This window comes from Paenibacillus sp. FSL H7-0942, assembly GCF_045040715.1.
Classification (GTDB): Bacteria; Bacillota; Bacilli; order Paenibacillales; family Paenibacillaceae; genus Paenibacillus; species Paenibacillus amylolyticus.
This window is the reverse complement of the sequence record NZ_CP150279.1, coordinates 2,652,883-2,883,568: the sequence shown is the minus strand read 5'-3', so window position 1 is coordinate 2,883,568 and position 230,686 is coordinate 2,652,883. Positions and strand designations below refer to the sequence as shown.

Annotated in this window: 219 protein-coding genes and 1 pseudogene (2 of these 220 running past the window's edge); 39 read left to right on the top strand and 181 right to left on the bottom strand. The window is 45.0% G+C overall.

Annotation, left to right across the window (positions count from 1 at the left end; translation table 11 throughout):
• From MHI48_RS13115 to MHI48_RS13105, 3 genes are all read right to left on the bottom strand, one after another.
• Positions 1–1,037, bottom strand: the 5' portion of a protein-coding gene (locus MHI48_RS13115; protein ID WP_340020162.1) for an ROK family protein. The gene continues 16 nt to the left of window position 1, outside the view; the window shows 1,037 of its 1,053 coding nt (coding positions 1–1,037); its start codon is at positions 1,035–1,037; its stop codon lies off the left edge, out of view.
• A 36-nt stretch (positions 1,038–1,073) separates the two neighbouring features.
• On the bottom strand, positions 1,074–2,276 hold the full coding sequence (locus MHI48_RS13110) for an ROK family transcriptional regulator (protein ID WP_405144220.1): 1,203 nt from the start codon (positions 2,274–2,276) through the stop codon (positions 1,074–1,076).
• Between the two features lie 676 nt (positions 2,277–2,952).
• Positions 2,953–3,792 carry a YitT family protein gene (locus tag MHI48_RS13105; RefSeq protein WP_017688839.1) on the bottom strand — a complete coding sequence of 280 codons (840 nt, stop codon included), beginning with the start codon at positions 3,790–3,792 and terminating at the stop codon, positions 2,953–2,955.
• Between the two features lie 374 nt (positions 3,793–4,166).
• Here MHI48_RS13105 and MHI48_RS13100 point away from each other — a divergent pair, with 374 nt between their 5' ends.
• The 3 genes from MHI48_RS13100 (at position 4,167) to MHI48_RS13090 (ending at position 7,057) form a co-directional block, all read left to right on the top strand.
• Positions 4,167–5,225: a fatty acid desaturase gene (locus MHI48_RS13100; RefSeq protein WP_076249560.1), complete on the top strand. Its 1,059-nt coding sequence runs from the start codon at positions 4,167–4,169 to the stop codon at positions 5,223–5,225.
• Positions 5,226–5,324: 99 nt separating this feature from the next.
• Positions 5,325–6,461: a sensor histidine kinase gene (locus MHI48_RS13095; RefSeq protein WP_179088624.1), complete on the top strand. Its 1,137-nt coding sequence runs from the start codon at positions 5,325–5,327 to the stop codon at positions 6,459–6,461.
• The gene (locus MHI48_RS13090; protein ID WP_036608692.1) at positions 6,458–7,057 is read left to right on the top strand and encodes a response regulator transcription factor; all 600 of its coding nucleotides are present in this window, start codon (positions 6,458–6,460) and stop codon (positions 7,055–7,057) included. Before MHI48_RS13095 ends, MHI48_RS13090 begins: the two co-directional genes overlap by 4 nt.
• A gap of 182 nt (positions 7,058–7,239) precedes the next feature.
• Here MHI48_RS13090 and MHI48_RS13085 read toward each other — a convergent pair whose 3' ends face one another.
• The 7 genes from MHI48_RS13085 to MHI48_RS13055 all read right to left on the bottom strand — a co-directional run bounded on the left by MHI48_RS13085 (position 7,240) and on the right by MHI48_RS13055 (position 19,094).
• Positions 7,240–8,148, bottom strand: coding sequence for a hypothetical protein (locus MHI48_RS13085; protein ID WP_051449717.1), 909 nt, complete (start codon positions 8,146–8,148; stop codon positions 7,240–7,242).
• A gap of 44 nt (positions 8,149–8,192) precedes the next feature.
• Entirely contained in the window at positions 8,193–8,933 is a 741-nt protein-coding gene (locus MHI48_RS13080) for a polysaccharide deacetylase family protein (protein ID WP_036608702.1), read from the bottom strand.
• 471 nt (positions 8,934–9,404) lie between these two features.
• A complete protein-coding gene (locus MHI48_RS13075) occupies positions 9,405–9,908 on the bottom strand; it encodes a ferritin (protein WP_036608705.1) in 504 nt (167 codons plus the stop codon).
• Positions 9,909–10,064: 156 nt separating this feature from the next.
• Positions 10,065–10,184, bottom strand: coding sequence for a hypothetical protein (locus MHI48_RS13070; protein ID WP_017688846.1), 120 nt, complete (start codon positions 10,182–10,184; stop codon positions 10,065–10,067).
• Positions 10,185–10,284: 100 nt separating this feature from the next.
• Complete coding sequence (locus MHI48_RS13065) at positions 10,285–10,542, bottom strand: YolD-like family protein (protein WP_036608707.1); 258 nt, start codon at positions 10,540–10,542, stop codon at positions 10,285–10,287.
• A gap of 153 nt (positions 10,543–10,695) precedes the next feature.
• Entirely contained in the window at positions 10,696–12,387 is a 1,692-nt protein-coding gene (locus MHI48_RS13060) for a DUF11 domain-containing protein (protein WP_051449716.1), read from the bottom strand.
• Positions 12,384–19,094 (bottom strand): DUF11 domain-containing protein, encoded by a 6,711-nt coding sequence (locus MHI48_RS13055; protein WP_051449715.1) that lies wholly within the window; start codon positions 19,092–19,094, stop codon positions 12,384–12,386. The genes MHI48_RS13060 and MHI48_RS13055 overlap by 4 nt, the downstream gene beginning before the upstream one ends.
• Before the next feature lie 232 nt (positions 19,095–19,326).
• On the opposite strand from MHI48_RS13055, the gene MHI48_RS13050 reads away from it, so the two are divergent.
• Positions 19,327–20,466, top strand: a complete 1,140-nt coding sequence (locus MHI48_RS13050; RefSeq protein ID WP_047842681.1) for a GGDEF domain-containing protein — start codon at positions 19,327–19,329, stop codon at positions 20,464–20,466.
• A 103-nt stretch (positions 20,467–20,569) separates the two neighbouring features.
• On the opposite strand, the gene MHI48_RS13045 is transcribed toward MHI48_RS13050, so the two are convergent.
• A complete protein-coding gene (locus MHI48_RS13045; RefSeq protein WP_036608711.1) occupies positions 20,570–21,091 on the bottom strand; it encodes a hypothetical protein in 522 nt (173 codons plus the stop codon).
• A gap of 71 nt (positions 21,092–21,162) precedes the next feature.
• Positions 21,163–22,803, bottom strand: coding sequence for a diguanylate cyclase domain-containing protein (locus tag MHI48_RS13040; protein WP_036608713.1), 1,641 nt, complete (start codon positions 22,801–22,803; stop codon positions 21,163–21,165).
• Positions 22,804–23,264: 461 nt separating this feature from the next.
• Between MHI48_RS13040 and MHI48_RS13035 the strand changes: the two genes are divergently transcribed.
• The 6 genes from MHI48_RS13035 to mnhG are packed head-to-tail and all read left to right on the top strand — an operon-like array spanning position 23,265 to position 29,173.
• The gene (locus MHI48_RS13035; RefSeq protein ID WP_405144642.1) at positions 23,265–26,219 is read left to right on the top strand and encodes a Na+/H+ antiporter subunit A; all 2,955 of its coding nucleotides are present in this window, start codon (positions 23,265–23,267) and stop codon (positions 26,217–26,219) included.
• A gap of 1 nt (position 26,220) precedes the next feature.
• Positions 26,221–26,559 (top strand): Na(+)/H(+) antiporter subunit C, encoded by a 339-nt coding sequence (locus tag MHI48_RS13030; protein ID WP_036608715.1) that lies wholly within the window; start codon positions 26,221–26,223, stop codon positions 26,557–26,559.
• Complete coding sequence (locus MHI48_RS13025; protein WP_047842678.1) at positions 26,552–28,030, top strand: Na+/H+ antiporter subunit D; 1,479 nt, start codon at positions 26,552–26,554, stop codon at positions 28,028–28,030. Before MHI48_RS13030 ends, MHI48_RS13025 begins: the two co-directional genes overlap by 8 nt.
• Positions 28,031–28,036: 6 nt before the next feature.
• The gene (locus tag MHI48_RS13020) at positions 28,037–28,513 is read left to right on the top strand and encodes a Na+/H+ antiporter subunit E (protein ID WP_036608718.1); all 477 of its coding nucleotides are present in this window, start codon (positions 28,037–28,039) and stop codon (positions 28,511–28,513) included.
• A complete protein-coding gene (locus MHI48_RS13015) occupies positions 28,513–28,797 on the top strand; it encodes a Na(+)/H(+) antiporter subunit F1 (RefSeq protein ID WP_017688855.1) in 285 nt (94 codons plus the stop codon). The genes MHI48_RS13020 and MHI48_RS13015 overlap by 1 nt, the downstream gene beginning before the upstream one ends.
• The gene (gene mnhG, locus MHI48_RS13010; RefSeq protein WP_405144214.1) at positions 28,781–29,173 is read left to right on the top strand and encodes a monovalent cation/H(+) antiporter subunit G; all 393 of its coding nucleotides are present in this window, start codon (positions 28,781–28,783) and stop codon (positions 29,171–29,173) included. The genes MHI48_RS13015 and mnhG overlap by 17 nt, the downstream gene beginning before the upstream one ends.
• Positions 29,174–29,307: 134 nt before the next feature.
• On the opposite strand, the gene MHI48_RS13005 is transcribed toward mnhG, so the two are convergent.
• The 6 genes from MHI48_RS13005 to MHI48_RS12980 all read right to left on the bottom strand — a co-directional run bounded on the left by MHI48_RS13005 (position 29,308) and on the right by MHI48_RS12980 (position 37,273).
• The gene (locus MHI48_RS13005; protein ID WP_405144640.1) at positions 29,308–30,423 is read right to left on the bottom strand and encodes a rhamnogalacturonan acetylesterase; all 1,116 of its coding nucleotides are present in this window, start codon (positions 30,421–30,423) and stop codon (positions 29,308–29,310) included.
• A gap of 108 nt (positions 30,424–30,531) precedes the next feature.
• Positions 30,532–31,551 (bottom strand): dienelactone hydrolase family protein, encoded by a 1,020-nt coding sequence (locus tag MHI48_RS13000; RefSeq protein WP_405144212.1) that lies wholly within the window; start codon positions 31,549–31,551, stop codon positions 30,532–30,534.
• Between the two features lie 191 nt (positions 31,552–31,742).
• The gene (locus MHI48_RS12995; RefSeq protein ID WP_405144210.1) at positions 31,743–33,989 is read right to left on the bottom strand and encodes an MMPL family transporter; all 2,247 of its coding nucleotides are present in this window, start codon (positions 33,987–33,989) and stop codon (positions 31,743–31,745) included.
• Between the two features lie 108 nt (positions 33,990–34,097).
• On the bottom strand, positions 34,098–35,252 hold the full coding sequence (locus MHI48_RS12990) for a type III polyketide synthase (RefSeq protein ID WP_340020153.1): 1,155 nt from the start codon (positions 35,250–35,252) through the stop codon (positions 34,098–34,100).
• A gap of 233 nt (positions 35,253–35,485) precedes the next feature.
• Positions 35,486–36,106, bottom strand: coding sequence for a flavin reductase family protein (locus MHI48_RS12985; RefSeq protein WP_036670635.1), 621 nt, complete (start codon positions 36,104–36,106; stop codon positions 35,486–35,488).
• A 168-nt stretch (positions 36,107–36,274) separates the two neighbouring features.
• Positions 36,275–37,273, bottom strand: coding sequence for an ABC transporter substrate-binding protein (locus MHI48_RS12980; RefSeq protein WP_084650154.1), 999 nt, complete (start codon positions 37,271–37,273; stop codon positions 36,275–36,277).
• A gap of 233 nt (positions 37,274–37,506) precedes the next feature.
• Between MHI48_RS12980 and MHI48_RS12975 the strand changes: the two genes are divergently transcribed.
• Positions 37,507–38,157 (top strand): hypothetical protein, encoded by a 651-nt coding sequence (locus MHI48_RS12975; protein ID WP_036670632.1) that lies wholly within the window; start codon positions 37,507–37,509, stop codon positions 38,155–38,157.
• 137 nt (positions 38,158–38,294) lie between these two features.
• Here the strand turns inward: MHI48_RS12975 and MHI48_RS12970 are convergent, their stop codons facing one another.
• Both MHI48_RS12970 and MHI48_RS12965 read right to left on the bottom strand, forming a co-directional pair.
• Positions 38,295–39,530 (bottom strand): multidrug effflux MFS transporter, encoded by a 1,236-nt coding sequence (locus MHI48_RS12970; RefSeq protein WP_036670630.1) that lies wholly within the window; start codon positions 39,528–39,530, stop codon positions 38,295–38,297.
• 6 nt (positions 39,531–39,536) lie between these two features.
• Entirely contained in the window at positions 39,537–40,280 is a 744-nt protein-coding gene (locus tag MHI48_RS12965; RefSeq protein ID WP_036608962.1) for a GTP pyrophosphokinase family protein, read from the bottom strand.
• Between the two features lie 245 nt (positions 40,281–40,525).
• Here MHI48_RS12965 and MHI48_RS12960 point away from each other — a divergent pair, with 245 nt between their 5' ends.
• Together MHI48_RS12960 and MHI48_RS12955 are read left to right on the top strand one after the other, a co-directional pair.
• A complete protein-coding gene (locus MHI48_RS12960; protein WP_051449714.1) occupies positions 40,526–41,404 on the top strand; it encodes a S9 family peptidase in 879 nt (292 codons plus the stop codon).
• A gap of 86 nt (positions 41,405–41,490) precedes the next feature.
• Positions 41,491–42,207, top strand: coding sequence for a YoaK family protein (locus MHI48_RS12955; protein ID WP_339784197.1), 717 nt, complete (start codon positions 41,491–41,493; stop codon positions 42,205–42,207).
• A 117-nt stretch (positions 42,208–42,324) separates the two neighbouring features.
• On the opposite strand, the gene MHI48_RS12950 is transcribed toward MHI48_RS12955, so the two are convergent.
• The gene (locus tag MHI48_RS12950) at positions 42,325–43,221 is read right to left on the bottom strand and encodes a LysR family transcriptional regulator (protein WP_315939655.1); all 897 of its coding nucleotides are present in this window, start codon (positions 43,219–43,221) and stop codon (positions 42,325–42,327) included.
• Between the two features lie 139 nt (positions 43,222–43,360).
• On the opposite strand from MHI48_RS12950, the gene MHI48_RS12945 reads away from it, so the two are divergent.
• The 3 genes from MHI48_RS12945 (at position 43,361) to MHI48_RS12935 (ending at position 46,717) form a co-directional block, all read left to right on the top strand.
• On the top strand, positions 43,361–44,065 hold the full coding sequence (locus tag MHI48_RS12945) for an O-methyltransferase (RefSeq protein WP_091034944.1): 705 nt from the start codon (positions 43,361–43,363) through the stop codon (positions 44,063–44,065).
• Between the two features lie 77 nt (positions 44,066–44,142).
• A complete protein-coding gene (locus MHI48_RS12940; protein WP_340020149.1) occupies positions 44,143–45,453 on the top strand; it encodes an MFS transporter in 1,311 nt (436 codons plus the stop codon).
• Between the two features lie 148 nt (positions 45,454–45,601).
• Positions 45,602–46,717, top strand: a complete 1,116-nt coding sequence (locus MHI48_RS12935; RefSeq protein WP_405144204.1) for an AbrB family transcriptional regulator — start codon at positions 45,602–45,604, stop codon at positions 46,715–46,717.
• Between the two features lie 86 nt (positions 46,718–46,803).
• On the opposite strand, the gene MHI48_RS12930 is transcribed toward MHI48_RS12935, so the two are convergent.
• The 15 genes from MHI48_RS12930 to MHI48_RS12860 form a co-directional block, all read right to left on the bottom strand.
• The gene (locus tag MHI48_RS12930) at positions 46,804–47,007 is read right to left on the bottom strand and encodes a hypothetical protein (protein ID WP_017688872.1); all 204 of its coding nucleotides are present in this window, start codon (positions 47,005–47,007) and stop codon (positions 46,804–46,806) included.
• A gap of 77 nt (positions 47,008–47,084) precedes the next feature.
• Complete coding sequence (locus MHI48_RS12925; protein ID WP_017688873.1) at positions 47,085–47,348, bottom strand: YkgJ family cysteine cluster protein; 264 nt, start codon at positions 47,346–47,348, stop codon at positions 47,085–47,087.
• Positions 47,349–47,509: 161 nt separating this feature from the next.
• Positions 47,510–48,358: a chemotaxis protein gene (locus MHI48_RS12920; RefSeq protein ID WP_221824917.1), complete on the bottom strand. Its 849-nt coding sequence runs from the start codon at positions 48,356–48,358 to the stop codon at positions 47,510–47,512.
• Between the two features lie 225 nt (positions 48,359–48,583).
• Entirely contained in the window at positions 48,584–50,602 is a 2,019-nt protein-coding gene (gene treP, locus MHI48_RS12915; protein WP_405144202.1) for a PTS system trehalose-specific EIIBC component, read from the bottom strand.
• A 28-nt stretch (positions 50,603–50,630) separates the two neighbouring features.
• Positions 50,631–52,352 (bottom strand): alpha,alpha-phosphotrehalase, encoded by a 1,722-nt coding sequence (treC, locus tag MHI48_RS12910; RefSeq protein ID WP_339187946.1) that lies wholly within the window; start codon positions 52,350–52,352, stop codon positions 50,631–50,633.
• A 296-nt stretch (positions 52,353–52,648) separates the two neighbouring features.
• Positions 52,649–54,004, bottom strand: a complete 1,356-nt coding sequence (dctA, locus tag MHI48_RS12905; RefSeq protein WP_405144199.1) for a C4-dicarboxylate transporter DctA — start codon at positions 54,002–54,004, stop codon at positions 52,649–52,651.
• Between the two features lie 238 nt (positions 54,005–54,242).
• Entirely contained in the window at positions 54,243–54,935 is a 693-nt protein-coding gene (locus MHI48_RS12900; protein WP_017688878.1) for a metal-dependent hydrolase, read from the bottom strand.
• Positions 54,936–55,033: 98 nt separating this feature from the next.
• Positions 55,034–56,746, bottom strand: a complete 1,713-nt coding sequence (locus MHI48_RS12895) for an alpha-glucosidase (RefSeq protein WP_405144197.1) — start codon at positions 56,744–56,746, stop codon at positions 55,034–55,036.
• A 345-nt stretch (positions 56,747–57,091) separates the two neighbouring features.
• Positions 57,092–57,550: a VanZ family protein gene (locus MHI48_RS12890; protein ID WP_405144195.1), complete on the bottom strand. Its 459-nt coding sequence runs from the start codon at positions 57,548–57,550 to the stop codon at positions 57,092–57,094.
• Between the two features lie 41 nt (positions 57,551–57,591).
• Positions 57,592–58,461: an effector binding domain-containing protein gene (locus MHI48_RS12885; RefSeq protein ID WP_405144193.1), complete on the bottom strand. Its 870-nt coding sequence runs from the start codon at positions 58,459–58,461 to the stop codon at positions 57,592–57,594.
• 264 nt (positions 58,462–58,725) lie between these two features.
• Complete coding sequence (locus MHI48_RS12880; RefSeq protein WP_405144191.1) at positions 58,726–61,158, bottom strand: glycogen/starch/alpha-glucan phosphorylase; 2,433 nt, start codon at positions 61,156–61,158, stop codon at positions 58,726–58,728.
• Between the two features lie 336 nt (positions 61,159–61,494).
• The gene (glgD, locus tag MHI48_RS12875; protein ID WP_036608765.1) at positions 61,495–62,598 is read right to left on the bottom strand and encodes a glucose-1-phosphate adenylyltransferase subunit GlgD; all 1,104 of its coding nucleotides are present in this window, start codon (positions 62,596–62,598) and stop codon (positions 61,495–61,497) included.
• 26 nt (positions 62,599–62,624) lie between these two features.
• The gene (locus tag MHI48_RS12870; RefSeq protein ID WP_036608767.1) at positions 62,625–63,794 is read right to left on the bottom strand and encodes a glucose-1-phosphate adenylyltransferase; all 1,170 of its coding nucleotides are present in this window, start codon (positions 63,792–63,794) and stop codon (positions 62,625–62,627) included.
• Between the two features lie 520 nt (positions 63,795–64,314).
• Entirely contained in the window at positions 64,315–65,466 is a 1,152-nt protein-coding gene (locus tag MHI48_RS12865; protein WP_036608771.1) for an iron-containing alcohol dehydrogenase, read from the bottom strand.
• Positions 65,467–65,711: 245 nt separating this feature from the next.
• Positions 65,712–67,406, bottom strand: a complete 1,695-nt coding sequence (locus tag MHI48_RS12860) for a M3 family oligoendopeptidase (protein WP_340029736.1) — start codon at positions 67,404–67,406, stop codon at positions 65,712–65,714.
• Positions 67,407–68,066: 660 nt separating this feature from the next.
• Here MHI48_RS12860 and MHI48_RS12855 point away from each other — a divergent pair.
• Both MHI48_RS12855 and MHI48_RS12850 read left to right on the top strand, forming a co-directional pair.
• The gene (locus tag MHI48_RS12855) at positions 68,067–68,768 is read left to right on the top strand and encodes a hypothetical protein (protein WP_405144187.1); all 702 of its coding nucleotides are present in this window, start codon (positions 68,067–68,069) and stop codon (positions 68,766–68,768) included.
• A 117-nt stretch (positions 68,769–68,885) separates the two neighbouring features.
• Positions 68,886–69,098 carry a hypothetical protein gene (locus MHI48_RS12850; RefSeq protein WP_017688899.1) on the top strand — a complete coding sequence of 71 codons (213 nt, stop codon included), beginning with the start codon at positions 68,886–68,888 and terminating at the stop codon, positions 69,096–69,098.
• Between the two features lie 50 nt (positions 69,099–69,148).
• Here MHI48_RS12850 and MHI48_RS12845 read toward each other — a convergent pair whose 3' ends face one another.
• The gene (locus MHI48_RS12845; protein ID WP_340032775.1) at positions 69,149–71,896 is read right to left on the bottom strand and encodes a PAS domain S-box protein; all 2,748 of its coding nucleotides are present in this window, start codon (positions 71,894–71,896) and stop codon (positions 69,149–69,151) included.
• 210 nt (positions 71,897–72,106) lie between these two features.
• On the opposite strand from MHI48_RS12845, the gene MHI48_RS12840 reads away from it, so the two are divergent.
• The gene (locus MHI48_RS12840; protein ID WP_076327827.1) at positions 72,107–72,931 is read left to right on the top strand and encodes a protein-glutamine gamma-glutamyltransferase; all 825 of its coding nucleotides are present in this window, start codon (positions 72,107–72,109) and stop codon (positions 72,929–72,931) included.
• Between the two features lie 189 nt (positions 72,932–73,120).
• Here MHI48_RS12840 and infC read toward each other — a convergent pair whose 3' ends face one another.
• From infC to MHI48_RS12750, 18 genes are all read right to left on the bottom strand, one after another.
• Entirely contained in the window at positions 73,121–73,612 is a 492-nt protein-coding gene (gene infC, locus MHI48_RS12835) for a translation initiation factor IF-3 (RefSeq protein WP_047842654.1), read from the bottom strand.
• A 120-nt stretch (positions 73,613–73,732) separates the two neighbouring features.
• A complete protein-coding gene (locus MHI48_RS12830; protein WP_017688903.1) occupies positions 73,733–74,665 on the bottom strand; it encodes a manganese-dependent inorganic pyrophosphatase in 933 nt (310 codons plus the stop codon).
• A 444-nt stretch (positions 74,666–75,109) separates the two neighbouring features.
• Complete coding sequence (locus MHI48_RS12825) at positions 75,110–75,862, bottom strand: metallophosphoesterase family protein (RefSeq protein ID WP_405144184.1); 753 nt, start codon at positions 75,860–75,862, stop codon at positions 75,110–75,112.
• Between the two features lie 99 nt (positions 75,863–75,961).
• Positions 75,962–76,969 (bottom strand): LLM class flavin-dependent oxidoreductase, encoded by a 1,008-nt coding sequence (locus MHI48_RS12820; protein ID WP_405144182.1) that lies wholly within the window; start codon positions 76,967–76,969, stop codon positions 75,962–75,964.
• A gap of 233 nt (positions 76,970–77,202) precedes the next feature.
• Entirely contained in the window at positions 77,203–79,140 is a 1,938-nt protein-coding gene (locus MHI48_RS12815) for an LTA synthase family protein (RefSeq protein ID WP_338708612.1), read from the bottom strand.
• A gap of 115 nt (positions 79,141–79,255) precedes the next feature.
• Positions 79,256–81,628 (bottom strand): putative PEP-binding protein, encoded by a 2,373-nt coding sequence (locus tag MHI48_RS12810; protein ID WP_405144179.1) that lies wholly within the window; start codon positions 81,626–81,628, stop codon positions 79,256–79,258.
• 251 nt (positions 81,629–81,879) lie between these two features.
• Positions 81,880–82,956, bottom strand: coding sequence for a fibronectin type III domain-containing protein (locus MHI48_RS12805; RefSeq protein WP_245838098.1), 1,077 nt, complete (start codon positions 82,954–82,956; stop codon positions 81,880–81,882).
• A gap of 188 nt (positions 82,957–83,144) precedes the next feature.
• Positions 83,145–83,462, bottom strand: coding sequence for a hypothetical protein (locus MHI48_RS12800; RefSeq protein ID WP_036608789.1), 318 nt, complete (start codon positions 83,460–83,462; stop codon positions 83,145–83,147).
• Between the two features lie 640 nt (positions 83,463–84,102).
• Positions 84,103–85,656: a helix-turn-helix domain-containing protein gene (locus tag MHI48_RS12795; protein ID WP_076327930.1), complete on the bottom strand. Its 1,554-nt coding sequence runs from the start codon at positions 85,654–85,656 to the stop codon at positions 84,103–84,105.
• A 216-nt stretch (positions 85,657–85,872) separates the two neighbouring features.
• Complete coding sequence (locus tag MHI48_RS12790; protein ID WP_036608793.1) at positions 85,873–86,877, bottom strand: ABC transporter substrate-binding protein; 1,005 nt, start codon at positions 86,875–86,877, stop codon at positions 85,873–85,875.
• A gap of 178 nt (positions 86,878–87,055) precedes the next feature.
• A complete protein-coding gene (locus MHI48_RS12785) occupies positions 87,056–87,430 on the bottom strand; it encodes a hypothetical protein (protein ID WP_051449706.1) in 375 nt (124 codons plus the stop codon).
• A 207-nt stretch (positions 87,431–87,637) separates the two neighbouring features.
• A complete protein-coding gene (locus MHI48_RS12780) occupies positions 87,638–87,766 on the bottom strand; it encodes a hypothetical protein (RefSeq protein ID WP_282615749.1) in 129 nt (42 codons plus the stop codon).
• Between the two features lie 60 nt (positions 87,767–87,826).
• The gene (locus MHI48_RS12775) at positions 87,827–88,405 is read right to left on the bottom strand and encodes a histidine phosphatase family protein (RefSeq protein ID WP_245838095.1); all 579 of its coding nucleotides are present in this window, start codon (positions 88,403–88,405) and stop codon (positions 87,827–87,829) included.
• Positions 88,402–90,624: a class I SAM-dependent methyltransferase gene (locus MHI48_RS12770; protein ID WP_076327823.1), complete on the bottom strand. Its 2,223-nt coding sequence runs from the start codon at positions 90,622–90,624 to the stop codon at positions 88,402–88,404. The genes MHI48_RS12775 and MHI48_RS12770 overlap by 4 nt, the downstream gene beginning before the upstream one ends.
• A gap of 280 nt (positions 90,625–90,904) precedes the next feature.
• On the bottom strand, positions 90,905–91,717 hold the full coding sequence (locus MHI48_RS12765; RefSeq protein ID WP_076327822.1) for an aminoglycoside phosphotransferase family protein: 813 nt from the start codon (positions 91,715–91,717) through the stop codon (positions 90,905–90,907).
• A 13-nt stretch (positions 91,718–91,730) separates the two neighbouring features.
• Positions 91,731–92,321: a GNAT family N-acetyltransferase gene (locus MHI48_RS12760; RefSeq protein WP_076327821.1), complete on the bottom strand. Its 591-nt coding sequence runs from the start codon at positions 92,319–92,321 to the stop codon at positions 91,731–91,733.
• An 8-nt stretch (positions 92,322–92,329) separates the two neighbouring features.
• Positions 92,330–92,776: a RidA family protein gene (locus MHI48_RS12755; protein WP_047842646.1), complete on the bottom strand. Its 447-nt coding sequence runs from the start codon at positions 92,774–92,776 to the stop codon at positions 92,330–92,332.
• Positions 92,773–93,675 (bottom strand): helix-turn-helix domain-containing protein, encoded by a 903-nt coding sequence (locus MHI48_RS12750; protein WP_405144173.1) that lies wholly within the window; start codon positions 93,673–93,675, stop codon positions 92,773–92,775. The genes MHI48_RS12755 and MHI48_RS12750 overlap by 4 nt, the downstream gene beginning before the upstream one ends.
• Before the next feature lie 127 nt (positions 93,676–93,802).
• On the opposite strand from MHI48_RS12750, the gene MHI48_RS12745 reads away from it, so the two are divergent.
• The 7 genes from MHI48_RS12745 (at position 93,803) to MHI48_RS12715 (ending at position 103,483) form a co-directional block, all read left to right on the top strand.
• Complete coding sequence (locus tag MHI48_RS12745; protein ID WP_076327819.1) at positions 93,803–95,092, top strand: Gfo/Idh/MocA family oxidoreductase; 1,290 nt, start codon at positions 93,803–93,805, stop codon at positions 95,090–95,092.
• 119 nt (positions 95,093–95,211) lie between these two features.
• Positions 95,212–97,029, top strand: a complete 1,818-nt coding sequence (locus tag MHI48_RS12740) for a sensor histidine kinase (protein ID WP_076327818.1) — start codon at positions 95,212–95,214, stop codon at positions 97,027–97,029.
• On the top strand, positions 97,004–98,560 hold the full coding sequence (locus tag MHI48_RS12735) for a response regulator (protein WP_076327817.1): 1,557 nt from the start codon (positions 97,004–97,006) through the stop codon (positions 98,558–98,560). The genes MHI48_RS12740 and MHI48_RS12735 overlap by 26 nt, the downstream gene beginning before the upstream one ends.
• Before the next feature lie 116 nt (positions 98,561–98,676).
• The gene (locus MHI48_RS12730) at positions 98,677–99,591 is read left to right on the top strand and encodes a carbohydrate ABC transporter permease (protein ID WP_047842642.1); all 915 of its coding nucleotides are present in this window, start codon (positions 98,677–98,679) and stop codon (positions 99,589–99,591) included.
• A gap of 5 nt (positions 99,592–99,596) precedes the next feature.
• Positions 99,597–100,436: a carbohydrate ABC transporter permease gene (locus MHI48_RS12725; protein ID WP_076327929.1), complete on the top strand. Its 840-nt coding sequence runs from the start codon at positions 99,597–99,599 to the stop codon at positions 100,434–100,436.
• 39 nt (positions 100,437–100,475) lie between these two features.
• Positions 100,476–101,804, top strand: coding sequence for an ABC transporter substrate-binding protein (locus tag MHI48_RS12720; protein WP_076327816.1), 1,329 nt, complete (start codon positions 100,476–100,478; stop codon positions 101,802–101,804).
• A gap of 23 nt (positions 101,805–101,827) precedes the next feature.
• Complete coding sequence (locus MHI48_RS12715) at positions 101,828–103,483, top strand: MGH1-like glycoside hydrolase domain-containing protein (RefSeq protein WP_076327815.1); 1,656 nt, start codon at positions 101,828–101,830, stop codon at positions 103,481–103,483.
• 172 nt (positions 103,484–103,655) lie between these two features.
• Here MHI48_RS12715 and MHI48_RS12710 read toward each other — a convergent pair whose 3' ends face one another.
• The gene (locus MHI48_RS12710; RefSeq protein ID WP_062833999.1) at positions 103,656–104,000 is read right to left on the bottom strand and encodes a hypothetical protein; all 345 of its coding nucleotides are present in this window, start codon (positions 103,998–104,000) and stop codon (positions 103,656–103,658) included.
• 123 nt (positions 104,001–104,123) lie between these two features.
• On the opposite strand from MHI48_RS12710, the gene MHI48_RS12705 reads away from it, so the two are divergent.
• Entirely contained in the window at positions 104,124–104,546 is a 423-nt protein-coding gene (locus MHI48_RS12705) for a hypothetical protein (protein ID WP_076327814.1), read from the top strand.
• Positions 104,547–104,735: 189 nt separating this feature from the next.
• Here the strand turns inward: MHI48_RS12705 and MHI48_RS12700 are convergent, their stop codons facing one another.
• The 13 genes from MHI48_RS12700 to MHI48_RS12640 form a co-directional block, all read right to left on the bottom strand.
• Positions 104,736–107,909, bottom strand: a complete 3,174-nt coding sequence (locus tag MHI48_RS12700; RefSeq protein WP_076327813.1) for a bifunctional cytochrome P450/NADPH--P450 reductase — start codon at positions 107,907–107,909, stop codon at positions 104,736–104,738.
• Between the two features lie 299 nt (positions 107,910–108,208).
• Positions 108,209–108,763 (bottom strand): glutathione peroxidase, encoded by a 555-nt coding sequence (locus MHI48_RS12695; protein WP_076327812.1) that lies wholly within the window; start codon positions 108,761–108,763, stop codon positions 108,209–108,211.
• 215 nt (positions 108,764–108,978) lie between these two features.
• Positions 108,979–109,704 (bottom strand): LUD domain-containing protein, encoded by a 726-nt coding sequence (locus MHI48_RS12690; protein WP_076327811.1) that lies wholly within the window; start codon positions 109,702–109,704, stop codon positions 108,979–108,981.
• A complete protein-coding gene (locus tag MHI48_RS12685; RefSeq protein WP_076327810.1) occupies positions 109,694–111,214 on the bottom strand; it encodes a LutB/LldF family L-lactate oxidation iron-sulfur protein in 1,521 nt (506 codons plus the stop codon). The genes MHI48_RS12690 and MHI48_RS12685 overlap by 11 nt, the downstream gene beginning before the upstream one ends.
• Entirely contained in the window at positions 111,211–111,939 is a 729-nt protein-coding gene (locus MHI48_RS12680) for a (Fe-S)-binding protein (protein WP_017688927.1), read from the bottom strand. The genes MHI48_RS12685 and MHI48_RS12680 overlap by 4 nt, the downstream gene beginning before the upstream one ends.
• A 113-nt stretch (positions 111,940–112,052) precedes the next feature.
• Positions 112,053–112,814 (bottom strand): DeoR/GlpR family DNA-binding transcription regulator, encoded by a 762-nt coding sequence (locus MHI48_RS12675; RefSeq protein ID WP_076327809.1) that lies wholly within the window; start codon positions 112,812–112,814, stop codon positions 112,053–112,055.
• Between the two features lies 1 nt (position 112,815).
• Positions 112,816–114,309 (bottom strand): rhamnulokinase family protein, encoded by a 1,494-nt coding sequence (locus MHI48_RS12670; protein ID WP_405144167.1) that lies wholly within the window; start codon positions 114,307–114,309, stop codon positions 112,816–112,818.
• A 235-nt stretch (positions 114,310–114,544) separates the two neighbouring features.
• Entirely contained in the window at positions 114,545–115,060 is a 516-nt protein-coding gene (locus MHI48_RS12665) for a DUF2500 domain-containing protein (RefSeq protein WP_245838093.1), read from the bottom strand.
• A gap of 110 nt (positions 115,061–115,170) precedes the next feature.
• Positions 115,171–116,973 carry an oligoendopeptidase F gene (pepF, locus tag MHI48_RS12660; protein WP_076327807.1) on the bottom strand — a complete coding sequence of 601 codons (1,803 nt, stop codon included), beginning with the start codon at positions 116,971–116,973 and terminating at the stop codon, positions 115,171–115,173.
• 321 nt (positions 116,974–117,294) lie between these two features.
• On the bottom strand, positions 117,295–117,654 hold the full coding sequence (locus tag MHI48_RS12655) for a helix-turn-helix domain-containing protein (RefSeq protein ID WP_036608849.1): 360 nt from the start codon (positions 117,652–117,654) through the stop codon (positions 117,295–117,297).
• A 267-nt stretch (positions 117,655–117,921) separates the two neighbouring features.
• A complete protein-coding gene (hxlB, locus tag MHI48_RS12650; protein ID WP_076327806.1) occupies positions 117,922–118,485 on the bottom strand; it encodes a 6-phospho-3-hexuloisomerase in 564 nt (187 codons plus the stop codon).
• A 4-nt stretch (positions 118,486–118,489) separates the two neighbouring features.
• Positions 118,490–119,122: a 3-hexulose-6-phosphate synthase gene (hxlA, locus tag MHI48_RS12645; RefSeq protein ID WP_036670570.1), complete on the bottom strand. Its 633-nt coding sequence runs from the start codon at positions 119,120–119,122 to the stop codon at positions 118,490–118,492.
• 381 nt (positions 119,123–119,503) lie between these two features.
• On the bottom strand, positions 119,504–120,586 hold the full coding sequence (locus MHI48_RS12640) for a lactonase family protein (protein ID WP_076327805.1): 1,083 nt from the start codon (positions 120,584–120,586) through the stop codon (positions 119,504–119,506).
• A gap of 214 nt (positions 120,587–120,800) precedes the next feature.
• Here MHI48_RS12640 and MHI48_RS12635 point away from each other — a divergent pair, with 214 nt between their 5' ends.
• Positions 120,801–121,730, top strand: a complete 930-nt coding sequence (locus tag MHI48_RS12635) for an AEC family transporter (protein WP_076327804.1) — start codon at positions 120,801–120,803, stop codon at positions 121,728–121,730.
• Here the strand turns inward: MHI48_RS12635 and MHI48_RS12630 are convergent.
• The 5 genes from MHI48_RS12630 to MHI48_RS12610 all read right to left on the bottom strand — a co-directional run bounded on the left by MHI48_RS12630 (position 121,708) and on the right by MHI48_RS12610 (position 125,736).
• A complete protein-coding gene (locus MHI48_RS12630) occupies positions 121,708–122,298 on the bottom strand; it encodes a DUF2062 domain-containing protein (RefSeq protein ID WP_076327803.1) in 591 nt (196 codons plus the stop codon). The genes MHI48_RS12635 and MHI48_RS12630 overlap by 23 nt on opposite strands.
• Positions 122,299–122,356: 58 nt before the next feature.
• A complete protein-coding gene (locus tag MHI48_RS12625) occupies positions 122,357–122,815 on the bottom strand; it encodes an OsmC family protein (RefSeq protein ID WP_076327802.1) in 459 nt (152 codons plus the stop codon).
• 20 nt (positions 122,816–122,835) lie between these two features.
• Entirely contained in the window at positions 122,836–123,603 is a 768-nt protein-coding gene (locus MHI48_RS12620; protein ID WP_076327801.1) for a DeoR/GlpR family DNA-binding transcription regulator, read from the bottom strand.
• Positions 123,604–123,740: 137 nt separating this feature from the next.
• Positions 123,741–124,871, bottom strand: a complete 1,131-nt coding sequence (locus tag MHI48_RS12615) for an NADH-dependent flavin oxidoreductase (protein ID WP_076327800.1) — start codon at positions 124,869–124,871, stop codon at positions 123,741–123,743.
• Positions 124,872–125,058: 187 nt separating this feature from the next.
• Positions 125,059–125,736, bottom strand: coding sequence for an SOS response-associated peptidase (locus tag MHI48_RS12610; protein ID WP_036608866.1), 678 nt, complete (start codon positions 125,734–125,736; stop codon positions 125,059–125,061).
• A gap of 228 nt (positions 125,737–125,964) precedes the next feature.
• On the opposite strand from MHI48_RS12610, the gene MHI48_RS12605 reads away from it, so the two are divergent.
• Together MHI48_RS12605 and MHI48_RS12600 are read left to right on the top strand one after the other, a co-directional pair.
• Positions 125,965–126,486, top strand: a complete 522-nt coding sequence (locus tag MHI48_RS12605; RefSeq protein ID WP_076318667.1) for a hypothetical protein — start codon at positions 125,965–125,967, stop codon at positions 126,484–126,486.
• Positions 126,487–126,530: 44 nt separating this feature from the next.
• On the top strand, positions 126,531–127,202 hold the full coding sequence (locus MHI48_RS12600) for a hypothetical protein (protein WP_076327799.1): 672 nt from the start codon (positions 126,531–126,533) through the stop codon (positions 127,200–127,202).
• Positions 127,203–127,339: 137 nt separating this feature from the next.
• On the opposite strand, the gene MHI48_RS12595 is transcribed toward MHI48_RS12600, so the two are convergent.
• The 10 genes from MHI48_RS12595 to MHI48_RS12550 form a co-directional block, all read right to left on the bottom strand.
• Positions 127,340–129,250: an AraC family transcriptional regulator gene (locus tag MHI48_RS12595; protein ID WP_076327798.1), complete on the bottom strand. Its 1,911-nt coding sequence runs from the start codon at positions 129,248–129,250 to the stop codon at positions 127,340–127,342.
• A 236-nt stretch (positions 129,251–129,486) separates the two neighbouring features.
• The gene (msrB, locus tag MHI48_RS12590) at positions 129,487–130,575 is read right to left on the bottom strand and encodes a peptide-methionine (R)-S-oxide reductase MsrB (RefSeq protein ID WP_076327797.1); all 1,089 of its coding nucleotides are present in this window, start codon (positions 130,573–130,575) and stop codon (positions 129,487–129,489) included.
• Positions 130,576–130,591: 16 nt separating this feature from the next.
• A complete protein-coding gene (locus tag MHI48_RS12585) occupies positions 130,592–131,173 on the bottom strand; it encodes a redoxin family protein (RefSeq protein WP_083677371.1) in 582 nt (193 codons plus the stop codon).
• Between the two features lie 18 nt (positions 131,174–131,191).
• On the bottom strand, positions 131,192–131,917 hold the full coding sequence (locus MHI48_RS12580) for a cytochrome c biogenesis CcdA family protein (protein WP_245838091.1): 726 nt from the start codon (positions 131,915–131,917) through the stop codon (positions 131,192–131,194).
• 34 nt (positions 131,918–131,951) lie between these two features.
• Positions 131,952–132,992, bottom strand: a complete 1,041-nt coding sequence (locus MHI48_RS12575; protein WP_074094716.1) for a cell wall metabolism sensor histidine kinase WalK — start codon at positions 132,990–132,992, stop codon at positions 131,952–131,954.
• Positions 132,989–133,693 carry a response regulator transcription factor gene (locus MHI48_RS12570; protein WP_083677370.1) on the bottom strand — a complete coding sequence of 235 codons (705 nt, stop codon included), beginning with the start codon at positions 133,691–133,693 and terminating at the stop codon, positions 132,989–132,991. The genes MHI48_RS12575 and MHI48_RS12570 overlap by 4 nt, the downstream gene beginning before the upstream one ends.
• A gap of 77 nt (positions 133,694–133,770) precedes the next feature.
• Positions 133,771–134,250 carry a hypothetical protein gene (locus MHI48_RS12565; RefSeq protein ID WP_405144158.1) on the bottom strand — a complete coding sequence of 160 codons (480 nt, stop codon included), beginning with the start codon at positions 134,248–134,250 and terminating at the stop codon, positions 133,771–133,773.
• 166 nt (positions 134,251–134,416) lie between these two features.
• Positions 134,417–136,966: a glycosyl hydrolase 2 galactose-binding domain-containing protein gene (locus tag MHI48_RS12560; RefSeq protein WP_405144156.1), complete on the bottom strand. Its 2,550-nt coding sequence runs from the start codon at positions 136,964–136,966 to the stop codon at positions 134,417–134,419.
• Between the two features lie 247 nt (positions 136,967–137,213).
• Positions 137,214–138,245: a LacI family DNA-binding transcriptional regulator gene (locus tag MHI48_RS12555; protein WP_100528793.1), complete on the bottom strand. Its 1,032-nt coding sequence runs from the start codon at positions 138,243–138,245 to the stop codon at positions 137,214–137,216.
• A gap of 189 nt (positions 138,246–138,434) precedes the next feature.
• Positions 138,435–139,382, bottom strand: a complete 948-nt coding sequence (locus MHI48_RS12550; RefSeq protein ID WP_405144154.1) for a DMT family transporter — start codon at positions 139,380–139,382, stop codon at positions 138,435–138,437.
• 132 nt (positions 139,383–139,514) lie between these two features.
• On the opposite strand from MHI48_RS12550, the gene MHI48_RS12545 reads away from it, so the two are divergent.
• Complete coding sequence (locus MHI48_RS12545) at positions 139,515–140,423, top strand: LysR family transcriptional regulator (RefSeq protein WP_405144152.1); 909 nt, start codon at positions 139,515–139,517, stop codon at positions 140,421–140,423.
• Positions 140,424–140,465: 42 nt separating this feature from the next.
• Here the strand turns inward: MHI48_RS12545 and MHI48_RS12540 are convergent, their stop codons facing one another.
• The 5 genes from MHI48_RS12540 to MHI48_RS12520 form a co-directional block, all read right to left on the bottom strand.
• Entirely contained in the window at positions 140,466–140,663 is a 198-nt protein-coding gene (locus tag MHI48_RS12540) for a hypothetical protein (RefSeq protein WP_405144150.1), read from the bottom strand.
• A 32-nt stretch (positions 140,664–140,695) separates the two neighbouring features.
• The gene (locus tag MHI48_RS12535) at positions 140,696–141,178 is read right to left on the bottom strand and encodes a tetratricopeptide repeat protein (RefSeq protein ID WP_405144148.1); all 483 of its coding nucleotides are present in this window, start codon (positions 141,176–141,178) and stop codon (positions 140,696–140,698) included.
• Between the two features lie 197 nt (positions 141,179–141,375).
• On the bottom strand, positions 141,376–142,233 hold the full coding sequence (gene cyoE, locus MHI48_RS12530; protein WP_405144146.1) for a heme o synthase: 858 nt from the start codon (positions 142,231–142,233) through the stop codon (positions 141,376–141,378).
• A 156-nt stretch (positions 142,234–142,389) separates the two neighbouring features.
• Entirely contained in the window at positions 142,390–142,956 is a 567-nt protein-coding gene (locus MHI48_RS12525) for a hypothetical protein (protein WP_036609022.1), read from the bottom strand.
• Positions 142,957–143,201: 245 nt separating this feature from the next.
• On the bottom strand, positions 143,202–143,555 hold the full coding sequence (locus MHI48_RS12520; protein ID WP_036609024.1) for a DUF3243 domain-containing protein: 354 nt from the start codon (positions 143,553–143,555) through the stop codon (positions 143,202–143,204).
• Between the two features lie 244 nt (positions 143,556–143,799).
• Between MHI48_RS12520 and MHI48_RS12515 the strand changes: the two genes are divergently transcribed.
• Positions 143,800–144,009, top strand: a complete 210-nt coding sequence (locus tag MHI48_RS12515) for a hypothetical protein (RefSeq protein WP_076249699.1) — start codon at positions 143,800–143,802, stop codon at positions 144,007–144,009.
• 119 nt (positions 144,010–144,128) lie between these two features.
• Here the strand turns inward: MHI48_RS12515 and MHI48_RS12510 are convergent, their stop codons facing one another.
• From MHI48_RS12510 to MHI48_RS12450, 13 genes are all read right to left on the bottom strand, one after another.
• Entirely contained in the window at positions 144,129–145,046 is a 918-nt protein-coding gene (locus MHI48_RS12510) for an NAD(P)/FAD-dependent oxidoreductase (protein WP_405144144.1), read from the bottom strand.
• Between the two features lie 181 nt (positions 145,047–145,227).
• Positions 145,228–146,859 (bottom strand): S-layer homology domain-containing protein, encoded by a 1,632-nt coding sequence (locus tag MHI48_RS12505; RefSeq protein WP_405144142.1) that lies wholly within the window; start codon positions 146,857–146,859, stop codon positions 145,228–145,230.
• 94 nt (positions 146,860–146,953) lie between these two features.
• On the bottom strand, positions 146,954–147,553 hold the full coding sequence (locus MHI48_RS12500; protein ID WP_074094703.1) for a nitroreductase family protein: 600 nt from the start codon (positions 147,551–147,553) through the stop codon (positions 146,954–146,956).
• A 148-nt stretch (positions 147,554–147,701) separates the two neighbouring features.
• The gene (locus MHI48_RS12495) at positions 147,702–147,956 is read right to left on the bottom strand and encodes a hypothetical protein (protein WP_036609033.1); all 255 of its coding nucleotides are present in this window, start codon (positions 147,954–147,956) and stop codon (positions 147,702–147,704) included.
• Positions 147,957–148,092: 136 nt separating this feature from the next.
• Complete coding sequence (locus MHI48_RS12490; protein WP_047842609.1) at positions 148,093–148,956, bottom strand: AraC family transcriptional regulator; 864 nt, start codon at positions 148,954–148,956, stop codon at positions 148,093–148,095.
• A gap of 65 nt (positions 148,957–149,021) precedes the next feature.
• The gene (locus MHI48_RS12485; RefSeq protein WP_405144139.1) at positions 149,022–149,570 is read right to left on the bottom strand and encodes a glutathione peroxidase; all 549 of its coding nucleotides are present in this window, start codon (positions 149,568–149,570) and stop codon (positions 149,022–149,024) included.
• 189 nt (positions 149,571–149,759) lie between these two features.
• Complete coding sequence (locus tag MHI48_RS12480; RefSeq protein WP_405144137.1) at positions 149,760–150,656, bottom strand: carbohydrate ABC transporter permease; 897 nt, start codon at positions 150,654–150,656, stop codon at positions 149,760–149,762.
• Between the two features lie 18 nt (positions 150,657–150,674).
• Positions 150,675–151,556, bottom strand: coding sequence for a carbohydrate ABC transporter permease (locus MHI48_RS12475; RefSeq protein WP_405144135.1), 882 nt, complete (start codon positions 151,554–151,556; stop codon positions 150,675–150,677).
• 209 nt (positions 151,557–151,765) lie between these two features.
• Positions 151,766–153,082, bottom strand: a complete 1,317-nt coding sequence (locus MHI48_RS12470; RefSeq protein ID WP_405144133.1) for an ABC transporter substrate-binding protein — start codon at positions 153,080–153,082, stop codon at positions 151,766–151,768.
• 168 nt (positions 153,083–153,250) lie between these two features.
• Positions 153,251–154,102, bottom strand: a complete 852-nt coding sequence (locus tag MHI48_RS12465; protein ID WP_405144131.1) for a helix-turn-helix domain-containing protein — start codon at positions 154,100–154,102, stop codon at positions 153,251–153,253.
• A gap of 182 nt (positions 154,103–154,284) precedes the next feature.
• A complete protein-coding gene (locus tag MHI48_RS12460; protein WP_405144129.1) occupies positions 154,285–156,105 on the bottom strand; it encodes a sensor histidine kinase in 1,821 nt (606 codons plus the stop codon).
• A gap of 198 nt (positions 156,106–156,303) precedes the next feature.
• Positions 156,304–158,637: an endo-1,4-beta-xylanase gene (locus MHI48_RS12455; protein ID WP_405144127.1), complete on the bottom strand. Its 2,334-nt coding sequence runs from the start codon at positions 158,635–158,637 to the stop codon at positions 156,304–156,306.
• Between the two features lie 364 nt (positions 158,638–159,001).
• On the bottom strand, positions 159,002–159,766 hold the full coding sequence (locus tag MHI48_RS12450) for a helix-turn-helix domain-containing protein (protein WP_405144125.1): 765 nt from the start codon (positions 159,764–159,766) through the stop codon (positions 159,002–159,004).
• Between the two features lie 146 nt (positions 159,767–159,912).
• On the opposite strand from MHI48_RS12450, the gene MHI48_RS12445 reads away from it, so the two are divergent.
• Positions 159,913–162,162: an FAD-dependent oxidoreductase gene (locus MHI48_RS12445; RefSeq protein WP_076327784.1), complete on the top strand. Its 2,250-nt coding sequence runs from the start codon at positions 159,913–159,915 to the stop codon at positions 162,160–162,162.
• Positions 162,163–162,222: 60 nt separating this feature from the next.
• On the opposite strand, the gene MHI48_RS12440 is transcribed toward MHI48_RS12445, so the two are convergent.
• From MHI48_RS12440 to MHI48_RS12305, 28 genes are all read right to left on the bottom strand, one after another.
• Positions 162,223–163,293: a glycoside hydrolase family 105 protein gene (locus MHI48_RS12440; RefSeq protein WP_076327783.1), complete on the bottom strand. Its 1,071-nt coding sequence runs from the start codon at positions 163,291–163,293 to the stop codon at positions 162,223–162,225.
• 35 nt (positions 163,294–163,328) lie between these two features.
• Positions 163,329–165,884, bottom strand: coding sequence for a hypothetical protein (locus MHI48_RS12435; protein WP_076327782.1), 2,556 nt, complete (start codon positions 165,882–165,884; stop codon positions 163,329–163,331).
• A gap of 5 nt (positions 165,885–165,889) precedes the next feature.
• Entirely contained in the window at positions 165,890–166,714 is an 825-nt protein-coding gene (locus MHI48_RS12430; RefSeq protein ID WP_076327781.1) for a carbohydrate ABC transporter permease, read from the bottom strand.
• Positions 166,714–167,619 (bottom strand): carbohydrate ABC transporter permease, encoded by a 906-nt coding sequence (locus MHI48_RS12425; protein WP_076327780.1) that lies wholly within the window; start codon positions 167,617–167,619, stop codon positions 166,714–166,716. Before MHI48_RS12425 ends, MHI48_RS12430 begins: the two co-directional genes overlap by 1 nt.
• A gap of 91 nt (positions 167,620–167,710) precedes the next feature.
• Entirely contained in the window at positions 167,711–168,982 is a 1,272-nt protein-coding gene (locus MHI48_RS12420; protein WP_076327779.1) for a sugar ABC transporter substrate-binding protein, read from the bottom strand.
• A gap of 22 nt (positions 168,983–169,004) precedes the next feature.
• Positions 169,005–169,886: an AraC family transcriptional regulator gene (locus MHI48_RS12415; protein WP_036609061.1), complete on the bottom strand. Its 882-nt coding sequence runs from the start codon at positions 169,884–169,886 to the stop codon at positions 169,005–169,007.
• Positions 169,887–170,122: 236 nt separating this feature from the next.
• Positions 170,123–170,923 (bottom strand): phosphotransferase, encoded by an 801-nt coding sequence (locus tag MHI48_RS12410; RefSeq protein ID WP_076327778.1) that lies wholly within the window; start codon positions 170,921–170,923, stop codon positions 170,123–170,125.
• An 11-nt stretch (positions 170,924–170,934) separates the two neighbouring features.
• Complete coding sequence (locus MHI48_RS12405) at positions 170,935–171,210, bottom strand: hypothetical protein (protein ID WP_076327777.1); 276 nt, start codon at positions 171,208–171,210, stop codon at positions 170,935–170,937.
• A 165-nt stretch (positions 171,211–171,375) separates the two neighbouring features.
• A complete protein-coding gene (locus MHI48_RS12400) occupies positions 171,376–171,915 on the bottom strand; it encodes a GNAT family N-acetyltransferase (RefSeq protein ID WP_076327776.1) in 540 nt (179 codons plus the stop codon).
• A 204-nt stretch (positions 171,916–172,119) separates the two neighbouring features.
• Positions 172,120–173,307 carry a glycoside hydrolase family 5 protein gene (locus MHI48_RS12395; protein WP_405144119.1) on the bottom strand — a complete coding sequence of 396 codons (1,188 nt, stop codon included), beginning with the start codon at positions 173,305–173,307 and terminating at the stop codon, positions 172,120–172,122.
• Between the two features lie 207 nt (positions 173,308–173,514).
• Positions 173,515–173,931, bottom strand: a complete 417-nt coding sequence (locus MHI48_RS12390) for a hypothetical protein (protein WP_083677368.1) — start codon at positions 173,929–173,931, stop codon at positions 173,515–173,517.
• A 26-nt stretch (positions 173,932–173,957) separates the two neighbouring features.
• Complete coding sequence (locus MHI48_RS12385) at positions 173,958–174,986, bottom strand: alpha/beta fold hydrolase (RefSeq protein WP_036609073.1); 1,029 nt, start codon at positions 174,984–174,986, stop codon at positions 173,958–173,960.
• Between the two features lie 165 nt (positions 174,987–175,151).
• Positions 175,152–175,709: a GNAT family N-acetyltransferase gene (locus MHI48_RS12380; RefSeq protein ID WP_076327773.1), complete on the bottom strand. Its 558-nt coding sequence runs from the start codon at positions 175,707–175,709 to the stop codon at positions 175,152–175,154.
• A 147-nt stretch (positions 175,710–175,856) separates the two neighbouring features.
• Positions 175,857–176,324: an NUDIX domain-containing protein gene (locus MHI48_RS12375; RefSeq protein WP_076327772.1), complete on the bottom strand. Its 468-nt coding sequence runs from the start codon at positions 176,322–176,324 to the stop codon at positions 175,857–175,859.
• A gap of 155 nt (positions 176,325–176,479) precedes the next feature.
• Complete coding sequence (locus MHI48_RS12370; RefSeq protein ID WP_076327771.1) at positions 176,480–176,938, bottom strand: GNAT family N-acetyltransferase; 459 nt, start codon at positions 176,936–176,938, stop codon at positions 176,480–176,482.
• Positions 176,939–177,500: 562 nt separating this feature from the next.
• Positions 177,501–178,043 carry a GNAT family N-acetyltransferase gene (locus MHI48_RS12365; protein ID WP_076327768.1) on the bottom strand — a complete coding sequence of 181 codons (543 nt, stop codon included), beginning with the start codon at positions 178,041–178,043 and terminating at the stop codon, positions 177,501–177,503.
• Positions 178,044–178,045: 2 nt separating this feature from the next.
• Positions 178,046–178,570, bottom strand: coding sequence for a GNAT family N-acetyltransferase (locus MHI48_RS12360; RefSeq protein WP_245838082.1), 525 nt, complete (start codon positions 178,568–178,570; stop codon positions 178,046–178,048).
• A 448-nt stretch (positions 178,571–179,018) separates the two neighbouring features.
• Positions 179,019–179,486, bottom strand: a complete 468-nt coding sequence (locus tag MHI48_RS12355; RefSeq protein ID WP_076326765.1) for a DUF2691 family protein — start codon at positions 179,484–179,486, stop codon at positions 179,019–179,021.
• A gap of 48 nt (positions 179,487–179,534) precedes the next feature.
• Entirely contained in the window at positions 179,535–180,065 is a 531-nt protein-coding gene (locus tag MHI48_RS12350; RefSeq protein WP_076326766.1) for an AAA family ATPase, read from the bottom strand.
• A 12-nt stretch (positions 180,066–180,077) separates the two neighbouring features.
• Positions 180,078–180,563 carry a GNAT family N-acetyltransferase gene (locus tag MHI48_RS12345; protein ID WP_245837937.1) on the bottom strand — a complete coding sequence of 162 codons (486 nt, stop codon included), beginning with the start codon at positions 180,561–180,563 and terminating at the stop codon, positions 180,078–180,080.
• Between the two features lie 25 nt (positions 180,564–180,588).
• Positions 180,589–180,738 carry a DUF952 domain-containing protein gene (locus MHI48_RS12340; protein WP_143781349.1) on the bottom strand — a complete coding sequence of 50 codons (150 nt, stop codon included), beginning with the start codon at positions 180,736–180,738 and terminating at the stop codon, positions 180,589–180,591.
• Positions 180,739–180,800: 62 nt separating this feature from the next.
• Positions 180,801–181,331 carry an AAA family ATPase gene (locus MHI48_RS12335; protein WP_076326767.1) on the bottom strand — a complete coding sequence of 177 codons (531 nt, stop codon included), beginning with the start codon at positions 181,329–181,331 and terminating at the stop codon, positions 180,801–180,803.
• Positions 181,332–181,522: 191 nt separating this feature from the next.
• On the bottom strand, positions 181,523–182,587 hold the full coding sequence (locus MHI48_RS12330) for a polysaccharide deacetylase family protein (RefSeq protein WP_076326768.1): 1,065 nt from the start codon (positions 182,585–182,587) through the stop codon (positions 181,523–181,525).
• Between the two features lie 220 nt (positions 182,588–182,807).
• Positions 182,808–183,860 carry an ABC transporter substrate-binding protein gene (locus tag MHI48_RS12325; RefSeq protein WP_076326769.1) on the bottom strand — a complete coding sequence of 351 codons (1,053 nt, stop codon included), beginning with the start codon at positions 183,858–183,860 and terminating at the stop codon, positions 182,808–182,810.
• Positions 183,861–183,968: 108 nt separating this feature from the next.
• Positions 183,969–184,943 (bottom strand): galactofuranose ABC transporter, permease protein YjfF, encoded by a 975-nt coding sequence (yjfF, locus tag MHI48_RS12320; RefSeq protein WP_017689006.1) that lies wholly within the window; start codon positions 184,941–184,943, stop codon positions 183,969–183,971.
• Positions 184,933–185,976 (bottom strand): ABC transporter permease, encoded by a 1,044-nt coding sequence (locus MHI48_RS12315; RefSeq protein ID WP_083677275.1) that lies wholly within the window; start codon positions 185,974–185,976, stop codon positions 184,933–184,935. Before MHI48_RS12315 ends, yjfF begins: the two co-directional genes overlap by 11 nt.
• 4 nt (positions 185,977–185,980) lie before the next feature.
• The gene (locus tag MHI48_RS12310) at positions 185,981–187,492 is read right to left on the bottom strand and encodes a sugar ABC transporter ATP-binding protein (protein ID WP_076326770.1); all 1,512 of its coding nucleotides are present in this window, start codon (positions 187,490–187,492) and stop codon (positions 185,981–185,983) included.
• Positions 187,493–187,577: 85 nt separating this feature from the next.
• The gene (locus MHI48_RS12305; RefSeq protein ID WP_017689009.1) at positions 187,578–188,600 is read right to left on the bottom strand and encodes an ABC transporter substrate-binding protein; all 1,023 of its coding nucleotides are present in this window, start codon (positions 188,598–188,600) and stop codon (positions 187,578–187,580) included.
• 243 nt (positions 188,601–188,843) lie between these two features.
• On the opposite strand from MHI48_RS12305, the gene MHI48_RS12300 reads away from it, so the two are divergent.
• Genes MHI48_RS12300 through MHI48_RS12290 form a run of 3 tightly spaced genes read left to right on the top strand, consistent with a single transcriptional unit; the run spans position 188,844 to position 193,208 of the window.
• A complete protein-coding gene (locus tag MHI48_RS12300) occupies positions 188,844–190,655 on the top strand; it encodes a sensor histidine kinase (RefSeq protein WP_076326771.1) in 1,812 nt (603 codons plus the stop codon).
• Between the two features lie 5 nt (positions 190,656–190,660).
• Positions 190,661–192,250: a response regulator gene (locus MHI48_RS12295; protein ID WP_245838001.1), complete on the top strand. Its 1,590-nt coding sequence runs from the start codon at positions 190,661–190,663 to the stop codon at positions 192,248–192,250.
• Positions 192,243–193,208 (top strand): substrate-binding domain-containing protein, encoded by a 966-nt coding sequence (locus MHI48_RS12290; RefSeq protein ID WP_076326773.1) that lies wholly within the window; start codon positions 192,243–192,245, stop codon positions 193,206–193,208. The genes MHI48_RS12295 and MHI48_RS12290 overlap by 8 nt, the downstream gene beginning before the upstream one ends.
• A 393-nt stretch (positions 193,209–193,601) precedes the next feature.
• On the opposite strand, the gene MHI48_RS12285 is transcribed toward MHI48_RS12290, so the two are convergent.
• The 9 genes from MHI48_RS12285 to MHI48_RS12245 all read right to left on the bottom strand — a co-directional run bounded on the left by MHI48_RS12285 (position 193,602) and on the right by MHI48_RS12245 (position 198,460).
• Complete coding sequence (locus MHI48_RS12285; protein WP_076326775.1) at positions 193,602–194,126, bottom strand: GNAT family N-acetyltransferase; 525 nt, start codon at positions 194,124–194,126, stop codon at positions 193,602–193,604.
• Positions 194,127–194,163: 37 nt separating this feature from the next.
• The gene (locus MHI48_RS12280; protein WP_100528755.1) at positions 194,164–194,487 is read right to left on the bottom strand and encodes a hypothetical protein; all 324 of its coding nucleotides are present in this window, start codon (positions 194,485–194,487) and stop codon (positions 194,164–194,166) included.
• A gap of 45 nt (positions 194,488–194,532) precedes the next feature.
• Positions 194,533–194,979: a GNAT family N-acetyltransferase gene (locus MHI48_RS12275; RefSeq protein WP_405144110.1), complete on the bottom strand. Its 447-nt coding sequence runs from the start codon at positions 194,977–194,979 to the stop codon at positions 194,533–194,535.
• 444 nt (positions 194,980–195,423) lie between these two features.
• Positions 195,424–195,987, bottom strand: coding sequence for a phosphotransferase family protein (locus MHI48_RS12270; RefSeq protein ID WP_405144108.1), 564 nt, complete (start codon positions 195,985–195,987; stop codon positions 195,424–195,426).
• Positions 195,988–196,062: 75 nt separating this feature from the next.
• Positions 196,063–196,344 (bottom strand): hypothetical protein, encoded by a 282-nt coding sequence (locus MHI48_RS12265; protein WP_405144106.1) that lies wholly within the window; start codon positions 196,342–196,344, stop codon positions 196,063–196,065.
• Between the two features lie 24 nt (positions 196,345–196,368).
• Positions 196,369–196,995 carry a hypothetical protein gene (locus MHI48_RS12260; protein ID WP_076326781.1) on the bottom strand — a complete coding sequence of 209 codons (627 nt, stop codon included), beginning with the start codon at positions 196,993–196,995 and terminating at the stop codon, positions 196,369–196,371.
• Between the two features lie 34 nt (positions 196,996–197,029).
• Positions 197,030–197,857, bottom strand: a complete 828-nt coding sequence (locus MHI48_RS12255; RefSeq protein ID WP_076326782.1) for a methyltransferase domain-containing protein — start codon at positions 197,855–197,857, stop codon at positions 197,030–197,032.
• A gap of 44 nt (positions 197,858–197,901) precedes the next feature.
• A complete protein-coding gene (locus MHI48_RS12250) occupies positions 197,902–198,231 on the bottom strand; it encodes a hypothetical protein (protein WP_179086409.1) in 330 nt (109 codons plus the stop codon).
• 55 nt (positions 198,232–198,286) lie between these two features.
• Positions 198,287–198,460 (bottom strand): hypothetical protein, encoded by a 174-nt coding sequence (locus tag MHI48_RS12245; protein ID WP_179086410.1) that lies wholly within the window; start codon positions 198,458–198,460, stop codon positions 198,287–198,289.
• A 157-nt stretch (positions 198,461–198,617) separates the two neighbouring features.
• On the opposite strand from MHI48_RS12245, the gene MHI48_RS12240 reads away from it, so the two are divergent.
• The gene (locus MHI48_RS12240) at positions 198,618–199,067 is read left to right on the top strand and encodes a DUF1569 domain-containing protein (protein WP_076326785.1); all 450 of its coding nucleotides are present in this window, start codon (positions 198,618–198,620) and stop codon (positions 199,065–199,067) included.
• A 59-nt stretch (positions 199,068–199,126) separates the two neighbouring features.
• Here MHI48_RS12240 and MHI48_RS12235 read toward each other — a convergent pair whose 3' ends face one another.
• The 16 genes from MHI48_RS12235 to MHI48_RS12160 form a co-directional block, all read right to left on the bottom strand.
• Positions 199,127–199,708, bottom strand: a complete 582-nt coding sequence (locus MHI48_RS12235) for an HAD-IA family hydrolase (protein ID WP_076326786.1) — start codon at positions 199,706–199,708, stop codon at positions 199,127–199,129.
• 48 nt (positions 199,709–199,756) lie between these two features.
• A complete protein-coding gene (locus tag MHI48_RS12230) occupies positions 199,757–200,692 on the bottom strand; it encodes an acetamidase/formamidase family protein (protein WP_076326787.1) in 936 nt (311 codons plus the stop codon).
• 87 nt (positions 200,693–200,779) lie between these two features.
• Complete coding sequence (locus MHI48_RS12225; RefSeq protein ID WP_405144102.1) at positions 200,780–201,259, bottom strand: DinB family protein; 480 nt, start codon at positions 201,257–201,259, stop codon at positions 200,780–200,782.
• Positions 201,260–201,294: 35 nt separating this feature from the next.
• Positions 201,295–202,089, bottom strand: a complete 795-nt coding sequence (locus MHI48_RS12220) for an aminoglycoside N(3)-acetyltransferase (protein ID WP_405144100.1) — start codon at positions 202,087–202,089, stop codon at positions 201,295–201,297.
• 134 nt (positions 202,090–202,223) lie between these two features.
• Positions 202,224–202,682: a DUF5662 family protein gene (locus MHI48_RS12215; protein ID WP_340936238.1), complete on the bottom strand. Its 459-nt coding sequence runs from the start codon at positions 202,680–202,682 to the stop codon at positions 202,224–202,226.
• Positions 202,683–202,732: 50 nt separating this feature from the next.
• Entirely contained in the window at positions 202,733–203,251 is a 519-nt protein-coding gene (locus MHI48_RS12210) for an AAA family ATPase (RefSeq protein WP_405144098.1), read from the bottom strand.
• A gap of 54 nt (positions 203,252–203,305) precedes the next feature.
• Entirely contained in the window at positions 203,306–203,788 is a 483-nt protein-coding gene (locus MHI48_RS12205; protein WP_405144096.1) for a DinB family protein, read from the bottom strand.
• A 31-nt stretch (positions 203,789–203,819) separates the two neighbouring features.
• Positions 203,820–204,476, bottom strand: a complete 657-nt coding sequence (locus tag MHI48_RS12200; protein WP_405144094.1) for a DUF4367 domain-containing protein — start codon at positions 204,474–204,476, stop codon at positions 203,820–203,822.
• Positions 204,477–204,517: 41 nt separating this feature from the next.
• A complete protein-coding gene (locus tag MHI48_RS12195; protein ID WP_405144092.1) occupies positions 204,518–205,072 on the bottom strand; it encodes a helicase in 555 nt (184 codons plus the stop codon).
• A gap of 185 nt (positions 205,073–205,257) precedes the next feature.
• Positions 205,258–205,785 carry a YfiT family bacillithiol transferase gene (locus MHI48_RS12190; RefSeq protein ID WP_405144090.1) on the bottom strand — a complete coding sequence of 176 codons (528 nt, stop codon included), beginning with the start codon at positions 205,783–205,785 and terminating at the stop codon, positions 205,258–205,260.
• 181 nt (positions 205,786–205,966) lie between these two features.
• Positions 205,967–206,368 carry an NUDIX hydrolase gene (locus tag MHI48_RS12185; protein ID WP_036609128.1) on the bottom strand — a complete coding sequence of 134 codons (402 nt, stop codon included), beginning with the start codon at positions 206,366–206,368 and terminating at the stop codon, positions 205,967–205,969.
• A 52-nt stretch (positions 206,369–206,420) separates the two neighbouring features.
• A complete protein-coding gene (locus MHI48_RS12180; protein WP_405144088.1) occupies positions 206,421–206,849 on the bottom strand; it encodes a hypothetical protein in 429 nt (142 codons plus the stop codon).
• An 86-nt stretch (positions 206,850–206,935) separates the two neighbouring features.
• Positions 206,936–207,460, bottom strand: coding sequence for a hypothetical protein (locus MHI48_RS12175; RefSeq protein ID WP_036670474.1), 525 nt, complete (start codon positions 207,458–207,460; stop codon positions 206,936–206,938).
• Positions 207,461–207,660: 200 nt separating this feature from the next.
• Complete coding sequence (locus MHI48_RS12170; protein ID WP_036670472.1) at positions 207,661–207,864, bottom strand: helix-turn-helix transcriptional regulator; 204 nt, start codon at positions 207,862–207,864, stop codon at positions 207,661–207,663.
• Positions 207,865–207,967: 103 nt separating this feature from the next.
• On the bottom strand, positions 207,968–208,369 hold the full coding sequence (locus MHI48_RS12165; RefSeq protein ID WP_036670471.1) for a GNAT family N-acetyltransferase: 402 nt from the start codon (positions 208,367–208,369) through the stop codon (positions 207,968–207,970).
• Positions 208,370–208,502: 133 nt separating this feature from the next.
• Positions 208,503–208,724 carry a helix-turn-helix transcriptional regulator gene (locus MHI48_RS12160; protein WP_179086413.1) on the bottom strand — a complete coding sequence of 74 codons (222 nt, stop codon included), beginning with the start codon at positions 208,722–208,724 and terminating at the stop codon, positions 208,503–208,505.
• 67 nt (positions 208,725–208,791) lie between these two features.
• On the opposite strand from MHI48_RS12160, the pseudogene MHI48_RS12155 reads away from it, so the two are divergent.
• Positions 208,792–209,039: pseudogene (locus MHI48_RS12155) on the top strand (DUF6809 family protein).
• 22 nt (positions 209,040–209,061) lie between these two features.
• Here MHI48_RS12155 and MHI48_RS12150 read toward each other — a convergent pair.
• From MHI48_RS12150 to MHI48_RS12035, 24 genes are all read right to left on the bottom strand, one after another.
• Complete coding sequence (locus tag MHI48_RS12150; RefSeq protein ID WP_405144085.1) at positions 209,062–209,553, bottom strand: GNAT family N-acetyltransferase; 492 nt, start codon at positions 209,551–209,553, stop codon at positions 209,062–209,064.
• 241 nt (positions 209,554–209,794) lie between these two features.
• Positions 209,795–210,448 (bottom strand): lysozyme inhibitor LprI family protein, encoded by a 654-nt coding sequence (locus tag MHI48_RS12145; protein ID WP_036670467.1) that lies wholly within the window; start codon positions 210,446–210,448, stop codon positions 209,795–209,797.
• A 208-nt stretch (positions 210,449–210,656) separates the two neighbouring features.
• The gene (locus MHI48_RS12140) at positions 210,657–211,454 is read right to left on the bottom strand and encodes an inositol monophosphatase family protein (protein ID WP_405144082.1); all 798 of its coding nucleotides are present in this window, start codon (positions 211,452–211,454) and stop codon (positions 210,657–210,659) included.
• Between the two features lie 127 nt (positions 211,455–211,581).
• Positions 211,582–212,214, bottom strand: a complete 633-nt coding sequence (locus MHI48_RS12135; protein ID WP_017689038.1) for a hypothetical protein — start codon at positions 212,212–212,214, stop codon at positions 211,582–211,584.
• A gap of 185 nt (positions 212,215–212,399) precedes the next feature.
• Positions 212,400–212,858: a VOC family protein gene (locus tag MHI48_RS12130; protein WP_127545963.1), complete on the bottom strand. Its 459-nt coding sequence runs from the start codon at positions 212,856–212,858 to the stop codon at positions 212,400–212,402.
• A gap of 109 nt (positions 212,859–212,967) precedes the next feature.
• Positions 212,968–213,738, bottom strand: coding sequence for a nucleotidyltransferase domain-containing protein (locus MHI48_RS12125; RefSeq protein ID WP_405144080.1), 771 nt, complete (start codon positions 213,736–213,738; stop codon positions 212,968–212,970).
• Positions 213,739–213,795: 57 nt separating this feature from the next.
• A complete protein-coding gene (locus MHI48_RS12120; RefSeq protein ID WP_405144078.1) occupies positions 213,796–214,422 on the bottom strand; it encodes a Type 1 glutamine amidotransferase-like domain-containing protein in 627 nt (208 codons plus the stop codon).
• A 272-nt stretch (positions 214,423–214,694) separates the two neighbouring features.
• On the bottom strand, positions 214,695–215,171 hold the full coding sequence (locus tag MHI48_RS12115) for a GNAT family N-acetyltransferase (protein ID WP_405144076.1): 477 nt from the start codon (positions 215,169–215,171) through the stop codon (positions 214,695–214,697).
• A 380-nt stretch (positions 215,172–215,551) separates the two neighbouring features.
• Positions 215,552–215,791, bottom strand: a complete 240-nt coding sequence (locus MHI48_RS12110) for a hypothetical protein (RefSeq protein ID WP_405144074.1) — start codon at positions 215,789–215,791, stop codon at positions 215,552–215,554.
• Positions 215,788–215,976, bottom strand: coding sequence for a hypothetical protein (locus MHI48_RS12105; RefSeq protein WP_405144072.1), 189 nt, complete (start codon positions 215,974–215,976; stop codon positions 215,788–215,790). The genes MHI48_RS12110 and MHI48_RS12105 overlap by 4 nt, the downstream gene beginning before the upstream one ends.
• An 8-nt stretch (positions 215,977–215,984) precedes the next feature.
• A complete protein-coding gene (locus MHI48_RS12100) occupies positions 215,985–216,362 on the bottom strand; it encodes a hypothetical protein (RefSeq protein ID WP_405144070.1) in 378 nt (125 codons plus the stop codon).
• A gap of 632 nt (positions 216,363–216,994) precedes the next feature.
• Positions 216,995–217,435 carry a hypothetical protein gene (locus MHI48_RS12095; RefSeq protein ID WP_405144068.1) on the bottom strand — a complete coding sequence of 147 codons (441 nt, stop codon included), beginning with the start codon at positions 217,433–217,435 and terminating at the stop codon, positions 216,995–216,997.
• A gap of 399 nt (positions 217,436–217,834) precedes the next feature.
• Positions 217,835–218,494, bottom strand: coding sequence for an HAD hydrolase-like protein (locus MHI48_RS12090; protein WP_405144066.1), 660 nt, complete (start codon positions 218,492–218,494; stop codon positions 217,835–217,837).
• A gap of 239 nt (positions 218,495–218,733) precedes the next feature.
• Positions 218,734–219,453, bottom strand: coding sequence for a ferritin-like domain-containing protein (locus tag MHI48_RS12085; RefSeq protein WP_405144064.1), 720 nt, complete (start codon positions 219,451–219,453; stop codon positions 218,734–218,736).
• A 175-nt stretch (positions 219,454–219,628) separates the two neighbouring features.
• A complete protein-coding gene (locus MHI48_RS12080; protein WP_051449698.1) occupies positions 219,629–220,420 on the bottom strand; it encodes a GCN5 family acetyltransferase in 792 nt (263 codons plus the stop codon).
• Positions 220,421–220,638: 218 nt separating this feature from the next.
• Positions 220,639–221,151, bottom strand: a complete 513-nt coding sequence (locus tag MHI48_RS12075) for a hypothetical protein (protein ID WP_405144062.1) — start codon at positions 221,149–221,151, stop codon at positions 220,639–220,641.
• A gap of 250 nt (positions 221,152–221,401) precedes the next feature.
• Positions 221,402–221,959 (bottom strand): hypothetical protein, encoded by a 558-nt coding sequence (locus tag MHI48_RS12070; RefSeq protein WP_405144060.1) that lies wholly within the window; start codon positions 221,957–221,959, stop codon positions 221,402–221,404.
• A 156-nt stretch (positions 221,960–222,115) separates the two neighbouring features.
• The gene (locus MHI48_RS12065) at positions 222,116–222,604 is read right to left on the bottom strand and encodes a hypothetical protein (RefSeq protein ID WP_405144058.1); all 489 of its coding nucleotides are present in this window, start codon (positions 222,602–222,604) and stop codon (positions 222,116–222,118) included.
• A 299-nt stretch (positions 222,605–222,903) separates the two neighbouring features.
• Entirely contained in the window at positions 222,904–224,001 is a 1,098-nt protein-coding gene (locus tag MHI48_RS12060; RefSeq protein WP_405144056.1) for a Gfo/Idh/MocA family protein, read from the bottom strand.
• Between the two features lie 235 nt (positions 224,002–224,236).
• Complete coding sequence (locus tag MHI48_RS12055; RefSeq protein WP_405144054.1) at positions 224,237–225,409, bottom strand: Gfo/Idh/MocA family protein; 1,173 nt, start codon at positions 225,407–225,409, stop codon at positions 224,237–224,239.
• Positions 225,406–226,320: a sugar phosphate isomerase/epimerase family protein gene (locus MHI48_RS12050; RefSeq protein ID WP_405144635.1), complete on the bottom strand. Its 915-nt coding sequence runs from the start codon at positions 226,318–226,320 to the stop codon at positions 225,406–225,408. The genes MHI48_RS12055 and MHI48_RS12050 overlap by 4 nt, the downstream gene beginning before the upstream one ends.
• A gap of 341 nt (positions 226,321–226,661) precedes the next feature.
• Entirely contained in the window at positions 226,662–227,159 is a 498-nt protein-coding gene (locus MHI48_RS12045) for a metallophosphoesterase (RefSeq protein WP_047842548.1), read from the bottom strand.
• A 34-nt stretch (positions 227,160–227,193) separates the two neighbouring features.
• On the bottom strand, positions 227,194–227,628 hold the full coding sequence (locus tag MHI48_RS12040; protein WP_405144052.1) for an Rrf2 family transcriptional regulator: 435 nt from the start codon (positions 227,626–227,628) through the stop codon (positions 227,194–227,196).
• 42 nt (positions 227,629–227,670) lie between these two features.
• Complete coding sequence (locus MHI48_RS12035) at positions 227,671–228,048, bottom strand: DivIVA domain-containing protein (protein WP_017689054.1); 378 nt, start codon at positions 228,046–228,048, stop codon at positions 227,671–227,673.
• 199 nt (positions 228,049–228,247) lie between these two features.
• Between MHI48_RS12035 and MHI48_RS12030 the strand changes: the two genes are divergently transcribed.
• Positions 228,248–228,814, top strand: coding sequence for a TraR/DksA C4-type zinc finger protein (locus tag MHI48_RS12030; protein ID WP_036609176.1), 567 nt, complete (start codon positions 228,248–228,250; stop codon positions 228,812–228,814).
• A 189-nt stretch (positions 228,815–229,003) separates the two neighbouring features.
• Here the strand turns inward: MHI48_RS12030 and MHI48_RS12025 are convergent, their stop codons facing one another.
• Together MHI48_RS12025 and MHI48_RS12020 are read right to left on the bottom strand one after the other, a co-directional pair.
• On the bottom strand, positions 229,004–229,696 hold the full coding sequence (locus tag MHI48_RS12025) for an ArsR/SmtB family transcription factor (RefSeq protein ID WP_405144050.1): 693 nt from the start codon (positions 229,694–229,696) through the stop codon (positions 229,004–229,006).
• 133 nt (positions 229,697–229,829) lie between these two features.
• On the bottom strand, positions 229,830–230,686 hold the 3' portion of the coding sequence (locus tag MHI48_RS12020) for an MFS transporter (RefSeq protein WP_405144048.1). It continues 433 nt past the right edge of the window; the window shows 857 of its 1,290 coding nt (coding positions 434–1,290); the start codon falls outside the window, past its right edge — the gene reads right to left on this strand; its stop codon occupies positions 229,830–229,832.

The window sequence follows — 230,686 nt, the reverse complement described above, 5'->3', positions numbered from 1 at the left end:
CTCGACTTGATTGCAGCCAATGCCCCGATTGCTCCTGCTTTGTTCCCCAGTTCAGCTACAGCTAAAAGTGTAGGCAGAACAGTGTAACGTTGGAGGCGTGTGCGCACTTCATTTAGATAATAGGATGGGTTGGATGCAGCCACGCCACCACCGATCACTATAATGGAAGGATTGAGTAAAGCCGTAATATTCGCCAGACCTCTCGCCATATAACGCATGGGTAGTTCCAGAATCTCCAGGGCAGCAAGATCTCCCGACTCCGCTGCTTTGAATACATGCCTGGCTTCAATCTGTTCCGCTTCCCCTCCTGCCAGACTCATGATCAGGGATAAGGAACTTCCCTTTCCAGTAGCAAAATAACGCCTCGCCTGTTCGGTAATTCCCGTACCTGAAGTCACTTGCTCAAATACGCCAAAGGAATCCGCATCCGCAACGTAACCGGTATAAAGCCCTTCGTCTCCTGCAATGAAATGCCCAATCTCACCTGCTGCTCCATTCTGGCCGCTATAGAGCTGTCCATTCAGGATAAGAGCAGATCCAATGCCTGTTCCAACCGTGACCATTACACAGTGTTGATGTCCCTGTGCTGCCCCTTGATCATATTCTCCCATTGCCGCCATATTCACATCATTATCCAACATGATATTCCCGCTGTAATACTTCGCAATAACAGGGCGAATATCTAGCTCAGGCCACTGAAAAGCCGGAGCATTTCGCAGTATTCCCTCCTCCTGTAGAACCACACCAGGGAATCCCATGCCTACACCGTTAAGTTGATCCAGACTGCATCCAACTTCGCGGCAGAATGTTTCCAATTCAACGAATAACCATCGGAAGAACTCATCCGGCTGATCACTGGCAAGCGTAGGCAAGATACGTTCATGAACTTCATTTCCAGCCTGTTGTGATGACAAGAGCATTAATGTTTTGGTGCCTCCAATGTCAATACCTGCAATCCAGCCGGATGGATCACCTCCAACCGTACCATTCTGATTGGTCTGATAATTAATGCTTACGTTTTTCACGGATTCTGTCATCCCTTTTCCCTCCTCACATGTTGTATATCCAATCTCTTATTCCATTGCCTGCTGAAGGTTCAGCATCGTTTGTTGTACGGCTACCTGCACTGCACCAGTGACAACAGCTTGCTCACCAAGCTTGGAACAGATTAACTGTGGTTGCACCGGGAATTGCTCAGAGATGATCTGCCTCAGTAAAGGCAATAACACATCACCGTTCCCTCCTACACCTCCGCCAAGCACAATGAGATCCGGAGCAAGCACAACGCTAATCTGACGCAGAGCTGAAGCAATCTTCTGGCTGTATTGTTGTAGAATGTCTAACGCCTCTACTTCTCCACTGCGCGCAGCTTCAAATAACTTCTCGGGAGTCAGGTGTCTGTGAAGAGCATCTGTACCCGAATCAGCAGCCTCCAATAATAGTTCATCATGCTGATCTAGATAATCTTTCGCCAGTTGCATCAGACCATCAGCGGACAGCACTTCCTCCAGACGTCGGCCATCGTCCACCAGCATCTCCGCGATCTCTCCAGTTAAGCCACCTAAACCTCGAAGCAGTTGGCCATGTACCATGATGCCAGCGCCTGTCCCTGTACCGATGGAGAAAAAAACAAACAAGGGATATCCTGCTGCTGCACCACTCCGATACTCCCCAAGGGCTGCAAGATTCACATCATTTTCCAGAATTACTTCACAGGGAAAAGCTCCTGACAACGACTCTAAAGAGAAAGCTTCTTCCAGACCCGCTAAAGGGTCCACAATACGATTGATACGCCCTGATTCAGGCAGCACTACGCCTGGTATACCGAACCCGATGCACTGAATCTGATCCCAGTTCAGATGATTCTCTTCAAGCAGTTCGTTCATATGGCTTCGAAGAAGTTCCAACATCGTCGCTTCCGCTCGCTCATAAGCTCCTTGAACAACCATGGGATATGTTCTATAGGCAATGATCTCTCCATTCAGATCGGATAATGCAACCCGAATACGTGTTGCCCCGATATCTATACCACAGACATAATAAGCCGTTTCGTTGAAACGAATGAGGGTTGCTTTTCGACCCTGAGCGTTGTCAGCTGGCCCCATTTCCCTCACCAGATTACGGTCAATCAGATGTTCGACTGCCAAAGATACTGTTGGTTTACTAAGTCCGGTCTGACGGCTGATTTCCGCTCTCGACATGGTTCCCTGAATTATGAGGGCATCCATAATGAGATTTTCATTCAGATTGCGGATATACTGCGGTGTGCCAGCCATGTTATCGCCTCCTCTTATAGTTAGTTAGCATTTTTCATAATTCGATTAAAGTCGCTCTCGGGTACAAAATATAGACGAATATCACCGTTTCGATCTATATCTTGCTGATTGTAAAACGCTCTTGGAAATTATGCTAAATGCTTAGTTAGTTAGGTTTATTAACAAATTGATTAAATTCAATATATCATCGTGTTTGGTAGGTGTACAGCTTTTTGTCATTGCACTCTTTTAGTAGAAAGTTTTACTAGAAAGAACCAACCTCCACCTGTAACACAGAAGCCCAATAAAGGAATTATTATACAATAATAGACGTTTATACATTTCCGAAACAGTGACACGCTCATAGAATACCTTATCACGATCAGGGAGGTTTTAATATGTATAGAAAACATCATAAATGTCATCATCCAAGACCAAAGTGTTTTTACAAAAAAATTACGAAAACTTGTGTTACCAAAGTTAAATATGTCCCTACAAAGTGTAAAAAACACTGTCATGTCACTGTTGAATATTGTGGAGTCAAAAAAAGAAGACATTACTAATACTCTTTTGCCCTTCTCTTCGGAGAAGGGTTCTTTCTTAATTGAACTAGATTAATATCGGATACCATTAACCTATCAAAAAAGTTGCGGTGATATTCACCGCAACTTTTTTCTTCCTTATATACATATATTCATCAAGTTTTAGAGAGTTCAATAAATCCTTCACCGAAAACATCACGCACGTCATGAATGGTGATAAAAGCAATCTCATCTTCTGCTCGGACAATCTTCTTCAGCATTGAAACTTCCTGTTTGCTAATCACAATGTATAGAATTTCTTTCTTATTTTTTGTGTAATAGCCATGACCGGACAGGACGGTTACTCCGCGATCCATCTTCTCAATGACTTGCTTCGCGATTTCATCCTGTTTGGAAGAGATAATCATGACTGCTTTTTTCGGATTGAGCCCTTCAATAATGAACTCCATTGTTTTGGTTCCAACAAACAGCAAGACAATTGTACACATTAATCCTTGCGGTCCAATGATGAAGTATGAGGAGAAAGCCACAATCAGATCGAAGAACAGAAGTCCGTAACTGATATTCCAATCCAGATATTTGTTGGCAAGTCGGGCCAAGATCACTGTTCCCGCCGTTGTGCCTCCTACTCTAACAATCAAGCCAATACCAAGACCGGCAAATAATCCAGCAAAAATGGTATTGATCCAGAGTTCATCCGATGCAATCGTCCAACTCTCCGTCAGATGCAGGAACAACGAATTGAATACCACTGCAATAATCGTATATACCGTAGTCGTTTTATCAAGAAACCGATATCCCACAATTAACAAAATACCGTTCAGGATCAAGTTCATCAGTCCAGGGGACCATTCAAACAGGTAATACAAAATAATCGTGATACCCGTGACGCCGCCTTCAGCCAAATCGTTCGGGATGACAAACAGGTTCACCGCCAGTGCAAACAGAAATGCACCTGCCATAATAAATAGGATATCCGTAATTCGTTTCTTCATTATGCATTCCATCCAATCCATCAGAAATCAACCTAATCGACCCGTCTCATAAGTTGTCATAATCACTCAAGGATAGATTTTACCATGCTCACAACAAAATTTGTATACATAATACAAATTGTTGCGTAATTTGTGCAAAGGAATTAGTAAAACCTGCTCTTCTGTCTTCTGCAGAGCTATTGAGCATCATACACCCATGACAAATGTCATGGTCCGTCATTGATATTCATCATTACAGAAGGCTGACGTTTATGACTTACTGTCATGTTCGGATTGTTTTACAATGATAAAAACGCTTCCTACAGGAAAGTCTAGCGGGAAACGCCAAGTTGTAGCTGATTACAGTTATAACGATTGAAGGAGGACACAATTTTATGAACAGATCAAAAGAAATGGCCTTAAAAAAAGAAGTTACCCCTTACGAAAAAAATGATCTCAGACTAAGTATCCGCCAGTTAATCAATACATTGCTCCCGCTCTTCTTGTTATGGGCTGCAGCTTACTTTAGCTTATCGGTTTCCTACTGGCTGACCTTCCCGATTGCCTTGGTGGCATCCGGATTTGTACTGCGGACCTTTATTATTTTCCATGACTGCTGCCATGGTTCATTCTTCAAGAGCAAACGCGCCAACGATATTCTCGGTACCATTACTGGTGTATTAACAGTGACACCCTATCAGCAGTGGAAAAACGAGCATTCTATCCATCACGCAACAAGCAGTAATCTTGACAAACGTGGTGTAGGTGATATCTGGGTTATGACGGTTGACGAATATAAAGCAGCTTCTCCTTGGGGTCGTCTCTTCTATCGGATTTATCGTAACCCGTTTGTATTGTTTTGTATCGGACCCATTTACGTGTTTCTGTTGGCTTACCGTTTTAACCGCAAAGGTGCTAGACGTAAAGAACGTATCAATACACACCTGACTACCGTATTGATCGTAGTGCTCTATGCATTCATGTCCTGGTTAGTCGGATGGCAGGCTTTTGTAATGGTGCAGGCACCTATCTTCTTCTTCTCCGGTTTCTTTGGTATCTGGCTGTTCTACGTTCAACATCAGTTCGAAGAGACGTATTTTGAACATGAAGATGAGTGGAGTTATGTAAAAGCAGCTGTTGAAGGCAGTTCTTATTACAAATTGCCAAAATTATTGCAATGGATCAGTGGTAATATCGGGTTTCACCATGTGCATCACTTGAGCCCACGTGTACCTAACTATTTCTTGGAAGAAGCACATAACGCAACACCACCTTTGCAAAAAGCAACGACTATTACACTACGTTCCAGTCTGGTTGCCCTGCGCTTCCGTCTGTGGGATGAAGATTCTAAACAGTTTATTAGCTTCAGACAGCTCAAAAAGCTATCCCGCAAGCCGTATGTTCAACCGCCTATCCGAGTAACCAATCCAGCGGGTCTGACAGAGAAGCCTTAACTCTGTCGGATTCGTTTTCTTGTGTTCAAGCCATAGTCATGCTACAGTCATGCTAAAGTTGAGTACAAGTTTGAGGAGGAGAATTCCATTCAAAAGTGGATGCAAAATTTTTATAAAAAAACAGGGTTGAACCTTTATGTATGGCTCGCCTTTTTCATCCTACCATTCTATTTTATATCGCAATATTCTAAATTATGGACGATGGTAACCGGCATCATCATTATCCTCGTTTTCTTCGTCTGTTACCTGCTCGCCTTCATCACCAAGGGCTGGCAGGTGTACATGTGGATTGGAATGCTTATTGCCATATCCATTACGATGACGATCGCCTATGATTATGCGTATTTCTCATTGTTTCTTGCTTTCTTTATTGGGAATATTAAAAATAAAGCCGGTTTCTTCACCCTCTACTCGGTGAACCTGGGAGCCAGTTTCGTAACCATTAATTACGGTTTCATTAATCAGAGTTCTCTGTTGGTGAGCCAACTCCCGTTTGTATTCATCAGCTTAATGGCCTCCATCCTGCTCCCAATCAGTACGTATAACAAAAACAAAACTGAACATTTGGAAGGCCAATTGGAGAATGCGAACAAGCGACTTGATGATCTCGTAAAAATGGAAGAACGCCAGCGTATCGCTCGTGACCTGCACGATACACTTGGACAGAAGCTCTCTTTGATCGGTCTGAAAACCGATCTGGCGAGACGGCTGCTCCGCAATAATCCCGATCAGGCCGAGATTGAATTGAACGACCTCAGACAAACGGCAAGTACAGCTCTGAAGGAAGTCCGGGAAATGGTCACCACTATGCGTGGTACACAATTGGTCGATGAACTGTTCCGGGCGGAGCAGATTCTGAAGGCCGCTTCGATTGAATTTGTGCTGGAAGGTAATCCGAAGTTACAGGATACGTCACAATTGAATGAAAATGTGCTCGGTATGTGCTTGAAAGAAGCTGTCACGAATGTCGTCAAACACAGTCAGGCAACAACCTGTACTATCATCATTAAGGAAACACTAGCGGATAATGTAGTAACCGTTCAAGATAACGGTGTTGGAATAGAACGAACTCGCAAACAGGATCGGCGCGGAACAGGAATTTTGGGCATGAAGGAACGACTTGAATTTGTGAACGGATGTCTGGATATTCCCTCTGCGACAGACATCCCGGGTACAGCGATCATTATTCATGTTCCGAAACTCGTTCGCAAACCGATAAAGGAGGCAGAATCATGATTAGAATTGTAATCGCGGAAGATCAGCGCATGATGCTCGGCGCCTTGTCCTCCCTCCTCAATCTGGAGGAAGATATGGAAGTCGTCGGACGTGCCAGCAACGGCCAGGAAGCCCTTGCCCTTGTCCAAGAGCTCGCACCAGACATCTGTCTGATGGATATAGAAATGCCTGTAAAAAGCGGCCTTGAAGCCGCAGAAGAACTCAAAGGAATGAGCTGTAAGGTCATTATCCTGACCACTTTTGCCCGGACCGGATATTTCGAACGTGCCCTAAAGGGCGGTGTCCGTGGTTACCTGCTCAAAGACAGTCCAATTGAAGAACTTGCCGAGTCGATCCGCCAAGTTATGAATGGCAGACGTATCTTCGCTCCCGACTTGGTAGATGAAGCTTATGTAGAAGAAAACCCACTGACAGAACGGGAGAACGCTGTACTAGGCCTCATGGCAGATGGGAAAAACACCAAGGAAATCGCCGGGCATCTGTTCATTACAACGGGAACGGTGCGTAACTACATCTCCATTATTCTCAACAAGTTAAATGCCAGTAACCGCATTGAGGCCATCACTCGCTCCAAGGAAAAAGGGTGGTTCAAATGAAAGTACCGCTTTAACCCATTGAAACAAAAATAAGCATGTACCCCGGCTGCATAAGCTGCGATAACATGCTCAAAATAAAAAGCTTGGCCCAGCACTTCCTGGGCCAAGCTTTTTTAGGTGTATCGTAACAATCCCACACTCATCTCTTCTACATAGCAGAATATCCGTAAAACACTCAAGATTTATTTCACAGATACAACCATGCCAAGAGCTTCTAATGGCACTTGATCGGTCTTAAACTGATGAATTTGGTTACCGTCCTGCCATGAGATCGTTACAAGAACAGACTGTCCACCACTTGGATATTCAACCTTGATATACCCTTTATCTTTAGGTACAGGCAAGGTATGTAACTCCAGGTACTCCACCATTTTTTTCGCTATGCCCGGATTATTCATTTCATCTTCGGATACCGAACGAATTTCCAGCGTCCATCTACCTTCTTGCCAAGTCAGATATTGACTGCCTGCGGCACCTTCACTCATGCCTTTGATGCCATGTCCCAGATCCACAGCCATATCTGCTGGAATATCTTTCAGGTCCGTCTCAGGGAATATTTCTGGCTGATCCGGGTCCTTATAGGTCTTCACTTCATAGGAAGCCAGTACAGGTATCTTACTGTCGGATGCAGTTAAAGATTGATCATTAATGGCAACAGACTGAGTGGTAGCGTAGAAGTTTACCTTAAATGCATCCGCAGTATTGGACAGTATTGCCGCCCCCAAAGATGTACCCTTGTCCAATGTGAATGAAGTGGGTAACGCTGCATCCTTCATCTTCAACTGGTTGCGAACTTGCTTGATCACATCATTCACACCTGAATGACCAGTGGCAACTTGGTTGTCATTTGCCTTCGATCCTGATGTGTCTACATTATCTGTTGTGCCCGTATTCTCTTTGGTTCCTGTTTCATTTTCATTAGAGAAATCAGCACCACCGCTGCCGGTCTCGGTCTGCTCCCCCACTGTTGTTGTTGGTGAAGAGCTATTCTCTGATGATGCTGCATTTGAATCCGGTCCGCCACATCCTGCCAGAGCAAGTAAAACGGCTGTCGTTACTGGAATCATGATCCATAATGGCTGTTTCTTCATGATGTGTACCTCCTTCGTTGTAGCCAATCTAAAAATTCAAAAGATTAACGCTTGTCGTTCCAGAAGTTAACCGGCTGTACTTTTTTGCTTAATACTTCAAAACGATACCCTTCTGCCTTCAATGTTTTCAATACTTGCGGTAATACTTTCAGCGTTGCTTCCTGGTCGTGCATAAGCACAACAGGTGTTGTTCCGCTCTTTTGCACATTGTGGATCTGCTTCATTACACTGTTATAGACTTTCTGGTGATCCTTCTTGTATTTCCAATCTTCCGAGTCGACATTCCAATCCCATAGATGGAATCCACCCTGGCCCAGAAGTACACTACGGAACGCAGGCTTGAGGTATGGTTTACTACCGTATGGCGTCCGCACGAGACTTGTTTTAACTCCGGCAACCTTGTTCAGACTTGCATTGGCCTGTTGCATTTCTTTCAATCCGCTATATGCAGATTTATAGAATTTGCCTGGAACGTGAGTCACACCATGCAGACCCAATCCATGCCCGTCAGCTACGATACGTTTGGTAGCCTTCTGAAATTGCTCCATTTGAGGTCCCAGCATGAAAAACGTTGCCTTCGCATGATATTGATCCAGAATATCCAGTAACTGACCCGTATGAGCAGTTGGCCCATCATCAAACGTCAGGTATATGATTTTGGAATTTGCTTTGCTTGCACCATCCTTGGATGCAGCTGATTTGGCAGATACCGACTGCGGCAATAATAGTGGAATGATTAATAAAATAGCAAGTGTGACCATGATAGATTTACGAATATGTAGCATAATTAAAAGTCTCCCTTGTGTGTTAAATTTCCCCGGGTGTCCATGTTTTTCTACCTTCATCCCTTGGCGATTAATCCTAATACTATCAAAGATAGTGGCTCCTGTTCTCGCTCCAAAGGCTACGGTAGAGTTACACTTTTGTCAGATAAACCTAAAATTTAATACGAATTTGATAGATTTGCGCAAAATAAGATCCCGTCAGGATAGATCAATTGTGACATATCCTCTATTACCCACATTCAGAATTTTGATAGACCTTTCCTCCAATTCAAGTAAATCTATACAATCATTAAATATCGTTGCATGCAAAAAAACCTGCACAAGTGCAGGCTTCTTTGTCTTCAATCAGCATATGGCATCAAACCATCATCCCTTGCAAGGGGATTGCCCCCATTGCTTTCAGGATCATTACCTCATGCTGTATGTAAATGGTGTTTTGACGCTGGAATCTTCTCGACTCCCAACATGCATTTATTCAGCAGGAGCAGTGAACGAACGTTTGCCAAACTCGGCATCCAGCATGTAGAAGGCATTGCTGTCTTTTTCAATGCGGCGCAGCTTCTGAATAATATTGTCAAACAAAGCTTCCTCTTCAACCTGCTCATCAATGAACCATTTCAGGAAATACATCGTTGCATGTTCACGTTCATTCAGAGCGATGTCAGCCAGATTGTAGAATTTTTTCGTGTTTTGCTGTTCATGAGCATAACCATGCTCAAACACATCCAGCATCGAAGCATATTCATTCTTCGGTTCTGGCAAAGCCTCAAGTGTGGCACGTTGCCCACGATCATTCAGGAATTTGTATATTTTCATGCCATGGAATCGCTCTTCTTCCGCTTGCACGATGAAGAAGTTCGCAAATCCATCCAGACTTTTGCTGGAACAATAGGCTGCCATAGCCAGATATACATGAGCGGAATAAAACTCAAAGTTCATCTGTTCATTTAAAGATTCTGTTAACGTTTGGCTCATAATCAAAACACCTCTTTCTTTCTCTAGGGATGGTTATATTCTAACATAACGTAAGCAGGACTTACACCGATTTTCTACAAAATTCGCCAAGGACTGAACGAACAAAAAAGCTCTGCCGCGATGGCAGAGCTTCTTTCATTCTTTAGAGATATGCAATTATACCAAGAACGCTTTGGAGATGATAACCAACAGGATGAACAGAACCAGAATGGCACCTACAGAAGTGAAACCTCCGTATCCGTAGCCTCTTGTTTCTCCACCTAATACTTCGCTCATTGACCGTACCTCCTCTGCAACAGGTATGGGTTATCTTATGCAGGAAGAACGACTTTGACAGGGCGGATGCCCTAATTATTCAGATTGCTGTTTTTTTCGTTCAGTACCGGGGAGATTGCACACGCATGATATCCAGAAAAGGTACCTTCGCTGTGAACTCTTCTTCGGTATACTCTACATGCACAAGTCGTGTACGGGAGTCCATTTTGACGATGACTCCTTGCACCTGATCTTCTTTGCCCCATACCGTCAACAGTACTTCCGAACGTTCCCGAAAAGCTTCAACCAGCTGGTTTCCCAACTCTTCGAGTTCAAACTCATCCCGTGTAGGTCTTTTTGCTACTTTTGCTTTTGCCAATGTGGCTGCCTCCTCTACTCCGACGTCCCGATTCCACGGGTTGATTGCCGAGTTCATATTCAATTAGTATACCATTCATTTACGTTCGTGTAATCTCATGGCAACCAGAATGAGCAAATTCCTCAGGCAAGTTACCGTTAACCGTGATACCTCCTATTCTTCTCTATACTCCACAATGATGCTGTACTCATTCGATCGGGTTTCGCCAGCCCGTTTTTGTCCATTCCATTCATACGTGTACCTGGCAATCAAGTCTCCTTGCAGCGTCCCCACCTTCTCAGAAGCTAACTTCGCTACATACGAGATGTTTTTTTCCGTTCCAGGCTCAATCACGCCCACATGCAGAACCCGTGGTGTGGAATACTCTGATATGCTCAATTGGAGCTCACCCGTAGCTTGACCAAGCCATCTGGCACCCTCAGGTAAAATGCTCCCAAGTTGTACACGTGCCGGCAAATTACCCGTATTCCCCACACGTACCTGAAAAGTGACGGTACCTCCCTGCTCGACCAATGTGGGTGTCACTTGAACATAAGCCTGAATTATCGGCGCTTTCAATTCGACCACAGCTTCATTGGATGTAATCATCCGCTGCACTGACCGTGAATCTGGCAATCGAAATGTATACATCAGGCTAGCATGATTCACATACCTGTAGTCATCAGGCATCGATTCATCTCGATCTGGAAGTTTCGCTTCGAACTGAATATTCAGAACCGACCGGGCTGTCAACGTCCCCAGATTAAGCCCTTTAGCCAGATTGGTTCCGGGACGTTTAACCCCATTCCAGCGCAGGCTGCCTTCGACAAATGTCACACCTGTGGGCAGTCCATCCAGGAGAGTTCCATCGACCGCATAACTGCTTGCATTGGAGACGGTAATATTATATTGGACGACATCGCCTAATGTGGCCGTTACCGGGAGCACACTTTTCACCACAGAGACCTGGGGCTGTATCACTTCCAGGGTAACCTGATTGGAGTAGACCGTCTCCTGCTGTCCTGCCGAGATATACGCCAGTACAGCTACACTTGATATTCCGTTTGCATCGCTTCCCCCAATAACCTGAACCCGATATTGTATTCTAATTGAGCTTCCGGGTAAAATCTCTCCAAGTTGTATGCCCGTATCAGGCGTTACTTGTGGCGCAAACATTTCATCTACGATGACACTCGCAGGTATAAAAACAATACCTTGTGGCAAAGAAATCGTTACTTGGGCATTCGTGGCTGCAATAAAACCCGGATTGCTAACGATGACGGTGTACATGACAATATCCCCTGAGAAGGTATAGATGTGATCCGCCTGAAAGGAGATCTCCAGCCGGGATGAGACCAGATTGACCTCCACGATATTGGATTGTTCCATACCTGTAACCGTTCTGCCTTCCGGTGTCAAAAACTCATAGTTAACCTGTGCCTGATTCAGCAGCTTCAGTGTCTCAGGTAAACGCAAGATTACAACTTGGAAGTGGTATCGCAACGTGGCTCCGGGCGCGATTTCAGCTGGAGGCAATCCTCTCTCCGGTGATGCTCCCGGTAACGGAATACCATCACGCAGTACACTGTTGGGAAGCAGTGCCGTCTCTGCAGATAGCTGATCCAATAGGTACACTAGGGCCGTAAGATTTCCGGTGTTAACAATTTCAACACGGTAGATAAGAGACTGCCCTAAGGCAGCCTCCGTGACATTGCAGACTTTTCTGACTTCAAGCCTGGGGCCGATCCACGGTGTTACAACCGTATTCGAATAGGATACCTGTTCCAGTTCAGTCGCACCAGAGCTGAATCGAACCAGGGACTGATTCTTTAGCCAGTGGGACAACGGACCGGAAGATTGGCTCATATCACCACAACCTCTACTCTGAATGTAACCGTAACGGAAGCACCCGCAGCAATCGAACCAAGCGTGATGCCTGTATTCGGATTCCCTGTTGGTCTTGGCACACCATCCACCGTAACACTTCCTGGCACAAATACTGTACCGACAGGTACCGGGTCAACCATGACCACATTATTCACCACTTCAATGCCGCTATTGGTTACTACAACCGTATAGGTGATTACATCACCGACAACAGCATCAATGGCACTTGTACTTTTGGCAACAACAACATTTGGTGCAGATACCGGGATAACCAGAACATTCGAAGATACGGTCCCCGTCAACAGACGGCCATCGGGTGGACTAAATGTATAGTTGGCCACCGCCTGGTTAACCAGTTGCTGATCCTGCGGCAACGTATCTACAGTCACCTCGAGGGTAACCGTTACAATAACCGTACCTCCGGACGGTATGGTACCCACAACGATACCCGTCTCTGGATTGGCACCTGGCTGTGGAACACCATCAATCAGAACACTGTTGGGAAGCAGTACGGCTCCATTCGGTATATTGTCCGTTAATGTCAAACTTGCATCCAGATTCCCGCTATTGTTAATGGCAAAAGAATAGGTGATGGTGTCACCAATGGTTGCATTGGAGGTGCTCCCTGTTTTGGTTACGGCAATAATCGGCTGATAGATTGGTGTTACAACCGTATTGGAATACGCTGCTCCCGAGAAAACACCCGATGTGAAACTTACGGAAGACTGACTGCTCACTTGTGGTGGTGTTGGAAGCGTATTGACCCGTACTGCATACGATACCGCTATCGATGCTCCAGGCGCTAAACTACCAAGGGCTATGCCCAGCGCCGGGTTTGCCAAGGCCCGTGGGACGCCGTCCACCAGAACACTGCCTGTAACAAATGTGGTGGCTGGGTTAATCGGATCGGTGATCACAATGTTGTTTACCGGGTCAATTCCTTCATTGGTCACAACCATTTCATACACAATCGTGTCGCCTACCACGGCATCAACTACCGAAGCCGTCTTAACTACACTCACGTTCGGAGCAGATACTTGAATGTTGAGTGCGTTGGACGTAATCGTGCCTCCAAGTGTTCTACCATCAGGTAATGTATACGAAAATGTCGCAGAAGCCTGATTGGTAATGGACTGGCTCAAAGGTAACGTCACAATCACAACGGAGAAGGTAACCAGAGTTGTTGTGGAAACGACACCAAGCGGAATACCCGAAGCTGGATCTGCACCTGGTGCAGAAGCCCCGTTAATAATAACGCTATTTGGAACAAACTCTGTTCCTGCCGGAATGGTATCCGTTAACGTGACAGATGCCCCATAGTTCCCGGCATTGGAGATGGCGATGCTGTACACAACGGTATCCCCTACCGTTGCTATCGTCTGATCTCCCGTTTTGACTGCCGACAGAATAGGTTGATAGACCGGAGTTGTAACTGTATTGGAGAATGTGGTCGCTGAGAAAACACCTGATGTAAAGCTGACAGTAGACTGATTGTTTAACACTGCACTTGCCGGGAGCGCCGTAACCTGCACACTAAATACAACGGTTACCGTAACACCAGGTGCGATGGAACCAAGTGTTATTCCCGTAGAAGGATTGGCACCAGGGCGCAGAACACCATCGACAAACACGCCGGTTGGCGCAAGAACGGTACTTGTCGGCACTGCATCCGTGAAAACCACATTGTTGACCGTTGCAATTCCGTTATTGGTTACAGCGATGCTATACGTTACGATATCACCAACTGATACCGCCGTTGAAGTTGTGGATTTGACGACATCAACATCCGGTGCCGATACGGTAATGGTCAACACATTGGATAGAACAGACTCCGTGATGTTTCGCCCATCCGGCAATGTATATGATAGAGCCACCGAAGCCTGATTCACCAGTTGTTGCGGACTTGGCAGCGTATCAACAACTACTGAAAAGGTAATGGTGGTCGTAGCTCCGGGAGCCACATTACCTGCGGGGATGCCCGTTGCTGGATTTCCTGCTGGCAGCGGTTGACCGTTCACAATAACGCTATTTGGCACAAGGATGGTTCCGGCTGGAAGGTTATCTGTCAGGTTAATCTGGGCTCCATAGTTTCCCTGATTGCTCACGGTTATCGTGTAGCTGACTGTATCCCCAACGGTAGCATTTTGTGTACTGGCTGTTTTTTGTGCTGAAAGAATAGGCTGGTACACCGGAGTGACCACGGTATTTGAAAAGGTTGTGCTTGAGAATGTACCTGAGGTAAAACTGACCGTAGAGCGATTGCTCAACTGATCACTTGGCGGGATCGCGTCGATACGGATACTGAATGTGACCGTCGCGGACGTTCCGGGCCCCAATGTACCAAGGGGTACCCCACCTGCCGGATTGGCTCCGGGTTGCGCAACCCCATTCACTGTGACACTCCCTGTAACAAAAGAGGCTCCAGCTGGAATCGGGTCTGAAAACTGAATATTGTTCACCGGTGCAATTCCGCTGTTGGTCACCAGAATGGAATAGGTCACTGTATCTCCTACCGTAGCCGCAGTGGAAGCTGTGCTTTTGACAACAGCGACGTTTGGTGACGAGACCGGGAACGTGAGTGTATTCGAAGTGGCTGAGCCAGTCAACGTCCGCCCATCTGGAGGTGTAAATGTAAAGGATGATGTAGCAAAATTGCTAAGCTGCTGTGGGGATGGAAGTGAATCCACAACAACGGCAAACGTGACAACAGCCGTCGCCCCCGCTGCTACAATGCCTACCGGAATACCTGTTCCTGGTGTTACTCCCGGCTCTGGCACACCGGATACAACCACACTGTTGGGTACAAAAGTAGTCGCAGAAGGAATGTTGTCTGTGAGAGTAACATTTGCTTCCAGATTGCCAGCATTGCTGACCGTTACCGTGTATACAACCGTATCACCTACAGTTGCATTTACGGTATTTGCTGTTTTGACAAGTGAAATCTGCGGTTGTATGACCGGAGTCTGAGTGGTATTGGACGATGATGACCCTGAAAATGAACCGGATGTGAAGCTGACCGTCGACTGATTGTTAATCTGCGAAGGAATCGGCATGGTAATCGTCACCTCAAAAGTTACGGTAACCTCGGCTCCTGGAGCCAACGTACCGATTGGAATGCCGGCGGTCGGATTGGAGAGCGGGAACGAAGTCCCGTTCACAATGACACTTCCGGGTACAAATGGGGTATTCGAAGGAAGAGGATTGACATATACCACATTATTAACGGCTACTGTGCCGTTATTACGAATAACAGATGTGTATCGAATGACATCTCCGACTACGCCGTACTCTACATTGTCACTGTTGACAATCGTAACATTGGGCAGAGACACTGGAATAGTGATGGTGTTTGATGACGAGAGACCGGCAATCGTTCTCCCACTTGGGAGTGTGTAGGCAAATGAAGCAACCGCCTGATTAATTAACTGCCTTGCATCTGGCAAACTGGTAACCGTTGCAACAAAGGTGACCGTTGCACCTGAGCCCGCAGCAATCTCTCCTAGACTGATACCCGACTCCGGGCTGACTCCAGGTGTAGGTACGCCATTAATAATGACACTATTTGTGCTGAATACTGCTCCTGCTGGAATGGGATCTGTCAAGGTAACCGTTGCAGCTATGTTACCTGTATTGTTAATTTGGATGGTGTAATTAAACGTATCGCCTACAGTCAAACTTGTTGTACTTGCTGACTTCACCACTTGGATCACTGGCAGAAATATGGGGGTATTTACTGATATAGAAGAAGAAACACCGTTAAAACTGCCTGATGTAAATGCTGCATTGGCCTGGTTACTAACCAAACCCGTAGATGGAACGGAATTCACTCGGGTCTGATAGGTCACAGTTACACTGCTTGAGCTATTCAATGAACCCACTGCGATTCCCGCAACGGGGCTTGCGCTGGGAACAGCAGATCCATTAATCGTGACACTACCCGGGACAAATTCAGAGCCGGATGGTGCATCCGAAATCACCAGATTTTGTACTGTACTAATTCCTGCGTTTGTTGCAACAACGGTATACGTAAGCACATCTCCAACTGTCGCATCTGGTGTGTTTACTGTTTTACTAAGAGAAATATTGGGAGCCGATGCAGATATACGAACGATATTGGATAAGCTACTGCCTGAGAGATTCCTTCCACTTGGAAGCTGGTACGTATAACTTGCTGTCCCTTGATTCTCCAGTGTCGGGGGATTCGGGAGTGTGGTGAGTGTAGCGCGAAACACCACCGTAGCCGCAACTCCCGGCAGGAGGCTGCCCAGTGTTATTCCGGTTAATGGGCTTGTTCCAGGACGTGCAGTACCATTCACAGTTACCGAATTCGGGACAAACGTCAGCCCCGCTGGAATCGTATCCGTCACATTCACTTGAGTCGCTATATTCCCACTGTTCGTGACCACAAGTGTGTATGCAATCTGATCCCCCAGTGTCGCATTGGTTTGGCTTGCCGACTTGTTGATACCAACAACAGCTTGGTATACAGGGGTTGTAATGGAATTGGAGTTGGAAATGCCCGTGAACGAACCAGAGCTATAGGACACTACCGCTCGATTGACTAACGAACCTGAAGCAGGCAAAGACTGCACATTCACCTGAAACGTCACCGTCGCAGAACTTCCGGCCGCCAATGTCCCAATGGAGATACCACTGCTCGGATTCGCAGACGGTACAACAGTTCCCCTTACGGTTGCACTGCCGGGAACAAAAGTTATTCCAGCAGGGAGCGCATCTGTAAGTACCACATTGTTAATCACCTGAATACCGCTGTTGGTAGTAACTACGGTGTACGTGAAGGTCTCCCCGACAGCAACATCGGTGACTGATGCTGATTTTACCGTGGTCACATTGGGCAATGTTACCGGAATCGTTAAGGTATTCGAGGCGATGTTTCCCGTGATCGTCCGACCATCAGGTGAATTGAAGGAATAAGAAGCTGTCGCCTGATCCACAAGAGTCGGCGGTGTTGGCAAGCTTGTTACAAGTACCTGAAAAGTCACGGTATTGGCACTTCCTGCCGCGAGGCTCCCCAGATTAACGCCAGTAACCGGATTGGCGCCAGCAATCACATTTCCATTCAGACGAAAGCTGCCTGCTACATATGAGCTACCACTTGGAATGTTATCCCTCAATGTAACGTTGGCAGCAACATTCCCTCCGTTGTTCACTTGCAGTGTATAGGTTACCAGGTCACCCACCGTGGCATTGGTGGTACTCGCCGATTTCACAATGGACAGGTTTGGCGAATAAACCGTAAGGGTGGAGTTGTTGGACGGAATAACTCCGGTAATGACCGGCCCCCCTGCTACACTTTGAAATGTAAAGGCTGCATTGGCCGAATTCACCAGTTGCAGGATGCTTGCATCCTGACCGATGAGTGCTCGATAGGTTACAACAACACTGCTGGATAAAGTTAACGAACCCAGCGGGATGCCTGCCGTCACATCAAGTGTTGGACGGGATACACCTGCAACCGTGACACTACCTGGAATAAAGGTAAGACCTGCAGGAAGTGAATCGGATAAAACAACACTGGCCGCACTCGCAGTGCCTGCATTGGTAACGGTAACCGAATATAGAATACTATCCCCGGCAACTGCACCGGCGGCGACCGTTGCCTTAGCCAATGTGATCTTGGGTGCATTAATATCAACTTGAATTGCATTGGCGTTGACAATGTAGGCATCCCCCGAGGTCGTTAATGTCAACACCGCAGATGACTGGTTATTAATCAGTCTTGCTGAAACATCCACATTGGTAATATCCCAGCCTTGACGTCCACCGATAATATTCGTACCTGGAGCTCCGTTGATCTGATTTCGTGTTCCAAACGTTCCTGTTGTATTAAGCGCTCCGGTATCTCCGTTAATCTGAGAGGCAAAAAAGTTCGCAGCTAGATTATTGGGCCCAGACAAAGCAACCGATGTAGCTGAGGTCGGCCCGAATAATGCCTGGTCACCGGTCCGGTTCGCGTCGCCCTCCTGTGCACTGAACAGTATTCTTCCTCCCAATACACCGGAAAGGGGCGTTGCAAATCCAGTCAGTGTGGTAACAACAGGTGGTGAAGTGGATTGAACGAGTACGCCCCCTGCACGCAAAGACATGTTGCGAAAAGGCAGATTGGGATTCTGATAAATGACTCCAAGTGTCCACCCCGCATGATTGGCCGTGGAATCATTTGTAATAACAATAGTCCCTACCACTGCTCCGGTGATATATGTACCTGCTCCCCCATTTTGTACAAGTGTGGTCACATTAGCGGAACGTACATAGCCAGCAGCACCGCCCCCCAGATCGAATTGATTGTAGGTAAGTGGATCAGGGGTAACACTGGAAGTCCCTGCGGGTGTAATAAACGTAACCGGATTGTTGATGGCAGCACTCAGGTTGACTGTACCATTAATGTAACTTCCGCCCCAGATCAATTCTGCATACAGAACGGTACTTCCAGCAGGTAGTGTAAGAATGGCTGCTGAACTGTTGCTCTGATACAGGCTTGTCGTTCCCAGTGGATAGGTGCCGTATTGGAGGCTGGTGTTGGTTGTGATAAAACCTCCAATACTATCCTGTGTTCCGGGTACTCCCGCTGTTTCCGAACGACTCAGTCCAAGCGTATTTCCTGTAAATGTAATTGCTCCCGTAGCATTAACGGTTGAACGAACGACAAGAGGAATGAAGATCACCTCCCCTTCATCAATGATTTCCTACATATGGAACGGAGCCATGTATATAGTCTATGAGTGTATTGTTGAGTTTTGTTTGTCCTCCATAAAAAGTTTGTGACAACTCGAAACTTCTGTGAGTCTTGTTCTCTCATAACAGTTAAATACATTTGCGTTTTGTTCATTGTGATTTATAATTATCATATACGAGAGTAATTCTGTCGTACCATTATGATGCAGTCAGCGGTGATATATGAAAGGTTTCCATACGCACAATAGTCACATTCCAACAGAGTACGAGTTCAAACATTCCAAATGGATTCAAAAAATGCTTCATGCCTACTGGGTTGTTACGATTGCACATTTCGCCATTCAGATTGGCTGTTTCCTGTTTCTGGAGTACGATCGCACACCTACAGATTTCTTGATGAATGTCCTCTTCTGGCCTACGGCCGTCAGTAGTTCATGCATTTTGTTCGCAAGCTGGGTTGATCGGCGCTTCAGTTCATATTCCTTTTACACCATGTCTATAGCCAGCACGGTTATCGCGTGGACGATTATTCATGTCAATTATGACATTCGGATTATATTAGCAATCTGTCTGTTGCCCATCTTTGCTTCGGTGCTGTTCTTCAGTAAAAAAAGAGTCTGGATTGTCTTTCTGATGCAGATGACTGGTTACTTTCTGGTTTTGTTCGATCCGGCCTACCGGTTGTACCTGTCTTCATTTGACATGGTATCCATTCCTGCTTTTCTAATCCTAGGTACATATGTAGCACAGGTTATCGTAACCAGCGGCGTTGAGGTGCTCGATGATCTTCAGGCCAGCATGCTTGCCAAGCAGGACCTTATTGTGCGAAATGCCATTATGACCAAACAGTCCAAAACAGACGGTTTAACCAACCTTTATAATCAAAGTTCATTCAAGGATTATTATGAAAAAGCATTTGAGTATGCCAACAGTGGCATGAGTCTGCATCTGGCCCTGATCGATATTGATGACTTCAAATCCATTAATGATACGTATGGTCATCGGGTTGGAGACATTATTCTGGAGAAAGTGTCCCTGATCATTCAGGAAACCATTACCTCAAGTGATATTGCAGCACGGTACGGGGGCGAAGAGTTCGCCTTATTGATGTTTGAGCAATCTTTCAAGCAGGCTTATGCCTTGGTGGAACAGATTCGTCAGAAGATTGCCCTGATGGGCCATCTGGAACTTGAAGGAGCTTCCATCACGGTGAGTATCGGTCTCAAAAGCTACAGCCCTAATCTAACCAAAGACAAATTGTTCGAGGAAGTGGATGCCTGTCTGTATGCCGCCAAACGAACAGGTAAAAATAAAACCGTAACATCACTTGATCTGACTTCATCCTTGGCAGAGAAAATATAAATAAAAAAGTTGTGCTGTACACCGGAATTCCGGTTTGTACAACACAACTTTTTTTGGGTCTGAATATGATCAGCAGGCCGATCTTTTTCATACATCTATGTTCTCATTCCGCCCATTCCCAGCGATGACGATTTTGCTCCAGCATCGGATGCAGGTATTCGGACGATCCATCAATGATGAGACGCAGCTCTTTGATCCAATCCTTGAAGGAATCAAATGAAGCAAACATATTCGCCATCTCTATCGTCAAATACAGAAAGTGAGGGGCTGGATATTCCGCAGTGATATGGCGCAGCGCGCTATCCACAGGTGTATATTTCTTTCTCTTGCCCTCAAGCCCCTCCACACGTATACGCGAAGTTGGATGTTCCCGCCGCCAATCATGCAGGCGGTCTTCTCTTTTGTAATATGCCTGTATCGAATCCTTGCTCATTCGTTTAAACGTGCTCTCGTGTAAAGGATACAACACAAGCTGTATGAATGAACGGGTATCTACCGTTGCAGCGGCGCGCTCGAGTTGCTCATCCGTCACATGTTCAAACGAGTCATAAAAAGTCAGTGTGCCTTTGCGGCTGGCCGCCGGTGGCTCATAACCATAAGGTACAGATGTATATTTTCCAGACATTTCACCCCTCCTTGTTTATACGCACATTCGCACAAAGGTGATTGGGATAACCCAGCTCATGTTATTATACGCTAACGATCTTGCTTCAACTCGGAATAAAATGTCATTCTGTTCTTGCCTGCACGTTTGGACTCATACAAAGCTTCGTCCGCCATCCGAATAATCTCACTTGGGTTGTCGCTGTTGGTTGGATATTCGGCACCTCCGATGCTACATCCAATTCGAATTCGCTCGTATTCGATAATAAACGGCTTGTTCAAGCTTTGAATGATGGCTTCTGCATAAGCCATGGCTTCTTCCCTCGGATGACTTCCAACAGACTGAAGTACAATCAGGAATTCATCTCCGCCCAATCGGACTGTTATCCCCTTCACCTGACCAAGAGCAGACAGTCGCTGGGCCACTTTCTGTAACAGTACATCTCCAGTCTGATGTCCAAGTGTATCGTTGACCCGTTTGAATCCATCGAGATCCAGATAGAGAAAAGTCAGCGTGTGATTTTCACTTTCGGTCTCCAGAGACTCCTCCAGATACACTTCTAGGGCAGTGCGATTTGGCAGTCTAGTCAACTGATCAAAATGCGCCAGATTCTGCATCACGACCAGCTCTGAGTTTTTATTCATAAGAGAGGTCAGCATATCCCGAAGTGAACGGGACAACACTTCAATCTCCTTAATCCCCTTAATCGCAGGAATCTCAAGCTCTTCCCCTGCACGCAGTCGATTGGCTACTCTGGTAAGACGCACAAGCGGGGCAGAGATCAGACGTGAGACAACCCAGCCAATCAGTGCAAACAGCACGGTAACGGCGAGTCCAGACCACACATTAAACCACATTAGGTCAAACACAGACGCAAAAGCAGATGACTTGACTTGACGAATGACTACGGTCCAGCCTAATCCGGGAAAATCCAGATGACCCTGGCTGTAGGCAAACCCTGTCACATATTCATTACCGTCAGGCCACTTTTCAATGGACCAACTGCTCTTGTTGAGCTGGGCCTCTTCAATGCCAGGCAATACTAACGGTTTACCGATCCATTCCTTCGGCCCGAGCAGCACTGTATGTTCCTTTTTGCTAACGATAAAAAATTCAATGTCCTTTTCTTCCCTTTTTAATGGGGCAAGTACGGATTCCTCAACTTCCTTCGCCCATTCCCAGCTTAAATGTGCAGCGAGCACACCTTGAATCATTCCTTTGCTATCCTTCAGCGGAAAACTGATATCGACAAATTGCAACGGCTCTCCCGTTGGATTCGGAAGCAGCTTGGCAAGAAGTACTGCATTATGCACATCTCCAATGAATTTACCCTTGATTCCCTCCTGATACACAGGTCGCTCTGATAAATTTTCCCCAAGCAAGATACCATCCGTAGCAGCTAACACTTTTCCCTTCGGGTCCATGAATCCAACCCATGAGAATGAGGGAAAGCTATCTTGTAACTGATCCAGCAGCATCTGAATCTCATCAGGTTGGAATTCATCTTCCAACGAAGCCATTCGGCCCAGCAGGTCCAGTTCACCCGCGCGAGCCGACATGAATCGATCCAGCTTGTCCGAAGCCTGTGAGGCCGTGCCGGTAAGCGAGTGACCAATCTCAGTCTCTACAGCAACAAATGACTTTTGGCTAAAAATAGACCCAATCGTCAGGGTAACCAGCAAGGATAACACAGCAAAGATGACTGTAAGCACAGTTCTAATTTTGAATGACATTACTTCCTCCATTACACGGTGAAACCATCTTGCTTCTCAACATAACTATGCTGTAAAGAGTACACGGAATGTCACCTCGGACGTGTCTCAAAACTCGCTGAAGTGCATCTTTTACCGCCTTTTCGCCCCCTGCTGCGTCACTTTCCCTTGACGTGCCCCGGCACGCCTGCGGAAAACTTCCTGGCTTGGAACGAAAATTCGGCAAAATCTGCTTCTTCGGAGTTTCAGACACGCCCTAATCGTTTTCATATTTATCGGAACTTGTGTGTTTTTTTATTATACATGCCCATACAATATTATACTGAAATCTTCACCGTGTTTCTTCCATTCAAAGAATAGACACGATTCTGTATATACATACTTGGGTTATGAATATAGAGAGCAAGCATATCCTTCAAAGGATCATGCGCCTGTATGTCACAGAGAGAGTAATCGAAATACTAAACATTGGGGGTGTAATGTTGAGCCTGCTTCATGTTGCTGTTATTCTGCCTTTTGCCGCTGGCATTCTTCTTGCCATGCTGCATCGTTTCTTCCGTAAATTACATTTGGGATGGCCGGTTCTCCTTGTCCCGGCACTATTATTTGTATACTTTGCGAGTCTCATACCCGCTGTGTCACAGCGCAATACCGTATCCGGAAATATCCCGTGGATCCCTTCACTGGACATTGGATTCAATCTGTATCTGGACGGTCTGAGCCTCATGTTGACACTGCTAATCACCGGAATCGGTGTCCTCGTTGTTCTCTACTCCATCTTCTACATGGATATGAAAGAAGCGCTGAACCGTTTCTACCTGTATCTGTTGATGTTCATGGGAGCCATGTTGGGCGTGGTACTGTCTGATAATATGATCGTGCTCTACGGATTCTGGGAATTGACCAGTATTACGTCATTCCTGTTGATTGCATTCCATTACAAACGTAAAGCCTCGACTTCAGGAGCACAAAAATCATTCCTGATTACGGTATTTGGCGGTTTCGCCATGCTTACCGGATTCATGATGATGTATCTCATTACAGGAACATTCAGTATTCGTGCAACCATTACAGGATTGGGTCAGTTTCAGGAAAGCGCACTATTTCTACCCGCACTTATCTTGATCCTGATTGGAGCTTTCACCAAGTCAGCTCAGTTCCCGTTCCATATCTGGTTGCCGGATGCCATGGAAGCTCCGACACCTGTTAGTGCCTATCTTCACTCAGCCACCATGGTCAAGGCCGGACTGTACGTTGTCGCACGGTTTACACCAATCTTCGGTGGACAGGGACTCTGGTTCTGGCTCGTTACTGGCGTTGGTCTTCTGACTTTGTGTTATGGATCATTCCTGGCGGTGAAAAAAAACGATCTCAAAGCGATTCTTGCCTATTCGACCATCTCTCAACTTGGTCTGATCATGTCCCTCTTAGGGGTTGGATCTGCTGCTCTCTACTTCGGATATGGCGAATCCTCTGCGATGTACACTGTGGCAATAACCGCTGCGCTACTTCACCTGTTTAATCATGCAACCTTCAAGGCCGCTCTGTTCATGGTCGTAGGGATTGTTGATCATGAAACGGGTACACGTGACATACGGAAGCTCGGTGGACTTGCTTCATTCATGCCAATCACATTCACCGTAGCATTGATCGGCTCACTTGCCATGGCGGGTATTCCGCCCTTCAACGGATTCCTGAGCAAGGAGTTATTCTTCCAGGCGATGGTGGAAGTCACGCATCTACGAATCTTTGGACTTGGCTCCTGGAGTGTTCTATTGCCGGTATTCGCTTGGCTTGCAAGTGTGTTTACCCTGATCTATGCGCTTATTATCGTGTTCAAAACATTCCTCGGTCGTAGCCAAAGCGAGATCCCTGCCGAGAAGCTGCACGAAGCGCCCGCTGGCATGCTTATTCCGCCTGTTGTTCTAGGTGTTCTTGTCGTTGTATTCGGACTCTTCCCGAATCTGCTGGCCGGATCACTGATTGAACCGGCAATGGCCGCTGTGCTTCCATCCCTCTTGAATGGGAATGAGCGCTTCGATGTACATTTCTCCCTGTGGCATGGATGGACTCCGGAACTGATTATGACAATCGGAGTTGTGATTCTCGGAATCACTCTCTACAAGCTGTTGCCACGATGGAGGAATATTTATGAGCATTATCCACAAGGATTAACAATTAACAATATGTACCATGTCGTGCTTGATAATCTTCAGCATTATGCACGCAAATGGACGGAAGCCTATATGAATGGCTCGGTTCGTAATTATCTCGTTTACATTTTCTCATTCACGGTCGCGTTGCTGGTCTATGCCTTCTTCCGTTCAGGAGAAAATATTAGCTGGAATCTGCAGGGCAATGCACCTTTCTCATTTTATGAGGTGGTACTGCTAGTCACGCTCATCGGTGCTGCAGTTTCGATTCCTTTTGCCAAGAACAGACTGTCAGCAGTCATTATGACCGGAGCGGTTGGTTATCTCGTAACCCTACTGTTTGTACTCTTCCGGGCGCCAGATCTGGCGTTGACACAGATGATTGTTGAGACGGTATCTGTTGCACTGTTCCTGCTCTGCTTCTACCATCTGCCTGAGCTTCAACGTGGCAAATCAAGCCGCAGTTATCTCACGGTAAATATGATCGTAGCGATTGCAGTCGGGATCGTGATGACTTTTGTTGCATTGGCCGCAAGCGGAACAGCCTCACTGGACAGCATTTCTACTTTCTTCCTTCAGGAAGCCTATGACTCAGCTGGTGGTAAAAATGTCGTGAACGTGTTGCTGGTAGATTTCCGTGGCTTCGATACATTATTGGAGATTATGGTGCTTGGCGTTGCTTCGTTATCTATCTACTCCATGATTAATCTGAACCTCGAAGCAAAAGATCTTGGAGCCCGCTTGAAGTTCCGTAAGAAGAACGAGAGTCAGGATTCCGAACCTGCTCTGGATGATGAAGCGGACAATACGAAAAAGTATGGTAACCGGGAACGCAGCTCATCCTCGTGGGATACTGTCCCCTTGCAGAGTAATGATGTATTGCTACAAACGACCACCAAGGTTGTTGTGTTCATCATACTGACGTTTGCCATGCACCTCTTCTTTGCAGGTCACCACAATCCGGGCGGAGGTTTCATCGGCGGCTTGGTCACAGCGGCAGCGCTCGTATTGATTGCCCTGGCATTCAGTACAGATACGATACGCAAAGCGTTACCGGTTGACTTCCGTATTCTAACAGGAATCGGATTGGGTATAGCCTTACTGACGGGTGCGGGTTCATTTATATTTGGAGTTCCGTTCCTAAGTCAAACCTTCGGCTATTTCGAACTTCCTTTGCTGGGAGAGACAGAACTCGCCACGGCCATGCTGTTTGATCTTGGCGTGTATCTCGCTGTCCTGGGTGTCACCATGACCATCATTCTACAGATCGGGGAGGATCGCTGATATGGAAATATTGATGTGTGTAGCCGTTGGCATTCTGTTTGCGGTTGCCGTCTTTTTAATCTTGTCGCGGAGCCTGCTCCGTATCGTACTTGGCATGTCCATACTAACCCATGGCGTGCATCTGCTCTTGATCACCATGTCACGTCTCAAAACTGGGGCACCACCGCTGCTTGGGGAGATGGCTGAACGTTATGTCGATCCTCTTCCTCAGGCTTTGATACTAACTTCGATTGTTATCAATTTTGGACTCACTGCGTTCTTCTTTGTTCTCTCCTATCGTTCTTATCTGAAGCTGAGAACAGACGATATGGAAGAAGTAAGGGGGCGCCCATATGAATAATCTCGTCGTTCTGCCCATTCTGTTGCCTTTGATTACAGGTGTTCTGGCTCTGCTATTTTTCCGAAAAATAAATATCCAGCGGATCATTAGTGTCATTGGACTTTTGTTTACAGCAGCGGTCTCAACAATACTCATTACGCGGGTAGCTCAGACTGGAGTTCTAACGCTTAATATGGGTGGATGGGCACCTCCCTATGGTATTGTGCTTGTTGCGGACATGGTATCGGCGCTACTTGTCGTCGCCGCTTCCATCATTGCACTGGCGTGTCTGTTGTATGCGTTCCGCAGTGTGAACAAGGAGCGGGAAGAGCACCACTTCTATCCGTTCTTTCATTTTCTGATCGCGGGCGTTAACGGTTCATTCCTAACCGGAGATTTGTTCAATTTGTTTGTCAGCTTTGAACTGATGCTCATCTCTTCCTATGCACTAATCGTATTGGGAGGTACGGAAAGACAGCTTCGGGAAACGATCAAATATGTCTTGATTAACATCGTTTCTTCAGCTCTTTTTGTCGCTTCCATCGGCTTCCTCTACTCCATAACTGGTACACTGAACATGGCAGATTTGTCCGTCAAAATTGCTGAAGTGGGACAGAGCGGAGTCATTACCTTAATTGCTGTTCTCTTTCTGATCGTATTTAGCATCAAGGCCGGACTGTTCCTGTTCTTCTGGCTGTCGGGCTCTTATGCGGCACCACCTGCTGTTGTCACTGCATTGTTCGCAGGATTGCTTACCAAGGTTGGCTTGTACGCGATTGTGCGAACATTCACACTGATCTTCTATCATGATCCTGATTTCTTCCATGCACTAATCGGATGGATGGCTGGAGCAACGATGGTCCTGGGTGTCATCGGTGCGATCTCATACCGCGATGTAAACAAGATTCTCATCTACAACGTGGTCGCAGGTGTAGGGTTTGTCGCTTTTGGTATGGCCGCGGCCAGTCGCCCTGCACTGGAAGGTCTGCTCTTCTATATGCTGCATGATATGTTGATCAAAACATTGCTCTTCCTGCTCGGCGGTGCCTTGATCGCTGTTGCCGGAACATCCAAACTTGATAACATGGGCGGGTTAATCCATCGCTATCCGCTGCTCGGCTGGATGTTCTTCATTAGTGCACTTGCCTTGGCAGGCTTGCCGCCATTTAGTGGATTTCCGGGGAAGTTGCTTCTCTTTGAAGGAGGCTTGCAGGCAGGCTTGTATGGTCTTACCGGCATTGCGGTGCTTTCGAGCTTGTTGATGTTATATTCGGTACTTCGTATCTTCATACAAGCGTTCTGGGGCGAACCGCCTGCCGGGGTTACAAGACGCCCTTACGCGGTGAACGGCCTTCTGATTCCTGCCGGAATTCTGTTTGTATTCATCATCGTAATGGGTGTGGGGGCTGAAGGCATGTTCCAATTGACCTCCCGCGCAGGCGATATTCTACTGCATCCCAATATTTATATTGATGCCGTATTGAAGGAGTAGATGTCTATGGCCTTTCAGATTGTACTGAATCTTATCATTGCTTTTGTATGGATGTTTCTGAACAACGCCTGGAATGGTGTTGGTTTTCTCATAGGTTACCTGCTCGGACTGCTTCTCATCGGGGGGATGCGCAGATTCTTCCCCCAGCGCTTCTATATTGTGCGAGTCTGGGCCATTTTCAAACTAATTACACTGCTGTTCAAGGAACTGGTGCGAGCCAGCATTGAGGTTATACGCCAGATTATCAAGCCTAAGCTCGATATAAGGCCCGGTATTTTTACGTATAAAACTCAATTGTCCTCGGATTGGGAAGTTACTCTGCTCTGCTTACTCATCTCATTGACACCAGGTTCTCTGCCGCTTGAGATCTCGGGTAATCAACGTAAACTGTTTATTCACGCACTGGATATCAAGGATGAACAGAAAATGAGAGATGATATCCAAAATACATTCGAAAAAGCAATTATGGAGGTGACGCGTTAATGTTATCCTCACTGTTGTTCATCTCATTGCTCATTCTCTCCTTAGCCATTCTGGGTTGCTTGTACAGGGTGCTTCGGGGACCATCCATGGCTGATCGGATCACGGCACTGGATACCATCGGTATCAATGTGATTGCCATCGTTGCTGTTCTTTCGATGATGCTACAAACTCAGGCCTATCTGGATATTATCTTGCTGATTGGCATTTTGGCTTTTCTAAGTACAGTGGCATTTGCACGTTATATTGAACGGGGGGCGGTATTCAAAAATGATGGAGATCGTTAAAGTAGCCGCTGAAACCGCTATAGGTCTACTCGTACTGCTCGGTGCACTACTCAGTGCACTCAGTGCATTCGGACTTATTCGTCTGCCTGATGTATATCTACGTGCCCATGCCGCAACCAAAAGTATGACACTTGGAGTGTTCTGTGTATTAAGCGCTACATTTTTCCATTTCTGGTATTTCGATAACTATATCAGTGCCCGCTTGTTGTTAGGTATCCTGTTTGTATTCATCACGGCTCCGGTCGCCGGACATCTGAATGGTCGGGCCGCCTATCGCACAGATGTACCACTGTGGGAGCAGAGCGTGCAAGATGAACTGGAACCCTTGTTAAAAGGAAAAAAAGTGAACCATGAAGCCAAGGATATGATGGAGTAATCCCCAGCCTAAGCATAACAAATACCCCCGAGGATCAGCCGCCCTTTTCGCGGCATGTTCCCGGGAGTATTTGTTTATTTTGCATACACGGATCATATCAAGCACTGATTATGCAGACTGATTAAGTAGTAAAGTCAGAATCCATTCAGTCCCTGTCTTCTCAGATCCGCAGCCACAATACGCGCAAGCTCCTTAGCCCCTTGACGATTCGGATGCAGACTATCCCCTGTCATATACAGAGCAAGTGTTGCGGCAGGACCAATAGACGTGAAATAGGCAGAACTCAGCTTGTTCAGTTCAACAAGGGTAACCCCCTCTTCCTGAGCGAGTGCACGTGTGGATTGATTGTACCAGCGGTTCTCCGCTTGATGCACATTGGCTGTATTAAAATCTGTTGCCCGGCCCTGAGGCGTGGAGAGGATCACTGTTGCTCCTTTGTTCTTCGCCTTACGTACCATATCCCGCATAATCTCCTTGAACTGCGCCTCCGTTGTATTGTTCTTGGCATTGGTATCGTTAATTCCGAATTGCAAAATAAAATAATCTCCCGGCTTGATATACTTGAGAATCGCTTCCATCTGACCATCATCGCGGAAACCTCTCGCAAATTGACCACTTGACGCCATATTTCGAACCTGGAAGGTGGAATTGTTCACATAGGACGGAAACAACTGTCCCCAACCTCCTTGTACACTGCTACCTAGCGGATAGTAATTGCAAACTGTTGAGTCACCACCAATGTAGATCGTGCGGTTGGTAACGGTTTGATTGGATAACTTCCGGATTTCAAGTGCACTAAGTGTGAAGGCGGTGCCTGTCTTTCCTTCTGTAACCAGCAGGTTTAATTGCCCGTCAGTCACCGGAATTTGAAACTGGTCCGTTGCCCCGTTGCCCGTCATATTAATGATCTGGTAGATACCTTCTGCAGCCACACTCGCTCTGGCAGTATTGCCCAGGACCACTTTAACTTCATATAGGCCATTGGACAGATTCACATTGAAAGTATTGGTGCTCTTGGTGCCGTAAGTCAGAAACTGCACAGCGTCACTCTTAACCCCGCTTCCTGAGGCAGACACATTCCTCATCTGTGCAGGTGTGTTGAAGCCATAACCTTTCGTAGGCGTATAAGCATCTCCTGCGGACACGCCTGTGTAACCGCTCTCAACACCACCCGAACCAAAGTCAAATCTGTAATTGTCCGTTGCCGCTTCGGCGACTTGCCCTCCACTGCTTCCCAAACCGATGCCCATTGTACTTGCAAACAGAATAAAACAGAGCAGAAGCTTTACCGATATTGACCATTTCATCACTAATTTCTCCTCTCGAATCAGAATTATATTAGTGCATGATGCACAACTTCACAGAACTTGATCAAGCCAGTCATAAGCCTTCGCTCCGCTAATCTCATGTCCACCGGTAAAGAAATCCGCATCCAGTGATTCTGATGCTCCCGCCTGCTCATATATGTGTGTCAAACGGACATACGCCTCTCTCGCTGCATGGATGGGGAACACCTGATCATCACTTCCGGCTTCAATAAAAAGTCGCCTAGGCACAATCAGGCCGATGAGATCCGGCAACTCCGCTTCACGCAGGATACCTGGCACATAGTTGTCGAGACAATGGTTCCGATCCAGTATGCTGCCCTGGAATGTATTTGCATAACCGCTTACCACAGTTGCCCTGAACCGTTCATCCAACGCGGCTGTAAATGCGGTCACCAGCCCACCACCCGAGATACCCATGCTTCCAATTCGCTCCGAATCCACTTCTGGCCGGGTCGATACATAATCCAATACACGTGTTGTTTCATACACCCTATGACCGGCGAGGGTCTTCCCCACCATGAGCAGATGCGCAGCAATCTTCGTACAGGAGCTTACCCCTGGTGGCGCATCGCGGTCCTCTTCCAATCTTCGATCACCAAATCCGAGCAACTCTGGAGCCGCAACCACATAACCACGCTTCACAAGAGCTACTGCAAAGTCCTTGTGTAATCCGGGCTCGCTTGTCCGTAGTGACCCATCCGGTTCCATACCCGATATCTCTCGGCTACCGTAGCCATGCCCATGACAAGCAACGATAGCAGGTCTCTTGTTTTCGGTAATGCTTCCATCACCCGGAATTAATAAATACACTGGCATGCGAAGTCCTGCATAGGTCGTGATTTCAATCCGCTCCCGAATATATCCGTCACATGTAATGCGCTCCAGTAAGACAGGATTCAGTGCGGCCGCCATCGTGGGAAAACCTCCCAGCCGTTCTTTCACACGTGTACGTAACTGACTGCGCCATAACTCCAGGGGTTGATCTGGATGATACGCGGAACGACCACGAAGATTCGTTTGTTGTTGTAGATAGGCTTCAATATCAGACATGGGCCTGTGTCCCTCCTGTTTTTCGTAGGATAACGTAGATAAAAGACTGTCATATGGAATTAATCCCATCCATTATAGAACATCTAGATCTCCCATGAATTGAACATGTTTGCCTGTTTTGAATGGAATCACATGATTTCTAGCCAAAAAAAGGATATCTCCAACCTGAAGACAGGTTACGGAAATACCCTTCATTTCATCTGACCTGGCAGCCACCAGTTCCACCTGCCCATTAATTTCATCAATGCAGGTACCAGTATTAGACGGATTAATGTAACGTCAATCAACACCGCTGCCGTGATTCCGATCCCTAACTGCCTCACACCTGCGACTTCAGCAAAAGCAAACGGCACGGTCACCGCAAGCAGAATTGCCGCTGCGGAGGTAACCAGACGGCCTGTAGAAGCCAATCCCTGTTGGACAGCCACATCACTGTCTCCGGTTCGTCTATACACTTCCTGGATACGGGTCAGCATAAACACACCATAATCCATGGATATGCCAAACACCAATCCTGCAATGAATACAGGAATCATAATGGCAATGGCTGACGGCTCCATACCTAGATGTCCTTCATTGAACACCCACACCAATATGCCAAATGAAGCGGCTAAGCTGAGCAGATTCATCAGAATTGCCTTGATTGGAATGAGCATCGATCGGAATGCCGCCAGTAACACAAGATAATTGGTGACCACTACAAATACCAGCACTTTGGGCAGTTGACTTGTGACTTCCTGCATTATTTCATACTGCTTGGCAGCTTCCCCACCATAACGTAGTTTTACGTTGTTGGAACCTGGTGCATGATCGCTATTCCTCATTCGTTCCAGCCAGTCTGCAACCTGTTCCGAACCAGGCTCCCCGTGCACGGTGGCTATCAATCGTATGGAATGGTCAGAGACCGTTGAACGCAGCCATGTCGTCCTGGTTGACTCCTTGCCTTCTATGGAAGGAGTTAGCGCCGACGGTGGAATTTGAAAAAGGCTCTGCGAGTCCGTTTGATTCGGCTGTAATAGGCCCCATGGTGAAACAATGCTCAATACGTCTGAGTCCTGCAGTAGTTGACGGGCTTTGTTGTGGGCCATCTGCCAGTGAGAGGAAGTCAACAGTTCCTGCTGTCCGCCAATCACAATCTCGATGGCGGAGGTATTCTTTTGCCCCAAATCATGTTGCAACTGCTCTGCTGCTTGGCGGGACTCCATTCTCTCTGGCAGTGAAGAGGCATCCGGGACGGACAATTCCAACCGGGTCACTGGATAAACACACAGGAGCAGCACAACCGTACCTCCAATGGTCATACTAACTGGTCGTTTCATGACCATCGATGACCATCGATGCCAGACTGAACCTCTAGGTAACGAATGAACTGACTTTCGCCTGAAGACCCGATCCGCAGACAGTGATAGCAGAGCTGGCAGCAGCGTAACATTTAACAGTAGCGATAGGAGCAGAACAATAATAGCCCCCAAGGAGACACTCAGAAACATCGGCAGTCTGATCCAGAGCAGACCCAGCAACCCAAGGAGCACGCAGGCTGCCGAGAATAACACCGCTCTGCCTGCTGTACGCAATGTTCGCTGAAGAATCTCGCTCCGCAAAACCTCGCTCTGCATATCCAGGCTACTGCCCGTAACATTAGCTTTGCCTTCATCTTCATAGGCCCGCTGGACTTCTTCCCTGTACCTGCTCAGGATGATCAGGGCAAAGTCTATACTCAGTGCCATACCCACCATGGGAATCACATTAATGATAAAGTTGGACAATTCCAGATGATAACCAAGGAGTGTCGTGACTCCCATAGCGGTAATCACAGCACTGATCCCCATCATGACAGCAATCAACGCGGCATATAGCCCCCTGAATGCAAAACACAAAACGATCAGGGCAATCGGCAGGCCCACCATCTCTGCCCGTTCCAGATCACGAAAGCTCAGATGATTGACATCCTGCTGCACGACTGCCTTTCCCGTCAATTGCACCGTACCTGGACCGTCTGTTGCCAGCACGGCGCGCAACTGCTCCAGTGGGGGACCCATCTGATGCGCGGGCACATCCATTTTCACAAGGGCATATGCCCTTTGGCCTTGCAGCGTCACTCTTTCGCTAGCATCCAGAGGGGACGTGATAGAGGTTACCGCAGACAACACTTGAACCTGTGTCAAACGATCCTTGATCCACTGCCGGAACTGTAACGGCGAGGTATTTTCCTTTTTCTCAAAAACCAGAATAATCGGATCAGCAGGAGATCCGAATTCGTCCTCCAGAACAAGTTCAACCGCTTGCGCATCCCCGTGAACCCGTTTTAATCCGTGATCCTGAACAATGTCAGGTAACTTCCACGCCCAGACCGCTGACATCCCGATGATAAATACCCAGCAGAGAATAATGAACCGAGGATATCGGCTGATGAAGGCAGCAAGTCTGCGATAACCCATACCTTAGCTCCTCTGCGATCAGATTAGTCATTCGATTATGTTCATCGGTAAGATCATAAGCACATTCATACACTTACGGTGTATATCTCCTTCACTCGGGTTCGCGAACTATTGAATGCCATGATTCACAGGTGTTCTGTTCGCAATGGGGGCAGGGATGTATGTAAAAGGAAGTAACTCTGCCGTCAGTCCCGGGCCAAAGGCCAGCGCTATCCCACTGGAATGCTCTTCCTTCTGTCTGTAATCCTCACGGATGGCTTGAAGAACAAAAAGAATCGTCACGGACGACAGGTTGCCATAATCCCGCAGGATGTTTCGGCTGTAGGAGACCTGCTCATCTGTCAACTGATACAGCTTCTGAACGGCATCCACGATGCCTCTGCCTCCCGGATGGATCGCCCATATTTCCGGTAAACCGCTCCCCTCCAGCAACCGTTCTACCTCTGGACCGAGATGCAAACCAAGCAGCTTCGGAATCTGTGGTGACAGGTAGAGATCAAAGCCTGTATTGCCCACTTCCCAGATCATTTCTTCTGCACAATCCGGGAGCAGCGTTGAGTGCCCTCGGCCTAGTCGAAAACATTCATTGCGGTCTGTTCCAGACGCACCAATAACACAGGCAGAGGCGCCGTCTCCGAAGAATGATGCTGCATACAGGTCGTCCCGTTTGGCAGATGGCTGAAAGTGAAGTGTACATAGTTCCACACACACGATGAGAACCGTAGCCTTCTGATCTGTAGTTACAATGGAATTCGCCAGTTGGATCGCCTTCAGACCGGCTGCACATCCTTGAAACACCAGTGGAATCCGGTTGATCTGCGGTGACAGTTCAAGCTGTTGGATCAGCCGAACATCAAGTCCGGGCAGGAATTGCCCCGTGCAACTCACCGTAATGAGATGTGTAAGTTCCGAGGAGGATATGTCTGCATCCTGAAGGGCCTGTTCGGCCGCTTCCAGACCAAGTGGAACAGCAGCAGCTTTGTATTTTGCCATACGCTCGGCTGTAGTCGGGACTTCCTCCACAGAAGTAAAGGGTAAATATCGGCAAGCCTCCACAGGCTCAAGCAGATTCGGTTCACATGTATAACGAGTCTCCACACCGCACTGATTAAAGATTCGCTTCGCCCATCTTCTCGCATCCGGCTCATGTTCCAGCGCCTGTGCGAGACGGGCAGACACATCCTTTTGCTCAATACGGTGGGCAGGCCACGCCGTTCCTATTCCCATAATACTTGCCCCAGTTGTTGCCTCAAGCTGGTTCATCGGCTTAACCTCCTATATCGTACGTGTTCAAAATTAGGCTTTTTAAACAACCTATATATAAAATAGGTTCATATGACATATGTGCAGGATATAGTACAAGTCTATTCACTACCTGTCCTGTTTATGTTCATATTAACAAGCAAAGGCGGACAACATATGCGAGTTTCGCACGTGCTGTCCGCCTTTGCTACCGGATTAAACCCATTCCTTATTACATGTTCGATCTGTCAAAACTATTCAGGTCGAATTATAGTAAATCTCTCCCCAAGTTTGGCATAATCATTACCCGCCAGTCGGCTGACTGGTTTCAAATGATCCATCAGGATATAGCCCTTGTCCGGATTGTAGACTTGTTCGCTGAAATGATACTGTACAATGCGTACCAGCAGCAGGTCACTCACCGGTTTGCCCTCATCATTCGTGATCGGAATGTGCTGATACAGCTCACACTCCATCCGGATGAGTGCTTCCTGAATTCCTGGCACAGCAACCTTGGTACTTGGCACTGTAGTCAGTTTTGTCCGCTCAAGCTCACTTTCGTGGGGTTCCAGTATGGCTGCTGTCTCATTCACTTCTGTTATGATTGCTTCATCACAGATATGCACGACCAGTTCTTGATGAGCAATCACATTACGTGCAGTATCTTTCATGATACCGTCTTTACGTGCAATAGATATGGATAACAGCGGTGGGTCCGAACTAACCACATTAAAGAAACTAAAAGGCGCTGCATTAATTACACCATTCTTATCTGAAAGTGTCGTCACAAAAGCAATTGGGCGTGGTACCACCGAACCACTCATCAGTTTATAGTTGTCTCTTCCCGTTATTTCACGTGGATCCAATGTATACATATGTAAATATCCCCTTCCATGCTCGTGTAACAAGTGTCAATTTCACTTCAGGACACGATAACACACTCATATTTATTATATATCGTAAAATGCTAAATTAACAAAAAAAACTCCCTGGTGCCCACTGCACCAAGGAGTTTGAACATGCCATTTCGTATTGGCTATTTCTTATTTAACGATGCTGTTCTGAATGTCTTCCATAATTTGAAGGTTCGCTTGAACTCCGCTGTACAACCAGCTACTGGACCGGGTGAATTCAAAGACATTACCTGTCTTTACAGCAGGAATGCTCTGCCATACGGCATCTTTCAGCGCTTCTGAGCCTGCTCCCTTGTCACTGTTCACCAGGAATAGATAGTCTGTGTCCATTTCCGCGATCTTCTCCAATGAAATCTCAGACCAGTTACCCGTTGCCTTCGCAGATGCTTCCTTCACAACATTAGGCTCTGCAAGTCCAAGTTCGTTGTACATCACTTCACCACTGGAAACATTGTTGCTTACAACATAAAACTTGTTATTGAACAACCACAACGCTGCGGCCGACTTTGTTCCTCCAGTAACAGCAGTTACTTTTTCTTTGATTTCCTTTGCCTTGGCATCATAATCGTCAAGCGCCTTCTGCGCTACATCCGATTTGTTCAGAAGCTCGCCGATCTTGAGCAGAGCCTGACGCGAGTCCTTGTTGACCTCATCTCCGAGTACATAAGTAGGGGCAATTTTGTTGTACTGTTCGTATTTCTCCCCTTCAACTGTACTTTCAGAACCCATAATAATCAGGTCTGGTGAGAAACTGGCCATGGCTTCAAAAGGTAGATCACTTGCAATACCAGGTATACCATTCAGATCGGTTTGCAGATAATCCTGCAAACCACTGCCGTTGTTGATGGCCCATTGTGCTGCTGGCTTAACACCGAGTGTAACAAGATGGTCTTCCAGATAAGACGCGATGATGCGCTCCGGATTTGCGGGAATTGTTACTTCGTGTCCCATTGCATCTGTTAATGTGCGCTCTGTAGCGGCTTCTGTTTGTGTCTCTGTCTCCGTTGTTGTCTCGCTCTCTCCTGCTGCTCCATTCTCTGCCGTTTTTGTTCCACACGCGACCAACCAGATGGACATAACCATCACCGTCATTAGAAGCATGATCATCTTTTTATTTCTCTTAAACACTTGATATATCCCCTTTCAATTCATTATAAAAACCTTATTCGGCGTTATTGTGACAGATTTCAATGTTCAAAAATATTGAAACTATTATTGATACATATAATATCCGTATGTACATTTGTCCGATTCCATTGACAATGATAATTGTTATCAGTTCAGTTGTCAATTCGATTATGTGGCGAGGCGATCATATAAAATCTTCTTGACGGCATTCACATATAGGCGGATGCCGCCATATGCTGAATGCAGAATACGACGACAGGAAGGATGTTCTGTACATGTATTACGAATATAACCCTTATCTAAGTTATGGAGAAGACCGTTCCTTTCAATTGCCTCCCCTGTTCCCAGGAGGTGGCGGTGGCGGCACACCGGGTGGTCCGACGTTTCCTGGTATCCCTGGCGGTCAAGGCGCCTATCCTCCATACATTCCAGGCGGAGGACCCGGTCCATATATCCCTGGAGGCATTCCAGGTACAATTCCGGGTACAGCACCGGGCGTACCTGCGCAACTGACTCAAGGCAACCTGCCCACCCTACTTAGTGCCTATCCTCGTCCGGTAGGTCAGCCTCCGGCAGAAATGCTTTTTTTGTATAACCTGATCAAAAGCAGCCCGGGTCTGCTTCCGCTCTTCCTCCAGCAACAGCCGCAAAGCCTCACTCAAGCGGTTCAATTTGCACAGACTGGTGCAGCGGCACCTCGAGAGAACGAAGAACGTGCGCTGCCCAACTTTTGCTATAACCGGTGGTCCCTTGTCTTCACATACAATGATGTCTACCTGATGTGGCCTGCAATTAATCTGTTTGGTTTTGTGGTGGGGTACTTCTATCCATTCCTCACGCCAGGTATACTGTCCAATACACAGATTTTGTTTGCGCTCTGCTAAACCTGTCCTTACCTACAGCAAGAGCCCCACTTGGAAGCATAATTCCTTCCAAGTGAGGCTCTTTTTCGTCCTTTTATCCAGATGTACCTTTACATTACTAAGACTCCATAAACGCAAGGTGTACAGAATCAGTACATTTAACTCAACACTTGATCGTTCTGGCGCTTCCCGCCTCTACTGACCATTAGGAAGTAAATCACCAAGGCACCGAGATCAGCACACGCGATAACGATTCCCATTGGCACAGCTGTTCCTTCTCCTCCGAGACCTACGAGGGGAGCGACAATACCACCGAACAGGAACGTCATCACACCAATAAGCGCAGACGCACTGCCAGCCGATTTCTCCTGATTGGCCATCGCCAAAGCGAAGGACGCGGTATTGACCAACCCAACACTGGATACCACCAAAAATAGCGGAATCAGTACAGAGATTAGATTACCTCCAGCCAGAATGGCGATGAGCAATGAAGTTCCTCCGAGCGCCGCGGTTAGCAGCCCCGCGATTAACAGGCGAGTCTCTGATACCTTTCCTGCAAGTCTGCCGGCAATCTGACTGGCCAGAATAATGCCTAACCCGTTAATGGCGAAGCATACACTGAACATTTGCGGGGATACCCCGTATATTTTCTGAAGCACAAACGGTGAACCTGATATGTACGCAAACATGCCAGCAGCTACAAATCCTTGGGTTAACGCATAACCCATAAACTGACGATCCCCCGCGATTTGGCGAAACGTAAGTAATGTCTGCTTCAATCCTCCGCTTGATCTGCGATTGGAAGGCAATGTCTCTCCAAGACCGAAAATGACAGCCAACAGCGTCAGTATACCGATAAGGCTGAGCAAAATAAATACGCCGCGCCACGATGTATATGTCAACAATTGTCCACCAATGATTGGTGCAGCAATCGGGGCTACGCCGTTTATCAGCATTAACAGAGAGAAGAACCGTGTCAGTTCCGGGCCCGAATATACGTCTCTGACGATTGCGCGCGAGATGACAATCCCTGCCGCTCCAGCTACACCTTGAATGAACCGCAGCACAACAAAAGAGCCCATCGTCGGGCTAACCAGGCAAAGTATGGAGGCGATCGTATAGAGCACAAGCCCTGCAATGAGCGGTGTTCGCCGACCACGTACATCACTTAGAGGTCCGGCAAGCAACTGTCCAACCGCAAGTCCAATCATACACGCCGTCAGACTGAGTTGAGCATACGATGTAGATGAACCAAACTCATCAGCCAGCGTGGGCAATGCGGGTAAATACATATCCAGGGACAACGGCCCGAAGGCCGACAATGTCCCCAGAATTAAAGCCATCCGTACACGAGATGTGGAGTTTGTGTTCAATGAGGCTGGTGTACTTTTCATCAAATACTACTCCCCGCTACCCAACAGCTTGAGCAGGTTGGACGGCAGTGTGAACTGTTGATTGTTAATAATAATACGGCGCAGTTCTTCTTCATCCCGCTCGTTATCGGCGTCCTTAATCTCCTGAATTTCCCGGTGAAGTCGCTCCATCTGTTGATCCAGCGCATTTGCCGAATCTGCCGCACTCTTTAACTCTCTCGTCAAATGCTCGGGAACATCCTTATTGTATTTATAAAAAATCTTATGCTCCAGACTCGCCCAGAAATCCATCGCGATTGTACGGATCTGGATCTCCACACATGCTCGTTCCTCACCATTGGACATGTACACAGGCACTTCCACCAGAAGGTGAAGGCTTTGGTAGCCGTTTGGCTTTGGATTCTCGATGTAGTCTTTGACCTCCAGTACACGCAGATCACTCTGGTTGCACAGCATATCCTTAATGCGATAGATATCCGAGATAAAGGAACATGTAATCCGTACCCCGGCGATATCCTTGATATTTTGCTTAATGCTCTCAAACGTTAACTCATGATTTTTGCGGAACATCTTGTTCATAATGCTCTCAGGAGATTTCAGTCTGGACTTTGTATGTTCAATTGGACTGTAATCATGCAAAGACTGGAATTCTTCCTTCAGGACTTCAATCTTGGTCTCCATTTGATCCAGAGCAAATTTATAGATCATCATAAATCTGGTAATTTCATATTTGAATTTCTTGAATTGATCGATTGGATGTGGAGCGTTCATCATGGCTTTCTCCCTTTCTTTCTGCACACTAAAATTAGTTTTATGAATATGAGGACAAGCGGTCAATCCACATGTCTCCTGAACCATTATAAATCATATGGAGCCAATAAACGAATTTCTCACATTTGGGCTGGTGATTCAGCCTGGAAGGTATGGGAACTTATTTTACGCGCATCCTATAGAAGCATCCCTGTCATTTGGCCTGTTATTATTAATAAAAGAGGTGGATTTTCCTGCTCTATCAAGTGACATATTCATCCGATACACTTCGGGTTAAAGCTTATTTATACCTGCCACAAGGTTGCTCATTACCTGATATCACGACATATGAAACTTCTCATCCCGGCTCTGTCTCCTCTGCCTATCCGGAACTCGCTTCCATACATAAGTCTCTACATTTGCAACCGCTCGCCAGCCATTATCCTGCTGCAACAATGCATGATACGGATAACATACCGGAACAGTGGCCAGTTCTGCTCTATTGTCGCGGCGGACTTGGCAGCTATGGCGGGGTAAATACCGTTTGGCTTGAGCAATTTGTACATAAAGGTTATATCGTGTTCGCCCCATCCTATCGTGGCAACGAAGGCGGTGAAGGTCGTGACGAGTATGGCGGAAAAGATGCCGAAGATGTGCATGCCGCTTACCGGTTGATACAGCGTTTACCCTTTGTTGACCCAACTCGCATATCGTTAATGGGGTTCTCCCGTGGAGCCATTAATGCTGTACATACCGCAACTGCCTATAATGAGGGACCGGACAAAGTACATAAGTTAGTTCTTTGGAGCGGTGTCTCCGATGTGGAACGCACTTACCATGAGCGAACCGACCTGAGGCGTACATTGAAACGGGTGCTAGGTGGTTCCCCACGCACGGTTCCAGAAGCTTATCTCGCCCGTTCTCCCTTGTCGAAAGCGAACAAACTATCTTGTCCCGTGCTAATCATGCATGGTACATCAGATACACAAGTGAATTATAGTCACGGAACCCGAATGTATCACTGGCTTAAGCGCCAAGGTGCGGATGTCACATTTCATGCTTATGGCGGGCAGGATCATCATTTTCACGAGAAAATACATCAGTCAGCGGTGAACAATATGTTTGATTGGCTCGCTGCACCTTAAGTCTTTCACTATGAATTTCATTTTGAAGAATCATGCGTTATGGCTGTATACTGGAGGGGCTACGTTTTTCTGAAAGGACGGATAGAATGAATCAAAGCACCCTCCAAAAATACGCTATGCTGCTTCTCTGCATGACTGCCGGAATGGTGGATCTGATCGGATATCTGGGACTCGGGCATGTGCTTACAGCCAATATGACGGGAAATATTGTTTTATTGGGTATTGCCATTGCCCGTGCTCAGGAATTTGTTGTGCTGCGGTCATTGCTTGCTCTCATCGGTTTTATTGCCGGCAATGCCATTGCAGCACATATGGTTGGACCTGTGCAGACCAAAAATGGCTGGTCTTCCAGGGTCACAGCAGTGTTCACTGTTGAAAGCATATTGCTTCTGCTGTTCGCAATCACCATGATTAGTCCATTTTCAGAACAACTGTCCTATCTGTTAATTGTCATCCTTGCCGTTGCAATGGGGATGCAAACAACTGCGGCACGCCGCATTGGCATTGCTGGCATCTCAACAACCGTGCTCACCAATAATTTGGCCGCTGTGGTTGAGGATACCGTAAGCATTCTCAAAAAGCTGCGACATGCCAATATCCGATCGTTAACCAAAGCCTTGTCCACAGATTCCTACCTTCGTGCAGCTGCTGTTGTCATCTATTTGATCGGCGTCATTGCAGCAGCATTGTTATTCCACCGTTTGCCCATGATTGCAGTCTGGATTCCTGTCCTGATCATTGGCGGCATAACCCTATACGCCCGATTACATGCATGGGGAACTTCACAACAAAGCGAAAGTTAATTGCCGAAGAAGCAACCTATTCATTTTTAAGAGGCTGTTCAAAAATCCGCTATAGGATACTGAAAACTGGTCTTTTTGAACACGTATTTTAAGTTATTTTAAGTACATTCACGCTATTTATTTCATCAAAGCAGCTTCTTGGCGGATAAGCTTGACCAGATGCTGTGCAGCAGGTGATAATACCTCCCCGGCTCGTGTACATACGGCAACCGTATTTCTCAGCTGCACACCTCGAACGAACACACGCGCGAGCCTGCCTTGCTGCACATCCTCCTTCACAACCAAAGAAGATATAAAGTTGGCCCCATAACCTGCCTTCACCGCACTAATCGTTTCGTTCAGCCCGTTGAACTGAAGCGCAATGCGGGGAGCGGCCAGGTTATTTGTTGTGCATAGGGAAACGAGTCGCTCACGCGTGGCGCTGCCTTCTTCACGCATGATGAACGGTTCTGCCATCATCTCATGCAGCTCGATTTCTTTGCCCGCATACGGATGGTCAGGGTGCACAACAAACCACATCTCATCGTCAAACAATTCATCCCATTGGACACCTGCATGTGTAATGCCACTTCCACCATACACTGCAATCTCTGCCTCATAACGAAGTAATTGGTCAAAAGCCATCCGGGTGTTGGTTGTGCTCACAACAATCTCCACATCCTCGTGCATTTGCTTAAACCGCGCAATCCAGCCCGGCAACAGAAAATTTGAAGGCAAGTAGGTTGCCGTAAGACGGATCAGTCCTTTCTTGCCCTCCCGAAAATCCTGCACAAAATTCTCGACATCCTGCTCCAGCATGAACAGACGTTCCGCATAACCTGTTAACTGTATCCCCGCATCCGTAAGCACCAGTCTTCTTCCCTCCGAAACAAAAAGCTGGATTCCCAATTCACGTTCAAACTTCTTCACCTGAGAAGATACCGCAGGTTGACTAATATTTAGTTCCTCTGCGGCACGAGTGACCCCGCCATATCTCACGATGGCATGAAATAATCGTAATCCATGCAGATTCATGTGTTACACCTCTTCCACGTCAAATACATAATCTAAATATATATTAACATACATAATATATATTTTATTTATGTATCAAATCCATTTATAGTTGAAATATGAAATCCAATACAAGGAACAAGGGAAGGAACATGTGAACATGAAAAATATAAATACGACCAACCTACAGCATACCTGGACTCAAGTCGACGACTACATGAACGATCTGCTGATTCCATCAGATTCCCTGCTGGAACATACACTGCAAAGCAATGCCGAAGCTGGACTCCCTGCTCATGACGTAACACCGAATCAAGGAAAGTTACTTCAGCTCCTGCTGCAAATCCAAGGTGCATCCCGTGTACTTGAAATCGGCACATTGGGTGGATACAGTACCATCTGGATGGCAAGAGCGCTGCCTGAACACGGACGCATCGTCTCACTGGAATCGGAATCACACCATGCAGACTTGGCCCGAGCCAATCTCACACGAGCAGGACTGATGCACAAGGTTGACCTGAGAGTTGGTCCTGCCCTTACCACCCTTCCCGATGTTCAGGAAGAATACAGGGAACCGTTTGATATGATCTTCATCGATGCTGACAAACCGAGTAATCCCGATTATCTGAGATGGGCCCTGCGACTGACTCGGCCGGGGAGTCTTATTATTGGTGATAATATCGTCAGAGACGGTGAAGTGATCCGCACAGACAGCACAGACCCTAGAGTTCAAGGCGTTCGATCATTCCTGCAGTTGATCGCGGATCACCCTCGACTTGAAGCTACAGCACTGCAAACGGTCGGTAGCAAAGGTTACGATGGATTCGTCATTGCTCGTGTGATTGATGCCCCTGAACCAAAATAAACAGTGGTCAATTCTTCCGCAAATTCCCCTTTCCTGTTAAACTGGAATCACTGCACAGGCAGACTGGGGGGAACCACTTGAGAGTTTTACAACATATAAATGATGAAATTCGCGGCTGGTCCCGCAATATTCAACTGTTTTTCCTGGCTAGCATTCTGTATCAGATCGGAAATGGCATGTTCTCTGTCTTGTACAATCTGTACATTCAGGGTCTGGGCTATAATGATACAATGAACGGCCAGATTGTAAGTATTCAATCACTCGCAACAGCCATTATGTTTGTTCCTATCGGTCTATGCGGTGATCTGTTCAGCCGCAAGCGATTACTCATTACCGGGGCGTTATTCAGCGGAATCTTTCTGATTGGACGCTCCTTCGATTATTCGGCTACAGGACTGATCTGGTTCGCGGTATTCTCTGGCCTTTTCGCTGGGGTGTTCCAAGTACTGGCCATTCCTTATCTGGCGGAAAACGTCAAGAAAAGCCAGCGGCTGAAGATGTTCAGTTATTATTCATCCCTTGTGCTCGCTTCCCAGGTGCTTGGTAGCCTGGGCGGCGGTGTATTCGCAGATTTGTTACATACGGCTGGACTCGCCAAAGTGACCGGATTGCAGACGGTTTTATTTGTCGGGGGTGCAGCAACACTGGCTGCATTTATTCCACTGTTATTTGTAACCGAAGGCAAGGCTGCTCCGCAGACAACCATTCCGGCGCAACCCGTTCTTCAACCCAATGCGGAGCTAAAAGAAAGTTCAACGAATACCCCAAGCACGGTGGATTCGATCACGAAGAAAAAAGATTCCCGACTGATTGGTCAGTTTATAGTGACTCAGTTGTTAATTGGATTAGGTTCTGGACTGGTTGTACCGTATCTGAATCTGTATTTCACCAATCGGTTCTCGGTTTCTCTGAGCGGCATGAGCTTACTGATTGCACTTGGTCAGATTATGACTATTGTATCCATGCTGATTGGTCCTACCTTGGCGGCAAAGGTCGGAAGCGTAAGAGCTGTTGTCATTTTCCAGGTCATGTCGCTGCCCTTCCTTCTATTAACAGGCTTCACCAATCTGTTGTTCATCGCTTCGCTCAGTTTCTTATTCAGACAAGCATTGATGAACGCAGCCAATCCCATTCATTCAGCCATACTGGTGGATCGGATCTCTGACAAACGCCGCGGCATTGCCAATTCACTAATGCAGACCTCGTTCATGATTGGTTGGGCGACCATGGGACCCGTTCAATCCTATCTGGTCACCACGTACGGAACGTATTGGGGTTATGCGATCACTTTCAGCATCACAGGCTGTCTATACGTTATTTCATCACTGATGTACTTTGTAATGTTCAGAGAACCCAAACCTTCCGCTACGGCTCTTGCAGGATCTTAATGAGTTGAACAGTAGCAGTCTGGTTGTTCCGCAGATAACGCAACGTATCTCATCATCAGGAGTGATCACACATGAACATGAATCCTTCATTAAACCTGAATGCATACCTGAATCTCATACCACCTCATTCAACCGGTAGGCTAAACGGATGGAACTGATGCGCAAGCTTGGTTCCCACGTTGTCTTTCGGTTTTTTCTTAGTCTGGGTGTCTCTGTTCTTGGCGGATTGCTGTTCACAATCATTCATACACCGATCCCGTGGTTGCTCGGGCCAATGGTATTTATGCTGCTTGGCTCCCAAGTCGCCAAATGGCCGCTCATGTGGCCTGCCTCCATTCGGGACTATGGCATTCTGATTGTTGGTTATTCGATTGGACTCACCTTAACTAAAGAGGCACTGCACGGCATTTTGCAACAACTTCCCATGATGCTTCTGATGACGTTGCTGTTAATCGGATTGTGTGTAATTACGGCCTACATCGCTTCAAAGGTAACCGACTTTGATTTCCCCTCCCTACTGGTGGGCAGCATTCCAGGAGGACTATCCCAGATGGTGTCCCTTGCAGAAGAGATGAAATCCATCAACTTGACGCTAGTTACCTTTTTGCAGGTGACCCGGCTGATCATGATTGTCTTCTGTGTTCCGTTCCTGCTGTTCAGTCCGTGGATTGGAGGTACCGCAGGTGGAGGTTTGGATCATCCGTTCATTGACGTAGGGACGTGGGGTTCCCTTTTCCCGGAGATTCTTGTCTATGCTCCGCTCTGTGTAGCGGGTGCATGGGTTGCACGCAAACTCCAATTTCCGACGGCCTTTATGCTGGGTCCCATGATTGTCATGTGTGTCGTTCAATTAAGTACATCGATGCACACACCCAGTCTGCCAACCTCCCTCTTAAACGTATCGCAATTGATGATTGGCAGTCACGTTGGATTGATGCTCAAGCCGGAACAGTTGCAACGCAAGACACAGACAGTCACTCTAGCGGTGACTAGTAGTGTACTGCTCATTGTTGGTGCGCTTGGATTGAGTTATCTATTAATGAATGTGTTCTCCCTCTCCGCGGCAACCTCACTACTCAGTATGGCCCCTGGCGGCATGGATCAGATGAGTATCATGGCACATGAAGTGAATGCCGATCTTTCGGTTGTATCCGGGTATCAATTGTTCCGCATCCTGTTTATCTTTTTCATCGTCTCTTCCGTACTGAAGATGATTCTTGTACATATGTTAAAAGAAAAAAAAGCAGAGCCCTCACTTCAATGATCATATTTCGCCCCGATTCCATGACAAAGAGAGTATCCATTTGATGTCACATCCTGCGGATACTCTCTTTTATTTGTACAGACTACTTATGAATAAATTCGGTTGTACATCCAGCCTACAATGCCCACCGTAACCACTGTTGCCCCAATAATAAATGCATAATAGCCAATCTTACTTTTGGACTCCGAAGTCTGATGGTCATAATAATCCGAGTTACGTCGGTAAAACCCCATCCATAACTCTCCGATCATATTCACAACAACCAATACAAAACGTTTAACAAGCCCCATTGTATTCGCATCTCCTCTCTCTGATCAACCTTCTTCCCTATTAAGTATAATTATCCCAATTCATTAAAACAACCTACTCATATTACCTTTGGTGCAGTTTCTTGCTCCAACCAGGTTAGAATATCAAATGCTTCCTGATCGGTGCTACCACACATCTCTTCCTCAGCTTGCAATCCACTGCATACCGCAGGACGATCTTTTTGGCCAAAAATTCCGCAGCGATTATCATCGGTAAGCTGCACACAACGTACACCTGCCGGCTTGCCATGAGCCATGCCCGGTATCGGTGATGATATGGAAATCGCGATACAACATGCGGCACAGCCTGTCCTGCATTCCATACATATTCCCTCCTAATTTTAATACTTATATTACTTACAATACGTGTTCAAAAAGATCGGTTTTCAGTACCAAGAAGATGGGATGAATTCCATCTTCGATACTGATGATGCCATAAGGCATCCTTCGTAATCAAAAGCGGACGTTTTGAACTACCTCTTAATTATGAGCGATTTATCCAGGTCCAGGTTCGAGCCAGCCCCTGAGCAATTCTCCGATTCATGCTTCGATTGGAAAAATACCCCCCATGACTTAGCGGATTCCAACTCATAGCCACGCCGCCAGAGTTCACTTCAATATCTTCTTTGACCGCTTTCTCATAAGCAGGATCAATGGGACGTAACGGATAACCCAGAATATCATCCCGATCGTAGAAGTTCACCCACTCCCCTTCCAGCCCGGCATAATACTGATTCACATGGGAAGAGGGCACCTGAATTGGGCAACTAAAGTCATGGTAACGCAAACTCCATAAGGGCAGGGTTGTACCAAACGAGTAAAAATGGGTCAGCGTGTCGCCCCGCTCCAGAGCCGAGTTCACATCCACAACCTCAGGAACACGACTGGACGGATATTGCAGATCGTAGAAGAAGTTACTGGCGATTACGGCACCCAAACTATGGGCAACCACACAGAGTGGAGCTTCCGGTCCATTACGCTGTGCAAGAGTATGCATAGCCTGATTCAACGTTCGATGTACGGCATCATAGTTATGGCCTTGATTTTCCACCGGTTGATAAGCAACCGCATCAGCCAGGTAATGGATGACAAATCGGCGCAACGCCTGAAAGTTCAATCCCGGAGAGCTGACGAGCTGTTGAAAGAGCGCCTCTTCCCGCTCCTCAAATACATCCGCCCAATATACAGGTTCGATATCCAGCATCTGTTTAGAGGCTCCAGGCAAGACCATCACCTTGTCCAATTCCTTATGCAAACAAGCAATCAGCTTGTCCGCGTACCCATCCTTCCGCATACCCAGCCCATGAATGACCATCACCGCAATACGTGTCATGGCTCTCCTCCTCATCGATCTAGGAACTCTTTCTCCACCATATGAACGCCACGACTCGAACATGCCTGAAGCTTGCTTTGTCAGAAGAACCTTTCCAACCACCATTATTTTAAAAATGTGATTCTTCCATTTTATATACAGTTTACCATGATCGTCATGAAAATAACGACCATACAGCAAAAAGGAGCTGCGCATCACGCAGCCCCTTCTTGTTGTTGTATTCAATTAACCTTTCAGATGAACCTTCAACACACCATTTTGATTAGATGTAACATCACCTGTCGTGACTTCCACCCGTTCAACCATATCCTGACCATCTGGAATGATAATCGGTGTAATCAGCGGGTATCCCGCATCTTCAATTACCTTACGATCAAACTCCAACAGCTTTTGTCCAGCTTTTACATGCTCGCCAGCTTCCACATGCATGTTGAAGCCTTCACCTTTGAGGGATACTGTATTAATCCCGACATGAATCAGAACTTGTAATCCACTCGCGTGTTCAAGAATCACCGCATGTTTACTTTTGATCACATGAGCTACCTGAGCATCAAACGGGGCAACAACAACGTTGCTGGAAGGTTCGATTGCTACACCCTCACCCATCTGTTTCTCGGCAAAAGCCGGATCAGGTACTTGCTCCAGTGACACGGCCTGGCCTGTTAAAGGCGCCATGATTTCCAGTGTATTCACGGCTTCGTCTCCTACTTGAGCTGCACTACGTGTGCGCAGGTTTGGATCTGTTTTTGCAGTTGAAGAGGTAACACCCGAAGCAGACTGCGATGTAGCCGCTTTAGGCTCAGCAACGGTTTCATTGCTTGCACTACGATCTTCTTTTCTCAGTTTGGCTCTGCCAAAAAGGACGGTCAGTACAAACGGTACAACCAAGACAATCGCCATGCCGATGAAGAAAACGCCCCATTTGTCAGGGAAAATCGACAGGAATCCAGGTACACCACCTACACCGATGGAGGTTGCCTGAACATTATTCATCGTCAGCAGCACACCACCAATCGCGGAACCGATCATACCAAAGATAAACGGATAACGGTAACGGATATTCACTCCGAAGATCGCCGGCTCAGTTACCCCGAGGAAGGCCGATACCGAGGACGTTGCCGCAAGTCCTCTCATTTTCTTCTCACGCAGGACAAGCATCATCGCAAGTGCCGCCGAACCCTGTGCGATATTGGACAATGCCAGCATCGGCCACAGGAACGTACCGCCCTGACTACCAATGAGCTGAACATCCACCGCGAGGAACGTGTGATGCATACCGGTGATAACGAGCAAAGCGTACAGACCACCGTAGATCAGACCACCCAGCGCCGCGTATGAATCGTATACATAGATCAAGCCGGATGTAATTGCATTTGCAATGGCAAATGTAACCGGTCCAATAATCGTAAATGCCAGGAATCCGGTAATCAGCAACGTAACTGGTGCAACGACCAGCAGTTTAATTGAATCATGTACCCTTTTGTTCAGGAAAATCTCCATCTTCGCAAGCAGATACGCCGATACCAGTACCGGCAGAACCTGCCCTTGATAACCGATCTTCTCAATCTCCCAACCGAACAGATTCCATGTTGGCACCGTGCCATTATTCACGGCATCAGCGTAACCATATGCACTCAGCAGATCGGGATGTACCAGAATGAGACCCAGCACGATCCCGAGCAGCGGACTGCCGCCGAACCTTTTTACAGCTGCCCAACCAATTAGCGCCGGCAGGAACGTGAAGGCTGTACTTGCGATCGTATTAATAATGGACGCAAGATCCTTCCAGGCTGGATAAACATCCACTAGTGATTTTCCATCAAAGAAAATGCCTGGACCTGTCAGAATATTGTTAATCCCGAGCAAAAGACCTGCCGTAATGATTGCAGGCAAGATCGGAATGAAAATATCCGAGAGTGTTTTGATCGCTCGCTGGATTGGATTTTGCTTTTTACCAGCAACCGCCTTCACATCATCCTTGGAAGAACGATCTCCCCCGGTAATCTGAATCATCTCATCATAGACTTTATCCACCAGACCAGGCCCAATAACGACCTGGAATTGTCCTTGGGAAGAGAACTGTCCTTTAACCAGATCATTCTGATCCAGACTTTCAGTATCCACTTTACTCTCATCATACAAGGCAAACCGGAGTCGTGTAACACAGTGTGTAGCAGCTTCAATATTCTCTTTGCCACCGACTGCCCGGACGATCTCCTCAACCTGTTTTTTATCGATTGCCATAGTGTCACTTCCTATTTATAAAATGTGATTAGTCCTGTTGTGGCACAAGCCACATATAGGATGCATACGGACTGAGAGAGATTTCCTGCGTCAGCGCAGGGGCTGCCTCCGTATTTCCTATGAGTAACTCTGCTGATTTGCCTGCAATGTGATCATTCCAGACCGCTTCCGGAAGCGAGAACGTGACGTCTCGTTTACTGAAGTTGGATACAACAATCAGAGTTTCACTTCCATTGGTCCGTGCGTACGCGAATACATTCGGGTGTGCATCGTCCAATCGTTCATACAGACCGTCAATCAGCACGTTAACCTGTTTACGCAGGGCAATCAATTTGCGGTAGTGATAGTAGATCGAATCTGGATCAGCCAGCTGCTGTTCCACGTGAATGGAAGGATACCGCTCATCCACCTTAAGCCAAGGTGTTCCGCTAGTAAATCCGGCGTTCTTACTTCCATTCCATTGCATCGGTGTCCGAGAGTTGTCCCGGGAACGCTCTTTTACAATGTTGAATGCTTCTTCAGCGGATTTGCCTCGTTCTTCCTGAAGCAAACGGTACATATTCGTTGATTCGATATCGCGGAACTCGCTAACGTCATTCCAGACCGGATTCGGCATGCCGATCTCTTCTCCCTGGTAGACATAAGGCGTACCTTGCATGCCGTGTATCGTTGTTGCAAGCATCTTCGCACTCTCGGCACGATAATCACCATCATCGGCGAATCTGGACAGTGCCCGAGGCTGATCATGGTTATTAAGGAACAGCGCGTTCCAACCTCCACCGGCCTGCATGCCAGTTTGCCACTCACTGAAGAGCTGCTTCATCGCTTCGAAATCATACGGCATCAGTTCCCACTTCTGACCATTCGGATAATCCACTTTCAGGTGATGGAAGTTAAACGTCATCGAAAACTCCCGGGAAGCCGGGTTCGAATATTGGATACAATGTTCCAGTGTTGTGGAGGACATCTCCCCTACAGTCACCATGTTGTGAGGCCCGAATACTTCATCATACATCTCGGTGATGTACTCATGCACACGTGGTCCATCCGTGTAATATTTGCGTCCATCACCCGGTGACACGCTGCCATCATCATCAGGGAACCGCTGGTCTTTGGAGATCAGGTTGATCACGTCCATACGGAAACCATCCACACCTTTTTCGGCCCAGAACTTGATCATATCCCGTACAGCTTTGCGTACTTCTTCATTCTCCCAATTGAGATCTGCCTGCGTTTTATCAAATAAAGTCAGGAAATATTGTCCCGTCTGTTCATCGAACTGCCAAGCAGGCCCACCGAACTTGGATTGCCAGTTGTTTGGCACACCGCCATCCGGAGCAGGATCTTTCCAAATATAATAATCCCGATACGGATTATCCTTGGAAGAACGGGATTGCTGGAACCACTCATGATCGGTCGAGGAGTGATTCACCACGATATCAATCATCAGTTTCATATCACGAGCCTTCAGACCTTCCAGCAGTTCGTCAAAATCCTCCATCGTCCCATAATCCGGATTAATCCGGTAATAGTCCGCTACGTCATATCCATTATCATGCTGCGGAGATACATATACCGGCTGCAACCACACAATATCGATACCCAGATGCTGCAAATAATCAAGCTTCTCGGTTAATCCACGAATATCTCCAGTACCCGATCCGGTTGTATCATTAAAACTCTTCGGATATACCTGATACACCGTTGATGTCTTCCACCAAGATGACGGAGTTGTGTTATTAGAACTCATGTTAACGCCTCCAATAAATTGTAATGCTCTTATGTGATGTTCTCGGCTAACTTCATATCTATATTACATAAGTAAACATGTATATACAAGTTGAAACTATAATATGTATATTCTCCGCCTCTTCTACACATTCCCCATAAATCTTTCCTCTGTAACATTTATTTTGGAACCTGCGTTCGTGAACCCAATGATATCTGTATTGAGACAACAAGAAACCGTCTGTTCTTCCCACCATTGGTGCGGGCAACAGACGGTCTAATTGGGTTGAACTTGGTTGAATTTTTCAAAAACGCTTCTTACGACATCTCCGGTGAAACAACGGCTTTCCCTTGTTTTTCCTGCATATTCAACTTCAATAGAGATAGTGCAGCTTGCTCTTCCCTTTCCAGTTCAGCGGCACTGATCTCACCAGAGAGTACGGCACGCATTCGCTTTTGATCCAGCAGACCTTCCCATTTTGCCACCACAAATGCTGCAACACAGTTGCCCATCAGGTTGGTGAATACACGCATTGTATCCATGAATCGATCTGCACCAAGCAGCAGAGCAACCGCTGCTACCGGAAAAGCATTGACAGCCACTGCCGTTGCGGACAGGGCCAAGAATGCGGAGCCAGGTACTCCTGCCATGCCTTTGGAACTTAACATCAACACCAGTAAAATCGTAATTTGCTGCATCAATGTCAGTTCAATCCCTACGGCCTGAGCAACAAAAACCGTGGCCAAGGATAAATAGATCGAAGCGCCATCCAGATTAAACGAGTACCCTGTCGGCACTACAAGACCCACAACCGCACGATCACAACCCGCCTTGGTTAGTTTGTCCATCATGCGTGGCATCACCACTTCTGATGATCCGGTTCCAATCGCCAGCATCACTTCAGAACGGGTATATTTCACAAATTGCAGGAAATTTACCCCGGTAATCCACCAGGCAGCCAATGCCAACATGACCAAAAACAGCAGTGCTGCGCCGTAACAGGCCAGAATCAGCAGACCAAAGGACGACAATGTGGATGCCCCATAGGCACCTACCGTGTAGGCCATGGCTCCAAATGCACCAATTGGCGCGAGTTTCATGATATAACCGATGATACGGAACACAATGCCGAGCAAGTTCTCAATCAGCGTCAGTACATTCTCTTTTGCCTTACTCTCTGTTGCTGCCAGGGCAACCCCGAACAGACATGCCACGAGCAGTACTTGCAGAAGTGCATTTTGTGCAAAGGCATCTACAACACTTGTCGGAATAATATTCATGATAAAGTCTACCGTATGCGGTAACTCGGAACCATTAGTTTTTGCTTCAATACCGCTTGTATCTATGGTTGAAGGGTCCACGTTCATTCCGGCACCGGGGCGAAGCAGATTGGCTGTTCCCAATCCAAGTACCAGCGCCACTGTAGTTGCAATTTCGAACCACACGATGGCTTTCAGTCCGATGCGACCTACTGACTTCAGATCACCGATCTTGGCAATACCTGTCACAATCACCATGAAAATCAGTGGTGCGATGATCATCTTGATCAATTTGATGAAACCTGTTCCGAGCGGTTGCAGCAGGCTACCCAGATCCGGCCACAGAATGCCTACGCCAATCCCGATGATTACCGCTACAATAATTTGAAAAAATAATGATTTCATAAATGACATGAACGCTCCCCCTGTTTGCGGTCAATTCGGATTTCCGTTTGGTTTCCGTGTAACTTTTTATATCATTCTAAAAGGGAATTCAACAATGGAATTTCAATGTTTTTGTCATTTGTACCAACTCTATTGGTGAAAATTGAACCTGAAACCGAAAAAAGACGAATATCACGTCAGTTATCTTGACGTGATATTCGTCTTTATCCATAAATCCACTTATTATTGAACAGGGGTTAAATGTGCATCACAGGGTAATCGATTCTCCCGGGGCTAGCACACGTCCTTCCAACCCTTTTGCAGCCAGTTGTTGCACGAAGTGTTCTGCATCCTGACGAATTACCGGAAACGTATCATAATGAACCGGAATCGTCAGTTTGGCATTAAACCATTCGGCCGCTTGCAGCGCATCCTCAGGTCCCATGGTGAAATGTCCACCAATCGGCAAGAAAGCTACATCAATATCATGACGATCACCGATCATTTTCATATCCCCGAAGAGACTTGTGTCTCCGGCATGCAAAATCGTTTTACCACCAATATTAATGATATATCCAGCAGGCAAACCTGCATACATGATCCGTTGTTCTTCTTCGAGCACAATCCCGGAAGTATGGAACGCCTGAATCATTTTGGCTTGAGCAAAATCAAGATCTACCGTTCCGCCCATGTTCATGCCGAGTGTATCCAGGCCCTTCCAAGACATATATGTAGCCAATTCCACAATAGCCACAACTTTGGCGTTATTTGCTTTGGCAATAGGTTCAGCATCGAGGATGTGATCCATATGTGCATGTGTCAGCAACACAACATCTGTCTTAATATCTTCAGGCTTCGTGACGGCAAGCTCGTTGCCACGCAGGAAGGGATCAATGATCAGAGACTTTTCTTCTGTGCCCAGCTGTACACTGGAGTGACCGTGGAACGTAATATTCAACAACTTGGATTCCTCCCGACATATGTTTTGATTATTTTGAAAACCACTATTTATTATAAATCATAGCTCTTCACCAACGCAAAATTACGCTAGCCTCCGTGTCAACGTTGCTTACGATACACCCTTGCTTCATACGGCTGAAGCTGAATGGCACCTTCATCGGTAGAATAACGTCTGCTCACATTGCTGATGATCAGCTTGGCATGCTCGGAAGTCCAACCTTCCGGCCAGTGCATCTCAGGCTCATGCCCACGGAAATTCAGAATGACCAACATCTGCTCATCATCCAGCGTTCGTGTATAGGCATAGATATCCGGATCATCCGGTAGCAGCAGTTCATACGCGCCATAGATAAGCACTTTATGTTGTTTGCGAAGGGCAATTAACTTACGGTAATAATGCAAAATGGATTGCGGATCACTTTCGGCATCAGCCACATTAATCTCAGGATAATTATCATTCACCTGAATCCACGGCTGACCCTGGGTAAAACCTGCATGTTCCGTCTCATCCCATTGCATCGGCGTGCGGGCATTATCGCGACTCTTCAGCCAAATCGCCTGCATAACTTCATGCTTTGATTTACCTTGACCAATGTAATGATTGAAATAATTTTTGGTCTCGATGTCCCGGTATTGTTCGATATTCGGGAAAGCGACATTGGTCATGCCGATCTCTTCTCCTTGAAAGATGTAGGGGGTCCCTTCGAGTGTGAGCATCCATGTCGCCAGCATCTGAGCAGAACGCACCCGATATTTACCATCATCACCAAAACGGGAAACCGGACGTGGCTGATCATGGTTCCCCATATAATTGGCGTTCCAGCCTCTACCATGCAAAACCGTTTGCCACCGGCTCATGATTTCTTTGAGATCTGTCAATTTCCATTCCTTATAGTTCCATTTACCAATTCCGGAGGATTTAGCATCAATGAACATATGCTCAAACTGGAATACCATATTAAGCTCGTCACGATCCGTCCCGACATAAGCCAAGGCCTGCTCAGGTCCAAGTCCCGAAGTCTCACCAACTGTCATGGGTCCGTAGGGTTTCAGGATCATGTTATTCAGTTTCTTCAGGATGGAGTGTACCTGTTCCAGGTTGGAAAAGAGCTGATACGCTGGAACCACCGGCAGATTATCCGGATTGTGTGCACTTGGCAGACCCTCTGCCTTGGCGATATGCGCTACTGCATCGAAACGGAATCCGTCGACCCCTTTTTCCAGCCACCAATGCACCATCTCATACATCTCTTCTGCCATCTGTGCATTGTTCCAGTTGAGATCCGGTTGCTGTTCGGAATACAGATGCAGATAATATTCATTTGTCTCGGGATCATGCTTCCACACCGAACCTCCAAAATAGGACTCCCAATTATTCGGCACCTGCCCATTTTTGCCTGAACGCCAAATATAATAATCCCGCTTCGGATTCATCTTTGATGAACGCGATTCAGCAAACCACGCATGTTCATCTGACGTATGATTCAGCACCAGGTCCATCATGATCTTGAGACCACGCTTGTGTGCCTCTGCCAATAATCGATCAAAATCCTCCATCGTGCCATACTTGCGTAAAATGCCGTAATAATCCCGGATATCATATCCGTTATCATGTCCTGGTGAATCGTAAATGGGACAGAGCCAGATCACATCTACGCCCAAATTCTCCAAATAATCGAGCTTCTCATAGATCCCCTGCAAGTCGCCATATCCATCTCCGTCCGAATCCTTAAAGCTGCTCGGGTAAATCTGGTATACCACACTCTCTTTCCACCAAACGATATCGCCCACCTCGCTCTCATCATTGTTCAATATATAAATTGAACGAAAGAATATTTACACTGGACACTCCGATGACAGAACAGCCTTCCGATCGCTGTTATCCCCAGATTTTATGAATTCCCCTTATAAGGGGAAAATCCGGTGATAGCTTATGCTTCCGATGCAGCTTTCTTTCAGAAAGCTTTTAGGCGAACGCTTTCGCTTCTTCAGGTTATTTCTGTCCTCTCCGTTTCGTGTAAATGTTTAGTTAAATTTATATATAATCTCTGCTCACTGTATTAAGCCGTTAATATGTTTTATCCGAAATGATTCCCTTGTAAACATTTGAAAGGTATCTTATGCAAAAAGACCCGGTCATGGACCGCGATCTGCGGTTCAATTCCGAGTCCTTCTTCGTGAACATAAGATTAACTTATATCCGACGTAACCTATCCAGGCACCGATCGTGTTCAGAATGATGTCATCCACATCAAACGAACCTACACGTGTAATCAATTGTGTGACCTCAACACCCAGTAGAAGTAAAACAACTGTAGATGTAAAGGTCAGAAATGTGCGGCACCTCCGAAACAACCATGGAATCCAGATGCCCAGCGGAATGAACAATACGATATTGCCAAACAGGTTTTTGACCCAGGTATCTGTATTGTACCTCTCCCTCTCCATAAGAAGTGGACGAATCGTCTCGAAGGGTACGAGATTATATTGATAATACATGCTAGGTGTTCGGCCACTGATGAACAGTAAATTGCCCATAATCAGTATGTAGAGCGCTGCCATGCAAGCAACAATTAATAACATCCACTTGGAGTGAAGCCATGACTTTTCGCTCATTCATCCGTCCTCCGACCTTGAATTCCGCGAAGCGGTAAGGTCTATTTTAACGGGATATATATCTTCATGTCCAGTTGTTCAGGGGTCGATTTCCAGACATCAATCACTTCAAAGTCTGGTCCTTCCCTCCGTTCATAGTTCGACTGCGGCAACCAGCTGCCATAGATCATTTTCCGAATATCCTGCCCGGAGCCTTCCACGGTGAACTCTGCATACAAGCCGCCGGGAATTTCAATCGAGGTAAAACCGGGTTCAAGTACCTGCGATGCTCCACTGCTTTCTTCACCCACAATAAAAGAAAATGCTCCATCCTCTTCAAAATGACAGGCCACACCGTAAGCCATATCAGGGCGTGTCCTCTCCGGGATCGCCATGAATTTCTGTTCCATGCCAAAATCGTGATAAAATCCGGGTATTTCAGCATAATGCTGATTGTCATTCAGGTTGGTCTTATATTTATAGCCGACAATCCAGTTCGGTTCCCGTGTGACCAGACGGGGTGTGTTCATGTGGAAAGTTCCACCAAGCCGAGTTCGATAATCGTTAAAATCAATGCTCTGTTGCATCTTCAGAAGAGACAACTGATCCACTTCCAGCTTACGCAGCTTCGCCGGTGTCATTCCAAAGTAGGCTGAAAATGCACGGGTAAATGCCTCTTGAGATTGGTAGCCAAAGCTCATCGCAATGTCCAATATGCCTTCCGATGTGCCCCGCAGCATCCCTACAGCTTCCGTTAATCTGCGTCTGCGCACGTACTCCAGTACCGTGAATCCCGTGATCGCCTGGAATAAACGCTGAAAATGAAACGCCGAAAAGCTCGCAGCAGCGGACGTCTCTCTGATATTAAAATCATCTTGCAAATGTTGCTCCAAATACTCAATAGCAAGCTGAATTCGTGTGTAATGATCCATAGTGATGGCTCCCCTATCTACTTCAAAATATCAAACGATTTCTTATGTAGTATGACTGAGATCCAGATCTTTTTTTTGATTTTGTGTGCGAACTTGTATGACGAAAGATACGCGAGTTCCGATTCTCTTCAAGTTGAATGACACTATGATACACTGTATGCCAAAACCCCCTTGTTCTACAAGGAGATGCTCTCTACGCTGGTTGATTTACCAACAGAGATAGCTCTTGTGAACAAGGGGACTTGTTTGTTTAACAATCTATGCTTAACCTTTCCAGTTCCCGGACACGGGATGAATACCCCAGATATCTGTCGCATACTCACTAATGGTACGATCACTGGAGAATATGCCGGAATGTGCCGTGTTTAATATCGCTTTCCGAGTCCAGCCCGGAATATCCCGATACGCCTGGTCAATCGCATCATGCGCGTCGGCATAAGCAGCAAAATCACGCAATACAAAGTATTCGTCACCATGGGCCAGCAAGGAGTCATAAATATCCCAGAACTCCCCGTCACGATAACAGAATGCACCTGGATGCACCAGTTGCTCCACGACCTCGCGAATGCGTTCATCGTGCTGCACAATCTCATTCGGACGATAGCTGCCGGAACGATAATACTCAAGTACTTCGTCTGCACGCAGACCATAGATGAACATATTTTCTTCCCCAACCTGCTCCGCCATCTCCACGTTGGCTCCATCCATCGTGCCAATCGTTAAAGCACCGTTCATCATAAATTTCATGTTGCCCGTACCGGAAGCTTCCTTACCTGCGGTTGAGATCTGTTCACTAACATCCGCAGCGGGAATGATCTTCTCTGCAAGAGAGACGGAATAATTTTCGAGGAAAAATACCTTCAAGCGGTCATTCACGGCCGCATCCCGATTCACCGTGTCAGCCACGTTGTTGATCAGCTTGATAATTTTCTTGGCAAAATAATAACTCGGCGCTGCCTTGGCACCAAAGATGAACGTACGTGGTACCATATCAAACGAAGCATCATTCTTAAGCCGGTTATACAGATGCATAACATGCAGAATGTTCAACAGTTGACGTTTGTACCCGTGTAGTCTCTTCACCTGTACATCAAAGATGGAATCCGGATTCACTGCTGTCCCGGTATGATCCAGAATATACGCAGCAAGCCGCTCTTTGTTATCCCGCTTAATTGAACGGAACTGCTCCTGGAATGATGTATTATCCGCAAAACCAGCCAACTGGTCCAGCTTGCCCGGCTCTGTTATCCATTCGTTACCGATTGTATCCGTGATGAGATCCGACAGTTTCGGATTGGCATGCATCAACCAGCGGCGATGGGTGATACCATTGGTTTTGTTATTGAAACGCTCTGGATACAGTTCATAGAACGGAGCCATCTCGCGCTCTTTCAAAATCTCGGTGTGCAGAGCAGCAACACCATTCACGCTATGACTGCCTACAATCGCCAGATGTGCCATCCGTACCTGATCGTTTGCAACAATCGCCAAATGCCCTATGCGATCCTGATCTCCCGGATACCGGTCCAGCAGCATGCCACAGAAGCGTTTGTTGATCTCTTCAATTATCATGTAGATTCGTGGCAGCAGCCTGCTGATCATGGATACAGGCCACTTCTCAAGAGCCTCACTAAGCGTTGTATGATTGGTATACGATACAGTACGGGTTGTGATATCCCATGCTTCATCCCAGCCGTAACCCTTCACATCAATCAGGATGCGCATCAGTTCTGGAATAACCAAGGTTGGATGCGTGTCATTAATGTGGAAGGCCACTTTATCAGGCAAACGATCATACGGTAACTCCAGCTTGTTGAACGTACGCAAGGCGCTCTGTACACCTGCTGAGCACATGAAGTATTGCTGCTTCAATCGCAGCAACTTTCCTTCATACTGAGAGTCATCCGGATACAGGAATTCCGAAATTGATTCAACCGATCGGCTATAATCCAGATAACCGTAGTAGTTCGAAGGGGTGTCGAGTGAAGTTTCGCGCTTTGGCTCGGCACTCCATAGACGCAATGTATTCACATGGGTTTGACCATAACCGATGACAGGCACGTCATACGGTATGGCGACAACCGATTCGGCATCTTTTGTAACAAACTGATATTCTCCATCCTGCTCATGAGCTTCTACTCGGCCCCAGAACTGTACTTCCACCTTTTTGTCTGGACGGCGGACTTCCCATTCATTGCCCTTATCCAGCCAATTGTCGGGTAACTCTACCTGATTACCATTGATGATTTTTTGCTCAAACAACCCGTATTTATATCGAATCCCGCAACCATGTCCTGCATATCGTAGTGATGCGAGTGAATCCAGGAAACAAGCAGCGAGTCGTCCCAGACCTCCATTACCGAGTCCTGCATCCGCCTCCTGTTCTTCTATCTCCTCCAAGGAGAAGCCCAGCTCAGCTAAACTGTCACGCACCAATTCCAATTCATTCACATTCAACAGATTGTTGCCGAGCAGACGTCCAATCAGGAATTCCAGCGAGAAGTAATAGACCTGTTTATCCTGGCGCTGCTTGAACCCCTGATTCGACGCTGCCCAATCCTGGCCTGCATATTCACGAATCATGCTTCCCAGTACATGGTACACGTCTTCCTGTGTTGCTTCTTCAATCGGTTTGCCCAATTTGCTGACCAGATTCCGTGTAAATATACTCTTGAACGTTTCCTTGTTGTCAAACAAAAGTAGGTTCCTCCCGGGGAAATCCTGCAGGATGGTGGCGGTTCATACACTCTGTTGCTCAACATTGTGCAAAGTGGCCGTTCCGGTGACGAATCGTTCTTATGATCGCTGTTACCCCTGTATTTTCTTGAATTTATTAATTAGATGTTAAAATACAGTGATAAAGGCGAGCGCTTCGCTTCTTCAGAATCGATTTCGTCCCCTCCACTACGTTTGCATGCTGGTGAGAACTTTCGAAGATGCAATTCATGCGTCGAAAGTGTATGAACCTTAAATCCATCCTACAGGATTTTTATTTTATATATATTTATAGAAGATATCGGTTACGTGTGGGCATTAGATAATAGTACTTTTCGCTAAAATGTATGGATTCGACGGGTCGCCGATCAGCGTCTGTCCTCCGGTCAGCTTCACGTCTTTATCGAGAATGACATTCTCAAGTACCGTCCCCTCACCAATGTAACATTTCTGCATGATGATGGAACCTTTTATTTTGGCACCCTTGGCCACCTGTACACCACGGAACAGAATGCTGTCCTCCACCTCTCCACCTACGATGCAGCCATTCGCGAGAAGTGAATGTTTAACATCGGCGGTATCCAGATATTTGGCAGGCGCTTCGTATTTAATTTTGGTCTGGATCGGATCTTCCTTGAACAGTTGTTCATATTGCCCTGTGTTCAGCAGATCCATACTGTTGCGATAATAACTGTCAATGGAATTGATGACTGCGTGATAGCCATCATATGCATACGCAGCGATATTCAATCCATCCGGATTTTTTTGAATCACATCCCGGAAGAAATGGCTCTCGCCATGATCAATGCAACGTTGCACCTGGCGCAAGAACAATTCTTTTTCCATGATGAAAATTTCTGTATATATATTCGGGTGATTAGCGCTTTGGTGAATGTCCACCACGTTACCATCCCCGTCATGTTCAACTTTGACACAGGCGTCATGTTCAGGCAGCAGCTGATCTACTTTTTTGCAGACCAGTGTAACGTCCGCTCCTTTACTGATGTGATACCTGTAGACATCCTGGAGGTCTGCTTTGGTCACATGGCGACTGCCCGCATGCACAACATATTGTCCTGCCCCTCTGTGGAAAAAGTCCAAATTGTTATGGAAATGTTGCAAATCCCCTTGTGATGTATCTGTTGGATCGTTCCAGTCTGGTGGCAAAATAAACATACCCCCATGCTTGCGATCCAAATCCCAAGGTTTACCGTCACCAAGATGGTCCATCAACGAGCGATATTTTCGCCGTACAAATACACCAATACTCTCAATGCCTGCATTCATCATATTGGATAGAACAAAATCGATCAGACGGTAACGCCCGGCATAAGGCACCGCGGCTCCGCAGCGAAAATACGTCAATTCCTTCAATTCTTCAAGTTCATGGTCAAGGTTAATAACTCCGATCAATTGTTTCATCGCATGCACCGTCCTTTTGACTTCAATTAGGCCTTGCTAGTTATTCCTTGGCGAAGCTGACGTTCCAGTTCTTCCTGATCCACGAGCAATATATCACTCTCATCTTCCGGTGCAGGCGAAATCTGTGTTCCATCCGGAATAACCAATCCTTCTGCGATAATAGCTCGGTAAATGCGCACATTTTGCCCGATTTTCACTCTTGGCATGATCACCGAATCGATGACCGCACTGTTCTCACCAACTTCAATTCCATAGAACAGAACAGAATGATTGACCTCACCATGCACTACAGTACCTTCACTAATAATACAATTCCGCACCTTGCCCGAAGGTGAGATGTATTGTGCAGGTTGGTTCGGATTACGTGTGAAAATACGCCAGTCCGGATCATTCAGATTAAACGGTGTGTCTTCGTCCAACAGGTCCATATTGGATTCCCAAAGACTGCGAATGGTACCAACGTCTTTCCAATAACCTTCAAATGGATACGCATATAAGGATTTTTCATTTTCAAGCAATAAAGGAATAATATCTTTACCAAAATCATAGGAGGTGGATGCCTGTTGTTCATCCTGGATCAGGAAACGTTTCAGTACATCCCACTTGAAGAGATAGATACCCATGGAAGCCAGTGTGCTCTTGGGCTCAGGAGGTTTTTCTTCAAATTCATAGATGCTATAGTCATCGTTGGTGTTCAGCACTCCGAACCGGCTGGCTTCTTCCAATGAGACATCAATGACCGATATGGTGCAATCCGCATCTTTTTCTTTGTGATACTGGAGCATTTTTTCATAGTCCATCTTATAGATATGATCCCCTGACAGAATGAGCACATGCTCAGGATCGAATTGTTCAATAAAGTTCAGGTTCCGGAAGATCGCATCCGCTGTACCCCGGTACCAGTTGCTACCGTCTTCACGTTCATGTGGAGGAAGTACATATACCCCGCCGTTTTTCCGATCCAGATCCCAGTCACTGCCAATGCCAATATAGGAATGTAAGACAAGTGGTTCATATTGGGTCAATACACCCACTGTATCAATACCAGAATTAGAGCAGTTACTCAGCGGGAAATCAATGATTCGGTACGTGCCCCCAAAATATACAGCTGGCTTAGCCAGTGATTTGGTCAATCCTTTTAACCTCTTACCTTGCCCTCCGGCAAGTAGCATCGCTACAACTTCTTTTTTCGCCATCATTACAGCCTCCTCCACGTGCATTCGTTCTGATTCATTTCAGAGCCCATAATCGATATTCTGTTGTGTGGACACTGTTGTCTTGATTAGGAGCTTGCTGTACAGATGTGTAACCGGTGAATCTTTGTTGCAGTTGAACTTCTTGGATTGTAAAGCATGAAATAGAGATGATGCTGGTGTAGAATTGCTTGACTGTTTTACAGAGGTGAATGTTTAGATGCAGAACTTAAGGTGTAGCTCGTGAACAATGAAATAGTCTACTCCTATTTAACATTAAACACGAAACGGACTGGGGAATCTTACTGGAAAACATCGACATCAAGTTGCGGGTAAGATTACCCTTTCTCTTGCCGCTGTTATTCATATTGTATTCGATAATAGAGAAGCAAAATCCTTTAGTTTTTGTGCAAACATTAAGTGGAAAAATAAGTAAAAAGAATGAGTTCACATGACAAAAAAGCCGACTTTCGATCCCGGCTCATTTTGTCTGTTATTTTGGTGTATCCGTTTCTGAAACTGTCTATATAATTTTGCGAAACAGCTCCATCACCTCATCCTTGGACGGTTGATAGGGATTGCCTGGTGCACAGGCATCTTTCATCGCGTTATCGGCAAGCAGTTCCACATCGGGATCTTTTACACCCAGTTCAGACAGTTTCTCAGGAATGCCGACTTCCTTCGATAGCTGACGTATAGCCTCAATGACGTAATCGGAACACTCCTCATCACTTCTACCCTTCACATCCATACCAATTGCCTTAGCAATATGACGGAATTTGCCGGGTACATGCTTGGCGTTCAACTCTTCCACATAAGGGAGTAACATTGCGTTACAGACACCATGCGGCAGATCATATACGCCACCCAGTTGATGCGCCATCGCATGGACATAACCCAAGCCCGCATTATTAAAAGCAATCCCGCCAAGGAAACACGCATACGTCATATGTTCCCGCGCTTCCAGATCACTGCCGTCTCTCACGGCTCTAGGCAAATATTCAAAGATCAGTTCAACAGCTGCTGCAGCTGTCGCACTTGTCACTGTAAATCCACCCGGTGTAACCATGGCTTCTACGGCATGTGTCAACGCATCCATTCCTGTGGCCGCTGTGAGACTTGCAGGTTTGCTGAGCATCAGCTCCGGATCATTAACCGACAGGGAGACCAGACTGTTGCGGTCCACCATCACCATCTTTACTTTACGTTCCTCATCTGTAATCACGTAGTTAATTGTCACCTCGCTCGATGTGCCAGCCGTTGTGTTAACAGCCACAAGTGGCACGGACTTATGTTTCGATTGATGAAATCCTTCATATTCACGGATATGCCCACCGTTCGTAGCTACAATGCCAATGCCTTTGGCAGCATCCTGCGGTGAACCTCCGCCTATCGATATAATGGCGTCACAGCCATGATCCTGGAATACTTGTAGTCCATCATGTACATTCTGACATGTTGGATTAGGCTGAACCTCATCATATACGACATAGTCTAACCCTGATTTTCTTAATATAGACAGTACCTGTTCAGCAACACCTGAAGTAATCAATTGACGATCACTTACAACCAGCGCTTTGCGGATACCCATCTGTTCTATCATCTGGCCTGCTTCTTGTAAACATCCTCTACCCATCAAGTTCACGGGCGGAACATAATATGCATGTGTTGCCATTTGAACCAGCCTCCTGTAACCCCTGATTTACTATCTACATTGTAACTGAATCCGTTTTCAGATATAGTGAAATAAATCACAATTAGTCCGATAAATGTTACACTGAGGTTGATTTTTACCTGCAATGAAAAAGACGACTCAGACACCCGCAGGTCTCCAAGCCGTCTTACTTATCTATCTTAAAGCTTTATCCACTACTTATACCTTACCGAAGGTACTTACACTAAAAGCATCCTTACGAAGGCTTACAGCGCCTTATCGTTCACACCGTCAAGCCATGCCTCAATCTCACCAATTACGGAGGATATACAGCCATCCTCGAATGGAGAGTTCAATCCAGCCAGTTCAACCAATCCAGTGAAGGACAGGCTTCCTCCCGCTTTACACAATGTCAGATAGTCGGCCCATGCGGACTTCATGTCCTCATTGCTGCGTTTCCAGAACTGGAATGCACAGATTTGTGCTAACGTGTAGTCAATGTAATAGAATGGCGATGAGAAAATGTGACCTTGCTTATGCCAGAAACCACCCTGCTCCAGATACGCATTATCTTTGTAATTGATGTGTGGCAGATAGGTCTTCTCAATGTTGCGCCAAGCCTGCTTGCGCTCCGTTGGAGTTGCATCCGGGTTCGCATACACAAAATGCTGGAATTCATCCACAGCTACACCATACGGAATGAACAACAGACCGGAAGACAGGTGATCAAACTTGTACTTGTCCGTATCTTCCTTGAAGAACAACTGCATCCACGGCCATGTGAAGAACTCCATACTCATGGAATGGATCTCAGCCGATTCATATGTCGGCCAGTTGTATTCAGGCACTGCAAAATCACGGCTCTCATACACCTGGAAAGCATGACCTGCTTCATGTGTCAATACATCAATATCACCGGAGGTACCGTTGAAGTTGGAGAAGATAAACGGCACTTTGTAATCGTTCAGGAACGTACAATATCCGCCGCCCTGTTTACCTTTTTTGCTTACCAGATCCATAAGCTCGTTTTCGGTCATCATCTGGAAAAATGCATCCGTCTCTGGTGATAATTCAGCGTACATTTTTTTACCATTATCGATAATCCAGTCCGCGTCACCCTTAGGTGTCGGGTTACCCGTCTTGAAGCTGAAGCCCTGATCGTAATAATATAGCGTCTCCACATCAATCCGATTACGCTGACGCTCTCTGAGCTTGGTCGCCACAGGCACGATATAATCACGGACTTGTGCACGGAAGTTGGCAACCATCTCGGCGTTGTAATCCGTACGGTTCATACGATCATAGCCAAGTTCCACATAGCTTGGATATCCCAGTTTCTTCGCGATCTGTGTACGTACTTTAACCAGTTCGTCGTAAATGCGATCAAATTCAGCTTCATGTTCAGCCATGAAAGTGTATCTGGCTTCCGAAGCACGCTCCCGCATGGAGCGATCCGTGGACAGTTCAAATGGATGAAGCTGTGGCAACGTGCGCTCTTCACCTTCGAACGGAATTTTGGCCGATGCGATCAACTGATTGTATTCTGTGGAAAGTTTGTTCTCCTTCTGGAGCTCTTCAATAATTTCCGGGCTGAATGTTTTCAGTGAAAGATCCGCCAGTTGGAACAGCTGTGAACCCCATTTTTGTTCCAACTCGTTGCGGAATTTGGAGTTAACCAATGCACGGTAAAAATCCGTGATATATTCCTGCACAATTGGTGCATTCTCATCCAGAAATTCGTTCTCCGCCTTGTAAAACTCATCATTGGTATCAATGGAATGACGAATGTAGACCAATTGGGCTTGTGTCTCAAAATCACTGCGCAGCGCGTTAATCTGATCCATGAACCCACTCTGTTCTTCAACCGTTGCCGCAGCTTCAAAACCGCTCAACAGCTCACGGAAAGATGTCTTGATGTGTTCCAGATTCGGACGTGTATACGTATACTCACTAAATTTCATTTATGTACACCCTTTCCTGTTTGGCAGAATTTCGGGAGTATCCCGAGTTAAACTACCCCCTATTATACAAAAGAGCAGCTAAAAAATCCCATAATTACGAAAAATATTTGTCCATCGGTCAAATTGTGCAACATGAATGGTTACAAATACTACTTACTTATGTAAGGTCAGTGCCTCAAAATTTTTCCCCACACAAATAAGCCCGCCTCGCGTTAGCGAAGCCAGCTTATAGGTTGTCTCTCTTCTTTTCACATTTAAACAATACTAGCTTTGGTCTTTATCCATAATCTGATAGAACCAGCCCATTCCGACCATGCCCACGACCATAATAACGGCCATAATAATGATATATGTCATGAATGTAACCTCCCTGCTTCCGTATATTCATCACACTACTACTAGTGTACACGGTGAATCGCCGTTTGAATTGACCGAACATTGACAAAAATACGAAATCTTTAATTTTAATAAATGGATTATTTCCCCGATCACACTAAATCATACGTACCTCGCTGCACGGTGCAAAGTTTCATCCGCCATGCTTACGGTGTATACTATACTTCTATGAAATGGAATTTGGATTTTTACGCAGAAAGGTTGAAAGACATGTCAACTCGCATTCCCTTACGTCAGCTATTTCTTACTGTTTTATTAGCCCTTATGTTATCTGTTTTGACCGCCTGTGCTGATGGAGAAGCCCATCTAACGGTAAATATGGATGGATCAACGGATCTGGATCTCAATCTCAACGTAAAGAACTCCGCTCTTGGAAAAATTGGACAAGACAATCTCATGCCTCTGATCGCAGATGCATTGAATCGAAATAACTTCCAGGCAGAGGTTTCGGAACAGGGAGATCAGAAGCAGCTCACAGCGACCACCCATTATGAAAAAAGCAATAAAACCAGCTTTGATACGTCCAAGTTACCACAAGGGATCAAAGTTGAACAAACAACTTCCCCCGGCTTCTTCACTTCCAAGATGCACATTACAGCAGAAGCCGATCTCATGGAGTCCATGCCCGATGGTGAGATCAAAAATCAAATTAACAAGGTGCCTAGCTTTCTTAAAAACCTCTTGTTAAAAGATGTTAACTTTGACTTCAAGTTGTCTTTGCCCATCAAGGCAGCCGATTCGAATGCGGATCAAGTGGAGGATGGCGGAAAAACGCTCATTTGGCACGTTTCACCCCTCCAGATGAATAAACTGGATCTGACTGTACAGGTTCCCAATATCCGGAATATCATCATAATTGCAGTCATAGGCCTATTATGTATCGCTGCTCTGCTCATTTGGTTTTTTGTTCGTCGCAGGCGGGCCAGACAGCGCCACAGTGCAAGATCACATCGTGGAAAAAATTAATTCTTCACACCAATTTTATTTGTGACTTGCCAAACGGTGTTATGGATAGTAGAATACATCCGTACTGTGTGAACGGTTAATTTTTTATTAAGCAAAGCTAAAGAGGTGACAGGTTTCATGAATATCCGCGAATGCCCACTACCTGGTATCGGAGTTAAGTACCAGTTTGATACAAAGGGCGGCCATCAGTTAGTCATTATTGTGCATGAGGACGGACGCCGTGAATTATTCTCCGTTGATCCACAAGACAACGAAGAACTCACTCTGATTGCAGATTTGGAAGATGACGAATGCGTGACTCTCTCCGGTTTAATCGGAGGCTGGTCGTAAATGACAGAATAACCTGTGCCTTGAATTTCAAGGCACAGGTTATTTTTCTGTTACGTTACCCTTTGAGAGCGAATATATGGAACCCATGTATTCAATACGCGGCTAATCTCCGTGGAATGAAACGGTTTGCTGATAAAGTCCTGCATCCCGCATTTCAGACACTCCTCACGGTCACCGGCGCCTGCAAAAGCTGTAATCGCTGCAATAACCGGTATGTCTGGGTGGCTCTGTCTGATGTGGCAGGTCGCTTCAATCCCATCCATAACGGGCATTTGAATATCCATAAACACCAGGTCATATTGAACCTTGTTCAATGAATCGACGGCCTGTGCACCATTCTCAACGATATCACAGACTCCGCCAAACTTGCGCAACATCTCCTCCAACAGATGACTGTTGACCGCTTGATCCTCAGCAATCAAAATTTTGATGTCATGGGCAAGACTCGCTCGATCCAATTGCAGTTCATCATTCGTGGTGATTTCAATCGGGTCATTACTTTCCTCTAACCACCGCTCCACTACGAGGGTGAACTGGAATTCTGCCCCCTCACCGATCTCACTCTGTACACCAATCGCTCCGCCCATTAATTCTACCAGTTTTTTGCTGATCGCAAGGCCTAGACCTGTCCCGCCAAACTTACGATTAATGGCCGGATCAAGCTGTGAGAAGGATTGGAACAACTGATGCTGCTTTTCTATTGGAATGCCAATCCCCGTATCTCTCACCTTAAAGGTCAACATCAGGTTATCCTGACCATGCTCATCTGAGAAATCAGCACCTACGCTCACCATAATACGGCCCTGCTCTGTGAATTTAACGGCATTACCCACCAGATTAATCAAAATCTGCCGGATTCGTGTCTCATCCCCTCGAATGCGTTCAGGAATATGGTCCGACACTTCACAATAGAGTTCAATATTTTTCTCTGATGCCTTCAGTGCAAACAGCTCGATCACCCCACCCAGCATCGCCTTAATATCTACAGGTGCGCGCTCAAGATCCATTTTGCCTGCTTCGATTTTGCTGAAATCCAAAATTTCGTTCAAAATGTACAAAAGGGATTCGCCGCTATCAATCATGATTTCCGCAAAACCTTTCTGTTCATCATCCAGCTCGGTTTCCATTAACAGATGGGCCATGCCCATGATGCCGTTTAATGGCGTACGAAGCTCATGACTCATGATGGCGAGAAACTCGGACTTGGCCCGGTCTGCATGCTCTGCTGCTTCCTTGGCACGTATGATGTCCTTAACAGATGTCATATCACGGAAAACCAACACTGCTCCGCGGGTTCTACCCTGATCCATAATCGGCTTCAATTGGAACTCCGCCAGGAAACTGGACCCATCCTGTCTCCAGAATACGGATTCGGTACGTGGCAGACCTCGTCCCTCACGAACAGCCTGTAGAATTGGTGTATCCTTGGATGGGTAGGGGATGCCTTCGCTCTGCATTTGGATCATCATCTGCTCTAATGGTCTGCCATTCAATTCACTTGGACAGAAGTTCATGATCTCCGCAGCGGCCGGATTGGCAAAGTTCAGATTCCCTTCCAGGTCCAGTCCAATAACACCTTCAGACATGCCATTCAAAATCAATGCCCGTTCATAACTAAGATTCTCGATTTCCTCGACGTAACGTTTGGACTCTGTGATGTCACTTGTAATCCCGTAGACCCCAACAACTTTGTCCTCAAGTATAATAGGAACATTAATCACATTTGTTTCAATCCGCTGCCCATTTTTGTGAATTAAACCTATCTCGTAGCTCTGTGCATTGCCCTTCACCGTTTCCTCAAAATGATATCGAGTCTTCTCCAGATCCACAGGATCAATGAGGTGATCAAAAGGCCGACTCAGCAGCTCCTCCTTGGTGTGTCCTGTCAACTGTTCCTGACCCATATTGGCTTTCAGCAGATTGCCTTCCAGATCAAGAGAAGCCACACCTAGGGGATTACAGTCAAATAACGATCTGTACTCCTGCATGCTTAACTGTTGTTGCTGGCTGGCTGTGATATCCCGGGTTACGGCGACCATCTCCATTAATTCACCTGAATCGTCATATACATAGTGCGTAATCGTATCTGCCCATACCGTAGATCCATCCTTATGTAACAGGCGATAATTGAGCCGTTTGGGAGCCAGACCCTTTCTCTGCTCTTCTACGTACGCTTCAACCAAAGGCACATCCTCCGGATAGATAACAAATGTTCCCGGCTTACCTATAACTTCTTCCAACTCATAGCCCAACATGCTTTTACATGCATTTGATACATATTTAAATGTACGACTTGAATCGGCATCATGTATTGCAATCAGGTCTAGTGAAGACTCCGCCAGCAGGCGAGAGATGCGACTGCTCTCTTCCAATTGCTTACGTTGCACAATGAGGATTTCCTCTGCATCTTTTTGTTTCGTAATGTCAGCAGCCTGTACCAACAGATACAATGGCTCACCATTCGTTTCATCCCTAACAATGCAAGCTCTAATGGTTGCCCACAATAACGAACCGTCCTTTCGTTTCAGACGAACCTCCGTCTCGTACATCGGACTTGTTTCATGAGTCATTTCCCAGAACTTGCTGCGGAATTCCTCCATATGCAGATCTTCTTCGTAGATCATATGTATGACCGAAGTATCGATCAGTTCATCTTCACTGTATGCAAGCATCTCGCAAAATGCAGGATTAAGCTGCAACCACCGTCCATTTACATGCGATGCGACAGCAATGCCGATTGGTGCGTGCGTATACAATTGTTCGAACAGAGATCGGCTCTCTGTAATGGATTTCGACATTACATGTCCTCCTTTATGAGAATCTGAATGTATTCCGTATGAATAGATCGACCTGAACATAACTTCATCTATAGAGTACTACCCCAAATGCCATGATTTATAAACGAGGTCAGACAAAATCCCTGCATGAATCGACATATACTACACAATACCCGTGCTCTCCCGATTATACAATGTTGAATATTCGAATAGGAACGGAGGTTATGGATCATGATCATTGTTGCTAATCAACCCGTCCAGCTGAACCGCTCGGAATGGTCTGATTTTGAATGGTATTGGTTACAGCAACTCCAGAATCGTCCAACGAGGTATGTGTACCAATCCATGGATCATCTTCGATTTGAATGGGACTTGAGGGGCTCTCTCGTGGAAGCCGCGGAAGGGCTGGATCGAAGCGGTGTGAGTTTTGCATCCTTTGAAAAATCCAGATGTAATCCTGCCTACTGGAATCGTAATGCGGAAGGTGGGTTTGAGCTAAGATCAAACGTGACCCCTGCCGACGGCATCCGGGATATCTGGAGGAATGGACACTTATATGCTTTTGAATGTGCAACAGCTACCGTTATTGTGCTGTATGGTGGCGTGCTGGGAAGCATTCGCGAAGACGCCTTTAATTCCCTGTTTCGCAATCTGTTACTCTTTGACTGGCATTATGACAGTGACCTGCGATTAACCGAAAAAAACGGTAGCGAAACCGCCCTGCCAGGAGATGTGCTGTATTTCAAAAATCCGGATGTTTCTCCGGAAACCCCCGAGTGGCAGGGAGAGAATACGTTCATGCTGCGCGAGAACTTGTATTATGGTCATGGCATTGGTATTGCAAGTGGCGAAGAGATTATACGCACCCTGAATCAGTTCCGCGTTCCAGGTAGCCGAGTCTCCGCCTACTTAATGGATATGGTGATCTATCCGGACTTCTTTTATTTATCCCGATTCGCCAAAAACAGCCAGAATAATATTGCCGCTGGTTCTACGCCCGTATTACCCGGACAGTTATATGTACGACTTGGTGGCAGCCGTTATTTACGCAGCTGAACTACTGAAACGGAAACGGATTTTGCATTAAATTGCGAACAATACCTCAATCCAAGTGATGACAAACAAGCCCAATACAGTAGCAGTTAACCTGCCACCTCATTGGGCTTTTTTACATCCAAAAAAAAATCATTACTATATCGACATTCGCTTTACCTTTGTGCTACATCGAGGATCGCTTCTGGCAGTTTACGCATTCGGGTCCAGTTGCACAACAACCTGTTTACCACTTACCTGAACACCTGTCGTTTTGCTACCGAATTCAGCCAGCGATTTGCTCAGTTGCTCAGCCCACTCCTTGCCTGCAACTCCTTCTTTGGCTCCATGCACCTGGATGACGAGTTTTACCGAATCACCCTTCTTCAGAATGCGCTCCGCCTGAGACTGCTTCGTCTCCCGGTCATGATCTTCCATCGCAAGGTTCAAGCGAATTTCCTTGACTTTACGTTTATCGGGAGATTTACTGGCTTTTTTCTTCGCCTGCTGCGCTTCTGCTTTGGCCGCTCCAGCTCCAATCAGCTTGCATGGCGGTGGACTTGTCATCAAGGACAAGCACACCAGATCCACTTTATGCTGCTTTGCAAGTAGAAGTGCTTCCTGCGTGGACATCACACCCAGATCTTCACCATTCAGGCCGGTCAGCTGCACTTCGGCTGCTTTGATCTTTTCATTTTTGATCATGATTCTTCCTCCTCTACATCAAAAGCCTGTCCTGACCATTTACGGATCAGAGCAGGCTAGGATGGTGTTGCTACTTATTTGTAATACTTATCAGCGTACAAATACGCCAATCGGTTTGATTTACAGCGTGTTGAATGCTTCCGTCAGAACCGGTACAATTTGTGATTTGCGTGATACTACGCCTTTCAAGATAGCTCTGCTATCAGACAGCGTCACATTGTAGGCTTTCTCCACTGCTTTAGTGGATGTACCATATGCCAAAGCTACGGAATCGTTGTTCAGAATGTCTGTTACGACAAATACAAACAGGTCGAGACCTTTGCTGGAAATGATCGCATCAATAGCTGCTTCAAGCTCAGGTTGCTTCACGAGAACATCATTCACGTCAACAGCATTAACCTGTGCAATTTCCACTTTGGATTGACCCATTACGAATTCTTTGGCATCCAGGGAAATTAGTTCAGCAATTGTTTTTTGGCTCAGATCCGCGCCAGCTTTCAGCATGTCCAGACCATAGCTGTCTGCATCTACACCAGCAATGGCAGCCAGTTCACGCGCAGCGGCTACGTCCTGCTCTGTGCAAGTCGGGGATTTGAACAACAGGGAATCGGAGATAATCGCAGACAGCATCAGGCCAGCAATCGGTGCACTCACTTCGATGCCATTTTCTTTGTACATTTTATTCAAAATGGTTGCTGTACAACCTACAGGCTCTGCACGGAAATACAGAGGTCCGCTTGTCTCAAAGTTAGCGATACGATGATGGTCGATAACTTCAACAACAGTCACTTCCTCAATATCGCTTACACTTTGCTGACGCTCGTTGTGGTCAACCAGAATAACTTTGTTTACTTCATTTGCAGCGGTTTTAATCAGACGTGGTGCTGCAATTTTGAATTGATCCAGTGCAAACTGGGTTTCACCATTGACTTCGCCGAGACGAACTGCTTCAACGTCCTGACCCAATTTTGTTTTGAGATCCGCATAGGCGATTGCCGAACAGATCGTATCCGTGTCGGGATTTTTGTGACCGAAGATTAACGCTTTTTCCATATTCATAGCCCTCCGTCAATTCTGATTTATATAAGTTCAACCAAAGAATGTTTACACTTGCCACTCCGATGACAGAATAACCTTCCGATCGCTGTTATCCCCAGATTTTTTGATTCCCTTTTAAAGGGAAAATCCGGTGATAAAGGCGAACGCTCCGCTTCTCCAGCTTTTTTCTGTCCTCTCCGTTCTCGTGTAAAAAGTTTAGTTGAACTTATATAGAAAATATATGTCATATTTCAATCATACCCTACTGATTATAGCGCTAATAAGGCTTAATTCCAATCCCTTTACAGCGAATTAATTGCAAATCATTCTCAGGCAAGTCATTTTGGAAAATAGCCAAGCTTGGTTCATTACCCTCAAGTCGATATGGTATGTATCCTATTTATTCCATCGTACAACCTTATAAATTAGCATACGAAACTCTGATACGCAACGAAAACATTAAATCTCAGGCTCTTCCACGCTCTGCCCTTGCCGTACAAAAAAGGTCTGTAGACTGCCGTCTTCGCTAATCTCCAGCAGGTTCAATTGTGCTCCATAGGCACATCCACCATCAATGCCAATTTTGTCTCCGCTCGGGTCAAACCATATGCCTGTCTCATCATGCAAATGCTTCACGGGGGTGTGTCCAAATACGACCGTCTCTCTAATCGTCGTTGGTCTGGAATAGAATGATTCACGAATCCAGATGAAGTCCCGCTCGGTCTGGCTTCTCCAATCCTCGATATCCGGGTTGATCCCGGCATGCACAAAAATATAACCCGGAATCTCGTACACCAGCGGAAGCTGTTCCAGAAAACGAAGATGGTGTTCATAGTGTGTACGTATCCACTTTTTGGCTTCAGCATAAGCTTCCCAATCTATCTGTTGCTCATCATAAGTAAGCTCCAGATCCAGATAACTTGCCATCGTCTGTAATCCACCATTACGGATCCAGTGTTGATCATATTGCTCAACATCCTGGGTTAACGCTTTGACCATCATGGCATCGTGGTTGCCTTTGATCACCATAATATCGTGCTGTTGCTGAAGCCGCATAATCTGTTCGATGACCTGTTTGCTGCTTGGACCGCGATCCACATAATCACCGAGTAAAATTAATTCATCCTGCTGTGGATTATAATCTGCAAGCTTAAGCAGTGCATTAAATTCATCGTAACAGCCATGAATATCACTAATGACACATCTGCGCATGTGAATTTCTCCTCTCCCTGATCACGCAAGAGTATAACCGGAACCTTGCATGAGCAAGATTCCAGTCTGTTTAGAGTAGTTATTCCCGCTTGCTTACCATTAGTCCTGCTTGAGTCCAAAGGCTTCTGCAATCAAACCGAATGAGCGCAGACGTGCTTCAAACGAATGGACCGCTGATGCAATAATGACTTCGTCTGCTTCATGGCGTTCAGCCATTGCTGTAATTTTATCTTTCACCTGATCCGGTGTTCCCACGATGGAAAAAGAACGACGTTGACGAATCTGTTCCATCTCCATCGCTGTGTATGGATAGTTCTTCACCGTCTCCAGAGATGGGAATGAACTTTGTTCAAGACCTCGTCCAAGACGTAAGAAGAAAAGCTCATTGCTGCGTGCAAGTTCAGCAGCTTCTTCCTCTGTCTCCGCGCAGAATGCCGAGACAGCAATCATTGAATGTGGTTTGTCATTCAGGATGGACGGCTTGAAATGTCTGCGGTAATGTTTCATCGCTTCTTCGCCGCCTGGTGTTCCGAAGAATTGGGCAAATGCATACGATGTCCCTTGTGCCGCAGCAATTCTTGCACCTTCGGAGCTGGAACCCAGCAACCACACTTCTGGTACCGTGGGAACCGATGGTCCGGCTACCAGAGAAGCAAACCGATGATCCTCGGGCAATTGCTCGTGGAAGTATCCGCCCAGATCCGCGATCTGTTGTGGAAAGAATTGTACATTCGATGATTTCCCCTCATTCAGAGCTCTGCTGGCAATTGGCATGCCACCTGGTGCTCTGCCAATCCCCAGGTCAATCCGCCCCGGATACAAAGCTTCCAGCAGGCGGAAATTCTCTGCAACCTTATAGGCACTATAATGAGGAAGCATAACGCCACCGGAACCTACGCGAATTCGATCCGTATGTGCAGCCACATGTGCAATCATAACTTCAGGACTGGAGAATGACAGCGCACCACTACCGTGATGCTCCGACATCCAGAACCGGGAGTACCCCAATTGATCTGCATGTTGTGCGAGTTTCACCGTTTCCTGCAACGTATCCTGTACACTTCGTCCTTCATTGATATGTCCATGTTCGAGTACACTCAGTTTCATATATATTCAATCCTCTCGTCTGTTAGGTTCATAAGTACTGTGAATATGAGATCTGCGAATATTACGCGCTTTTGCTCACTTCATTCTTGCTCATTCCATTGTAACATTAATTATTACAGTTTCAAACTTTAGTTATTCTCTTTATTACCACACTTGTGCAAGAAACATGCAAAAAAACGCCACCAGCTTTTGAACTGGTGACGTTTTTGACTGACCTATTGCAGAAAATTGATTTATGGTGCACGTTTTGGTAACAACTTCACATACTCGTCAGACAGTTTCATCAGGCTGAGCACATGTTCATAATCGGCACGATACGGTTCCAAATCCGTTACCGTCTCGTATGTCTTCAGCGAATAGGCTGTTCCATCGTCAAAGCCCGCACCCGGGATAAACATAATGTCATCGTTGACAAATGAACCCGTCGGCAAGTAATACCGGATACCAAAGGCATTGTGGTCCATGTTGAGCAGATCATGTCCGAAGGCAGTGAATTTCTCATCCTGGAGCGAAACTCCCATCAGATTCATGATCGTTGGCAGCATATCCAGCTGACCGCCAGGCTGCTCGATCAATTGTCCTTTGGTCTGTTTCGGCGTGTGGATCATGAACGGGATGTTGAATCGACTTACTTTACCGTCATAAGGGACGCCCAGATTGGCCTGAATCTGCTGTGTAATCTCTTCGTCAGCAGGCAGACCAAAGTGGTCTCCGTAGAGCACTAACGTTGTGTTATCCCATAATCCGTTCGCCTTCAACTCATTAATGAGTTGACCGATGGCATAGTCCGTATAATTGATCGCTTGCAGATAATCGTGAAGCAGTTTGTTCGTAATAGTCGCAGGAATCGTGATGCGTGCACGATCAGCGGGAACCGTAAACGGCGAGTGGCTCGATGCCGTAATGAACTGAGCATAGAACGGCTGAGTCGCAGCCTGATGCGCAGTCATTTTTTCCACACCTACACGGTACAACTCTTCATCCGATGGTCCAAAGTCATTGAATCTGTCATTCTCGAAGCTGGGCTTGTCGAAGTAACGAGTGAATCCGAGTGCCGGATACATCTTGTTCCGGTTCCAGAAGGTGACGTCATTGACGTGGTACGTCTCGGACTCATATCCCTCTTTTCCTAATAACTTAGGAAGACTTGGAAGTTCGCGGTCACTATACCCTGCTGACATGGGCACAACTCCGGTTGGATAGATAGACGTGTTCGACATGAACTCCGCATCTGATGTGTTTCCCTGTCCGATCTGTTGGAAAAAATGAGAGAAATAATAGCTTTCTTTGGCCAGATCATTCAGTACCGGTGTTAACTCCTGACCGTCTAATGAAGCATTAATCGGAAAATTCTGAAAGGACTCCAGTTGCAGTACGATCAGATTGCTGCCTTTGGCCTGACCAAAATATTTGGCTTTCACGGCTGTACCGTCACTTGGTTTATCCTGATACGGATACTGGCTAACCAGCTCATTGATCTTGGCAATCGTTTCGTTAATGTTGCCATTCGCAATGGCCTCATTTTCTTTGCTCGTCAGAATGGCAGACGATACCTGGTAGTTCAGGAAACCGAGATTCTCGGCTCGCACCAACTCGTTATCAATCGTTTCACCTTTGACAATAAAACTGCCAGACAGCACGATGCAGAATGCAGCCGTAAGCGCAACGCCGAGCTTGCCCCAGTAACGTCTACGAATTCTGCCAAAAGTCAAACCGCTATCGCGGTAACTGCTGCGGTTACGCCCGCCAGCACGTTTGCGCATAATCAACCATATTGGCAATGCCAGTACGATGTCTGCAAAAAACAGAAAGTGCTCCGGTCGTACCAGTGGTCCGATACTTCCCCGTACTTGGGCAACTTGCCCCAACTCACTTAGCGCGGTATATGTGGGTACCGAACTGAAATGAACGTTATACAGCGTAGCCGCGAACAACACCAGAGAAAACAGAATATTGAATCCTCCGTATACTGCTCGCTTCCAGCCTTTGGGCACGATCAGATCCAGCAGGCATACCACGGTTAGTGCGCCTAATGCGTCAGTTAACAGACCGATGCCGGACAGACCCTGGAAAAAGAAATACCGTAGCAGTGACAGCTTCAGCAGCATAAGAATGAATAACACGGCGAATAAGGTCCGTGATGAAGTTCGTTCATTTTTGGAATTATACATGGTCGCTTTCAACCCTTACCCTGAAATTTTACGTTCATTTTACAAAACGCATATTTCAGTATAACAGTTTTCTGGTTGCTATTCCATGGAAGTTCCGTGTAGGACAGGGTGAGCGTTACGCAATTGTAGAAATATCCGTGTTCTGCGTGTCTGCTCCCTCTCTCTGTGCCTTAATGGCTGCTTGTGCAGCAGCAATTCGTGCATAAGGGATCTGTTCAGGCAAACAGCTTACGTAATCCAGTCCAATGCGGTGGCAGAACGTAATCGACTCCAGGTCCACAACATTTTCCCCACAGATCCCTGTCTTCAGATGAGGTTTTCGAATTCGACCTTGGACTACCGCCATCTCAATCAGTTGTCCGACTCCCTCAATGTCCAACACATGAAATGGATTATTCGTTACCGTACGAGAGTCCGTATCACGTTGAAGGAGAAGGAGCCGCTTCTCAGCTTCATGGCGACTATATCCAAATGTCATCTCTGTCAGCTCATCCGTGCCAAACGAGAAAAAGTCAGCCTGGCGAGCAATGTGAGTCGCCGTCAGCGCCGTTCTCGGAGCTTCGATCATCGCCCCCACTCTATAGAGACAATGCCGCTTCTCCTCACCAAGCACTTGGTCCGCCACATGATCCACCAGATCTCTCATCACCTGAAGTTCATGCACATGACCGATCTGCGGGATCATAATCTCGGGACGTACCCACCAGCCTTGCCGGATGCCTTTCACCGCTGCGCGGAATATCGCTTCCAGCTGCATATCAACGATCTCCGGGAACACCGTACTCAGCCGACAAGCCTGTTGCCCCAATGTCGGATTATGTTCATGCAATTCACAGACTCTGCGAATGACACGCTCCAGTTCCTCCAGTTCATTCTGATGGTCTTTTTGCTCCTGCCACTCCTCTGCTTGTAACCACTCACGTCGTTTCTCCAACACTCCCAGATCCGGTAACAGTTCATGCAACGGCGAATCGAGCAAACGTATCGTTACCGGGTATCCATCCATCGCTTCGAATATTTGTTCAAAATCAGACTGCTGCATTGGCAACAGACGCTCCAACCCACGCCTGCGTTCGGACTCACTGTCTGCCAGGATCATTTTTTGTACAAATGGTAACCGCGCAGGTGATAACAGCATGTTCTCCGTCCGGCATAGACCTATTCCCTCGGCCCCTTGTAGCCGTGCTGTCATGGCATCCTGTGGATGATCTACATTGGCCAGTACCTTCAACTCTTTCACTTCATCAGCCCAATTGAGCAGTAGTTGCAGATCTGCTGATAAAAGTGAATCTGAGTTGTTATAAGCTGGACATTCATCATTAGTTACTGGCTGGATCTGTACGGGCAGATGTCCATTGCTCGCTTCGCTGTTAGAATCTGTGTAGTGTTGCTTCAACACTTCCGTGATATGCGCAGGTTCGATGCGAAGAAGTGCATCCTCCTTGGTGAGGAGTCCTTCATGGACAAAATCCACAGTACTCCTCAGTGTGGCTGTTGAGGATAATCGTGCGGGCTGGGTCTGCACAACATACAACGCGCCGGATTCAATCACAAAGGTGATTTCCTGCACTTCTCCCTTATGCGTCTCCAGCTGGCTACCTATCTCCAGCAAACTTGTGTACAGCTCAGGTTCGTCATTCCGTAAACGCTCCAGGCTGTGATCTGTTTGGCTCGCGTTCCCGGTTGGGACATATTGTCCTGTAATTCCCTTTTCTCCTGTAAGTGGGTTACACGTATATATTGTTCCTGTCCCGCTTGATTCTCCACATTTTCCATGCATCATCGTCTGTATAAGAACAGGAGCGCTTTGCTCCGAAGAGATGTAATATGATTTACGCATGATCTCGTCCTGAGATCTGGATGCTTTAATACGCTGTGAATGATATACCGCACGTACTGCTTCTTTGAATTGAAGTTGAACATCTTGAGGAAAAGGGTTACGCCCCTCCCCTTCAATTAAATATTTAAATTCGGTAATGGTTAATTCAAGTTCCGTTTCATCCCGACCCTTGACGTGACTCGATATTTCTGTGAAAAATTCAGACGGAATTGCATATACCAGCTGTCCATATTCCTTTAAGTAATCTAGATAACATTGGAGTGCATACAACCGATCACCGGTTTGACGTGCGAGTCCTTCCACAGTAATATCATTCAGACCAACATTGAGCAGTGATCGTGTCGCAGTTGCTGAGGCTCGATCCTGGTCCGTACGTACCGCGAGTAGTAGCGGATTCTCCGAATGTCCGAAGAACTTCCCGGTTTGCTGTTCCAGATGCCGGATAGCGTTAATAATCTCTTCCTCTCCTTCACCGGAAAGATGTCCAAGACGGGTACAGAACTCGCGACAGCATTCCGTTGTGACTACAAATCCGGCCGGGACAGACCACCCTGCATGGATTAGCTCTGCAAGATCAGCCCCTTTACTGCCCATTAGCCCTTTCATCTCTGCCGTACCTTCTTCCAACAGAATTACCCGTTTTGTCATTACAGCTCTCCCATCCGCCATTCATGGCTATGCTTGAAGACTTCAATCCCTGCGTTACAGATCAGCCTTCACTCTAATGGTATGTCACAATCGTTCAGTCAAGGACATCCGCTTTTGCATTTTGTGCTCGTTATCCTTTTTTTTTGTAAACGTTACACTAAAATAAGATGAAACAAGCCTTTCGAGCAGTTGCATTTCACTGGGAAGCAAAAAGAAGCCCCTTCAGCTAAGCTGGAGGAACTTCACATTTTTTAGTATTCACTTACCTCAAACGTCAACACCCGATCAAACAGGATATAATCCTTCCGACTCTTAAATGGCCCTTTGTTGTTGTCGTGTTTATTGATCGCATACGATGCTTTTCCGCTTCCAGCTTGCTTCGCTTCATACCAGTCGATGAAATCATTTACTTCTTTCATACTTAGGTCGAATTCTTTCTCCAAACCCGTTGTCATGGTGACGACAAAGATGGCACGGTTAGTGGAAGGTTCCTCTGGTTGTTCCGGAGTTGTAGGTTCTTCTGGTTCTGGGTTAGGGAGCTCTTCTCCATACGGAGTAGCAAATGCTTCGTTGGAGTATTCAGTTTCAACACCATTAATCGTAGTCGTTACAACAAAATAATACGTAGTTCCGTTTGTAAGAGCAGGAATGACAAAGTTCCCATTTTCATCTTTTGTAGCAACAACAGTTTCAGTATATTTTCCTGATTCCGTCCCATACCTCACAATATAATTTTCTGCACCATCTATGGCTCCCCAATTTAGTCCGACCTGAGTATTTCCAGGAGTTGCTTTCAGATCAATTATATTTGGATTCATCATCTCTACTACACCTATCGTAAGTTCATTAATATGAGCCCATGACGCCGCTCCATCTACTTCTACCTTGATGCCTTCGTAGACCCCTGGAGTAATTGCTACTGGTTCGGTTATGGTAACAGTTGCATTTACATACCTTCCCACTTTAGGGCTCACCAAAATCCATTTACCATCTTTCAAACCGTACACTGTGTAATAGTTATTGGATTTAGGATTAGAATACGCAGCAACTTGAATAAAGTTAAGACTTAATTCCTCTGGAAAAACATATTGAATTGTTCCTTTTGTTGCACCCGAATTCCAAAGAGTACCCAACTTACCGTCAATAGAATTTTTACCATAATTCGCACTATATGTACCATTTACTGTTACAACTGTTTCCTTTGGAGGTGAAATTCCTTGCATCCCTTCTACTGTAGCTACTTCTTCATTTGCTGCCATAGCTACGTTCATGCTCATTAAACATAATAACACTACCGCAAATACTGTTTTCTTAAACTTAGCAATCACTCTATTATCCCCCTATTAATATAATAAGTGACTAATGTAATATGTACTTGAAAATATGTCTAAACATAAACTTGCTAATCTATAAAATTCAGCTAAATTCTGGATTTTTATTTTTTATTGGATATAAAAAAAGCCCAAGAAGAATAAATCTCTCCTTGCGCTTCCAGATTGTATATCCAATGAATTAGCTATTCCCATTCACCTGTTTTGATATAAGTTGCATCATATGCAACAATTACATTCGTTTTATCTGTTACCTTTTGTACATCATCGAAAACAAATTCTTCTTCGCCGTAATCTACTAAACTCGAATCCACTTTCTCGTAGGCCCCACAATCCTTCACATAAATTATATCTGGATGGTTAGAATCATATCGTAAGCTTTCAGGAAGATCTTCACCCGAAATTTCATGCGATTCGGCAACCATAGTCGTCGATATTGCTGTAACAGGAATCATCCCAATAACAGCTACTACTAAAAGTACGGCCAAGATTTTTTTCCGCATAGGAAGTTCCTTTCTCCAATTCTATTTTTCCTATATTATACATTAAAATGGAATGTTATAATATTTTCTCTGATGTTGAATCCAGCGTGTTTGTTATTTTGTAGTTTGTCGCTCATTGTAATTCCTCCAATGTTTTAATTTTTAAAAACGAAAAAGACCGCCAGATATATGATGGTCAGGCTTCTGATTATTGAAATAGATATTTGAAAAATAAAACTGCACAAAGAACACCTATTATCAAAAATATAATTGCTGAGTTCCGATATTTCTTCCACATCCGAATGGCATTAGCAATATTTAGTATGCCTAGTGCAAGCATGTTAATACGAGAATCTACTTGAAACAAGTTATATACTAGCATAATGACAACTACTACCGAGGTACACCAGAACCAAATTGGAATTTTATCCTTGATCATTAATCTGCTCCTTTAGGTTATATCCCATCTGTTACAAGATATTCCTCAATCTAATTGAAATTCCTTTGTTTAGTCTATTAAACAAACAGATTATTGATTAAAAAAGGATAATCCCAGTAGATTAATAGAGTGCCTGTAAATTACATCACAAAATTTTGATAGCTTTGAAAGTTATATGGTTTTCTTAATTTTTTCGAAAAACATCTCACAGACCATTCATTATCAAGCCATAAACCGCAATACATCCTCAATCTTCTTCCCATGAGAGATCACACCGTAGTTCATCCAAGACATAAAATCCACTTCATACACATTACCGCTCTTCACCGCAGGCAGACGTTTCCATTCATCCCTATCGAGCAGTTCGCGCTCCTCTCCAGGTTTAGCAGAATTTCCAGTGTCAAATGTAATCAACAAGTGATCCGCATGAAGCTGACTTAACTGGTCCAATCCAATGAAAATCCTCCGCTCGTGTCTTGTCCATTGCTGCACACGGGAGTGGGGAGTCAGTCCAAGATCCTGATAAATTACAGGTCCGACATAGCCCTGCTGAACCCCATAGAGAGTAATATCCGAAGCAGATATACGCAAAAAAGCTACTGTTTGACCACGCATATAACGTGCTAACCGACTCTTAGCTTCCATTGCCTTGTCCTCATACGCACCAATTACATCTTGAACCCGATTCACCTTCCCTAACACATCGGCTGTCGATCTTAAAATGGAGCGCCAGTCCTCTCCCAAATGATCTACGTAAAATGTAGGTGCTACCTGCTTGAAGCGGTCCAGATTCCATCGATCATATCCCTTATCCAGCATGATAAAGTCCGGTACATTACCCAGATTAAACTGCGCATCCATCTGGCTCACATCAAATTCAGGTACGTCATCCAACCCCAAATATTGCTGCCTGCCCCAAGAATGATGCGAACATTGCAGTACAGGTTTTACGCCAAGAGCCAACACAAAGTCCTCCAGATAAGGAGCAAAGACACGAACCTCTTGACGGTGATGACGGCGGTATAACCCAGGTGAAATACCAGCGTATTGCTTAAATCGGCGGCCAAAATAATACTCGCTGCTAAATCCCACATTCTGTGCAATTTCATGGATGCGATCATCCGTAAGCTGCAATAGTTGCTTCGAGCGCTCCAGCCGAACCGCATTTACATATTCAAGCGGGAGCTTGCCCGTAATTTTTTTGAATTGCCGAGTGTAGCTGGCTCTTGTTAGACCAATATCTGCTGCGAGCTCATCCACGGTTATGGTCTGATCATAGTGGTCGCCAATATAACGAATTGAACTTTGAAGACGGGCACGGTCATCGGGTACTTCTGTTTCGAGGGCACTATGGCGAAGCAAGGCACGAAACCACTCCTGGAAACGAAGCTGTACCTCCCATTGCTCCAGCCAATCGCCAGTGACCTGTTGACGCAGTATTTGTTCCAAGGCTTCCAGACAGGAACTCCACGGACTGTAACTGAGTTGCATAAGCGGTAATAATGTCGGAGAATCTGGACTTTGGGAAAGTTCCTGCTGCTTCTCCGTGTTTCTTCTAGACAAAGCGTTCGAAGTCTCTTCTTTCAACTCAGCCACCATAAGATCAAGCTTATAATACTGCAATTCACTTTCTGTCCAAGGCGAACCTTCTATTTTAACGGATGTTCCAGCCGGAACAAACATAATCATTCCTTTTTCCAGATGAGATTCCCGATCTGAGCAAACTATTGAACCTTTCCCAGACGTTACAACAAATATGGAGTGTGAAGTCGACATTCTGTATAACAAACGTTTATTGATATGAGATTGATGGTGATCTACGTATTCCATATGCTGAAGTGAGCATAGCCAGGGCTTGGGGATCAGTTGTATTATCGTGGGGCACATGTTCATCGTCCTTAACTGAGAATTATTATCATTTAAAATAGTGTATACGAAAAAAGAAAGCTCTTCAACCCTGGCTGAAGAACTTTCTTTAAGTAATCGATTCAATTATGGAGTCAATTTTTCCAAGAGATCATCAATTTTCATGGAATTTGCTGTAATCGCACCTGATTGCCAATGTGATCTTTCCATAATATATACCTGATTGTTCTTAACGGCCGGAAGAGATTTCCACAATTTGCTGTCAAGTACCTTCAAGGCTTCCTTGTTCTCAGGAGAAGACCATTCACCATTGGAAGGGAACACAATAAGATGATCTGCATCAAGTTGCGGCACGGCCTCTTCAGACAGAATTTCCTGGTATTCTTCCATCTTGTTAACCAGAGGATGAGGTGTTAGGCCAAGCTCCGAATAAATAAATCCGGTGAACCGATTTTTCACACCGAACAGTGCCAGTGTATCATCGTTAACATTCAGTCGGACAACTGCGACAGTCTCGTCTCCAACCGCTTCCTGCAACTTCGCCTTAGCATCTGCAATCTTGGCCTTAAATGCCGCAGCAACTTCTTCACCCTTGTCCGGTTTCCCTACAACATCGGCAATGGTTTTCAAAATTTGATTCGAATCCTGCAGTACGCTCTCAGGCAGACGATATGTCGGTGCCACCTTGGAGTACATCTCATATTTCTCCATATCTACCCCACCATCTACAATGATGAGATCCGGATCATATTCCAACAAAGCTTCAATACTCCCCGTAGTATCAAATTGAGGAACATCCAGTCCTAAATAATCCTGTACACCCCACATCGGGTTATACCACTGCACTACAGGTGTAATATCAAGCGCCTTCAAATAATCTTCCACATATATTCCAGCAATCCGCTGTGGTTGAACCGGAATCGTCACATCTCCAAATTCATCCTGTACAACTCGTGTCGCAGGCTCTGTCTCGGTTCCAGAAGTATTTTCTCCAGAAGCCGCACTTTCAGTTGCAGTTGCAGGAGTCTGTTCCGCATTCGTAGCGGTATTTGTACTACATCCTGAAATAACCAGACCCATGAGCAGTAATGTAATCGTCCACCCTTTGAAACCTTTAACTAAACCTACCATGTTACCCTTCACCCCTATGTGATCTGTTGATGTAACCGTGAGAATATCTCACATATAATGATTATCATTCTCATCGATTGCTTAGGTGAATTGTACCTTATGCCTCAGCCGACCCACAATGTACATTTGATGTTGTTTTTTTATACAAACGAAAACAACCCTGTTGGTCCTCCCCCGCTTATCGCAGGGGCAACCTGCCTTGACGATAACTTTCCAACAACTGATCCACAAAGAAATCGTTCGCCGTACCCTGTAACAATGCAGCACCAATTAAACCCATATCATCACTCACATACCCCGCTAACTCAGGTTCGCCGGTGAGAGCCAAGGTCTGTTTGAACGCCTGTTCCCTACATGCGCGCAGCACCTCTTCTTCAGCCACCACTTTATCTTGAGCCCATCGTACAAAAGCTTGCATCCACTCGTCAGCAAATGCAGAAGCATCCCTTTCATCCAAGTAAATTTCCACATCCAATCCTTCGAATGTCTGCTGGGTCAGAATCCGTCCCTCGTTAAGATCCAACAGTAGCTTCTCCACATCCGTTTTGCTCATTGATCTCTCCTCCAGTTCCTCGTCAAGTCAGATACATCTCTGGTATAACAAAACGTTTCATCATCTGCTTTGGATCGGCTGTAAAATGATCCAATTGAAGTTCCTCATATTCGCTAAGGATACTTTCAAAGATACCAGCGATCACACCACAATCTGCCAAAGCATTGTGCCTGTGAATTCCATCTGTATTCAGATCGTAATACCGAATCAGAAAATCCGTAGAGACGGATTAATGCCTGTACCTTCGAGATCAAATATGCAGTACATTCTATCCTGTAATGGAGATACGCTTAGATTTTCAATAAAGTATGTATCAGGCAAAAGCGTAATTTTCATCCGCCAACTCACTCCTCCCCACTATCATTCTGGCAAATGCATTTCTCATATATAACTCTGTCACTCCCACAATCGGGTGACCTGGACCAACTTGCGCGTTCCATCAAACTGCAATTTAAAAATATCCGGCATCGTAGTACTCTCCCAAAAGTCATACCCGTAGGAAGAATCATAGTGTTGTAAAATAAGTGTCATTACATCTCCATGGGTTCCGATGACTACCTTGTGACCCATATGTTTATCCAAAATTTTCTCGATTACCGCTACTGCCCTTGAGCGAGCCTGTGCACCAGACTCCCCACCTGAATACGCATACGTAGGATCACGGTACAACTGCTGCTTGGCTTCACGAAAATTAGCATGCTTCACATCTGAACTCGACAACTGGCGTTCACGCAAATCTTCCTCTGTCACCACAATTCCATCTGACCAATCTGCCAGAATCTGAATCGTATCTACCGCTCGCCTGTAGGGGCTAGAATAAAACAGTTGAATCTGCTCCCCATGGAGCAGACTGGCAACCGTTCCCGCATCTTGATGACCTTGCTCTGTCAGTCCACGCTCGCGTTCCTGTCCTTCAACATATCGAGACTCCGCATGTCTGACAAAATACAAAAACGTACTGGCCTCACTCATCATTCATCCGCCAACCCTTTTTTCTTCTCAATGACAATCAGGCAGGTACTGTCTGGCAAAGGCGCAGGCTCACCATTTTCCTTCATGAAGATCACTCGTTCTCCAAGTGCTTCCGTGTACCCCTCCTGGAGAAAATGTCGGAACGTAATCATCGCGGCTTGTTCACCCAGCGCTTCTCGAATACAGTTCTCATAGGCTGTCGGCGTGAATATACCGAACTGTTCCTGAATTTCATGCACGTATGCCTCTTCGCCCCACGTATAGGTGTAGAGAAACTCCATTGCATCGTTGATCGGCAATACGACCTCATTGTCTGAGACCCGCTCATATTGAATTGCACGTCCCTGAAAATCCTCTGCATACCGCTCCAGCCAGCGCATCCCATCCGGTTCCTGGAAACGAATCCGGCGCTTCTGCGCCTCCGGCTCACTCATGATCCCATCCCGAATCAGGATTCTTCCTCCAGGTGACAGCACACGGAATGAACTTCTCAGCGCTGCTACAACCGTATCGGAATTAAATCTTCGACCGTCCAGTTCAATATATGAATATAATTCATGCAGAATGGATGAAAAAATAACCGTATCCACTGTGCCCGGCTGCACATATTGCTCCAGTTGCAGGGCATCGCCCTTCATCACTTGCCAGCGATGTCCCTCACGTTGTTTTTTGCGTTCCAGCGCTTCAATGACATTGGCTGAGATATCGATACCAATCGGCTCCACTTCCGGTTTTTCCTGCTCAATCAGATCCAGCAGAATTCCTCCACCTGGACCAATATCCAGTACTCGTTTACCAACGATATAGTCGAGCAGTACTTTTTTGTAATCACCGGAGCTGTTCATATCGGACAAATACGTCTCTTCGTTGTGGAAACGATCATACGCATCCCGGCGTAATCCGAACAGGTCAAATAACAGCAGTACAGCCTTCTCGTATAACGGCGACTTTTCCGCTTCAATACAGAATGCAATCAGCTTCTCCGCCGCTGGAGAAAATTCAAAGGTCACAAACAGTGTATCCGGCAGATCCGCATGACGTTCAATGCGATGGGTTAGATGGGGATAGACGATCTGCTCTCCAGCCGTAATCTGTTCCCATGCATACTGTTCCAAATATTTTTCAATCATTCGTTTCTTGTAAATATTGAGCTTCTTCACACCCTTGTAGTCGTAATACATCGTATTCATCAATGGTTCGAAGCTGATATGACGAACGATTTCAGATCGACTCTCCATGGATGTTGGATTCATACTTTCGCTGCGAAGCGTCAACAGGAACACTTTTACCATCTCCTGCAACGAAAAATCCTGCATGGCCGACTCCACATACCATAATGTGCGATGAGCCAGCGGAGCCAGCGCCTGTTCTACATCCAGTTCCGTTTGTAGCTTGGCGTAAGCCGTATCCATAGCTTCTCCCTGCCGAATGGATGAACTTCTTAAGCGGGATAACCGTTCCTTCACGCTCCAGTCCTCATGATCCGGTCCAACGATAATCCAGCCTACAATGCGCTGCACCTCAGCCTGAACCTGATTCCATAACGCTGGATCAACACCTGCAATAATGCATTCATTTAATGCCATCAGTATAGTGTGCAATTCATCTGTAGTAAGCCATCCTTTGACGATCAAGGCGTGGAGCGAAGCATTCTCGGCAAATGGAATCTCGCCCCGTATGTATTGACCAATAAGTCCATGCGTAGCAATCAGAGTACGAATAATCTCATGCCTTGGTGTGTGTGAAGTCAGTGCAGCATGCTCGCTTATATCCGCATTCTTACTCAGAGCACCACTCGGAGAACCAAGTTGATATATACTCGTCTCCTTGGTCTTATCGATGTCATTATCCAGGTGCTCCGCCACTGCGTATAAGTCATATAACTGAGCGGACCCCACATTGTGTACAAACAAGTTAACGCCCTGCTTTTGCCATACCCGCCGTTGCTCCCGTGATCCGGCCTTCGCCGTCTCTGACCAGATTAATACGTCTTCCAGAATTTCTCGCACCCAAAAAGAAACCTGAAGCTCCTCCAGTACGTGAAGTGTACGCTCGGTATAGTCCAGTACCGGATTAGTTCCCTCAAGTTCGGCAATGGAATGAATGCGTTCGAGGTTAATATGGGGTTTCTCCGCTGCTGCCAGCAGTTGCAGCCATAGCTGCTGGGCTTCCGGCGTATTACCTGACTTGTATGATTGTATGGCCTTTAATGAATGCAGCATAAATATGTCCCCTCTTTCTCTACCCTTATATAAAAAAATCATTAGATTCGTCTATAGAAGTTGAACTAATTATTAACATTATAACGAAGAGGACAGAAAAAACCTGAAAAAGCGAAGCTAAAAGCTTTCTGCAAGAAAGCTGCTTCGGAAGCATATGCTTCGCCTTTATCCCCGGATTTTCCCCTTCGGAAAAGGGAATCAAAAAAAATCTGGGGATAACAGCGATTGAAAGGTTATTCTGTCATCGTAGTGTCAGTGTAAATAATATGTAATTCAACTTTTATAACAGACGAATTCGTTCCTGAACAAACTTGAGCAGCTGTTCCACCTCTTGAGCGGGCAAATCCTCGTCAAGACGCGCGGCAGCAACTGGCAGCATCCAGGACTCTATTGCTACACGTGTAATCCCGGAAAGTTGCATATAATGATGGATGTAAAATTCGACCAGCGATTCACGAGCCTTTTCAAAAACCATTCGTATAACTGGCTCTGTATCTTCCGGCAATGTGGCACTCATTAATATTACCCAGCTTCGAGCCACATCACCCGCAGGATCACCGGACATACCAGTCATCCAATCAATGACCCAGTATTGATCGCCAGCCTCACTGAGCATAACATTATCAGGGTGAAAATCGCCATGACAGATCTGTTGTTGATCAGGCAATGTTGTTAAGTAAGAAAGGACTCGCGCTTGATCGTCCTCCGACAATAATCGAACATTGCGAATCGCTCCCGATAAAATCTGCTTCTGTAAGGGGAGTGTTCCTTCATCATCTCGCTCGCAATGAAGTCTGTAATGGCAGTCAGCCATTTTAAACGCCAGCTGCTCTAGTAACTCCGGTTGCTGAATGATAAGTGATAACAGGGTAATCCCCTGGATTCGCTCAAAAACGATGCCTGCTCGCGATGTAGTATGTTCTATTAAGGATACTGCCTGTGGGACGGGGAGTCCTTTTTTGAATGCCAACTCACTTATTCTAAATTCATTCTGGACGGCTTCGTGAGGAAAATCCATTCGATATAACTTCATAATGTGCTCGTTCGAATACGCATAGATTTCCGCAGTTCTTCCTTGACCGATTCGCTCCATATCTACCCTCCCTTTACTCGAACTCACTGCCTCTGATTTTGGAGAAAACCATACAATCGACCAGCGTACCTGTGCTGTCACGTCTCATCTTGCGCAGTACACCTTCCAGCGTATAACCCGCTCGTTCGGCTACTTTGGCACTTCGCACATTGCGGGCGTCACAGCGGATCTCCAGCCGGTTCGCCTCCAGATGAGTAATGGCAAATTGCTCAATGCCTCTCACCGCTTCTGTCATCAAACCCTCACCAGCTCGCGATGTTCGAATCCAGTAACCGATCTCAAAACAGCGTGCATTCCAGTCAATACGATGTAACCCGCTGCTGCCTACGAATTCATCCGTATGTCTATCACGCAAATGTAACATCATGTCGGTACGTTCCAGATATTTCAGCCTTGCTTTGCGAACAGTCACTTCAGACTCTTCCAATGAAGGGATTTTCTCGGCAAAAGGTAACCACAACCGCAGCTGCTCCGCACTCTCACGGACCGCTTCATTAACGGCTGCGCCATCCCCCCACTGCGGTGCTCGAATCGTGAGGCGTTCCGTATGGAAGCTCTCTGGAATCGTTAGCATGATCGGATTAGATGAAGACGATTCTGTCATCGTTATACCTACTCCTCTACCTGAAATATGGAATCAATGATCAGCGGCAAATTATCCCTCACAGATACGGCACCGAATACCGAACGGGCGTGTACCCCCTGATCCCCAAATACCTCCATCATCAGATCCGAGAAACCATTTAGCACTTTATGATGCTCCTGATACGAAGCGGACGCATTAATGAATCCCTGCACTTTAACCACTCTCTTCACCCGATCCAGTGAACCCAACACATCTCGAACGACAGCAAGCACCTCCAGTCCAGCATTCCGGGCAAAATCATACCCCTGCTCTGTTGTGAAGTCTGATCCCAGTTTGCCGCGTTCGGAGGTATCCGGTCCTTTCCCGGATACATACATAATTCCATTCACAATAACGGCATTGGCGTATTTCGCTGCGGGGGCACTGGCCTGTGGCAAAATGATCCCCAGTTCATTTAATCTCGCTTCAATCATCGTATATTCTCTCCCTCTATTATGGTCCTCACGGAACCCGATTCCTTGTATTCCTGTCTATAAACTCTTGGTGATACCTGAACGGTACGTTTGAACATCTTGCCAAAATGAGAGAAGTTACTGAACCCCGCAAGCCAGGCGATGTCCGTAATGGATTCTTCACTTTCTCGCAGTAAACGCTGCGCTTCCTTCACCCGTAACAGATTCAGATAATCACTGAAGGTAAAGCCCGTCGTTTGTTTGAACAATCGACTCAGATAATGCGGACTAATGCGAAACATGCCCGCCACCTCCGGTAATGTCAGTGGTTTCTGATAGTTCTCATTCAGGTAACGTACAACTGCCTGTGTCTTGGGATGAAGAATCGGCTCACGATCATCGGAGCTTAACCTGCCCAAGTGTTGATTACGATAGGCATGGAGCAACAATTCAACAGCCCGGTGACGGAGCAACAGGTTGCTTCCAGGTTGAGGACGAAGCATTTCATCCACCATTTCGCTAACCATCCGTTCTAGAACCTCAGTGACTTGAGATGGAAACCTTACAATAGGAATCTCCCAACAGAAGGGTTCCTTCAAGCCTTCAACTAACTCCGCGGAAATAGCTATGGTTGCAAAAAGCTCAGGCTTCAAATACAGCACCATCCGTTCATGGTCAGGCATGCCACTCTCCAATGTTTTATGAACCGTATTGCGGTCAACAAACACCAGATCACCAGCCTTTACCCGGTAGGTCCGGTCCTTAATGAAATAAATACGCTCGCCAGACAACAGATAATACAACTCATAATGATCATGCAGATGGTCATCCGTCATCGAGAAATATCCAATGCGACGATCATATTCGATGTGCAACAAATCCGTCGGATCATGAAAATCTGCACGAAAAGGTTCTGTCATGTCGCCCTCTCTCCTTTCCATAAATTATAGCAAAATATGCGGCATTTGAAAGCGGTTACGCATAAAATGCGGCGAAAGAAGTACTCCCTTGTTATAGTCTAGAGCTATATTCAAGGAGGCGATAGACATGAGTAACAAGAAACGTTATGTATTAGTCGGAACTGGCGGCCGCGCCGAATTTTTTTATGGTGCTTTGACCCGGGATTATAGGGATACATCCGAGCTTGTCGGCTTTTGTGATATAAATCAAGTCCGTATGAACTACGCGAATCAACTATTGAAGGAAAAGTACGAGTATCCTGAGGTACCCACTTATCCTGCAGATCAGTTTGATCAGATGATTGAGAACGAGAAACCTGACTATGTCATCGTAACGAGTGTTGACCGCACCCATCACAAGTACATCATTCGTGCGATGGAACTGGGTTGTGACGTTGTCACCGAAAAACCGATGACCATCGATGAGGAGAAATGTCAGGAGATTCTGGATGCTGTCAAGCGGACTGGTCAGAACGTAAGAGTCACCTTTAATTACCGTTATGCACCGCACCATACTAAGATTCGAGAACTTATTCTGAATGATACCATCGGGAAAGTCACTTCCGTTCACTTTGAATGGCTGCTGAATACCCGCCACGGGGCAGATTATTTCCGCCGTTGGCATCGGGACAAGCGTAATAGCGGCGGATTACTCGTGCACAAATCCACCCATCACTTCGATTTGGTGAATTTCTGGATTGGCTCGCAACCGGATACCGTGTTTGCATTTGGTGATCTGATGTATTACGGCAGAGAAAACGCAGAAGAACGCGGTGTAACGCAATTCTACAACCGGGCAACCGGCAACCCGATCGCAAAGGATGACCCTTTTGCACTGCATTTGGATTCAGACGCACATATGAAGTACATGTATCTGGATGCCGAATCGGAAGATGGTTACCAGCGCGATCAGAGTGTATTTGGGGATGGCATCAACATTGAGGATACAATGGGTGTTCTTGTGAAGTATCGGAACAAAGCCATTCTGACCTACTCCCTCGTTGCCTACCAGCCATGGGAGGGTTATCGCATTGCCATTAATGGCACCAAAGGCCGGATTGAAATGAACATTGTGGAGCAATCTTATGTCAATTCATTGGGTGACAAAAGTAAAGAAGGTGCTTTAATCGGTAAAACGTTGCGGGTTCTCCCGATGTTCGATGCGCCATATGAGGTTGAAGTGGAAGAGAAAGCAGGTGGACATGGCGGAGGTGACCCGGTTCTGCTGAATGATCTGTTTGGAGAGCCTGTAGAAGATCCGTTCCATCGTGCTGCTAACCATGTGGACGGTGCCAGATCCATTCTGACGGGTATTGCTGCCAATCGCGCCATCGCGACGGGTTTGCCTGTCAACGTCAATAATCTGGTTCGTTTCTAAGTCCCCCAGGTCTGCACTACATTATTAATTTCATTTAAAGGCTGCGCATATCACGCAGTCTTTTTTATATTTTTATAATTAATCTGCACGCAAGTTGACTCGGTAGAAGGAGGAAATCTATGTTCTTCTCTTTAAAAAACCGTCTGATTGCCTTTATCGTTGTCCTGTTTGTCCTCGCTTTTGGCACACTCTCCTACCTGCTCTTCAAGGAATCACGCACGGTCATTCGCTCTTACATCGAATCCTCTGCTCTTGAGAAAATGGAGGAATACGGTTCATACGTAGACATGGTGCAGATGCAGATCTACGATGTCGCCTCTCTTGTTTTCAATAGTGATATGGGCAAAAACTGGGATAACGCGATCGGTGATCCGAACCTGCCCGAAGGAGAAAAGATGCTGGCCAATCTTGCGATGAGCCGTTTTCTCACTCAGGCAACCAACAGTTACACCAGTATCTCGGATGTATCCATCTATCGTCGGAATGGACTGCGAATTGGCAGCGAGAATCAGGTAACATATGACCCTGCATTTGTAAAAGAATCCTGGTATACGAATTTCTACACGTTGGGAGAACGCTGGTTACCTGCACACACCGACCAACATGAACGTGTCAGAGATCATGGTAATCCGGTGGTCAGTCTGCTGATGCCCATCGGCACCTTTCATCATGCTACAGCGCAGAATGTCATGAAGGTGAATGTCAGTGAATCTTATTTTCTGGAGCCGCTCCGGCGCATACATCTTGCGGAGAATAGCACTATTTTTCTGCTGGGCGAGCAAGGAAATCCTATTCTGTCACAGCAGGTAGAAACGTTGGGTGCTGTAGCTACCGCAGAGATCGATCGTTTTCGAAACAGCCCGCTCAAATCCGGTGTGGCATACCTCAAAAACCAGGAAGGACAGCGAGACATTCTTGTATTCAAGAAACTGGGACGTACCGGCTGGATGTTGGCGGGTATCGCACCTGAAAAGGAAATGTACCTCTCTCTCCATAAGCTCCAAAGCACAATTGTGGTGGTGACGATTGCCCTGATTCTGGTCTCCCTCTTGGCTGCTGCATGGTTATCCCACGGCGTAACCAAACCTTTGACCAGACTGGTGCTGGCGATGAGACAGGTTCAACGAGGTGCTTTTGACCAAGCGGATTCACTTCTGCCTCCGGATAAAAATGTAAAGAGCGAGATCAGTTATGTGATCTTCACCTTCCGTTATATGATCAGTCAGCTGCGGCAGCATATCCAGAATGAATTTGAACTGAAACTACTTCGCCAGCAAGCAGAGTACAAGGCACTTCTCATACAGATTAATCCACATTTTATGTTTAATACTCTGGAGCTGGTTAGCAGCCTTGCCATTCAGCGCCGAACGGATGATACGGTTCAGGTCATTGAGGATCTGGGTAAAATGATGCGCTTTTCTATCAATACCAATGACGACCGTGTTCCGCTAACCGAAGAGCTGGATTATGTGCAGCGTTATATCTCCATTTTGCAGACTCGTTTCGGTCATAAACTCGACATTTCAGTAACGTTGGAAGGTACACTGAACTACGTGGTCATCATCAAGTTTATTCTTCAACCACTTATTGAAAATGCAGTGAAATACAGCTTCCAACATCAGACGACAGCTCAGGTACAGATACGGATCAACCGGATGTATGATCGTCTGCACATCAGCGTTTTAGACAATGGACCGGGTATCCCAGCAGAAATAATCAATAAGTTGCAACATCCGGTTGCTCCCTCCTCATTGGAATCCATATTGCATAATGAAGGCTGGCATATTGGACTGAGCAATGTCATTGCTCGTTGTCGTCTGCATTATGGTGGCTTGTTCACGGTCCATGTGGAGAACGATGAGCGCGGAGGAGCTTACATTGAACTGACTCTACCCGTACAGGAGGAATATGATGTACAACGTATTAATCGCAGATGACGAGATCGAAGTTCGCGAAGGATTAAAATTGAAAGTCGATTGGCATGGCATGGGTTTTGTCATAACAGGAGAAGCCTCTAATGGGATCGAAGCGGATGAACTTTTGAAATCTGAACATTTTGACTTGCTGATTACCGATATGAATATGCCTGTCATGGATGGCATCAGACTATTGGATGTCTGCCGCAGTTATAACCCTTCCATTCAGATTATCATTATCACGGGTTATGAGGATTTTCAATATGCCAGAGCGGGGGTCCGCAGCCAGGTCATGGATTATTTACTGAAACCTGTAACCCGGGATGAATTGAAAGCCACATTAGGCAAAATCAAAGCGGATCTGGATGACAAACGTAAAATACGAGGCGATTCCGAATTGATGCAATGGCGACTCTCTCAGTATTACTGGGAAATGAAGGAACGTTTCCTTTTTGATCTCGTCAAAGGCAATCGCCTACCGCCTTCCTCCATGCCAGAACGGCTCAGATTGTTCCATCTCGAATCATGGCAGGATCAGAAGGTCTGTTTCATCACCGCGAGTATAAGTCAATCGGACAAGCCGGATATTCGAAAAGATCGATTACACGAGCAGATGCATCTTCCTTTCGAAATGGTATGTTATGAAATCGCCCAGTCTGATTCAGACAATGTCCAGGTTTTTCATGATTCGGCACACGCAGGGATCATGCATTTCATAGTGCAAGATGGTATGCAGCATGAATTCATCCAACAACTTACGGAACATACGGCATCCGTTTTTTCCATGGAACTCAAGATTGGGGTGGGGCTTTCTGGTTCCGGACTTGAGCACTGGAAAGAAGGTTATATCCATTCCCTTCTGGCATGGAATTCAGCTGAACGGGCTGTCAGCGAGCCTAACACTCAGCCAGGAACGGACTATAGTCCATTACTACCTGAAGAAACAACACGCAAGCTGCATCATTGCCTCATTCGAGGGGAACTGGACTCCTTCCGCAGCATCATCCGCAAGGAACTTCACGAGGCACTCCAGCTTTCTCCCTCCCGAATGACACGAAGCATTTTTCAAATTTCATTGTTGATGGATTTTCCTATAGCCCCGGAATGGATACTGTGGCTTAAGACGCCAGATCAAGCAGAACGCTTATTAATGCAATGGGCTCAAGACTTCCTGAGTCGACAACTTCCTTCAGAAGATGGGGATGAGACGGTTATAGACTTAGCCAAGCGATATATCGAGGAGAACTACATGCAGGAGCTAACCTTGACGTTACTCGCTGAACGGTTTAACTATTATCCTACCTATTTCTCCGAATTGTTTAAGGAAGGTGCAGGTACCTCTTTTATTCAGTATGTGACGGGTGTTCGGATGAAACACGCCTTGCAACTGCTGAAGGAAACCCAATTAACCGTGTGGGATATTACGGAACTGACCGGTTTCAGTTCGCCAAGTTATTTCAGTTCGAAATTCAAAAGAATGTTCAACATGAGTCCGTCAGACTATCGCTTGCTGCATTCCGAAAAAATCGATAGCCATGATCCGAAGAAATGAGATTCAAGCTTCTCCCCTTCCCCGGTATGATGTGGTTACCAAGAGAACGCCGTATGTTGTAAGCGAATTCATAATTGGTGACTATTATTCTTACCCATTCAGAAGGGAGGCACATGATGAAAAAACAGACCAAGCCCTTATACGGTCAGCACAATACCACAGCCTACTTGTTTCTTCTGCCCTGGCTGATCGGACTCTTCTGTCTGACACTGGGACCAATGGTTGCGTCCCTATACTTATCCATGACCAAATTCAATCTACTGTCATCACCGACTTGGACTGGACTTAGCAACTATGTTCACATCTTTACCGAGGACGATACCTTTCGCAGGTCCCTTGGGCTGACGTTTTATTATGTTTTTCTATCTGTTCCACTAAGGCTTGCCTTTGCTCTACTGGTGGCGATGGCGCTGAACAAAGGTATTCGAGCCCTCGGCATCTACCGGACTGTATATTACATCCCTTCCCTCTTGGGCGGCAGCGTTGCGATTGCAATCGTCTGGCGGCAACTCTTTGAGGGGAATGGATTGGTCAATCAGTTTTTAAGCTGGTTTGGTATCTCGGGACCATCCTGGATTGCGCATCCGGATTATGTGGTCTACACCATCATTACACTATCCGTGTGGCAATTCGGGTCTGCCATGGTCATCTTTCTTGCTGGCCTGAAACAGATCCCGGCAGACTTATATGAAGCGTCCGATGTCGATGGAGCGGGAAAAATACGTCAATTTTTCGGAATCACTCTGCCCATGCTCTCCCCCGTTATCTTTTTTAACCTGATCATGAGCATGATCAATTCATTTCAGGCGTTTACACCAGCTTACGTGATCGGAGATGGCCGCGGGGGTCCACTCGACGCAACGATGTTTTATACCTTGTATCTGTATCTGAAAGGTTTTTCGTTCTTTGATATGGGTTATGCTTCGGCTCTGGCTTGGATCATGTTGGTCATTATCGGGGTATTCACCGCAATCGTCTTTGTTACATCCCGATTTTGGGTGTTCTACGGGGACAATCAGGAGGGGAGGTAATGCATATGCCAATCAAACGACAACTGGTTCAGGCCGGGAGGCATGCCGCCATTATACTCTTCGGTCTACTGATGTTATATCCAGTACTATGGTTGATTCTCAGTTCGTTTAAACCAAACCATCTCATTTTCACCAATGGTAGTCTTTTCCCAACCAGTTTCACGCTGGAGCACTATATTAATGGCTGGAAAGGTCTGCAGGGCATCTCTTTCGGCCGTTTCTTCGGCAACTCCGTGCTGATCTCGGTCATGAGTGTGTTGGGCAATGTGATCTCCTGTTCCCTTGCAGCTTTCGCCTTCTCCAGATTGAAGTTTCGATTCAAAGGCGTGTGGTTCAGCATGATGTTGGTCACGATTATGTTGCCTTACCATGTTACTCTGGTGCCTCAGTACATTCTCTATAATGAGCTTCAATGGATTAATACGTATTTCCCGCTGATTCTGCCCAAGTGGCTCGCGCAGGATTCCTTCTTCATCTTGCTCATGGTTCAATTCATACGCGGTATACCGCGAGAGCTGGACGAGAGTGCAACCATTGACGGTTGCGGGCAATCACAGATCTTTTTCCGAATCGTAGTGCCACTGCTCGTTCCAGCACTAATTACAACCGCGATCTTCACCTTCCTGTGGAGCTGGGATGATTTTTTCAGCCAGATGATTTATTTGAGCAAAATTGATCTGTTCACCGTGCAGCTGGGCATTCGCTCTCTCTTTGATCCCTCAGGACAATCCGATTGGGGCGCATTACTCGCCATGTCCACCCTGTCACTGCTTCCCGTGACCATCATCTTTTTATTGTTTCAGCGATATTTCCTTGAGGGCATTGCGACCACAGGTCTGAAGTAACAACACGTTTCTCATTATCCATAGACAGGGGGATTTACCATGTTCAAACGTTTCATGATTGGTATGATTACTTCACTTTTGTTACTCGTAACAGCTTGCTCTGGAACAGACCATACAGGGGCTAATGATAATGCAGGCAATGGTAATGATAATGGAACTACCGAGGGCGGACAGGTCGAACTTCGCATCATGTGGTGGGGTGACCAGAAACGGGCAGATATTACGAATGAAGCCCTCAAAGTCTTTCAGGCGAAATATCCAGATATTAAAATTTCAGGAGAATTTGCACCCTCCTCCGGATATTTCGACAAACTGAATACCCAGCTGGCATCAGGCACAGCACCAGATATCTTTTTCCTTGGCGGAAATGTCGTGGACTATGCCAAAAAAGATGTCCTGCTCAATCTGGACCCGTATGTTGGCAACGAACTGAATTTGGACGGTATGGATGAAACCATGATCGAATACGGACGTCTCGACGGGAAGCTGCAACATATCTCTGCCGGTGCGAACGCACGAGGAATTGTTGTTAACAAGGCACTCTTTGAGAAAGCCGGCGTGCCTTTGCCAGCATCCGATTGGGACTGGACGGACTATGCCGCCATCAGCAAAGAGTTGTCCGACAAGCTCGGAGATGGCTTCTATGGGACGTACAATTTTACCGTCGACGGGATGGATATTTTTCTAAAACAAAGGGGTAAACAACTGTATGACATGAAAAACGGCACACTTGGATTCGCCAAGGAAGACATTCTGGAATGGTTCCAGTATTGGGAAAAGACTTCGGCATCCGGCGGTGTAGTCACACCGGAATTGCAGGTGTCCAACCCGCATGATGACACCAGTAAATCCCTGTTGATCACAGGCAAAGCAGCCATGACTCTACTACCATCCAACCAACTTGCTGCATTCCAGAGCTTGACGGAAGATCCTCTGGTGCTACTCCCTGTACCACGAGGCCCTAAGGGAACGGGGGTTGTATTTGAATCCAGTCAGGGATTATCGGGTTATGCAAATACCAAACATCCGAAGGAAGTAGCTATATTAATGGACTTCTGGATTCATGATCCTGAAGCAGCCAAAATCCTTGGTAATGACCGTGGCGTGCCCGTTACGGAAGCCAATCGAAATCTTCTTCAGGAAGGTGCAGGCCCTGTGGAGGAGATTGTCTATAACTATACAAACCTTGTCTCTGAAGCTACGAAGACTGAACCTTTTGAGGTGAGTTACAATCCTCCGGGATTTGCAGAGTTCTCCAAGTTAGCTCAGACGACAAATCAAGAGATCGGATTTGGACGAAAAAGTGTGGAGCAAGCTGTCTCCGACTTCTATAACGGGACCGTTCGTATTTTTGAATCGAATCAATAACCAGATACTGTAAGGAGGAACATATGACAGAAGAGATACTGAATCGGCTGCGCAACATTTCGATGATGGATCAAGTTCAGCCAGTTAAACCGGAAGATCAGCAGTTATTACAGGAATGGCATGCATCGGGTATCCGGTTTGCGGCATCGGGCGGACAACTGGAAGCTACGTATTTTGCAGCGGTGGAGAAATTGCTTGCTTGTATTCTGCCCATGGGAGACAACGATCCTATTTTACAAGAAGGTGGCATCTATCTGGGATGTTGGTTAGAGAGCACAGGTACCATCAATGCGGAGCTACTGTCTCGCCTGCTTCCTTCTGTGTCCGAAACAACGTATCTCGCATTTGCCAAGCAGCAAAGAGAAGATGGATTGCTCCCGTATAAACTCACGGCAAACGGTCCCTCTTTCCGGCAAATCCAGTTGGTCACTCCGCTGGCACGCAGTGTATGGAACCACTATCAGCTTCATAGCAATCATGGGAAGCAGTCGCCTTTCCTGAACACGATGCATAAGGCTATGGTTCGTTACGATGAGTGGATTGCACGCAACCGTAATACCCGAGGAACTGGCTGTGTAGAGGCCTTCAGTACGTTTGACACCGGACATGACTTATCCCCGCGATTCTGGCATGTTCCGGACACACCTTACATGAATGATGCTTCTGCCTATCACCCGGATTCTCCGATTCTGCCTTTTCTGGCACCAGATCTGACTGCCAATATCTATTGTCAGCGCTTGTATCTGTCCCGCATGGCTGAAGAACTGGGAGAATCGGGAACGGATTGGAAAGCAAAAGCCGAGTCTAGCCTGGAAAGTCTTTTCCTTTATTGTTACGACGAACAGGATATGTTCTTCTATGATCGGGATCGCAATGACGAATTGGTCAGAGTCCAATCCGATGTGTTGCTCCGCGTAATGGCCTGCGAAGTGGGCGACCGTGAATTGTTCGATAACCTACTGCGTCGGTACCTGTTGAATACAAGTAAGTTTTTCGCTAAATACCCGTTTACATCGATTTCAATGGATGATCCCAGATTTGATCCCTTTTCTTCCTACAACAGCTGGGGAGGGGCATCCAATTTCCTGAGTCTGATTCGGGCGCCACACGCATTCGAGTATCATCATCGATATGTGGAGCTAACCTGGGTAATGCAGCCTATCTTGTCCGCCCTATCCAAAGATAAGCGATTTGGTCAGGTACTAAGCCCATGGACCGGAGAACAAGGTTTTACCGAGACTTACTCCCCCTCCATCCTCTGTCTCCTCGATTATGTGGAGCGATTATGCGGAATTATGCCTGTTGGATCGAATCAGCTCTGGTTTACCGGACTGCTCCCCATCGACATGGATCATGGTGAGATCGTATCTGGCAACACGGCTTATAGCCGAAAAGTCAACGGAGTAGGATATGAATTGGTCAACACGCCTGATCGCATGACGGTATATCTGGAAGGCAAGGTTCATCTGGATGGCCCGTCAGGGATTCGACTGGTGACGGATCAAAGCGGACATCTGGAAGGCGTTATTGGAATGAGCGTTCGCACCGTTGAGGGAGAGCTCTTCTATCAAGGAGAGAGCATCCCGATTCGGATCAAAGGCAATGAAATGCAGCGTTACGCTGATGGAAATTTGAGCACCGAGCGCGATATTGGCATCATCCATCCTACGTATCGTTAATTGTTTGTACGCAAAAAGCGCAAGTTGCCGAGGTTTACTTCCCCTGCACTTGCGCTTTTCCCTTTTGTGCGTTTACATTTCTTTATTTCTTATTCATAAGGACACAAGATAGAATTTGACTACCACTGCGGAAATCATTCTCTCTCTGGTTACAGAGGAGATTAGTTTCACCTTACACCTTCCGTTGCCACGCCGGATGACGATAAAATTCAATCGTATCAATATAATTTACCGTGAACTGCTGTTCCACATCCGACAAGTTCAACAGTTTGCGGTCGATTTGCTTCATCCCCATGACCACATCATGCCTTAGCAGGTCCATCGCAATTTTGCCTACAAATCCGCCTTCCATCTCTTTATGCTTGGTACGAAACTCTTCATTGTAGATCAGTTCAGGTGTGAATGCCGCTTCGACGAAAGCATTAACGAGCGTAAGCTCATTGCCCTCGATCTGCACTGCTAGATAATAATTGCCACGCTCATCCTTAATGAGGTCTTTATACATCTCTACGATCATGTGAATCACTCCTCTATTATAAAAGAAACCCCGTTAGCCTTAACGAACATGGGCTATCAAACGTACACCTTCCGACCCCGTTGCTTCATATACTAGGTACAAATGGCGAACGGAGGAATACTTATGAGCTGGCAGCATCTCCATACTGGAAAAACACTTCAGCAGCGCCTGGCAGAACTCCAGGGGCACCTTGCAGAACTGAATACTCCACTCTCCGGGTTGGAACCGGGACGTATTCGTCGTGTCTATCCAAGGCAGTTTATCAAAGTAAACCGGCAGTTATTCATTCCACTCAGTCTGAATTCCATTCGGGTATTCGATATTCCTCGAACACAGCGAGGCGTCAGAGTGGGAATCCGCACGACTTTCCCTTCCAGGAATGCATTTAACAATATCAGACTTGTGGGCGTGGGACTGGATTATCTTGAACTCCAGGGAAAAGGCAGAGTCCCTTCCCGTATATTATTTCCTCTCTCCAGCGTCGAGTCGATCTATCGGCCAACCACTGGAAGAAAAAAACTGAAACGGCCTTGTAGGCGGAAGTAAAGCTGGTTCTTTTCGCAAGCCATACAATGGTTCCCAAATGTCTGCATACGGGTGCTCCCTAATTATAACCCATGCAACCACTTATCTGCTGAAGAATCATTTTATGTCAAAAAGCGGTGAGAACAGAACTGCTTCTGTATCTCACCGCTCAGCCAGTTACGGATCAAGCTGACCCTTCACATGTGTACATCAGATGCCTGTCCATACGTCCTTGGCATAACGACCTTCCTGCTGAAGCTGATTAAGCCAATCTTCTGCTTCCTTCGCGGATTTGCCATGAATATCAGCGTATGCCTGCTGGAGTGTGGCTTCCACATCAGGTGCCATCTTGCTGCCATCACCGCAGATATACAGATGCGCTCCCTCTTCAAACAAAGGAATCAGATGACGGGCATCGTCTCTCATCAGATGCTGTACATAACATTTCTCCTCCCCGTCTACACGGGAGAAGGCCGTATGAAGCTTCACAAGCCCTTCTTGCTGGGCTGCTTCCAATTCATTTTTGTACAGATAATCATGCTCGGGATTCCGGCATCCAAAGTACAGGTGGGCTTCGCCAACCTCACGACCTTGTTCCTTCAATACGTGCCTTGCCTGCAAGAAACCTCGGAATGGAGCAACACCTGTACCCGGACCTACCATGATAACGGGAACCTGTGCATCCTCCGGCAGTTGGAAGCCGGATTCCGGTGTCCGCGTGAACATGACGATCTCGTCACCCGGTTTCAGGTTTGCCAGATAGTTGGACGCAATGCCTTTGTATTCTCCCTGTCCACTCCATGCTGGGGCGCGCACAACACTGACCGTAATACTCGCTTGATCGGGCTGAACACGCGGTGAACTGGAGATCGAATAATATCTGGCTTTTAATGAAGGCAATAATTCAAGGAAACGCTCAAACGGCAGTTCACATGCCTCATATTTCACCAGATAATCCAGCATGGAGATCCGTTTATTCCGCACTTCATCCATATACACAGATTCATCAAGCAGCGCTTCAAGTTCTTTCTTATGCGGTGGACATACGGTGTATGCTGCCATTTCTCTCAACTGCGCACGAGTTGCCGCCTCCTGAAGCTCAACGCTATGACTGAGCAGATCATACAGGTTCACCGGTTGTTGCAGCGGCAGATGCGCGGCACTCCGACCGGATGCATCCAGAACAAGATGCTCCGTTCCGGTGAATCCATAACGACGCAATACACGTTCCACAAGTTCCGGTGGATTCTGTGGCAGAATGCCCAGATGATCCCCTTCCTTGTAGGTTATGCCTTCAGGCAATTTAATCTCCAGGTGACGTGTGCTTCGTTCACTGCCCGCGTCGTGAAGCTCCCTGTTCTCAAGTACTTCTGCCACATGGGCATCATACGTATCCGCAAGCGGTGTTACGGCGAGCCCACTGACAAACTGTACAGATAGGGAACTGCGTTCGCTATTGGAGCTTGTGTTCAGTTTCAGTCCCATCGTTCGTGCGAGATCTGGCCATAATTGCTCTGTCCAATCCCCCACCTGTTTCTCGAAATCTCCACTGGCATTGGACTCACCCAGCGGTGATAACCGCTCTGCTCCTCTGGAAGATAACTGTTCATCTATTAAACGCGGAATACGCTGATAGGTGCTGGCCCAGTTGTGGTCACCGCATCCAAGAACGGCGAAACGCACACCCTTGAATTCATTCGCATCTGCATGTTCGATCCACTCGACAAACATCTTGGCATTACTTGGCGGCTGACCATTATAGGATGCACTGACAATAATGACGGCACCCTCCTTTGGCAGTTTGCCAACACGATCATCCAGCGTAGCAACCTCACTCCGGAAACCCTGATATCTGGCGGTATCTGCAATTTCACGTGCAATGCCTTCAGCGGTACCCAGATTGGAACCGTACAGAACAAGCATCGGTGTGTGGTGGGCATTGGCTGCATCCGGCTCCGTTCTTTTGGCAACTGGCTTTGGTTCTTCAACCGCTACACCCGGAACGGCCATGACTGGCTGCCCACCACGCGCACGTACACGAATTGTGAAGTTATCCGGTTTGAGCGTCAGCGTTTCTTTCACTTTTAACTGATAATCCGAATGATCTATGAAGTCAAAATGCTTCAACACCATGCCCAGTACCAGCGTTGCTTCCTGAAGTGCAAACTGCTGACCAATGCAGGCCCGTTGACCGTTACCAAAAGGTTTATAGGCATCATGCGGCACTTTGCTCGGATCTTCGAACCGTTCCGGGCGGAATTTCTCTACGTCGTCTCCCCATGCTTCGCGGTCACGATGCAGCTTGGGAATAAGTACACTGACACTGTCTCCTTTTTGCAAAGGATATTGACCCGCAAGTACCGTGTCCTCTTTTGCATACAGGGAAAATGCCGGGGCCGTAGGCCATAACCGCAGTGCTTCATTCAAAACCATGCGAACATACTTCAGATTGCGAACCTGGTTGTACGTGGGAACCGGATCTTTCAGAATCTGATCCACCTCAGCTTGTGCTTTAGCCAGCGTATCCGGATTCTTCATCAGATAATAAACGGCGAAGGATAACAGTCCACTTGTGGTCTCATGTCCAGCAATCAGGAATGTAATAATCTGATAACGGATGTTCTCATCATCCAGCGTTTCTCCTGTTTCCGGGTCCTTGCCACTGAGCATGTGGGACAACAGATCATCTGCGCCTTCCTGCGGTTTCTCTTTGCGCTCGGCAATAATGTGATCCACCAAAGAGAACATGGAACGGATATCCTGTTCAAACTGTTTCTTTTTGGTGATCATCAGCTTGTCTTGCAGACGCAGTCGCTGCAATGAACTCATGGATTCATCCAACGCACGAACCATACTCGTAATGAATGGATGTGGTTCTTCCCGATAGAAGCTGTTAAACCGATAGTTGAACCCACACAGACCAATCGTGTCGAGCGTAAGACGTGTCATATCATCCGGAACGTTAACCGTCTCATCCGGGTTCAATCGTGACCATTTCTGAACCAGCTGCACAGCCAGATCAATCATTTTGTTGTGATATCCCTGCATCGCACGTTGACTGAAACTTGGCAGCAGTACGTTATGGGCTTTTTTCCAATTCGGCTCCTCGGTCCAACTCGTAAATAGTCCATCTCCTGCAAAAGCACGAACCTTCGCAAGGGGTGCCCAAACACGTTTGTCGAATTTGGATTCATCTGTTACCTCGGCGACCAGTTTGTGACCGGAAATATACAATTCACTTCGCCCGGGGTACTCCATACGAAAGATCGGTCCGTATTCTTCAGCCAGTTTCACCAAGGATTGCACCGGCTCTTCAAAGTTCAATTGCGGCAAATTGCCCAGTGGGCCAAATGTTTTTGGTTGAGGCACTGAAATTGGTGGCATGACACTCACTCCTTCTTTCCAAGTTAAGAGTTCTACAACTAAAAAATAATGACTTGATTTACAGACTCGATTACACTTACTCTTCAGATCAACAGATTCAAGTTATTTTTTGCACATTTTCATATTTCATCCAGATAACGATAAAACCACAATAGAACTAACTGACCAAAATGGTATATTGGTCATTTTTGATTAAAAAAAATGGAGCCCTTCGTTATCTTCTTTTACCCTAACATTTCCAGTTCTAATCTTCAACAGTCCCAAAGTCATAGGACCTCAGGACAGGGATTAAGGTATAATTATGAATTCTTTAACAGAACCTGAATAACAGACTCCATCTCTAATGGAGCAACTGTCGTTTCATAACGGCCATGGATGTCCCCATTACGGTCAATCAGGAATTTGGTGAAATTCCATTTGATGCCGTCACCTTGATACAATTCTGGATGCTTCTCTTTCACAAAGGTGTCCATCCACTCTCCTTCCTTCGTGTCCAGATCATAACCTTGAAATGGCGCTTCTGTAGTCAGATAACGAAACACAGGATGCATCGATTGCCCAACGACCTCAACCTTCTCCAAAATCGGAAAGGATATCTGAAACTGACTTCTGCAATACTCAGCTACCTCAGCGCTACTACCAGGTTCTTTGTCGTTAAACTGGTTGCACGGGAACGCCAGAATCTCCAGCCCCTGATCACCATATTTCTCATACATCTGCTGAAGTTCACTGAATTGCCGGGAGTAGCTGCACCGACTTGCTGTATTCACAATAAGTAGCACCTTCCCTTTAAAAGCAGAAAAATCACCCTTGTGTTTATCCATAAACGGAACTTGGTAAGAAAATATACTCATCTGTATTCATCCTCCTCTTTCTCTTTTGTATCTCATATGAACTCTCTCTTGAAATGGATTATACACCTCCATTGTTAATAGGTGAAATATATAATTAATATAATTTTAATAGCTTTTAACTATAGTTAACAAAATAAAAAACTGCCCTCAGCAGTCAAATACTGCATCTCGGACAGTTATCAAAATCATGATGTGCCATCACGCTAAACACATCGTTAACCCATAATTAAACCATATACAATGCCTGGTCCGTGTACCCCAATGGTTAAATCATTTTCAATATCGGAAGAGCGGCTTGGCCCGGAAATAAAGTGGATGCCTGCTGGAAGATTCTCTCTCCCCGCTTCGTCAAATCGATCCAGCGTCTCACCCAGTCTGGTGTACAGTCGATCTACTGGAATAATGATGATGAGTACCGTAGGCAAGAGACTGACCGAACGACCTTTTTCCGGTGAAGAAAGTACAGTGACCGAGCCTGTGTATGCTGTTGCATAATCCGCCATGACCACACCGATATCAGCCTCAGCTGCCCGAGCCTTCCAGTTCTCATCCGCCTGACTATTCCAGACTGAGATCTGTACATCCGGAAGCTGCTCTTCCAATCCGAGATCCTGTAACGCCTGTTCATTCTGACGAATGATATACCTGGCACTCAGTTCATGAGACTTGTTGGCAATAAATTGAGATACTTCTTCCATGTTCTGAACCCGGGCAATGTGTGCGCCTACACTCACAAAGTTATCCGTAAATGCTTGAATACGCTTCTCTTCATCCCATTCCAGCTCAGTCCAAAAGTCGGGTGCTCCCCGAAAGGGTTGGGTCGGCGCATGGCGTTGCCTTGGTCTCCTCAATTTCGAAGCAATGTCATTCATGAACTGCTCCTGTTTATCAATGGACTTCTTCTCCAATTGTGCAAGCCATTGCTGATGTTCAGTGACCATGCTTAGTACCCTCCCCTTCCTCTCGTTCACGAATAATCTGCTCCATGCGGCTGCGAACGGAAGAATCCATGGCCGGTTGCTCCTGGTTCAGTTCCTGATCCAGCTTGTTCCATTGTTGTCGGAAGGATTTCTTGGCGAGGCTTGGCGCAACCCGATAATTGTTCCAGCCTTTAAGTGGACCCAATTTGAGTGAAATGCCGTTGTTGCGTACAACTGCCTTCTGCCCGATCTGTCCCAGACGTATGGCCGCACTGAAACGTTTGGAATTGGATACAATAGCGGCAAAACCCTTCATGCCCATGCTCTCCATTTTGTTTCCATGGCCGTCTTCCACTTTACGCCTACGTAGATAAACGAGCATATCATGTAGCGGAATTTTGACCGGACATGCTTCATAACAGGCCCCGCAAAGACTAGAGGCACCGGCAATATCATTCCATTCATCAATGTTGCCATTGAGTGCAGGTGTCAGTACTGCGCCAATTGGACCACTGTACGTCCCACCGTAGGCATGACCTCCAATATGACGATATACTGGGCAAGCATTCAGACAAGCACCACAGCGAATACAATTCAGCAACTCCTGGAATTCAGGATCACCGAGCTGTAAAGATCGACCGTTGTCCACGATAATAATATGCATTTCATCCGGCCCATCAGCATCCGCTGTGCGGCGAGGACCTGTGATGCCTGACATGTACATCGTTAGTTTCTGACCTGTTGCGGAGCGTGGCAACAAGGTTGCCATGACTTCCAGATCCGTCCACGAAGGGATGATCCGCTCCATGCCCATCAGTGTAATCTGCGTTTTCGGAACAGTGGATACCATACGGGCATTGCCTTCATTTTCGAACAAAACCATGGAACCCGTCTCTGCAATTGCAAAATTACAGCCGGTCATGCCGATATCTGCTTCGAGGAATTTCTCGCGCAGCTTTTTGCGAACAAATCCGGCAAGTACCGTTGTGTCCGGCTCCAGAATTTCACCCGCTTCCTTGGATAACAACTCTGCGATCTGATAGCGGTTCTTATGGATGGCTGGAATGACAATATGAGATGGCGCCTCGCCTGCCAGCTGAATGATGTATTCACCCAGGTCGGTCTCGATAGCTTCAATGCCCGCCGACTCCAACACATGATTGAGATGTACTTCTTCCGACACCATCGATTTGGATTTCACCACCGTAGAAGCTTGCTTATGCGCCGCAATATCCAGCGCAATTGCCGCTGCTTCCACCGATGTATCTGCAAAATGAATATGAACCCCGTTCGCACGGGCGTTGTTCACAAATTCATTCAGATAATAATCCAGATACGCAATTGTATGCAAACGAATCTGACGGCCACGCTCCCGCCATTCATCCCAATTTCCATGTTCTTCTGAGGCAGATTTCTTCCCGTTACGCAAACGTTCTGTCGTGAATTTGACTGCTTTTCGCAGAAAATCATCATTCAAGGCCAGTCCGGCACGTTCTTTGACCGTAGTATCCATGACTCCCGGTTGGCTCATCCTGTTCGCACCCCCTCATACAGTAGTTCCGCCAGATGCATTACACGCACCGGTTCATTCCGATAACGCAGATTACCTGCGATATTCATCAGACAGGCCATGTCCAGCCCAACCAGCACTTCGGCTTGTGTCTCTTTGACATGATCGACCTTCTCCGTCACCATCGCTCCTGAAATATCGGACATTTTGATGGCAAACGTGCCCCCGAACCCGCAGCAATCCTCAGCAAATGGGAGCGGAACCAATTCCAGACCTTTTACTTGAGAGAGTAGCGCCATCGGCTCATCCTTCACACCAAGCAGACGGCTGCCATGACAGGATGGATGATAGGTTACTTTGTGCGGAAAATGTGCGCCCAGATCGGTTATCCCGAGTACCTGAACGAGGAATTGAGTAAACTCATAAGCTTTGGCTTCCAATCGTTTTGCCTTCTCCAACCATACTGGTTCATCCGCGAACAGCTCGGGATAATGATGAATCATATACGTACACGATCCCGAAGGACATACCACAAAATCACTGTCGTCAAACGCTTCAAGAATCGTTTTGGCCGCTACCCGAGTCTCATCCCAGTACCCGCTATTGTAGGAAGGCTGACCGCAGCAGGTCTGCACCGGCGGAAAATCCAGCCGAACGCCATGAGCGGCGAGCAATCTGACCATGGCCTCCCCCACTCGGGGATAGATGGCATCGCTGAGGCAGGTAATGAATAAGGAGACCTTCATAATTACACGCTCCTATTAACTGATTAGTAGATAAATTTACTATGAATATTTACACTGGACACTCCGTTTCGTGTAAATGTTTAGTTCATTTTATATAGATAAAATCTGAAAGATTAAACCGTGATGATACCAATATCGTATCCGCTCAAACGTTCTGTCTGTTCAGCCTCCAATGGCTGATCGGTAACGATCATATGGACTGCATTTAACCCGGATACTCGGGCAAAAGCACGTACACCAAATTTACTGGCATCTGCAAGTAAGATGACTTGATCTGATATTCCAACCATCTTCTGCTTCAGCCTTGCCTGGAGTTCATTGGATTCACTGATTCCGCCACCTTCGAGATGTACACCTTTGCACGACATAAACATTTTATCCACGTGATACGTTTCCAAAGAACGCTCCGCCAGCGGCCCAACAAAAGATAACGAGCGCGATGCCAGCTGGCCCCCTGTTGAGATGACCTCAACCTTGTCACGGTTGCTGAGTTCAGTAGCGATTTGGATCGAGTTGGTTAAGACCGTCAGCGGAAAATCCGGCATGTTCGCTGCCATATAACCTGCCGTTGTGCTCGCATCCAACAGAATGCGATCACCCGGATTAATCATCGTCAGAGCCGCTTGTGCAATCCGCTTTTTCTCTTCCGCATGGGTTGTCTCCCTGATCCGGTAAGGGATCTCCGGTTGATCTTCCTTCACACTCACTGCACCACCGTGAGATCGGCGTAGTCGTCCTGCGTGTTCCAGCCGATCCAGGTCACGCCGGATGGTTTCCTCCGTCACCCGGCAGCGCTCACTAAGCTCGGATACACGCATACTGCCCTTTACATTCACCATCTCCACAATCCGGTCATACCGCTCGGCTGCCAGCATGTTACACCTCACTCCCCGCTTGTGAATTAGATGAAGCCGTCACACGCAGAAATCTGCCATAAGCATCTTCCCAGATTGACCTGTCCTGCGGCTCATACACAGTTACCGGAAATGAATCACGAATGGCCTTACGCGCTTCCCAGATATCTTTAAAAGCTCCGCTCGCCATCCATTGCACAGCCATATTCCCGATGGCACTTCCCTCTGCTGGACCCGCCCATACCGGCTTACCAATGGAATTTGCAGTCCACTGACATAACAGGCGGTTCTGGATGCCTCCACCGACCATATGCAATCCGTTGAACGCCTGACCCGACAATTGCTCCGTCCATTCCAGAACTCTTCTATACTTCAATGCAAGACTCTCCAGAATTGCCCGGGCAATAGCCCCCTGATCCTCTGGTACCACTTGCCCTGTATCACGGCAATACTGACGTATACGGGTCGTCATATCTCCTGCTGGCATGAATAGTTCATCATCCGGATCAAACAAACTGGCAAATGGAGGTGCTTGTTCCGCCTGCGCCAATAACGCATCATAGCTAATTCCCTGCCCCTGGCGCTCCCACTCGCGCATGCTTTCCTGCAAAATCCATAAACCCATAATGTTCTTCAGCAGACGGAATGTTCCGCCCGCCCCGCCTTCATTCGTGAAGTTCAAGGCCAGACTCTCGGTACTAATTGCAGGATGATCTATCTCCGTACCCATCAGGGACCAGGTTCCACAGCTCAGATAAGCAAATGAACGTTCCGTTGCAGGAACAGCCACAACGGCTGAACCCGTATCATGCTCCGCAACAGCGATCACGGGAATCGGGGACAATCCCAGATCGTTACAGATACTGCTTCGCAATTGTCCAACACGGGTACCTGGCAGCACGGCTTTACCAAACAGTTTCTCCGAAATACGAATATGCGCCAGCAACTCACTATCCCACTGCCCCGCTGATGGATTGTATAATTGTGTTGTGGTTGCATTGGTGAACTCATTCACCGCTTCCCCTGTCAGGAAATAACGTAGCAAATCCGGAATCATGAGAAAACGCTCTGCTTCATGAAGCAACGGGGAACCGCTGCGTTGAAGCGTTGCCAATTGATACAGGGTATTAAAGCTAAGAAACTGTATCCCTGTACGTTCGAAGATTCGCTGAGAGCTCAGCTCTTGGCGTACCTGATCCATCATGCCGTTAAACTGTGTATCACGGTAATGATACGGGTTACCAAGCAACTCACCATTACTGCCAAGCAAACCAAAATCAACGCCCCAGGAATCGATCCCCAGGCTCTCCGGCTGTTCTCCCTGCTGTTTCACAAGGGTAAGCCCCTGCAACAATTCATGATGCAATCGCAGAATATCCCAGTGCATCCGCTCGCCAACCTTCACTGGTTCATTCTTGAACCGATGAAATTCGCTCGTTTCGATCCCACGATCATTCAGATGTCCCAGTAACGCTCTCCCGCTCCCAGCGCCCAAATCATAAGCCAGCACACTCACCGCGCTTCACCAACCTTTCGAACCCATCCTATTTTCCAAACGGTATCCCTTGATTCAGTCCGTAACCCTGTACTTTATTCTGTATTTATTGTTTGTTTGTTTTTGTTTAATACTGTTTAACTTTATTTTACGAGTATATCACCAATGTAAGCGTTTGAATACCCTTCAGTTTTTCTTTCTTTTGGGTATACCAAAAACGACTCTCTCCCACCTGGGAGGAGCCGCATTTCTTTTTTTACGTATAAAATTGACCTTTGCTTACCCCCGACTGGGGTTGTACATCTCTCTCAAAATGCTTGAAACGTGTCCCCTGATACGTCAGCATCCCTCGATCATTTTCCACCATCATACCATAATGGTTTCCGCCAACAATCAGTTCAGTGCGCTCCCCATTGTCGAATTCAAATGTAACATAATACCGGGTAGTCGCACTGCTATCGCCGCTTCCACCTGAGACTTCCGTTCGTTTGGCTACCACTGTTGAGTGCAGGGTTAACAAGGCTGCCGCGTTATTTGACATCCCTGAGCGTATGCCTGAAATAATAACAAAAACAATGACTCCCGCAATGATGAGAAATATGGCGCCAATGAAAATCGAAGCAAATGCATTCATTGTAGCAAACTCATTAAATCCCGAAAAAAAACCACCCTGATTGCCTTCAAAACCTGGTACTCCATTCATGTCGTCAAACACACCAAAGCCGTCTACGCTTAATCGGCCCATCGATGAGGACACGCTTGTTAACGCCATTCATCATCGTTCCTTTCCCCTTGCAAAAATAAGATGCACCGCCCCCACGCAAGGAAGGCGGTGCATGCAGACAACCCGTTCTGCCTTGTCCATATACTATATGAACCAGATCAGGAATACAGACGTTCAAGTTCGTCGACCAGACTGCCGACATAAGCAACCGCAGAGCGAATCGGCTCAGGTCCGGACATATCCACACCCGCAAGCTTCATTAACTCCTGTGGTGTGAGACTTCCACCAGCTTTGAGTGCATCAAGCCAGCGATCTACCGCAGGCTGTCCTTCTTCACGAATCTGCTGTGCAGCCGCTGTGGAAGCCGTCAAGCCTGCCGCATAGGTATACGGATATAGTCCCATATAATAATGAGGCTGTCTCATCCACGTGAGCTTGGCCCCTTCATCAATTACCAGATCAGGTCCCCAGAATTCGGAAAGGATGTCTCCCTTGAGTTGACTTAACGTCTTTGCCGTAATGGGCTCATCATTGGTTGCGCGTGCGTACACCCTGCGCTGTAATTCACCTTCCAGCAGATGTGTAACGAAGTTATGGTAATACGTGTTCAACAGTTGCAAAATGACCCAGCGACGCATTCTCGGATTATCGGAACGCTTCAATAGATGATCGGCCAGAAGCATTTCATTCATGGTCGACGGCGCCTCAATGAAATAAAGAGATGGCCGTGTATTCGTGAGCCGTTGGTAACGTCCCGCAAGCATGAAGTGGCCTGCGTGCCCCACTTCATGGGCAAGTGTAAATGCTCCGCGCATATTGTTCGCCCATGAAATTAAGATATAAGAGTGTGAACCATATATAGAGGAGCAAAATGCCCCTGTGGATTTGCCTGCGTTATCTGCGTAATCCACCCAGCGATCACTGAATGCGCGCTCTACGATCTCGCCGTACTCCGGCCCAAGCACATCAAGTGCTTCTCGAATGAGTATGCACGCCTCATCATATGTAATGGCAGGGCTAAATTCAGGATCAAGCGGCGCCTTCAGATCACAAAACATCAGTTTGTCCAGACCCAGCTCACGTTTCTTGAGAGCCGCCAGTCTGCGCATATGAGGTGCGAGTTCCTGCTGGATAATATCCAGAATATTATTGTACATCTCTTTGCTCACTTGCTGTGGGCTGAGAAGCATATCTGTAACATCGTCGTAACCACGCAGCCTGGATAAAACAACCTGTTTCTTCACTTCGGTTGCATAACCTTCTGCGAACGTATTTTTGTAATCATTTAATGTCGAGCTGAATGCAGCATAAGCAGAACGGCGCAGCTTTGTATCAGATGACATCTCATAATTATTTTCATAGAATGACCAGGACAGTGGACGATTATTGTCCTCTCCATCAAGAGCATCGTCAAACGTCATGTCTGCCAGTTTACCGCGCAGATAGATACGGTATGGCGAATCCAGTACCTCTCCTAATGAAGCGAGTACCTTCTCGGTCTCAGGCGTAAGCCGATGTGCTTTTTCTCGAATCAAACGCTCCAAACTGCGCGCATACGGTTCCAATCCCGGAAGTTCTTCAAGGTAACGTTCAACGGTTCCCTCCGGCAGATCAACGATCTCCGAATTGACAAAAGACAAGGACGACGACAGATTTGATAGGATATCTCCTGCCTTGGCTGAATTCTCAATATTAACCGGATTGGTGCTGTCCTCTGACTGCTTCAGTCGAGCATAAGACGCCGTCTTGCTGATTCGCTCCTGCAAAGCTTCACGCGCATCCAGACAAGCCAGTAATTGTTCAGCCCCTTCGCCCAGACGTCCTTTGAACGTTTCGATCTGGGCAGCAGCCAGAGGAAGTGATCGAAGCTCCTGCTCCCACTCTACATCGGTTACAAACAAGTCTTTCAGATCCCAAGTCGTTTCTGGGTTTACCTCAGCACGTGTACGTATTTTTTCCATCTTTAGTTGTCATCCTCCTTGCATTTTCCAATATCTCTCATCGTATCATATTCTGCTCATCTATACATGACAATGATTACTCCTTATTACTCCGCTGGCAGAATAGCCTTTCGATCGCTGTTATCCCCAGATTTTTTGATTCCCCTTTTTCAAAGGTGAAAATCCGGTGATAAAGGCGAACACTTCGCTTCTTAAGTCTATTTCTGCCCGCTGCGTTTGGAGTAAACTATTGATCCACTGTCCAAAATTTAAAAGTAACTAAAAAACCGCTGGTTTATGGTAGAATCCATTTACCTAGCGGTCATTCTAACTATAACTTATTTAGCTTTCTTTCCAGATTACATTTTCACCGTAATTTTTACCCCAGTTATACATTGCGTGCAGGACGGGCATCAGGCTTTGACCGTGATCTGTCAACGTATATTCCACCCGAGGTGGTACCTCTGCATACACCTTGCGCTCAATCAGTTTGTCTTCCTCCAGCTCACGTAACTGGTTGGTCAGCATCTTCTGGGTAATATGAGGGATTAGGCGTTTCAGCTCACTGAAACGTTTGGTGCCTTCCAGGCCCAAGTGCCACAAAATAATCAGTTTCCACTTGCCACCGATCACCGCAAGGGTCAATTCCTTCTCACAGTTGATTTCTTTCAGATTAATCCGTTCCTTCACTTCGGACGCCATGGCTCCGAGCCCCCTCATCTTCAATCTTATATCGCGTATAATACGCATATCACGGGGACACTTCACACGAGGTAAGTTTTCCGCTCCATGCATGATGTAATAAGTACATTCATTCGATACAGCTATCTATTAATTCTACTACAGCCTGGTCGGGATGCAAAGTTTAACTGTAAATCACGGATAAAACCTATACAGATGAATGATTATGTATCGCAGAAAAGACCAGAACCCTTCATAATCAAAGGATTCCGGTCTTTCATCTATTCACTATTCCAGGTTCGCGTGGCGGCCAAACATATCCGCTCCGGTCATACCCTTCATTTCCATCATCGTAAGGATGAGAGCATCCATGCCGATTAACAGTCCTTGTTCGAACAACGAGCCCATCGGCTGAATGGTTACTGCCGCTCCGGAAGTTGCTGTGTCCTCTTTGGCTGAAGCCGGGAGACGCACTACCGTAGTTGCCAATTTCCCAATCGTGGACTCTGGCTTAATCGTAATGAGACCTACAGGCGCACCAGCCTGATTAGCCTTTTGAGCCATGGCCACCAGACTGCCTGTCTCTCCTGAGCCAGAGCACAGCAAGAGGAAATCTTTCGAGCTGATCCCAGGTGTTACGGTTTCGCCCACCACATATACACGAAGCCCCATCTGCATCAGTCTCATGGCAAAAGCCTTCCCCATAAGTCCTGACCGGCCTGCTCCTGCTACAAAAATCTGTTCCGCAGCCAGAATGTGCTCAGCCATCGCTTGCATCTCTGCATCGTCGATCTGGCTTAACGTACGTTCCAGCTCCTTCAAGATGTCAGATGCGTACTGTGTTTTGCTCATCTGCTTACCCTTGTTTAACGAGACGTTGCATTTCAGCTGCAACTGCCGCTTTGTCTGCTTGTCCTGTGATACCGCCGCCTACAATAACCAGATCCGGTTGTGCTTTGATTACTTCTGGCAATGTTTCCAGCTTGATTCCACCAGCGACAGCCGTTTTAGCATTTTTCACAGCAGCTTTGATCGTTTGCAGATCTTCGAACGGGCTTTGTCCTTCAGCTTGCAGGTCATAACCTGTGTGTACACAGATGTAATCTACGCCAAGCGCATCAATTTCACGAGCACGTTGTTCCAGGTTAGGCACGTTGATCATGTCTACAAGAACTTGTTTGTTTTGTTTCTTCGCTTCTGCTACTGCACCTTTGATCGTACTGTCATTGGTTGCCCCAAGCACAGTGATTAGATCCGCACCAGCTTCAGCTGCTTTCATGATTTCATAACCACCAGCATCCATGATTTTAAGGTCTGCAAGAACTTGCAGATTAGGGAATGCTTCTTTCATTGCTTTTACCGCGTGCAAACCTTCATTAATAACGATTGGAGTACCAATCTCAACGATATCAATATATTGTTCAACCTCTTTAACCAGTGCGATACCTTCAGGGATATTTACCAAGTCAAGCGCCAATTGCAATTTCATCATTTATTTCTCCTTTGTTGTTCAAGTATGATTTGTTCCTGTAAAAATAATAATCAGATATTTAGCCTGCACCAATTTGTCTGTTCAGATGCATGCAGTGTTTGTTTTGGCTACTCACTCATTGTAGACCCTGACTATCCATTCAGGAAGTACGCACTTTGAAGTGGGGTAGTTACTTGCACGATACTATTGATAATTATTCGTTGTTAGGTGAATCAAATATAGAATTAATCCTCTATCCCAATCCACACGCTTAAAGCAGAACAACAGCCTAATCATCCAATTAGATATTCAATATAAAAGACCCCGCCACATGGCAGGGTCTTTATCTTTATCGTTTCATTTTCAATCCAGCCAAAGCTGGTTTAGAAATTTATCATTTTACAGATATACAGGTTTCACGCATACCGGCTTGGATACACCTGTGCTGTGACCAGTGTATTTCAGACGTCCGCTCTCCTGATCTACCGTGAATGTCACGAGGTTGTTCGTATCGCGGTTAGCTGCAATCAGCAATTTGCCGTTAGGTGTCAGCGCAAAGTGACGCGGGTGCTCACCTTCTGCAGATACATGCTCAACCAGTGTCAGGTGACCTTTGTCTGCATCTACTGCAAATACAACGATGCTGTCATGTCCACGGTTAGAACCATATACATAACGTCCATCATTGGAAACAGTGATTTCGGCTGTTGTATTCTCTTTGCCATCATATCCATCAGGCAGTGTGGATACTGTAGACAATTCAGTCAACGTGCCCGCTGCTGCATCATATTTGAACGAAGTAATGGAAGAATCCACTTCATTGATAACATAAGCGAATTCACCATTCGGGTGGAATGCCAAGTGACGTGGGCCTGCTCCCGGATGTGTTTTGGTTTCACTGTGCAGCACAAGTTCATTTTTGTCTGCATCAATGGAATAGATCGCGATGTTATCTGCGCCCAGATCCTGTACCATCATGTATTTACCATCTGGGCTGAAGAATGCGGAGTGAACATGTGGCTTGTCCTGACGTTCAGGATGCGCACCTTGTCCTTCATGTTTCTTCTCGTCCAGAAGCGCTCCAACTTCACCGTTATCCGTCAAGGCTTGCAGACCTACCAGACCACCGTGGTAGCTGGAGAGGATCAAGTATTTGCCGGAAGGGTCACGCTGGATATGACATGGTGGAGCTGAAATGGAGTTATTCCGGTTCAGCAACGTTAATTTTCCTGTAGAAGGATCAATGCTCAGAGCTACCGCTTCAGACATTTTGTTGCCTTCAGCTGACGCTGTTTCACCAATCGCATACAGTTTGTTACCTTCAGCATCCACGTTGACAAACGTTGGGTTTTTCACGCCCGCGATGCCGTCAAGCTTTGACAAGCTGCCTGTATCCTCATTCAATTCATATGCATAAATGCCCTCATTTTCCGCTTCGGCGTAAGAGCCGGCAAGTACGAGCAAGCGTTTTGATTCACTCATTACAGTTTCCTCCTCTATGTGTATGTAATCTTGTTGCACCTCTTCTATAATAAATCTGCCATATCAAAATAGCAATCCGCTGTCGCTGCCCATCAGGGAAATCCTTAGTTAAACAAGGCGATTACTACACATCATCATACTGAAATCCATTCATATGAGATGCATCTTCTGCTATGATAAGATAGGTTTTTCATCCAGAAAGGACTGAATTGCATTGCTTCACTCATTTTTACTCACGTTATACCATGTGTTCCTGCCGATATCACTTCCCGTGATTGGAGGTATTCTGTTAAAACGCTTCAAAAATTGGGATACCCGGTCGCTCTCGATCTTTTCCCTTTATATTTTGAGCCCTGCGCTCATCTTCAATACATTGCTGCATGCAGAGATTACCTGGACGGACGTCACCAGCACGTTCTGGTTCTCTATTATTAATCTGATTGCTCTGTGGGCCCTCGCCGAGCTGTTGAGCCGGGTGTTCCGTCTGGGTGCAAGCGAAAAAGCGGGTCTCACCCTCGTCTCCACGTTTACGAACTGCGTGAATTACGGGCTCCCGCTTGTACTGCTTGCCTTTGGTCAGCTTGGACTGGACAAGGCTTCGGTCTACGTCATTGGACAGATGATCATTGTTAATACGGTAGGTATCTTTTTTGCCGCGAGATCCGAATTCACGGTGAAAGATGCGATCCTTTCCGTTTTCCGCATGCCATCCATCTATGCTGCTGGCATCGCCATTGCGCTGCGTGCATCCAATCTGAGCCTGCCTGAAGCGCTGGATGGAGGGATCTCCATGCTGGCTGCGGGTTACTCTCCTGTCGTTCTCGCTATTCTGGGAGCACAGATGCTCAGACCAAAAGGTGCAACGGTGCCTTGGTTGCCCAATGTACGCCGAGCTTTCTGGACCGGGCTCGTAGTCCGTCTCGCAGCTGCGCCAATCCTGTCCTGGCTTATACTGACCGCTCTTCAGGTCGAAGGTACGTTGTTCAGTGTGCTGCTGATCCTCGCATCGATGCCGACCGCAGTGAACGCCGTTATTTTGGCTGAACAGTTTAATGCTTCTCCGCAGTTTGTATCCCGCTGTATTCTGTGGACCACCGCTGCATCCATGTTGATGCTGCCGATTATGATTGTGATGGCTTCCTGATTAATACCGGAGGTGATACCGAAGCGATATCCGCTTGTCGGCGTTTCTCCAACCGGCGTTCATAACGCCGGTTGAGCGCTCTGACGTAGAAGAATTTTACGACAAAGTACGAAATCACACCCAGAATGACACCAAACACGGACATGCCTGCCAGAATATCCAGTCCACCAAGCAACAATTCACTCACGGCCGACCAGTTCCCGCGAAACAGCTCCATGAATGCACTCTCATGTACCAGTCCCTGTCCCATGCTGTGAGCAGGCAAAATCCATGAGCCAATTTGTTTGGCGAGTGGCATCAGAATAATAGGTAAAAACGTAAGTTTCCCGATCACGTTACCAACAATCGCTGCTGGCACCGAACCCCCAGACAGTCGCACAATCGGATAAAATACAAGATATATCAGGGAAGCAGTCGAGATCACGATCAGTTCCAGTCCGAACCCTATAGCAAATCCGGTAGATACTTTATGGGCACCTCCGGGAGCACGTAACAATTTGAGAAAATTCAGCTTCATAGCACGTGTCAAACGTACCCAGCGGTTAGTCTTGCGCTTCTGTGTGTTCATACCGAATTACTCCTTATTTTACACAAATGACAACTTGAATCGTCTATTCTTCAGTATATCACACCGGATTAGCTCCTGTAGTAACAATGACCGGCTGTGTCTCCATCTGGACATTACCTGCCACCGCTCGGGAGATCATACAGGAGGATTCAGCCTTATGCGCCAGGCGCTCAGCCTTGGTCAGATCCGCCTCTGAAGCATCTTGGCTGAGTACAATCCGGGGTCTATGTACGATCCGTTCGTACGTAAATACGTTATTTGTGACATCTACCGTTGCTTCCGATTCAAGCGTCAATTCATCCGGCGTAATATCCGAACGCTCCAGCATCGCTGCCAGCGTGATCAGGTAACAGGTGGAGGCTGCACCCAGCAGCATCTCGTCCGGGTTAGTTCCCGTACCGGGTCCGCCCATCTCCTGCGGAATCGATATGACCGTTTTTAATCCACCTGCATCGATTGTTCCCTCACTGTTACGCCCACCATTCCATACCGCTTTCAGATGAAAAGGATGTTTCATGACATTCATTCCTTTCTTGTTTATACACGTATACACGTAATATTCTGCTCAATCAATGCGCTAACGTGCTCTTCATCTACACCCTGATCTGTAATCACTTTGCCCACACTGTTCATCTCAGCAACTCTGGTAAACGCCTGTATGTTAAATTTGCTGGAATCTGCAAGTAGAATGACCTCATCCGCAATATGGATCATTTTCTGCTTCACCAAGGCCTGTAATTCATTGGATTCACTGATGCCTTTGGTCAGATGCACTCCTTTGCAAGACAGGAATACTTTATCCACATGATAGGCATCAAGCGAACGTTCCGCCAGCGGTCCTACAAAAGACAGTGACTTCGAAGCCAATTGCCCACCTGTGGCAATTACACGAATCTGCTCCTTGTTACTCAGCTCTGCGGCGACCTTAATCGAGTTGGTTAATACCGTCAGTGGAATGTTTGGCAATCCTGCCGCCATATACCACGCCGTTGTACTTGCATCCAGGGCGATCCGGTCGCCGGATTCCACCATTTTCACCGCTTTGCTTGCAATTCTACGCTTCTCTTCTGCATGGGCTACAGCCCGTTCCGGATATGGAATCTCCGACTGTAACTCATCCTTGTATTTTACGCTGACCGCCCCGCCATGGGACCGTCTGAGCCTGCCCGCCTGTTCGAGCTTGTCCAGATCACGACGAATCGTCTCTTCTGTCACCCCGCAGCGCTCACTAAGTTCGGTTACACGCATGCTGCCTTGCGTATCCACCCATTCCACTATTTTCTCATACCGTTCAGCTACGAGCATATTCCTTCACTCCAAACCGTTGATTATCCAGTTGATCCTGTTCATCCATCATACCACAGAGCGATGACAAGGAGAATTTGGACCATGTGCAAAAAGAGGGAGCTTTCGCCCCCTCCATTCCAGTTCTGAAGTGTGTCTTATTTATCTTCTGCCATAGGGAACCAGCCCGGTGTGTGGATGATTGCATTCCACAACCCGTCAGGGATAACCAGACGTTCCTGATCCGATTTGGTCAGAATCGTCTCAATATCTTCTTCCCGTCCGCTCTCGATTTTCTCAACCCAATCCGGTTCAATAATCAGCTCACGTCCAATGGCAAGCAGAGGTACTCCCGTTTGAAGCGCCTCAGCGGCCTGATCAGCCGTATGAATCGAACCTACACCGATAACAGGCAATTTGCCGTTCACACGATCCAGGATGAATTCCATTCTAGAACGTGTATCTGCTTCGCCACGTCTTGGCTTGGACCAGAACTCGTTCACAGAGACATGAAGGTAATCCAGGTTTTTATCTTTCAGCGCATCCACTAGTAGGTACGTATCTTCCATTGTGAGTCCCGGTGTTTCCGGTTCTTCCGGAGAGAAACGGTAACCAATGATGAACGGCAGTTTGGTATGTTCGGCAACGACTTTCTGAATCTCATCCACTACAGCAAGTGGGAATGTCAGACGTTTCTCGACACTTCCGCCCCAACGGTCTTCACGTCGGTTGGAATGCGGGGAGAAGAATTGCTGGATCAGATAACCATTAGCACCGTGAATTTCAACACCATCAAAGCCGGCTTCGATTGCACGACGTGTCGCTTCACCAAAGTCTTTGATAATCGAAGTAATCTCGGCATCCGTCAATTCTCTTGGTTCAGGAGATCCTGGACGCTCACTTGCAACCGCACTAGGAGCAACCACTTGACCCGCAGGTACAGCTTGTTCAGGAGTCAGACGGCCCGCATGGAAAATTTGCAATACAGCTACGGAGCCCTGTTGTTTCATGGTATCAGCCAGTTTTTTCAGACCAGGAATGAAGCGGTCGTCATATACGCCAAATTGAGCCGGGAAACCAATGCCTGTCTCTGTTACATGCCCTACAGCCGTAATTGACATGCCCGCACCACCGGTGCGACGTGCATAATAAGCAAGTTCAGCGTCGGATATCGTACCATCAGCATTCGAGGACATATGAGTCATGGGAGCGAGCACGATACGGTTTTTCAGTGTAATGCCAGTCGGTAGTGAAACTTGTTCAAACATCTGGTTAAACTTTGGATTCATTCGTGGTTCCCTCCTGATTATAAATATCTCTTTTAATAGATATATGAATATATGCGTTCGCTTACTGTAATGATTATAGTTACGTTTCACTCCAATTGCAACTTTTCATTTTCAGAAAGGAAAAAAAGAGCAGAGTGTCTCCAGACTCTCAGCCCTCTTCATTTTCTTCACATCATCCAAAAGATACTCAGAAACTCCGAACGTAAGCCAGCTTCTGATCCATCTCTTCTACGCATTCGTAACAATCGTGTTCATCGTTGGCGACCATTGGGGTGACTGGATACAGATTCATCTCTGTACTGTTATACGATTTCAATAGCGGTAACAACTGAGTCACCCGTGTATTTGCCGGGTCAAGCCAGGTGTTGATCTCTTCTTCGGAAAGGATCGCTGGCATTTTACTGCCAAACTCGCGTGTAACCATATTTGCGCCTGTCATAAGCATCGTGCAGGTACGAAGCGGCTCTTTCCGTGTATCTCTCCACACCTCATATAACCCAGCAATCCCAAACAGGCCACGATCCGGCATAACAACACGAACCGCATAACTTTTTTTGCCCTCTTGCCGCCAGTAATATAATCCATTGCAGGGAATAACGCAGCGCTTGGTCTCTACCAGTTTGTAATAGGAAGGATTCTCATGCACCGTCATGAGGTTTGCGTTAACGGCATCACGACCCCAGAATGGAATGAACCCCCACCGGAACTCATCCAATACACGCTCACCATCCTGATGCAAAATAATCGGCGTATGCTGGGTTGGGCTGATATTGTATCGGTTTTTGTAATAATACATCACTCGCTGAATCTTGAAATGATCTCTGACATCGTCCAAATCGGCTGCCAATGAAAAACGGTTGCACATGTTCAAGCACTACCTTTCCCTATGAGAAGTTGAACGTATTGTTTGTAATTTTAGGGAAATTATTCATGAACATTGAACAGGAAATGACTTATTTTGACACCATTAGGGTCGGATCAAGATATATTTCATGTTTTTCACGACAAAAACAACGACCTCGGACTCATTTCAACTCCAATATTACTTGTTACTATAATAGAGAATAAAATACATTTATTGGAGGTTTTAAGTATGAAAAGGAAGTTTTTGATGAGCATCATGTTGTTCTCAGCGATTGCGATGTTTGGCAGTACCATCTATGCGGCAACCTTTCTAACCTACGGTTACCCCAGCACCACCATTCCCATTCGTACGTATAATTACGCCGCCGCATGGCAGACTCCCATGGACACTTCCCTTACCAACTGGAACAATGCAGGTGCCAAAGTTAAATTCACCAAAACAAGTAACTCCCCAAACACCATCACCGCAGGAAACTTCAATAATACAGCATATGGTGTCAACTACGCCTCCGTATCCGGCAGTCAAGTCGTAAGCTTCCGCATCGAACTCAATGCATCCACAATCACCCCTGACGCGACCAACTTATCCAACTTCATTCAAAGCGTATTTGTCCACGAACTCGGACACTCCATCTGGCTCGGTGACAACCCGACAACAAGTAGTCCTTCCATTATGTCTTACTCCCGTAACCGCAATTCCATGACCCAACCCCAAACTTTTGATATCAATAACGTAAAATCCAAGTACTAATCCGCTACGAACTTATCCCAAAAATCCAAGGAGGATTCCTGTCCATGAACAAAAATCGAGTATTAACGCTGCTTCTCTCTTCCATTTTCATTTTATCTGCTGTTGGATGTTCTTCTGTTACACCTACCGCGTCCCCATCCGATGCACCCATGACCATTATTGCTTCTGAAGATTACCCGAGTTATGGCAGCATTGGCGACCTGTCCGAGAGAGCAAATGCCATTGTAAAAGGTAGTGTTGTTGAGACTCGTGTGGAAGCTTTAAACGATATTGTACAAGTTACTGATGCTGCCAATGAAAACGAGTTAAACCCTGCGTCCGATCCGGGCGGAGAGCCAGCTTCTTTTGACAAAATCTATACGATCCACACGATTCAGGTCGCTGAATCCTATAAAGGCGGTTACACTGCCGGGGAAAAACTTGAAGTGAAGCAACTTGGCGGACAACTTGGCAACACCGAGATTATTAATGATGACAACCTCAAGCTGATTCCTACCAAAGACTATGTACTCTTCCTGGAAACGTATGAAGACACCCCTGCCAGCCTGCTCAACTCCGTTCAAAGTCTCTACGTGATCAAACCTGCCGCCAAGTCGAATCAGCCAGGTCAGCAACAATCACAGTCAGAAGTCATTGTGAGCGCAAACCCCGAGAATGACCTCACACTGCAACTGGAGGATCTGCAAGAAATTCAGAACGAACAAAAGAGCGAATAAACTCTTATACGGTAATCACACCACACTGTTATTTCATCTCCGTACAGGCAGCTAATCCCCTCTACTGTTCAGTCCTACATAAGAAAATGAAAACCGTGCTGCTCAGCAAACTGGGCGGCACGGTTTTTTGAAGTTCCTTATTTAGACGGTGTATTAAGTCCAATAATCCATTCAGCCAGATCCTGTGTCTGTTTCAACAAGGCAATAGGGTCACGGAACCAGGATTGTTCTTCCGTCCATATGTACACTTTTCCATTTTTGATAGCAGGCAATGAACCCCAGATCGGATCTGCCTGAAGGTCTTTCAACTGAGACTTGCTGGTTAGCACAATGTAATCTCCAGCGTATTTGGAGAGCAGTTCTATGGAGAATTCATGATAGGCGCCCTGCATCAACTCGGATGGAATGTTCTTTGGTGCTTGCAAACCAAGCAATTCGTAGATGTTACGCCCTCCCCGGCCCGACTGATTGCCAAAAATGAAGACTTGGCGATCATATTCCTGCATAACGGAGAATGTAGCATCAGCTGGAACAACACTCTGCACCTCCTGCTTGATTTTGGCAATCTCCTCATCAAAATCAGCCAGCCACTTCTCTGCTTCCGCTTCTTTGCCAAGGACTTTACCGAAATAGTTCACTTCGTCCTTGAGTGTCGGAAAAGTGATGGATGCGATCGAAACGGTCGGAGCAATCTTGCTATATTTCTCATAAGCCGCCTTGTCCGGATTCAATGTAATAATAAGATCAGGTTCCAGCTCCATCAATTGTTCAACGGAATCCCCTATCGTTTCAAGACCATCCATGTGACCTTCCAGATAAGGACTGTTCATCAGAAATTGGCCTCCACCAATCGGTTTGACACCAAGAGCAAGCACCGTTCCCAGATAATCTATGGCAGCAACTCGCTCGGGATGTGCAGGAATCTCTACCTCACCAAAGGTCGTATTTACCATTTGGGTTTCCACGACTGCCGGTTGTTCGGGTTCAGCCGCAACTTCGGATGTTTCTGCCCCCTGCTGGGCTGTTCCACAAGCACTCAATGTGAGTACAAGCGCAAGCGACATGATCGCTGATTTAAAATGGTTAAACATGTTGATTTCCTCATCTCCCTTATATTGATAATGATTATCATCATCAACTAAAGGATAACGTTCATCCCCTCCTGTTACAATGGATTCATTTGTTGCATTTAATGTACTTTTTGAAACTAATTTCGAGTTTTCCTGCTGCTTCAACCGATATTGCCCCGGTGTTATACCGATCTCTTTTTTGAATATACGATTGAAATAAAACGGGTCCATATAACCCACATACGCAGCAATCTCCTGTAATGAAGCTTCTGTGGACGCAAGCAGACTCCTTGCCTCACCCATTCGTAACCGAATCACATATTCTGTCGGTGTACATCCCGTCTGTTCCTTGAATTTGCGTGATACATATTGCGGACTGTAACTCAAGGACTGGGCAAGCGAATCAAGTGAGATGGATTCCCGGTAATGAGCTTTGATATATCGCAAAACCTGATCGGTAAGCGAAGGCTGTTGAACTTCGTTAGACATGCGACTCCGCTGTAACAAGACAAGCTGTACCAGTTGAAAAAAATACACTTTGACCTGAATTTTGCCCACTCGCTCCTGCCCTGACCAGCATTCATGTATATTCCGCACAAGCTCACGCAGCTCAAGTGTATGATCCGGCACTGTCGCCCAAGACTCTTCAAACGGATTACGCTGGTTCAACATCATTCGGTACTCCACAAGCACATTGGAGGGCAAGGTTGATTTGTACAAAATCAGATGTACCTCCATAACCCCTGTCGCTTCAAGTGTTAGACGTCTTCCTTTTCCCCCATGCAGCAACAAGAACTGGTTTGTAGTCCATACCTCTTCATCAAGCCAGACCTGCCCCCTGCCTTGAACATACACAAATGCACTCGTCGGTAACACATAATTGCGTATGAACTCGTGTGTTGCGAGTGATATAAGACGCACATCAAGCACGCGAACCTGAACCTGATCCCACAGCTTGATGTCATTCTGAATTCCCATATAAACTCCCTCTCCTAAGCGATCAAACACACACAATACCTTGGCATTGTGACTAAAAACCCACCTATAATTGATAATGATTATCAATTATAACAATGATGCAACCATCTTTGAAGCCTACCTTCGTTTTTGTTAGATGCCGCAAAATAAAAAACGGTCGAAATCCCTCATAGAGAGATCTCAACCATTCTAAAATTATGGCCTTATTATGTTTTGATAAAGTCAGCTGCCCTTCTCTACTCGACAAAAGACAATAAATATCCGTATCGTTCTTCCTCCATCTTGTCTAGCGGAATAAAGCGGATCGATGCACTGTTAATGCAGTAACGTTTGCCACCACGATCTTCGGGACCATCATCGAACACATGACCGAGGTGGATGTCACCTGCCCGGCTTCGTACCTCCGTGCGTTCCATCCCAAAGCTCGTATCCGTTGTATAGGTAACAACCTCAGGTACAATCGGCTTTGTAAAACTCGGCCACCCGCAACCGGAATCGTACTTATCCCGGCTGGTGAATAACGGCTCTCCCGTTGCAATATCCACATACAGACCGGGCTCCTCATTATCCCAGTATTCGTTACTGAACGCATGCTCCGTATCATTGTTTACCGTAACCGCATACTGTTCATCTGTTAAACGTTCCTTTAATTGTTCATCTGTTGGACGTGGATATTGAGCGGGATCAATTCCAATCTCCAGGTCATCCAAGACAGTCATATCAATGTGACAATATCCGTTCGGATTTTTTTCCAAATAATCCTGATGGTACTCCTCCGCCAAATAATAATTCTGCAGAGGCATTACTTCCGTTACAATGGGTTGGTCATATTTTTCTTGCTCTGCCTCTACAGCCTGCTCGATAATTTTGGCATCTTCAGGCAACGCATAATATATGCCAGTCCGATACTGAACTCCACGATCATTGCCCTGCTTATTCAAGCTGGTAGGATCAATAACTCGAAAATAAGATTCAAGCAATTTCTGCAAAGATACTTGCTGCGGATCATATTTTACATGAACAGTCTCCGCAAACCCCTGGTCCCCGCGTATAACATCCTCATAGGTTGGATTCTTTCCTTCACCGTTGGCATAACCGGAAGTCACATCCTGAACCCCTGGAATACGAGCCATATATGCCTCCACACCCCAGAAGCAGCCACCTGCCAAGTACAGGTTACTCAGGTTTTCCACAGAGACACTCGATGCCTTGACAGGTTGAGTGGATATCGAAGATGAAGCTGAATGGCTCTCACCCCTGTTTCCACAAGCAGACACAACTATCGCTATAACAAGGAGGCACAGGCCCAGCAGCGTCCTTTTCATGACACTTCCTCCCTTCTCACAAAATCTCTTGTAATGATTCCATGATCTGTTCATTGGATGCATGCCCTGGCTGCGATTTCGTTAAAATACCATCAGAGCCAATATAAAAGGAACTAGGATATGCTCTTACACCAAATTTCTTGGCCCATACACCTTTCTCATCCAAAAGAACAGTTATGTTATCATACGGCTGTTGGTCAAACCATTCGGTAAACGCTTGGGAGGATTTCTCTCCTTTGTAGTCTGGCGTCACAATCGTAATGACTTGAAAATCATTGTTTTGACCAGCCAAATTGTTCAGGTCTTCCAAACCCGCAAGGCAGATGGAACACCAGGAAGCCCAGTATTTCACATACACTTTCTTGCCTTGAACATCAGAAAGTCCAACCGTGTTTCCTTTCAGATCACGCAATGAAAATTCAGGAGCCGTCTCTCCCTTGTTCATCATGGTTGACGAACTCATATCGGATGTTGATGCTGGGGTTGATGTTGACCCCATTTGTTTTGATTCAGTTTGCTGTGATCCACATGCGCTCAAGATCAACAGGGTTCCAGCAAATACGATTACAGATACCATCCATTTCCGTGCCATCTTCATACCAAATTCCTCCAATGATTATTGAAACCAGGTCACCAAGCTGTTTAGCCGGTCTGTCATTAACAAGAGTCCCATGACAATAAGAATACAGCCGGAAGTTATTTTGATGACACCCATGTACCTGTATAAACGACGTATCCGCTTCATAACATATTCCGAAAAAACAGACAGAATCAGAAAAGGAATCGCTAATCCAAGGGTATACAGGAACATGAGAAACCCGCCATACAGTGGCGAGCCTTCTCCTGCGGCGATACCAAGAATGGCCGCCAGCACAGGCCCGATACAAGGCGTCCAGCCAAAACTAAACGTCAGACCCAACAGGAACGCTCCGACATACCCTCCTCGTTTGGCTTGATCGTTTGACAGCTTTCTCTCCCGTTCCAGCCAGGATAGTCGGATCAACCCGGTTTGATAAATCCCAAAAAGCACCACGATGGCTCCGCAGATCGCAATAAACTCAGGACTTGAGATCAAATTACCAACGATGCCGGAACCAAAACCAAGTAAAACAAATACCAGGGACAGCCCAAGAACAAATAAAAATGTCCGCAAAACAAGTGTGGACCGCAACCGAACCGAATTAGAGTCAGGCTGCTGCTGATTCGTACCGTTGACCATGCTTCCGGATAGATAAGACACATATACCGGGAGCAGCGGCAGAATACATGGCGCAAAAAACGATAACAATCCTGCACCAAAAACGCCGAAAAGGAAAACTAAATCACTGGTCAAGTCATTCACCACCTGAATAAATACTGTGTTTGATTAACCAAGGTTAACGACTGACGTAGATCGGAAGCGTGAACCAGAAGCAGCTTCCTTCTCCTTTTGTACTCTGAACCCCGATCTCGCCACCATGGAGTTCCACAATTGATTGAGCGATGGCAAGCCCAAGCCCGGCCCCACCATTGCTCTTGCTACGTGATTTGTCAATTCGATAAAAACGTTCAAATATACGCGAAGTCTCCTCCGCTTCAATGCCTTCCCCTTCATCCGTAACTGAAATTCGTATAAACGGCCCCTTTTCGTCGGCAGCCAGAATGATTTTTCCTTCAACAGGAGAGTATTGAATGGCATTTTGCAGCAAATTGGAAAGGACCCGCTTCATTTGTGCAGGCATCATGACCGCGGCTGGTAATTTATCGGGCAAATCGATTTCAACGTTCAGCGTTTTCTCGGCGAGATGAAACGAAAAACTCTCCAACGTACTGAGCAGCAACTCATCAACGTGACAAGGCTGAGGGTCAAATACCTCCCCTTGCGCTTCCAGGCTGGATAATTCAAACAAGTCTTGAATAAGCCCTCCCAAACGCTTCGTCTCAAGTCGTATCGTGTTCAGGTAACGTTGAAAGGTTTCTTTATCCTTAATGACATCATCCTCCAACGCTTCGACGAATGACTGAATGGATGCCAAGGGAGTTCGTAAATCATGGGATACATTGGCGATCAACTCTCGTCTCGCGGTTTCTGAGTGATGCAGATGATCAAAGCTTTCCTTCAGCTTGGAACTCATTTCATTAAATTGCTGTGCCAGGAGCTTAAATTCCTGCGTACCGATGAGAGGGACTTCCGTATGGAAATCCCCTTCGGCAATTCGTATTGTCTGCTGTGTAATTCGCGCAATTGATTTCTCCAATGGCTTAGTCAGCAAATATTGAAGAATAAACGAAAGTAAGCCTACCCCTGCCGTTATAGCCGATAACCAATACAATTGTTCGATCGTAAGCAGCATTTTGGAATAACTGATGAACAAACAAATTAATAATACGCCAATGCCCGTGAGACTGGACAACACCAAGTATGTGCGAAGTTTCATGAACTACCACCCGCAAACTTGTATCCTATGCCCCAAACTGTTTTAATATATTTTGGATCAGAAGGATTCTGTTCGATCTTCTCTCGTAATCTCCGAACATGTACAGTCACCGTTGTTGTATCTCCCTCATAGCTAAAATCCCAAATCTTGCTTAACATCTGGTTACGGGAGAACACCTGACCCGGGTGACTTGCCAGCAAATACAACATCTCAAACTCTGTAACGGTCAATTCAATTACCTGCCCGCTGATATGCACTTCACGCTTGGTAAAATCAATGGTAAGCCCTTCATAATTGATCGTATATTCAGATGTTGTAACAGGTGATGCCTGCGCAATTCGCATTCTCCGCAGGATTGCCTTCACACGCAAAACAAGTTCTCTCGGACTGAATGGTTTGGTCAGATAATCATCCGCCCCCATCGTCAGTCCCATCAGACGGTCCTGCTCCTCCCCCCGGGCCGTCAGCATTACAATGGGCACATCCTCAGTTTGCCGAATCTCGTTGCAAACTTCCCAACCATTCTTATGTGGCATCATCAGGTCGAGCACAATCAAGCTTGGCGTTTGGCTGTGCCACAGCTCAATAGCCTCCAAACCGTCCTTAGCCGTCACGACAAGATAACCTTCCCGTTCCAGATACCTGCGACAAACGTCCGTAATATTTGTATCATCATCGGCAACCAGTACACATTCATTCAAACGAACCCACCCCATATTCCAGAAAATACATTTGAGCCAATCATATCATATGGTGATGGCGATGCTTAGCCCTTAAATTACTTCATTCCCATGGCTGGCATCATGTATTGTTTAATTACTGACTCAGCCGCATACGTATTCCCATCATGGATGACAGGCATCGATTTCAAGTTAACTTGCATACCGTCTACCATGATTTTTTTCGATCCAATCCACAATTTAATCGTTTTCCCCGCAGGCATCATCGTTTCTTCCATCATTTTGTCATCTTCCATCATTTTGTCATCTTTCATCTTCATGTCGTCTTCCATCATGTTGTCGTCTTTCATCTTCATGTCGTCCATTTTGCCCATATACATCAAAGTTACAGATCTGTCCTTGCTGTCCCACATAATGCTGTAATCATACATTTTCGCCGCCTGTCTCAATTGAACAAGCTCCATGCCATCCTTTTTAATCGTTTTCATATCTGCAGCACTTGCCAATCCAGAAAAGGCCATAGACATCATCAATACCGCTGCTACCATCGCTTTTTTGCTCTTATTTGTTTTCATCATTCTTATCACTCTCCATTCGTTTATTACTTACATGGATTACAATAAGCAAGACAGCTTACGATTCTCTAAGCGAAGTATTACGAAACCATTACGATATATAAATGGGGTCAGGTTTCAATAAAAAAACGGTTGAAATCTCTCTTCCGAGAGACTCCAACCGTTTCTTCTAGGTCAAACGAATAAAATCAATCATGGATCGAACCTCGATCGGTCCCGGATTTGATATCACATCATTAGACTGCAATCCCTCTCTGGAAGTGAACTGCACCTTCACCGGAATGCCAGGAATCAAGTCGAAGAAGTTATCTGAGAAGACACCCTCCACATCCGAAGATAGCCATACCTGTTTAGTAAGCACGTCACTTTCCAGTACCAGATGAACGCCGTTCTCATCCGCTCCTCCGCTTACATTGATGTTTGCAGGCTGCAGAGCAAGGTCTTTGGACGGTACAAAATAGTGTTCCTGTACGATATTCGCAGCACCTTCCTGTTTCAGATCCAGGCGCAGCAGCGTGTTAGCTGTATCATGACCTTCAAGCCATTCCACGTTACGTAATGACAGCACTCGATCACCTGTATTAGGTGCCAAGGTCACGTCATGTGTTTCATCACGATGCACCGTTCCATCGAACCCGAGCAAACGAATCTGTAACTGCCCTTTAACAGGTTGTAATTGATCCGAGATGATATATATATCTGTTGTATCTTCTTTTGTTCCATCTACCGATACCAACACATCGCTGAAGCTGCGTTTCGCATAATATTGCAATGCTTTCCAACGACCAAGGTAGTCCATACCTGCCCATGAAGCCACCGGCCAGCAGTCATTCATTTGCCAGTAAAGTGTGCCCATACAGAATGGTTTGCGGCGACGGTGCGCTTCAATGGCTGTCTTCATTGCTTCCGCCTGAAGCACCTGGCTCATATACAGGAACGATGGGAAGTCCTTCGATTCATGCATGTACATATCCATGTACTGTTTGATCAGACGATTACCTGCCCCATTCTTTTGATGAGCCAGCATGACTTCCGACTCCAGAGCCAGATCCTCTTCTTCTGCGTAAGTGCGTACTGACTTGTACTCCGGGAAAGACTGGAATCCGTATTCACTCATGAAACGACCCACATGCACGTTGTAGTTCTCGAATGGTTCTACATTGTGCCACACGCCCCAGTAGTGGATATCCCCTTCAGCTGTGGATGGGTGCGCATGCTGCGTCTCATCCCCTGTCAGTGATACCAGTGGTGAGGAAGGCCAGTAATCCACACCTGGCGCATATGCTTCAACGACTTCTGGCAGCAAATCATGGAAGATGGCTTCGTAATCGGCCCAGATACTTTCACGCTGCTCGGCAGTAAATTCCTTTTTCCAACCCCAGCCACCATTCTCAACATAGTGAGCCCAAGCCGAATCAATCTCGTTGTTCCCACACCAGAGAGCAATACTTGGATGGTTGCGCAGACGTTTCACATTATCAATCGCCTCATGTCTCACACTGTTCAGGAACGCTTCATCTCCTGGATACATGCTGCATGCAAACATGAAGTCTTGCCATACCAGGATTCCGTATTCATCACACAGTTCGTAGAACACATCCTGCTCATAGATTCCGCCACCCCACACGCGTAGCATATTCATATTAGACTCGGCTGCGGATACGATCTCATGACGATAACGTTCACGAGTAATTTCAGTGATGAAGCTATCATTTGGAATGTGATTGGCCCCTTTGGCAAAGACCGCAACACCATTTAGTTCAAAGTAAAAGGATGCTCCTGCTTCATCTTTGTCACGTACCAGCCGAATGGAACGAAGCCCCGTCTTCACTGTAGATTCAGCCACAGCTCGCTCACCTTGAAGCACTTCGGTAAGGAAGGTGTACATATGCGGATCACCAAGCCCACGGCTCCACCACAGTTTCGGTTCATCAATAGAGATTGGAATCTCCACAGTCTGAGTTCCGGGTTGTAGTGATACGGATCTTTCCCATCTCTGTCCATATGCGCCGATACGAATAATCGTATCTACCGCTTGTGATGTCTCGACTTCCACAACAGCAGTTAATGAAGCTGAGGTAGCGCTTACTTCATTTTGCTGGATATACACATCATTGATTCGTACCTGTGTCCAGCCTTCAAGACGTGCTTCACGCCAGATCCCACTGGTTACAAAACGCGGACCCCAGTCCCAACCATAGTGATACGGGGCTTTACGTGCAAAAATACTTACTCTCTTGTCGCCAAGTCCACCAACATCGGACTGATCATTCGATGCCGGTAATGCATATCCGAGCTTCTCTAGCTTCGGCAGATCTTCCTGAATTGGTGACCGAAAACGTATTCGGAGAATGTTGCTTTTCCCCTTCAATACAGACTTTACATCTGCCTTCCATACCCGGAACATATTATCTGCTGATAACACATGCACCTCATTCACATACACATCAGCATATGTATCCAGACCATCAAACACCAGTTCCAGATGTTCCTGCGAGAACAACGTTTCGGCAACGTCAAATTCCGTCTGATATTCCCAATCTATCTTATCAATCCATTGTACTTCCTTCTCGTTTGTTCCATAAAAAGGATCTGGAATCTTGCCCAGCTTCAGCAAATCTGTATGCACACAGCCGGGCACCTGAGCCGGCATCCACTCTTGATCTTCGCAAGCCTTGAACGTCCAATTCTGAAAAACATGTGATTGTATTGTGCTCATGACAGCCTCCATTGTTGTTAGAGTTGGTAAACATTATTTTGTTAGGTTTTGTTATTATAAAAACAAATAACTTACAAAACAAAATTAACACGATATGCTTCTTATAGTCAATCTGTTTTGTGATTTAATTTGTTAAATAGTTTCTGCATAACAAAAAGACATGAAGCTCTAACCTCTCCATGTCTTTCACCTGATTTCATTTACATGTATGATCATTGTTAAAATGAGCCCGTAAATTCATATCCCATTACAGTATACTGGCGTTATATTCATCACGAATAATTAATTCCGAATAGATCAGCTTGCGTTCATAAGGTTCATCCAGGTGTTTGATCCGCCACAATAGCTGGTCTACTGCTCTTGTTCCCAGATTCTCTTTGTTAATATGTACCGAAGCAAGAATGGGTTCATCCGTCTGCGTATTGTCAAATCCGGTTACGGCACAACGTTCGGGCACCTGAATGCCTCGACTTTGGAGTGCCTGAATGACAATAACAGCTGTATGGTCATTTGCACACACGATAACTTCAGGGATATCCTCCAGCTCCATTTCAGCAATGGATCTCCGGATCTGATCATACTCTGGTCCCAGCAAGCCGTCTTGCTGTTCCCCCTCCAACTGTTTCTCTTCCAGCACCATACGATATCCAAGCCAGCGTTCTCTAAAACTTGCTGCATCGGGCAGTTGCCCGGCAAACTGGAACCTTCTATACCCTTTACCAACGAGCATGAGAACCAGTTCTTTCATACATTTCATATTGTCCGTAAAAACCGAGTCTGCGTATATGGCAGGGTCTTCATGATCCACCATGACAAGCGGAATACGCAGTCTGTAAATCTCCAGCAATACCGATGTCGAGATGGTGCCCACGGTAATGACTCCGCTGATCGCTTCGGGATTAAGGACCGAGAACATTCGATCTGAAGAGGGTTCTGTCAGCGTTAAAATATCCATCCCCTTCTCATTCAACCTCTCAGAAATGCCATCAAACACTGGCCCCCAGTATAAGGAAGCTCGATTCTGAGAACGAATGTTGGGAAACAAAATCAATATGGTGCCTTGTCGCTCCGCTTCTGGCTTCATCTCCGTTGATATCTGTGTCTCCCCCGGATAACGCTTAGGCTCAGTTCTGAAATACCCGAGCTGCCCCGCTGTTCTGACAATCATCTCGCGTGTATGCTCGCTCACACCAGGCTTGCCCGTCAGCGCACGGGAGACTGCGAATTTGGATACCCCCGCAGCATCCGCAATTTGCTGCATCGTTACTCTTTTGGCCATCCTACTCACCCGTTTTTCCTAATTTTCCATTCAGTGTAGCATAAAAAACAAAAATCAACAAAACAAGGTTATGTTATTCTGTTTTTGTTAGGTAGTAGTTTATCTGTTTCACAAGGTGTGCGACATAACCAAAAAAGGCCCTCTCCCCACCTTCCATAGAAGATGACGAAAGGACCCTTTGTCCGCCAATTATACGCCTGGTGCTCCCTGATCGCCGAGTTCCGACTGTAAAACCGGGCGTTTTCTGCGCCAGAAGATAGGCTGTGGAAGTTTGATCTCTGTGATCAGAACACCAATCAACATCAGGGTTGCTCCCGCATACCCTTGCAACGTTAGCGATTCCCCTTGAAAGGTAAATGCAAAGGCTGCTGCAAACAGTGGTTCGAGTGAAAAAATCAGACTTGTTCTTGTGGGAGAGGCATGACGCTGCGCGAGTGTCTGCAGAATATACCCCAAGCCGCTACACAAAACACCTAAGCCAAGAATGGCTGCCCAGGATTCAGCCGTATCGGGCATACGTGGCGTTTCCAGCATAAATGTAGCTGCAATTCCCCACATCGCTGCAACACCTAATTGAACTGTCCCTAATGTTAACGGATCATGCTTCGGTGTGAACTTGCCAGCAATCATGATATAGATGGCATACACAAGTGCTGCTAGTATGCACAGAATATCTCCCATGTGCAGACTAAGCTGATGCTGAAGCGTCAACAAGCCAAGCCCGGTAACTGCAACCAGGATACTGAGTGTCAATCGTTTATCCGGCATACGACGATGCTGGATCGTCGTCAGGATCGGTACAAAAATAACGGCCAAACTTATCAGGAATCCCGCTTGGGATGTCGTTGTTCGTTGCACACCATAGGTGATAAATACAAATGCAGCGAATAAAGCTGTCCCCATAATAGCGCCTGCCACAAGTGTTCTGCGATCCATGTTAAACAACCGCCGATGAAAAAGAAGTCCTGCGGCAATAAAGGCAATTCCAAAACGAAATGCGACCAGATTCAATTCTTGCATGGACTCCAGACCCGATTTCATAAACAGATAGGAAGATCCCCATATAACCGTTGCGAGCAGCATCTGTATGTCCGCTCTTCTTGTTGTCTGACCTTGATTAACCTGTACACCATTCATCTTGCTTCAACCTTCATTCTATGTATTCTGAGCTGTGTGATCGTGCGTCAAACTAACTCGCCTTGGCAAGTATAAACGATCTCTTTGCATTATAAAAATGAATATTTATAATATATTATATGAAATAAATTCATGCATCAAAAATGGAAAGGAACGGAACCATTCATGTCACTGATCAAATACGAAATATTAAATACTGTTGTGGAATATGGCAGTCTCACCAAAGCGGCAGAAGCGTTGAACATCACCCAATCCGCAGTCAGCCATGCCATCGCCAGTCTGGAGACAGAATGTGGTTTTTCCCTGCTCCATCGCAGCCGCTCCGGTGTGCGGGTTACCGCTGAAGGGGAACGCATTCTGGGATACACACGTGAGATTCTGCGCTGGACGGAACTGATGAACCAGGAAATCTCCCTCATTCGCGGCGCGGAGATTGGTACGGTGCGTATTGGTACCTTCGCAAGTGTCTCCACACAATGGTTGCCGGGTATCCTGAAACAATTCCGCCTGCGTCATCCCGGAATTGAGATTAAGCTGTGGGAAGGCGATTATGCTGAGATTGAGGGCTGGCTAGCTGGAGGTGCCATCGATCTCGGATTTCTATCCCTCGGCGATTCATCACCTTTTGAGACGATCCCATTACAAAAAGACAGGATGATGTGCATCCTGCCTCTGGATCATCCTCTCGCCTCAGAGGAGTCTGTTTCGTTTGATGTTTTACTGGAACAACCCTTTATTCTGCCCAAGTGGGGTGGAGATAACGAGATTGAACGACTGATCCGGCAGCATGCGGCCAAGCTCAATGTCGCCTATGAAGTAGCCGAGGATCAAGCCATTATGGCGATGGTCCGTAATGGCCTCGGTATCAGCCTGCTTCCGAAAATGGTTCTTCAAAATCATACCGATTCACTCGCGCTCGTGCCACTCTCTGGAGATCCTTATCGTACAATTGGCATGGCCTGCCCATCTTTGGGCAATCTATCGCCCGCTACGCGGCGTTTCATTGAAGAGGTGCAACAGTGGCTTGGCTCGGCTCTGTAAATTTGGAGAACTCACTTCCTCTGTCGTTAAGATCGATTTCTCCTATCCGTTACTCACAAATTGGATAACTGCGAGGGTCAGCAACAGTACAAATATAACAGCAATCGTGATGCCAAAACCAATTAGGAAGCGCATGCCAGGTGAGCGTTTGTTCTGCTGGTTATGTCCCAGGCTATCCAGCTTTTTATCAATTTGATCCAACCTTTCATTTACCTGTTTCAGATCTTGATTGGAGTTCATTCATCCATCTCTCCCTTTTCTGTGTATTCGATCTATTCCCACACCCGATCGAGCTGATCTGCGTAGTAACGGATGGCTCTGTTATAGTCATTGATTCTCTTGTCACTTGATGTGTCCGCAAGTTGCACGAGCAGTCGTTGCATCGCTTCTGCATGTTCACCCAGATTGTAGAGCACCATGGCATAGAAAACCTCAAATTCCCGGTACGTCGGGAATTCTTTCATCCCCTTTTCAAACCAAACCTTTGCCTGCTCATACTGTCCAAGCGTTCGATATGTGCTGCCCAACCCGAGTATCGCCCCTGCTCTGTCCTCATCAGAAAGACCAAGACTTAGTGCCTTCTCATAATGCGGGACAGCTTCCCGCTCCAATCCAAGCGAATCATGTGCCCAAGCCAGCTGATACCAGACATTCGCATTCTCGGGTTCCTTGACTGTAATCTCTTGCAAAAGTTCAATCGCTTCCTGCACCTTGCCTTCTTGTCTCCATTGCACGGCCTGTTCCAAATTACTCATGCTGTCACTTCCCATCTTGCATTATAATTTCCACTTATATGATTCAATTGTTTTATTATACCAAAAAAGCACCCTATAGAATATGTTGTAACAACTCAAGGTTGTCCAAACGCTATTCCATCGTGTGCTTTTTCATTCGATGCAGCCAGCTAGTTTAAGCTGAAAATCTCTCTGAAAACGATCTGTTCATCGTTTAATTATGACCATACCGTATTCGCTACCATAACAATAAATACAAGCATGAGATAGTTCACCGAGATCAGAAAGTTTACTTTTGCCCATTTCTCATCATCCTGTGTCTTCAGTCCGCTAAGTGTATGCACGAACCAGATCAATCCACCGACCAGAGATACAATCAGAAATACCAGACCTACGTAGTCGTAATAATACAACAGGAATACAGCAGGAAGCAGCAGAAAAACATAAGGAATCATCTGAAACTTGGTGCGTTTCACCCCTTTAACCACTGGCAACAACGGAAAACCCGCAGCGCGATACTCCTCCACCCGGCGAATACCCAATGACCAGAAGTGTGGTGGTTGCCACAAAAATAATAGTGCAAAAAGCAACCAGGCACCTGCATCAATCTCATTGGTTACAGCCGTATAACCGATGACAGGCGGCATCGCTCCGGCAATTCCACCGAGCGACGTGCTCCACGTTGAACTGCGTTTCAACCACATCGTGTAAATCACGATGTAAGCGAACCACCCAAGCAGTGCCATCCACCCTGATAACGGATTCACCAGGAAAAATAGTACTGCTAGTCCCACAACACCAAGGATAATGCCATAGCCAAGTACAAACCCTGGCTTCAGATGGTTAATGTAATCCATCCTTTTTTTGGTGCGCTCCATCTTTTGGTCCAATTCACGATCCCAATAATTGTTGAAAACACAAGCTGAAGCAATAACCAAAGTTGATCCAATCACGACCATGAGCAGAGATAACCAGTTGATATCCCATTTTGAAGCTACCCAGAATCCTACCGCCACCGCAAACACATTTAACCTTAGAAGTCCGGGCTTAGTTAATGCAATCATGTCTTTAAGCATGAGGCTCCTCCTGAACTATGTAAAAACGCCATTCCAATAATGATACATGTACCTACCATTAATTACAATCGCTTTCATGAATTTGTCATAACCAAAAAGCATCCCTCACCGTTCCAATGAACAGGAGGAATGCTTGATGATGAATTTCATCTTATTTTATGGGATGTATTGTTGCACAATTTTAGTAACTTTTCCGTCCTGCACCGTCAGATGATACGGGAATACGGACAGATCAAGAATACGGGTATTCTCATACAACGATTCGAACTTGGATAATGTCACGGGTTCATTCCACTGAATGTCTGCGCCCTGCATCGTACCATCCCGATCATACAACTGCATCAATACTTCAGCATTGGCACTAACCTCAACCTGCTCCTGCTCTTTGCTGTCATTGACAATATAGTAACCATCTGGAGCACCGTCTATACCTGCTTCCGGATTGCGCTGTGCAAAAATCGCATCGGCTTCTTCACCCTGATACCAGCCAATCTTGTCCACTGTCATAAACAATTTGCCGTCTTCTATATGCATACCTTCAACATAGGCTGTAAACATCTCGGAGTTTGCAACTTGAGCTTCTTTCGCAGAAGGTTGTTGAGCGTCCGTACTACCTTGAGCATTCGCAGGGGTAAGTAAATATGTAGTCAGCACAATCATGCCAAGTAAAGCAACAACTGCACCGATCATTCCTAGTTTCCATTGTTTTGTCGCGTTCTTCATAGGTAACATCTCTCCTTAATATGAACGTTACTATTCCTTAACCGGAAGTCTTGCTTCTCAAACGCTCATGTGAACTATCGATTCCAACGTTCTTTCTTTTCCTATCATACTTCGAACAGGGATTATAAAAGTATCAGCCAGATTAAAAATAGTTACAATGTGCGTCATCACTCCTGTCTGTAGTCTCCGTAAACGGCAATAACCCCTGAAGGCATCGCCATTCAGAGGTTATTAACTTACTAATCTTAATGATTGGGTGTGGAGCTTTGCGCCAAACGAACGAGCATATGAGCCAGCATGTGACGTTCATCTTCCTTGCCGACATTCCACAGCTCCTGAAGCAGTTTTTCTTCACGATTACGGGGTTCCTCCCGAGCTGCCAGATAATCCGCTACTTTCTCGGCAATTTTGGCCATCTGCTCCTCACTTAGTCCAATCGATTCTCCCATGGCAATTCGCTTACCCAGGTATTCTTTGAACGCATCAAAGTTCTGTAAAATCTGTTCTCTTTCTTCCGGCGCAATCTTCTCAATTGCATTGTCCACCTTGTCAGTTGAAACTTGGCCATCTTTATGGATTACATGATTTTCTTCATTCATTTGAATAACCTCCTGCATAATAGTTGTTTATTGGTTTCAAGCTTTAAACTTAATACTCAGGTTATCTATAATATAAACGTATTGCTGAAGTTTAATCAGTACGTTCAATTCTGTATATATCTTCTATATATGAGCAAGTACACGTTTCAAAAGAACTACAGCGGTTAATCGTTTACATATACGTAACGGTGTTTGGATATGTTAATGAACACCTTATACAATATCGAACCAGGAGGGATTTCCCATGCGTGATAAAACCAAACATGAGAAGACAAACGATGAACTTGAACCAGGAGTGAATACCGTTATCCATCCAGACAAAAATAATCCCGGACCAACCGATATGATCGAAGGCGTGGTTGGTGATATCGTGGACAACATTCGCAAAGACTTCACCCATGACTCAAAGGACAAGACGTCTTCTTCCAAGTCAACGGATTCATCAGACAAATAAGCGTAACTTTTCTCCCTAGCAAAAGATAGCTCAAAAAGTCCTCCTGCCACATGCATGGCTTGGGAGGACTTTTTGGTAATGAACGATTGAATAATCAACCTCATATCTGGAGGTGCAATTCAACGTGAATCTTTTGTCATCTGCTGTAACGCCTTATGAATCCAGATCGCGGCAATGGAACCTTCACCCATCGCAACGGTTGCTTGTTCTGCGTGCAGGCCCAGATCCCCGGCAATCCACACATTAGTCGCTGCCTGCAAGCTACGTGGATCAGCTTCTACATGTTTGTTATCTGCGATTACAGCTCCAAGCTGCTCCGCCAGTTCATAGTGTACCCGGTTGCCTCCAAATGCGATAAATCCACGCTCCGACTCAAAAATCTGTCCATCTTCGGTCAGCACACCGGTGATATGGCCATCCTCAATCTGTTGTACTTCCTGAACAGCCGCTTCCAGATAACGAACTCCCGCCTCTTTCATGCTCCGATGCAGCTCTGCAGATATGGGAGCCTGCTCATGATTGATATATAACAGATCATTCGTACGCTGAATTAAAATCATCGCCATATTGGCACCTGGTTCGCCAGATCCTAATAGTACCGTACGTTGATCCTGAATCTCATAACCATCGCAATCAGGGCAGACATACACTGTTCGGCCCAGCGTAGGAGTTAATCCCGGAATGTCCGGAACTCTATCCGAGAGCCCTGTTGCAAGTAACACAGTTTTGCTCCTATATTCAGATCCGGAAGTACCGAATAATTGAATATGTTCTCCCTGACGTTCCGCTTTAATGATACGGTCTTTCTCAAAAGATACACCGGTCTGCTCTGCCTGCATCCTGCCTCGTTCTCTAAGCTCTTCACCGGATACCCCATCGGGGAAACCGAGGATATTATGATAAGTCCGGCATAACGTCGATCTGCCTTCTCCCGCGTCAATTACCAACACCTGATGAGCTGAATAACGTCCAAGCTGAATGGCTGCCTGAAGCCCTGCGAGCCCTCCACCTACAATTATGCAATCAACCTCTCGCATGCTCCTTCTCCTCCTGAACTTCCATTTATCTAATTTAATTAAACAGTTTGTCCTTATATACATTAAACCGTTCAGCCAAGCTTAAACGATTCCTCATATTCCTTATCTTATACCAAAATAAACAGGCCCAAACCATCCGTAGGAATCACGGTGAGTTTGGGCCTATAAGATTTATGATTACTTAGAAGTTATAAGATTCAAATCGCGATGCATTCGAGATGGCGTTCCATACATCGGCTGTTTCGCCGCCCATATACCAGTAAGCCAGTCCAGCAATTTGCCGTTGCTCACTCATTAACACTTTGGCTGATAACGAACGACTGTCCTCTGCCCATATATATCTTGGCTTACCATTACTGTTGTACCCGATAATATATTGAACCAGACTTGCATCCCATCGTCTTACAGATCCCGTAGCATGCGCACGCATTCCCTGGTCTGCCAGTGTAATGTCCCAAGAACTGGTTGCCGGATTCACGGAAGACCAGTCTCGTGTATATAACGGAAGGGCCAAAATTGTTTTGGCACGTACCACCTCGGAGAGCATGGTATCCAAAGCCTTTTCTACCCATGGAAGAGACGCCACTGATCCTGCTTTCGGATCACCGTTCCAGTGTTCCTCGTATCCCATCAGCACCATATAATCCGATACAGCGCCCAATTTGGCATAATCAAATGCATCCGTCCAATCAGTACCCAGATCGGGCGAAACGTCCACGGACACCACAGCACCGAGTGCGTGCAACGTAGCCGTCAAAGAGGTCACAAATGCCGTCAGCCCTTCACGATCCGCAGGATCAACATTCTCGAAATCCACATTAATGCCGTCCAGTTTATAGGTTTTGACATAAGCGGCTACCTGTGAGATCACTGCCGCTCGGTTGGCTGAGCTGGATAACATCTGATGGGTAAGTGCCGAATCGGAACGATTCCCAAGTAATGGCCATAGCTGCCTGTCGGTGGCGGATGCCCAGGAGATCAATGCAGGGTCCGCGTGATCTGTTACTTTCATACTGCTGTTCAGGAAAAACCAGCGTGGGACAAGTGTGTTGACCTCAGACTGTTCCACTTGTTTCTTGAATTCAGTTGTAGTGGAGTTATATTGCCAGCCCAACTGAACGCCAAGTTCATCCCCACGTTGTAACTGCTCAGACCATGTTTTCTTTTGTAAAATGGCATCGAGCATTACGGCTGCTTCTTCTCGCGTTACCTGGTCATGTGGTCGAAACACGCCTCCGCTTCCCCGCATTAGTCCAAGTTGATATACCGTCTGAACATAAGGACGTGCCCAGTCCGAGATATCCGCTGCGTCAAAATACGTTGAAGATAAGAGTGATGTCTCTACGGGTTGTTGTTTCAACATTCGCACAAGAAGGGCAGCCGCTTCTTCGCGCGTAATGGAAGCATTAGGCTGGAACGTTCCCTGACCCTTACCCTCCAAAATAAAAAGATTCGTCATGGCGGCAACGTTGCCGTAATACCAAGCATTCATGCTTATATCCTGATAGGGATTAATATTATTTTTAACGGGCTTCAAACCTAGTAATCTCACCGCAAACGTCGCAAATTCTGCACGAGTAACGGCTTTCTTCGGTTCAAACGTAGTCTCTGACGTACCGGCAGCAATGCCTTTTGCCACCAGATGTGTAATGGCATCCTTGGCGTAACTGGTGTGCGTATCCTGAAACTGTTGCTGCACGGTTGCAGCCTGAACAGTAGAGCCATATCCAGCCAGCGATCCAAGTGTTAATAACCCGCATAAAGCCATTTTCCATATCCGTTGGTTCGTTATGTCTTTTAATCTATTATTCACATCAAAAAGCCTCGCTTCATTGGATTACGATCAACTATCATCGTATCAAATTGAAGCGAGGCCGTATGTGGTTAAATGTTGGGAAATGCGAAGCTTACTTGTGTACTTTAACGCGCTCTTCAATTGGTTGGAATTCTTTCTCACCCGGTGCTGCCGTTGGTTTACCAAATGGCATTTGAGCGATCAATCTCCAGTTCTCAGGAATGCTCCATTCTTGCTTCACTTTCTCGTCAATCAACGGGTTGTAGTGCTGCAAAGATGCACCCAGACCTTCTTGTTCCAGAGCAGTCCAGATTACCAGTTGCAACATACCGTTGGATTGGTTAGCCCAGATTGGGAAGTTATCTGCATAAGCTGCAAAATTTTGTTGAAGCTGTGCGATCGCATTGTTATCTTCGAAGAAGAGAACCGTACCATATCCGCTGCGGAATCCAGTCATTTTTTCTGCTGTGGATTTGAAGGCTTCTTCATTACCTACCACTTCACGCAAAATTTCTTCTGTGTGATTCCACAATTTATCATGTTGTTCACCGAGCAATACAACGGCACGGGATGTTTGTGAGTTAAAGGAAGTTGGTGTATATTTCACCGCTTCTTCTACGATTTCCTGGATTTTAGCATCCGAAATTGTAGATTCCTTGCTGATTCCATAATAAGATCTTCTGTTTTTCAACGCATCAAAAAAAGTTGTCATTCTTATTCGCCTCCCAAAATTTTTTTTCAATTGCCAACATAGTAACTATAATATAGTAACATACATTAGTCAACAAACTAATTTATTTTCACTAAATATACATTCACCGAAAACATTTCCACAAGTTTGCCCAACACAGCAATTGAAATTATCCTTCGCCCGTCTTTTTACGATAATCCGCCCGGTATTTCTCTTCAGTAGACGAGTTACTTTTTGTCTGATCTTTATTCTTCTCTTCCTGAGCTTCCATATTCAGATCTTCCATCGGAATTGGATCTACAGTCTGTTCTTCTTCATGTCGGTCAAGCAGACTTTCGTGCTCTGTCTTATATTGTTCAGGATTGTCACGGGATTGTTCCTGTTGGGTATCGTTGTTATTCTGATCCGGTGTGCGCTGTTTCATTCATATTCGCCTCCTCTGGGTTCATTACCTTTCTTTACCTGTTCTGCGTGTCCTCTAAACACAGTGGGATGCATTCCTCAAACGAAAATCAACAAAAAAAGCCAACCATACAAGCTGGTCAGCTCAAAGACGACTTCTATGATTGGCGATGCAATTGGGTACGGTACAGATCAGGCGAACATCCCACACTTTGTTTGAACATCCGACTAAAATGCGAAAGGCGTTTGAAACCGGACAATCGACTTGCTTCTGTCACGGTGATCTCAGGCTGAAACTGAAACAAAAGCTTCGCCTGATTGATACGGCGGTCATACAGGTATTTAAATATCGTCAAACCTGTCATTTCCTTAAACATGCCTGCCAGATATGGCTTGGACAGATGTAATTCCAGTGCCAAATCATCCAGACCAATGTCCTTCATATAATGGGTATCCACATAACGAATAATGTGTTGGACATGCCGCTCCCTCTCCGATGAGGGAAGTTGTTCCTGGACATCACCCTGGCAGATCTCTGCTACAAAATACAACAGATCACACAGTCTGACATTCATTCGCTCTTGCCTGAAATTGCTCTGACTTTGAGACAGACGATGAAGATCATGCAATAGAGCTTCGAATTCAGAGCGGTTATCTCCCTTCAGATTGACCCGGCAATTTCTGAGTTCTTCAAATGGTCTCAGGACCTCAGCCATACGGTCCGGATGCAGGCTGCTGCGGATTGCAGACGGATCAAAATGCAGTGTGCTTCGCTCATAAGCACTGCCTGGCTTCGGATGTGGTCGATGAAGAGTCAGGCCATGCATTAACACCAGATCACCCGGCTCCAGGTTATATACCCGGTCTCCTATGATATAGGTACATTCTCCATCATGAAAATAATAAATCTCATAATGTGGATGTGAATGGAATCCATCTGACTTGCCTGGGTTAAATATGCTGGTGGATCGGTAACTATACTCCAGTGAAGCGCTAAATTGCATCATGCTCGGCACATTCATGCACCTCCTGTTCGGAAGAGGGAAACGATTTGTATCATGCCCCTGTAGGATATATGAAAGTGAAATTATAGAAGCTGTTTAATACTCTCTTGAATCTCGTCGATGGAGTCGACAGGTTCGAAGCGTCTGACCACACGACCCTCTGCATCAATCAGGAATTTTGTGAAATTCCATTTGATTGCATCGCCGTGTAACCATTCTGGTGCCTTCTCAGCCACCATTAATTTCAATAATTTGGCCTGTATATCTATTTCATCAAAGCCGGCAAAAGGCCCTGATCTTTTCAAAAAGTCGTAGAGCGGGTGCGCCGCTTCTCCATTCACATCCAGTTTGGAGAACATCGGAAATTTCACACCATAGTTAATCTGGCAAAACGATTCCGCTTCCGAACTGCTTCCAGGCTCTTGCTCTGCAAACTGGTTACACGGGAAACCAATAATCTGAAGTCCTTGATCCTTGTACTGGTCATACAGCTTCTGCATGTCATCAAACTGGTGCGTATATTTACATTTACTTGCCGTGTTTACGATGAGCACAGGTTTTCCTTCATATTGATAGAGTGGGAAACGCTCTCCACTGGTTCTGGTTACGGTAAAATCGTAGATGGTTGGCATAAGTCTAGTGCACCTCGCGATAGTTATGTAGTCATACAGCATCATATGTCATTGTTAATTATATACGAAGTTTGAACTATTGTATTGGAGAAGATAAGTTACTCTCCCTTTCAACAGAAAACCCTTCTGCCGCGAAAATCTCTTCGTTCAGCAAAAGGGTTATTATATGGGATCACAGTGACAGCAGCTTCAGCCCTTCACGGCACTTCCGGCCACGCCCTGAATGATATAATGCTGACCCACGAGGAAAATGATGATCATCGGAATAATGCCTGCCGTGGCAGCGGCCATCATGCCGTTGTAATCCACATTGTTCTCCAGAATAAAGTTCTGCAGTCCGAGCGGAACGGTGTACAGGTCTTTGTCGATCAGGAACACAAGCGCATTCTCATAGTCATTCCAATGCCATGAGAAATCTATGATCGCCAGGGTAGCCAGCGCTGGCTTCGCCAAGGGTAGAATCAGCCTGAAGAATATGCGCAGGTGACCGGCACCGTCGATGAACGCCGCTTCCGATATCTCTGATGGCACGGACAGGAAAAATTGTCGCAGCATAAACACGCCAAAGATCGTGAACATTCCGGGCAGGATCAATGCCCAATGCGTATTATATATGCCGACCCATTCAAACATCAGGAACTTCGGTACAAAGAGCACCTGCGGAGGCACCATCATCATCGAGAGATAGATCAGGAACAATGTCTCCCGACCTTTGAATTGAATCCGTGCGAAGCCATAGGCTGCAAAAGCCGAGAGAAATACAGCTCCGATCGTGCTAATTAGCGATATTTTCAACGAGTTCAGATAATATGTGGCAAAGGTATCCGCTCCACTCCAAACCTTAATATGATGCTCCCAGTTCAGGCTGGAGGGTATCCACTGGATGGGATAGGTGAATACGTCCGCAGGAGATTTGAACGACGTGCTGATCATCCAGATAAACGGCATAATCATCAGCAGGGCAAACCCGGACATCAGAAGTGTCAGTATGATTTTTCGAATCTGGCTCAAGGACTCCATGCGGACTTTAACTTTAGGTGAATGTGGAGCTGTGGGCTTCGCATTCGTGACAATTGGTTTCTCCATAACGATTCCCTCCCCTCCTTAATAGTGAACCCAACGTTTCTGACCGAGCCACTGCAATACAGTGAAGATCATGATGATGGCAAAGAGTGCCCAGCTAATGGCAGCAGCGTATCCCATCTCGTAATATCGGAAGGCATTTTGATAAATAAAGAGCGACAGCACGGTTGTGCTGTTCCCCGGCCCACCCTGGGTAATCGCTTGAATGATACCAAAGTTTTTGATGGTCATAATCAGCCCCGTGATCAGCAGCAAAAAGGTCGTTGGACTCACAAGCGGCCAGATCACTTGGCGTATGGTCTGCCAAGGCCGGGCTCCATCAATCCGTGCTGCCTCAACCAATTCCTCCGGGATTTCCTGCAAAGCGGCCAGATAAATAATCATGTTGTAACCCAGCATGAACCAAATCCAGATGATATCAATCGCATACATGGACCATTCGGTTGTTGATAACCAGCCGGGAGGGTTCGTAATACCGATTCCCCGCAAGAAGCCATTAATGGGCCCCGATGTTGGCTGGAACAGCAGCATCCAGACAAAGGCGATGGCAACACCGCTGGTGATATAGGGCATGAAATAGAGGGCACGCAGCGTTTTTTGCCAATACACCGACTTGTTCAGCGCCACCGCCACGATAAATGCCAACCCCATCGATACCGGAACCGCTAACAGAAATACAAATGTATTTCGCAGCGCCACGCCAAACAACTCATCATTCAACATCCGGCGGATATTGTCCAGCCCGACAAAATTCGTCTCCGGGCTCATGAATTTGTAATCAGTGAACATGAGATAGAACGAATAGACAGCCGGTATAATAAAAAACAACAGCACGCCAATCATATTGGGCCCAATAAACAGATACCCGAGCCTGCTCTGCCGTTTCATCCAGGATTTATGCATATGCTCCCCCACTCCTTAACATCTGTTCTGGAATTAAGCATAACAAGATGTCCTCTAACATTTAAGGAACATAACCCTGTACCTGATATCACAGATATATGTATTTCGGCAGTGCCTTTCTGGAGAGAAACAACATGGAATTGTTCTATTGCTTATATAGAAAAAAACCGCCCCATTGGGACGGCTTTTGGACTCATTGCTTTTGCAGTCTATTGATTCTGCTTCAGCCAGTCATTATGTCGTTTGACCATGTTCTGTACCGTAACTTCGACAGTCTGGTTACCAAGGAAGAACTTTTCATACTCCTGTGCACGCAGATCGACCACTTCCTGCGCAATGCTGCGGACAAACGTAGGTGTCTCGTCACCGTACAACACAAATTCCAGTGACTCCTTGTCATAAGAATCGGCATAATCGCCAAGCAAATGATCAATGGCAGTCTGCTGATCAACGGCATTCGATGAAGGCAAACGTCCACCCGCAGCCATCGGCATCATTCCCCCATCGGCGTACCATTTCAGGAACTCCCATGCGGCTTCTTTATTTTTTGACTTGGAATTGATCGCAATAAAGTCACCAAGTCCTCCACTTTTCACCATATCTGCTTCTTGTGCAGCCAGTCTTGGTACAGGGGCAAAGGCGATTTTCCAATCCCGCGGGAACTCGGTCATGTTGTTTGATGTGCGGATCAGCCATTCGCCGATATTAATCATGGCAGACTCACCGCCAAGGAACATGTTCTCCACCGGCATTTTGGAAGTCAGCTGCTCTCCGAGCGGAGGGGTGGTTGCATCCTCCTTCATCATTCCGTTCAAAGTCTCCAGCCATTTAGTGACAAGCGGATCATCTAGGTTGGAAGTGCCGTCTGCCTTAACATAACCGTTCTTCACCAGAACGGAATCGAGCGGGTCTACATAGGAAGCGGTATGCTGCACCAATCCGTACTTGAAGCCAGCTGTCTTCAGTTTGAGTGCATATTCACGGGCTTCATCCCAAGTCCAGGCTGTTGGTACGCTCAGTCCCGCTTGATCAAGCGCTTTCATATTTAAAGCGAAGAAGGCAGCGTTTTTCTTGGTTGGCATCCCGTAATATTTGCCGTCCACTTTCCAGGAAGCCGCATCTTCACCCATTTTCTCATCAATGTTATAATCGGAGAACTCGCCCAGATCCAGTGCTGTCCCACCCTTGATGCGTTTATCCAGATTTGTGAGGGTATAGTTGACATACAGGTCAACGTTCTGCCCGGTGGACAGCGCCGTATCCAGCTTCAGATTGCCATCATCATCATTCACAAACCGCACATATTCCACCTGAATATCCGGATGCTCCGCATTCCAGGTATCCACCACTTCCTGTGGACCATTCTCGGGCGGCACCGCGCCCCACATGGTGAGCTTCACTTTTCCCCCTGCCGCTCCACCTCCGTTATCCCCACCGTTCGTCTCATTTTTACCTACACAGCCGGCAAGCAAGCCCAGCATCAGCGCACCTACGATTAATCCCGTTAATCCTTTTTTGATTCTCATCTGGTCACATGACCTCCCTGAATTGAAGTGTACCTTCCGTAACATCGTAGCAGGGACCTTGCTGGGTTCATAAGATACATATCCATGATTCGGATTGAACAAAAATACGGATTTACTTGTGCTTGCCTGAGCACTCCGTACACATATTCCTTCTACTCATCCTGTGAGTCACGAACGATGGCGATACTGGCTGGGCGTGCAACCGGTCCAACGCTTGAATATTTTAATGAAATAATTATCACTTCCGAACCCTACCCGGTAACCAATCTCCTGTACAGGAAGATCCGTCTCGCGCAAGTATTCAGCCGCTTTCTCCATCCGTACCCCATGCAAGTAATGAATCAGGGTATGGCCGGTTTTCTTTTTGAACAAAGCACTCACATAATTCTCGCCCATCATCACATATCGTGACATGGATTTGACGGTAATGTCCTGGTCGTAATGCTGCACGATATACTGAATTATTTTGCTAATCTCCGGATGCTTCACAATCGGCTCACGAACAGGTGTAAATGGAAGATCAGTTTCAGACGGGGGCGCAGAAGAGACCGTAAGAGAATCAGGCGAAACAAGCGTTGATGTGAGAACCGGTGTGGAAGGTGGCACTTCATGATGATCTGTCTCTGTCCGGGTTTCAGTTGAAGCTCCCAGTTCTGCACTTACTTTACGGAGTGTATCACGAAGTGAATTCACACTCATGGACAGTTTCAGAATATAATTGGAAGCCCCGTATTCCATTGCACGGCGTACATATTCGAACTCCCCCATACAGGTGAGCATGACAAACTTGGTTTTTAACCCGGCCTGACGGGTCTGTTTGAGTAATTCCAGACCATCCATACCCGGCATGACAATATCGGTCAGTACCAGATCCGGTGTATCCTGTATAATCATCGCCAGCGCTTCGGTCCCGTTACCGGATTCCCCGATGACCGTGAAGCCCAGCTCTTCCCAGGAAATAATCTCTCTCACCGACTCTCGTACGAATACCTCATCCTCTACAAGTAATACTTTCCACATGCCAGATTCCCCTCTCCAGTCGTAGGGCGTTTCTCAAAACTCGCGAAGTGCATCTTTTACCGCCTTTTCGCCCCATGCTTCGTCACTTTCCCTTGACGTGCCTCGGCACGCCTGCGGAAAACTTCCTTGCTCGGAACGAAAATTCAGCAAAATCTGCTTCCTTCGGAGTTTTCAGACACGCCCTAGTCTGATCGCTTCTGTAAGTAAGGCGTCGACAATAAAAAAGGAATGCTGAACCTCACTAATGTCCCCGGCTTGGTATCAATCACTTCAAGTTCACTTTGGCCTTTGAACAATAATCGCAATCGTTCCTTAAGGTTAGACAGACCAATTCCCGGACGTGTGCGGGTCATCTGCTGACGCCGGGATTCCTCCATGCCAATTCCGTTGTCTGCCACCTCCAGCATCAGCTTTCCTGTGTCTTGCCTGTAAATTCCGATGCGGATCTGACCAAGCTGCTCCAGTGGCCCGACACCGTGGTGAATGGCATTCTCCACCAGTGGTTGCAAGCTCAGCTTGGGCACGAGCGCATACTCAAGTTTTTCGTCAAATTCACAAGTCACCTCAAAGCTATCACGGTAACGAATCCGCTGGATATGAAGGTAGGCTTGAACCAACTCAATCTCGTCCTTCAGGTATACCAATTCGACCTGTGAATTCAGGCTGACCTCCAGTAATTTGCCCAAGGAAACACACATCTCGGAGATCTCTTCATTCCCGCTGCGGATCGCACTCCATTTCATTGTATTCAATGTATTCAGGAGAAAGTGCGGATTCATCTGGGCCAGGAGCATATGAAAATGTACCGCTTCCTTCTGGCGTTCCTCCGCCTTGAGTCTGTTGATCATCTGATTGGCATCATCCAGCATCGTATTGAACGTACGGGTTAGTTCCAGCACTTCTCCGCGGCTGCGGCCTTCAGGGATACGGACCTTGAGGTTTTTGCGTACAACCTCCTTCATCTGGTTCTGCAGATGTGATAAAGGCCGAGTGAACGTCGCCGAGATCATAAAGGCCATGAGCACAAATGCTGCTGTGAAGCAAAAAAACGTTAAAAAATAGCGCTGCTTAAGCCCCGATATTTCCGTAAACAACACAGCTAGTGGAATACGATTTACCATGTACCAGTCCAGTGACTCGATGTATACGTAGTTAATCAGCGTATCTGAATCATTATCCGTCAGATAGGCCTCTGCCGGATGAAGTGCAATTTCCCGGGTCACGTCTGGGGAAAGTACCGCTTTTTCGGACGAGCGGGCAATCGTTTCCCCATTGCCAGTAATCAGGAAATACTCCTGATTGCTCTGCGAATCCTTCAACATAGACTGAAACCAGTACGAATAATCGATGCTGATCCGTGCCATTCCGTACCTTCTGCCGCCACTGTCCTTCATATACGCATAGAGGGACAACAGATACGGGCTGGAGGATAGCTCCCGCAGGACATGGTTGGTATCCCGGGCATCCCAGCGGTAGAGCAACTCTTCTGATGGAAACGAGTTTGAATCAGTGTTGCCCTTAATAAAGGTCATTTCTCCAAGATGCTTGCGAAATTGTTCCCGATAAGGGCCATAGGCCAGAGCTTTTTTGGGCAAATACGAAGTGTAAACGTTATCATGAAAATCTAACAGTGTGAAGTACACGGAAGGATTATATAGAAAAAAGCTGTTGTTGATCATCTTGAACTTCTCTTCCACCAACGACTTATTCTCAAGAGGAGAACGATTGTCTGGAGAAGTCAGGGCGTTTCTTACGGCTGAATCCTGTTCCAGAAAAATCAGGGTTTTGAATGCAATACTCATCTGGTCCTCCAGAGAACCATACATCTGCACCAGTTGCTCGTGGCTCTGTTCGCTGATTTTTTGCTCAACCAGAGATTCGATCTGTCCATAGTTGTAGACATTAAGTACGCTGAATGGCAGCAGAATCAACACCACAAACGCACCAAACAGCCGATACCTGAGCTTATGCGGCAAAAAGGTCTTCCAGTCGGGCTTTGTCATCCCCTCAGCGCTCCTCCTGCAATTATTGAGATCATTATACCATCAGTTCCCCCGCTTCGGCCGGGGCCGGGCTCATTCGCATGGATATGTGATACCAGTTGCCAGGGAAGGGATAGAGATACACAGATTTGTTCTATTGCATTAAAAAAACCGGAGATCTGGGATCTCCGGCTAGGCTAGATATAACGACTTAGCAAATTAGGATATAGGCTCCACTCCCCAGACAAGCTCGCCGTTCCGGTAAAGAGTTACCTTGGTCCAATCGGCAAAAGAGGTCTGCAGCGGGTTAAAGGAATAATCATCCCCTTCGCTGTAATTGGACCAGTCTGCTTTGTGCAACCGGGTATGTATCTCCCCAGAGCTTCCTCCGACCGGGATCACGCCTGCTCCGGTACCGAACTTCAGTTCCAGATAATGGTCCGCTCCAGGAACAGGTGCAGGCAGTTTCACTATGCTACCGCTGATCTGACTGCCTCCAAGCTGTGCATAATCACAGAAAAAGGATTGTTGTTTCTCCCCGTCCACTGTATACCAGTAACGAATTGTCAGTTCATTCAGGCTAACTGTGGAGGTACCGTTATTGTGAATGACAAACTGCGGTTTCATTTGGTTATCGAGCAGATTTGTATCCCCTGCACGATAGGCTAGGGTCAGATTACCAGCAGGCTCTGGCGGCCCTCCACCCTGGACCTTTGCGGAAGCTTGAACGGAGTTCACACTCTTCCCAACGCTGTTAACCGCATTCACCACATAGTAGTAGGTGGTTCCAGCAGATACCGCCATATCCTTATAGCTTGTTCCCAATACAGCGGCCACAGATGTATACGGTCCGGCTGCTGTCAGCGACCTGTTTACCGTATAGGAGGTCGCACTTGCAGATGCACTCCAGCTTAGATTGATGCTGTTGTCGCTAACCGCAGTGGCGGTCAAATTCTGCGGAGCGGCTGGTACTGCCTCGACCTGGACCGTCTCTAATACGGACCAATAGGCTGGCTTGGACTGGAGTCGCTCGTCGAAAAGCAGCGGCCAGTTGTTGCGGGCGACCGGGAAGGTTCGTAGCCAGGTATTGGCATCATCCTTGCCCCACAAAGTAACATTTTTGACTGTGTCCGTATGCCTCAGGAAGATCTGGAACAGGGACTTGTACAGCGCCGCCTGCTGTGTCTTCAGTTCTTCCGGGAAGATATCATAAGATTGCGAATCATTGGAATATACACTTACATCAAGCTCAGTAATATGTGTTTCGAGGCCCAGCGCCTTAAATTTGACAATGGAACTCTCAATTTCCGAAAGGGTTGGATAAAAGAGGCTGATGTGTGTTTGATGGCCGACTCCGTCAATAGGCACACCCTTGGCTTGAAGGCGAGTGATCAGATTGTAGAGGGCCTGGCTTTTGGCCGGCTCATGGGTATTGTAGTCATTAATAAACAACTTGGCATCCGGGTCGGCTGCATGGGCGAATTCAAATGCTTTCTCAATATATTCTTCCCCGGCAATCTGGTACCACAGACTGCGCCGCAGGCCATCCGGCTCGGAGGCATCAATGACTTCATTCACAACGTCCCAAGCGTAGATCTGGCCTTGATAACGCTCCATTACCGTCTCAATATGCTGCTGCATCCGTTCATACAGCACCGTTTTGCTCACCAGATTGCCGTTGGCATCGTGGAATACCCAATCCGGAGTTTGTGTATGCCAAACGAGGGTATGCCCACGTATCTCTTGTCCGTTCGCTGCTGCAAAAGCGACTGCGGCATCCGACCCGCTGAAATTATACATACCCTCTTGCGGCTCGGTACTGTCCCATTTCAGAACATTGCCTGGTGTCAGACTATCAAAATGCTTCGTAAGCAGCTGCTTGTCAGGTTCGGTCAGCAGTTCATTGTTCGTGAAGGCCGTCCCAATTCGAAACTTGCCCGCAAAAGCATCCTGTAGGGAAGGAATGTCTTCTTCGATCACAATGGGTCCGAGATCCGGCAACTTCTCCAATCGGAAATCATCCACATAAAAAGAAGCTGTGGCACGGTCTGGCACTTCAAAATAAACCGATAACTGATTCGCTGGTTCCAGCATTTTAAACTGTGCAGTAAGCTTGGTCCATCCGCCTGCGGATGCGGTACCGAATGTTAAATTTTCATAATGTGTTGTATCTGGCAGGGTACGCTGTAAAGACATATTGAGGTTTGTGCTGGACGCTCCCGCCGGAAGCTTCACCCAGCCAGTGAACACATACGCCTGTCCCACCTCCAAAAGTTCTGTCACATCCAGCGCTGGCCCATGCCATGTCATAGCACGCCCGCTCACTTCCAGTCCATAATCTCCGGTACGCGCTGCAACGGCGCTTGCATGAAGCGTTTCTACTTCACCGCGTCCGCTCCAGCTCTGGACCGTGCCATCTTCAAAATCATGACTCAGAATCAAGGTATTTTCCCCTTCTGCCGCATGGACAGATGGAGCCGACCAATACAAAGGAACTAACAACGTTATCATCAAAACAAATTTAAGCGCTTTCAAAAATATCATTTTTCTCATCGCTTCCATTCTCCTTTATCGAATATTAGGATGAATTCCTTATTCCAAAGGCTAAGGCCATATCCACCTCCTTGGTTTTAGTTATAAAATCAGAGTCCTCATTCAAACGGATACGGGGGGGCATACGTTCGGATAAGGACTCCATATGGTAAATTATAGTATAAATTGTCTATGATCTACAACTGAAATGTACTTCCCCCCTCTAATTTCGGTTAGAAATGCAGTATCCATTGCTTCTGCACTCATTCACACCAGCTCCTCCATAATCTGACAACCCATAACGAAGGTGTATACCTGGTGCTCCGCTGGCTTCAAAAGTTGTCTTTAAAGTAGTCTTCAAAGCTTTCTGCTTACTTCTTTCAGCCTACACCCTGTGTCTCCTGCGATACTCAGATGGACTTATGCCCAACGTTTTGGAGAACACTCTACTTAGATAAAAACCGTTCTCATATCCGCATCGCTCGGCAATTTGGTTAAGGGTCAGGCTGCTGTCAGCCAAGAGGTTCTGCGCTTTTTTCAGACGGACCCGTTTGAGATAGCCTGATGGCGTCTCCTGAAAAGCTTCCCGGAAACGCCTTGTCAACTGCACCGGACTCAAGGCCAGTCGCTGTGCCAATTCCTGAAGGCTGATCTCCTCTTCCGCCCGCTCCTCCAGCAGCGCTGCCGCTTCAGCCATTCGTGCGTCTTCGGTAAATCTCCGCTCCTTTAAGCGATTCTGTCTGCGTTCCACCTGATACAACTGCCACAAATCCATCATAAAATGTGTCTTCCAACGGGCAACTTCCTCCTTATTCTCCTCACTGTCCTGACGTAAATAAGCGTACGTCGAGGCTAACCGCTTCGTGTCATTAATCAGCGATTTTCCGGCTGGTGGCAGAAACTCCTCCTCCTCCAGGCTACTGCTAAACTGTAAATAGTGAAATGTCAGCGGGGTAATGACTGTCCGCCGAAAAGGAACCGCCGGGGGGCACAGCACCAGATCGCCAAAACTCGCTTCTCCGATCTGACCCCCAATCTCATAATGGAATATTCCCTCTTCGACGGCAAAAGCCACCCAAGTCGTATAGATATCTTCCGTAAGAGCAAATTCCCCTTTTTGCTTCCAGTAGATGTGGTTAAGCAGCTCCATGACTTGACCACCCTTTCTGTGAAATAAAGTATATGTTTGATGATAGTATAGTGCATTTAAAAAGTGAATATATAAATCTAAGATGAAATTATAGATATGTAGTTGGAGTCAAGGTGGATCTAACTTCAGTTAAGGAGGTCACAGATATGAAACAAGAACATGTACAATACGACATCACCGTCATCGGCGGAGGACTTGCTGGTGTATGCGCCGCGATAGCCGCTGCCCGCATGGGGCAGCAGGTGGCGCTGGTGCAGAACCGCCCCGTGCTTGGCGGCAATTCCAGCAGCGAGGTTCGGGTCTGGGTGTGCGGTGCCACCGCCCACGGAATTAACCGCTATGCCCGCGAGACGGGCATCATGGGAGAACTATTTGTAGAGAATCAGTATCGTAATCCAGAGGGCAACCCTTATCTCTGGGACTTGATCATTCTGGAAGCCGTTCGAGCTGAATCCAACATCAGCCTGTACCTGAACACGGATGTACATGAAGTCGAGGCTACTGGCGATGGGGATGAACGAAAGATCACCTCTGTCACTGGCTGGATGATGGGTTCTGAGCGCAAAATCCGATTCGAAAGTCAGATCTATCTGGACTGTACGGGTGATGGATTGGTAGGCTTTCTGGCTGGAGCCAAGTTTGCACTCGGCCGGGAAGCCCGCAGCGAGTATGGCGAAGAGTGGGCACCAGAGGTGGCTGATCAGATCACGCTGGGCAGTACACTCCTCTTTTATACCAAGGATGCTGGTGCGCCTGTCCGTTATATCCCGCCTTCTTTTGCCAAGGATATTACACAGACCAGCATTCCGATTCGCCGGGTCATTCGCAGCGGGGATTCCGGTTGTCATTATTGGTGGATTGAATGGGGCGGTGAACATGACACCGTTCATGACAATGAGCTGATCCGTGATGAACTGTGGTCCGTGATCTACGGGATCTGGGACTATATCAAGAACTCCGGCAAGTTTGATGCAGATCATATGACGCTGGAGTGGATTGGTTCGCTACCTGGCAAAAGGGAGTACCGCCGCTTCACGGGTGACTATGTGCTCACCCAGAACGATATTATCAGCCAGCGGGAGTTCCCGGATGCCGTTGCCTTTGGCGGCTGGTCCATTGACCTGCATCCCCCGCAGGGCATGTACGCCGAAGCGAGTGGCTCGAAGCATATGCATGCCGATGGCGTATATCACGTGCCGTTCCGCTCGCTGTATTCCGCAAATGTGCGGAATATGCTCATGGCCGGGCGCGACATCAGTGCATCACATGTCGCCTTCGGCACAACGCGCGTCATGGCAACATGCGCGGTCATCGGCGAAGCCGCGGGTACGGGCGCGGCGCTCTGCGCGTCCATGGGGGTGTCGCCGCGCGAGCTACACGCGAGGCATCTGGCGGTCCTGCAGCAGACGTTGCTGCGGCAGGACGCTTCCATCATCGGGGTGCGCAGCCACGATGAGCTGGATCTGGCCCGGCGTGCCCGGGTTACAGCCTCCAGCACGCTGACGGGCATCGCCCTTGAGCAGCCTGGCGAGACGTACCCGCTGGGTACAGATGTCGCCCTGTTGCTGCCTGTGCATCCAGTGCTCAGCGGCCTGGAGCTACTGCTGGATGCATCCAGCGATACCGCACTGACGGTAGAGCTGTGGGATACGGGGCGTAAGGAGAACTACGTCCCGCATTCGTTACAAGTTACGGCGACTGTTAACGTTACAACAGGAACTGCGCAGTGGGTGAAGCTGCCGCTCGAATGGCGACCGGAAGAACCGCAGAATGCTTTTATAATCATCCGCTCCAATAAAGCCGTCTCACTCTACCATTCGACAGAAGCACACAGCGGGGTGCTGATCTTCTTCAAAACAGAAGAAAACCACGTGTCCAAAAATCTGGAGGATCATGCCAAGGATCAGCCTGTCGTATTATGGTCCATGCAGGGGTTGGCGCGTCAGCCATTCTGCTGTCGTACCCTCTCTGAGACTTCGGCATATTCAGCGGACAACACGATTAACGGTTATCATCGCCCTTACGGTGGGCCGCAACAGTGGATGTCGCAGCCGATGCAGTCTGGCAATCCTGAATGGGTGCAACTGACATGGAAAGAGCCACAAACCTTGGCTGAGTTGCACTTGACGTTTAATGATGATGTGAACGAGGATCTGGTTAATTTACATCACCATCACACAACATTCCGTGTGATGCCTGAGCTGGTGTGTGATTATCACGTGGAGGTACTGACTCCTGCTGGCGAATGGACACAAGTCGCAAGTGTTCAAGAAAATCACAAAAGAAAAGTTATTCATTCCCTGGATGTCCCTATGTCAGCTAAGGCTCTGAGAATCATAATTGATGCCACAAATGGCAGCAGATATGCGGAATTAATCGAGATTCGAGCTTACTAAAACAAAAAGGAGGATACAGGAAACTGTATCCCCTATCCTCCACACAAAGTCCACCTTTTTCTATTCGGCGGTTGGAGCCCGCAAGCCCTCAATCAGGATAAACAACGTAAGTGCTTGTCCATATCCCATCGGACTGATCGCTATATCTTTATAAAACTGAGCATCCTGCCCCACAGGTGTACCATAGGACACCTGCTGTACAACTCCGTTATCATCAATTTGTTTCAACACCGCTTCAAGCGCACTCAAGCCATTCTGGCGATAGGATTCATCCAGGTATCCATACCGGATTCCCTTGAGAATGCCGTATCCAATCGCTGCCGTTGCCGAGGTTTCTTTGTAAGAGGTTGGATCATCCAGCACAGTGTGCCACATGCCATCCTCACCTTGAAGCTTGCTCAGTGCTCTGACTTGAGCGGTTGCTGTATCCAACAGATATGCCTTTAGCCCGTCTTCGATCGGAATGATATTCAGGAAATCCATAACTCCCGCCGTATACCATGCATTGCCTCTTCCCCAATGAACAGCACCATAGTTATGATTTTCATTGAAATCCCAGCCATGATAGAACAATCCGGTTTTCTTGTTATATAGATATTTGATATGCACAAGGAACTGTCGTTTGGCTTCTTCCACCATGTCGGGTTTCTTGAAGTATACCCCTGCCTTGGCCAAAAATAGCACCGTCATAAACAGGGTATCAATCAGAATTTGACCATCATTGGCATCTCCCGTGATCATATGTTGAAACGCACCATCTCCGGTTCGCAGCAGTCCATCCATGATCCAACTGCTCCACTCCTCACAGACCTGTTCGTACTCCTTGTTTCCGGTCAGCTCGCATAATGAGATCAAAGTAAGGAGCGGAGCGCAGGTGTTCACATTTTTTTCCGGTAACCCTTCCATCAGCCTTGCATTATACCATGATTCCAGAAATTCTAGCACTTTGGGATCTTTCGTTGCCTCATGAAGCTGAAGCAAGCCATACAGACCGACACCTTGCGGCCATTCCCATAGATGTATGTCGATTAGTCCGATGGGAAACTGTTCATTGATGCTTGTGTTTTTCATAGACTCCATCGCTTGGGATACCTTGCTTATTCTCTCCTGCAGCACCATTTGATTCAGCATGTTGGTTATCACTCCCTTGGTTTCTTACACACGATTCAGCGCTCCATGTCCAGTAACTTCAGTTGTCCCTTCACTCCATAACCTTCGTGTATAATTTCCTCTTCTTTAATAAGAAAAGGCTTGTTCATTCCCCATTGAATTGGACCATATACCGGGTCTGTTAGAGTGAGAGTTAAAGCTTGATTATCGAATTGCGGGCTTGCAGAACGAACTTGGTTGATAAAAGCGTCAAATGACCCGAATTGCTGTTCGCTTCCTGCTCTTATAATCCAGGCGTTACGCAAGCCAGGTGAAATAAGCTCACGTTTTCTTGTCACCCCGCTGCTCTCCATACTCGTCCCGTTGGCCGCATATATAGCTGCATAACCCTTATCCAAACGGGCAAAGTGCCAGTTCTCATGCCTTACCCATTCCGTGAAGGAGTGAGTAGGAAAATAAGCATGTGTCCAGTCAGAATTGTGATCCGCAGGAATATCAAACATCATCAAAGCGATCCCCTCATGCTGAACAACATCGGGCAATATCCCATTCCCAGCCCAGAAGCAAGGTCGACCATCCCCATGCTTGTATATTTCTGCCGGATGATTCACCCAGATCAGCGCCTCAGGTGACAGAGATAAATGCTGGACATGCTCCTGATAACCTGGCTTGCCTGGACGAAAGCGAATGATTGAGGATAAGGAGTATTCCCTGGTCCGACAATGATAGAGCTTGGCGTAACCTCCCTTGCCCTGCTGATTAGCGAACACCAACTGCTGATTGTCCCCAAGCAACAGATGCTCCTGATATGCTGCTGGAGGGCTGTAATCCGATAAACTCAAGGCAACATTGCTTATTGAATAATTGTTTACATTGCCAACGCCATAAGCGATCCAGCACATTGAAGTGGTTCCCGCTGCATAACCACCCAGCAGTTCCTTCTCATAGCTGCGCCCAAACGTTGTGGACAAGACTCCTTGATGCATCTGAACGGTAATATAATAGAATAATAGGTCCATTGCCTTTTTGGCTTGCTGTCTGAGCTGTTCATTATGGGCAAATTCATAGATATGCAACAACCCAACCGCATCAATCGGAATGTATGCACTCGAATTCCATTCTGCCAATCCTTCATCCAAAAAGCGCTCAAACCATAATGCAAGCCTCTGCTCTGCTTTTTGACGGTGTACTTCACCGGATTCACCACTGTTGCTGAACGTTTCATCTCCAAACAGCTGTCCGGCTAACAGTTCATTGGTATGGAACAACAAGGCATGGTTCTCACTGAAGAACCACATCACATCATCGCCAGGTTCATCAATCCAATACCGATAGCCCAGAATACTTGCTTTCACCCGATCCCAGAACGATTCACTAAACAGACCGCTATTTCGCTCATCTCTCCAAAGACGGAACAGTCCCACCAGATAGAAGTCACTGCAATCCTTCCGTTGCTCAATCCCTTCCACACCCTCAAGCAAAATGTTCTCCGCTTCTTGCAGATTACCTCCTGTTTTGAGCATGGCAATGGCCTTATGAATATTGGGACTGCCCTTCTCGGCAATACATCGCAGAGCCAAGGATTTGCGGGCTTCAATATCCGCAGCTTGCTGAGCTGCCTCATCATAGCTCGTATCATAGGATTGGCAGCCAAACTTCTTGGTTAGTACAACATTTGAAACTGAAATAGCCAGCGTGAAATATACGTAATGATGACCGAGTTGATTCGTATGTGCCAGGACCAAGTCCGTTTCCTTTTCGGCGATGTGTATCGTCTTGTTTTCGGTACCGTCAAAAAAATTGCCATACTGAATATCAACCTCTCTAACGATATCCGGCAAGGGAAGCGGCAGCTTGAGCTTAATCTGCTCACCTCTGAAGAGATCCGAAGGAAAATAAGCCTGTTCGAGGGCTTGCTCTGCGGATTTTACAGACTCCGCCAAATGAGGAGCAATAGGCAGGGAAATCACCAATTCCTCGTCGCCCAGATATTCCAACGCAAAGGCATACATGGTATCCCGCTCAGCCAGATCCTCCCAGCAGGCATAGATCTCATTAATTCCAGCTACAAGTTCAGCTTTAATTACGATTTCCTGCTCCTTGTTACGCATGAGTGGCGCAAAATCCGTTACCATTTCCCCATTCACCCACAACGTCAGACTGCCATAGGTCTTAATCCGCAAAGAGGCGGTATGAGCAGTCGGAGAAATGAGTCTTGTCGCCGCGTAACTGCGCAGATGTGTCGGTACAAACCAAAATCCTGATTGCTCCACACGTGGATTATTCCAAGGAGAATACAGTGCCCAAGGCATTCCGTTCTCTTCTCCAACGAAGTCGTCTCCCGGGCTAGGAAACTCGCTCCATTGATCAAAAAATCGCTTCACAGGCTGCGTTCTCCTATGTTCTACAAATTCCTTTCTGCATGGATTCTCATGAATGGCAAAACCATCAATAAGCCAATCATTAATATCTCCCTCCATCGTTGTTGGAACAAAGGCAACAGGCTTCGTATATATGCCGCTGATCATCCAATGATTAATGACCTGATTGTGACCTAATTTCATAGGTTTATAATTCAAGGTATCCATCCCACTCCGGGTGGTATCTGACATTCAACTCATCCTTTCATTCCTGAAGTAATCATACCGCTGACAAAATACCGCTGGAAAACCATAAAAACAATGAGTACCGGAAGCATCGTGATGACGGACATCGCAAGCAAACTTCCCCAATCCACGTTGTATTCTCCAATAAAATTAGAGAGCGCAAGCTGAATCGTATATTTCGATGGATCACTAATCGCAATTAACGGCCATACAAAATCATCCCATCTCCACATGAAGGAGAAAATTGCGAGCACCGCAAGAATCGGCTTCGCTATCGGAAGAATAATGCTCCAGTAAATTTTCCATTCGCCAGCTCCATCCATCCGGGCAGCTTCCAGCAGCTCGTCCGGTACGGACAACAAATACTGCCGCATAAGGAACACACCTGTTGGGGTTGCTGCTGGCGGGATAATAATCGCGAGCAGACTGTTATAAAGCCCCAGTGCACTCAGCACCTTGAATATTGGGATCATAATTACCTCAATCGGAATCATGAGTGTTGAGACAAAAGCAATTAATATGATCGCGCTTCCGCGGAAGCGATATTTCGCCAATGCAAAACCTGCCATGGAGTTAATCAATAACAGTAGCAGCGTTGAGCTTACAGTTACGATCGTACTATTCATAAAATACAAGCCAAAATCGCCTTTACTGAATGCCTCCTTGAAATGCTCAAAGGTGACGGGTTGCGGCCACAACTTGGGAGGGAAGCTGTACAGATCACTATTCGTTTTCAGAGAAGAAATCACGACCCACAGGACAGGCAGGAGCCACACCACTGCGGCAACACTTAACAGACTGTAGATGAAGATTTTGACCATAGGCTTCATTACCATTACGTAGCCCCTCCTTTCGATAGACGGAATTGCAGAGCCGAGAATCCACCAATAAGGATAAACAGTATCACCGACATGGCACTGGCTAGACCGAGCTCCTGTCTGTTAAAGCCAATCTCATAAATATATTGAACAATATAGGTGGTATCTTTGCCCGGCCCACCACCTGTAAGCGCAAACATAAGTGGGAATGCTTTGAACGCGTCAATCAGAGTCAGCATAACAACAAGCAAACTTGTGGGCTTCAACAACGGGAGCGTAATATATCGAAACACCTTTATTCCCGTTGCCCCGTCCAAGCGGGCAGCCTCATAATAATCCGTAGGTATAGCCTGCAAACCCGCGATAAAAATGACCATGAAAAAGCCTGCACGTGACCACACTGTCGCGATGATTACAGCCGTATTTGCCCAAAAGGAAGAAGTTAAAAAACCAACAGGTTCCACACCAACCACGGTTAACAGATGATTCAAGATGCCGAATGAATCTCCGAAAATCCACTTCCAGGTCAATCCAACGATAATGTAAGAAATCATGGTCGGCCAGTAAAATACGGCCCTGAAGAACCCGCGCATTCTAATCTCGCGCGCAAGCAGCAAAGCAATGCCTAACGCTGCTGCATATATTAGCGGGACAACAATCGCTGCATAAATCCCCGTTCGTCCGATGGTCGACCAAAATTCCCGATCCCCTATAATTTTGATATAATTATCCAGCCCGTTGAACTTCATTGGGTTCAATCCATCATAGACATGGAAGGAATAATAGAGGCCCAATAAAGAGGGAAATACGATAAAAGTTCCAAAGATCAGGAGGTTAGGTAGTATAAACAGATAAGGAGCAATAATGAGCTTCCTGTTCTGTTTTGCCAGCGTATTTTTGTTTAATCGTTGTCCTTCACTCATCTGCTTGCCCCTTCCTTATGCGTTATTCGAAAGGGAGGCTTTACAGGAATCGCTAAGCCCCCGTATACGAATTAACCACATGGCTTTACGTTTATTGACTGCCAATAGCCTCGTTAATCAGCTTGGCTGTTCGATCCAATGCCTCCTGCGGAGTTGCCTTATCGGATAAAACCTCAACAATATTATTTTTTAGGTCCGTTGAAATTTTGGATATAATGGTCTGTCTGGACCAGTCATTAGCTGCAAGAGGCGAACTGTTCTTCAGTTCATCTGCGAAAATTTCAAACATTTCCTTGCCGAATTCATAATTCAATACAGAGCTGTCCTTCCGTGGACTCATAAACAATGATTCTTGGTTATATTTTGAATTCACTTCTTTGGACGTTAAGTATTCAATAAATTCTGCCGCCTCCTGCTCATATCCGCTGCCTTTGAATGCCATCAGAAACTTCCCGCCTGGTACGGAAGAACGTTGTGTTCCTTTTGGCATGTAGGTGACTCCCCATTCAAAATCAGTGATATCCTTGTAATTGCTGATCATCCAGTTGCCAGCCCAGTGGGTAGCCACCGTCCCGGAACGGAACAGGTTGTTCGGATTTTCCCCTCCGAGCCATACGGATTCGGGCATGATTCCTTCTTGATGAAGCTGCTTGAACTGCTCCATGCTACGAATTCCGGCTTCACTGTTAATCGCTGCTGCAGTGCCATCCTCTGTTAAGATGCTTCCGCCATTCTGATACAAAAGAGTGGACCATCTATGCGGTGTGACATCCCATACCATGCCATAACGTGCTCCGCCTTTGTCCATAACCTCTTTTAACGCAGCTGTGTATTCATCCCACGTCCATACCTGGTCAGGAGAGGTCGGTACTTTGACGCCCGCTTTATCAAATAAGGTTTTGTTATAAATAAGCCCATTCGCTGTAACATCCATAGGCGCCGCTACCAGCTTATCATTAATAACATAATAAGGTTTAAGTGAGTCAATAAATTGATCCTCGAATTGGTCCGCATTGTCCACGTAAGGTGTCAGATCAACCGCCTGATTAGCAAATGATCCGGTATCCGTGACCCGGCTCAAGGCAGGTGGCTTTCCACCGGATAACATTGTTTTTAATTTGGTTTGGATATCCTTGAAGCCAACTTCAATCAGGTTGATTTTAATCTTGGTATTGGTCTGCTCATACTCTTTAATGATTTCCTTGATGACTTCTCCTTCTTTTCCGTCAGAGAACCACAGGAAATCCAGGGTTGTTTGTTTTGGATTAGCATTGGTACCTGAATTTCCGCAAGCAGTCAATACGATGAGTAACATGACCAATACCATGCTAGTGATGAGCTTAAACGTTGTTCTTCTTGTCATATCAACATCTCCTTGGAAGGTTCTAATGAATTTTGGCTTCGTTGAGCAATTCACTTTTACGGAATAACTGTGGTGATACACCCACATATTGTTTAAAGGCCCTGCTAAAATATACAGGTGTGTTAAAACCTAGCGTCTCAGATATGGACAAAATCGGTGCATCCGTAGACAGCAACAATTTTTTGGCCTCTGCAACTCTTTTCCGTATAACATAATTGCTTATGGTATATCCCGTCGTCTCTTTGAAAGAGTGACAAATGTAGTATTTATTCAAATGGAGTGTTTTGGACAGTTCATCCAATGAAACATTCTCCGTGTAGTTCTGGTTTAAATAATGAAGAACCCGGCTTACGCTTGTTTGCTTCTGGGAAGAACATAAGATAGGATTGGCGGATTGCTCACTGGTTGTTTTCCGGTAAATCCGCAGTAGCAATTGGGTAAGACTTAATTTGACCATTGTTTTGTACCCTGTATTTCCTGCCCCCATCTCCTCCTTGATTCCCTTAAATATAGCTGTGATATACTCACGCTCCTCCGGAGGCCAATGCACCAATAACCCATTGGGATGACGGAATATGGACATCAGATTCTCTAACTGACTGACAGCAAGCATGTCCAAAAGCAATAATTCCGTGAAATTGACAAAACTTCGCTTGTACACCATTTCTCTTGAAGGATTGATTCGGTGGGGCACACCGCCTCTGAATATAAACATATCTCCAGGCAGCGGCTTATATATTCGGTCACCGATTAAAAAGGTTGCATCTCCTTGAATAAAATAATGTATCTCATACCCATTATGCGTATGAACAGGCCATTCATCCTGAAAATTATCTGCTTCTGATCGCACATAAACTTCATTTTCCTGCAAAGCAATATTCGTCGGGGTGTGTATGGTTAGCATCAGTAAGATCTCCCTTCCCAGAATATAAAAAGCAATATAGTTTAATAATTTACAATGATAGCGCTTTACAATGAATTGTATCACAGTTATTTCGATCTAATCTGAACTATATTGCTGTATTGTTGATCACAATTGTTGAAAATGATTAGAAAGGAATTTATAGGGATTCGAAGATAGACACAAAAAAAACCGCTGTCCAGCCCGTAGGCTATCACGCGGTCCATTAGCATTACCTTTCAAACCCATTCATCCCAATGGTTTTCAAGAAAAATGACTTCTTTCTCATAGTGGGCCAGATGACCCTCTTCGACCATCTTCATAAAAGCGACATCTCCATCAGCCGCACGATCAGTCAGTGTTTTACACATGAAACGGATACGTGATATGACCCAATCCTTCAAATCTGCTGGAACACTCAGCCCGTACGTAGCCATGAATAAGGCAATCCGTTCTTTTCGAACAGTTCCGTGTGCCTGGCTGACGTATGGCATTACACCCTTTCCGTCCATCTCTGGTGAGAAATTTGCGAGTGGAACGGATGTATACAAGACATAGGCGATATCCCACATTCGCGGACCCGGACCCGCCATATCAAAATCAATAATGCCTTGAGGACGGCCATCCTTGTACACCACATTATACGGCGCAAAATCGTTATGACATACAACTTCATCTTCTGTTATGCCTGGATATCTGTTCGTTGAAACTGATGTTGTTGTAAATCCAACGGTCGCATCATGGTAACTCCTCAACAGTTTTGCGACTTCAATCAAAGATTCGTCTGACCACATATACTCTTCTAGATCAGGGTAGTCATTGCCTGGAACGATGCCTTCAAGGTAAGAGAGCGTTTCTCTCCCCTGTTCATCTATTCCCAGAAATAGAGGGGCATGATCATAACCAACTTTTTCGAGATGTAAAAGCAATTCAATCACATATGGATTTGGTTTCGTATGCCGTCGAACCGTCTCACCTATTCTGACGACCTGATTCACATTACCTCCCGATAACACTTCCTCCTGTTGGGCCACTTTCATCCCTCCTCAAGCTAAACTTCCTTGTTATACCCATGATTACGATTTTTCTTATAACTCCCGGGGAATCCCGCCACCAATAGTATGAATCCAACAAAAAACATGAAGTATACGAGTAAACCTGTTGGATGCTCGTTCATCTGAGCGAACTGGGGTACGTTCGTCCCTCCTGAAGCGTATCCTGCTTCTACTATAGCGACAGATACTCGTATTGAAATTCTCTCCATCGTTGTAATAAACACACTGCCAAGCATGAGGACTACACCCAAAATCTTGTTAATATTATTCATTTCATGCCTCCTTAATTAACCATCCACTTTTTATGAGGTTATCTACTTAATGTCTTTCGATTCTCTAGTCTATATTCCTGCATGTTATATTCACGGTCCGTTCTATATCATCATATCAAATAGCGGCGTCATCACTGACGCCGCTGTTGACGCTCTCTGAATAAGTTACGTAGCTACCACTTGGTGCAGATCCATACTATTTTCGAAAAAGGCTGATCGTTCAACATAATACAGATCATACATCTGTTCATTCATATTAATCCGTTGATATACATCTGGATACACATCATTCGCTAATTTCACATAAGGCAGTTTTTGTACCGCTTTTCTGGATCTTATATTCTGCTTGCGTATCTTCATAAATACCGTTTCAATCCCATGTTCCAGAAACAATTCAACAAAAAAGGCTGATTTGGCTCTTTGGCTATACCCATTTCCAAAAAACGGTGAACCAATCCATGTGGCTAAAAAACCGGTTTGATGCTCAATATGATATAGATCAATGGTACCAATAGGCTGCCCTGTTTCATTCAAAATCGTTCGGGAAATCACTGTCTTTTGCTCTTCTTCGACCATCAATTGTTTGGTCAGGAATAGATATTCTTCATACGATTGGCATTGATAACGAACGTAAGGAGAAACTGCGGGGTCCATCATTAAGCTGTACAGTGAAAGGCATTCCTGCAAATCACGTTTTTTTAACATTCTGTCTACCACCTAGTCCTTTTAGTTCGCTATATCAAGCAAATTAAGTATATAAAAGCTATTGTGGGATTTAATGAATTCTGTATGTGGCTTATGTAAAATGCATTGGTAAATGTTGTTCATCTTCATCTCCGGTAGCACAAAAAAACGGCATGTCCCTTTTACAGGAACACGCCGTTTACACGGATACAGCCAGACAGTAATTTATTGCATACCTTGCATGATGGCATTAATGATATTTTGCTGCGTCACGGTTTTGTTTGAACGGTTAAACAAGGCGAATCCATGTTGACCGTTATGCCCGTTATCCCAATAAACAGGAACCATTTTGTATTTCTTGGCTTTTGCTGTAACTGCTTTGGCGTAAGCAGCACGATATACATTGTTGCTGGAATCATAGGACGTTTTATCAATGGAACCGAACTCACCAATCACTACGGGATAGCCCTGAGTCACAAATTTGTCGTACATGGACTTGAACTGCGATTCAAGATAATCCTCTTGTCCCCAAGTAGACTTCTTGGCAGGATTCGTAGAAGTTGCACCCCACTGTGTGATATTACCGTTTTCCTCACCTGCAAAATCCCACGGAGAGTAATAATGTGCCGAGATCATGATTCTCTTCTGCGAACTAGGAATAGCCGAGGATCTGTAATTATCTGTCGGAAGAGCAAAGCCATAATTACCAACAGTGTAGTCAATATTGGTATTCCAGCCTGGAATCAGCAACCATCTGGCATTGTTGTTACCTCCAGTCTGACGAACCGTATCCACGAAGATTTGATTGTATGCGTTCAGATTGGCGTAATAGGCCGAGTTTGGATTGCCATAGGTACCATCGAATACTTCGTTCATGGATTCGAAAATAAGACGGTCATTGTAGTTGCTAAACTTGGTGGCAATCTGCTGCCACACCTTCTTATATTTTTCCTTAATGGCAGTCTGATTGCCACCATTCACGAGTAGCCATCCACCCTGTACGGAATTAAACCCATCACCATGAATATTGATGATCACATACAGACCTTCATTGTACGCATAATCCACGATTTGCTGAATTCGATTCAGCCATGCCGCATTGATTGTATAATTGGGAGCGCTTCCAATGTTACTCAAATAGGAAACGGGAATACGAATGGATTTGAAGCCTGCCGCTTTTACCTTTTTGATTAACTCTGGAGTTACCGTAGGATTGCCCCAAGCTGTCTCATTCGGTGTACCGTTCACCGCCGCTTCCAGCTGATTGCCGAGATTCCATCCTGCACCCATCTCAGACACTATTTGCGAAGCGTCCGCTGCTGATGCTTTAGCGCTCCATCCCGTAAAGGCTACCGCAGCCACTAATACCAGTGCCAAGCTGCTGATGCCAAATTTCTTCCATTTTTTGAACATAACCATACCTCCGCTTATTCTATTATTTTTAACAAGCAGTGCAGTTAATCTATGCATACAGATTGAATGATTCGAGAATACGTGCCTCCTCTCTCTATCGATCAAACAAATGAATTCTTCGTCCAACACCAACATAATAACACATTTATGGAAAATAAAGCGATATCTTTATTGTTTTTTGTGACTATTTACTACAAAATAATCCATCTATCCGTTTAAGTGGATTGCTTGGATTTGTTCTCTATCAAAATCAATAATCATAATGTGATCGCGCAAAATATGATCTCCGTAAGATATTGTTGCGCCGTAATCGGCTATACTGTTAAATGTGATATCCACACGATAGACTTCAATCTCATTAAACCAATTCTGATGTACTTTTTCCTGAAGTTCATTCTCATAATAATCTCGAAAGACAGTCTCACAAGTTGAAAACCACTTAATGTAGTCTTCTATATTATGAACAACTGAATCTAACGGTATATTAGTAGACACATATATTCGAACGTCATTTAAATCCTCATCCTGTATGCAATGTTTAAATATTTGCACAGTATTTTGCAGAGTGTAACACCGGTAACTCTCATCACTCTCTTCTTCAAGCTCAATGAATTCATTTAACAATATGATCTTGCTCCTCTCAATGCATATTAAAATAGCTCATTTAACCACTTTACGAATTTTTCTTTCTCTTCAAGCTGTGGGTAATGCGCCGACTCGTTGAATACAATGAAGTCTTTGATCGGTGCATCCAATACGTCAAAATAATCACGTGCTGCATTTGCAGTGGTCATATAATCATATTTACCCGTTACAAAATAGGTAGGAATCTCCAGATGATCAACAATATCAGGTAAATTTTGATCAAATGCTTCCCTCAGTAAGATGTCTTGTGAACTGAACATCCCTGAATAAAAGCGAATCATATCCAGCCCATTATATTCGGGATTTAAAAGGAATCCTGAAATATAATCTCTATTCTCGTTGATGAGTCTGGCTGCACCACCGTACTTTTGCAACAAAATTCTAGGCGTAAGTTCCTTTCCTTGCTCGATCGAGCTGCGGATTAGCTCCAGTTTTTTAACATCATCTTCATTACCGGCTTGTTTCGCTTGCTCGTACGTGTACTCCAAACTTTCCAGTTCGCTCTGAAGTGTATTAGCCATCTGTCCAATCCCTATATAAGCGTGAAACTGAGTAGGTGCTTTAGCCGCAGCTTTCATCCCGATGTATGTACCAAATGAATGACCGATTAATATAACCTTCTCTTGACCTAACTCCTTAGATACATAATCCCTTAACGCTAACAAATCATCTACTAATACATCTGTTGTGAGATTCGAGTAATCTTCAAAAAAGTGATAGGACTTTCCACTCCCACGTTGATCGTAATGCACCACCGTGAAGTGTTGCTCAAGCTCTTTCTGATACTTCCTTACGTATGGAATCTCCGAGCATCCCGGCCCGCCATGCACAAAAATCAGGATAGGGTTAGTCCGATCAACACCCCTGATCATGACTTCATGTCCTGTACCGTTAATTTCGACCTGCTCTAACATGCTGATACTGTTTTCACCTTTAATTTTGGGTGTCCATGTGGGAAATATCAGAGCTACTATAACTATTAAAATAATACTGAATATGCTGTACTTGAGTGTTTTACGTATTTTTTTGCGCATGTAATGCTCCTTAAATAATAAGTTTCATTTGTAATTCTACCAACGGTTCCTTTATCGTAACGGATACAACAATTCAACGGGTTCTATCATCAGCTCTTCTTGGAAGATGTAATTGTGATCGGCTCCAACGATACATATGAATGGTTCCGAGTATCCCAACCGTTGTCATGTGCCCAGCTCCTTTATCATATGTATATCGTTCGGCTCTTTGTCATAAAGTTCTTGATCAATCTCGCTTGCAATCTGACTGCCCTGACTTTTATAAAAGGATACCGCTGATTTCGTCTCTGTGGAGGAGATATACAGATACTGTGCACCACGTTTCTTAGCCTCTTCACCTAACTCGTTTAGAATACGTTTTCCAACGCCTTGTCTTCTGTACCCGCGTGAGACATACATCAAGTCAACTTGTAATTGATTTCGTTCTTTTCCTCTATATTGATGTGCCAGTACTCCAAATCCGATTAATTGATCGCCAGCAAACGCGCCATATGCCATGCTACCTTGTTCTAATTCGTACACATATCGATTTTGAATCTCTTTCAAAAGCATCTCATCCCAGTTTGAGCATTCATGATTTTGTTCAAGTTCAACCAATCGGTTCTCTCTCATTTCATAAATGAGATCAATATGTTCCGAGCGATCTATTTCCTGCAGCTGATTCACATCATCAAGGGTCAACGTTCTAACGTTATCATGATTGTTGCATCTCTCCTTCCCCATGTTATTTCTAAGATCCTATGGCTTTATTGATCGAAGTCTGTATTTATCAAAGACCCTTTTATCGTACAAAATAGTGTATTCCTTGTTCTCTTCAATTAGTTTTGACATATCCATTGGAACGGCTATTGTTCTTTCGTGATACTTAAATCAGCTTATTTCAATTTCAGGTAACTCATTCAAATGATTTATTTCGATAGTGTATTTCTTAAGCTTATGGTTCTCGAGTCCATCCCATCTGTCTGAGAAACGATAAAACATATCTCCGAAGTTCATGCCTTCAGGTAATACATCCACAAGCTTTATTTCATCGATTTCAGACTCCGGTAAGCTCTCCAGCAATTTAACCTCAGCATAAGAAACCATACCAAAGCTCCCATTCCATTCATATACACCATAAGGTATTAATTCGAAGTGTACTGCCCCTGTCTCTTCATAGAGTTCTCGACTTGCCGTGTGTAAAATGGTTTCCCCTATTTCTTTGTTGCCTCCTGGGATCTCCCAACCTCCTCTTTTCCTATTTTTTATAATGATGAATTTATTTTTGTATTTAGCGATCACAACTGCAAATTTGATTAACTCCGGATCAAGTTCATCTAGATCAAACCAGTGGCCCATGTTATCTCTCCCATAAGCAACTATTCTTTCAATATATAATTGTTAAACCATTGAAGTGGTAACAAGCTATCATCGGATATAATCGTTGTGAATACCGCAACCAATCCTTGCTTTTGGTTAACAAAGATATATTGCCCTCTGAAATGTTGAGTCTATCATTTTATTTCCAACCTGTAGATCACTTCATCATCTGAATTGGTTCTATTCTCACTAATGAAAGACATACTGTTATACAAATTCTGTGCTATTTCGTTATCACGTTCAACCGTTAATGAAATAACCTTGCATACCGGATGCTGTTTTGTAATGTAATCTAGAATGGCTCTTATAGCGCGCTTTCCCATTCCTTTGCCTTGATAGGATTGATCGATTTGAAAACCACCAATCCAGTAATTATCTGTACTATCTGGCGTATAACTTAGATAAAAGAAACCAAATACCTTCCCATCAATCTCAAGTACGTAAGGATCAAATGCTTCATCCCACGGTTTTATATAGGCGTAAGCGATCCCCTCAATAACAGATGGAACTAATGACGTTTGGTGTTCATACAAAGAGATCTTCAGCGCTTCTTCCCAATTCTCTCGTGTGACTGGTTGTATTTTTATATTCACCACTGTATCTCCTCTTTCGACAATCCTTGTTTGATTCTAACGTTCTTTTCACTCTCACTTACAACCTCTTCCATATGATGTTCAATCAACTGTATCACTTGTTTTTTATTCTTCGTGATTATTGCAGTCTTACGGTTTTTGTTAATTGTACACATAACTTCTTCTATATTATATTGATGGTTCCATTTCACAATCATCTTGCATAAGTTCTTGATTGACTGCTTGTAATTTCACGGTTGCAAACCCATTCTGGACAATACAAACCTTTTTATGATCCGATAATCTCTAATGAAAACATTTGGAGCTAATACAAAAATCAAATCCGCTTCCTGGATGGACTTTATTGTCCAATCTTTGCACTGCACTCCTTCTATAATCCAAGCCTCTGAACTGATAATAGATTGGATCGAATCATCCCTAACACTTTCAGGATATCTCAGATTTTCGGCGCTTCTGTCCCATATGAGATTGTCTAATTCATAGGAAGGTATACCGTATTTATCCGACAATTCTTTGGCTAATGTTGATTTCCCACTACCGCAAGATCCAATAATTCGTATTCTCATACATATTCTTTCTTCAAAAATGCATAGATGACATTATCAACAAATCGATTTTTCCAATAATAATGTTCTTTCAATATGCCTTCTTCACTGAAACCAATTTTCTCAAGCAACTTCCTTGATCCCGCGTTCTCTGGCTCTACAAATGCTTCAATTCTGTTTAATTCAAGGTTCTTAAATCCATATTCAACGATTCTCCGAGTTACCTCGGTCATGTAACCCTGCCGCCAGAACTCCGGTGCTAACTCATATCCCATCACAGCTTTATAATGTTGTTTCATCCAACCATGAAATCCGCATGTTCCAATAATTCTGTTGTCCGATTTCAAAGCAATTCCCCAGCGGATGACCTGACCATTTTCGAATCGTTCTTTCCACCTTTGTATAAGTTCTTCTGCTTGTTTTATAGTTGTGAAACTTTCTACATCGTAGAATCTTGTAACTTCATCTGAAGAAAAAATATGAAATATGTCTTGGGAATCACTCTGTTTAATCTCTCTTAACAGCAATCTTTTGGTTTCTAGCTCAGGAAATGGAGTCATATTCACTTCACCTCAATCGAGTATACTGCTACATTTTTCCCTATTATGTCTACATCCTTCTCGTGTTTCATGCCATTCTTTTGCGCGACTTTCATAGAACCCACATTGCCATGTTGAATTAACGATATTAATCTTTTCTGCTTCAAGTGATCCATGCCATATTCTTTCCACGCTTTTGCTTGTTCATAACCATAACCCATTCCCCAGTATTGCTCTACAACCCAGTAACCAACTTCAAGCTCATCATTGCCTTCAATGATTTGAGGAATCAGTCCAGAGGTTCCAATTAACTTGTTATCCTCTTTATTAAATGCGAGGAACAGCCCTTTATCATCTTTATTCCAGTTGATGAACTTTTCCAGGCTTTGCATGGTTTCTTCCTTGGTCCAGGGTCCTCCATGTCTTATAAATTTCATCATATTTGGCTCACGAGTCATCTCAAAAAGTAAATCGAAATCATTTTTGGTATATTTCCGAAATATAAGTCGTTCTGTCTCCATCTTTCTCTCAACTCCTTTTTCATTCATAAGATGTAATCGTATTCATAAACATTCAAATATCATGGGGAAACGGACTAGAGTCTGTTTTCATACTCAGGCAAATTAAACGATGATGGGTGCCAGCTTACCGTCCGAAAATCCCTAAAGTTCAGGGTGGCTGATGCTGGCGAATCGCCAGGCGATTTTCTAAGGAACACAGGACATCTTATTCGGCCTTCAGGTCCTCTTTTAGAATTGTAAGGAACATGAGACATCTTATTTCTCAAAATCATCTGACAAAAACGCTACAAAAGGCTATTTTTTCTGGTATAGCGTGTCTCAGATTCCTTAGATTTCGGAGGGCGTTTCAAATTCCCGAATAAGACGTATTAGGTTCGTTAGCGCTTAAAACCTAAACTAATCGCTATGTTACTGGATATCAACGTATGCATGGGATGGTCTATCAAACGTTAGCAGTTAATCCCAAGTTTCTTTATCACCAGACCGATAGTATTGTCCTCGTATCATTCTCATCCGTTAAATATGCGAGAGATTCAAATCCCTGTCTATTTATATGATTATATAATTCCTCGACTTTTTCTAGATCTTTGCAATAAACCGTGACGTAAATACTATCGATTACAAGAAGAACCATCTGACAGTCACTCTCCACATAATCTTCATAGGTGATTACATCTGTTATTTGTGAGCCTTTTGGAAATGCTTTTAAATTCGCAAATATTAAATAATACTCGTTGTCATCAATAATTTTCTGTAATTCTTCTCCATTCATACCAATAATCACATCCGGGAAAAGATCATCCCCTAACGTATCATCAACAACGAAATAGGACTCCTCCTCACCAATAAACCAATCGAAATTAGATACTTCCATTGGTTTTAAAATCTCCCCAAGAAAGCGACCATAGGCATTTGGTATTTCAAAACGTATTCCTCTGTTCATCTGTTCACCCTCTTATCATTTTCAATTCGAAGCATAATAACAGTACAGTTATTTCAATCGATACTTCTCATTATTTATAATTCCACTTACTATTTCAGGTAATTGTGCTTCTGTAAAATGATTAGTATACAGCTTGTTATCTACTTTCAGATCGGGATGATTTTCAAACTCATCCAGCAGTATTATACTTCTTTCTTTCATTTGATATTCTTCTGCTCTTAGACGGTCTCTACGAATAATGGTTTGACGATCAACCATGAGTACAACATAGATTATGCGAACATGATAGTCTGCTAATTCTGCCATTAATCCATCAATGTCTTCCGGAAGGGCCACATAGTCCAGCACTACATCGTATTTATAATCCAATAAGTTTTTCACTAGACTAGATATATTTTTCCAAGTTAAGTCGTTTGTATCCTTATCAAGCCAGGGTTTACCTCGCCCTTTGACCGGAAAGTGACTAACCGCATCTCCAGAAATGTAGGCACTTTTATCTAAAGTCTGAACCAGCAGCTTGGAAGTTGTAGATTTCCCTACTCCAGGGGGGCCAGATATAATATATAGGTTTCTACTCATTCTCTATTCTCCTTACAATATCTTTTGGAAACTTCCGATATCCAGCTTTCTATCGAATTTATATCCAATCTCTTTAAACAGAGCACATTGTTCATAACCATTTCTCTCAAATAATGATTTACTTCTTGTATTCTCCATGCAAATCGTCGCAATTAAGGTATGGAACCCTTGTTCTTTTGCAATCTTCTCAATAAAACGTAGTGCTTGTTTCCCCAAGCCTTTTCCCAAAATGTCGGGCTTTAGATATATGGTGACTTCACCACAAATGTCATATGCCTGTTTACTCTTATATTGGGTGATCAGAACATAACCCATCATTTGATTGTTTTCAAGAATTACATAAGTTTTATACCGCGTATCCTTGTTCATCACAGAGGATTTAATCTGATCAAGATCTAATTCCTCCGTATGAAATGAAATCGTTGTATTCATTACATAATAGTTATAAATCTCTCTAATTTCAGGGAGGTGTTGTTCGGTTACCTCTTCAAAAGTCACAGTCGTCAATTAGGTTCCATCCTCTTCAGTTCATTTCTTCATCGTATGTATGAAATACCGCGTCTAGATTTAACTCACCGTAAATATGAGGATATTCCCTGCCTTCATTATACAGATCTTCCCATATAACTTTGGATTTTATTTTAAAATCCCATTGATCAACGCGGCTTCCCACTCTTTTCTTGAGAGTACATGTACAATCATCATCCTAAAATCCTCCTTAATAAAAAATGATAATTATTTGGATAGGACCTTCCTCAATATGAGTTCTATGATTTCACTAGTCTCCAGATGATCGGTAATAATGCGAGTTTGAAATTTTTCATCTTTGAAAGCTTCAACACACTTTGGTGCTTGTTGATACTGCCAGCCTCCATACTCATCTCCACGTTTAGCCAAACGATGATAAATCGTCTCTTCTGTAGCCGTAAGGCAAAAATGATGAATGTCCTGATCGATCTCTTTCAACCCGTTATAGATGTAATTAAAGTTTTCCTCTTTATAGATGGTCATGGGGATAATTAAGTGTCTGTTGTATTTCTGCTTTACTTCTTTTGCCGTCTTTACGGTTAGAATTTTCCATAGATCGATATCTTGAAAATCATCCGTACGTTCCCTTTCCTCTCTACAATTCTCAGGGAGAAGTTTTCTGAGCATATAACCTATTTCTTCAGGATCGTAGATCATACTGTTGGCAATTAAGGCCTGAAGTGCTTCAGCTGCAGAAGTTTTTCCCGAACCAAACGCTCCGTTAATCATGATGATCATTTGATGATTTCACTCCCATTCAATGAAACTTTTCAATAGAAACCAGATTCTTCACATACAATTTCATCCATTATAAATGTTTTCCTTCCACTTTTGTGTTACAAAATGGAAAAAAAACATAATGAAATCCCATTGGGTCAACCCAACGGGATTTCATTATAGTGCATTATGTTTCAATCAACCTAAGCTTGTTAATGTATTTCCAAGTAATCGATATATATGTCCCATGTCCCGTCATCGGCTGTTACAACCAACTCAATGACCTGATTTCCCGTCCCATGACTGATATTATTCAGGGTATAAACCGCTGGAGCGCTTCCGCCAAAGTAAAAGGTTCCCTTCGTCTGTCCGCCAATCTTCAAATCAACTCTAGCCATGTTGGCATTGTTTGAAGCTCCACGAAGCGAGAAATTATGAGTGCTCGTTGCAAAATTCTGAGTGTATTTAACCAAATCATTGTTGGCATAAAGGACCACACCATTGAAAGGAGAACTGATATTGCCGGTGTATTGTCCACCTTTGGTCATGTTCTCAGCTTCCACTTTTGTTCCGTTACTCGGGGGATTAGTAGTGCTATTATCGGGTGCGACTGCCCGACCGGTAGTTGATGAGATCATCCCGGAGCAAAGGCCGCGATTCTTCAGATTTTGTGCAATCTGCGGAATGGCCTGAAGTGTCGTCTGGTACTGATCATGCATTAGTATAACGTCACCACTTTTCATCGTATTCACAGCTGCTACAATCTGGGTTGCGCTGGCACCATTCCAGTCTTGGGAATCTACGTTCCACAGTACTTCCTTCAGACCGTTTTGGCTCACAACGGATTTCAAGGTCGCATTTGTCGCACCGTAAGGAGGTCTGAACAGTTTAGGTGAACTTCCGGTAATAGACTGGATCGTCTGTTGTGTCCGAGTAATCTCTGACGACATCTGAGAACTGTTCAATGTAGTCATGTTTGGATGTGTATAGGAATGATTGCCAATCCACATACCAGCTGCTACTTGTGCAGAAACCAGAGATTTATTATTTTGTGCATTTTGTCCAACATTGAACATCGTTGCCCGTAAGCCAGCCTGCTTCAACGCGTTAAGCATGTTTGTTGTATTTCCAGATGGGCCATCATCAAACGTCAGACCTACATAACCATTCGGACAACTTGCATCTGCAGCACGAGCATCAGGCACCCCCAGAATAGAAAACAAGGTACCGAAAAGTGCGAGAGATATTACCGCCTTTGCCAGCTTAACTTTGAACATAAAATTACCTCCTCATAATATATTCACAGCATACTACCTTCTACACTCCCTCTCTTTATCGAACTCTCACCCCTCGAAAAAAGCGCTTTCAAAAGTATGTAATCCGCTACGTCCTTTCTCATAGAGAAGAGCTTTTAGTTCAAGGTGAGTTCAGTATAAACGATACCTCCATTTAAAGTAAATTGAATTTCATCCAAAATGTTCTAATTTTTCACATGTTCTAGAATCGCCTGTTGTACATCTCCCGTCCAGCACTCTCCTGTGTAAAAATGTCCTCCGGAGGCACCATGCGCTTCGGGAGTGTACGCCCTGCAATAATTTCTTTTGTAGCCTGCATAAGCTGAGGACCAAGCAGCGGGTTACATTCCACCACAGCGTTGATTTTCCCACTCGCCAGAATTTCAAGTGCTTTGCGGGAGCCGTCCACCGAGACAATGATAATGTCCTCTCCCGGCTTCAGCCCAACTTCTTCTATCGCTTGTATAGCGCCAAAAGCCATTTCATCATTATGGGCAAAAAGAACCTGCGGCCGTTCGTCTTCCGGGACCTGAAGGAATTCTTTCATGACTTGTTTCCCATTGTCCTCCGTAAAATCGGCAGGAGCACTTTGTGAGAAGATGATATCTGCTCTGGTTTCGAAAATGCTTCTAAATCCCTCGCCACGCTGGATAGAGGGTGTAGAACCACTCGTGCCTTGCAGTTCGGCAATCCGTAACAAACCCGGATGATTTCGCATCCGATCCTGAATGTACTTCCCAGCCTTCACACCTTCCTCATAAAAGTCCGATCCAATCGTTGTCACAAAAAGTGAAGTGTCTTTGACATCAACTGACCGGTCTACGATGATCACGGGTATACCTGCATCCCTGGCCTCCTGAAGAATACCATCCCAGCCCGATTCCACGACAGGTGCAATGGCAATGACATCCACCTTTTGCCTGATGAACGACCGAACAGCCTCGAACTGTTTCGTCTGAGACTGTTCTGCATTTTTTATTACAAGGGAGATTCCCGATTCAGCCGCAGCATTGCGAATAGACGTGGAGTTTGCCAGACGCCAGGCACTCTCTCTGCCCAGTTGTGAAAAACCTAAGACAATGGGTTTCGTAGAGATATCCCTTGCTACCGCTGATTCCATCCATTCCTCAACGGAGGGAAGAGTTTCTAAGTTGTTAGACGAGATGGGAGGAGGAACAGATTCAGACTCAGGGGTTGTGCAGCCGACAAGCAGCAGTAGAATGAACAAACACAACCAGTTCACATGTCTTCTCACTCACGTATCCCCCATCTCCATGTTACGCTCAGCATTCACCAATGCAGAGCGCATATTGTTATATCATTGTTTCGGTATCCGTGTTCAATATCATTTCATTCGATCCACTTAATGCAGTGATTTCGAGGATACTCGCCGCCCGCTAAGAAGTCGCTGGAACAAAATAAAAACAAACAGCATCAGGCCAATCACAATCTTGGTCCACCATGAGCTGAGCGTACCTTCGAAGCTAATTATAGTTTGGATAGCCCCCTGGATCAATACACCAATAAAGGTTCCCGCCACATACCCTACACCACCTGTTAACAAGGTGCCTCCTATTACAACAGCCGCGATGGTATCGAGTTCAAGACCCATGGCGTGTAATCCATAACCGGATAACATATAGAAGGTAAAGACAACACCGGCAAGCGCGGAGCACAAACCGCTGAACGTGTACACCAGGATTTTGGTACGTGCAACCGGCAGTCCCATGAGCAGCGCGGATTGCTCGCTTCCGCCGATGGCGTAAACGTTGCGCCCGAACCGGGTGTAATGTGCCAGGTAGATCGCGAGTAGTACAATGACCAGAGCAATTATCACATTAATGGAGACAAAGCTGCCCCCTGGCAGAGAAATTTTCGCCTGCGCAACCTGTGTGTAAAATGGATTCGTAATGGTAATGGTGTCGAGACTGATGACATAACACAGCCCCCGCGCCAAAAACATGCCTGCAAGTGTCACGATGAAAGGCTGAATTTTAAAATAGTGGATGATCGCCCCCATGACTGTGCCAAACAACGCACCCATGACAAGCACCATAGGTATAACGATCGCAGGCGACCACCCTTGCTTCTCGACCAGACTTGCGCTAATGATGGTCGTCAACGCAATGACAGAACCTACCGACAGGTCGATTCCTCCCGATACAATCACAAAAGTCATGCCAATTGCCGTGATAATCAGAAATGCGTTATCAATGAGAAGATTAAGCAGTACCTGTGTGGAAAAGAACCCCGTATACCGGAAAGAGCCTATAGCAAACATCACGGCCAGCAAACCGAAGGTGACAAAGACGGGGAGATACTTACGATTAAGAAACATGGCGGTTAACCCCCTGTTCGGCTGGAAACTTCCGTTTTTTCCAACGGATCACCATGGAATTGCGGAATGAATCGGATTGAATCAAACATACGGCCAGTACAACAAAAGCTTTGACAACCAACGTAACTTCTGGCGGGACTCCAATCATATAGATCGTCGTTGTTAAGGTTTGGATAATGAGTGCTCCAACGACGGTACCCATTAGATAGTAACGACCACCATTGAGCGAAGTACCCCCGATGACTACAGCAAGAATGGCATCGAGTTCATACCACAGACCTGCGTTATTTCCATCCGCACTGGATACATTCGAGCTGAGAATAAGCCCGGCAATGCCGGCACACAGACCACAGAAGACATATACCGTGAGAATAACTGTTTTTGAACGAATACCTGCCAGTTGGCTCGCGTTTGCGTTACTTCCGACCGATTCGATAAACAGTCCAAGTGCCGTTTTTCTCGTCAGCAATGAGGCAACAAGCAGCACAGTTAATACGATGAAGATGGAAAAAGGCAATGCTGCAAGCGAACCTGCCCCGATATAGGCATAGTTCGCGTTGGATACAGTAATAATCTGTCCACTCGTAATCAATTGTGCAATCCCACGTCCAGCTACCATCAGAATAAGCGTTGCAATAATGGGTTGGATTCGGGCAACCGAAACCAACGCCCCGTTCCATATGCCCAAGATCAGTGAGAGACCTATAGATAATCCAAGTGCACCCAACATAAGCCAGAGCGAACTCTGATCCACTCCTCTGCTGATGCTCATACAAGCCACGGCACCGGAGATCGCTACAATGGAGCCCACGGACAAATCGATACCTCCGGTCGCAATCACCAGTGTCATGCCGATCGATACCAGAATTAAAGGCGCTCCAAAATTGAGAATATCAATCAAGCTGCCATACAGATTCCCTTCACGCATGACGAGGGAGAAGAAATCCGGAGAGTACAGCAAATTAAAGATTAAAAGTAAACCAAGCATACATAACGGCCAAAACAAATGATGTTTACGCATCTTGCCCGCCATCTCTTTAACCTCCTGCCATTGCTTTCATGATTTGCTGTTGATGGATCTGATCCCCGCTAAGTTCTTGCACTTTTTTGCGGTCCCGGATTACGGCAATCCGGTGGCTGACACGAATCACTTCTTCCAGCTCGGACGAAATGAACAGCACGGCCATGCCCTGCTTCGACAGAGAGAGCACCAACTTCTGTATCTCAGTCTTGGCACCGATATCAATTCCACGCGTAGGTTCATCGAGAATCAACAGATCGGGGTTCATCAGCAGCCACCGTGCAAGCAACACCTTTTGCTGATTACCGCCGCTCAGATTTTTAATTAAATGCTCCGGATTTTTCGGATGGATATTTAACAGGTTGATGTACTTTTCGGCGATCTCATCCTGTTTCTTGCGTGAGATGGGTTTGGACCAGCCTCGTGTCGCTTGTAAAGCCAGAATAATGTTCTCCCGAATGGTCAAATCATCGATTATGCCTTCGGTTTTACGGTTCTCGGAGCAAAAAGCAATATTCTGATCAATTGCATGACGCGGCGACTTAACCGTACTTCCTGTATCTACAACGAGCAGCTTGCCTACATCTGAACGATCTGCACCAAAGAAAAGGCGAGCGATCTCAGTACGACCAGACCCCAATAACCCAGCCAAGCCCACGACTTCTCCCTTGCGAATGTCCAGATCAAAAGGCTCAATTGCTCCTTTGCGTCCAAGTGCCTTAGCGGTAATTAACAGTTCTCCCGACTCCGCCTGGGCAACATCCGCTTCCTTCGGAAGCTCCTCAAGCACCTCGAGCTCCTTGCCGATCATCTTGAGCACCAGTTCCATGCGTGGAAGTTCTGCGGCTATGTACTCTCCTTCCAATTCCCCGTTACGGAGCACCGTTAGACGATCCGACATTTCGTATACCTGATCAAGAAAATGAGTAACAAAAAGAATTGCGAGACCTTCACTCTTTAATTTGTGCATAATACGAAACAGTTGCTGAACCTCGTTTTTGTCCAGACTGGATGTGGGTTCATCCAATATGAGCACTTTTGCCGAGATGCTGAGTGCTCTTGCAATTGCAATCAGTTGTTGCATCGCGACCGAGTAAGTCTGTAAAGGAGCCTTAACGTCGATGGACAGATGTAATCTGTCTCGCAGAAGGTTCTCCGCATCTTTGTTCATTTGCTTCCAATTGATTTTGCCAAATCGCATCGGCTCCCGCCCGATGAAAATATTCTCAGCGACCGTTAAGTTTGGACAAAGATTGACCTCTTGATAAACGGTACTGATTCCCGCCTTTTGCGCTTCAAGCGGACCGGAGATCGAAAGATGCCGCTTATCCATGGTTACCGTTCCTTCATCAATGGAATAAACGCCAGTCAGAACTTTAATAAGCGTCGACTTCCCCGCTCCATTCTCACCCATCAAGGCATGAATCTCGCCCGGAAACAAGCGAAAGCTGACGCTGGATAGCGCTTTAACCCCGGGAAATTGTTTAGTGATGCCTGTCATTTGCAAAATGGGTGCTTGCTCGGCCATATAACCCTCTCCTTTGTTATGGAAAAAAGTCATTTAGCGACAGCCTGGTCGAAAAATGACTTTTCGGTGTTATACGAATCTGCTTTTAATATTCACGTGTTGGCAATGCTTCTTTGGCTTGCTCCGATGTGAAGGTCGTCTCATCCGTAACGATTCGGGGTTCGATGTCTTTCCCGTCCACTACCGATTGAACCGCTTCCATTAATTGAGGTCCTAACAACGGATTACATTCAACGATAAAGTTGATTTTGCCATCAGCAGCAGCCTGCATCCCATCCTTCACGGCATCCACAGAGATAATTGTAATATCTACGCCTGGTTTCAATCCTGCCGCTTCAATGGCCTGAATTGCCCCAAGTGCCATATCGTCATTATGTGCATAGAGAACATCTATTTTTTTATGTGCTTTGAGGAAAGCTTGCATGACTTCTTTGCCTTTGGCACGTGTAAAGTCACCCGATTGTGAAGCAATCACTTTAAGCTTCGAATTGGAAGCAATCAATTCCATAAAGCCCTCTTGACGGTCATTCGCTGGTGCGGAGCCTGTTGTACCCTGCAGCTCAACAATGTTGATCTCGTCTTGTGTGTCTTTGTATTGGTCACTAAGCCACTGACCTGCTTTGCGTCCTTCTTCTACAAAGTCGGAGCCAATAAAGGTTTTGTAGAGGGTTTTATCCGGCGAATCCACAGCACGGTCCGTCAGTATCACGGGAATGCCTGCATCCTTCGCTTCCTTCAATACGGTATCCCAACCGGATTCTACAACAGGGGAAAAAGCAATCACCGTCACCTTCTGTTGTATGAAGGATCGCAAAGCTTTGATTTGATTTTCCTGCTTCTGCTGCGCATCGGAGAATTTCAAATCATAACCTGCTTCTTTGGCTGAATCCTGAATCGACTTGGTATTCGCCGAACGCCAGCCACTCTCTGCACCAACCTGCGAAAAACCAAGCGTAATTGTTTTGGCGCTGGCAGGTGTACTGCCATTCCCACTCGTTGAAGTTTCATTATCGGAGCCTGCTCCTCCATTCGTACTGCTACATGCCGTGCTGACCAGCATCACCATAGCCAATGTTATGGCAAGTCCCCACTTTTTTTTGGTTCGCATGTTGTGATCCTCCCTTTTTTCGTTTCACCTTGTGGTGTGACCACATTATAGAACGCTTTCATTCCAAGCTTATATGGAGTCTCATACTTTATTTATGTAATAATTTAGTAATTTCAAAAAATGGAGTTTAAAAAGTGTAATTTCTTTGTTTAATTGTGTAGTATTTAGAGATTCTCTTACATATTAGAAAATCATGTTATACTAATGATACATTTTTGATCCCTTCAGATGGAGTGGAATACGTTGAAACTCATTCAATGGATTGCTTCAAGCCTCAGGCTTAAATTACTCAGCATGTTTATTATCCTCAGTTTAGTGCCACTGATCGTGGTTGGATTGATTTCTTACCACAAATCCTATACGGTCGTATCCAATCATAACAAGGCCTCGACACAGCTGGTTGCCGACCAACTTGCCAGGAACATTGACATCTTGTTTGAGGATACGGAACGGCTGCTCGAACTGGGCAAGAACCCGCAAGTGCTTCAATACTTGTATTCTCAATCGGAGTCCTACCCGGAAGCCAAAGCCATCCTTCAGACATACAATCTTTATCGGGAAACCTACAAGTATGACAAGGTACTTAATATCTCGTTCGTGAATTTCTATGGAAAAGGCATAAGTGAACGAAAAGGCGTGTTCAAGCTGGAACGAAATCCGCTGCGTAACCCGTACTTCAAGTATCTAATACAGTATCCGGATGCCATTCTGCGCATCCCTCATTCTGCAGCCTATGCGGAATATAACAGGCTGGATGGGTTTGCTTACCCTAAACAGAATGCGCTTTCAATTATAACCACGGTCAAAGAGCGAATTACACATGAGGTCATCGGGTTCATAGTGATTGATTTGAATGATTCATTCATTGATGATTTTTTGACGAATACCCCCATTAAGGATTCCGGTTTTTTCTATATTAGTGATCAATACGGAAATACACTCTTCAGGCCGGATGTCACCCCGGCATCCATAACCATGATGGATCAGATCCGATCGGTCCCTTTACATTTACAGCACGACAGCTTTATCCTGTCTGCAGGATCCAAGCCCCAGTTTGTTGTATACAGCACCTCAAAACAGACCGGATGGAAAATGATCGGGGTAGCTCCTTATCAGGAAATCATTGCAGAGGCCAATAGCATTCGCCAATTGATCATCATTACGGTTTTGTTAAGTGCTTTCTTTGCGATATCGTTATATTTTTTCCTGAATAACCGACTGATTCTTCCCATCCGGATTCTGATGAACAAGATGCGTAAAGCTGCAAACGGTTACTTAGAAGCCAAAGTCACACCACACGGCTCGGACGAAATTGCTGATCTGGGCAAAAGCTTCAATGTGATGCTGGATAAGCTCAAAACACTAATCGAAAAGAGCATTCGAGAGAATGAACAGGTGAAAATAGCTGAACTACGTACGCTGCAAGCTCAGATCAACCCTCATTTCCTGTATAACACGTTGGAATCTATTCTATGGATGGCTGAAGCAGAGAAAAAAGAAAATGTAATCAAACTTGTGCAAGCCCTCTCGAAGTTCTTTCGTTTGAGTCTGAACAAAGGATTCGACTGGGTATCCATTCAAACCGAGCTTGAACATGCGCGGAGTTACTTGGTCATTCAACAGATGAGGTACCACGATATTCTCACCTACGAGATCAGCGTTGATCGTGAGCTTCAGGATTATCCCATTTTGAAAATGACGCTGCAGCCCCTGATTGAAAACGCGCTCTACCATGGGATCAAGAACAAACGCGGTCAAGGGCTAATATCCATACACGGATATGTAGAGGACAATAGCATCATTCTCACCGTACAAGACAACGGAATTGGCATGTCTGCGGATCGATTGGCACAATTACGTGAAGAACTGGAGAAGCCGGCCGGTTCCCGTTCACCCCAAGATGACGAGCAGGAAGGCGGATTTGGTCTGCTCAATGTACATCACCGGATTCGACTCTATTTCGGACCAGCTTATGGCGTTGAAATGGAAAGTACCTATATGGAAGGCAGCACATTTATGATTCGTATCCCCAAAAGCAAGGAGGTTAACCGTTGAAAAAGGTGATGATCGTGGATGACGAAATTGGAATTCGGGAGAATATACGGAGCTGCATCGATTGGGAAAAGGAAGGTTTTCACTATTGTGGGGATGCACCCGACGGCGAGCTTGCGTTACCTTTAATTCATGAATGGGCTCCGGATATTCTGATTACGGATATCAAAATGCCATTTATGAACGGATTGGAACTGACCTCCATCGTTCGCACTCAACAACCTGATATCAAAATCATTATCATGAGCGGTCATGATGAATTCAGCTATGCCCAGGAGGCTATCCGACTTGGTGTGACCGAGTACTGTCTAAAGCCCATTAGTGCAGCAGAGCTAATCCAAATGCTTCATAAGGTCAGCAAACAAATGGATGAAGAACATCAACGCATGACAAACCGAACGATCACCAAAGAAAAACTGCTGGCCGATCTGTGCGGAGGACTCATAGGTACAACCGATGCGATTGAATCAGCCAAACAACTCTCACTTCCACTCTCGGCCCGGTATTATACAATTGTCATTATCGACGTTCGATTAACAGATGACTCCCGGGACCCGGAATCCCTGATGAAGAAGTTGCTTCCCATACTGGAGGAAACTCGTGATCCCCACGTCGAACTTCTTCCTTATATTCGAAGCCGGACCGAGTTGGTGCTTCTGCTCAAGTATCACTCCGATGACAGCATATCCGTATATCTGGAGCAGCTTCGCGGGCGGGTTCGTATGGAACTTGAGCATACGTTCAAATGTAATATTATTCTGGGCATTGGCAGTCAACAGGAGCGGCTGCAAGGAATTCATGTCTCGTATCTGGAAGCGGAGGAGGATAAATATATTAATCGACTCACCCTTCAGAACAGAGCTTCTCTACATGACATTAACCTGGATGAGCAAACGACTCTTTTTCTCGACAGGAATTCGTTTCTTGAATTTCTCAAAATCGGCAGCCCCAATCTGCGTGACCATTTTGTGCAAGAGTTTGCCACTCCATTACAGTCCTTCGACTGGAAGTCCTCCTCGTATGGCTTCTATCTGTTGAATGATCTTACGCTGGAGTCGTTTCGGCTCGCGAATCAGTTGTTCCGCATGAGTGACCATTCGGATGAGAACATTACTTCCCTGCAAAAGACGATTCGGAAGATTACGTGCTGGGAGGATTGTACCCAATATCTGTGTTCCCTGCTTAACCTGTTATGGCAGAGAAGAGCAGCGTGCTCTGGAAAATACAGTGATGTCATTGATCAGGTGAAAGCCTATGTATCCCGTGAATACAATAACGAACAGATCTCGTTGAAGATGATTTCTGCACACGTCAGAATCAGTCCAAGTCATCTAAGCAAGATTTTCAGTCAGGAAACTGGTCAAACGATAACGGAGTATCTAACCCAGATTCGAATCGGCAAAGCCAAGGAGCTGCTGAAAACAACCAACAACAAAACCTTTGAGATTGCTTACAAAGTTGGTTACAATGACTCTCACTATTTTTCTAATATATTCAAGAAAACAACCGGTTTTACGCCAAGAGAATACCGAACTCAAGGAACCGAGGAATCGCAGGCCAGACCATCAGATATGAGAAAAGAGTCAATGTATGAATAAAGCCAGATTTGCACTTTTACTTACACTAAGCCTTCTGTTCCCGATGATCGTTTCATCCGGTTCGGCACACATTCGCCCACAGCAGATGGCTGCAATACTTCCTGCGACTTCACCTGTAGAGAAATCTGCAGCGAGCAAAACTTTCGGTATTATTTATCCAATGACGTATCCAACCTATGAGATGATCACGAAGGATGCAACGGAGTATGCAGGGAAACACAATATTACATTAATTGTAAACGCACCTGATGAAGCCAATACCGAACAACAGATCCGTATCATGGAGAATATGATCAAACAGCATGTGGACGGGATAGCTATATCTCCTGTGGATGCTGCTGCACTTACACCGGTTATTGATGCAGCCCAAGCTGCAGGTATTCCTGTCATTACATTTGAGTCGGATGTCCCATCCAGTCATCGAATCGCTTATGTGGGCGCCGATAACTATCGCACTGGCCAGCAGTTCGCGATGACGACTACAAGACTTCTGCATAATCAAGGCATGATTCTTGTCGAGAATGGTTTGGAGGAGATGCAAGGTTTGCAGCAGCGGCTTAATGGATTCATTGATTACATCCGCAGTGAAACAGACATCGAGATCTTGGAAGTTCGTTATCATCAAGGGAATGAAGATCAAGCCATGTCCGATATGGAGAACATGATTCAGGCTCACCCTCACTTCAATGCAATTATCGGGCTCGATTTTGTTTCTGTCTCTGCCTCTACCCTGATCTGGAAAGCAAAAGGCCTTAACCGGCATTTAATCGCGTTCGGTGATAGCCCGACTAGTGAAAACGGGTTGCTCAACGGTCAATTGTCTGCCGTTATTTCGCAGAATGAAGGAGTCTGGGGTGCCAAAATGATGGAGACCCTGTTACTCGCTAGCGACAGTGTGCCTGTGAAGGAATTTATTGATACGGGGATCATTGAAATAAATCAGAAAGAAAGCAATTAAGGGGATGTCCGCCTGTCATTCTGATGACAGGCGGACATCCCCTTTTAATTTTCGTACACGTAGTTATTTCTACCCTTTACGGTTTAGCTTCATAATGATCCGATCCAGGATGAACCCCACTCCGCCCCAAAACATCAAATGGAACAAGTATATTAACGGCCTGAACAATGAGTTCGTCTCTGGATTTGTATTTATCTTGGTCAACCAGTCATTCAGCAACGGATTTATAGGATTCGTTAGGTAAATCAGAATATTCTTATCATCATTTCCTGATAGATTAATGAAACATACGGTTAGCGAGAAAATAACAAACCAAAAAGTCAGCTTTTTCAGTATGCTCAGCATGACGAGTGGGAGAACCTCCTCTCAAGTATGATGATCGCTTTTGATAAGCTATTTTTTCCATTCATTTTCTAATATGCTCATTTCGATTAGATTCCAGAATGTATCTTCATATCTTCTCGCATCACGAATAAGTCCCTCTTGTACAAAGCCCGCTTTTTCATAACATCGGATGGCTGAGACATTAAAATCAAATACGCCCAGACTGATCCGGTGCAACTTCTCCTCTTCAAATCCAATTCGAAGTGCCACATCGATCATTTGCTTCCCATAACCTTTACCCTGATACGGCTCGCCAAGTAGCACCTTACCGATACGCCCTGAACGATTATATCGATCGATACCGCCAAGAGCAATATGACCCACAATCTCCTGAGTTGATTCATCCATCACTTTATAAATGAACTTATTTGAAGTGTTCTTATCATTGGCACCCTGCAAATAATCCGATAGTTGCTCTCTGGAAAGTGGATATTGGAACTGAGGGCCGGCCCACTGGAGCAAAAATGCTTCATCCCCACTCCATTCGATCAGTTGATCAAAATCTTCCGGTTCAAAGTATTGGAATGTAATCATGTATATCCGCCCTTTCTTTTTTATGTCATATCATAACCTATTTCAGTTCTCTTGTGTCGTCATAATTATGAGTTTCATCAAACGCTCTGTTTCTTATATTCATTTCATGAATGTAGTTTCTGACAACATTCATTGTACTAATTAAACAGATAACTCCACCCAAAATGCATATCGCGCCTATCCAATAATTCAGTACAAAATTCACTTGATAATCACTCGGAGTATAGCTGCCAGCTGCTGCTGACTGGAATGCTGCATACCCTAGCTTAGGAATCACCTCTTCAATCATTTTCGAGATTGTAATAATCACAATTCCCAGCATGATAAAGAGTAATGAGAAAATAATGTGTATATGCTTCAAAGACAAGCTACCTCCTTTACAATCCAAATCGCGTGTGTTTTGGCACTACTTGCATCTTAGAAGCCGAACGACTTCGCTATCAATCAGCCCTTCACTTACGCTGTGAAAACCAAATGATTCATACAGATTTCCGGCGATACCATTTTCCGGCCTGTGTCCAATCATGATGCGTTTGCAATTCAGCGATTCTTTCATTAGATCAATCAACTTCCTAAGCGCTTCTCTTCCATAACCTCTGCCCTGATATTTTGTATCTATCATTAGAGCAAGAAGCCAGTAGTTATCCTCATGATCGGGCTTATCTGAGTACACAGCAAAACCAACCAGATCCGAATCATAATAGATGGCCATGGGTCGAAAATCGGTCACGACCTTGGATTCAGCAATCCAATATACAACTGGCGCGGGAAAACTTTTTCTCTGCTCTTCAGTTACATCCAGTTGGGTGCAAGCATACCAATTATCCACCGACACACGTTTTAAATGAATCATAGTTTGAAATTCCTCCTAGTGAAAATTACACAGAGGAATCCCTCGATACCCTTCCCTGGGTCCTCTGCGCTAGACAAAAACACCTCTTGCAACTTCATTTCTTCTACTCAGATTTGTATTGTTTCTCATATCACATCACTCCTCTCACGTATATTTCAGCGTTTCAACGAAATTTCACGATTAAGACTTGTTAAAGCTCGCTTGCAGTGTCCATTCTAATCTGCGGAGCCATTCCCTATGTACATCTGGATGAGCATTCTTGATTCGGTTCATGATCTGTATTACTTTGGATGTGGAATATGCCCGAATTAGATCATTTGTTACATCAATATTTGTACGTTCTGTATATGCATTTAAGAAGACTTCTGACAGATCCTTTGCCATGTGAGGGTAATGAAGATGCACAAACCAGACCACCCATGCGATATCAAACAACGGATTGCCTCATCCTGCCCACTCCCAGTCCAAAATGAACATTGAATCGTTGGATAACATGACATTATGTGGTCCGTAATCTCCGTGAATCAGAGTTTGCTCCCCATGATCGGAAATGTCCAACACTTCTTTTACCATGCTTTTGATTCCGGAGGGTACAAACTCAAGTTCCTCCACATCATTAGCGGACTTCGTTTTGACTGGCAGCTCTGCTTCGCAGTCACCTCGTTTGATTGTGTGCACGTCTCTGGCGAGATATATACCAAGTTGCTCATAAATTTTCCTGCCTTGGTCACGTCCATCTTGATCCAGCAGCCTCTGTGCGTTTATTCCTGGAACATAATCCATCATAACAAACAGCCAGTTTTCTTTTTCAAAGCAATCATGCACTCGCGGAGTCACGCCAGAATGATTTAACAACCTTAGCGCGCTTATTTCTGTCCTTGCATCTGTATTTTCTACATGATAGATTTTAGCAATCATCTGCGGATCAGTTCCCTCAAGTAAAAGGGTCGTATTGGTATAACCACCTGTTAGTTTAACAATGTTCACATTCGGAAATCTGTTTAACAAGATGTCATGGTTCACTTCATGCATTCCTTCTTTCTTAGTCCTTGAAGTTCAGTCCTCTTTTAGACAACCTCAAACCTAATCTTCGATCTCTGAAAGCATAGGGCTATGTTTAATCAGTTCAGCGATTTCAAAAGATTTATTGGCACCTAACACTTCCCTAACAGCTTCCACCCCCTCTGACTTCCAGACCGAACAGACATATTTAGAAAAAGCATACCCATTCAAAGCATATCCATTGTCCTGTAGCCGTCTGAATAACCCCACACTTTCCTCTACCTTTTCAATATCTGTCAAAATACATGCCAGATTGTTCATCGCGATGTGAACATCTCTCTGTGAGTTACTGGATGAATTCAATTGTCTCCAGCTACCTACAACTTCCTAATTTTTTATTTGATCTAATGCTGACCAGTCGATCTTGTTTATCAAATTCAGCGTTTCATCCAGAAGCAGATTTACTTCTCTAACCTCCCCAACATTATGCAGATAGGCCAGACGCTGTTTGTTGTATGTAATTCGGGCAAAAAGAATATTGGACCATGTCTCATCTTCTTGTATGAGCTGATTCATATTTTCAAGCACACTGTCCATTTCACTGTATCTCTCCAAAACCCAATGCGAACCACCCAAAGCCCGATGGCTCTCGAATCGAACACCTCGGTTGGTATCCAACTTCGGGGCATGATCGCAAGCATATTGGTACCAATCCATCCAATGATCAAAGTAGTTCCCCAGAGATAATGACAACGCTTGTGTCGAATCCGAAACGATCCAGTGTAACTGCTCCGGGGCGAGGTTTTTTCTCCCCCATTCGAAGAATTCCCGGTGATTGGCATAAAGCGGTTCCGGCTCTCTTAACAAGGCATAACCATCTGAAATATTCCAGTAGACCCAGCCTTGTTCATGGACAGACAATTTCCTGGATTGTTCGAAGTTTTTCAGTAACTCAATCATACCCTGATGATCCCCTCGAACTACAAATTCCTGAAAAGATTGAACGATATTCATCCCCATCCTCCGTCCCTAATTAGTTTCAACCCAGCTATGTCAATGGCTTCGTGCCGCAAGCTGTAATGAAATTCATCATGGCATAGGCTTCCGGCGAATGATTTATCGCTTCAGAAGCTTGTTGCAGCTGAGCAAATTCCTCCGAACTGATCACACCTTTTTCAGCAAAATGTACAAAACGATTAAGATTAAACTGGTGCTTAAACCCTTCTATGCCTAACAGATCACTATGTTGAAGGACAGAATCAATGTCAACATCGATGTATCCGCTCTCAGAAAGGAGACGCGGCAGACTTCTGCCAATTAAGCGATTACCACCGTGTTGTGCTACATAGTCCGAAATTTTCATTAATACCGTATGCAAAGCAGGAACATCAGGATTCACTGCTCCAAAAACGCCGTCATCCACATCAATAATGGCAAGACGGCCTCCAGGCTTCAGTACACGATATATCTCTTGTGCAGCTTCGTTTGGATTGTTCAAGTGAAGAAAGATCAGTCTTGCCACGACAAAATCAAAAGAATCATCAGGCAGATCCATCTGGTAGATGGAAGACTCTACAAATTGTAATCGCGTGGAAGGAATATCTTTCAGCCGTTCTTTGGCTTGTGCTTGCAGTGAACGATCAATCTCAAGCGAGGTAAGCTCGCTGTCCGGCAGACTGTTCAAAAGTTGCTCTGTAATGTAACCTGGTCCGCTTCCGACCTCCAATACACGCATTCCATTTTTCAAACCATACCACTCTAGATTTCGGAATTCTTTGGACCACCCCATTATCGCCTGCATCTTTAACCTCTCTAATTCCTCTTGTAAACTTAACACTGCCGTTTGGATACTGTATGTTGAACGCGGATCACTCATATATTCTCTCCTGTTCTTAAGTGGAATAGTAAAAACATATATTCTTAGACCTTTTTCTTCCCTAGAAAAAGAGCAACCTTATGTTGTTTCTCTATCGTTCCACCTGCAGCATCAATGGAATGTTTGATTCGCTCTAGAAGTGAACGCCGAACATCAATAGAAAGCTGCTGATGTTTGGAATTGGTATTTAATAAAGCGACATATTCTTCGCTGGAGCAAGTCTGTATCCAGTTATACTCCTTAACCTCAATATCCGTGAACAAGTCGGATTTTTCTGTTATTTCTTTACGCTCCTGGATAACTTCATCTGGCGAAGGATAGTGCGAATCATCCAGAAAAGTCCAATGCCGCCTGTATTCTCTAGCAATTCCCAAACCCGGTGGTAACCAACTTTCGGATCAATGAAGTGAAAGGCCGTTCCAGACACAATCAATTGAAATAGCTTTCCTTGGCCTGCCCCGTTCCGCAGCCAATCTCAAGAATGGAATCCTCTTTATTAAGATTCAGATATGTAAAAATATCATCAAACATTTCACTCGGATAGACGGGTCTATATCGTTCATATTCATCTGCTACGAGATTAAACGTTTCCTTATTTTCCAAGTTCGCATCCTCCGATTTCAATTATGGTTTTCCTATAATACATTGACTAAACTTACCATATCTTATTATTCTTGATAGTAAGAGGATAAACCTTTCAATAAGAGAATGATGATAGTTTAAGTTCAAATTTTATATCCTAGAGGACTGAGGTGTTCTTGTGAAAAGTATATTTGATACGATCAATGCTACTGAAATTACAGAGCGCATGGCTCAACTTAGTGAAAAATCCATTTCTGAATGGGGCACGATGCAGGTCTCTCAAATGCTGGCTCACTGTTCAGCATTTCATGATATCCCCTTAGGAAATGCTTTTCCACCTAGAGGATTACTTGGGAGACTTATAGGACGGTTCGCAAAACCAATGTTTTATAATGACAAGCCCTTGCCCCATAATATGTCTACAATCCCGACAATCATTATTGATGACCAACGACAGTTTATGGCAGAAAAAGAAAAGCTTGAGCAGCAGATTAACATCTTTCAACAAGGTGCTTCAGAAAAATTCTCCCGCCACCCCCATCCCTTCTTCGGGAAATTAACAGCCGAGCAATGGGGTAAAGGCATATACAAGCATTTAGATCATCATCTAAAGCAATTTGGAGTTTAGCGGTTATGCACGGTGTGCCAGTTATGCATGCTGTTCTATTACTGTTTCTGGATTACATTCTAAATTAGCAATGACTCAACTTCATTAACCCAATCTCCTTCTTCGTCAGCCAGTAAAGTCCTCCAACCAAGTAGCTTAGCAGAATGTAAATTTTTCTCTTGATCATCTATAAATAGAACCTCTTCTCCAGCTGCCAGGAGGGTTTTGACCCGTTGGTATATCTCAATCTCAGGTTTGCATAAACCCACTTGATTAGAGATGGTTACACTTTTGGTAAATGAGAATAAACGGCTCAGATTCGGCTCAATCCATTCCTTACAATGATTGCTGAGTAGATGGATATCTGCGAACTCACTCCATCGCTCAAGGTATTGAGCGGCTGGTAAGGGAACAATTGAATTGTATAAGATGTCCTTCGCTCGGCTTATTGATAATTCAGGATACATCTCCTTCAACGATTGACAGAACTCTTCTTCCCTCATCATTCCTGTCCAGAGCTTTCGTTTGATTCCTGCAAAATGTACTTTCAAAGATTCTGCCGATAGGTTGGTTTCCTCACTCATATCTTTCCAGCACGTCAACGACATATTACTTAACAAAACCCCTGCGATATCTAAAACGATCTGTGGTCTGCCTTTCATTTTATCGACCCCCGAGTTCAACTAATACGACGCATAACAGTCCTTAAGTCACTTAAAAGCGTCATGCGGAAGGACAGCATGTACACCCTTAACGCCATTCACAATTTGGGTGATACGCAGGTCAATTACCGCGCTTCCAAGTGCAATCGCTTCCACTCGTTCTAGTCCGTACAACTCACCCATCAGATTGAGCATCCCATCTAATGCTTCAACCGTAGCCTCATTCAGATCTTCATGAAAACCAAAGGTAATCCAGCAGGATGGCGTATGTGCACGAGGATTGGTCAAAATCATATCATCAATCACATTAAGCGTGACATCCACCACTTTCATCGGACATTCAATGGCCTGACAGCTGACTTCACCGTCTCCTTGCCGTGCATGACCATCACCAATCGCGAGATAACCCCCGTCTACGGGGATAGGTAAATATAATTTACTTCCCTGCACCAGTTCCTTGCAGTCGATGTTCCCTCCACAATAGCGAGGCGGCCAAGTCGTATGAATCCCTCGTGACTCTGGTGGCATTCCCACTACTCCCATAAACGGCGAGAGAGACACCGTAAAGGATTTCCCGTGTATTTCACAGGTTCCACTCATCGTTTGACGATCAAGTGCCCAATTCAGCGACAGTTCTTCAACCTCTGTTAGATGTAACTTCTGGTTCTGCCAGTTGGGATATCCGCCAGCGGAAGTAAACCCGTAAGTCCCGGGTACGATCTCATTGAAAATAATCTCCAACGTCTGTCCTTGCTTCGCCTCATCGATATAGATCGGACCGATTAAGGCATGACCTCCATCTTTTTCACCTTGACGCTCAAAAGGTTTCATGCGTTCCACATAACTCACACCCGTTCCCCAGCCCGCATCCAGCGTCTGAAAACGAATAGAGTCACCAGATTTCACGCTCAAAATGGGGGTTACCTCATTAGTAAATGAACCGATCAGATTTTCCTGAGTTAATTCAATCGTATGACTACTCACTACAATCCCTCCCTGGTTTGGGATACATATTATATTCAGAGCAAGCAACATGCTGTATTCCGTGTCACCCCCTGCCTGCTAAATCCTTTACGCTTCAAGGTTGGCAAGATATTTCTTCAACGGTTCCATATGATGCTGGTCATGCCATATAAAATCTTTAAGGTATTGGGGAATATAAAATACGTTCCCCTCTGCGTCCAAATACGTCTGATGAAGCTGTTCCTCCGATAACCCTCGAATGTCATTCATAATTTTATGGCGGTACGTGATAGCCTTGTTTACGATTTCGGACGTCTCTGTGCGGTTACCAAATTCAATAGCTTTGCGATTAAACTCTTCAAAATTCATATGTTTCAACGTAACTGGCTGCTTCAGAGCAATCTTCTCAATCGCTTCCTTGTAAAAATATCGGTCCCATAACATGATATGAGTGACGATGGATTTTATCTTCCATTTCCCTTCTTCCATGCTGGAATTCCATATCCTCTCCTCGAGATGAGTCATCGTCTTGACAAACAACGCCCATTCTTCAAAAGTTTGAAGCAAATGTTCAATTTCTTTGGTCATGATTACATTTCCCCCTTCTTTCTTTTTGAGATGATTCACTGCTCTCTTCGGTTCCGATTCATCCATCCCAAAGCATAATCAACCATCTCTCTTTGGGGTATCAGATAACTCACAGCTTCCCCTACCATTCCTTCGGTAACAGCGTTAGTTTGGATCTTAAACTCATTAAAAATCAATTCAAAATCATCTGATTCATTGTTAATATCATGGTATGTAGTCCATTGCTCAAGTCCATCCACCAGCATTTTTACTCCCCAGATTTTTTGCTTAACAAATGAATTCTGCTGTTTATATTCAGCCAGGTGCAAGGAGGTGTTACTATTTGTAGGCGCACCAAGTAACAGAATGTATCCACTCAAATCATAGATTTTTCCTAACGGAGATTTCTCATTTAATGCATAATGCAAGTTGTGATCTTCCATTATCCGTTTTGCCTCTTTCCCCCAGGCAGCAAAAGACATGTGCGGATGTGAGCTTCGAAACACACCATCTTGCTTCCGAAACACCTCAGGAATGATACCCATATACGAGGTTGGTGTTAAATCAGGATAATAAATAGGCATGTTGTCTTTGATGAACTCAATTTCCTCTGAGGACAGGTTCGCGTCATGCTCTGAAGGTTCACAAAGATGTTCTGTTTGAGTGGGCATGACAATGGTTCCATTGGTTCCAACGGCTTCTTCCAGAGCTAAAATAACACTTACCGGGCCACCTATAACCTTACCTATTGCTTTGAAGGAGGAATGAACGATTATCGTCATGCCCTTCTTAACACCTAAGCCTCTTAAATCATTAATGAGCGTACTTTTTGTAATTCCACCTGTTATCATATGAACTTTTCATCCCATGCTGTATTGATAATTCCCAGTCTAACATTCCATTCTTTCAGCTTTTTTCGTTTTACGGCAGCCCGCTCTCCTATGGCCAATTCCAAAAACCGCATATCATTTTGGATCATCATTATTCACCTCTCTAATAAGTACTGCATAAGCGATTCTCTCGTCATTGGATGCAGAATAACATCTTCCGAGTTCATCATACGTTCTGCCAAATTGGAATCTTTGACTCTGCGGCCCCATTTTCTTGAAAAAGATCTCCAGTCACATACCATTTCTATAAAATATTTTTTTGGCATAGGCAAAGCTTCTTTTGTAGTTCTGTTTACAATCCAATACTCCCAATGATGTTTATTATGATTCTGGTGATGTAACCATGCGTTCTTCCATCTTAGTTCTGTATCTTCATCTTTACGGCCCCCATAAAACTTGATTGCATAAGGGATAAATTCTTGAGGACAAAACTTGGATAAATCATGAAGCAGCCCTTGTACATATAAACCTTCATGCCAGCACTCGATTAAAACATTCAATTTATGTTCAGTTACATATAAAAAGTACCTCCAATATGAAGAAACCAATGTCATCCACACCCCCAGCTTCTTTTTACATTCTCTTCAATTCATACAGTGAACCCCTATTCACTTTTAAACAGCGTATTAATAATCATCTCGGCACATTCCTCAGGTGTATGCAGACTCGTATCCACCGAGTAGCTATACTGAATGTCGGAAGCCATGATTTGATGTTGCTCATCCGATTGCTCTTCTCTTCGATCCCCACGTTCGATGTTCCGCTGACGGCAGATGTCGAGGGGGCAATATAACTCAACGATATCCAGTGGATACCCTTCAAAAATCTGTTTGACTTGTTCATAATGCGGCGCGAGCTCCGGTCTTTCCACAAGAATGCCATCAATCAGAACATGCTTTCCATGGTCTGAAAATACTTTTGCCGTATGATACATCATTACAATCGCTTCACTCAGATACTTCCAGTAATCCGTCTGAAGATGTTTATCACTAATCGTATTTTCAAATAAATCATTAGCCACAACATAGAAAAAAGGATCATCGTATGATTGCATCGCCTCGACAATTGAAGTTTTACCAGAGCTGGTTACACCGTTCAAAAATATAATTTTGCCTTTTTCCATGATGTTCATCTTCCTTTGCTTAAGTATAATTTTATAAACGTAATACAGCGTGTCCTACGTGTGTTTCATTGATTTTTTGAGCAGCATGATCTGGCCAATATGATAGGCATTATGAATACATAGATTTGATACAACTCCCCACCATGGCGCGTTGAAATAGGAAGGGATTTCACGGGTCAATTTATGTTCTTCGCTATCTTCAAGTGCCCTGTTCCACTCACCAAAGACGGTTTTTAGTCTATGTAATGTCTTGCCCCACTCCACATCATTCAGGTTAGACGGATCTATCTCGAATGTATCCTCATTATTCACTGAATGCTGCCCGTCGACCTGTTCGGCAATATATCTCTCAAGCCACTTCTCATTCCAGAAAATAAGATGATTGACGATCGCCCAAATGGAATGCTCTCCCTCATTCTTTACATAAGAGGCTTCCGCCGCATTGAGGTCTGTCAAAATATCATGAAGCGGTATAAACCAGCTCTTGTCATGATAACAAGCGTTTAATTGGTCTATGAGAATAGTTTTGTAACTCATCGTTGCACCTCACTCAGATTAATATCATCATTTATCCGTTCATTGACTTCGCAATCTTCATCACAAGATCTTCTGACATATTTCTGCCAATGATCTCGTATTGCAACGCCTTCCCATGCACATCCTCTTCGATCCATATCAATTGGGAAGTTTCGTTATTGAAAATATAAAATGCTTGGACGCCACGTATGGCTACCTGTTTAACCTTAGTACCATCATGATCAGACAATGCGATCCGGCTCTTTGTTGTCCCGAAAATATTAAGTTTATAACCACCGTATTCTTTATAGGTGATGCTGATGCCCACAACCCTCTTATTGGGCTTCAGGTCTCGTATCACTACATTTCTACCTGACCTGTTACTTTCTTCAATCATTTCATCGATTTCTTGCGGAGTAAAATTATCAAATCCATAAAATACATGAATGGCATCTATATCAGAATCAATCGGAAATTTCGGCTGCCATGGAGAATAATGTTTCTGCAATTGTTCCAAACCGTCTTCCCATGGAATAGCTGCATAATTGGTCTGTTGCGTGAATTGGTTCTCTGTAACATCTGCGGTGTATATCGCCTTCCCTTCACCAGGCTTTAAGTCAATGACGATCCGGTCAATCGCATTATCATTGCGTAAGGATTCAATTTGAATTTTTCCAAGCACATCTCCGCTTTTGTTTTTGATATCCATTGGTCCTTCACTCCTTTGCTTTCAAAACATCTTCCTGATCCTCATACAATAGAAAGCCGAGCCCTACAGAAGATAAAGCGATCATGAGGACTCCAAATATGCAAATGGTCGGCAAGATATCCTCGTAACCATAACTTGTCGTTTAATCGTCTGAGATAAAAACCTTTTGGAAATTCATTATCCTCCGTAAGGGCTGCAGATGCTATGGTAATGGAGCCGGACGGAGCTTTGTTACCCTCTGAAATATTGGTAGAACATATCTCGGGCTGATCCAAATATTGCATTCTTAGATAAGGTCCTAACTCAACCGGACAACATTCTAACCCAAGATCATTTGCTCTTCGAAAGAGCTGAAAAGTCGTAGCACCATTCGAAAATCCAAGTTGTCTGACGGTCAACTCAACCGTTTGCAAGCTTTGCTTTGTACCGGAAACTACAAATCTATCATCATATAACAACTGTTCTCCATATTTATTCAATAAAATAGAGTGTTGGTCCAGTTTCTGTATAAGCTGTGGTTTTGTTAAACCGCCAACGTCTACTATTCTAATTTCAACTGCGCAATCAGGGTATACTTTTTCATCTTCAATCAACATTTGTATCCCCCTAAATCAAGATTACTTCTATTTGAATTTATATTTAAAACGTAGTCACTCATCTAGTTCTGAATTCGTTTACATACAAATGCTCAGTAAGTGGTAGCAGCAGGCCAAGGCTTCTAATTAGAAACTCAATTCACTTTTCCCCATATGTTACCTCCACACTTGAGATGTATAAGACCCTACCACCCTTGCGATGTTATACAAGATTTAATTTGAGCAATATGATGCTGCCCGTGCCATACAAATCTTTGAATCGCGATATCCAATGTAATTGTACCTAACACTTCTGTTCGGAGTGTTCGTCTAAACTGATCGGGATGTAAACCAAGCAGCAGAGTGAGAAATCGCTTGTGCAGTATCTCCATCAGCAAAATTGAATCTTCGATGGGCGTATTCCTGTAATCAAGTAATGATGCCCATAAATCCTCTCGATATGAGCTTGCCATCGGTTCCTCTTCAGTTAACGCTCTCTTAAATCTGATATAAGCGTTCATGTCATTGTCCGCAAGGTGGTGCACAATCTGTGTAATCGTCCAACCGCCATCACGATAAGGAATACAAAGTTGATCATCATTGAGATGTTGTGTAATCTCTCTTAAGGTTTTCGTAATTCCGAGAATTTGACCAATGATGTGGATTCGGTCCTCATTAGAGAATTTAAGACTTGGCTCAAAGTGTCCTATCGGAAAGCGTACATTTTCATCCAAGGTTGACCACCTCTCCATTTCTCTACTATAGAACCAAATCATATCCAATATAACCCACAATGTTCCATTTGCGAAGTGTAAAAGCAAAAAAAGAAGCAACCTTTGTTCTCGGGCTGCTCCTTATATTAAACTACTCTCATATCTGTATTTGGATTAGAAAACTAGGATCTGATGGATGTCCTTATTCTGAAAATTCAATCAAAAAAGGATGACTTTTCTCATCTAATGCATTATGAATTCTGTCATAGAAATTTCCCCATGTTATCATTTGTCGAGCTTCTTCTAAAGTAAAGTAGCCCACCTCTTCACTTTCATCACTGGTAGTTAAAGCTCCACCAATCGGTTTTCCAGTAAATATATTGTTGCATACGCCGCGAGTTATGTTCTGATACAAACCACAAAATTTAATTAATTCAATGTCAATCCCTGTTTCCTCTTTCACTTCTCGAACTGCTGCCTGCCTAATAGTCTCTCCTTCTTCAACACAACCTTGAGGCATTTCCCAACCTCTTCGACCTTTCATGAGTAAAATCTCATTATGTTCATTGAGAACGATTACACTTGCAGAAACAATAAATTTCATTCTAATTCCTCCTATGTTGGTTTAAATAACCACTCTCCCTCGAATGGAATAGCTAAATGCCTAGAACTGAAACATAATCATGAGTGGTTAATTGCTTTTTAATCCATACAACAAACTCTATGATTAATTCACGAAGTCTCTGAACACTATTGAGAAAATCTTGTTGAAACTCAACTTTAGAACTGCCAAAGAAAAAATACACATGTTCATTTATTAATTCAATTGTTACTTTTTCATCAAGGAGATTAGCAAACGTTTTCAAATCCTCAAGGATCACATCCCACGTTTTCCGATGTATTTCGTTAAATGCATAATGATCATATCCAGAAAATATATTTTCTATTGATTTCTCTATATAGCCGAATACTTCTTCATCAAAGTAAATTGAGTTCTCATTCCAACATTGCCCAAGGTACTTCCCGGGTAAAACTTCAATATAACCAGTTCCTTCAAGTTCATCCCTATCTCTTATTATCTTCATTGTTCACCCTCGTTAAATAGTTTCGTCGATTTCACATACTTTTCTGTATATAAGACCCAGCGTATGCTAGGTGTGTGAATGCGGAGTTATGTGATTTCACTGCCTTCATTGAGTAAACTTATCATTTGCCTGTTGGTTTTTAAGATTATCACTTTGTCTTTATAAGGGGACAAGAAACTACAGATCTCTTTCCGATTTGTACTATTAAATTTATGATTCCAGATAAGCATTTCAATTAGTCCTTTTAATGTTTGCTTGTATATAGATCTTTCGGCGCCTATTCTTTGTTTAACAAATCTCATGATAATTCTAAAATGTCGAATCAATACATTAGTGTCTAGGTAATAAATTACATCTGCTCTTGAAAAGCTATCAGAAAGCCATTTATAATATACTCCCTCTACAATCCAACTATCATTATCAATTATTTTATGTAGTAATTTATCTCTCACGTCTGGAGAATTCTTTCCTGAAAACTCCACTTTACTGCTCCACATGACTGTATCTAGTTCGTGAATTTTTATATTTAACTTCTCTGACAAAACTTGACCAAGGTATGTTTTTCCGCTACCAGTTGAACCTATAATATGAATTCTTAAAGGTCTAGACATAATTAGCTTCTCCTCTTTAATTTATTGCAGTGATTTCTAATCACCTTCCTTTTTTTATGCAGTTCAACAAACTCTCGGAGGTGTCTGCCAAAATATCAACTTCGAAATCCATTTAGCAGACCAAGGCTCCGTTAGGAGCCGTTGCTTTATGTCATACGACGGAATCTCAATTTTGGTTAACAGCAGATGTTATCATCCCATCATTGATCTGCTATATGCTCCAATAGATCTCCAGGCTGGCATCCCAATGCCGTACATAATTTATCAATTACTTCTAAAGATACATACTCATTCGTATTGAGTTTTGCCATCGTTGCCGATGAGATCCCCGTGATTTTTAATAAATCCTGCTTCTTAATCTCCCTGTCAATCAATAATTTTTGAAATGGTTTATAACTTATCATCTGGTATCCCTTCATATCCGAATTGAAGCTTTATATAGCGACCTTCTCAAAAACAAATCCATCTATAATCAATTCTCATCTGATCGGAATCTTTACTTCAATGCTATACCATATCTGAAATAAACATGGCTTTAGTTCCTTCTTCTGGCTTAAATCCAAATATTCCATAGAATTTTTCTGCACTATCATAGGATATAAGTACTTTTGTTTTGACATTAGAATATCGACTAAGCATTTGTTCCATCATTCTCTTTCCAATTCCTAATGATTGATATTCTTTGTGTACTAACATGTAATGAAAATATACTGTCATCACGCCGTCAGACAATGCATTTATTAAACCAACTAATTTGTTATCATCCCATGCAGTAATAACCGTATGCGAGTTGTTTATTGCTTGTCTAAGATCTTCTGGGAAATCTCCTGATTTCCAGTCAACCGAGTGAAACAGTTCTTGAATTGCTTGTGTATCAATGTCTTTTACCTCTTTGAAAATGATTGTCATAATATTGCTCCTATGCTTGTTGTTTTGATTGGGAGTATTGGATAACGTTTCTGTATTCTTGAACCCAAAGGGGGAGCTGCTGAAATTCCTTCTCAAAATCTATCCACAGACCAAGGCTCCGGACCTTCACTATTTATTTTTCTCCTGGTACGTATTCGATCAAATCAGATAATTTACAATTAAATGTATCGCATAGCTTGAATAAAGTTTCCAGCTTTGTTGTTTCTATATTTGTTTCCCTATAGAGTTTATTGATCGAATTCCGGCTTAAGCCCGATTTTGCCATCAATTCTGTTATATCATCTATTCGATGTTCTGCCATGAGTTCTCGTATATTACACTTGATTATGTTCATCCTTTTCCCCTCCGTAATTCTATCTTATCTTTCATATTAGCAATCATCAACAGAACCACTGATAGGAATACGTTTAGATTTGCTCTATACTAAGCTTCTGGAGTGTCATAGAGAGTACACACTCAGCTTTCTGCTGAGACAGATGAATATTTTAAAACACTTCGTGATGCTTTGCCCGATCAACTTCAACATACAGTTTTTCTTTACGAAGACGCACAAATCTCACTCCAATCCATCCTAGAAAGAAGTATCTACATACAAGGTTTCAAAGATGCCCTACAACTATTTAGTGAATTGCAGAATTCTAGTATTTAGAGGGTTTTATGACCCTCTTTTTCTAATTTCTTGTACTAAATTCTTGTATATATATTTTTCGATCTTGTACATAGTGTTCAGTGTAATTAGTTCCTTTAAAACTTTCTATTACACTTCTCCAAAATGTCCTTGCCGGAAGATTGCTCTCCATTTGCGAAATCTTCCAATTCGCTTTGTACATCTTAAATGCTTCTATTGCTGCTTTACGACCTATGCCCGATCTTCTGTATTTCTGTAAAACCATAAAATCGTATATCACATGCGTCGGATCTGGATCAGTATCCATATTCTCAAAAAGGACTACTATAAAACCAACGAGTTTACCTGCTACTTCTATAAAAAATGGATTCCATCTTTCGTCGCCTTCCCAATAATAATTTATGTTTACTTCGAATTTTCCGTTTCCATCTATATCTCGACCTGTATATTTACTGAAGTCATACTCGTACAATTCATATAAATTGATTAGTATACTTTTATCTTCAGGATTTACTCGGACAAGTTTTAATTCCATGTTTGCATCTAACTCCTTTTTTTTCAATGCACTTCGCGGTTTCACCTAACGTATGTCCATTCCTGACTTTGATTCCCCTTAGATAGCTCTTATCTTAAGTAAAATTAAAGTGTCGTATGGATTCATTTCATCGAAACTTCGCAGGCGACCAAGGCGTGGTATCCCCGCAGCTTGAATACATTGTTATGTGCCGTTACTGCTTCGAAGCATCACCTAAAAACCTTTGATCCAGATTCCAACTTTATTTTTTACTTTGGTATAAAAACTCAACTTCACCATCTAACAAATATCGATATTCAAATAATTGCATTGTTCTTTCCCTAATTCTCTCCCGTATAACCGTGCCTAGGCTTACCGATCCTTTTGATCCAAGGTAACCATTATTAATAAATGCCTTCTCTACAAATTTTGTTTCCTTTAAGTGATACTGTAACCATTCTTTCTGCGATTCGATTAGTGCTTCTCTTGGTTCTCTATCCAACTTAGAACGAAGCTTTTTATATATTTGATTCAACTCTTTATCCCAAATCTCTGTATATTTGCTTTCCAACGCCCCCCATCCCATTGTTGTAATAATCTCTTTTGAATTTTGAGCCTCATTAAATTCCACTTCATAATCATGATCTATAGGATTTCGAAGCATTTCATCATAAAATTCTCCTTTCAATTCATAGTTCCCAATGCTCATGGATAACACTTCATTGTTAGAAGCATCTGATCGACCTTCAGTTATTTCTTTCGGTTCTGTTCCATTACCTGTACTCTCTTCATCAGGAGGCAGTTCAGAATTCATTTTTGATTTAGTTTCGCTGTTCAAGGTAGTCGATTGACTACTATTTTGGCAAGATGAAAACACTATTGTAATAAAAACTAATAAGAGTATCTTACCTTTCATAAATTATCTCCTTTAATGGCGCATAACGTTACTGTATCCACGACCCTCCCACCAACTTAAGCGACCAATTGGAGCGGGCGCGATGCGGTTAGTCGTACGGATGTGTCCGCTGAATTCTCTTCCCTGCCGATTGCTTCTCGCCGATCGAGGAACTGTCAGGCTCCCAAACGTGGATATAATGTTAGCTGAAGTCAGTTGCTTCTAGGTGTTAGCTCAATCCTTCTCTTACAATTTGCAATAGTTCTTCTTTGTGGTCTGGGTGACATGCAATTAAATAAGGTTCTTCTTTCATTCCATTAAACTTATTTCCTTCAAAATCTATAACAAGTCCCCCTGCTTCCTTAATTAAGATACCTGAATACAAGTCATCACCTTCAGAATTGTACAGAACAATTCCATCAATATCTCCTTTGGCCAACATACACCATTGAAGCGTTGGAGCCCATAATCTTAACATTCGTTTAAATCTAATATCAATGTGTTGTCTTAGTTTTACTGCTTGTGGGTCGTTTTGTACTCTGTGACCTTGAATCCAACCTATATTTCCTTTGAAAATATTCGGGTTACTCTTAATTTGTATTTGTCGATTATTACAGCTTGTCCCTTCACCAATAACAGATACAAATAAACGTTCTGTTAGAGGTTCATAGACCACTCCAAGCACAGGCTCTCTTTTGTACATTAAGGTAATTGATATCGCAAAAACAGGTAAACCAATGGCAAAATTATTAGTTCCATCTAAAGGATCAATTAACCATAACCAATCGTGCTTAGTTCCGATAAGCCCTGCCTCTTCACTGTGTATCTGATGATTTGGAAATACGCCTTGTATTTGTTTGATGATGATTTCTTCACAGATATGATCTACTTCAGTAACCACATCCCCAAATTCATCTTTAGATCTCAGTTCAACAAAGTTATCAAACTTCTCTTTAGAGATTAGACCTGCTTCGCGAATAATTCTTATTGCTATCTCTTTTGCGGTTTGAATAATCTTACGATCCATTACACACCTCATATTGATTTTGATTTTAACTGATTTCATCTAACATTTTGTGTTCACGACGACTGGCTGGATACATTCTTCTACTTATAGTTTCTACCCGACCAAGGAACGATGCTTGAACATCTGGTTAGGCAATGTCGTTGCCCTCCATGATTACCCTTACATACTCATCCCAATTCTTATCATCTGTATTGATTTCTATTGTTGGAACTCTTGAGATTTGAGCTTGATGTCTTAATACATTTTGGATTCTTAATAATTCACTTACCGACGATCTTACTTCTTCTTCTGTTTTATAGATCCATTCTTCTGGTTGTCTACTTTTAATTCTTTCTTCTACAACTTCGGGCGAGATTGTAAGCAAAATACACCTGGCACCTAAAGACTCAAGCTGTTCTTCTATTTTATTTATCTCATCCAAATCCGAATCTACAAATGCAGCTCTATGATTTAAGTGAAACCTCTCCAGAACATAAAATAGTCCCCTAGATCCTCTAGATGCAGGACCAAGTTGAATTGCCCATTCGTTAAGTTTCTTTAGCATGTCAACCCGCTCTTTAAGTAACTCAATGTGTCCTTCCCGGGTTAGACTTACATATTCTCCATGTTTATTATTCAAAATTTGAGTATAATGTTCTCCAAGGATAACTACGCTCCGTTCTGAGGATTCTTCTTGTGATTGATATCGTTTAATTGCTTTTAATACTGAAGTCTTCCCGGCATTTGAGTACCCCTCAAGAATTACTCCTCTAATATGCATTTAAATCTCCTTCCACTAGCAATTATTTCGCCTAACGTTTCTGTATTCATACGTTCAACTTAGTTTAATATTTTTTATGAAGCGCTTTCATTCGGTAGACCAAGGCTCCGAAGGAGCCGCAGCCTGAATATTATGTTATCTGATGCTGATACTTCTTTTAAATCCCCAAATACATTCTTTAGTTTTTATCTCTTCAAAAGGTCTTCCCATTCTTCGATTGATAATTTATTGGATATATTCTTTAAGTTTTCAGGGACACTTACAAAACACATTAATTCTAAACTATTTCCATCTGGATCATTGAAGTAGACTGAAGCATTTCCCTGATTAGGCCTTACAAATGGATTTATTGAATCTCTTTTTCCAAATGGGACAGGCTCTATTTCAATTGATTGAAGCCATTTCACACTGTCTCGAAGATCTTCATAACTAACTCGAAATGCTATATGCCTTAATGATGGATGATAAGAAGTTTTATGCTCTTTGCCTTGCCATAGACCGACCCAACTCTTTTCTTTTTCAATCCAGAAGAACGCTGTATCTTCATCTCTCCAGGCCAGCTCTAATCCTAATTTAGAATAAAATTCGATAGATTGATGTAAGTTACTTACTGGTAAATGTGCTTCATACAACCCAAGTATCATGTTTTCTCCTTTCAATCTTACCAGTTTCAGACGTTTTGTATTGACTACGTCCCGACGTACTTAGGGGGCTGGATCGCTTCTCAGAGTGACTACGAGCGTCAATATGTTGTTAGCCAAATGAATTTCTGGAAGCAGCCATTGTATTTAGAGTGTTCTCAAAATAGCGATATACTTCATCTGCAATTCTCAAAAACTCTTCAACAAGTACATTGCTGCTATCCAAGTAACAATCATATAGATACTCAACTAAAGCGGAGTCAATCTCACAATAGTTTAATATGGCATTCTTCATCTTAATGATTTCATCTTCCCATACCCCTGTATCTTCTAAAACCAAAGAGTATAATGCACGAATTAATCTCTTAGAGTAACCTTTAATATATCTAGTTTTCATTGAGTGATCACTAACATTAGAAAGTGAACGATGTACACGATCTACTTCCTCCTTAGTATCTGTATTTAAGTCTAAAATGAATTCTGGAGAAATTATGATCGGGGGTACTTTTTCACCAATGTCCTCCCCATGTATACAAACACAAATGATCTTAATCCAAAAACCCCAATCATTCGGTCTACTTAATACATCATCAATCGAGCAAATGATCGTATCCATCTTAGTGACGAATGGATATTCTTCCAAAAGCCTGTCTTTAATCATTGACAATCTTTCGTAATCAATATCTTCGGGATTTGCACATACAATAGTAAAGTCTGCATCTGACTTAAAAGGTTGAGCTGTTCCTTTTGGAATCGAGCCACACATATAAATGCTATGAATCTTACCTTTAAATTCGTTAAGTATATGATCTATATACTTATCAACCAAATCCTTATATTCACTTTGTATTGTAATTCTATTTATAACTTTTTCTAATATCATATAGACTCCTCCTAAAATATGAGCTTCTTCGAGCTACTTTCAATGAATTCACGACTTTCAATGTGCTTGGTTCATTAAGATTGAGATATATTCTTCATCTTTAAGCCTTGTCACCTTACATTTCTCATTGCATTCAAATTCTACTATTCTCTCTTCAATTGTTTTATTAGTACTATCTTTAAATATGTCCTCTCGATCATAGTGAGGAAAAATAAGCTTGTCGGTTACACCTAATGCCTTAAAATCCGTTAAACTCATTGTGTTCATCTGTGGAGTAAAGAAATCGACGATGTTAATATTCGGCCCCAGTAATAACGTTCCTGCACTTACTCCAACTATAATTACATTCTGTGCCGCCAGTGTTTTGATAATTTCATCAGCACCACTTTTCTTAGCGTAATACAGTAATGTAAATGGATTTCCACCATTGATATATATAACATCTCTATGTAAGAGAATTTGCGGGTCATCAAATTCAATATCTACAAAATTGATATGCTGAAATCCCATGTCCTTAAACTCTTGCATTGCTCTTTGTGCATATCTATTAGTTTCTTTTCTAGGGGATGCTGTTGTAATAATTGAGACTTTTAATTGAGAGATATCTCCATCAATAAATTCCAGAAATTGATTTTTAATATCTTCAGTATAAAAACCACAAGAGGTTAGTAACAAGCTACTCATTGAAATCACCGTCCTTAACTAATGATTTATCTAATCTTTATAATTTATTTAGGCTTTCTCTTGATTTCCTATAACGTTCTTGTATTCACGAACACTCACTGGCTTAAGCGCGACAGCACGGGTCCGACGGACTTAGTCAGTGCAGGATTGTCGCCTGACCCATCTCCCTCGATATCCCTCCCAGCGACCTAGGGCGAATACCAGATGCGTTAATATGATATTAGATGATTCACCTTATTTTTTCGAATTACTACATAGAAATCCTGCTTGCTTTATAAGATCAGTTTTGCCAAAATATCGCCGTCTTCATCTAACTCCCCTGTTTCTACAAAACCAAGAGAAGAATAAAGTTTCCTTGCTGCCTTATTCTCGGGCGAATAAAGAATCACGACTTCTGAGGCCTTTCCATGCGGCAAAGTTCGAAGTAACTCAATTGACTTTTCTATTGCTTTTCTGCCATATCCTTTGAGCTGATATCGTTTATCTATCATAAATCTATATATGTCATAATAATTTTCAGAATCTTCACTCTCAGAAATGACATATGACATTGCGATAAATCCAACCATCTTATCATTACAATAAATCGCATATGGCATTGGAATAAAACTGCTTTTATTTGTTATAACAACATACAATTCCGCAAGAGTATATATAATAGATGCTACAAATCTGCCTTGATCTTCCTCAACTCTTAGGTCCAGACATTCTGAAAAATTATCAAATGTTATTTTCCTAAGTTCTATCATTTATGTTTCCCCCTTAAAAATGAAATGCACTCAAAAGTATTAGTCTTTATTGATTTCGGGGATTTCATCTAACGTTCCTGTATTCATGAACCCCAACGGGGTTGTCTGTTTAATTGCCTCTCTGAATTCCCTCCCGCAGACCAAGACTCCATCGGAGCCACAGCTTAAATATTATGTTATCTGATGGATTGACTTTCTTCGAGCAGAAATAACACGTTGAATTATAACTTATTTATTGATAATCATAATATTTCTTATTAACATTTTGTAAACAAGTCCACTTAATCCTATTTTCCATCTGATTTGAATTTGATAGGTTTCAGCGATTTACTATTAACAATAAGCCTTTGCTTTTATTTTCTTTTGTGATTATTATATCTCTATTTTTTACGGATATCTCTCACTTCATTAATTAACACATCTAATCTTTCAATAATTCTTTTATCATTATCAAGTTTCTTTTTTAATCTCCCATCTATAATTGCTACTCCCATAACAATAATTATAAGCAGGATCAAAATTAGCACCCTGATCACTTCCCCTCTAGCAACAGAACGTTGCAATTGAATTAACTCTATAATTAGATAATATATACTTTTTCTTTTTACAGTTTTAATCATTTTTCAATCTTACAGATAACGTTCTTGTATTCACGAACCCTCACTGGCTTAAGGGCTACAGCCGGGTCTGCCGGACTTAGCCAGTGCAGGGTTGTCCGGCTGCCCCAATTCCCCTGCCTGACCCAGGGCCGAATGGCCTGAGGCGTGAATACATTGTTATTTGCAGCACCCTCTTCTGTGACCAAGCTATGGGCTATCTGTTGTTTAGCTTTTCCAATAATTCTAACTCCTCTTGCTCTGAAAGTTGTTCTTCCGCTCTTGTTTTTGTCTCATCTATCTTTCGTACTTTTAATCCTCTTTTTATGAGCCATTCTACACCAGGTTTCATGGTAGTTGCTGGATGTGGATATACATCCTCACTTATAATTTCCTCATCAATTATGTAAATGTATCCACATAACTTACCATTATGAAATCTTGCGCCATTCTCATCAAAAGAAACAATAGATGGTTTCTGCGAAAAGATTCTTGCTAACTCTCGATCTTGAGTTATTGTGCTTCCGACTAGTAATTCATTTAGAAATAATGGCGAGCCATGAAACCAAGGCTTACTGTAGTCCCATTCTTTCATAATTATCACCTTCAATTAAGTTTTATTATGTTTCTTCTTTTATTGTTCTTTAGTTTCTTCTTAATTTTAGGGTATTGCGTATAACGTTGCGCATTTCTGACGTCCAAACGGCTTAAGGAACGGAGGTCCGGGTGGCTTTGCCACTTAGCTGGTTGGATGTGTCGCCTGATTCCACTTCTCCGAAATCCCTCTTGAAGACCGAGGAGCGTCAGCGACGAAGCAAAAATGCATTTTTATACGCTGCCCCTTCTTCTTCGATTCCACATCCTTATATGTCTTGTATGTTTTATGTATTTAATATGTCTTTACGTGTTTTATCTTTTGGTTCTATCTTTTGCTCCTATCAAATCCGTTTCCGCACAGGAAAGATCCCCTCATTTACTCTCGTACGCCTTCAGCAGTATCAACTTTGGTTTGTGTAGTAACTTCATCCAATGAACGCTAGCCTTATAAGAGGCTCGTGTTCCTCGGACCGGAGATTTGCCGATGGCTTCATTCAGATTCCTGCTCACGTTGGACACCCCTGCCTTGAGCTATGGCTTACTTCTAACCTCACCATTCGGGACTTAATCCTTGATATAGAATACATGCTGAACGCACAATCAAAATTTAAGAAGATTGTTGCCCTCCCTTTAATTTGCAATAGACAAATATGTATTAATGACATGCACAATACCAAAAAGTACTGTTGGTATAATAGCCAGATAATTTTGAAGCCAAATCTCAGCTAATATAAAATATATTACCGGGAGAACAGCCATCCCCAAAAAAATAATCGAGTTTGCGTTGCCTGTAAAATACAATATCCATAGCCCATAATAAAAAATCAACATTATTGCCATACCAATTATATATGGACATCGCATTTCAGATGCTTGTTTTCTTACAACAAATATCAGAAGAAAGAAAAATATCGCCTGACTCCCGTGCTCCAAAACATCTAAAATCAAATGGCTATTTGCATTGTTTCCTGATATATCTGACGCAGGAATTAAAAAATAAAATATATTTGGTATCATTGGCAATAAAAAGATTATCAGACCCTTCCATGAAAAACCAAAATGATAATTCATTTGATCCTCTCTTTCGCATAATATAAATATTCTTTAGTTTGCACTTTATTATGAATCCGCTTCTCTGCTATTCCTCTTGATGACCGAGGAGCATAACTAACGATGTGGAAATTTATTGTTATATGGTACACCTTCTAATATTCCGTTCATCCTGGTTTTCAACTGCTACCTTGTAAATGTATTCTTTCACCTATATTTATTATCTGTTATTAATTGGTTGCATGATTTAACATTCTTAAGGGGTTGCGTATAACGTTCTGTATTCACGAACTTGCGCAGCAAGTTGTCACATGAATCAACTCCCCTGCCAAAAACATCATTGTGACCAAGGGGTAACCGCAGCTTAAATATGGTGTTATAGGATTTCAGCGTCTTCTTCGATATAATTACAAAAGCATTCTATTTTCCCTGATGTTTAAATATATTTTTTAATTCAAGTAAGTCGTCAATAATAAAATCCGCTTGTGCAAGCTCCCCTTCTTGGGCAAAATCAAATCGACAACCAATAGCCTTCAACCCATTGTTTTTTGCGGCATTGAAATCAGAAATCCTGTCCCCAACTACAGTTGCATTGCTGATGTGATGTTTTTTAAGAATATGACCGACTAAGTCATCCTTATTTTGAGTTCCTATTTGTTGGATGCTATAAGTTTCTGCCACCCACTTATCTAATTTGTAGCAGTTAACGATGGCATTAAGGTATTCGTTTAGTCCATTACTTGCAATAAAAATGAAATAGCCTTCATCTTTCAAGTAATTAAAAATTTCTTTGACATGCGGATATAGGGCGCCATTGCCATTATTAATATTTGCAATTAACTTCTCAAGGAAGATCTCGTCCACAATTCGTCTGATTTCATTTGAATGGTTCGGCAATAACGTTTCCCAAACTACTGGTAGAGGAACACCCATTATTTCACGATATTTTTGAGTTGGAGTCTCACTCGACCATTCATTTAGAGACCTCAAGATAGTAAATGTTTCTTCTAACGATAACTCTAAGATTTTGTTTGTTTGAAATAGTGTACCATCCATATCGAAAATAACCGCTTCCAGCATGATTTCACTCCTATTCAAAATAAAATAATGAATTGTTATACTGTTTTTACGCTGATCACCTATAAAGTTCTGTATTCACGACGTCCCACCGAATTAAGGCTCCGTCAAAAGACGGTCGCGATGCGGTTAGTCGGTGCGGATGTGTCCGCCAGATTCCACTTCCCTGCCAATTCCCTTCGGGCTGACCGAGGGAGCGTCAGGACCCAAAGCTTGGATATAATGTTATCTGACGTAAACCTCTACTGTGAATTAGCTATAATCTTCTTCGTTAAGTTAAACTCATGACGGCATTCATAGTAATAACTTTTGAGTTTATATCCCCCAGCTTTAAATACTGGCTTATGTTGATACCACACTATAATTAGCGTTCCTTCAAAAATAATTCTACGAAGGATATAAACTATTCTGTTAAAGAGAACGTTTCTATTTTGAGCAAATTTATGAAGTGTTTCGGATTGAAACTGAACATGTTTCTCCTCATCACTTAAAATCTGATTACATAAATCTATTAACACTTCTGACTTTGTAGATTTTTGCAAGGCTTTATAGTACAACTTAGCAATAATCTCAGCAGTTAATAGAACAATGACTGATTGTTCTAAACTCGCATGTCGACGTAATCTTCTAAATACATTGTCCACCCAATGTCTACGAAGGAGTGGGATTCCCTGTACCTTCATAAATCTGCCTAGATCTCTAGCGTGCCTCTGTTCTTCTTTAATGAATTCTATAAGCGCTTCATAGTAATCCTGTTCTTGTGTCTGATGTACATATTCTTGTGCACGTTTAATTAAATGTTTACCTTCAGAGTTTTCTCCTAATTGAAACTGTTGAATTGACTTAATGATTATTTCTCTTTCATTAGTTGTTAATTTATAGTTGTCATCCCAATGAATATATTTGAGATTCTGATTATTTCTTCGATAATATTGCACCCATTTCGAAAAAGTGATATTCATTATTTGCTCCTAAAATGTAATAGTTTTATGTCAGATAACGTTCATGTATTCACGAACCCCGAAGGGGTTGTCTGCTGAAAAGCCTCTTCGAAATCCACCTTCGCAGACCAAGGCTCCGAAGGGCCGCTGCTTGAATATTATGTTAGGCGATGCCAGCCTAAATTTCCCCTCACAATTAATTCCTTGTCCATGTTGCCCGGGTATATCCAATTCTCATACCCACTCTTTCCATATTCCGATGGCTTTGCGAGCAAAATGAGCACTGACTCACAACGAGATTACAATTGTTGTAGGTATCATGAATTCGTCTAAGTAATAAATTTGTTTGAAATCCTTTATTTCGATATTCAGGTAGTGTTGTCGCAAATGTTAATGAAGCAACATTGTTCTCTATATACATTACAGCTACTGCAACTGGATAGCCCTGATCCAACCCCAAATAATAGTGCCATCCAGGACGGGAAAACAGTACTCGGTTATTTGCAGCCACGTGTTTTTTCCCATCAAGAGATAATCCTGTACCTAAACAATGAATTTCTGCATATGTATCGAACTCATCTTCGAGTAGTTCACGAATTTCCAGTTTATGATGATCAAACGAATTTAGATTTCCAGGTTCACAAAAAAGCGTTGTATGAAATCCTGATTGATAAAAGCCTTTATTATGGAGTTTTTTCATAACTTCTTGATTTATATTACCCGGGATGACTTGAATCTCAAAATTCCTTTCCCGCTCATTATAAAAGTCTAGGATATCTTCAATGACATCATCAGAAATCCTTCCCTTTACATTATTAAAAAGACCCCAGGGCATGGTTTTACTATAAAACGCTGTGCTCTCCCCGAATCGTTTTATTTCAATTCCCTCAGGGTTTCCTTCTCGTTCTCTGATTGCAGTCATTCGATCAACCATATAATTAATTTCAGATTTTTCTAAAATATCCGCAAGTTCCAAATTCAATATCATTTAATTTATCCCCTTCCTTGAGCCGCATACAATTATACAATTACTCCTGAATGGTTTCGCCTAACGTTTCCACATTCACGACGTCCACCAAAGGTGGATGTGTCCCGGCAATTGCTTCCTTGCTCTTACTTCCAGGACCAAGGATCGGCGAGGCCGGTCCACAGCGTGAATGTTATGTTATAGGATGTCTGGCACTTCTTTGAAATGCATACTCATTGCTAACCATCTTTTGTATTATCCTTATTCATTGAATTACGCTCTATCTCATCGATTAAATTAAATAGCCATGTCTTGATACCGTTAATATAGTCAGTTATCTTCTCTTTCCGAAGATCTACATTTTTTGAAATAGGTATATTATAAAGAGACTCGACTGGTACATGGATTCCACCACGATGTTTTATAGCATTTGAATCATCTCTTACATTAATTACATGATTCCATCCCGGGAGTTTATCATAATAAATTCCGTCATGTTTGAGAGTATTTAATAAAGTAGATCTAGATGCTTTCAATTGCTTCTGAATCTCTAATATGTCCAACGTATCTTCATGAAAATTCGAAATATTATTTACAAAGCATAACAACGCAAAATCCACTATATTATTCAATTTATTTATTGTTGATTCAAAATTTAACATGAGAGAGGTTATAGATAATTCATAATCTGACATTTTACCGTCTGATGATACAAATATATCAGTTTGGGTATTGTTGTAACTTTTATTCAAAAAATGATTTGAGGTATTTTCTAAAAAAAATACAAGTGTTTGAAATTCCCATTCAAAAAAACTTTATATTTCTTCATCTTCTTCTCCGTTCTTCATTTATATATTTGCCGAATTTCCCATAACTTTCCTTTATTCTCGATGTCCGACAAAGTCTGTGTGTCTGCTGAAATGCCTTCTCGAAATCCATCTAGCAGACCAAGGCTCCGAAAGGAGCCGCTGCTTGAATATTATGTTAAGTGAAGTTACTGCTCTAATTTTTCAATTCAATTTTTTGTTTTAGGTTTTTTGAGAACTCTCGTGTCGAATTCTCGACATTTCCTATATATTCTATTTCTGTTGCCATCTCAAAGATCTCTTCTTCTAAAATCTCTTGTAAATCCTCTATACTGCATGTCATTTCTTCTCCTAAAAATTCTTTTATAACTGCTTTTTGTTGACTTTCAAAAACCAAAATCCATATCTTTCTACACTTCTCTTCTGCTCGCTCCATTAATACTCGTAAAGAATCTTCGGCTTTATTTACTGATTTAATTGCATTGTTTAATTTCGTATCTTTTACTTTGCCTTCTTGAGATATTTCCACCCAACTAGCTGGATAAAAACATTCAAGACTTTCATCTAAATTTGAATTTAAATTTGATAATCTTCCCCAATACTCACAAAAGTCTACGTACTCCGCAGTAATCATCTCAATGGCTTCTATCCAATCTTCTTTTTTATTGAAATCAAATGGTGTGCTTCGATGTTTCATCCCAAGTATTTGATTTAGTTGTTGGATTTTTGTTTGTTGGTCTTTTGAAATAAACATATGTATCCCTCCGTAAATAAGACTTTAGTAATTTCACTTAACGTTCCTGTATTCACGACCCAGCGCATGCTGGGTGTCCGGCGCATGCCAGACCAAGGACGAATGTCCGCAGCGTGAATATTATGTTATCTGCTGTTTCTCCCTTCTTCGATTAATCTAATCAGTAAGTAAGTCTTTCAATAACCACTCATTATTGTTTCCATCTTTCGAAACAAACCAAATATGACTATACTTTTCCGGCTTGTATATTTCATTTTTGTATTTAAGGAAATCACTCATTCCATATACAGGAGAAGCATTCCTGACTAGAAGCGCTACAGGATAAACCACACCATACTTATCTATCTTTTTTTCCTTTTGCTTTAACAATTCATTAAGAGTTTTTATATAATGTGTTGAGCTTTCTAATCCGTGAAATTCTCTATCAGATCTGCCCAATAACATCTTAGCTTCTTCTGAGTCATAAAATAAGTGAGTTACTTCTATGCCTATAAAATCGCCCTCTATATTTCTTAAAATATAGTCTGGACATTCTTGTTTTTCTACGACTTTCAAATCATTTTGTTGATTGAAATTGTATATGTCTATAAATATGCTAATAGCAGCTTCTTCTAAAGCAGATTTTTCATCATTGTGATTTCGCATTTTTATTCTCTCCTACTATGTATTTGAGAAATTGCAGATAACATCATATCTACGAACTTCGTATACATTTCTCTTTTTAACGAATATCCGAACTACATATAATATAACCCATATTAATCCATCTGCGAAGTCACGAACATACTCAAAAAAGCAGCCCCAGTGTGAACTACTCCATTCGTTAGACATAACTAACCTGTTGGATGCAGTTTAACATTTGGGCTGCTCTTTCTTCACTCAACAATAGAAGAATTACGAATAACCTTTAGCGATCAACCTTTGCTCTCCTTCTCCTAAAACATTTACTTCGCTCCACCACTCGAGACCACACGCTCGCTCATCGCTTTATGCTGTGCAATCAGACAGAGTTCTGCTGCTTTGAACGCATGCTCTTGTGTCATGGCTGTCTCGGTCCGGTCAAGGCAATCGCGAATGAGTTGGCCGAAGAACGGGTAACCGACCTTGCCTTTTACATTATAGCGGTACTCTCCTTCATGATTGACCAGGTACACCTGATCCCCCTGAGGTTCCCTTGCGATGTCGATATACTTCCGCAGCTCGATATACCCGTCAGTTCCCAGAATAACTGTACGCCCATCCCCCCATGTGCCCAGACCATCCGGTGTGAACCAGTCCACTCGGAAGTAACCGGACGCTCCGTTGTCCCCGATCAGAGAAGCTTCGCCGAAGTCTTCCAGTTCCGGGAACTGTGGGTGATTGAAGTTATGCACACGACTGAACCCTACCTCAGCGTCCGTACATGATGCAAACGTCAGGAATTGTTCGATCTGGTGACTCCCGATATCACAGAGAATACCGCCATACTGCTCATGCTTGAAGAACCAGTCGGGTCTTCCTCCAGCATTCAGGCGATGCGGGCCTGTACCCATAACTTGCACTACTTTGCCGATTGCCCCTTGTTCGATGAGTTGCCCCGCATAGATCGCACTTTCTACATGCAGTCGTTCACTGTAATACACCATGTACTTCTTGCCCGTTCGCTTCACTTCTTCTCGTGCAAACTTTAATTGCTCCAGCGTGGTAAACGGGGCTTTGTCTGTAAAATAATCCTTGCCTGCGGCCAAAACTCTCATACCAAGCGGCGCACGATCTGAAGGGATCGCTGCACTTGCCACCAATAACACCTCATCATCTGCAAGCACCTCTGCTTCAGATCCAGCGACTTGAGCCTGTGGGAACTGCTTCCGAAATGCCTCTACCTTCGCCGGGTCCGGATCATACACCCACTTGAGAGTAGCTCCAGCCTCCAACAATGCCCCAACCATGCCGTAGATGTGTCCGTGATCCAGCGCAACAGCAGCAATCGTGAACTCACCCGGACCACATACGACCTCTTTTGTAACACTTTTTGGTGCATAAAACATTCCGTCTTTAGCCATGTCATCCCATCCTTATTATAAAATGTTGATTACAATGAACTCGTCTATATAAGCTGAACTAGAGATTATTCACACAGACACTACGATGACAGAATAACCTTCCAATCGCTGTTATCCCCAGATTTTTTGATTCCCTTTTCCAAAGGGGAAAATCCGGGGATAAGCGTATGCTTCCGATGTAGCTTTCTTCCAGAAAGCTTTTAGGCGAACGCTTCGCTTTTTCAGGTTTTCTCCTTTATTTAAACGTCTGACTCAAATCAGCAGGTTGACTGCCACTGAATGCCTTGTCTTTCTTCGTCGTTGATCCAGCAATGCGTTCCTGCAGATGCTCATAGAACAGATCCTCATCGATCGGCAGATCCACCCAGTTATCCGTCCAGGTGGACAGCAACATAGCGTTCGATAACGTCAATCCGTGTATACCATCCTCACCGGGAGCAATAAGTGGTACGCCTGTACGAATCGCATCAACCCAGTTACGAATCAGACCCGGGTGACCCGTTTCCACACCTGTAATCGGAATCTCGCATTTCCAGCATTCTGGCTGTCCAAAACCTCCGGTAAACCGCTGATTGAATTCAGGCTCAGATTCCTGAAGTCGCCAGAACGTAAGTTTTCCATCTTCGATCACGATTTTACCCCGGTCTCCGTTGACCTCGAATCGATTGGTACCCGGTGCTTCTCCAGTAGTCGTTACGAAGACACCTGTTGCTCCATTTTCATACTCCACATAAGCTGTTACATCATCTTCCACTTCAATGTTCCGATACTTGCCAAACGAACAGAAAGCACGCATTCGCACCGGCATCATGCCGATGGTCCACTGCCACAGATCCAGTTGATGCGGGTCCTGGTTAATCAGTACACCGCCCCCTTCACCTGCCCATGTTGCCCGCCAGCCGCCGGAATCATAGTAACTTTGGGATCGATACCAGTTCGTAATAATCCAGTTGGTACGCCGTACCTCTCCCAGTTCCCCTGAAGCAATCAAGTCTCTCAGTTTAATATAGAGTGGATTGGTCCGCTGGTTGTACATCATGGAAAAGACTTTACCGCTGGCTGCGGCCGCTTCATTCATCTTGCGTACCTGTTTCGTATATACACCGGCCGGCTTCTCGATCATGACATGCAAGCCATGCTGGAAAGCCTGAATGGCTTGTTCCGGATGATCATAATGTGGCGTTGCAATAATGACTGCATCAATCGTACCCGAAGCCATCATCTGCTCAGCATCCTGCCAATAGGTTACCGTTGCCGGAAGATGACTGGATACCCAGCTCTCCATCTCTCTTCTTACATCACATACGGCAACCAGTTCTGCACCGGGTACTTCTCCAGCCACCAACGTTCTGGCATGTGCTGCTCCCATGTTTCCAATACCAATCACCGCTACTCGTACGATACTCATGACTGCTCCTCCTCGTCCACACGACGCTCAATTTCGGCGAAAACGTCTGCAAAATGCTGTAACATCGCCTTGGATTCCAAGGCACCACTAAAGTCCTCTATTCCGTAATATCCGTCATACCCGACGGCACGAAGATCCCGCACCATCTGTACCCAATCCACCATGCCTTCAGTCAGCGGCGTCCAGTGACATTTCCAGGCTGTATTCAGAGCCACTCCGCTGCTCTTCTCAGTCACATTAGCCTTTTGTGAATCTTTCCCTTCTGGTTCAAACCACCCGGCATTTTTTACATGTACATGAGCCAGATAAGGCCCCAGCAACTCAAGTCCCATCCGATGATTCTCATATCCTTCATGCACCATATTGCCTGGATCGTACAATACACCCACATGCTGCGGGTCGAGCGATTGCACAAGCCGATAGGCCAGCGATGCCGTCGGTGCAATCGTTTGGTGATGCGTCTCTACAATCGCCTTGATGTTGTACTGTTTGGCCAAATCCTGTACTTCGCTCAGGTAATCAACGGCTTTACGATACAACTCAGGATAACTGGTCTTGCGATCATATCCAGGGACACCAACACGCATCATAGATGCTCCTAAACCAGCCGCAGCCTGAAACGCTTGCTTGGTGGCAGACAGATCTCCACAGTTCAGATACGGTACAAGTGCAATGGATTTTCTACCCTGCCCTAACGCTGCTTCACGAAAAACAGTAACCTGTTCTTCCCAGCGGCTCGGATCTACCGAGCATCGATTATTTCTCCAGTAAGAAGGCTCTTCAGATATAGCATCTTCAGGAATTCCACGGAATCTCCACTCAATTCCATCAATTCCCGCTGCTGCCGCAGCCGATGCCAGTTCTTCTGCATTCAGATCAGGGGTAGCCACCGTGAATACAGACAGTTTCATCATGATCCATCTCCTTATGTAAACGTATTCATTTCATGTCGTAAAGGCATTGTATCACTCCACTGAACGTCACCATAGGGGAAAACGCCAACAGATGAATGACAGATAACGAACAGAGCACATTCCCCATTCAGAGATAACTTCCAAGAGAATGATGTGATCAAAAATCAAAAAAGACATCCCTGGAACAGATTTTAAATCTGCTCAAAGATGCCTTGTACAATAATCATATATATAAGATGAAATTTAAGGAAAAGGTTCCCTGTCCGTTATCCATTCGAGACTTCAGTAGCTGGTTCTGGTTCTTGCACTCGTCCAACTTGCAACCAGCGCATATCTCTCTAATCCCGATCAAAGAAAACGTGTTCAGCCTGTATTTTCCCCTGTTCTATTGTCATGATGCCAAATGAGTATTGTTTCTGAAAACGCCGATCCGTAGGCGACCCGGGATTAAATACCAGCGTGTTGTCCACGGTATGCATCACCGGGATATGTGAGTGTCCGTAGATCACAGCATCCACATGCTGGCCTGCAAAGGTATGAATTGCATTCTGTTCCGTACCCTTTGATCCCAGATGACCGTGCACTAGCCCCAGACGAAGCCCTTCCACTTCAACAATACGGGAATATCCCAGTTTTTCAGCGATTTCGGACGGGTCTGTATTACCCGCTACCCCTTCAACTGGTGCATACTCACTAAGCAATGGGTACACACTCCAATCCGACCAGTCGCCGGCATGAAGAATGAGATCGGCACTCGGCAATACATCCAGGAGCCTAGTCGGTAACTTCCGTGATTTACGTGAACAATGCGTGTCGGAGATGACTACAATTTTCATATAACAACCCACCTTTCCTTCGTCTTATTACAATCTATTCTGTCTGTGATGGAACAGCTTGCATCTGGGAACTAGAGCGTTCCATATCTTCAAGTGTAATGGATGCAAAGAACTGCTCCACCTTCGCCTCGGCAACCTGATACAGATTGGTCAGCAAGCTGTCAATGTGCAAGCCCACTTCACAATCCGGGTTACAATTGCCGTGAATCGGGAACAATGGACCTTCGTCCTTGGCAGCCTGATAGATCATGGCTAATGTGATTTCACTTGATGGCTTCGCTAAGTAGAAGCCTCTTGTTCCAGGAGAAGAGTTCACTAGTCCCGCCTTTTTCAGCCCGCCCAGAATACGTCTGACGACGACAGGGTTGGTATTCACGCTACCTGCAATATGTGCAGACGTGATTCGTTCAGGCGCGCTGAGTGACAATAACAACAAACAATGCACACTGACCGAAAAATGAGTACTCATGATTAACCACCTTTATTTAATATAATCCAGGACATGCTGACGTTATTCAGAGAACAGATCCTTTTCGGGACGTGCTCTGATCTTGAGCTGTCGCACACTGTATTCCAGTTGTTTCACAATATCATCCAGTTGTTTGCGATCAATCTTGGTTGGATCTTCCACCGGTTTCGCGGACGACTTGAGATCGCGGATCGTTAACTGCTGTTCTTGCCATTTGTCCATCAGATCTGCAATATTGGCATAGAAACGTTCGTAATCTTTGATGACCAGATCAAGATAAGCATCTACCTCATCCGGATCATAACCACGAAGTTTATAATTAAATTGTTTTTCATGAATCGATAACGCATCTAGCTGCACACCCAATTGTTTGAACAATTGTCTTTGTTTATCCAATCTTCGTTTCATATGTTCATCCATATTGACAACCTCCATTATAAGCCAAGCCGTAGTTCTATTTCTTGGGAAGAACACACGGCAATTTCTCTCTCTATTTTTTATAACACATAATCCGTCAGATATAAAACGATACAGCCCTATTCCTCACGAAAATGATTGCTTTTCATCCAATTCGGGTAAAGACTCACTACACCCCACAACGGGAAAGGAGCATGTCCTTATGAGTACATTAACTAAAGATCAACATCAAATACTGAAAAACGCCCTTTTGGAGCAACGTGAAAACTTGCAGCGTCATTTTGAATCCAGCATGGAAGACGGTGCTCCAGTCGAGTCGCTGAAAGATTCAACCGGTGAGCTGTCCTCCTACGATAATCATCCGGCAGATGCCGGTACGGAAACATTTGAACGCAGCCGTGATCTGGCGATCGACGATACATTAACAGACGAATTCAATCAAGTGAACGACGCATTGGAACGTATGGAGCAAGGTACATATGGAACCTGTGTAACGTGCGGAGAAGATATTCCCTTCGAACGACTTGAGGCTATCCCTTATACCGCTTACTGTATTGACGACACGCCTAATCGGGAGATCAGCAACGATCGGCCCGTTGAAGAAGAGGTAATGACCATGCCTCCGAGTGGTGCTGGAGAAGGAAGACAGCAGCGGGCCGGCAAGTTCGACAACGCAGATGCCTGGGAAGCGGTCGAAGAATATGGTACATCCAACTCCCCCGCAACCGCAGCTAAACGTGATGTGAAGGGCTACGATGAGAACATGTAACTTTGTTATGAACCGAAACGTTAAGCGTCAAAATTGATTGATTCCATAGACCGCTCCACCATTAGCCTTCCTTATCACGCATTAAAAAGCCGCCATTGGGCGGCTTTTTCTAGTTTTCTCCATAGCAGTCTCTCACATTTGCCGTTACTTGCTTCCTGCGATAACGCTAAACCCATGTAATCCATCGGTTTATTCTTCCGACTCACTACCAGATGATGCAGATTCCTGCTGCTTAGACACAGATCGAGATTTTTTCGTAGTTGATTTTCCTTTATCAGACGTAGCTTTCTTTTTCTCTTTTGCATTAGTCTTAGAAGCAGGTATTTTCACTATAGGTTTGGAGAGAGCAGAGAATAACTGAAAGACCTCATGTTCCCCTTGTCGATTCTCTTTTGTAGTATAGGGTTCACAGAGTTTTATGATGTTTTTATACAGCTGCTCTACTTCCTCACGGGTTGCATACAGCGTGATGTCCGAGAGAAACATCCGATCTTCGTTTTCCGCCTGATGCATGAATCGCTGACGACTTTGTTCGAACATCTCATTTAATAATTTGAGCGTCTCGGACCGAAACACCTGTTTCAATGGAGAGTTTTCCTTGTCTTCATCTTCGTGACGGAGATGGATCTCTCCGGTGAATGGTTCATAATATTTGGCGATAATCCCATTAATTTCACGTGTAGAAACGATGGTCAGCAGACCAATTTTCTCCAGCTTTTTTACATGATAGTGAACTTTGGCTGGCACCTCACCCATCTGGTCGGCGATCTCTTTGACAGTGGATGGTCTGCCCTGCTTGTTAAACATATTCATAATCTGTATCCGATACGGATCGGAGTAGATTTTAATTTCTTCAATTGTTGAAAGAACCTTGTGCGCCATCCCTGTATCCTCATTTCCGGGGTACCTGTTGTCCATCGATATCTCTATTATACCGCTGCGTCAGGACTTCGGTCAAAACGAGCGAGAAATGACATGATACGGAAAATCGGCTATTGATCACTTCTGAATATCTTCACAGAGCACTTCGAAAACTTTTGCTAAATAACAGCATACCTGCTGACATGGCAAGCATAATACCGAAAACGATAAACAGAACGGGCATGGTCATCCAATCTGCAAGTGCTCCCGAAACCAGACTGCCAAGTGGTGCAACACTCAAGACGAGCATACTCTGAAGGGCATAAACTCTACCCAGCATCTCCGAAGGGGTCACTTCCATAAGATAGGTGGCCAGCGGTGTTGTAGCCAGCGGAATCCCCATACCCATCAGTAGACAAAAGGCCGCTGCAACCGGCAGTTGGAAGGAAGTCATATAAGCGGGTAGTGCCGTCATCGCATAACTGAGACCCAACATGACAATACCGCTGATGACCAGCACACTTTTACGATAATTCGCTCCCCTTTGTGTCAACCATACACCACTGAGCAACATACCTCCCACCAGCAGCCCACTAAGCAGACTTAATCCCCCAGCGCCAGCATGCAGCGTTTCAATGACATAGGGTGTACGAAGAACATTAAACGGCATCAGGCAGAAATTAACGAAGGCAAACAGGATGGAGACAATTAACAATAAGGCATGTTTACGGAGAAAATGAAAAGCTTCCGCCATTTCGGAGAATATACTACTTTTGTCGGATGAAAGAGAATTCATTTCAGTTAATGTTTTATCTTCATTGTTAGCAGATGTTGAGACTTCAGGGTAGCCTACTCGGCTCATCATTAAAGCACTTAGCGCAAACAACCCCGCATCAATCAGGATCGTCCAGGCAATGCCTATTGTAGCAATAAGGGCACCAGCCACTGCAAGTCCTGCGAGTTCGGCCACTCTGGTTGCGGAAGAGGACATCGCATTACCCGAAAGCAGCA

Excerpts from the sequence above, each read along its gene's own strand:
- MHI48_RS13110 (WP_405144220.1), bottom strand. The coding sequence starts at position 2,276 with ATGGCTGGCACACCGCAGTATATCCGCAATCTGAATGAAAATCTCATT.
- MHI48_RS13105 (WP_017688839.1), bottom strand. The coding sequence starts at position 3,792 with ATGAAGAAACGAATTACGGATATCCTATTTATTATGGCAGGTGCATTT.
- MHI48_RS13100 (WP_076249560.1), top strand. The coding sequence starts at position 4,167 with ATGAACAGATCAAAAGAAATGGCCTTAAAAAAAGAAGTTACCCCTTAC.
- MHI48_RS13095 (WP_179088624.1), top strand. The coding sequence starts at position 5,325 with ATGCAAAATTTTTATAAAAAAACAGGGTTGAACCTTTATGTATGGCTC.
- MHI48_RS13090 (WP_036608692.1), top strand. The coding sequence starts at position 6,458 with ATGATTAGAATTGTAATCGCGGAAGATCAGCGCATGATGCTCGGCGCC.
- MHI48_RS13085 (WP_051449717.1), bottom strand. The coding sequence starts at position 8,148 with ATGAAGAAACAGCCATTATGGATCATGATTCCAGTAACGACAGCCGTT.
- MHI48_RS13080 (WP_036608702.1), bottom strand. The coding sequence starts at position 8,933 with ATGCTACATATTCGTAAATCTATCATGGTCACACTTGCTATTTTATTA.
- MHI48_RS13075 (WP_036608705.1), bottom strand. The coding sequence starts at position 9,908 with ATGAGCCAAACGTTAACAGAATCTTTAAATGAACAGATGAACTTTGAG.
- MHI48_RS13070 (WP_017688846.1), bottom strand. The coding sequence starts at position 10,184 with ATGAGCGAAGTATTAGGTGGAGAAACAAGAGGCTACGGATACGGAGGT.
- MHI48_RS13060 (WP_051449716.1), bottom strand. The coding sequence starts at position 12,387 with ATGAGCCAATCTTCCGGTCCGTTGTCCCACTGGCTAAAGAATCAGTCC.
- MHI48_RS13050 (WP_047842681.1), top strand. The coding sequence starts at position 19,327 with ATGAAAGGTTTCCATACGCACAATAGTCACATTCCAACAGAGTACGAG.
- MHI48_RS13045 (WP_036608711.1), bottom strand. The coding sequence starts at position 21,091 with ATGTCTGGAAAATATACATCTGTACCTTATGGTTATGAGCCACCGGCG.
- MHI48_RS13040 (WP_036608713.1), bottom strand. The coding sequence starts at position 22,803 with ATGTCATTCAAAATTAGAACTGTGCTTACAGTCATCTTTGCTGTGTTA.
- MHI48_RS13030 (WP_036608715.1), top strand. The coding sequence starts at position 26,221 with ATGGAAATATTGATGTGTGTAGCCGTTGGCATTCTGTTTGCGGTTGCC.
- MHI48_RS13025 (WP_047842678.1), top strand. The coding sequence starts at position 26,552 with ATGAATAATCTCGTCGTTCTGCCCATTCTGTTGCCTTTGATTACAGGT.
- MHI48_RS13020 (WP_036608718.1), top strand. The coding sequence starts at position 28,037 with ATGGCCTTTCAGATTGTACTGAATCTTATCATTGCTTTTGTATGGATG.
- MHI48_RS13015 (WP_017688855.1), top strand. The coding sequence starts at position 28,513 with ATGTTATCCTCACTGTTGTTCATCTCATTGCTCATTCTCTCCTTAGCC.
- mnhG (WP_405144214.1), top strand. The coding sequence starts at position 28,781 with ATGATGGAGATCGTTAAAGTAGCCGCTGAAACCGCTATAGGTCTACTC.
- MHI48_RS13005 (WP_405144640.1), bottom strand. The coding sequence starts at position 30,423 with ATGGGCATCGGTTTGGGAAGCAGTGGAGGGCAAGTCGCCGAAGCGGCA.
- MHI48_RS13000 (WP_405144212.1), bottom strand. The coding sequence starts at position 31,551 with ATGTCTGATATTGAAGCCTATCTACAACAACAAACGAATCTTCGTGGT.
- MHI48_RS12995 (WP_405144210.1), bottom strand. The coding sequence starts at position 33,989 with ATGGGTTATCGCAGACTTGCTGCCTTCATCAGCCGATATCCTCGGTTC.
- MHI48_RS12990 (WP_340020153.1), bottom strand. The coding sequence starts at position 35,252 with ATGAACCAGCTTGAGGCAACAACTGGGGCAAGTATTATGGGAATAGGA.
- MHI48_RS12985 (WP_036670635.1), bottom strand. The coding sequence starts at position 36,106 with ATGTATACATTGGATCCACGTGAAATAACGGGAAGAGACAACTATAAA.
- MHI48_RS12975 (WP_036670632.1), top strand. The coding sequence starts at position 37,507 with ATGCTGAATGCAGAATACGACGACAGGAAGGATGTTCTGTACATGTAT.
- MHI48_RS12970 (WP_036670630.1), bottom strand. The coding sequence starts at position 39,530 with ATGAAAAGTACACCAGCCTCATTGAACACAAACTCCACATCTCGTGTA.
- MHI48_RS12965 (WP_036608962.1), bottom strand. The coding sequence starts at position 40,280 with ATGAACGCTCCACATCCAATCGATCAATTCAAGAAATTCAAATATGAA.
- MHI48_RS12955 (WP_339784197.1), top strand. The coding sequence starts at position 41,491 with ATGAATCAAAGCACCCTCCAAAAATACGCTATGCTGCTTCTCTGCATG.
- MHI48_RS12950 (WP_315939655.1), bottom strand. The coding sequence starts at position 43,221 with ATGAATCTGCATGGATTACGATTATTTCATGCCATCGTGAGATATGGC.
- MHI48_RS12945 (WP_091034944.1), top strand. The coding sequence starts at position 43,361 with ATGAAAAATATAAATACGACCAACCTACAGCATACCTGGACTCAAGTC.
- MHI48_RS12935 (WP_405144204.1), top strand. The coding sequence starts at position 45,602 with ATGGAACTGATGCGCAAGCTTGGTTCCCACGTTGTCTTTCGGTTTTTT.
- MHI48_RS12930 (WP_017688872.1), bottom strand. The coding sequence starts at position 47,007 with ATGGGGCTTGTTAAACGTTTTGTATTGGTTGTTGTGAATATGATCGGA.
- MHI48_RS12925 (WP_017688873.1), bottom strand. The coding sequence starts at position 47,348 with ATGGAATGCAGGACAGGCTGTGCCGCATGTTGTATCGCGATTTCCATA.
- MHI48_RS12920 (WP_221824917.1), bottom strand. The coding sequence starts at position 48,358 with ATGACACGTATTGCGGTGATGGTCATTCATGGGCTGGGTATGCGGAAG.
- treP (WP_405144202.1), bottom strand. The coding sequence starts at position 50,602 with ATGGCAATCGATAAAAAACAGGTTGAGGAGATCGTCCGGGCAGTCGGT.
- treC (WP_339187946.1), bottom strand. The coding sequence starts at position 52,352 with ATGAGTTCTAATAACACAACTCCGTCATCTTGGTGGAAGACATCAACG.
- dctA (WP_405144199.1), bottom strand. The coding sequence starts at position 54,004 with ATGTCATTTATGAAATCATTATTTTTTCAAATTATTGTAGCGGTAATC.
- MHI48_RS12890 (WP_405144195.1), bottom strand. The coding sequence starts at position 57,550 with ATGAGCGAAAAGTCATGGCTTCACTCCAAGTGGATGTTATTAATTGTT.
- MHI48_RS12885 (WP_405144193.1), bottom strand. The coding sequence starts at position 58,461 with ATGGATCATTACACACGAATTCAGCTTGCTATTGAGTATTTGGAGCAA.
- glgD (WP_036608765.1), bottom strand. The coding sequence starts at position 62,598 with ATGAAACAATTGATCGGAGTTATTAACCTTGACCATGAACTTGAAGAA.
- MHI48_RS12870 (WP_036608767.1), bottom strand. The coding sequence starts at position 63,794 with ATGGCGAAAAAAGAAGTTGTAGCGATGCTACTTGCCGGAGGGCAAGGT.
- MHI48_RS12865 (WP_036608771.1), bottom strand. The coding sequence starts at position 65,466 with ATGGCAACACATGCATATTATGTTCCGCCCGTGAACTTGATGGGTAGA.
- MHI48_RS12860 (WP_340029736.1), bottom strand. The coding sequence starts at position 67,406 with ATGAAATTTAGTGAGTATACGTATACACGTCCGAATCTGGAACACATC.
- MHI48_RS12855 (WP_405144187.1), top strand. The coding sequence starts at position 68,067 with ATGTTATCTGTTTTGACCGCCTGTGCTGATGGAGAAGCCCATCTAACG.
- MHI48_RS12850 (WP_017688899.1), top strand. The coding sequence starts at position 68,886 with ATGAATATCCGCGAATGCCCACTACCTGGTATCGGAGTTAAGTACCAG.
- MHI48_RS12845 (WP_340032775.1), bottom strand. The coding sequence starts at position 71,896 with ATGTCGAAATCCATTACAGAGAGCCGATCTCTGTTCGAACAATTGTAT.
- MHI48_RS12840 (WP_076327827.1), top strand. The coding sequence starts at position 72,107 with ATGATCATTGTTGCTAATCAACCCGTCCAGCTGAACCGCTCGGAATGG.
- infC (WP_047842654.1), bottom strand. The coding sequence starts at position 73,612 with ATGATCAAAAATGAAAAGATCAAAGCAGCCGAAGTGCAGCTGACCGGC.
- MHI48_RS12830 (WP_017688903.1), bottom strand. The coding sequence starts at position 74,665 with ATGGAAAAAGCGTTAATCTTCGGTCACAAAAATCCCGACACGGATACG.
- MHI48_RS12825 (WP_405144184.1), bottom strand. The coding sequence starts at position 75,862 with ATGCGCAGATGTGTCATTAGTGATATTCATGGCTGTTACGATGAATTT.
- MHI48_RS12820 (WP_405144182.1), bottom strand. The coding sequence starts at position 76,969 with ATGAAACTGAGTGTACTCGAACATGGACATATCAATGAAGGACGAAGT.
- MHI48_RS12815 (WP_338708612.1), bottom strand. The coding sequence starts at position 79,140 with ATGTATAATTCCAAAAATGAACGAACTTCATCACGGACCTTATTCGCC.
- MHI48_RS12810 (WP_405144179.1), bottom strand. The coding sequence starts at position 81,628 with ATGACAAAACGGGTAATTCTGTTGGAAGAAGGTACGGCAGAGATGAAA.
- MHI48_RS12800 (WP_036608789.1), bottom strand. The coding sequence starts at position 83,462 with ATGCGGAAAAAAATCTTGGCCGTACTTTTAGTAGTAGCTGTTATTGGG.
- MHI48_RS12795 (WP_076327930.1), bottom strand. The coding sequence starts at position 85,656 with ATGTCGACTTCACACTCCATATTTGTTGTAACGTCTGGGAAAGGTTCA.
- MHI48_RS12790 (WP_036608793.1), bottom strand. The coding sequence starts at position 86,877 with ATGGTAGGTTTAGTTAAAGGTTTCAAAGGGTGGACGATTACATTACTG.
- MHI48_RS12785 (WP_051449706.1), bottom strand. The coding sequence starts at position 87,430 with ATGAGCAAAACGGATGTGGAGAAGCTACTGTTGGATCTTAACGAGGGA.
- MHI48_RS12780 (WP_282615749.1), bottom strand. The coding sequence starts at position 87,766 with ATGAAAATTACGCTTTTGCCTGATACATACTTTATTGAAAATCTAAGC.
- MHI48_RS12775 (WP_245838095.1), bottom strand. The coding sequence starts at position 88,405 with ATGATGAGTGAGGCCAGTACGTTTTTGTATTTTGTCAGACATGCGGAG.
- MHI48_RS12770 (WP_076327823.1), bottom strand. The coding sequence starts at position 90,624 with ATGCTGCATTCATTAAAGGCCATACAATCATACAAGTCAGGTAATACG.
- MHI48_RS12765 (WP_076327822.1), bottom strand. The coding sequence starts at position 91,717 with ATGGAGCGAATCGGTCAAGGAAGAACTGCGGAAATCTATGCGTATTCG.
- MHI48_RS12760 (WP_076327821.1), bottom strand. The coding sequence starts at position 92,321 with ATGACAGAATCGTCTTCATCTAATCCGATCATGCTAACGATTCCAGAG.
- MHI48_RS12755 (WP_047842646.1), bottom strand. The coding sequence starts at position 92,776 with ATGATTGAAGCGAGATTAAATGAACTGGGGATCATTTTGCCACAGGCC.
- MHI48_RS12750 (WP_405144173.1), bottom strand. The coding sequence starts at position 93,675 with ATGACAGAACCTTTTCGTGCAGATTTTCATGATCCGACGGATTTGTTG.
- MHI48_RS12745 (WP_076327819.1), top strand. The coding sequence starts at position 93,803 with ATGAGTAACAAGAAACGTTATGTATTAGTCGGAACTGGCGGCCGCGCC.
- MHI48_RS12740 (WP_076327818.1), top strand. The coding sequence starts at position 95,212 with ATGTTCTTCTCTTTAAAAAACCGTCTGATTGCCTTTATCGTTGTCCTG.
- MHI48_RS12735 (WP_076327817.1), top strand. The coding sequence starts at position 97,004 with ATGTACAACGTATTAATCGCAGATGACGAGATCGAAGTTCGCGAAGGA.
- MHI48_RS12730 (WP_047842642.1), top strand. The coding sequence starts at position 98,677 with ATGAAAAAACAGACCAAGCCCTTATACGGTCAGCACAATACCACAGCC.
- MHI48_RS12725 (WP_076327929.1), top strand. The coding sequence starts at position 99,597 with ATGCCAATCAAACGACAACTGGTTCAGGCCGGGAGGCATGCCGCCATT.
- MHI48_RS12720 (WP_076327816.1), top strand. The coding sequence starts at position 100,476 with ATGTTCAAACGTTTCATGATTGGTATGATTACTTCACTTTTGTTACTC.
- MHI48_RS12715 (WP_076327815.1), top strand. The coding sequence starts at position 101,828 with ATGACAGAAGAGATACTGAATCGGCTGCGCAACATTTCGATGATGGAT.
- MHI48_RS12710 (WP_062833999.1), bottom strand. The coding sequence starts at position 104,000 with ATGATCGTAGAGATGTATAAAGACCTCATTAAGGATGAGCGTGGCAAT.
- MHI48_RS12705 (WP_076327814.1), top strand. The coding sequence starts at position 104,124 with ATGAGCTGGCAGCATCTCCATACTGGAAAAACACTTCAGCAGCGCCTG.
- MHI48_RS12700 (WP_076327813.1), bottom strand. The coding sequence starts at position 107,909 with ATGCCACCAATTTCAGTGCCTCAACCAAAAACATTTGGCCCACTGGGC.
- MHI48_RS12695 (WP_076327812.1), bottom strand. The coding sequence starts at position 108,763 with ATGAGTATATTTTCTTACCAAGTTCCGTTTATGGATAAACACAAGGGT.
- MHI48_RS12690 (WP_076327811.1), bottom strand. The coding sequence starts at position 109,704 with ATGGTCACTGAACATCAGCAATGGCTTGCACAATTGGAGAAGAAGTCC.
- MHI48_RS12685 (WP_076327810.1), bottom strand. The coding sequence starts at position 111,214 with ATGAGCCAACCGGGAGTCATGGATACTACGGTCAAAGAACGTGCCGGA.
- MHI48_RS12680 (WP_017688927.1), bottom strand. The coding sequence starts at position 111,939 with ATGAAGGTCTCCTTATTCATTACCTGCCTCAGCGATGCCATCTATCCC.
- MHI48_RS12675 (WP_076327809.1), bottom strand. The coding sequence starts at position 112,814 with ATGCTGGCAGCCGAGCGGTATGACCGGATTGTGGAGATGGTGAATGTA.
- MHI48_RS12665 (WP_245838093.1), bottom strand. The coding sequence starts at position 115,060 with ATGGCGTTAACAAGCGTGTCCTCATCGATGGGCCGATTAAGCGTAGAC.
- pepF (WP_076327807.1), bottom strand. The coding sequence starts at position 116,973 with ATGGAAAAAATACGTACACGTGCTGAGGTAAACCCAGAAACGACTTGG.
- MHI48_RS12655 (WP_036608849.1), bottom strand. The coding sequence starts at position 117,654 with ATGGCGTCCGAAGTGAAGGAACGGATTAATCTGAAAGAAATCAACTGT.
- hxlB (WP_076327806.1), bottom strand. The coding sequence starts at position 118,485 with ATGAGCAAAACACAGTACGCATCTGACATCTTGAAGGAGCTGGAACGT.
- hxlA (WP_036670570.1), bottom strand. The coding sequence starts at position 119,122 with ATGAAATTGCAATTGGCGCTTGACTTGGTAAATATCCCTGAAGGTATC.
- MHI48_RS12640 (WP_076327805.1), bottom strand. The coding sequence starts at position 120,586 with ATGAGTGAATCAAAACGCTTGCTCGTACTTGCCGGCTCTTACGCCGAA.
- MHI48_RS12630 (WP_076327803.1), bottom strand. The coding sequence starts at position 122,298 with ATGAACACACAGAAGCGCAAGACTAACCGCTGGGTACGTTTGACACGT.
- MHI48_RS12625 (WP_076327802.1), bottom strand. The coding sequence starts at position 122,815 with ATGAAACATCCTTTTCATCTGAAAGCGGTATGGAATGGTGGGCGTAAC.
- MHI48_RS12620 (WP_076327801.1), bottom strand. The coding sequence starts at position 123,603 with ATGCTCGTAGCTGAACGGTATGAGAAAATAGTGGAATGGGTGGATACG.
- MHI48_RS12615 (WP_076327800.1), bottom strand. The coding sequence starts at position 124,871 with ATGAATCCAAAGTTTAACCAGATGTTTGAACAAGTTTCACTACCGACT.
- MHI48_RS12610 (WP_036608866.1), bottom strand. The coding sequence starts at position 125,736 with ATGTGCAACCGTTTTTCATTGGCAGCCGATTTGGACGATGTCAGAGAT.
- MHI48_RS12605 (WP_076318667.1), top strand. The coding sequence starts at position 125,965 with ATGAAAAGGAAGTTTTTGATGAGCATCATGTTGTTCTCAGCGATTGCG.
- MHI48_RS12600 (WP_076327799.1), top strand. The coding sequence starts at position 126,531 with ATGAACAAAAATCGAGTATTAACGCTGCTTCTCTCTTCCATTTTCATT.
- MHI48_RS12595 (WP_076327798.1), bottom strand. The coding sequence starts at position 129,250 with ATGGGAATTCAGAATGACATCAAGCTGTGGGATCAGGTTCAGGTTCGC.
- msrB (WP_076327797.1), bottom strand. The coding sequence starts at position 130,575 with ATGAAAAGGACGCTGCTGGGCCTGTGCCTCCTTGTTATAGCGATAGTT.
- MHI48_RS12585 (WP_083677371.1), bottom strand. The coding sequence starts at position 131,173 with ATGAAGATGGCACGGAAATGGATGGTATCTGTAATCGTATTTGCTGGA.
- MHI48_RS12575 (WP_074094716.1), bottom strand. The coding sequence starts at position 132,992 with ATGAAACTTCGCACATACTTGGTGTTGTCCAGTCTCACGGGCATTGGC.
- MHI48_RS12565 (WP_405144158.1), bottom strand. The coding sequence starts at position 134,250 with ATGATGAAAACAAATAAGAGCAAAAAAGCGATGGTAGCAGCGGTATTG.
- MHI48_RS12560 (WP_405144156.1), bottom strand. The coding sequence starts at position 136,966 with ATGAGCACAATACAATCACATGTTTTTCAGAATTGGACGTTCAAGGCT.
- MHI48_RS12555 (WP_100528793.1), bottom strand. The coding sequence starts at position 138,245 with ATGGCCAAAAGAGTAACGATGCAGCAAATTGCGGATGCTGCGGGGGTA.
- MHI48_RS12550 (WP_405144154.1), bottom strand. The coding sequence starts at position 139,382 with ATGAATGGTGTACAGGTTAATCAAGGTCAGACAACAAGAAGAGCGGAC.
- MHI48_RS12545 (WP_405144152.1), top strand. The coding sequence starts at position 139,515 with ATGCATCAAAAATGGAAAGGAACGGAACCATTCATGTCACTGATCAAA.
- MHI48_RS12540 (WP_405144150.1), bottom strand. The coding sequence starts at position 140,663 with ATGAACTCCAATCAAGATCTGAAACAGGTAAATGAAAGGTTGGATCAA.
- MHI48_RS12535 (WP_405144148.1), bottom strand. The coding sequence starts at position 141,178 with ATGAGTAATTTGGAACAGGCCGTGCAATGGAGACAAGAAGGCAAGGTG.
- cyoE (WP_405144146.1), bottom strand. The coding sequence starts at position 142,233 with ATGCTTAAAGACATGATTGCATTAACTAAGCCCGGACTTCTAAGGTTA.
- MHI48_RS12525 (WP_036609022.1), bottom strand. The coding sequence starts at position 142,956 with ATGAAGAACGCGACAAAACAATGGAAACTAGGAATGATCGGTGCAGTT.
- MHI48_RS12520 (WP_036609024.1), bottom strand. The coding sequence starts at position 143,555 with ATGAATGAAGAAAATCATGTAATCCATAAAGATGGCCAAGTTTCAACT.
- MHI48_RS12515 (WP_076249699.1), top strand. The coding sequence starts at position 143,800 with ATGCGTGATAAAACCAAACATGAGAAGACAAACGATGAACTTGAACCA.
- MHI48_RS12510 (WP_405144144.1), bottom strand. The coding sequence starts at position 145,046 with ATGCGAGAGGTTGATTGCATAATTGTAGGTGGAGGGCTCGCAGGGCTT.
- MHI48_RS12500 (WP_074094703.1), bottom strand. The coding sequence starts at position 147,553 with ATGACAACTTTTTTTGATGCGTTGAAAAACAGAAGATCTTATTATGGA.
- MHI48_RS12495 (WP_036609033.1), bottom strand. The coding sequence starts at position 147,956 with ATGAAACAGCGCACACCGGATCAGAATAACAACGATACCCAACAGGAA.
- MHI48_RS12490 (WP_047842609.1), bottom strand. The coding sequence starts at position 148,956 with ATGAATGTGCCGAGCATGATGCAATTTAGCGCTTCACTGGAGTATAGT.
- MHI48_RS12485 (WP_405144139.1), bottom strand. The coding sequence starts at position 149,570 with ATGCCAACCATCTACGATTTTACCGTAACCAGAACCAGTGGAGAGCGT.
- MHI48_RS12480 (WP_405144137.1), bottom strand. The coding sequence starts at position 150,656 with ATGGAGAAACCAATTGTCACGAATGCGAAGCCCACAGCTCCACATTCA.
- MHI48_RS12475 (WP_405144135.1), bottom strand. The coding sequence starts at position 151,556 with ATGCATAAATCCTGGATGAAACGGCAGAGCAGGCTCGGGTATCTGTTT.
- MHI48_RS12470 (WP_405144133.1), bottom strand. The coding sequence starts at position 153,082 with ATGAGAATCAAAAAAGGATTAACGGGATTAATCGTAGGTGCGCTGATG.
- MHI48_RS12465 (WP_405144131.1), bottom strand. The coding sequence starts at position 154,102 with ATGTGGAAAGTATTACTTGTAGAGGATGAGGTATTCGTACGAGAGTCG.
- MHI48_RS12460 (WP_405144129.1), bottom strand. The coding sequence starts at position 156,105 with ATGACAAAGCCCGACTGGAAGACCTTTTTGCCGCATAAGCTCAGGTAT.
- MHI48_RS12455 (WP_405144127.1), bottom strand. The coding sequence starts at position 158,637 with ATGAGAAAAATGATATTTTTGAAAGCGCTTAAATTTGTTTTGATGATA.
- MHI48_RS12450 (WP_405144125.1), bottom strand. The coding sequence starts at position 159,766 with ATGGAGCTGCTTAACCACATCTACTGGAAGCAAAAAGGGGAATTTGCT.
- MHI48_RS12445 (WP_076327784.1), top strand. The coding sequence starts at position 159,913 with ATGAAACAAGAACATGTACAATACGACATCACCGTCATCGGCGGAGGA.
- MHI48_RS12440 (WP_076327783.1), bottom strand. The coding sequence starts at position 163,293 with ATGCTGAATCAAATGGTGCTGCAGGAGAGAATAAGCAAGGTATCCCAA.
- MHI48_RS12435 (WP_076327782.1), bottom strand. The coding sequence starts at position 165,884 with ATGTCAGATACCACCCGGAGTGGGATGGATACCTTGAATTATAAACCT.
- MHI48_RS12430 (WP_076327781.1), bottom strand. The coding sequence starts at position 166,714 with ATGGTAATGAAGCCTATGGTCAAAATCTTCATCTACAGTCTGTTAAGT.
- MHI48_RS12425 (WP_076327780.1), bottom strand. The coding sequence starts at position 167,619 with ATGAGTGAAGGACAACGATTAAACAAAAATACGCTGGCAAAACAGAAC.
- MHI48_RS12420 (WP_076327779.1), bottom strand. The coding sequence starts at position 168,982 with ATGACAAGAAGAACAACGTTTAAGCTCATCACTAGCATGGTATTGGTC.
- MHI48_RS12415 (WP_036609061.1), bottom strand. The coding sequence starts at position 169,886 with ATGCTAACCATACACACCCCGACGAATATTGCTTTGCAGGAAAATGAA.
- MHI48_RS12410 (WP_076327778.1), bottom strand. The coding sequence starts at position 170,923 with ATGAAAGTGGCCCAACAGGAGGAAGTGTTATCGGGAGGTAATGTGAAT.
- MHI48_RS12405 (WP_076327777.1), bottom strand. The coding sequence starts at position 171,210 with ATGAATAATATTAACAAGATTTTGGGTGTAGTCCTCATGCTTGGCAGT.
- MHI48_RS12400 (WP_076327776.1), bottom strand. The coding sequence starts at position 171,915 with ATGTTAAAAAAACGTGATTTGCAGGAATGCCTTTCACTGTACAGCTTA.
- MHI48_RS12395 (WP_405144119.1), bottom strand. The coding sequence starts at position 173,307 with ATGTTCAAAAAATGGAAGAAATTTGGCATCAGCAGCTTGGCACTGGTA.
- MHI48_RS12385 (WP_036609073.1), bottom strand. The coding sequence starts at position 174,986 with ATGCGCAAAAAAATACGTAAAACACTCAAGTACAGCATATTCAGTATT.
- MHI48_RS12380 (WP_076327773.1), bottom strand. The coding sequence starts at position 175,709 with ATGGGGAAGGAGAGATGCAACAATCATGATAACGTTAGAACGTTGACC.
- MHI48_RS12375 (WP_076327772.1), bottom strand. The coding sequence starts at position 176,324 with ATGGGCCACTGGTTTGATCTAGATGAACTTGATCCGGAGTTAATCAAA.
- MHI48_RS12365 (WP_076327768.1), bottom strand. The coding sequence starts at position 178,043 with ATGACTCCATTTCCTGAGCTAGAAACCAAAAGATTGCTGTTAAGAGAG.
- MHI48_RS12360 (WP_245838082.1), bottom strand. The coding sequence starts at position 178,570 with ATGAATGAAAAAGGAGTTGAGAGAAAGATGGAGACAGAACGACTTATA.
- MHI48_RS12355 (WP_076326765.1), bottom strand. The coding sequence starts at position 179,486 with ATGAACAGAGGAATACGTTTTGAAATACCAAATGCCTATGGTCGCTTT.
- MHI48_RS12350 (WP_076326766.1), bottom strand. The coding sequence starts at position 180,065 with ATGAGTAGAAACCTATATATTATATCTGGCCCCCCTGGAGTAGGGAAA.
- MHI48_RS12335 (WP_076326767.1), bottom strand. The coding sequence starts at position 181,331 with ATGATCATCATGATTAACGGAGCGTTTGGTTCGGGAAAAACTTCTGCA.
- MHI48_RS12330 (WP_076326768.1), bottom strand. The coding sequence starts at position 182,587 with ATGTTCAAAGTTAAGCTGGCAAAGGCGGTAATATCTCTCGCACTTTTC.
- yjfF (WP_017689006.1), bottom strand. The coding sequence starts at position 184,943 with ATGTTTCTTAATCGTAAGTATCTCCCCGTCTTTGTCACCTTCGGTTTG.
- MHI48_RS12315 (WP_083677275.1), bottom strand. The coding sequence starts at position 185,976 with ATGGCGGGCAAGATGCGTAAACATCATTTGTTTTGGCCGTTATGTATG.
- MHI48_RS12310 (WP_076326770.1), bottom strand. The coding sequence starts at position 187,492 with ATGGCCGAGCAAGCACCCATTTTGCAAATGACAGGCATCACTAAACAA.
- MHI48_RS12305 (WP_017689009.1), bottom strand. The coding sequence starts at position 188,600 with ATGCGAACCAAAAAAAAGTGGGGACTTGCCATAACATTGGCTATGGTG.
- MHI48_RS12290 (WP_076326773.1), top strand. The coding sequence starts at position 192,243 with ATGAATAAAGCCAGATTTGCACTTTTACTTACACTAAGCCTTCTGTTC.
- MHI48_RS12285 (WP_076326775.1), bottom strand. The coding sequence starts at position 194,126 with ATGATTACATTCCAATACTTTGAACCGGAAGATTTTGATCAACTGATC.
- MHI48_RS12275 (WP_405144110.1), bottom strand. The coding sequence starts at position 194,979 with ATGATTCATTTAAAACGTGTGTCGGTGGATAATTGGTATGCTTGCACC.
- MHI48_RS12260 (WP_076326781.1), bottom strand. The coding sequence starts at position 196,995 with ATGAATATCGTTCAATCTTTTCAGGAATTTGTAGTTCGAGGGGATCAT.
- MHI48_RS12255 (WP_076326782.1), bottom strand. The coding sequence starts at position 197,857 with ATGAGTGATCCGCGTTCAACATACAGTATCCAAACGGCAGTGTTAAGT.
- MHI48_RS12235 (WP_076326786.1), bottom strand. The coding sequence starts at position 199,708 with ATGAAAGGCAGACCACAGATCGTTTTAGATATCGCAGGGGTTTTGTTA.
- MHI48_RS12225 (WP_405144102.1), bottom strand. The coding sequence starts at position 201,259 with ATGACCAAAGAAATTGAACATTTGCTTCAAACTTTTGAAGAATGGGCG.
- MHI48_RS12220 (WP_405144100.1), bottom strand. The coding sequence starts at position 202,089 with ATGATAACAGGTGGAATTACAAAAAGTACGCTCATTAATGATTTAAGA.
- MHI48_RS12215 (WP_340936238.1), bottom strand. The coding sequence starts at position 202,682 with ATGACATTGGTTTCTTCATATTGGAGGTACTTTTTATATGTAACTGAA.
- MHI48_RS12210 (WP_405144098.1), bottom strand. The coding sequence starts at position 203,251 with ATGGAAAAAGGCAAAATTATATTTTTGAACGGTGTAACCAGCTCTGGT.
- MHI48_RS12205 (WP_405144096.1), bottom strand. The coding sequence starts at position 203,788 with ATGAGTTACAAAACTATTCTCATAGACCAATTAAACGCTTGTTATCAT.
- MHI48_RS12200 (WP_405144094.1), bottom strand. The coding sequence starts at position 204,476 with ATGGATATCAAAAACAAAAGCGGAGATGTGCTTGGAAAAATTCAAATT.
- MHI48_RS12195 (WP_405144092.1), bottom strand. The coding sequence starts at position 205,072 with ATGTTGATTGAAGATGAAAAAGTATACCCTGATTGCGCAGTTGAAATT.
- MHI48_RS12185 (WP_036609128.1), bottom strand. The coding sequence starts at position 206,368 with ATGAAATTTATTGTTTCTGCAAGTGTAATCGTTCTCAATGAACATAAT.
- MHI48_RS12180 (WP_405144088.1), bottom strand. The coding sequence starts at position 206,849 with ATGAAGATAATAAGAGATAGGGATGAACTTGAAGGAACTGGTTATATT.
- MHI48_RS12175 (WP_036670474.1), bottom strand. The coding sequence starts at position 207,460 with ATGTCTAGACCTTTAAGAATTCATATTATAGGTTCAACTGGTAGCGGA.
- MHI48_RS12170 (WP_036670472.1), bottom strand. The coding sequence starts at position 207,864 with ATGATAAGTTATAAACCATTTCAAAAATTATTGATTGACAGGGAGATT.
- MHI48_RS12165 (WP_036670471.1), bottom strand. The coding sequence starts at position 208,369 with ATGACAATCATTTTCAAAGAGGTAAAAGACATTGATACACAAGCAATT.
- MHI48_RS12160 (WP_179086413.1), bottom strand. The coding sequence starts at position 208,724 with ATGAACATAATCAAGTGTAATATACGAGAACTCATGGCAGAACATCGA.
- MHI48_RS12150 (WP_405144085.1), bottom strand. The coding sequence starts at position 209,553 with ATGGAATTAAAACTTGTCCGAGTAAATCCTGAAGATAAAAGTATACTA.
- MHI48_RS12145 (WP_036670467.1), bottom strand. The coding sequence starts at position 210,448 with ATGAAAGGTAAGATACTCTTATTAGTTTTTATTACAATAGTGTTTTCA.
- MHI48_RS12140 (WP_405144082.1), bottom strand. The coding sequence starts at position 211,454 with ATGGATCGTAAGATTATTCAAACCGCAAAAGAGATAGCAATAAGAATT.
- MHI48_RS12135 (WP_017689038.1), bottom strand. The coding sequence starts at position 212,214 with ATGCATATTAGAGGAGTAATTCTTGAGGGGTACTCAAATGCCGGGAAG.
- MHI48_RS12130 (WP_127545963.1), bottom strand. The coding sequence starts at position 212,858 with ATGATACTTGGGTTGTATGAAGCACATTTACCAGTAAGTAACTTACAT.
- MHI48_RS12125 (WP_405144080.1), bottom strand. The coding sequence starts at position 213,738 with ATGATATTAGAAAAAGTTATAAATAGAATTACAATACAAAGTGAATAT.
- MHI48_RS12120 (WP_405144078.1), bottom strand. The coding sequence starts at position 214,422 with ATGAGTAGCTTGTTACTAACCTCTTGTGGTTTTTATACTGAAGATATT.
- MHI48_RS12115 (WP_405144076.1), bottom strand. The coding sequence starts at position 215,171 with ATGATAGAACTTAGGAAAATAACATTTGATAATTTTTCAGAATGTCTG.
- MHI48_RS12110 (WP_405144074.1), bottom strand. The coding sequence starts at position 215,791 with ATGATTAAAACTGTAAAAAGAAAAAGTATATATTATCTAATTATAGAG.
- MHI48_RS12100 (WP_405144070.1), bottom strand. The coding sequence starts at position 216,362 with ATGAAAGAATGGGACTACAGTAAGCCTTGGTTTCATGGCTCGCCATTA.
- MHI48_RS12095 (WP_405144068.1), bottom strand. The coding sequence starts at position 217,435 with ATGAATTATCATTTTGGTTTTTCATGGAAGGGTCTGATAATCTTTTTA.
- MHI48_RS12090 (WP_405144066.1), bottom strand. The coding sequence starts at position 218,494 with ATGCTGGAAGCGGTTATTTTCGATATGGATGGTACACTATTTCAAACA.
- MHI48_RS12085 (WP_405144064.1), bottom strand. The coding sequence starts at position 219,453 with ATGAATATCACTTTTTCGAAATGGGTGCAATATTATCGAAGAAATAAT.
- MHI48_RS12080 (WP_051449698.1), bottom strand. The coding sequence starts at position 220,420 with ATGATATTGAATTTGGAACTTGCGGATATTTTAGAAAAATCTGAAATT.
- MHI48_RS12070 (WP_405144060.1), bottom strand. The coding sequence starts at position 221,959 with ATGTTTATTTCAAAAGACCAACAAACAAAAATCCAACAACTAAATCAA.
- MHI48_RS12065 (WP_405144058.1), bottom strand. The coding sequence starts at position 222,604 with ATGCGAAATCACAATGATGAAAAATCTGCTTTAGAAGAAGCTGCTATT.
- MHI48_RS12060 (WP_405144056.1), bottom strand. The coding sequence starts at position 224,001 with ATGGCTAAAGACGGAATGTTTTATGCACCAAAAAGTGTTACAAAAGAG.
- MHI48_RS12055 (WP_405144054.1), bottom strand. The coding sequence starts at position 225,409 with ATGAGTATCGTACGAGTAGCGGTGATTGGTATTGGAAACATGGGAGCA.
- MHI48_RS12050 (WP_405144635.1), bottom strand. The coding sequence starts at position 226,320 with ATGAAACTGTCTGTATTCACGGTGGCTACCCCTGATCTGAATGCAGAA.
- MHI48_RS12045 (WP_047842548.1), bottom strand. The coding sequence starts at position 227,159 with ATGAAAATTGTAGTCATCTCCGACACGCATTGTTCACGTAAATCACGG.
- MHI48_RS12040 (WP_405144052.1), bottom strand. The coding sequence starts at position 227,628 with ATGAGTACTCATTTTTCGGTCAGTGTGCATTGTTTGTTGTTATTGTCA.
- MHI48_RS12035 (WP_017689054.1), bottom strand. The coding sequence starts at position 228,048 with ATGGATGAACATATGAAACGAAGATTGGATAAACAAAGACAATTGTTC.
- MHI48_RS12030 (WP_036609176.1), top strand. The coding sequence starts at position 228,248 with ATGAGTACATTAACTAAAGATCAACATCAAATACTGAAAAACGCCCTT.
- MHI48_RS12025 (WP_405144050.1), bottom strand. The coding sequence starts at position 229,696 with ATGGCGCACAAGGTTCTTTCAACAATTGAAGAAATTAAAATCTACTCC.